This window comes from Pseudomonas sp. PVC-3-1 (genome assembly GCF_057444315.1).
In genome coordinates, this window is sequence record NZ_CM172023.1 from 392,429 (window position 1) to 618,218 (window position 225,790).

Below are 225,790 nucleotides of genomic sequence, written 5' to 3' on the forward strand. Positions count from 1 at the left end.
CCGGGGAACAATGGATGTCCTGCAGGAACTCGCTCAGCGCTTCCAGCCCGGCCAGCAGATGCCGCTCGCGCTCGAAGTTGCTGCCCAGCCCCAGGTAGACCGTCGTCAGCGGCATCCGCGTTCGATCTCCACACCGACGCCGATGGCAGCCGCAACGGCGCCGGGCTTGGTGACTTTCAGGCGCAGCCACTGGATGCCGAACTCTGCCATCAGCAATGCGGCGAGGCGTTCGGCGAAGGTTTCCACCAACTGGAAATGCGCGTCACGGGCAAAGGCTATGACGCGCTCGGAGAGCACGGCGTAGTCCAGGGCCTTGGCGATATCGTCGTCGGCCGCCGCCGGGCGATTGTCCCAGCCCAGCGTCAGGTCCAGGCGCAGGCACTGCCGGATACCCCGTTCCCAGTCGTAGACGCCGATCACGGTGTCCACTTCCAGCCCCTCGATGAAAACTCTGTCCACTGACTGCATGCTCCAAGGCGACACGACAAGCGGCCGGCGCCCCGTTAGAATCGGAAACGACCTCGTCTCCGGTGGAAACCATGTTCTGGTTCTTGGCGATCCTCGCCTACCTGCTCGGATCACTGTCCTTCGCGGTACTCCTCAGTCGCCTGTTCGGCACTGCCGACCCGCGCGCCAGCGGCTCGGGCAATCCCGGCGCCACCAATATGCTGCGCCTGGCCGGCAAGAAGATCGCCATCCTCACCCTGCTCGGCGATCTCGCCAAGGGACTGCTACCGGTACTCATCGCCCGGATGATCGGGCTGTCCGACGTGCAGCAGGCCTGGGTCGGACTGGCAGCGGTGATCGGTCACCTCTACCCGTTGTATTTCAACTTCCGTGGCGGCAAGGGCGTCGCCACCGCCGCCGGCATGCTGCTGGCGCTCTACCCGCCAGCCGCCCTGCTCGCGGCAGTCGCCTGGCTGGTGACCTTCAAGCTGTCGCGCACCAGTTCGCTCGCTTCATTGGTCGCCACGCCGCTGACCTTGCCGCTGCTGGCCTGGCAGGAACCGTCGGCGCTGCTGCCGATGACCGTGCTCACCGGCCTGATCGTCTGGCGTCACCGCAGTAACCTGCGCGATCTCATCGCCGGACGCGAGCGTCACTTCTAGAACCGCGAGCTTCCCGGCCCACGTACTGCGCTGCAAGCGAAAAAACGGCCCATGCCGCTCAGAGCATGCGCCGCGTCGTTTGCAGCTTCATTATTCAGATCGCTGGCAGCGACTCCATTGGCCAACGCGCGTGGACGCCGATCGACGGGCCGTCCTGCTGCCCGGCCACCAGCCGCTGGCAGCCAGCATAGGCGATCATCGCGCCGTTATCGGTGCAGAAGCGCGGGCGGGCGTAGAACACCTGGCCCTTCATCTCGCCGAGCATCTTTTCCAGGTGCTGACGCAGCGCCTGGTTGGCGCTGACACCACCGGCGATCACCAGGCTCTTCAGGTGCGTCTGCTTGAGCGCGCGCTTGCACTTGATGGTCAGGGTCTCGACCACCGCGGTCTGGAATGCCAGGGCGATGTCGCTGCGGGTCTGCTCGCTGTCGTCACCTTCGGCCACGCAGCGCTGCCAGGTGTTCAGGGCAAAGGTCTTGAGGCCACTGAAGCTGAAATCCAGGCCCGGACGATCGGTCATCGGCCGCGGGAAGACGAAGCGACCAGCGGTGCCGCGCTCGGCCAGCCGTGCGATCTCAGGGCCGCCGGGATAGGCCAGGCCGAGGAGCTTGGCAGTCTTGTCAAAGGCTTCGCCGGCAGCGTCGTCCACCGACTCGCCGAGTACCTGGTAGCGACCGATGCCGTCCACCCGTACCAGCTGGGTGTGACCGCCGGATACCAGCAAGGCGACGAACGGGAACTGTGGCGGCTGCTCTTCGAGCATCGGCGCCAGCAGGTGGCCTTCCATATGGTGCACGCCGACGGCCGGTATGCCCCAGGCGAACGCCATGGCCTGGGCGCAGGATGCGCCAACCAGCAACGCGCCCACCAGGCCGGGGCCGGCGGTGTAGGCGATGGCGTCGATGTCTTCGGCGGCGCGGCCGGACTCATCCAGCACCTGGCGAATCAACGGCAGCATGCGCTTGACGTGATCACGGGAGGCCAGCTCGGGAACCACGCCGCCGTATACGCGGTGCAGGTCGATCTGGCTGAACAACGCGTCGGCCAACAGGCCCTTTTCGCTGTCGTACAAGGCGACGCCGGTCTCGTCGCAGGAGGTTTCCAACCCCAGCACTAGCATGGGTTTGAGCCTTTACTCTGGGCAAAATTGAAGGCGCGCATCATAATCGCCGGCTGGGCTTCGGACCAGCGCTTTTCGATCGGAGGCTTTGCATTCCTCCGCTCGAACGTTTAATATCCGCAACCCTTGAAAACCGCCGACTCCGAACAACCGTCAGGAGCGCGATAAATCCTCCGGTAATCATTGAAGGTACGACCTGGATGCCCGCCGTCAAAGTTAAAGAGAACGAACCCTTCGACGTAGCTCTGCGTCGTTTCAAGCGCTCCTGCGAAAAAGCAGGCGTACTGGCTGAAGTCCGTAGCCGCGAGTTCTACGAAAAGCCGACCGCTGAGCGTAAGCGCAAGGCCGCTGCCGCTGTTAAGCGTCACGCCAAGAAAGTGCAGCGCGAACAGCGCCGCCGCGAGCGCCTGTACTGAGTTACAGCGCTTCGTCGCACGCTTTCTGCATCGCCCGGCCCACTCGCCGGGCGAGTGCCTGACACAAGGCACCCCACTCCGATTCGCGCTCGCGGACTTCGGAGTTTTTGCTTTTCAAGCCCCATGCTTAGTCTCAAGCGTCGCTCACGGTTTCACCGCCGAGCGCTATGCTTGGGTCCACCCTGCGTCCCGATGAGTCTATGGCCGGCCTGATTCCACAATCCTTCATCGATGACCTGCTCAACCGCACCGACATTCTCGATGTGGTGAGTTCGCGCATCCAGCTGAAGAAGACCGGCAAGAACTACAGCGCCTGCTGCCCGTTCCACAAGGAGAAGACCCCCTCCTTCACCGTCAGCCCGGACAAGCAGTTCTATTACTGCTTCGGCTGCGGCGCCGGCGGCAACGCACTCGGCTTCATCATGGACCACGACCAGCTGGACTTCGTCCAGGCGGTCGAAGACCTGGCCAAACGCGCCGGCATGGATGTGCCCCGCGAGGAAGGCCGGCGCGGTAACAAGCCCCGCCAACCGGTCGACTCACCGCTGTACCCGCTACTGGCAGGCGCCGCCGAGTTCTACCGCCAGGCACTCAAAGGCCACCCGGCACGCAAGGCCGCCGTGGAATACCTCAAGGGCCGCGGCCTGACCGGCGAAATCGCCCGCGACTTCGGCCTGGGCTTCGCTCCGCCGGGCTGGGACAACCTGCTGAAGAACCTGGGCGGCGACAACCTGCAGCTCAAGGCCATGCTCGACGCCGGCCTGCTGGTGGAAAACCCCGACAGCGGCAAGCGCTACGACCGCTTCCGCGACCGGGTGATCTTCCCCATCCGCGACAGCCGCGGCCGAGTGATCGCGTTCGGCGGCCGCGTACTGGGCGATGACAAGCCGAAATACCTGAACTCGCCGGAAACCCCGGTCTTCCATAAAGGGCAGGAGCTCTACGGCCTGTACGAAGCCCGGAAGAACAACCGGGATCTCGACGAGATCATGGTGGTCGAAGGCTACATGGACGTCATCGCACTGGCGCAGCAGGGCATTCGCAACGCGGTTGCCACCCTGGGCACGGCCACCAGCGAAGAACACATCAAGCGGCTGTTCCGCATCGTGCCGAACATCCTCTTCTGCTTCGACGGCGACCAGGCCGGCCGCAACGCCGCCTGGCGCGCACTGGAGTCGGCGCTGAGCAACCTGCAGGACGGGCGCAAGGTGCGCTTCCTGTTCCTGCCCGAAGGCGAAGACCCGGACAGCCTGGTGCGCGCCGAAGGCCCGGACGCGTTCCGCGCCCGCCTCGCCCACCAGGCCCAGCCGCTGGCAGATTACTTCTTCCAGCAACTGACCCAGGAAGCCGACCCCGGCACGCTGGAAGGCAAGGCGCACCTGGCGACCCTGGCCGGCCCGCTGCTGGAAAAGATTCCCGGCAACACCCTGCGCCTGCTGATGCGCCAGCGCCTGGGCGAGATCACCGGCCTGTCCGCCGAGGCGCTCAGCCAGATCAGCGCGCCGCGCTCCGGCCTTGGCGGCCAGAGCAAGCCCAGCCATGCGCCGGCAACCGTCCAGGCGCGCGGCGCGGACCAGCATGCCCATGAGTACGCCGACTACGATACGGGTCAGTTCGCTGGCCAATTCGCAGAGCATGGCGACAATCATTACCAGGACGCTTCGAGCTACTTCGAGGCGCCGACGGATTTTTCTGCCGGCAATGGCGGCGCCAAGCAGGGCAAGAAGCCCTGGAAAGGCGATCGCAAATGGGACGGCAAAGGCAAGAAGGGGGACTTCACGCCGCGCCAGCCACGCACCGAAATCAGCGTCGAATCGCCGACCCTGACCGCACTGCGCACCCTGCTGCACCATCCTCAACTGGCGCAGAGCGTCGAGGATGCAAGCCATTTCTCCAACGAAGGACAAACCTATTCGCAACTGCTCGCCGCACTGGTCGAAGCGTTGCAGAAAAATCCGAAACAGAGCTCGATGCACCTCATCGCGCGCTGGCACGGAACCCCCCAAGGGCGCCTGCTGCAGGTGCTGGCGGGAAAAGAATGGCTGATCGATGACGGCAATCTTGAAAAGCAGTTCGTCGACACCATTACTACACTTGCACACAACCAACTGCACAGCAGCCGCGAAGCCCGCCTGCACAGCGTGCTGCGAAAGAATCCCAGTGAACTGACCGACGAAGAGAAAGCGTTACTGCGGGAGCACTACAGCACCCCCTCTTCAACAGGCAGCCAGAGCTGAACTGGCGTCTGAAGCCTCGAATCTGGTATAATCCTCGGCTTATTTCAGCCCGCCAAGACCTTCAGTGGATAGGGTGTTATGTCCGGAAAAGCGCAACAGCAATCTCGTCTCAAAGAGTTGATCACCCGTGGTCGTGAGCAGGGTTACCTGACTTACGCGGAGGTCAACGACCACCTGCCGGAGGATATCTCTGATCCGGAACAGGTAGAAGACATCATCCGCATGATCAACGACATGGGGATCAACGTATTCGAGACAGCCCCGGATGCGGATGCCCTGTTGCTGGCGGAAACCGATACCGATGAAGCTGCCGCCGAAGAAGCTGCTGCCGCGCTTGCCGCGGTAGAGAGCGACGTTGGCCGCACGACCGACCCGGTGCGCATGTACATGCGTGAAATGGGTACCGTGGAACTGCTGACCCGCGAAGGCGAAATCGAAATCGCCAAACGCATCGAGGAAGGCATCCGCGAGGTCATGAGCGCCATCGCCCAGTTCCCGGGCGCGGTGGACGGCATCCTCGAAGAGTACAACCGCATTGTCGCCGAAGGCGGCCGCCTGTCGGACGTCCTCAGTGGCTACATCGACCCCGACGACGGCACCCTGCCGGCCGAGGAAGTCGAGCCGGTCGGTCTGAAAGACGACGCCGAAGCCAAGGACAAGGATAAGGACGAAGAGGACGAAGAGTCCGACGGCGATAGCGAGGAAGAAGAAGGCGACGGCGGTCCGGACCCGGAAGAAGCCGCCCGTCGTTTCGGCGCCGTTTCCGAGCAACTGGAGAAGGCCAAGAAGGCCCTGAAGAAGCACGGTCGCGGCAGCAAGCAGGCCACCGAAGAGCTGGTCGCCCTGGCCGAGCTGTTCATGCCGATCAAGCTGGTGCCCAAGCAGTTCGACGTGCTGGTCGCCAAGGTCCGTGACTCGCTGGACAGCGTCCGCCGCCAGGAACGCGCCATCATGCAGTTGTGCGTGCGTGATGCCCGCATGCCGCGTGCCGACTTCCTGCGCCAGTTCCCTGGCCATGAAACCGACACCGCCTGGGTCGACGCCGTACTCAAGGGTAAGCCCAAGTACGCCGAAGCCATCGAGCGTCTGCGTGACGACATCCTGCGCAACCAGCAGAAGCTGGTCGACCTGGAAACCAGCTCGCAGCTGACCGTCGCCGAGATCAAGGACGTCAACCGCGCCATGTCCATCGGCGAGGCGAAAGCCCGTCGTGCGAAGAAGGAGATGGTCGAGGCGAACCTGCGCCTGGTGATCTCCATCGCCAAGAAGTACACCAACCGCGGCCTGCAGTTCCTCGACCTGATCCAGGAAGGCAACATCGGCCTGATGAAAGCGGTGGACAAGTTCGAATACCGTCGCGGCTACAAGTTCTCGACCTATGCCACCTGGTGGATTCGCCAGGCGATCACCCGTTCGATCGCCGACCAGGCCCGCACCATCCGTATCCCGGTGCACATGATCGAGACGATCAACAAGCTCAACCGTATCTCCCGCCAGATGCTGCAGGAGATGGGCCGTGAACCGACCCCGGAAGAGCTGGGCGAACGCATGGACATGCCGGAAGACAAGATCCGCAAGGTCCTGAAGATCGCCAAGGAACCGATCTCCATGGAAACGCCGATCGGTGACGACGAAGACTCGCACCTGGGCGACTTCATCGAGGACTCCACCATGCAGTCGCCGATCGAAGTAGCGACCAGCGAGAGCCTCAAGGAAGCCACCCGCGAAGTCCTCGCCGGCCTCACCGCTCGCGAAGCCAAGGTCCTGCGCATGCGCTTCGGCATCGACATGAATACCGACCACACCCTCGAGGAAGTCGGCAAGCAGTTCGATGTGACCCGTGAGCGTATCCGCCAGATCGAAGCCAAGGCGTTGCGCAAGCTGCGCCACCCGTCGCGAAGCGAGCACCTGCGCTCCTTCCTCGACGAGTAACGAAGAACCCCCGGCCAAAACCGGGGGTTTTTCTTTGGGTCTTCCACTGGGCAAAGTGCCACGTCTACACTTCGGCGTAGTCCCCCCAGGAATGAGGCCCTTATGCCGCGTCTGCAGGCAGTTCTACTGTGGTGCCTCGCATTCTGGGCAGGACAGGCGCTCGCCCTGAGCCTCACGCCCGAGGAGCAGCAGTGGCTGCAGGCGCATCCCACCCTGCGCCTGGGCGTCGACGCCTCCTGGCCTCCCTTCGAATTCCGCGACGATGACGGCCGTTACCAGGGCTTGGCCGCCAGCTATGTGAAGGTCATCAGTGACCAGCTCAAGGTGCAGCTGAAGCCAATAGAGCCGGCGAGCTGGACCGAAGTCCTGCAACAAGCCAGGGACAATCACGTCGACCTGCTGCCCGGCGTCATGGCCACGCCCAAGCGCCTCGATTACCTGAGCTTCACCCGTCCCTACCTCGACTTCCCGATCATCATCCTCGCCCGCCGCAACGGGCCGGAACCGGCCAACGTGAAGGAGCTGTACGGCCTGAAAGTCGGCGTCGTGGCTCACTACGCGCCCCACGAACTGCTGATCGCCAAGCACCCCGACCTCAACCTGCTGCCACTGCCCAGTATCGCCGCCGGCCTGCAGGCGCTGGCCACTGGTCAAGTGGACGCCTTCGTCGGCGATCTCGCCTCCAGTGTCTGGAACCTGCGCCAGCTCAAGCTCGAAGGCCTGCAGATCAGCGGCGAGACGCCCTACCGCTACCAACTGGCGATGGCCGTGCCGAAGGACCAGACGATCCTCGTCGGCATCCTCGATAAAGTCCTCGCCGACATGACGCCCGAACAGATCGAAGCGCTGCAGGCGCCCTGGGTCGGCGGCCTGGTGGATCGCCGCAGCGTCTGGCCGGAAGTCTTCCGCGTTGTCGTCCCCATCGCCCTGCTCACCGCCCTGACCCTGCTGGTGCTGTTCACCATGAACCGCCGCCTGCGCGGTGAAATACAGCGCCGAGAAAAGCTCGAACAGGCCCTGCGCGATAGCGAGCAGCACTACCGTGGCCTGGTGGAAAGCCTCACCGCCATCGCCTGGGAAATGCGTCTGGCAGAGAACCGCTTCACCTACGTCTCGCCCCATGCCCAGAGGCTGCTCGGCTACCCGATCAAGGACTGGCTGGAACCGGGCTTCTGGCAGCGCACGCTGCATCCCGAAGACGCCGACCATGCGGTGAACTACTGCCTGAGCGAAAGCCAGGCCGGGCGCAACCACAGCTTCGACTACCGCATGCTCGCGGCCGATGGGCGGATCGTCTGGATTCGCGACATCGTCACGCTCATCCACCATGGCGACGACCTGATCCTCCGTGGCCTGATGATCGATATCACCGAGGCCAAGCACACCGAGCAGGCCCTGCGCCTTTCCGAGCAGAAGTTCGCCTCGGTCTTCCACCACTGCCCGGACATCATCGTCCTCGCGCGCCGCATCGACGGGCAGTTGCTGGCGGTGAACAGCACCTTCGAGCAGCAGATCGGCATCCCGGCCAGCGAGGCGCTGGGCAAAACTTCCACCGAACTGGGCATCTGGGGCGAACCGGGCATGGGCCCGGCAATGCTCGCGCGCCTGCAGGGCGAGCCGCTGAACAACGTCGAGATTCCGCTCAACCGTCGCGACGGCACACGCTTCACCGCCTTGCTTTCGGCCCAGCACATCGTCCTCGACGACACCCCGGCGCTGGTCGTGGTGGTGCGCAATATCTCCCAGGTCAAGGAAACCCAGGAGCAGCTGCGCGTCTCCGAAGAGAAGTTCGCCAAGGCCTTCCACGCCTCCCCCGACGGCATGCTGATTTCACGCATCAGCGACGGCCGGCTGGTGGAAGTTAACCAGGGCTTCACTCGGATTACCGGCTACAGCCGTGAAGAATCTGCCAATCGCTCCACCCTCGACCTGCGCCTATGGGCCAACCCGGCCGACCGCAGCCGTCTGCTGGGCATTCTTGATGGCGCCGTCAGCGCCCCGGACTTCACCGCGCAAATTCGTACGCGTGACGGAAGCCTGCGCCTCTGCGAACTCTCAGCCCACCGCATCACCATCGGCAACGACGATTGCATGCTGACCATCGCCCGGGACATCACCGAGCAACAGCAGATGCAGGAAAAACTCCGTCTCGCCGCCACCGTTTTCGAGAGCACCGCCGAAGGCGTAATGATCACCGACGCGCGCCAGCGGATAGTCGCGGTCAACCGCGCCTTCAGCGAAATCACCGGCTACAGCGAACAGGAAGCCCTCGGCAGCTCCCCGCGCCTGCTCGCCTCCGGCCAGCACGACAGCAGCTTCTATGTCGCCCTCTGGCACCAGCTCAACGCCGAAGGCCACTGGCAGGGCGAGATCTGGAACCGCAGGAAGAACCAGGAACTGTACCCCGAGTGGCTGACCGTCAGCGCCGTGCGCAACGCCGACGGCGAACTGTCGCACTACGTCGGCGTATTCGCCGACATCTCCACCCTCAAGTACGCCCAGGCGCGGCTCGACTACCAGGCCCACCACGACCCACTCACCGGTCTGCCCAACCGCCTGCTGTTCGAAAGCCGCCTGAATGCATCCCTCAAGGAAGCCCAGGAGGAGGATCACCAGGGCGCCGTTATGTTCCTCGACCTCGACCGCTTCAAGCACATCAACGACAGCCTTGGTCACCCGGTGGGCGACCTGCTGCTCAAATCCATTGCCACCCGCCTGCGCGAGCAATTGCGGGACGTCGACACCGTCGCTCGCCAGGGCGGTGACGAATTCATCATCCTGCTGCCCGGCCTGCACCATGCGCTGGACGCCGAGCACGTTGCGAACAAACTGCTTGCGTGCTTCGAAAAGCCGTTCATCGCCGGCGAACAGGAGTTCTTCGTCAGCGCCAGCATCGGCATCTGCCTCTACCCCAGCGATGGCGGCGACGTCGCCACCCTGGTGAAGAACGCGGACGCCGCCATGTACCGGGCCAAGGCCCAGGGCCGCAACCGCGTCGAGTTCTACACCCGCGAATTGACCTTCCAGGCCACCGAACGCATGGCCCTGGAACACGAACTGCGGCGCGCCCTGGAGAGCGATCAACTGCAGCTCTACTACCAGCCCAAGCTCTCCCTCAGCACGGGCCTACTCGTAGGCGCCGAAGCACTGATCCGCTGGAAACATCCGCAGTTCGGCGCGATCTCGCCGGATCGCTTCATTCCCCTGGCCGAAGAAAACGGCCTCATCCTGCCCTTGGGCGACTGGGTGCTGCGCGAAGCCTGCCGACAGATGAGCCGCTGGCAGGACAGCCACGCCGCTTTCGGGCCCCTATCGGTCAACCTCGCCGGCGCTCAACTGCGCCAGACCAATCTGGTCGATCGCATCCGCGAGTTGCTCGCCCACTACAACCTGCAGCCCTCACGCCTGCAGCTGGAGATCACCGAAAGCTTCCTCATGCACCAGACCGAGGAAGCCCTGTCGATCCTGCACAGCCTGAAACACCTGGGCGTACAGCTGGCCATCGACGACTTCGGCACGGGCTACTCCTCGCTCAGCTACCTCAAGCAGCTACCGCTGGATACTCTGAAAATCGACCAGTCCTTCGTCCACGGCCTGCCGGACGACCCCCACGACGCCGCCATCGCCCGCGCCATCATCGCCCTGGGCCGCAGCATGAACCTCACCGTGATTGCCGAAGGCGTGGAACACGAAGCCCAGGAACGCTTCCTCGAGGCCGAAGGCTGCGACCAGATCCAGGGTTACGCCCTCAGCGCCCCGCTGCCAGCCGACGCCTTTGCCAACCGATTCCTGGTCCCGCTGCATCCGGTTGGCGCGAGCCAGAACGCCCCGGTATAATCCGCCCGCCTTCTGGGGGCCTATAGCTCAGTTGGTTAGAGCAGAGGACTCATAATCCTTTGGTCCACGGTTCAAGTCCGTGTGGGCCCACCACCCTTTCAGCAAAAGCCGCGCGAATGCGCGGCTTTTTGCGTTTCTGCCAGTCAGTTTTCCAACGGCCGATTGAGAGCCACTTCACACCCGCCGTCGACCAGCCGGCGCAGGCGCTGCGCCAACATGACAGGCGTCAATATCAGATAGCCATTAGCCATTAAATTGGCATCTCCCTGATATGAGCGAATCCGTCATGACTCTCCACCGGTATCCAGTCCAGTTGCTGGTCACTTCCCAGGATCCGGCGCTGGCGCGCCAGGTTCGTGCGTTGCTGGCAGCCTATGAGCTGCCCTGCGCGGTGATGGAAGGACCGCGCAATTGCGAGCAGGCGCCGCTATGCCGATGGTTCAAGGACGCGCCCTTGAGCGATTCGGCGCGGATGCTCGCGCTGCTGGCCGATGCCATCGGTGTATTGGAAAGAACCCGCCACGCCTTCCGCTCCCGCGAGCTGGGCGAATTGCGCCAGCGCCTGAGCGGTGCGCTGCAGGAGTTGTCGGGGCCGCGCCCGCTGGTGTAAAAGACTCCCACCCGCGTTCCGCCATTGCGGAAGCTGGCTTTGCCGGGCAGGACTTGTGGGCCTGCAAGACAAAGCGCCGAGTTGGTCGCCGTCGATTTCGACTGGTCGACGAGCCGGCGCTTTTTTCATGCCCGATAAAAACAGCAGACCCGCAAGGAGCCGAACATGGGCCTGGGACCGAAGCTCGAGAGCGTGCTCGAGCGCATCGGCCTGTCGACGACGGAAGTCGATCAGCGCTTGAACTACCTGGAGTGGCGAGAGGCAGATGCGCGCAATCTCCACGGCCGCGCCAGCGAACTGGAGGGCTGCCACCAGCGCTTCATCGAGCAGCTTTACGACCACCTGCGCCACTACCCGCCACTGGGGGCGATCCTCGCCGAGCCGGCGACGCTGGCGCGGCTGAAATGCAGCCAGTTCGAATACTACCGCCAGCTGTGGGACGCCCCGCAGGACGCCGACTACGTACGCGACCGCCTGCGCATCGGGCTGGTGCACCAGCAGGTCGGTGTCGAGCTGAAGTGGTACCTGGGCGCCTACCGCCTGTACCTGGACCAGATGCTCGCCGACCTGATGGGCGACGCCCCGGAAGCCAAGACCTACGCCAGCCTGCTCAAGCGGGTGTTCTTCGACATGTCGCTGGCCATCGACACTTACGGCGCCGCCCAGCGCCAGGCGCTGGAGGACAGCGAGGCGCGCTATGCCCGCGCCCTGCGCGGCGCCAACGACGGCATCTGGGACTGGGACCTGGGCAACGACCGCCTGTACGTCTCCGAACGCTGGGCGCGCATGCTCGGGCTGACCCGCGACAATCTCGGCGAAAGCAGCACCAGCTGGTTCGCCCGCGTACACCCGGACGACCTGCCCGGCCTGCGCAAGGCCATCGACGCGCACCTGCGCGGCAGTAGCGCGCTGCTCAGCCACGAATACCGCATCCGCCAGCGTGACGGCAACTACCTCTGGGTACTGGCGCGCGGCGTGATCACCGATGGGCGCATGGCTGGCTCGCAGACCGACATCAGCCAGCACAAGGCCAGTGAGCACCAGCTCAGCCACGCGGCGCGGCACGACCCGCTCACCGGCCTGGGCAATCGCCTGCGCCTGGACGAATTGCTGCAGCAGGCGCTGATGCGCCAGCGACGCCCTGGCGCGCGCGAATCCGGCCTGCTGTTCATCGACCTGGACCGCTTCAAGCTGATCAACGACAGCCTCGGCCACGCGGTGGGCGACCGCGTGCTGGTGGAAGTCTCCCAGCGCCTGCTGCGCTGCCTGCGACCGGGCGATCACCTGGCGCGTTTCGGTGGCGACGAGTTCGTCGTGCTGCTGGACGACCTCGCCAGCCTGGTCGATGCCGAACAGGTCGCACAACGCATGCTCGATTGCCTGCGCCAGCCGTTGCACGTGGACGGCCGCACGCTGGTGGTCAGCGCCAGCATCGGCATTACCGGGCTGATGACCGATGGCCAGGCCATCGACACCCTGCAGGCCGCCGATCTTGCGCTGTATCGGGCCAAGGAAGCCGGCAAAGCGCAGTACGCGCGCTTCAGCCTGGAGCTGCAGGCCGAGGCACAGCGCCGGCTCGATCTGGAAAGCGCGCTGGCCCAGGCGCTGCGCCGCGAGGAGTTCAGCCTGCACTACCAGCCCATCGTCCGCCTGGACCGCGATTCACCGCGCTGGGAGGCCGTGGAAGTGCTGCTGCGCTGGAAGCACAACGGCGAATCGGTGTCGCCGCTGGACTTCGTTCCGGCACTGGAGGAGTCCGGCGAGATCGTCTCCGTCGGCGACTGGGTGCTACGCCAGGCCTGCCGGCAGACGGCACTGTGGCAGAGGCAGGGGCATCGCAATCTCTACTGCTCGGTAAACCTGTCGAGCCGACAATTGCAGCAGCCAGGCTTCGCCGCGCGGGTGCAGCAGATTCTCGCCGAGAGCGGCCTTTCACCACGCAGCCTGGTGCTGGAAATTACCGAAAGCCTGCTGATGCAGGACGGTGCGGAAACCCTCGCCTGCCTGCGCGAACTGGCCGCCGAGGGCGTGCGCCTGGCGCTGGATGATTTCGGCACCGGCTATTCCTCGCTGGGCTACCTCAAGCGCTACCCGCTGCACATCCTCAAGGTCGACCGCAGCTTCATCACCCGCGTGCCGGACGACCCGGAGCTCAGCGCCATCTGCCGCGCGATCATCGGCCTGGGGCACAGCCTGGGCCTGGAAGTGGTGGCCGAGGGGGTGGAGCGCCAGGAGCACCTGGATTTCCTGCGCGCCGAAGGCTGCCGCCACGCCCAGGGCTTCCTGTTCAGCAAGCCACTGGCGCCAGAGCAACTGTTCCCACGCAACCTGGAGCACCAGCGATGAAGCAGAACCTGCCGATCACCGGGCGCCAGGTAGATGTACCGGCCAACGCCAACATCCTCTCCACCACCGACCTCAAGGGCGCTGTCACCCATGTGAACCCGGACTTCATCAAGGTCAGCGGCTTCGAGGCCGAGGAGCTGGTGGGCTTCAACCACAACCGAGTGCGCCACCCGGACATGCCGCCCGCCGCCTTCGCCCATCTCTGGCAGACGTTGCAAGCCGGGCGCAGCTGGATGGGCCTGGTGAAGAACCGCTGCAAGAATGGCGATCATTACTGGGTCAGCGCCTTCGTCACGCCGATTCGCCATGGCGGCAAAGTGGTGGAGTACCAGTCGGTGCGCACCCGCCCCGGCGCCGAGCAGGTCGACGCTGCGGAGCGCCTCTACGCGCGGATGCGCGAAGGCGCAAAACTGAACCGCGCTCGCCTGCCACTGGTGCTGCAACTGCTGCTCGGCCTGCTGCTGGCGCAGGCCGGCGGCGCCCTCCTCGCACTATTGCTGCCCAAGCTGACGGCGCTGGCCTTCCTGCTGGCGCTGGGCGCTGCCGGCGCCTGGCTGATACTGCGCCTGCAACCGCTGGGCGCATTGCTCGGGCGGGCGCGGAAGATAGCCGACAACCCACTGAGCCAGCAGCTCTACACGGGGCGAAGTGATGAGTTTGGCGAGCTGGATTTCGCCTTCCGCATGCTGGAGGCGGAGACCGCCGCCGTGGTTGGGCGCATGGCGGATGCCTCCCATCAACTGGCCGAGCACTCCGCGGCGCTGGCCGATGCCATGGCCGGCGGCAGCGCCGCTTCGCAGTTGCAACAGCGCGAGACCGAGCAGGTTGCCAGCGCCATGCAGCAACTGGCGCAAAGCGTCCAGGAAGTTGCCCGTCACGCGCAACACAGCGCGGTGGCGGCGCAATGCAGCGAGCGCATCACCCAGTCAGGGCATGAGGATGTGCACGGCACGCGCGGACAACTCGCCGCGCTGGAAGCGGGTGTTCGTGCGGCGAGCGCGGCGGTGGAACAGCAGAAGGAGCACAGCGAGGCGATCTCGCGGATGCTCGAGGTGATCCGCGACGTCGCCGGGCAAACCAACCTGCTGGCACTGAACGCCGCCATCGAGGCAGCGCGGGCCGGGGAAAGCGGACGTGGTTTTGCGGTGGTCGCCGACGAGGTTCGCGCGTTGGCTTCACGCACGGAGCACTCCGCGCGGGATATCCAGTCGCTGGTTGGCAACCTCCAGCAGGGTGCCGAGGATTCGGTGCGCGCGCTATGGCACTGCTGCGACCAGGCGGTGGCCAGCCTGGCCCAGGCCGGACAAGCGGCGGGCACGCTGGAGCGCATCAACGAGCAGGTCTCGGCGATCCAGCGAATGAGCCTGGAAATCGCCGAAGCCATCGAGGAACAGGGCGTCGCCAGCGAGGACGTGCAGCGTAGCCTGCAGGCCATTCGCGGCTCGGCCGACAGCAACGCGGCGAAGGTCGGCACCTGCCAGCGCCGCGCCGCGCGCATGGCGGAGCTGGCGGCGGAGCTGCGGATGCTGGCGGAGCATTTCTGGGAAGGCAGCCGGGCGGGTTAGCGCTTGGCGATGATGTACACGGCGTGGACGATACCGGGGATGTAGCCGAGCAGCGTCAGCAGGATGTTGAGCCAGAACGCTCCGCCGAAACCGACCTGGAGGAACACGCCCAGCGGCGGCAGAAGGATGGCGATCAGAATGCGGATGAGGTCCATGCGATGGCTCCTTGTGAGATTGCCTCGTGCAGGGAATTGACCGCGGGAAAGCGGAGCGGGTTCAGAGAAATTGGCGTAGGTGCATTGCGCGGCGAATGGCATCGGTGATCGCATGCCCGCCGATGATAACGGTTCCAGCGGGTAGACAATCGCGGACGGAGTCCGCTCCTACGCACACGAGGGCATCGGCGCTGACCCCGCGCGTAGGAGCGGACTTTGTCCGCGATGATTCGGTCCGCAGGGGAGCGACCGGTTCGCGAGCAAGCTCACTCCTACAAGGTGGGATCAGCCACAGGCGTCAGAGGAACCAGCGGTACTCCCGCGCGCTGACTTCGTTCATGAAGTCCAGGTGGTCATGGCGCTTGTTCTCGCAGTAGACAAAAACGAACTCGCTGCCCAGGCCTTCCTTCACCACCGGGTGGTCTTCCATCTCCGCGACGGCGCCAAGCATGTCGCGGGGGAAGTCGATACCGCTGGCGCGGTCTTCGTTGAGCGGCGGGATGGGTTCCTGGCGGGCTTCCAGGCCGTGCTCCATGCCGGTCAGGATCGCCGCCAGCACCAGGTACGGGTTGGCGTCCGCGCCGGCGAGGCGGTGCTCGATGCGCAGGTTCTTGCCGTCGGATTCGGGAATGCGGATGCACGCATCGCGATCCTCGAAGCCCCAGCTGGCCTTGCTCGCGGCGTTCACGCGGGAGCCGTAGCGGCGGTAGGCGTTATGGTTGGCGGCGAAGATCGGCATGCAGTGCGGCAACAGCTCCAGGCAGCCGGCCACCGCGTGGCGCAGGGCCTGCTGGTTGTCGCGCTCGAGCAGATTGTTGCCGTCACGGTCGTACAGGCTGACGTGGACGTGCATGCCGCTGCCCGGCGCGTGCAGGTAGGGCTTGCTCATGAAGCTGGCGCGATAGCCGTGCTTGAGCGCCACGCCACGGGTGGCGCGGGTGAACAGCGCGGCCTGGTCCGCGGCGTGCAGGCCGTCGTCGCAGTGGGCGAAGTTGATCTCGAACTGGCCCGGGCCGATCTCGGCGGTGATGACGTTGGCGTCCACGCCCTGCTCGCGGGAGGCTTCGACGATCTCGTGGAGCACATCGGAGAAGCGCGACAGGCGCTCGATGTGCATGTTCGGCTGGTCGTCCTCGTCGTCGCACAGCGGGTCACGCGGGTACTGCGGCAGGCCGGCGTCGAGCTTCTTGTCGAACAGGTAGAACTCCAGCTCGAAGGCCACCACGGGGCGTATGCCCTTGGACTCCAGGCGCTGCATGACGCGGGCGAGCACTTCGCGCGGTTCGAACTCGATGGGCGCCTCGGTGCCGTCGGAGCTGATCAGCATCTGCCCCAGAGGCTGGTTCTCCCAGCGCACCGGCTTGAGCGAACCGGGGATCAGGCGGCGCGGCGCGTCCGGGTCGCCGTCGTTGAAGCAGTAGTCGCCGATGGGGTGCAGGCCGCCCTGTACGCCCAGCAGCACGCAGTTCTGCGGCAGTTTCAGCGGGCTGCCGGCGGCGACCTTCTCCAGCATGTCCACGGGGTAGCGCTTGCCGTAGAAGTGGCCGGGAATGTCCAGGCAGATCAGGTCGACGTAGCGGATGTCCGGGTATTGCTGGCGGAAGGAGCGGACTTCGCTGAGCAGGTCGGGATGCATCGGGCGGTTCATGATTTTCTCTGGGGCCTTTGTTCTGGGGCGTCCGGATCGTTTTCCCAAGCCAACCCTCGCGGGCTGGCTTGGGAAATTACGTGAAGATCCACAGCACCCTTGTAGGTTTATCGGTGAGGTTGCCGTAGCGGAACTGGCTGTGCGGCGGCAGCTGGAAACTGTCGTTGGGGTAAAGGGTGACGGTGTCGTCCTCGTACCAGATGGTCAGCTCGCCTTCGAGGACGAAGCCGCCCTGCTCCGAACTGTCGTCCAGGTGGCCTTCGCCGCTGGTGGCACCGGGGGCGAGGATGCTGTCGAGCATCGAGAAGCCGCCGGACATGTTCGGCGAGGCGAGGATGTCGGTGACACCGCCGGCGTAGTACAGGGTGCGGCGGTCGTTCGGCCGGGTCACCCAGTCACGCTCGCGGCGGGTATCGCCGGCGTAGAAGTAAGTGGTCGGCACGCCCAGGGCTTCGCTGATGGCGGTGAGGTCGGCGACGGTGGGTTGCGACAGCCCGCGCTCGACCTGGGACAGGAAGCCCACCGAGCGGCCGATCTGCTCGGCCAGCTCGCCCAGGGTGAGGTTCTTGTGCTTGCGCAGGTCGCGGATCAGCGTGGCAAGGTGTTCGTTGGCAACCGTCTGGGTCATGGCAGGTTCCGAATTAGACAAAGTCCCGCAATCGATACCAGGCCTTGCCGACGGCTTCCAGTGGCGCGGCGAAGCGCTGGCCGCCGGGGAACCCGGGATTGCGGATGCGTTGATAGAGGTCAAGCTCGTCGCTGCGTCCCTGCATCGCCTCGCTCACCGCATGGGCGGCGGCCAGGCTCGGCAGGACGCCGTGGCCGGAATAGCCCTGCAGCCAGTAGAGATCGCCGCGCCGACCGATGTCCGGGGTGCGCCGCATGCTGCAATCGATGTGGCCGCCCCAGGCGTATTCCAGCTCCACGCCCTTGAGTTGCGGGAACACCCGCTCGACATAAGGGCGCGTGGCGGCGCGGATGTCCGAGGGCATGCCACCCAGATAGGTGCAGCCGCCGCCGAACAACAGGCGATGATCGGGGGTCAGGCGGAAGTAGTCGAGGACGAACTGGTTATCGGTGACGCAGCAGTTCTTCGGCAGCAGCGAACGGGCCAGTTCCTCACCCAGCGGCGCGGTGGCGACCTGGTAGGTACCCACCGGCAGGATGCGTTCGGACACGTCGCGGTCCAGGCCGTCGATGTAGGCATTGCAGGCCAGCACCAGGGAGGCGCAACGCACGCTACCGTGCTCGGTCGTCACCTCATAGCCGTTGCCGCTCTCGCGGAAGCTCAGTGCACGGGTCTGCTCGAAGATGCGCCCGCCGGCGCGCTCGATGGCGCCCGCCAGGCCGTATGCCAGCTTGAGCGGGTTGAGGTGCGCGGAGTTGGGATCGTACAGGCCGGCCTGGTAACGGTCGCTGGCGATCCACTGCGGCAGGTCTTCACGGGGGATGAATTGCAGGCCTTCATAGCCCCAGCGACGATTGGCTTCTGCTTGCCAGTCGTAGAGCGAACCAACCCGGCGTTGCAGCACGGCGGTCCACAGGTGGCCAATGCGGTAGTCGCAGTCGAAACCGTGGCGTTGCGGCAGGTCGCGCAGTTCGTGGGCGGCCCAGAGCATGCCTTGCCACAGACGCAGCGCGCCTTCATGGCCGAGGTCGTCCTCGATGGGCCCCAAGTCGCTGGACCAGCCCGGCAGTGCCTGCCCGCCGTTGCGCCCGGATGCGGCCCAGGCGATGCGGCTGGCTTCGATCATGCAGACCTGGCGGCCACCTTCGACCAGTTGCAGCGCCGTGTGCAGGCCGCTGAAACCGGCACCGATCACCAGGACTTCGCATTCCAGCGGTTCGCGCAAGGTTTCGCGCGGCTGGATCAGCTCGGGGTTGGCGCCGGCGTAGTAGGTGCCGACCGGTTCGGTGGAGCGCAGGAACATCGCGACCTCATGAAATTGTTCTGATTATTTTTCATGAAAAATAACAGAACAAATTTCACAAGGCTAGCCCGTCGCGCTTTCGCGCAGACGGGCTGCGCTTCAACTCATCAGGAGGACAGCACGGCCCCGTCGGATTGCTCCTCGCGCTTCTGCCGCACGCTGACCACCACCACCAGCGCCACCAGGATGGCCGCGAGGATGGCCGAGGAGCCGATGGTGCCGAAGTCCAGCCCGCCTTTCTCGTGGGACTTGGTCAGCACATCGCCCAGGGTTGCGCCGAACGGGCGGGTCAGCACGAAGGCGATCCAGAAGAGCAGCACCGAGGACAGCTTGGTGAAGTAGTGCAGCAGCACGACCACGGCGATCAGGCTGCCGATCAGCAGCGCGCCGCCGGCGAAGCCCAGGCCGGAGTCGTCGGCGAGGAAGTCGCCCAGCGCGGTGCCCAGGGTGTTGGAGAAGAGGATCGCCACCCAATAGAACATCTCGCCTTTGAAGCTGCGGATGTTGTCCACCGACAGCGAGGTGCCGCTGAAGCGCCAGGCCGCGAAGATCGCCACCAGGATGCTGACGAGGATCGCCGAACCGGTGGCATAGCCGAGGCCCAGGGTGCGGTCCATGAAGTCGGACATGGTGGTGCCCGCGGTGCTGGTGGAAAGGATCACCAGCCAGTAGAGCCAGGGCACATAGCGCTTGCTGGCGAGTTGGCCGACCAGGGTGACGAGGAACAGGCTGATGAGGATCAGCGAGCTGATCGCATAGCCGACGTTGAGGGTCATCGACAGCAAGTCGCCGGCGGTTTCCCCCAGGGTAGTGGCGCAGATCTTCATCACCCAGAAGGCCAGGGTGATCTGTGGCAGTTTGTTCACGGGCATGTCTCCGGAGAATGAGCGGGATGGACGCGCGTCGTCCCGACCGATCGCGTCGTTGCACGCCGGAGTTCCTGTGGTCTCCCCCAATGGCCCCAGGGTGCATGGGGGTGAAGCCTGAAGTCGGCGCAGTGAAGAAAGGGTCAAGCCGGTATGAAAAAACCATTGGCCAGCTTCCCGACGGGCGATCCGACGGATGACAGATGGCTGTCAGTTGCTATGGTTCCATGAGGGGGCAATGCGCCCGAGGAACGCTTGATTGCGCGCGATTGGCCGGCGCATGGGGATATGGATGAATCAGATGATCAAACCGCAACCGTACTGCAAGAACTGCCGGCTGGCGCCGCCGACCCTGAGCGACGACAAGGTCCAGGAGCTCGAAGCAATCATCAAGCCAGGGCACCTGCTGCATAAGGGAGACTTCGTGTTCCGCCAGGGCGATCCGTTCCATAGCGTGTTCCTGGTGCGCTCCGGTTCGATCAAGACCTTCACCACCAACGAACAGGGCCTGGAAAAGATCACCGGCTTCTACTTCGCCACGGAGATCTTCGGCTTCTCCGGCATGGGAGAAGGCAGCTACCCGGTGTCGGCGCAGGCGCTGGAAAGCACCCTGTGCAGCGAGATTCCGTTCAACCAGCTGGAGGAGTTGTCACTGCAGATTCCCGGACTGTCGCACCAGATCATGCTGATGATGAGCCGCAAGATCCGCGAAGATCAGCAGATGAAGCTGTTGCTCTCGCGGCTGAATTCGGACTCGCGTATCGCCGCCTTCCTGCTGAACATTTCCGCGCATTTCCGCGAGCGCGGCTTCTCCGCCACACGCTTCCGCCTGAGCATGTCGCGCAACGAGATCGGCGATTACCTGGGGCTGGCGGTGGAGACGGTCTCGCGCAGCTTCACGCGCCTGCAGAAGCACGGGTTGGTCCGGGTGGATGGGCGGGAGACGGAGATCGTCGATTTCACCGAGCTGTGCGCGCTGGCGGGGGGTGAGGTCGAGCTTTGAGGTTCCGATGGGCTTTGTTCGCGAGCAAGCTCGCTCCTACGAAGAGCGGCTTGTCGCGATTTTCCCCCTGAGCTGAGCCGGTAGGAGCGAGCTTGCTCGCGAACCGCCCACGCAGCGCACCTCCCTCACCCTGACCCTCTCCCAGAGGGAGAGGGGATTGATCGTCACAGGGTGAAACCGCATCGTCAGCCGGCACGGACGGCCTCCTCTCCCTTGGGAGAGGGCTGGGGAGAGGGGAAAGTCCGAACAGCAGCCCTTCCCCTTAACCCCGATCAAGTCCCGATCACACCCCCATCATCCTTGGTGATCACCAGCGTCGTTGAGCGCGGAATGCTCTTGCCGTCGCTGGCCGGGAAGCTGATGCCCGGGTGCTGGATGTTCACCCACATTGTCCTGCCGTCCGGGCTCTGGGTAATCCCCGTCAGCTCGCAACCTCGCGGGCCGACCAGGAAGCGGCGCACCTCGCGGCTGTGCGGGTCGGCGCAGAGCAACTGGTTGCAGCCCATGGCCTGCATCGGCGCTTCGGCGTCGTCGTAGTCGGTCTCGATCCACAGGCGGCCGGCGGTGTCGAAGTACAGGCCGTCCGGCGAGGAGAAGATGTCGCCGTTGATGGTGCCGATCAGGTTCTCCGGTGCCGTGGAGCCCTTGTGCTCGCCGGCCAGCAGGAAGATTTCCCACTGGAAGGTGGTGGCGGTCGGATCGCCGCCGGCTTCGTTCCAGCGCAGGATCTGCCCGTGGAGGTTTTCCTTGCGCGGGTTGGCCTTGTCCAACGGCTGCTTCTTGCCGCGTGCATCGTTGTTGGTGAGGCTGACGTAGACCTCGCGGGTGGTCTGCTGCACGGCCACCCACTCGGGGCGGTCCATAGGCGTGGCGCCCAGCAGGTCAGCGGCGGCGCGAGCGTTGACCAGCACCTCGGCCTGGCTGGCAAAGCCGTTCTCCGCAGTCAGGCCATTCTGCCCGTGTACCAGCGGCAGCCACTGCCCGCTGCCGTCGGCGCTGAAACGAGCGACGTAGAGGGTTCCCTCGTCCAGCAGGTCGCGATTCGCCGCGCGATCATCGGAATTGAATTTGCCGACGGGAACGAACTTGTAGATGTATTCGCCCTTGGTGTCGTCGCCGTAATAGAACGCCATGCGGTTGTCGGCACCCAGTGACAGGGTCGAGCACTCGCGGCAGAAGCGGCCGACGGCGGTGCGCTTCTTCGGCGTGGAGCCGGGGTCGAAGGGGTCGATCTCCACCACCCAGCCGAAACGGTTCGGCTCGTTGACGTGGCCGCCGTGGGGTTGGTCAGCTTTAGGCGTGGCGTCGAATCGCTCGTCCACCGCCTCCCAGGCGTAGTAGTTGCTGAACTGGCCGTTGGACAGGCCGTAGCGCTTGTGCGAAACGCGCTTGGCGTAGTCGGCCTTGTCGCGGTTGACGAAGTACTGGTGCCAGTTTTCCTCGCAGGCGAGGTAGGTACCCCACGGCGTGACGCCCATGGAGCAGTTGTTCAGGGTGCCGAGCACCTGTTTGGCGTCCGGATCGCTGGCGGTACGCAGCACGTCATGGCCAGCCAGCGGGCCGGACAGCTCCAGCGGCGAGCTGCCGGTGATGCGGCGGTTGTAGCTCGAAGCCTCGACGCGCTGCCACTGGCCGCTGGCGTCCTTCTTCACCTCGATCACGCTCAGGCCGTGGGCGGCGATCTCTTTGCGCACCTCGCCTTCCGGGCGGCCACGGCTGCCGTCGGGGCGGTCCTCGAAGGTCTGGCCCTTGGTGTGCAGCGTCGGGTTGATGTACTCGTGGTTGATCACCAGCAGGCCATGGCTGTCCGTTGCATCGGGGAAGGGGAAGTAATGCATGCCGTCATGGTTGTCGCCGGCCTGCAGCTCCTGGGCTTTCCAGTCCTCGCTGGCGTCGCCTTTCCAGGCTGGCGAGCCGGTCACCACCGCATCGCCCCAGGAGAAGAACGGCCGTGCGGTATAGCCCTCAGCGACTATCACCCGGTCGAACTTCGGGTCCTGCTGCACCACCACGCCCTTGAAGCCCAGCAACCCGCTGGGCACCGGAGCATCGGCGGCGAACAGCGAGCGTCCGGGGAACAGGCCGCCACCGAGAAAGCCGACCGCGCCCAGCACCAGGCTGTTCTTCAGCAGGCGGCGGCGCGAGGCGTCGATCAGCTCGCTCATCGGCACGTTGCCGGAGGGGTTGATCGCCTGGTCGTCGAAGGCGGCCAGTCGGTCGTGGAAATCCTGGAAACGCTCGCTCATCAGATGGTTCCTTCCGCGCGGCCGTCTGTCTGACGGCTCGGGTTGTCAGTAAAAGCTATCGGCGGAAGGTTAGGAACGCGGTGTTACGTCGGCATGACAACGCCGCCGAGCCCTGTGACAGGCTCGGCGGCGGGAATAAAAGCCGCCCCGCAGGACCAAGACGACGTCCGGGGGCGGGCGCGAGGGCATTTGCGAAACAGTGCGGCTCAGCTCTGCAGGCCGCCCTGCTCCGAACATTCGGGGCCCGCCAGGCGGGCCGTCCAGTCTTCCAGCACGCCACTGGTGAGGCGTTGCGCGGCGGTCTTGCGCCAGCGCAGGGAGAGCGCGTCGCAGGCCATCATCAGGCGCAGTCCGGTGCGCTCCAACGGATGGCCGAAGTACCAGTCCAGCAGGCTCGCCACGGTGAGCTGCGGGTAGTGCCGCTGCACCAGTTCCAGCGGTGCGTCGGGGGCGACCATGCCGGAGCGGCGCACCCGATAGAACCAGCCGCAGCGCCCCTGCTCCTGCACTTCCAGCGGAAGCTCGGGCAGATTCCAGCGCTTTGCCAGGCGATAGCTGGGCGAGCGCGGCTGGCTCACTTCGATCAGCGCCTCGCCCCAGCGGAACAGGTCGCCAATGCACACTTCGTGTTCGTTGAGACCGAAGGTCGACAGGTTCTCGCCGAACGCCGGCTGTCGCCAGCGCGTCTGCGGGTGCTGCTTGCGCCAGTGGCGGTAGTGCTCGGCCGGGTAGTGGTGCAGTGCGCGGTCCAGACCGCCATCGCGGCGCAGGTCGGCCCGTGCGTCCCCCGGCAGCCCTTCGGCGCCGAGCCAGACTTCCTGATGCGTTTCCAGCCTGTCGATATCGCTGAGCAAACCTCCCCAGCTTTCTTCGACTTTGCCTATGAAAACGCCCTGGATGACGATGCTTTCCACCTTTGTCTACCCATCTGAGACAGCGGACAAGCGCTAGAGTAGTGGCCTGGATAGCCGACTATCCATTTCGATTTTCCAGTTTCGTTGATAAGCAGACCTTATGGATTTCCGCCAGCTCCGCTATTTCGTCGCACTCTATGAGGAAGGCCACGTCGGGCGCGCCGCCGAACGCCTGGCAATTTCCCAGCCGGCGCTGTCGCAGCAGATCCGCCAGCTGGAACAGAACCTCGACGTGGCGCTGTTCCAGCGCAGCGGCAAGCGCCTGCTGCCCACCGCCGCGGCGCACACGCTGTACAACCACGCGGTGCCGCTGCTCGAAGGCCTGGAACGCGCCCGCGAGGCGCTGCGCGGCTTCCGCGGGCAGAGTGCACGCAGCCTTGCCATCGGCGTGCTGCAGACGGTCAACGCGAGCCTGGTGCCGCACCTGGTGGAACGCCTGCATGCCGCGCAACCGCACGTGCAGGTGCGTATCTACGAACTCTCCGGCGTGGAGATCGAGCGCCGCTTGTTGATCGGCCAACTGGATATCGGCATCGGCTTCCTGCCACCGCGCCAGCCGGCGCTGCACGGCGTGGAGCTGTACCCGGACGAATTGCAGCTGGTGATCCCGGCGGACCATCCGTTGAAGGACTTCAAGAAGGTCTCGCTGGCCCAGGCGGCGGAACTACCGATGCTGCTGCTCGGCGAAGAATTCCGTGCCCGGCAGATCTGGCAGGAGCAACTGGCCGCCATTGGCCGGCGGCCACGGGTGCAAGCGGAGTTGAACCACATGGGCGGCATCCTCGACAGTCTGCCGCAAAGCCGCTTCGCCACCGTGCTGCCCGGCCGCGCACGGCAGATGCACGCGCACAAGGACCTGCTCTGGAAGCCGCTGAGCGAGCCGCGCATTCCGTTGAGCGTGGGATTGGTCTACCGCGATGCGCAGCGACAGCAACCGACCGTGGAGTTGCTGCGCTCGTTGCTCGATGGGGCAGTCTGATGACGAGCGCTTTTCGTAGGACCGAGGGGGACGCCTAGTCCTTGCTCGCGAACCCAGCCCCGCTGCGAGATCTGTTCGCGAGCAAGCTCGCTCCTACAGGTGGCACCATCGCGGCGCAGCACACGCGGAATCGCAGGCAAGAAAAAACCCCGCTTCTTGCGAAGCGGGGTTTTGCAGACCGATATCCTGACGTCCGTGCTAGCCACCGTCCTTGGTGGATTCCCTTGTTTCCGTATTGTCGTTGGCGCTTCCTGCGCAATGTCCTGACTGAGAGAAAGGTTACCGCTGTAGGCCTTTGTCAGAAAGACGCCGATCACCGCCGCTGTTTGTAAGCTTTGGCTTACACGGATTCGTACTAGCGTCAGTCAGAAAGGAAATATCCCCATGAAAAAGCCCCGCCGAGGCGGGGCTTTTTCATACGCGACCGCTTAGAACTGTGCGGCGTCCAGCAGGTACAGCGACTCGCTGCCGGCCTTCACCGAGGCGGTCAGGGAGTGGATGCGCGGCAGCAGGCGGGCGAAGTAGAAACGCGCAGTGCCCAGCTTGCTGGCGTAGAACTCGTCCTGGCCTTCCTTGCCCAGCGCAGCGCGCGCCATCAGGGCCCACATGTAGGCGTAGGCGGTGTAGCCGAAGGCGTGCAGGTACTCGACCGAAGCGGCGCCGATCTCGTTCGGGTTGCCCTTGGCGCGATCCAGGACCCAGGCGGTCAGCTCGTCGAGATTCTGCACGGCCGCGTTCAGCGGGCCGGTGAATTCAGCCAGCTCGGCGGAGGCCGAAGCGGTGAAGGCGCGGATCTCGTCGGTGAACAGCTTGGCGTAGGCGCCGCCGCTGCCAACGATCTTGCGGCCCATCAGGTCCAGCGCCTGGATGCCGTTGGTGCCTTCGTAGATCTGGGTGATGCGGCAATCACGCACCAGCTGCTCCTGGCCCCACTCGCGGATGAAGCCGTGGCCGCCAAAGATCTGCTGGCCGTGGATGGTGGTTTCCAGGCCCATGTCGGTGAGGAAGGCCTTGGCCACCGGGGTCAGCAGGGCGACCAGTTCCTCGGCGCGCTTGCGGGTGGTCGGCTCTTCGCTGTACTTCGCGGTGTCCAGCTGCATGGCGACATAGCTGGAGAAGGCGCGGCCGCCCTCGTTCAGCGCCTTCATGGTCAGCAGCATGCGGCGCACGTCCGGGTGGACGATGATCGGGTCGGCAGCCTTGTCCTTGGCGACCGGGCCGGTCGGCGCGCGGCTCTGGATACGCTCGCGGGCGTACTCCACAGCGCTCTGGTAGGAACGCTCGCCGGTGGCCAGGCCCTGGATGCCCACGCCCAGGCGCTCGTAGTTCATCATGGTGAACATGGCGGCCAGGCCCTTGTTCGGCGCATCGACGATCCAGCCAGTGGCGCCGTCGAAGTTCATCACGCAGGTGGCGGAACCCTTGATGCCCATCTTGTGCTCAATGGAGCCACAGGACACGGCGTTACGCTCGGCCAGGGAACCGTCGGCGTTGACCATCACCTTGGGCACCAGGAACAGCGAGATGCCCTTGGAGCCGGCCGGCGCGTCGGGGAGCTTGGCCAGCACCAGGTGGATGATGTTCTCGGTCAGGTCGTGTTCGCCGCCGGTGATGAAGATCTTGGTGCCGGAAATCTTGAAGCTGCCGTCAGCCTGCGGCTCGGCCTTGGTACGGATGATGCCCAGGTCGGTGCCGGCGTGCGGCTCGGTCAGGCACATGGAACCGGCCCAGGTGCCGGCGTACATGTTCGGCAGGTACTTGGCCTTCAGTTCTTCGCTGGCGTGGTTGAGCAGCGACAGGCAGGCGCCGGCGGTCAGCATCGGGTACAGGCCGAAGGACAGGTTGGCCGAGTTGACCATTTCCTCGACCTGGGCGCCGATCACCTTGGGCATGCCCATGCCGCCGAACTCCGGCGCGCCGCCCACGCCCACCCAGCCGCCTTCGGCGTAGGTGCGGTAGGCCTCGGGGAAGCCAGCCGGGGTCTTCACGCCCTCGGCGCTCCAGCTGCAGCCTTCTTCGTCGCCGCTGCGGTTCAGCGGGGCGATCACGCCGCCGGTGACCTTGCCGGCCTCTTCGAGGATCGCAGCAGCGGTCTCGACATCGACGGTCTCGGCCAGGGCAGGCAGTTCGGCCCACAGGTTGGCGACCTCGAAGACTTCATTGAGGACGAATTGCATGTCGCGCAGGGGAGCTTTGTAGTCAGCCATGATGGATCCTCGAACGAAAACGACGGCTGATCTGGCAGCCAGCGGTATCAGAATAGGAGGTACACGAAGGTACGCCGCCGGAGTTTACTCCAACAACTTTTCAGACTTTAAGCGTCATGATGTGACCACACAACTATAGATTGGTCACAATATGTAGCGAAAAACGAGGAGACCCGCACGCAGCGGGCCTCCTTGTCTGGCACGGGGATTACAGCGCGAACTGCTCGGCCGACAGGCGCATCAGCACTTCAGAACCGGCCTCCACTGCCGCTACATGACCCGACGCGCGGGGCAGCAGGCGGCTGAAGTAGAACTCGGCGGTGGCCAGCTTGGTTTCGTAGAAGGCCTTCTCGCCGGCGCCTTCCTCCAGCTTCTGCCCGGCGACCAGCGCCATGCGCAGCCAGAAGTAGCCGAGGGTGACGTAGCCGGAGAACATCAGGTAATCCACCGAGGCAGCGCCGACTTCGTCCGGGTTCTTCATGGCGGCCATGCCGACCTTCTGGGTCAGTTCGCCCCACTGCTTGTTCAGCGCCGCCAGCTGGGCCACCTGGACCTTGAGCTGCGGGTGCTCGGCGTGCTGCTGGCAGAGCTGATGGACGAGTTTGGTGAAGCCCATCAGCAGCTTGCCCTGGCTGCCGAGGACCTTGCGGCCCAGCAGGTCCAGCGCCTGGATGCCGTTGGTGCCCTCGTAGATCGGCGCGATGCGGCAGTCGCGCACCAGCTGCTCCATGCCCCACTCGCGGATGAAGCCGTGGCCGCCGAACACCTGCATGCCGTGGTTGGTCACTTCCAGGCCGGTTTCGGTCATGAAGGCCTTGCAGATCGGGGTGAGGAAGGCCAGCAGGTTGGCCGCGCGCTCGCGCTCCTCGGCGTCCTGGGACAGGTGCTCGATGTCCAGCAGCTGCGCGGTGAAGTAGGCCAGCGCACGGTTGCCTTCGTTGAACGCCTTCATGGTCAGCAGCATGCGGCGCACGTCCGGGTGGACGATGATCGGGTCGGCGGGCTTCTCCGGCGCCTTCGGGCCGGTCAGCGAACGCATCTGCAGGCGATCCTGGGCGTAGCGCACGGCGCCCTGGTAGCTGGTTTCGCCAAGGCAGAGGCCCTGCATGCCGGTGCCCAGGCGCGCGTGGTTCATCATGGTGAACATGCAGGCCAGGCCCTTGTTGGCTTCGCCGATCAGGAAGCCCTTGGCGCCGTCGAAGTTCATCACACAGGTGGCCGACGCCTTGATGCCCATCTTGTGCTCGATGGAGCCACAGGCCACGGCGTTGCGGCTACCCACCTCACCGTTCGCATCCAGATTGAACTTGGGCACGATGAACAGCGAGATGCCCTTGGTCCCGGCCGGCGCGTCAGGCAGCTTGGCCAGCACCAGGTGGATGATGTTCTCGGAGAGGTCGTGCTCACCGGCGGAGATGAAGATCTTGGTGCCGGTAATCGCATAGCTGCCGTCCGCATTGGGCACGGCGCGGGTCTTGATGATGCCCAGGTCGGTACCGCAGTGCGGCTCGGTCAGGCACATGGTGCCGGTCCAGACAGCACTGGTCATGCGCGGCAGGTAGGTGTTCTTCTGCTCTTGCGTGCCGTGGGCGTGGATGGCGGCCATGGCGCCCTTGGTCAGGCCGGGGTACATGCCCCAGGAGCAGTTGGAGGCGCCGATCATCTCGCTGACCAGCAGGCCGAGGGACGGCGGCAGACCCTGGCCACCGTATTCAGGATCGCTGGAGACGCCGTTCCAGCCAGCCTCGACGTACTGCGCAAAGGCATCCTTGAAGCCCTTGGGCGTGGTCACCACACCGTTGTCGAAGTGGCAGCCTTCCTCGTCGCCGGAGCGGTTCAGCGGGGCGATGACCTGCTCACAGAACTTCGCGCCTTCCTCGAGGATGGCGGCGAACATATCCGGGGTGGCGTCGGTGGCGCCGAGGGCTTCGTAGCGGCCGGTGAAGTCGAAGACTTCGTCGGTGAGGAAGCGCACGTCGCGCAGGGGGGCCTTGTACTCGGGCATCGCGAATCTCCGTTCGGTTCGTGCGCCGAAGCGGCGCGGAAACCTCGAACCTAACGGTGCGTGACCGCCCGGACAATCACGCTGCACGCGCTGAATGCGCAGTCATAACGCAAGCCGCTCAGGCGGTGCGCACCGCTCCGCGACGCGATTGCCCATGCACGGCCACGCGGTTACGCCCGCCGCTCTTGGCCGAATACAGCGCCTCGTCAGCGCCCTTGATGACTTCTTCCGGGCTGCGCCGCTCGCCGTCGCGCTCAGCGACACCGACGCTGATGGTCACCGAGACGGTCTGCGAATCCTTGCCGATACGTTTGTTGCGGCCCTGGCGGTCGTTCCTGGGACGGTTGCCACGGTCGCGCAGATACATTGCATAGCCCTCGATGGCCTGACGCACACCGTCCAGATGAGGCAGGCACTGCTCCACCGTCTTGCCGGCGAACACCAGGGTGAATTCTTCACCGCCATAACGGTACGCCTTGCCACCGCCACCGGTGCGACGCAGTTGGCTGGCGACCATGCGCAGCACCTGGTCGCCGACGTCGTGACCGTGGCTGTCGTTGAATTTCTTGAAGTGGTCCACGTCGATCATCGCCAGCACGTACTGCTGGCCCAGTCGCTGGAAACGCTCGTTCAGCGCGCGGCGACCCGGCAGGCCGGTGAGCTCGTCGCGGAAGGCCATCTGGTAGGCCTCGTGCGCTACCGCACCGGCGAGGGTGAGCATCACCAGGCTGGTCATCACGGTGAGCGCATGGGGCAGGATGAACACCTTGGGCAACATCCACAGCAACCCGAGCAGGCCAACCAGTTGCGCGGCGTGCAACGGGCGCGGCTGGCGCACGTAGGCAGCGATCAGGGCGATGAAGGCCATCAGGAAACCGAAGTAGGACAACTGCGCGAGGTTCATCCACTGCCCGTGCAACGCCGGCCAGTAGGTGTCGCTGAGCAGCTCCGCAAGCCCCTGCGGGAAGCGCTTGGCCAGGGCCGTCGCCATGCCGGCTACGGCGATCAACGCGGCGCTGCGGGCCAGCAGGTCCTGCAGCAGGTGCATGCGCTCCTGCCAGATGCCGTACATCCCATAGAGCAGCGGCAGCAGCACGCAGCACAGGTGGAAGACCAGCGCGGCTTCGGGCATCACCACGCGGCGGGCCTGGAAGTAGTCGACCTGGGTATCGAGCAGGAAGTAGGCGATATACACGCAGGTCAGCATGAACAGCTGGCGCTGGCGGTTGTAGACCAGGCATAGCGCGCCGCCGAGCAACAGCAACAGAGTCGGCAGGACGTTGAACAGCGAAGTGAAGAAGTCGGACAGTTCGGCCAGGGAGCCGGCGACGACGCCGGCCGGGATCAGCAGCAGAGGCGTGAGGAAGTGGCTGAGCCGGTAGGGGGCCGTGGGTCGCACAAGGGGTTCCGCAGGGTGGATACCGGGCTCACGGTCAGGCGGCCGGCAAGTGGCGTAATGATGGCATTTTCTGCAGGCATTTGCGTGATTTCAGATACGAAAAAGCCCGCCTTGCGGCGGGCTTCTTCCTGTTCAGCAGACGGACGGCAGGCCGTCCGGCTAGCGCGCTGATCAGTAACCGAGGGCGAAATCTTCCTCGGCCAGGTCCATCAGGTTGTTGGCGCCGGACAGCATGGAGCCAACGTGCGCGCGGGTGCGCGGCAGGATGCGCTGGAAGTAGAAGCGCGCGGTCTTCAGCTTGGCCTGGTAGAAGGCCTCTTCGCTGGTACCGGCAGCCAGCTTCTCGGCAGCCAGGCGAGCCATGTCGGCCCAGAAGTAAGCCAGGCAGGCGTAGCCGGAGAACATCAGGTAGTCGACCGAAGCGGCACCGACTTCCTCACGATCCTTCATGGCAGCCATGCCGACCTTCATGGTCAGGTCGCCCCACTCCTTGTTCAGCGCCGCCAGCGGTGCGACGAACTCTTTGACCGCTTCGTTGGCTTCGTTGGCCTGGCAGAACTTGTGCACGATCTTGGTGAAGCCCTTGAGCGCTTCGCCCTGGGTCATGAGGATCTTGCGGCCCAGCAGGTCCAGCGCCTGAACGCCGGTGGTGCCTTCGTACAGCATGGAGATGCGGCTGTCGCGGACGTTCTGTTCCATGCCGTGCTCGGCGATGAAGCCGTGGCCGCCATAGATCTGCACGCCGTGGTTGGCGGCTTCGAAGCCCACTTCAGTCATGAACGCCTTGGCGATCGGAGTGAGGAAGGCCAGCATCGAGTCAGCGGCTTTCTTCTCTTCTTCGTCCTGGCTGCGCTGAACGATGTCGACCTGCTTGGCAGCGAAGTACAGCATGGCGCGGTTGCCTTCGGCGAAAGCCTTGGCGGTCAGCAGCATGCGGCGTACGTCCGGGTGCACGATGATCGGGTCAGCGGCTTTTTCCGGGGCTTTCGGGCCGGTCAGCGAACGCATCTGCAGACGCTCGCGAGCGTAGGCGATGCCACCCTGGAAACCGATTTCGGCGTGGGCCAGGCCTTGCAGCGCGGTACCCAGGCGAGCGGTGTTCATGAAGGTGAACATGCAGTTCAGGCCCTTGTTCGGCGGGCCGATCAGGAAGCCGGTGGCGGCGTCGAAGTTCATCACGCAGGTGGCGTTGCCGTGGATGCCCATCTTGTGTTCGATGGAGCCACAGGAAACGGCGTTGCGCTCGCCCACATTGCCTTCGGCGTTGGGCAGGAACTTCGGCACGATGAACAGCGAGATGCCCTTGGTGCCCTGCGGGGCGTCGGGCAGGCGGGCCAGCACGATATGGACGATGTTGTCGGCCATGTCGTGTTCGCCAGCGGAGATGAAGATCTTGGTACCGGTGATCTTGTAGGTGCCGTCAGCCTGCGGCTCGGCCTTGGTGCGCAGCATGCCCAGGTCGGTGCCGCAATGCGGCTCGGTCAGGCACATGGTGCCGGTCCACTCGCCGGAAACCAGCTTGGTCAGGTAGGCGTGCTGCTGCTCCGGGGTACCGTGGGCATGCAAGGTGTTCATGGCGCCGTGGGACAGGCCCGGGTACATGCCCCAGGACCAGTTGGCCTGGCCAACCATCTCGCTGATGGCCAGACCCAGAGATTCGGGCAGACCCTGACCGCCGTGCTCGACGTCATGGGCCAGGCTCGGCCAGCCGCCTTCGACGAACTGCTGGTAGGCCTCTTTGAAGCCGGTCGGAGTCTTGACGCCTTCCGGGCTCCATTTGCAGCCTTCCAGGTCGCCAGTGCGGTTCAGCGGAGCGATTACCTGTTCGCAGAACTTGGCACCCTCTTCGAGGATGGCATTGACCATGTCCGGGGTGGCGTCTTCAGCGCCCGGCAGGTTCTGGTAGTGCGCTTCGTAGCCCAGCAGCTCGTCGCGAACGAAACGGATATCACGCAAGGGGGCCTTGTAATCAGGCATAGCGGTAAACCTCTACGAAGGGTTCTGGTTAATGGGCGACCGGTCGCTGCGGTCGCAGTGCGGGAGCATTCCCGGCCGCCCAGTCGGTGCGCGCACGCATCCAGACAGTCAAACAGGCGTTTGAAACATACGTTTACGCCATACCCTTGTCAAGCGTCCAAACCGACCGCCTGGTCACGCTCGCGGGGCAGTCCACGGGCACATTCGCAGCAACGTCCTGACGCTAATTAAAGCCCATTGCAGAGCGGCCGGCGTGTCACAGGGACAGCCGGCCGCTCGGGGAGATTCGATGTCAGGGGGGAAGCGTCAGGCGCGGATATCGATGAGGGTGCCGAGCGTTTCGTCGGCGGCCTGGATGACCTTGGCGTTGGCCTTGACTTCATGCTCGCCGCGACGCAGGTCGACCAGGCGATCGTTCAGAACTTCACTGGGCGCGCTGCCCGCGGTAGCGATGTCGGTGCTGGCGCGGTCGACGCGGCGCTGGCCGCTCTGCACGCCATAAAGGCCCGCAGAGAAAGCATTACCGGAAATTTCCATCGCAGCGCCTCCACAACAAAAAGCAGCAAGTGGCCATTATTCAAGCAGACAGACCGCCCCAGGCCAAGGCTCGGTTACAAATCCAGAATGCCCAGGTCCAGGTGCGCGGCCACCGCCGCCGGAGTTGCGTGGGCCAGGTGCGGCACTCGTCCAACGCAGGGCGCGGGCAGGCGCTCGGCGAGGGTCGCGAGGTTCTCCTCCAGGCGGGAGGTCTGCGGATCGACGATATTCGCCACCCAGCCGGCCAGCACCAGACCGTCGCGCTGGATCGCCTCGGCGCTGAGCACGGCGTGGTTGATGCAGCCCAGGCGCACGCCGACGACGAGGATCACCGGCAGCTCCAGGGCGATGGCCAGGTCGGACAGGTTCTCCTCCCCCGCCAATGGCACGCGCCAACCACCAGCGCCTTCCACCAGGGTGAAATCGGCGCCCAATTCCAGCACCGAACGCACCGGGCCCTTGAGTGCCTCCACCGTCAGCTTCACGCCCTGCTCGCGGGCGGCGAGATGCGGGGCGATCGCCGGCTCGAAGGCGAAGGGATTCACCTGGTCGTAGGCCAGCGGCAGGCTGCACTCGCCCAGCAGCGCCAGCGCATCGGAATTGCGCAGGCCTTCGGGAATACGCTCGCAACCGGAAGCCACCGGCTTGGCCGCCGCCGTGGACAACCCGGCCAGCCGCGCCGCATGCAGAAGGCCGGCGGCGAGGGTGGTCTTGCCGATTTCGGTGTCGGTACCGGTGACGAAGTAGGCGTGGGACATGGTTTTCCTCTGGTGCTCTTCGTAGAAGCGAGCCTGCTCGCGAACGGGACTCACCGGCAGCACCAGAGCTGGGCGGGTTCGCGAGCAGGCTCGCTCCTACAAGGGTCAGTTCTTGCGCAGGACGGCGTACACCACCCGGTAGGTCGCCGGCAGCCCTTCGGGCTGGCGGAAGCGCTCGTAGGCGGCGATCAGCGCACGCACCCGCTCACGCCCGGTGAGACCGTCGGGCCGGCCGGGGTTGAGGTTGTGCGCACCAAGCGCCTTGAGTTCATGGGTCAGGCTGCGCAGGTCGGGGAAGTGCAGGACACGGTCCTCGGTGCGCAGCTCCAGCACGTCCAGGCCGCTGCCTTGGCAATGCTGCCGGTACTGCTCGAAGGCACGAAAACGATTCACGTGGACAAAGCCGTCCACCGCTTCCCAGCTCTGCCGCAGCTCGCCCAGGGTGCCGCTGCAAAGGCTGCTGAAGGCCGCGACGCCACCCGGGCGCAGCACGCGGCGCGCCTCGCTCAGCACTGCCGCCAGGTCCGCGCACCACTGCACGGCGAGGCTGGAGAACAGCAGGTCCGCGGCGCCATCGCGCAGTGGCAGGCGTTCGGCATCACCGCCGATGAAATGCTGCGCACCGCCCTGCTCGCGGGCGTGGCGCAGCATGCCCTCGGCGATATCCACGGACAGGCCCTGTGCTTGTGGGTAACACGCCGCCAGGGCACGGGTGAAATAGCCGGTACCGCTGCCCAGGTCGATCCATCTCTGCGGAGCAGCCTGCGCCGGCAGCAATTCCAGCAGACGGCCGCCGACAGCGCGCTGCAGTTCAGCCACCGCGTCATAGGTCGACGCGGCGCGTGAGAAGGAGGCGGCTACCTGGCGTTTATCGGGCAGCGCACTGGTACTGCAATCAGGCATCGTCGCCCTCGTGGATGAACTTCAGAATGGCGCTCGCTACGTCGTCCGGCAGCTCCAGCGGCAGACCATGGCTGGCACCGGGCAGCAGGTTGACTTCAACGTCCGGCAACCACTCAAGCAGCGCGTCGGCGGCGCTCGCCGGGACCAGCGCATCGTTTTCGGCAAACAGGTGCAGTTGCGGGCCAGGGTAGCGGCCGAGTGCGCTGCGGGTATCGAGTTGCCCCAGCAGTTGCAGGCCCGCGGTGAGCCCTTCGACATTCAGTTGCGGCAACGCCACCTGCAACTGACGAGCGAGGGTGCGCGCGTCGCGAGCGCCCTGGCTGACCAACATCGTGAAACGCTTGCGCACCAGATGCGGCTCCAGCAGGAAGGCCTCGAAAAAGTCTTCGAAGACCTCATTGGCCATCGCATCCGGCCAATCCTCGCGGCGGCGGAAGCAGAGGTTGCTGGCAAGGGTAATCAGCCCCCGGCAGGACTCGCCACGGCGCGCCGCCAGTTCGGCGCCGAGCATGCCGCCCAGCGACCAGCCGGCGATCCAGGCGTCATGGGCGACGTTGTCGTCCAGTTCATCGAGCCACACATTCGGATCGGCGTCCCCCGGCAGCGGCTCGATCTGCACATTCAAATGCGGGGCCTGCTCCAGCAGCGCATCACGCAGCGGTTCCAGCGGCGCACTACCCAGGCCCCAGCCCGGCAGCAGGATCAGTTGGTCACGCATCATCGCCCTCCTCGGCATCGATCTCTGCCAGAAGGCTAGACGACACGCGCTGCGAGCTTTCGGCGAGCGCCAGCAGCAGGCGGTCAACCTGCGCTTCGGTGTGGGAGGCGGACAGGGTCACGCGCAGGCGCGCCGTGCCGGCCGGCACGGTGGGCGGGCGGATCGCTCCGACAAGGATGCCGCGCTGGCGCAGCTCGGCGGACAACGCCATGGCCTGGGCGCTGCCACCAACAAGGATCGGCTGGATCGGCGTAGGGCTGTCCATCAGGCTCAGGCCGATGGCCTCGGCGCCGGCACGGAAGCGCGCGATCAGCCCATTCAGGTAATCACGGCGCCAGCTCTCGGCGCGCAGCAGCTCCAGGCTTTTCAGCGTGGCACAGGCCACGGCCGGTGGCTGGCTGGTGGTGTAGATGTAGGGGCGGGCGAACTGGATCAGCGTCTCGATCAGCTCTTCGCTGCCGGCGACGAAGGCGCCAGCGGTGCCGAAAGCCTTGCCGAGGGTGCCGACCAGTACGGGCACATCCTCCATGCCCAGCCCGAAGTGTTCGACGATGCCGCCACCGGTCGCACCCAGTGGGCCGAAACCGTGGGCGTCGTCGACCATCACCCAGGCGCCCTTCTCCCTGGCCTTGCTACAGAGTGCGGGCAAGTCGGCCAGGTCGCCGTCCATGCTGAACACGCCATCGGTAACGACCAGCGTGTTGCCTTCAGCCTTCTCCAGACGGGAGGCGAGGCTGGTGGCGTCGTTGTGCAGGTAGCGCGAGAAGCGCGCACCAGACAGCAGCCCGGCATCCAGCAGCGAAGCGTGGTTGAGGCGGTCCTCCAGCACGCTGTCGCCCTTGCCGACGAGCGCGGTGACGGTACCGAGGTTGGCCATGTAGCCGGTGGAAAACAGCAGCGCGCGCGGACGGCCGGTGAACTCGGCCAGCGCCAGCTCCAGTTCGTGGTGCGGACCGCAGTGGCCGTTGACCAGGTGCGAGGCGCCACCGCCGACGCCCCAGCGCTCAGCGCCGACACGCATGGCGGCAATCACCTCGGGGTGATTGGCCAGGCCCAGGTAATCGTTGGAACAGAAGGCCAGCATCGGCTGGCCGTCGATGACCACTTCCGGTCCCTGCGGCGATTCCAGCAGCGGACGGCGGCGGTAGAGGTCGTCCGCCTGGCGCTGGGCCAGACGGGCGGAGAGATCGAAAGGCATACGCAACCCTGTGTCGGCGGCAGAGCTGTTGTAGGAGCGAGCTAGCTCGCGAACGGCCCGGCACCGAAGTATTCGGAGAGACTGTTCGCGAGCAAGCTCGCTCCTACATCAAGGGCGGTCAGGCCGAAGCCGCGTTATAGAACAGCTGGGAGTCGCGTTGTTCCACCAGCGCCTGCTCGATGGCGGCCTGGTGCACCTCGTCGGCGTGCTCCTCGCGCTCCTCGGGCTTGATGCCCAGGCGTGCGAACAGCTGCATGTCCTTCTCGGCCTGCGGGTTGGTGGTGGTCAGCAGCTTCTCGCCGTAGAAGATCGAGTTGGCGCCAGCCATGAAAGCCAGGGCCTGCATCTGCTCGTTCATCTGCTCGCGGCCGGCGGACAGGCGCACGTGGGATTTCGGCATCATGATGCGGGCGACCGCCAGGGTACGGATGAAGTCGAACGGATCGACGTCCTTCTCCTCGGCCAGCGGGGTGCCCTTCACCTTTACCAGCATGTTGATCGGCACCGACTCCGGATGCTCGGGCAGGTTGGCCAGCTGGATCAGCAGGCCAGCACGGTCGTCCACCGACTCGCCCATGCCGAGGATGCCGCCGGAGCAGATCTTCATGCCCGCCTCGCGCACGTACGCCAGGGTCTGCAGGCGCTCGCTGTAGGTGCGGGTGGTGATGATGTTGCCGTAGAACTCCGGCGAGGTATCGAGGTTGTGGTTGTAGTAGTCCAGGCCCGCTTCGGCCAGCGACTGGGTCTGCTCCTGGGTCAGCTTGCCCAGGGTCATGCAGGTTTCCAGGCCAAGCTTCTTCACGCCCTTCACCATTTCCAGCACGTAGGGCATGTCCTTCGCCGAAGGATGCTTCCAGGCAGCGCCCATGCAGAAGCGCGTCGAGCCGATGGCCTTGGCTTCAGCAGCGGCCTGCAGCACCTTCTGCACTTCCATCAGCTTTTCCTTGTCCAGGCCGGTGTTGTAGTGGCCGGACTGCGGGCAATATTTGCAGTCTTCCGGGCAGGCGCCGGTCTTGATCGACAGCAGGGTAGAAACCTGTACGCGGTTCGGGTCGAAATGCGCGCGGTGCATCGTCTGCGCCTGGAACAGCAAATCGTTGAAAGGCTGTTCGAACAGGGCGCGGACTTCGGCAAGGGTCCAGTCGTGGCGGGTTACTTGGGCTGCGGTGGCACTCATCGGCAAAGTCCTTCGACGCTTGGGGGCGCCTCTTGTCTAAGGTGCCCCGGCGGCGCGCCACCGGGGAAATCAGGCTCAAGGCATCATATGTGGAGCTGTGACGCTGTCAACCACTCTTGCGACACAGGTAGACAAGTGACCATTTATTGATCAACAGCAGCAATCCCGTTGCGGTTGCGGCTGAACCGATCCAGCCACTTGCCGCTCCAATCAGGCAGAACACTCAGGAGTCATACCCCAGATGGGAACAGAAGGATTCTTCGACGGCCTCGGCCAGATGGTCGGCAAGGCCATCCGCTTTATCGTCGATCTGCTGTCGGGCGTGCTCGGCGGCTTGTGGCGCGCCATGGACGACTTCTTCCACGGCTTGGCGCGGGCTGTCGGAATCGACGTCTCGATCTTCAGCTTCGTCCTGCTCTTCATCGGCCTGCTGCTGCTCTACAGTGGCGTCCGCGCTTTTCTGCGGCGCTCGATCTTTGGCGGGCTGATCTGGACGGTGCTGGGCCTGGTGGTGCTGAGCTGGCTGATTCACTGAGTCGCTCCCGCTGACCGCCCGCCCATGGAGGGGCTGAATGCGGTTGTTGCAATGGCGTCCCGTCTGGTGGCGCCCTCGGGTGCAATGCCTGCTCTGCGGAGCCACGGCCGAACAGGCCGCCCTGCCGCTCTGCGCCGGCTGTGACGACGACCTGCCATGGCTTGCCGGGCAGTGCACGGTATGCGCCCTTCCCCTGCCGGCTTCCGGCCTGACCTGCGGCCAATGCCTGCGCCGCGCACCGGCTTTCCATCGCGTCGAAACACCACTGCGCTACGGCTTCCCCGTCGACGCGCTGGTCACGCGCTTCAAGCACCAGGCCAATGCACCGCTGGGCCGATTGCTCGGCCAGTTGCTGGAACGCCATCTGCTGCACGCGTACGGAGACGGGCTGACGCGTCCCGACCGGCTGGTCCCCGTGCCGCTCTCGCGCCGTCGCGAGCGGCAACGCGGCTTCAACCAGGCGCAACTGCTGGCGGACTGGCTGGCCACCCCCCTGCGCCTGCCTGTGGATAACCACCTTCTCCGTCGCACGCAGGATACGCCGCCCCAGCAGGGCCTGGACGCCATTACCCGCAAGCGCAACCTGCGAAACGCCTTCGCCCTGGCCGCTGGCGCGAGCGTTGAAGGCCTGCACCTGGCACTGGTGGACGACGTGCTCACCACCGGCGCCACCGCCGAGCGCATCGCCCGCCTGCTGCGCCATGCGGGGGCGCGGCGAGTCGACGTCTACTGCCTGGCGCGCACGCCAGCCCCGGAATAGACGACCGTTGGGCCACATTCCCGACATCTGCCCCTTGCGTTTTGCCCGCCAGCAACGGAGCCTCGCTGCATACCAATAAGCACCCGCGAAACCATGACCACCCTCAGCCTGTTGACCCAACACGTTACTCGCCGCCCGCAGCGCATTGCCCTGCTGGCCCAGATCGCCCAGCTCGGCTCGATCACCCATGCCGCCAAGGCCGCCGGGATGAGCTACAAGACCGCCTGGGACGCCATCGATGAACTGAACAACCTCTCCGACCGCCCGCTGGTGGAACGCAGCGTCGGCGGCAAAGGCGGCGGCGGAGCGCGCCTGACCACCGAGGGCGAGCGCCTGCTGGCGCTGTACCAGCGCCTGGAAGCCCTGCGCGAGCACATCGTCGAGCACGTCGAGCACCAGGCCGACCTGGAGCTGATCGGCCGCCTGATGATGCGCACCAGCGCGCGCAACCAGCTGCACGGCCGCGTCATTCAGGTGGAACCCTCCGGCCTCAATGACCTGGTGAGCATCGAATTGCCCGGTGGCGCGCGCATCCAGGCGCGAGTCACCCGCGAGAGCACCGAGAAGCTGGAACTGGCCGACGGCGTGCCGGTGGTCGCACTGATGAAGGCCGGCTGGCTCTATGTCGACCTGCCGCACATCCCCTGCCCGGAAGGGCTGAATGCGCTGGAAGGCCATATCGATGACATCCGCGAAGCCGACGACGGCCCCAGCGAAGTACGCATTCAACTGCCCAGCGGGCAGATGCTCTGCGCCCTGACCGACCCCGAGCGCATCGACATCCTCGGGCTGAAACCCGGTTCGGCGGTCCGCGCGCAGTTCTCCCCGGCGCAGGTGATCCTCGGCACGCCGCTATAGTCTCCCCGTCACATGAGTTTCCCTGCCTCATATCAAGCCCCAGGACGTCGCGCCGCGCTCCAATAACCGCCAGAGTCCCGCCCACGCCGGGCGGGCTTCGGCCAATCGGAGCCCCACCATGCGCCGCCCACTGCTACTGCTCGCCCTGCTGCTCCTGCCCTTCGCCAGCCAGGCCGGCCCTGACGTACTGCGAGTCGGCGCCAGCAACGATCTGATGCCCATGCTGGAGCCGCTGGTGGACCAGTACCAGATCGACACCCGCAACAAGGTGCTGCTGATCGGTGGCGGCGAGGAGGAACTGGCCGAGCAGGTCCGCCAAGGCACGCCCTACGACCTGCTGCTGACGCCGCTGCACAGCTCGGACAAACCGGCGCAAGTGGTCGAATGCAAAGCCCGCTCGATGCAGAAACTGACCCTGGTGAAGGGTGAGCGCCGGGCGCTGGCCACGGACTTCGTCGAGTACCTGGGCAAGCACTGCTCCGACCACTGAGGCGACTTCCCACCCATTATCGGTGGACTGGGTACACTAGGCAGCTTTACCACTGCTGGATCGTCGCCATGTCTCATCCATTTTCCGACCTCACGCCCGATCTGGTACTGGATGCAGTGGAAAGCATCGGCTTCCTCAGCGATGCCCGCGTACTCGCGCTCAACAGCTACGAGAACCGCGTCTACCAGGTAGGCATCGAGGACAGCGAGCCGCTGATCGCCAAGTTCTACCGTCCCGGGCGCTGGACCACCGAGGCGATCCTGGAGGAGCACGCCTTCTCCGCCGAACTGGCCGAATGCGAAGTCCCGGTGGTTGCACCGCTGGTGCATGAGGGCAAGACCCTCTTCGAGCACGCCGGCTTCCGCTTCACGCTGTTCCCCCGCCGCGGTGGCCGCGCGCCGGAGCCGGGCAATCTCGACCAGCTCTATCGCCTCGGCCAATTGCTCGGACGCCTGCACGCCGTGGGCGCCAGCCGCCCGTTCGAGCACCGTGAGTCGCTGACACCGCAGAACTTCGGCCATCAGTCCCTGGCTACCCTGCTGGAAGGCAACTTCATTCCCAAGAGCCTCCTGCCAGCGTACGAATCCGTGGCCCGCGACCTGCTGAAGAAGATCGACGACCTCTACGCCCGGGTGAAATACACACCGATCCGCATGCACGGCGATTGCCACCCCGGCAACCTGCTGTGCCGCGACGAGACCTTCCACGTCGTCGACCTCGACGATTGCCGCATGGGCCCGGCCGTGCAGGACTTGTGGATGATGCTCGCCGGCGAACGCCAGGAGCGCCTCGGGCAGCTCTCGGAACTGGTCGACGGCTACCAGGAGTTTCACGACTTCGACCCGCGCGAGCTGCCACTGATCGAAGGCCTGCGCGCCCTGCGCCTGATGCATTACAGCGCGTGGCTGGCCCGCCGCTGGGACGACCCGGCGTTCCCGCCGAGCTTCCCCTGGTTCGGCACCGAGCGTTACTGGGGCGAGCAGGTGCTGGTGCTGCGCGAGCAACTGGCGGCGCTGGATGAGGAGCCGCTGCGGTTGTTCTGACCGCGCCCGCGACCCTATTTGCTTTTCGTAGGAGCGAGCTTGCTCGCGAACCGCATTACACCGATTTCGCCGGCTAACAGGTTCGCGAGCAAGCTCGCTCCTACAGACAATGCCCTTCTGCGTAACGGCAACGTTACGCAGAATCTTTCGGACCCTGACGACATCCGCCGCAGCGGCACAGACAAGCCAGCGTGAGCGCCCTAGAATTGTGCAGCCACTCATTAGCTGCCTAACCAAGGATGTTCCATGGCCACCGCCAATCCCCGCCGGGGCTACGCCCTGGGCTTGACTGCCTATGTCATCTGGGGACTTTTCCCGATCTACTTCAAGCTCCTCGAACGCATCCCCGCCCTGGAAATCATCACTCACCGGGCTATCTGGTCGGCGGTGTTCGGCGCTCTCCTATTGCTCGTGTGGAAGCACCCCGGGTGGTGGCGCGAACTGCGCGAGAACCCCAAGCGCATCGCCGTACTCACCGCCAGCGGCCTGCTGATCGCCAGCAATTGGCTGGTCTACGTCTGGGCGGTGAACAACGGCCACATGATCGAGGCGAGCCTGGGCTATTACATCAACCCGCTGATCAACGTGCTGCTGGGAATGGTGATCCTGCGCGAACGTCTGCGCCCGCTGCAGTGGGTCGCAGTCGGCCTCGCTGCGCTGGGTGTTGCACAGCAGCTCTGGCAACTGGGCAGCCTGCCGTGGGTGTCGCTGGCACTGGCGCTGACCTTCGGCTTCTACGGGCTGATCCGCAAGCAGGCGCCGGTGGCTGCGCTGCCGGGCCTGGTGGTGGAGACCTGGATCCTGCTGCCACTGGCGATCGGCTACCTCGTGCTGTTCGCCGATGGCCCGAGCGTGCACGCAGACTTCTGGACCACCAAGGACGCCATCTGGCTCGCCGCCGCCGGCCCGATCACCCTGGTGCCGCTGGTGTGCTTCAACGCGGCCGCGCGCCACCTGCCTTACGCGACCCTGGGCTTCCTGCAGTACCTGGCACCAACCCTGGTGCTGCTGCAGGCGATTCTGCTGTTTGGCGAGCACCTGGACAGCACGCGCCTGATCTCCCTGTGCTGCATCTGGGCCGGCCTGGTCGTCTACAGCGTGGACATCTGGTATCGCCTCTCCCGCGGCGATTGATCATTAATTGATCCACTGCCTGCAAGTCACGTCTTTCGTGGCTTGCAGGCGAACACCACCAGTTTGTCCACAGCTCCATCCCGCGAATGCGGGGATAACGCTGGTTTCATCCACAAGCCGCCGCAGTCCGTTCCTCCCGGTGGCTCCTCGCCAACAGCACGATGCCAATTGATCATTCCTTGATCAAGATCGTGAAGACCTCGCTATATCTGGTCTCCAAGGATATTCCCCCGGCTTTTCCACAGGCTGATCCCCGCTTCGTGTGGATGCTTCAGCGCTGCCCGATCAGAAAGTGGACAACCCCCTGAAGAACAGAAACGACGCTGCCTGCAGCGTTCCATGAACGGCTTCTCCACAGACTCTTCCAGCGTAATTGTGCACAGCAGTGAGAATACCGGGAGCGCTCCGCCCATCGCGCACGCGCTGTACAGAAAACGACCACAACGCTACAAGCCCCGTAAACTGCGAACTCCAGCGACTTATCAACAGAATGCCCACGGTGCAATCCCCGCACTCTGTGCACAGCCGTGAGGAGGAAAGTGGATAAGCAGATTGGCAAGATACCCACGTGAAATGGGCCCTCTGTCAATTCATCAACAGAGAGCCCACAGGTTTTTCCACAAGAGTGGCGATCAGAGCGTGACGATTATTCCCCGCTGTGGAAATTCAGCTCCACCATCAGGTCGTCCGCCAGCTCTTCCAGCTTCTGCTGGAGGGTTTCCAGCGGCAGGGTCAGCGGCACGGCTAGCAGCGCCTCGGCATGGAACAGCGGCTCGCTGCTCATCGGCGCCGGCAGCACCTCGGTGGTCAGGCTTTCGAGGTTCACCCCGTGCTCAGCCAGCAACTGGGTGATATCGCGGACGATGCCGGGGCGGTCGTTACCCACCAGGTCGAGGTGAATAGGCTTCCAGTTGCAGGCCGGCTCGATGCCGCTCTCCGCCAGCAGCACGCGAATGCCGTGTTCGCTCAGCTCCTGCAGGCCTTCCACCAGTTCGTCATAGCCCTCGGCGGGCACGGCTACGCGAAGGATCCCGGCGAACTGCCCGGCCATGCGCGACATGCGGCTTTCCAGCCAGTTGCCGCCGTGGGCGGCGATGCATTTGGCCACGCGCTCCACCAGTCCGGGCTGGTCCTGGGCGATGACGGTCAAAACGAGGTGGTCCATGAGCAGTCTCCGCGAAGGGCTAGGCCGTGAGGTCCAGCCAATAGGTGTAGAACTTGTCGTCCCGCTTGTAGCCCAGGCGCTCGTACAGCGACTGGCCAGCGTGGTTGGTCTTCGCCGTCTCCAGCATCAGCCCGCAGGCGCCGGTGGCTTCGCCGTGGGCGCGGGCGGCGTTCATCAGCGCTTCACCGTAACCGTCGCGGCGCGCAGCAGGCAAAACGTAGAGGTCACTGACCAGCCAGGACGCCTGCAGCGCCAGCGAAGCGAAGAACGGGTAGAGCTGCACGAAGCCGACCGCCAGCCCATCGATGCTGCGCGCGATGAACACCGTGGACTGCCCGCTGCCGATACGCGCCTCGAGGAATTCGCGAATCTTCGCGTGGGGCGCAGGCACCTCGTAGAAATCGAGGTAGCCGGAAAACAGCGGAACCAGGTCATCCAGATCGGTGGGGGTGGCAAGCGTCACGGACATGCGGGATTCTCCAGGAGGGAAGAAGCAGTATAGGCACGGCGAGGTTAGCCGGCTGCGACGGGGTGCCACAGGTACCCATTCGGGTAATGCGTGTACAGTTTTAAGATTTATCTGGAACAATCCAGAGGATATTTGCGAACATAAGACCTGCTACGTGACTGATATGCGTACTTTGGTCTAACCGCGACGCTAGCCCACTGATTTTTCCCACGGCATCATGTAGTATTCCGCGGCTCGGACTACAAGGCGTTTTGCCTGTGTCCAGAGCTGGTCCTGAGCAGAGTGAGGCAAGCAATGACTGAACGCGTTCAAGTCGGTGGCCTGCAGGTCGCCAAAGTCCTTTTCGACTTCGTGAACAACGAAGCCATTCCCGGCACCGGCATCGAAGCCGGCAAGTTCTGGGCGGGCGTAGAAACCGTAATCAACGACCTGGCCCCCAAGAACAAGGCCCTGCTCGCCAAGCGCGATGACATCCAGGCAAAAGTCGACGGCTGGCACCAGGCCCGCGCCGGCAAGCCGCATGACGCAGCCGCCTACAAGGCCTTCCTGCACGAAATCGGTTACCTGCTGCCCGAGCCGGCCGACTTCCAGGCCAGCACCCAGAACGTCGACGAAGAAATCGCCCGTATGGCCGGCCCGCAGCTGGTGGTGCCGGTGATGAACGCGCGCTTCGCCCTGAACGCCGCCAACGCCCGCTGGGGCTCGCTGTACGACGCACTGTACGGCACCGACGCGATCAGCGAAGAGAACGGCGCCGAGAAGGGCAAGGGCTACAACAAGGTCCGCGGTGACAAGGTCATCGCCTTCGCCCGCGCCTTCCTCGACGAAGCCGCTGCGCTGGAATCCGGCTCCCACGTCGACGCCACCGCCTATGTGGTGAAGAACGGCGCACTGGCCGTCACCCTGAAGAACGGCAGCGAGACCGGCCTGAAGAACGCCGCCCAGTTCCTGGCCTTCCAGGGCGAAGCCGCCAACCCGAAAGCCGTGCTGCTCAAGCACAACGGCCTGCACTTCGAAATCCAGATCGACCCGACCAGCCCGATCGGCCAGACCGACGCCGCTGGCGTGAAAGACGTCCTGATGGAGTCCGCGCTGACCACCATCATGGACTGCGAAGACTCCGTGGCCGCCGTCGACGCCGACGACAAGGTCGTGGTCTACCGCAACTGGCTGGGCCTGATGAAAGGCGACCTCGCCGAACAGGTTTCCAAGGGCGGCAGCACCTTCACCCGCACCATGAACCCGGATCGCGTCTACACCAAGGCCGACGGTTCCGAGCTGAGCCTGCATGGCCGCTCCCTGCTGTTCGTGCGCAACGTTGGCCACCTGATGACCAACCCGGCGATCCTCGACGCACAGGGCAACGAAGTGCCCGAAGGCATCCAGGACGGCCTGTTCACCAGCCTGATCGCCATTCACAACCTGAACGGCAGCGCCACCCGCAAGAACAGCCGCACCGGCAGCGTGTACATCGTGAAGCCGAAGATGCACGGCCCGGAAGAAGTCGCCTTCGCCGCCGAAATCTTCAGCCGCGTCGAGGACCTGCTGGGCCTGCCGCGCAACACGCTGAAAGTCGGCATCATGGACGAAGAGCGCCGTACCACCGTCAACCTGAAGGCCTGCATCAAGGCCGCCGCCGAGCGCGTGGTGTTCATCAACACCGGCTTCCTCGACCGCACCGGTGACGAGATCCACACCTCCATGGAAGCCGGCGCCATGGTGCGCAAGGGCGCCATGAAGACCGAGAAGTGGATCGGTTCCTACGAGAACAACAACGTCGACGTCGGCCTGGCTACCGGCCTGCAGGGCAAGGCCCAGATCGGCAAAGGCATGTGGGCCATGCCCGACCTGATGGCCGCCATGCTCGAGCAGAAGATCGCTCACCCGCTGGCCGGCGCTAACACCGCCTGGGTTCCCTCGCCGACCGCCGCCACCCTGCACGCGCTGCACTACCACAAGGTCGACGTGTTCGCCCGCCAGGCCGAACTGGCCAAGCGCGCACCGGCTTCGGTGGACGACATCCTGACCATTCCGCTCGCCCCCAACACCAACTGGAGCGCGGAAGAGATCAAGAACGAGCTGGACAACAACGCCCAGGGCATCCTCGGCTACGTGGTCCGCTGGATCGACCAGGGCGTCGGCTGCTCCAAGGTGCCGGACATCAACGACGTCGGCCTGATGGAAGACCGCGCTACCCTGCGCATCTCCAGCCAGCTGCTGGCCAACTGGCTGCGCCACGGCGTAGTGACCCAGGAGCAGGTGCTGGAAAGCCTCAAACGCATGGCTTCGGTGGTTGATCGCCAGAACGCCAGCGACGCCCAGTACCGCCCGATGGCGCCGAACTTTGACGACAACGTGGCCTTCCAGGCCGCGCTGGAACTGGTCATCGAGGGCACCAAGCAGCCCAACGGCTACACCGAGCCGGTACTGCACCGCCGCCGCCGCGAATTCAAGGAAAAGAGTAAGGCCAAGAACGGTCTGTAAGGACTTTCGCGATGTGTTGAAGAAACCGCCCTCCGGGGCGGTTTTTTTATGGTCGCCGGGTGGTGAGTCGGTGCAATGCCGACCCTATCGCGGACGGAGTCCGCTCCTACGTGAAAGTTCTGCGCTCGGGTTGGCCCTCACCCTAACCCTCTCCAAGGGGGGAGAGGGGACCGTTCGGTGCAGGATGAAACCCTGGCGTCAACCGGATCGGATTGCTCTCCTCCCTGAGGGAGAGGGCTGGGGTGAGGGGGATGAATGAGTACGGACTCCCCAGAAAAAGACAGTTGCTCCTACATCAATGGGTCGGCCCGGTGTAGGAGCGGACTCTGTCCGCGATTGCCTTCCTGCCACACAAACCCGGACGCGTAACGCCTGTGCACAATTTTTGTGTACAAAATCCCCATTCCGTACATTTCCCATGCGCGCCATAACTGACTCTCAAGTCAATGATTGCCATGGGAAAATTATTTCCTGACCACTTGGACAGCCACCAATACCGCACCAAACAAGGGCTTCAGGCGATTGCAGATGCGGCTCGCGGAAGCGATTGAACGTGGCGCGCGACGGCCTGGCACGGAACTGGCTTTTGCACACAAACCAAAAAAGCCGTGCATACAAAAACCGAGTAGCCCATGACCAGCAGTCCTACGCACCTGTCCGGCGTTGCCTCCGTCCAATCTGTCGATAGCACGGCCGCCGCCCAGCCGACCGCGCCGACCCTGAGCCCGCGCCTGTACAGCGCAGACCTGGCCCCGACCAGGGCTGCCGGCCGCAGTTGGGGGCGCTACAGCCTGTTCGCGCTGTGGACCAACGATGTACACAACATCGCCAACTATTCCTTTGCCATCGGCCTCTTCGCCCTGGGCATGAGCGGCGCACAGATCCTCGCCGCCTTCGCCCTCGGCGCGCTGGTGATCTACGGGCTGATGAACCTGTCCGGCTACATGGGCCAGAAGACCGGCCTGCCCTATCCTGTGATGTGCCGCATCAGCTTCGGCATCCACGGTGCGCAGGTACCGGCGCTGATCCGCGCGGTGATCGCCATCGCCTGGTTCGGCATCCAGACCTACCTCGCCTCGGTGGTCCTGCGCGTGCTGCTCAGCGCCATCGCACCCAGCCTTGCAGCCTACGACCATGACTCGATCCTCGGCCTGTCGACCCTCGGCTGGATCACCTTCCTCGGCATCTGGTGCGTGCAGCTGGTGATCTTCGCCTACGGCATGGAAATGGTGCGCCGTTACGAATCCTTTGCCGGCCCGATCATCCTCATCGCCTTCGCCAGCCTCGCCGGCTGGATGTACTGGCGCGCCGGCCTGTCGATCTCCTGGTCCAGCGGCAATGCGCCGACCGGCTCGACCATGTGGCTGAAGGTCCTGGGGGCCGCCGCCCTGTGGGTCTCGCTGTACGGCACCATGATCCTCAATTTCTGCGATTTCACCCGCAACTGCCCGGACCGCCGCACCATCAGCGTCGGCAACTTCTGGGGGCTGCCGGTGAACATGCTGGGCTTCGCGCTGATCGCCGTGGTGCTGGCCGGCGCGCAGTTCAGCATCGACGGCAAGCTGGTGCAGAACCCCACCGAGATCGTCGCCGCCATCCCCAACACCTTCGGCCTGGTGCTGGCCTGCCTGGCCTTCCTGATCGTCACGGTGGCGGTGAACATCATGGCCAACTTCGTCGCCCCGGCCTATGTGCTGACCAACCTCGCGCCGAACCTGCTGAACTTCCGCCGCGCCGGCCTGCTCAGCGCCACCATCGCGGTGCTGATCCTGCCCTGGCACCTGTACAACAGCCCGGCGGTGATCGTGTATTTCCTCGGCGGCCTGGGCGCATTGCTCGGCCCGCTGTACGGGATCATCGTCACCGACTACTACCTGGTGCGCCGTGGCCGGGTAAACCTGCCCGAGCTGTACAGCGAGAGCCATGAGGCGACCTACCACTACAGCGGCGGCGTGAATCTGCGCGCGGTGGCCGCGTTCGTCCCGGCCGCGCTGATCGCCATCGTGCTGGCGCTGGTTCCGGCGTTCGATGCGCTGTCGCAGTTCTCCTGGTTCTTCGGCGCCGGCCTCGGCGCGCTGATCCACTACACCCTGGCCGACCGCAAGCGTGCCTATTCGGACGTATCCGGCGAACCCATCGCGATAGACGCTGCGCACCATTGAGCGGGTGATGATTGGGCCTGTGGACAAACGACAAGGCCGCCCAGGGGCGGCCTTGTCGTTCAGGGCTGCAGCAGGAAGTCCAGCACCGCCCCCTCGAACTCGCGGGGAAACTCGATGTTCGACAGGTGCACCGCCGGCAGCGTGAACAGGCGCGCACCGGGGATCGCCTCGGCAATCAGCTCGCTGTGATCCGCGACGGTGACGGTGTCGAACTGCCCGGCGATCACCAGCGTGGGCAGGCGGACATCACCCAATGCGCTGCGCAGATCAGTTTCCTGCACGGCAGCGAAGGAGCCGGCCAGCCCATGCCGATTGGTCGCCAGCAAGGTGGCACGGAACGGTTCGACCTCTGCTCGCTGCGCTTCCAGCCAGACCGCCGGGAACCAGTTGGCGAGAAAGGTCGCCGCAGTGCCCCGCATATCTTCCGCCTCCAGCACTTCGGTAATGCGCGCGTCCCACTGCTCCTGCGGGCCCAGCCAGGCGGAGGTGTTCGCCAGCACCAGCCGCTCAATGCGGTGCGCTGCATGCAGTGCCAGCCATTGACCGACGAAACCGCCCAGGGAAAGACCGAGGAAATGCGCGCGCTGCACTCCCACGCAATCGAGCAACTCGATCACGTCCTCGCCCAGCCGCGACAACGGATAGGGCCCGGGCGGAACGCTGGAGGCACCGTGGCCGCGGGCGTCGTAGCGCAGCACTCGAAAGTGTTCGGCGAGTGCGGCGATCTGTCCGTCCCACATATGCAGGTCGGTGCCGATGGAGTTGGAGAGCACCAGCAGCGGCCGTGTCGCGGGGCCATCCAGGCGATAGGCGATGCGGGTGTTGTCCGTGGTGGTCAGGTAATGCAACTGGCTCATGTCGGGCCGTCCTCCAGTGAATGTGGAGACGAGGCTAGTTGCGTTGATCTTTCGAAGAAATTACAAAGACTGGATGATCTCTGTCAGGAAAGCTGACATGCCAGATTTCACCCTGCACGACCTGCACTGCTTCAACGCCGTGGTCGAAGCCGGCGGCTTCCAGGCCGCCGCCCAGCAATTGCACCGCTCCCACCCGGCGGTTTTCGCCGCTGTCGCCCGCCTGGAGCGCCAGCTCGGCTTCGCGCTGCTCGACCGCAGCGGCTACCGCGTCGGCCTGACCGCCGCCGGTGAATCCTTCCACCGCCGCGCTCAGGGCCTGCTGCGCGAATTGGGCAGCCTGCAGGACCACGTCACGCACCTGGCCACTGGCGAGGAAAGCGAGCTGCGCGTGGTACTCGGCGACTTCTGCCCCCGCCCTGCCCTGTTGGCAAAGCTCGCACGCTTCTTCGCCACGCAGCCGCGCACGCGCCTGCAGCTTTACTTTGAGAGCGTCAGTGGCCCGCTGGAGCGGCTGCTCGACGGTGAGGCGGAACTGATCCTGCACCGTGTGGACAAGGCCGACCCGCGCCTGGAGTGGCTGGACCTGGGCCAAGTGGATTTCATCCCGGTGATAGCGCCTGGGCTGCTGACGGTCACCACGGACATCCGTCCGGAGCACCTGCACTCGCTCACCCAGTGCGTGATGCGCGACAGCGCCCGGCACTCTCCGCCGGTGGACTTCTTCACCCTCGAAGGAGCACCGCAATGCACGGTGCCGGACCAGGCGATGAAGAAGGAACTGGTGCTGCACGGCCTGGCCTGGGGCCACCTGCCGCGCCACCTGATAGCCGAGGAACTGGCCGACGGCCGCCTGCGTGATCTTACTGGAACGCATCTGCCCGGCCGCCGCGAGGAACTGGTTGCCGTGCGCCTGCGCGACCGCGCCCATGGCCCGGTCGCGCAGCGACTCTGGAGCTTCCTGCGGGAAGCCTGATCAGCTGCGGCTCATCGGCCCGCGCACCGGCTGTTCACGCATGTAGCTGACCTCGCTGACCGGTGCGCCAGCGGCGATCAACGCTTCACGCTGCTGCAGGATCGGCGTGCGGGCAATGGCGCGCTCGAACTGGTTGAGCTTCTGGAACGCCGGCAGCGCGAAGGCCGCCGCGAGCATGGCTGCCAGTTTCGGCCAGCGCTGGGCGTCCAGTTCGTAGCGGGCGAACTGCGCATTGCGCATGAAGCAGGCGACGCTGATATCAGCGATGGACAGCTCGCCGAATAGCCAGCCGCTTTCCAGCAACTGCGCTTCCAGATAATCGAACACTGCCGGCAGGTCGTGCTGGTAGGTCTTCTCCAGCATCGCCGCATCCGGCTCGCGCCCCCACACGCCGCGGCCTATTACCAGTTGGTCGAACAGCTGCCAGATCACCACCTGGCCCATGCGGCTGTCGGCGAACTCCTCGATCCAGCGCGCGCGGGCGCGATCGTTAATATTCGCGGGATACAGCGCGGGCTGTGGATAACGCTCCTCCAGGTACTGGCAGATCACCGAGGAATCGTTGAGCACCAATTCGCCGTCCACCAGCACTGGCACCTGGCGCAGCGGGCTCAGGCGCTCGAACTCTTCATTGCCGAAGAACGGCACGACAGAGTCGATGCGGTAGTCCACGCCCTTCATTTCCAGCAGGACCAGCGCCTTGCGCACATAAGGGGACAGGAAGGAACCGATGATTAGCACGGGGTCGGACATGGCGAGGCTTTCCGCGAAATAGGTCGCCGGATTGTAGAACGGCACCGAAAACCGGGCGACTGGCGGCAAAAGCCGACGGGTGCCAATTGCGCGCGTGACTGCACTTTGCGATCATTTGCGAATAGTTATCGTTTTTGAACTTGATCCCATTCGAGATCATTGGGGGAGTAGCTTGTCGGCCATCCAGATGGGTAGCGGCGAACTCGTTGGCGCCTTGTATCGCGATCACCGCGACTGGCTGACTGCCTGGCTGAATCGCAGCCTGGGCTGTCCGCAGCGTGCCGAAGACCTGAGCCAGGACACCTTCGTCCGCGTGCTCGGCCGTCGCGAGCTGCCCTCCCTGCGCGAACCCCGCGCCTTCCTGGTGACCGTCGCCAAGGGCCTGCTGGTGGACCACTGGCGCCGCGTGGCGCTGGAGCAGGCCTACCTCGACGAGCTGCAATGCCTGCCCGAAGCGGTGCAGCCCTCCGCCGAGGACCACTGCCTGATCCTCGCCGACCTGCGCGAGATCGACCGTCTGCTGGGCAAGCTGTCCACCCGCGCGCGCAGTGCCTTCCTGCTCAACCGCCTGGACGGCCTGGGCCACGCCGAGATCGCCGAGCAACTGGGCGTCTCCGTGCCGCGCGTGCGCCAGTACATCGCCCAGGGCCTGCGCCAGTGCTACATCGCGCTGTATGGCGAGCCAACGTGAAGGCACCGGTTTCCCTGCAGATACTGGACGAGGCGATCAGCTGGCAGCTGCGCCTGGGCTCCGGCGAATCGCGCCCGGACGACGAAGCCGCTTTCGCCCGCTGGCATTCGGCCCACAGCGAACACGCCCGAGCCTGGAGCCAGTTGGGCATGCTCGACCGCAGCCTCGCCGGCGCCGCGCCCAAAGCCGCGCGCAACGCCTTGCTGCGCTCGCCGGGCGAATCCCGACGCAAGGTCCGCCGCCTGGCGGGCACCGGCTTGTCGTTGCTGCTGGTCGGCGCGCTGGCGCTGGGTGTCGGCAACCGCTACACGCCGGTGCGCTATGCCTTCTCCGATCTGGTGACCGCCACCGGCGAGCAGCGCGAACTGCGCCTGCCGGACAACACCCGGCTGGTGCTCAACAGCCGCACCGCCGTCGATGTGCGCTTCGACGCCGAGCAGCGGCGCATCGTCCTGCTCAGTGGCGAGATCATGGTGGAAACCGCCCATGGCGATAGCCGCCCCTTCATCGTCGAGACCGACGAAGGCCGTTTGCGCGCCCTCGGTACGCGCTTCCTGGTGGAGCGCGATGATGGCGACAGCACCCTGCTCAGCGTCCTGCAGTCCGCCGTGGCCGCACGCCCCGAGCAACTGCCGGACGAACGCGTGATCAACCAGGGCCAGCAGGTGCGCGTGCGCGCCGATGGCTTCGGCACAGTTGAGGCCAACAGCGCCACCGCCGATGCCTGGACCCACGGCATGCTGGTGGTGGACAACGTGCGCCTGGGCGAGTTGGTCGACCAGTTGGCGCGCTACAGCCCCGGTTACCTCGCGGTGGACCCGGCGCTGGCGGACCTGCGCATCACCGGCAGCTTCCCGCTGAAGAACATCGACCTGGCGCTCAGCTCGCTGGAGCCGACGCTGCCGGTGCGTATCGAGAAGCACGGCCAGTGGTGGTCCCGCGTGGTGCCGCGTAGCTGAGATGCCCCTGTAGGAGCGAGCTTGCTCGCGAACAGAGTCTCCCGGAAGCACAGGCATCAAGGGGAATCGCGAGCAAGGGCTAGGCGCCCCCCTCGGTCCTACGAAAAGCCATCCGGAAATTTTTTTCAGTCAGCCCTATCACTTTACCAATCTCGTCCGGCAAGGAGGCATCGAGAAACGTTTTCATTCAGGAGTCGTTTTCAATGCGCCGCCCGTTCGAACTGTCGCTCCGCCCCTGCCTGCTGGCCACCGCTATCCTGCTGGCCACCTCTTCGGCCATCGCCGCCGACGCCGTGCGTGACTACCAGGTGCCCGCCGGCCCGCTGGCCAGCACCCTCAACCGCATCGCCGCCGAAGCCGGCCTGTCGCTGAGCCTCGACCCGGCGCTGGCCCAGGGCCGCAGCGCGCACGCTGTGCAGGGTCGCTACGATGCCGCCGGCGCACTGCGCCAGGCGCTGCAGGGCAGCGGGCTGGAGCTGGTGGAAAGCGCATCGGGCAGCTACAGCCTGCGTCCGATGCCCAACGACACCCTGTCGATGTCCGCCACCACCATCAGCGGCACCCAGGAAGACCCGGACGGCCCGGCCGTCGGCTACCTCGCCACCCGCACCCGCGCCGGCACCAAGACCGACACCCCGCTGCTGGAAGCTCCGCGCTCCATCTCCGTCGCCACCCGCGAGCAGATGCAGGACCGCAATGTGCAGAGCCTGGACGACGCAGTGCGCTACATGCCCGGCGTGATCGCCAGCAGCTACGGCAACGACACCCGCGCCGAGTGGTTGAAGGTGCGCGGCTTCGAGCCGACCCAGTTCCTCGACGGCCTGCCGCTGCCCAAGGGCTCCTACGTGATGCCCAAGCTGGAAACCTGGGACCTGGAGCGCGTTGCCCTGCTGCGCGGCCCGGCGTCCTCGCTGTACGGCCAGACCCCGCCCGGCGGCCTGCTGGACATGACCAGCCGCCGTCCGGAAGCCGAAAGCAGCCATGAAGTACAGCTGCAGGTCGGCAGCTACGAGCACAAGCAGATTTCCTTCGACAGCACCGGCAAGGTCGACGACGCCGGCAACCTGCTCTACCGCGTCAGCGGTGTCGTGCGCGACAGCAACACCCAGGTCGAGCACGTCGACAACAAGCGCTACAACATCGCACCGAGCCTGACCTGGAACTTCGACGAAGACACCAAGCTGACCTTCCTCTCCCAGTTCAACCGCGACGATACCGGCATCACCAGCCAGTTCCTGCCGCTGCAGGGCACCAAACTGTCCACCCCGGCGGGCGAGGTGAAGTACCACGAGAACCTGGGCGACCCGGACTGGGAGTTCTACGACAAGACCTACTACGCCCTGGGGTACGCCTTCGAGCACCGCATCAATGATGTCTGGCAGTTCCGCCAGAACCTGCGCTACACCAAGAGTGACCTGTCCTTCCAGGGCATCACCGCCGGCGGCAGCGCGACCTCGGTAGCCGACGACGGCACCCTGTCCCGTGGCGCCAACGTGGTGGATGAAGACATCAGCCAGTTCGCCATCGACAACAACCTGCAGGCCGACTTCTCCACCGGCCCGCTCAAGCACACCCTGCTGCTGGGCCTGGATCACCAGCGCGCCAACACCAACTACAAGTGGCTGTACGGCACCGCGCCGACCAGCAATATCAGCAAGCCGATCTACGGCCAGGACTTCAGCAACGTCGTCTACACCGCGTACAACGACTACAACCAGAAGATGCGCGATACCGGCCTGTACGCCCAGGACCAGATCGCCCTCGACAACTGGCGCCTGACCCTCGGCGGTCGCCAGGACTGGGCCCACACCGGCTCGAAGTTCTATAACGCCAACGGCGCCACCGATACCCGTCGTGACAGCCAGTTCAGCGGCAACGCGGCGCTCAGTTACGTGTTCGACAACGGCGTGGCGCCCTACGTGTCCTATGCCGAGTCGTTCCAGACCGAAGCCGGCGGCGCCGCTGGCGCGGCCTTCGAGCCGAGCACCGGCAAGCAGTACGAGCTGGGCGTGAAGTACCAGCCGGTGGGCACCGACCTGATGCTCAGCGCCGCCGTCTACGACCTGACCCGCAAGAACATCGTCCTCACCGGCAGCGACTTCATCAGCCGCCCGGTGGGTGAAGCGCAGGTTCGTGGTTTCGAACTGGAGGCCGTGGGCAACGTCACCGAGAACCTCAAGGTGACCGCCGCCTACACCTACGCCAACAGCAAGATGACCAAGGTCGCCAACCCGCTGGACAAGAACCGTCCACTGCCGCTCACCCCGGAAAACCAGGCCTCGCTGTGGGCCGACTACACCTGGCATGACGGCCTGCTCGACGGCTTCGGCCTGGGCTTCGGCACCCGCTACGTCGGCGAGACCCACAACATCGCCATCGGCAGCATGGGTTACGTGCGCGACAAGTCGGACGGCGATACCGGTTCCTACACCGTCTACGACGCCGCAGTGCACTACGACCTCGGCCGCCTCGACAACAGCCTCAACGGGCTGAACGTCGCGCTGAACGCCAACAACGTATTCGACAAGGAATACATCTCCACCTGCGACGGCTTCTACTGCTACTACGGCGACCGTCGTAACGTGGTGGCGAGCGTGAACTACAAGTTCTGACCAACACCTGCGGCCCGTGCAACGCGGGCCGTTTCGATGATTCAAGGATCGTAGGAGCGGACTCCGTCCGCGATGGTTTCCGGCGCGCTGTGGAGTCATCGCGGACAGAGTCCGCTCCTACGCGTCGCTCATCCTTGTGCGCTGGAGGGTGCCCCACGATGCGAAAGCCCCGCTCCGAAAGAGCGGGCTTTTTTGCTTTGGTAGGAGCGGACTTCGTCCGCGATAGGGCCGGCGCGCTGTGGAGTCATCGCGGACGGAGTCCGCTCCTACGCATCGCTCATCCTTGTGCGCTGGAAGGCGCCCCACGATGCGAAAGCCCCGCTCCGAAAGAGCGGGGCTTTTTGCTTTCGTAGGAGCGGACTCCGTCCGCGATGGTTTCCGGCGCGTTGTGGAGTCATCGCGGACAGAGTCCGCTCCTACGCGTCGCTCATCCTTGTGCGCTGGAAGGTGTCCCACGATGCGAAAGCCCCACCCCGAAAGAGCGGGGCTTTTTGCTTTCGTAGGAGCGGACTCCGTCCGCGATAGGGCCGGCGCGCTGTGGAGTCATCGCGGACGGAGTCCGCTCCTACGCAATGCCATCCCTCAGAGTTATCGGGGCGCTCCGGCCTCAGCCACGCACGACTCCCCACACCACACTCGCATCGTCGTGGATCTTCAGGCGCGGATAGTCCAGCGCCTGGCCGTCGGCGCCTTCCAGCGCGCGCAATTCATCGATCAGCGCTTCGACGCCACGTTCGGGCAGCGCCGCGAACAGCGAATCCAGGTCGTAGCGACGGAAATCCAGTAGCCGGTCGAAGCCATCGGTCACCAGCATGAAAGCCTTCAACCCCGCCGGGTCGAGCACCCGGCGCTGCACATGGGGAATCCAGCGCTCGCTCGGGTCGAGGCACCAGTAGCCTTCCGGCGTGTTGGCCAGCGCACGGTTACGTCGCACCCATTCGCGGCTGGCCTGCCAGAGCTGCTCGTGATTCCAGTCCGGATTAGCCTCACGCAGCGCGATCAGGCGCGCAACGGATTGCCGGTCGATCTCCTCCAGCGGAGTGTCGCCGAAGCTCTCTACATGCCCGTCATCCCACGCCAGATGGATGCAGGTGTCGCAGAGATTGAGCAGTTCCAGCGAGCCATCGCCCAGCAGCCGCAGCAGGCTAAGGCAGGCGGTGGGCAGGTTGAGCTCCAGGCTCACGGCCACGCCGGAATCACGCTGGAAGTCCGCGGCGATGCCTGCCTGCAATTGCACCAGCAGGTCTTGCGTCGGCCTGTACGGCTGTTCCTCCAGCAGGCTCTGAAGATGCGCATTGGCGCTCTGCGCCAGCCAGCGCGCATCACTCTCGCCGCCCACCAGGCCACGACCCAGGCTGGTCGCGCCATCCAGCACCCAGGCTGCCGTGGCGGTATAGCCTATGGCGTCATCGTTTACCGGCGAGCCCTGGCGGCACGCCGCCCCCAATACGGAAATCGTCGTCACAACCGCTCTCCTTCATTTCGTCGGCCACACTGACCGGCGTACAGTCTCATCACCTTCCGGACTCTGCCAAGGAGAGCCCATGCCTCGCGTCCTGTCCCTCCCCCTGAGCGGCCTGCTGCTCGCCGGCTTGTTGCTGGCCACCGGCGCCCACGCCACGCAAGTGAAGTACTTCGACCTGCCCAAGGGATCCGGCCCGCACGACGTGGCGCCCACCGAGGACGGCAAGGTCTGGTACACCGCGCAGAAACTCGGCGTGCTCGGCCGGCTCGATCCGCAGACCGGGCAGAGCGAGCAGATCAGTCTCGGCAAGGGCTCCAGTCCCCACGGCGTGATCGCCGACGAGAATGGCGATGCCTGGATCACCGACAGCGGCCTCAACGCCATCGTCCACGTCGACGCCCAGCGCCTGGGCGTGGAAGTCATCCCGCTGCCCAGGGAGGCGGCCAACGCCAATCTCAACACTGCGGTATTCGATGACGACGGCGTGCTGTGGTTCACCGGGCAGAATGGCTTCTATGGTCGGCTCGACCCGGACAGCCGCGACCTGAAGGTCTGGCCGGCGCCGCGCGGCAAGGGCCCCTACGGCATCGCCGTGACTCCGGATGGAGGCGTCTGGTATGCGTCCCTCGCGGGCAACTACATCGGCCAGGTCGACGATATCGCTGATAACGCCACCACCTTCGACGCGCCCGGCAACGACAGCGGCCCGCGTCGCCTGTGGGCCGACTCTGTAGGGCGGCTGTGGATCAGCCAGTGGAACGCCGGAAGCCTGGCGCGCTTCGACCCCAGCGACAACCAATGGAAAACCTGGAAGCTGCCCGGCGATCATCCGCAGCCCTACGCAGTCTACGTCGATGCCATGGACCAGGTGTGGCTGAGCGATTTCGCCGCCAACGCCCTGCTGCGCTTCGATCCGCAAAGCGAGAAATTCACCGCCTACCCGAGCGACCACGAACACGCCAATGTGCGCCAGTTGCTCGGCCGGCCCGGCGAGGTGTGGGGCGCCGAATCCGGCACCGATCGCCTGGTCGTCCTGCAAGATTGAACCCACCGAGGAGTCGTTGATGAGTACCCGTCCCGTCCTGTTCCACGCCGCCGCTTCGCCCTTCGTGCGCAAGGTCATGGTCCTGCTGCACGAGACCGGCCAGGTCGACTCCGTGGAGCTGTACGCCGCCGTCCACACGCCCATCGCGCCGGACGCCGGCGTGCTGCAGGACAACCCCGCCGGCAAGATTCCCGCCCTGCGCCTGGCCGACGGCCAGACCCTGCATGACAGCCGGGTGATCCTCGAATACCTCGACCAGCAGCACACCGGCGAACCGCTGATCCCCCGCGAAGGCGCGGCGCGCTGGCGTCGCCTCACCCTCGCCTCGCTGGCCGACGCGGTGCTCGATGCCGCCGTGCTGATCCGCTACGAAACCGCCATGCGCCCGCAGGAAAAACACTGGGACAAGTGGCTGGACAACCAGCAACTGAAGATCGTCCGCAGCCTGGCCTACTTCGACGGCCCGGCCCACGCCGAGCTGGCCGAGCGTTTCGATATCGCCGCCATCGGCGTGGCCTGTGCGCTGGGCTATCTGGACTTCCGCCAGCCGCACTGGGATTGGCGCGCTGACTATCCGCAACTGGCGAAGTGGTTCGCCGAGATCAGCCAGCGGCCGTCGATGCAGGCGACCGTTCCGGCCTGACGGTTTGATGGGTATCGCTGCGCTCCACCCATCCTACGGTGCGCAGTTCCACAAGCGAGCCGGCGTGCTCCAGACCCGCCAACCTGCACCGCCCAGCCCCCTCTCCCCCCGGGAGAGGGTTGGGGTGAGGGGAAGCCGGCTGCGCCAGGTCTTCATCATCGACTGGCTGTGCCGCACCACCCGCCGCTGAAAACGTTCATCACGCCTCTCCCTCTGCCTCATCCCCTGCTCGAACAGCCCGGCAATCTGTCGCGCCAGCCGCCGTCCCACCTCGCGCTCCTCGCGCAGCCCGGCCCACGCACTCATGACTGCTTCTCCTGGCGGCCGAAGCGATAGATCGGTAGCGCCAGCAGCAGGCCGAGTTGGGCCACGCCCATGCACATCTCCAGGAAGGAGCGCACGTGAGGATTGTTCGCCGCGTCCTCGACGCCGGTGAGTTGCGTCCACAGGTCGCCCGGCAGCAACAGCGCCAGGTACGCCAGCGGCTTGCCGGTGGCGACCAGCAGGGCAATCCAGTCGAAGCGGCCGAGCAGCATCAGCACCGGCAGGCACAGTCCACTGATCAGCAGTCCAATGAACAGGCACAGGGAAAAACGCATCAGGTTGGGCATTTCCGTTCTCCTTAACGTTGCACGCGCACGTCTTCCAGGGAAAAGTCGAGGTCATCGCCACGGGGCTTGCCGATGCCGTACCAGTCCAGGTGACGGGTCAGCACCATCACGCCGCCGAGCAAGCCGAACAACAGCAGCGAGCCCATCAGCAAGGCGTAGTCCTCGGCGCTGAGCAGCGCGTAGAGCATGCCGTAGAGCCCGGCCAGTCCTGCACTGAAGCCGGCGCCGCGCCAAAGGCTGTGCAGCACGTGGCAGAGATAGAAGCCGATCAGCCCGACACAGGCGCCAGCGGACAGCAGGTAGGCCAATTCGAAACCGACATGCTCGGAGAGCGACAGCAGCAGCAGGTAGAACAACGCCAGCGCCATGCCCACCAACGCGTACTGGATCGGGTGCACCGACAGGCGCTTGAGTACTTCGAAGAGGAAAAATCCGGCGAAGGTGAGGACGATGAACAGCAGCGCATACTTCACGGCGCGGTCGGTCTTCAGGTATTGGTCCACCGGGTCCACCAGTGCCACGCCGAAGCGGTGCTGGCCGAACTCGCTGCACTCGGCGGTGCTGGCGCGGGATGTATCCGGATCGTCCGCGCCGACCGCGCGGGCAACGTCCGCCTGGGCCGGCGCCGTGCAGGCGCGCAACTGGTCCTCCAGGTTGGTGGCGAAGAAGCTGGTGCGCCAGCGCGCGCTGAAGCCCTTCTCGCTGATGCTGCGCTCAGTGGGCAGGAATTCGCCGCCGAAGCTGGGGTGCGGCCAGTCCGACACCAGGTTGACCTGACTGTCGCGGCCGACCGGAATGATATCCAGGCGACTGCTGCCCAGCAGCGAGAGCTCGAAGGCATAGTCGAAACGCTGCTCGCGGTCGCTGGCCTTGAATGGCAGCACCGCATGCACACCGTTGCCGAGGAACTGGCTCTGGGTGCCCGGCTGGAAGTCGCGCAGTTCTTCACCGACCTTCAGCTTCGGCGCATTCTCGATGCCGCGCACATCGCTGATGCCAACGGCCAGCAGCGGGTCGTCGAAACGGTAGCTGCCCAGGTCGCTGGTGATGCCGTAATTGGCCGGTAGGACGAAGCTGCCGCTGACCTGGCTCTCGGCATGGAACAGGCGCGCCTCGTAGATGCCGCGATGACGCAGTTCGGTACGCATCTGCCCGTCGAGGCTGAAGACTTCCGGCAGGAAGTACAGCCGGCCGCGCACTTCGCGCTCCTGCAGCACACGCTGCTGGCTCGCCTTGTCCAGGCGCCAGCCGCGAATGGTGCGGGTATAGGGCACGACCACCAGCGGGCCGGTGAGTTGCTGGCTGTAACTCGCGCTGCGGGCGATATCCTGCAGGACTTCGTCGCGGTAGCTCTGACGCTCGTCGACCAGGCCGTCGATCATCAGCAGGGGAATGAGCAGGAGGACGATCAGCAGCGCAATGGCGCCGAGCTTGATGCCGAGTTGGCGGTTCATCGAAGGCTTTCTCCGTGGTTGGACGACGGAGAAAGCTTGCGGACCCTGCGTGGGGGCGCTCAGGGCGGAATATGGAAACTGTGTGGGATTTGTGTGGCGTCGAGGCAACCTGTAGGAGCGAGCTTGCTCGCGAACAGCCCCGCTGCGAGGTTCAGCTTCGCGAGCAAGCTCGCTCCTACGAAGGCAAGAGCAACCCGGCGCGCACCCCGCCATCGACGTTCTCGACAGTCAGTTCACCGCCATGCAGTGCCGCCACCTCAGCGACGAAGTTGAGGCCCAACCCGGTACTCTTTCGACCACTCGCCGGACGCGGCAGTGAGTAGAAGCGTTCGGTGAGGCGCGGCAAGGCGAACTCAGGAATCGCCTCGCCCTGATTGAACAACTCCACGCGCCAGCCCTCGCCTTCAGGCTGCGCATCGAAGCGAATCACACCACCGGCGGGCGTGAAATCCAGCGCGTTATCCAGCAGGTTGCCCAGCGCCTGGCGCAACAGGAATCGCTCGCCCAGGGCGGTCGCCTGTGGCGGGATGGCGTTCTCCAGTTGCACGCCCTGCGCGCGCACCAGGCGTTCGTCGATCAACTCGTTCGCCAGTTCGTGCAACGGCACCGGAACGTGCTCTTCCAGCCCTTGGCGCTGTTCCACCTGGGCGAGATTCAACAGGCGCTCGATGAGTTGCTGCAGGCGCTCGCTCTCCCCGGCGATGTTGCCGACGAAGCGCGCGCGCTGCTCGGCGGGCATCTCGCCTTCGAGCAGTTCTGCCGCGCCACGGATCGCCGCCAGCGGGCTCTTCAGTTCGTGGGTCAGGGTATGCACATAGCGCTCGACGTAGTCCTTGCCCTCAAGCTGCACGCGCATGTGCTCCACCGCGCCAGCCAGTTGCGCCATCTCGCCGCCGCGGTAGCGCGGCAGCTCTGCGCGGCGCCCTTCGCTCACCGCCTGGGCGTAGCGGGTCAGGCGATCCAGCGAACGGCTGAGCCACCACGACAGGCCCGCGCCCACCAGCAGGCCGAGCACGATCAGGCCGGCGCCGAGCCAGGCCAGGCGTCGTTGGGAGCGGTCGATGTAGGGCTGCAATGTGCGGTTGGGCTTGGAGACCGAGACCACGCCGATGATCTTCTCGCCATCGCGGATCGGCGCGGCGACGTACATCACCGAAGACTCCGGATCGTCCGCCGACTCGCGGCTGGACCGCGCGCCGTACTCGCCGTTCAGCGTCCGGTAGACGTCGTTCCAGCGCGAATAATCCTGGCCCACCGCCTTGCCGAGGGAATCCAGCAGGACGATTCCGCGCGCATCGGTGACGTAGATTCGGTGGTTCACCGCGGTCTTGTTCACGCCCCAGATGTCCGCCTGCGGGCTACGCGCGCCATAGGCGCGGAGTATGGCGGGCAGCCGGCTCTGTTCGAGGGTACCGCTCTTCACGTCGGCCTGCAGAATCTCGGCCAGCAGGTTGGCGGTATCCACCAGGGTCTCTTCGCTGGACTGCCGCACGCCGGGGCGGATTTCGTCCATCACCGTGCGCAGGACGAACCAGCCGGTCAACCCGACGAAGAAGAAGTAGACCAGGAATATCCGCAGCGACAGGCGCATCAGCCCTTGTCCGGCGCGTAGCTGTAGCCCAGGCCGCGATGGGTCTGGATCGGTTCGGCGGCGGGGGCGACCTGGCGCAGCTTGGCGCGCAGGCTCTTGATGTGGCTGTCGACGTTGCGCTCGTAACCGGCGTCGGCGGCAACGCCCAGGGCGTCGAGCAACTGCTCGCGGCTGAACACCCGTTCGGGCCGCGCCAGCAGGGTTTGCAGCAGACGGAATTCGTGGCGGGTCAGGCTCAGCGAGTGGCCGTGGTAGCGGATCTGGAAGCGTTCCTCGTCCACCGCGAACGGGCCGTTGGATTCGGCGCTGACAGCGGGTGCCTCGCGCGGCGCAGTGCGCTTGAGGATGGCCTTGACCCGCGCGGCGACTTCGCGCGGGCTGAAGGGTTTGACCACATAGTCGTCAGCACCGATTTCAAGGCCCACCACACGATCGATCTCGGCGTTGCGCGCAGTGAGGAAGATCACCGGCACTTCGGAGAATCGTCGCAGTTGCTTGCAGGCTTCGAAGCCGCTGATGTCAGGCAGACCGACGTCGAGGATGACCAGGTCGAAGGAGTCGCGCTGCAGACGTTCGAGGGCGGCGCCGGCGAGGTTCAGCCAGGTGGTTTCGAAGCCTTCGGCCTGCAGGGCATAGAGCAGCGTGTCGGCGATGGCGGCTTCATCTTCGACGATGAGGATATGGGGCATGGGATTCCGATTCCCGGGACAGTCCCGGAAGGGTCCATCATGCCCCGCGCCGCGTCAATCGTGGATCAGGAGCAGTCTGGCTTGCCGGCCACGAAGCGCTCGCCAGGATCGACGGCAACGTGGAATTTGCGCAGACCCTTGGTGCCCATGAGGAAGGGGTAGTTGAAGTGGCTGCGGTCGGTGAGGTTGACCTCGATGGTGCGCTGGTCGCCGCCCAGACACACCGGCAGCTCGATCACCGGACGCTGGCTGAGACCCGGGCTGGCCTCTTCCTCTTCGTCTTCGCTGGCGCCTTCGGAGCGGTTCTTGATTTTCGAGATGCGCGCGAGCTTGTGCTCATAGACCGAGTCACCGCCGTCCTTGGTGGCCAGCTTGAAGCGCACCCAGTCCTCGCCGTCGCGCTGGAAAATCTGGATGTCCTTGGCCGACAGCGAGGAGGTGTAGGCCCCGGTGTCCATCTTGGCCTGCAGGGTCTGGTCGAGTTCGGGCAGGCTGACCCATTCGTAGCGGCCGTAGAGCTTGGTCTCGGCGGCCAGAGCCAGGCCGGGCAGTGCGATGAGGGTAAGCAGAGCGAGGGCGCGTTTCACGCGAAATCTCCGGGGTGGAATACGTCGCATAGGACTAGCACGGCGGCCATTGGTTCGCCATACCTGCGCCGCTTGGGCCAGGGCAATTGTCTGCGTATCATGGCCGCGCCACCGTCGCACAAGGAATGGACCCCATGCCAGCAGTCAAAGGCGTCATCGCCAGCCTCCTGCTGTTGCTCAATACCCTGATCCTGATCGGGCCGATGATGCTGATCGCGCTGCTCAAGCTGGTCGTCCCCGGCCAGGCCGCGAAGGACGCGTGCTCGCGCGGGGTGATGTGGATTGCCGAAACCTGGGCGGAGATCGACAAGGCCATCTTCGCGCTGATGACTCCCACCGTCTGGGATATCCGCGGCAGCGCCCAGCTGCGCGGCGACACCTCCTACCTGGTGGTCAGCAACCATCAGTCCTGGGTCGACATTCCGGCGCTGGTGCAGGCCTTCAACCGCAAGACACCCTATTTCAAGTTCTTCCTGAAGAAGGAGCTGATCTGGGTACCCTTCCTCGGCCTGGCTTTCTGGGCGCTCGATTACCCCTTCATGAAGCGCTACAGCAAGTCCTTCCTGGAGAAGCACCCGGAGCTCAAGGGCAAGGACCTGGAAATCACCAAGGCCGCCTGCGAGAAGTTCAAGCGCATGCCGGTGACCGTGGTGAACTACCTCGAAGGCACCCGCTTCACCCCGGCCAAGCAGGCCCAGCAGCAGTCGCCCTACCAGAACCTGCTACGGCCCAAGGCCGGCGGCGTGGCCTTCGTGCTGGCCGCCCTGGGTGAGCAGCTGGATACGCTGCTGGATGTCACCCTGGTCTACCCGAAGGGCCCGCGACCGGGCTTCTGGGACCTGCTGTGCGGACGCGTGCCGCGCGTCATCGTCGACATCCAGGCGCGCGAAATCGACCCCGCGCTGTGGCAGGGCGATTACGAGAACGATCCGGAATTCCGCCAGTACGTGCAGAACTGGGTGTCGCAGTTGTGGGAACAGAAGGATGCGCGCATCGAGCAGTTGCGCCAGGAGTTCTGACGCCCGTTACGCGCCCCGTCCGGCGACCGGCGCAGCCGGCACCAACGGGGTGGCCGGCGTGCCCCAGAGGCCGCCCAGGGTGCCGAGCAACTGGTTGCTCAGGCCCTGCTCGGTGAAATAGTCGAGGATCACCCCGGCGAAGCGGCCGATCATCGACTGGTCCATACCCAGCACACCGAAGATCTGGTCGACGTCCTGCAGGTTGTTGATCCCGCCCAGCAGCGCCGCGGCGCTACCCAGTCCGCCCAGACCGCCCAGCGCGCCGCCCAGGTCCCCCAGCGAACTATTGCCCGCGAGCTGGTCGAGGTTTGGCAGGGATTTCTGCAACTGCGCCGTGTCGGTGTCCTTCAGGCTGTTCATCGCCATCGCCAGCATGGCACCCGTTCCGCCGATGGCCTGCTGCTCGCTGACGCCCAGCTGCCTGGTGAGGTTGCCCAGCAGCGCATTGGCGGCCGGCGGCACATCCTGCGCCTGCCCGACAGGCTCGCTGGCGTCGGTAAAGGTGGCGGCGAACACGGGGGAAACGGCCAGCCAGGCGGCGGCCAGGAAGACGACGGAACGGGTGGGCATCGACGGCTCCGGAAAGCGGATGTCCGGCCCCAGGACAGGGCCGGATCGTCGATAGGACCGGAGCGCCGCGCGGCGGTTCCGCGCCGGCCGGCGGATATCAGGCGCCGGTGCCCCAGAGGCTGCCCAGGGTACCGAGCAGGTCGCTGTTGGCGCCCTGCTTGCCGAGGTAATCCAGCAGCACACTGGAGAATTTGCCGGTCATGTCCTGGTCCATGCCCAGCGCGCCGAATGCCTTGCTCACATCGCCCATACTGCTGACGTTACCCAGCAGGCCGCTGGAGGCGCCGCCACCGAGGTTGCCGAGTTGCCCGCCGAGGCCGCCCAGGGCGTTGCTGCCGGTGAGCTTGTCGAGGCCGGGAACGGTCTTGGCCAACTGCGAATAGTCTGCGGTGCTGAGCTTGTTCTTCGCCAGGCCGAGCAGCGCGCCGGTACCGCCGAGCGCCTGTTCGTCGCTGACGCCGAGCTGGCCGGTGAGGGCGCTGAGCAGGCCGCTGGTCTGCGGCGTGGAGGCGACCCGCGAGGTATCGGAGCCGGTCACGCCGGACACCGCCTTGGCAGCATCGCCCAGGTTGAAGGCAAACGCGGAGGAAGCCGCCAGCAGCGCGGCCAGTGCGAGGGTGACACGGGGTTTGACGGACATCGCTGTCTCCTGGGGGTACCGGACGCCATATCGACCGGGCGCGAGGGCCATTGTTCCGCCATGGGGGGCCTGCAAAGGAAAAGCGCGGCTCGGTCACAACGTCGACAACGACCGATTTCGCAGAGCAGCGACGGGGAACTCCCTCGCCACCTCGTGCCAAAAGCCCATTCGAACAATCAACTCGGCTGATCGCAGGGGAAGATCGTCTCACCCTGTCGCGGCGTTTTTCCCCGCGATCGCCAAAGTTTCCCTAAGCTAGAGCCATCCCCGCCCGACGGACCGACCATGAGCGACCCCTTCATCCTCACGCCCCGCGTGGCCCGCCTGCTGCCCTGGCTGGTGGCCATCGCCTTCTTCATGCAGGCCCTGGACGGCACCATCCTCAACACCGCACTGCCGAGCATGGCCCGCTCGCTGGAAGAGGACCCGCTGCGCATGCAGGGCGTGGTGATCGCCTACCTGCTCACCGTGGCGCTGCTGATCCCTTCCTCCGGGTGGATTTCCGACCGCTTCGGCACACGCCGGGTGTTCCTCTTCGCGATCTTCCTGTTCAGCTTCGGCTCGTTGCTCTGTGCCTTGTCACCGAGCCTCGGCACGCTGGTCGGCGCCCGCGTGGTGCAGGGCATCGGCGGCGCGCTGATGATGCCGGTGGGGCGCCTGGTGATCCTTCGCGTGTACCCGCGCACGGAGCTGGTGCGCATCCTCAGCTTCGTCACCATCCCCGGCCTGCTCGGCCCCCTGGCGGGCCCGACCCTCGGCGGCTGGCTGGTGGAGTACGCCAGCTGGCACTGGATCTTCCTGATCAACCTGCCCGTGGGACTGGTCGGTTTCATCGTCGCCCTGCGCCTGATGCCGGACCTGCACGGCGTACGCGCGACGCGCTTCGACTCGATCGGCTTCCTGCTGTTCGGCGGCGCCATGGTGCTGATCACCATCGCCCTGGAAGGGCTCGGCGAATTGCACATGCCCCACGTGCGCGTGGTCCTGCTGCTGGTGGGCGGGCTGGTGCTGCTGGCGGCCTACTGGCTGCGTGCGCTGAAGATCGAGGCGCCGCTGTTCCCGCCCTCGCTGTTCCAGACGCGCACCTTTGCCGTCGGTGTACTGGGCAATCTGTTTGCGCGCCTGGGAAGCGGCTCCCTGCCCTTCCTCACGCCACTGCTGCTGCAGCTCGGCCTGGGATTCAGCCCGTCGAAGGCGGGCATGACGATGATCCCAATGGCGCTGGCAGCGATGGTGATCAAATCGCTGGCAAGACCGCTGCTGGACTGGTTCGGCTACCGCAGACTGCTGGTGGGCAATACCCTGCTGCTAGGCGCGATGATTGCCAGCCTTGGGCTGGTCAACCAGGAAACGCCCTACGCACTGCTGCTGGTGCAGTTGGCGTTGCTGGGCGGCATCAACTCGCTGCAGTTCACCGCGATGAACACCCTGAGCCTGATCGACCTGCGCGACGACAACGCCAGCGCCGGCAACAGCCTGCTCTCGGTGGTCATGCAGCTGTCCATCGGCATGGGCATCGCCTGTGCCGCAGCGCTGCTGGGCGGGTTCAGCGGGGACGTCGAAAGTGCGCAGGGCGACGTGCTGTCGGCGTTCCACGCGACCTATTTCAGCGTTGGACTGTTATCCATGCTGGCGGCAGCGATCTTCTTCCAGCTGAACGCCGACGACGGCCGCACCACGCCGCGCCGGGTCGATCCGGAGACCGATGTCACCGAGCACTGATCAGGGTTTGCAGGTGGGCGCAACAGTCTGGGTCTTCGACGCGTCCACCGCGCCCAGGTGTTCCAGGGTACGACGGCCCAGCAGCACCGGGTAATCCAGCGTCTGGCGGTCACGCAGGGTGAACTGCTCGCGGTAGACCTTGCCGCCCAGGCACACGTCCATCAGCACGACCGGAGCGCGCTCAACACCGCTGGCGGTCTTGAACTTGAGGACGCGCTCGACGCGCCGCTCGAAGGGCAGACGCTCCTCCTTGCCGGTGGCAGGGTCGGTCAGCATCACGTCGTACTGCACCCAGCGCTCGCCGTTCTTCTTGATCCGGGCGATGTTGCGCGCATCCATTACCGAGGTCTGCGCTCCAGTGTCCAGCTTGGCCTTGAGTGGTGCCTGCTCGGGCATCAGCGTGAGCGTCTCCACCCAACCCCAGGTAGTGGGCTGCGCGGGCGCGTCGGCGGCGAGGGCACTGCCGGATACGAGCAGGCCGGCGAGCAGCAGGCGGAAGGCGGGCGATGGCATGGATGGCGACTCCGGAAAATCGATGGCGGCACGGTGGGCAATAAGAACATAGGCAATAAAAAACCCCGGATGTTTCCACCCGGGGCTTTTTTTGGCTGACGCCAGGGGATCTTAGATCACCTGTACGCGCTCGGCCTGCATGCCTTTCTGGCCCTGCACGACTTCGAAGCTGACTTTCTGGCCTTCGGCCAGGGTCTTGAAGCCATTACCTTCGATAGCGCGGAAGTGTACGAACACGTCCGGGCCGCTTTCCGGGGTAATGAAGCCGTAGCCTTTGGTCTCGTTGAACCACTTGACGGTGCCGTTCTGACGATTCGACATGGTGTTCTCCTTGGAACGTACTTTTTGAAAATTAGCCACGAATGGCCAGGAACTGAGTTGCAAGGAGTTACAAGGAGTCGAGCAGGACGGGGTGGAATAACCGACCGCATCAGGTCACGATCGACGGCGACCCATGCAAACACAGTGCGGAAACTCTACGACAAATATCTGCGGAAAGCGAATCTCTTAAAAAAACCGTTCATCACTGCCTGAAGAAATTCTGACGAGCGGCCTCAAACCCTTGCCATATCAGCTTCTCAGCCTCCTGAGGGTGCTCTCCTGCTACACTGCGCGGCCATATGGATTCACCCGGGCTCCCTTCGTGACCACCTCTGCATTTTCCAGCCTCGCGCTGTCGGCCGACCTGCTGGCCAACCTCGACTCTCTCGGTTATCGCGAGATGACGCCGATCCAGGCCGCCGCCCTGCCGGCAATCCTCAAGGGTCGCGATCTGATCGCCCAGGCCAAGACCGGCAGCGGCAAGACCGCGGCCTTCGGCATCGGCCTGCTCAGCCCGCTGAATCCGCGCTATTTCGGCTGCCAGGCACTGGTGCTGTGCCCGACCCGCGAGCTGGCCGACCAGGTCGCCAAAGAAATCCGCCGCCTGGCCCGCGCCGCCGACAACATCAAGGTGCTGACTCTCTGCGGCGGCACGCCGTTCGGCCCGCAGATCGGCTCCCTGGAGCACGGTGCCCACGTAGTGGTCGGTACGCCGGGGCGGATTCAGGAACACCTGCGCCGCGGCACCCTGAAACTCGATGGTCTGAACACGCTGGTACTCGACGAAGCTGACCGCATGCTCGACATGGGCTTCTACGACAGCATCGCCGATATCATCGGCCAGGCACCGGCACGCCGGCAGACCCTGCTGTTCTCTGCCACCTACCCGGATGGCATCGGCCAGTTGGCGGCTAAGTTCCTGAAGAACCCCGAGCGCGTGGAAGTGGAAGCGCTGCACGACGACAGTCAGATCGAACAGCACTTCTACGAGATCGATCCCAAGCAACGCCTCGATGCCGTCGTACGCCTACTTCAGCATTTTCGCCCGCAGTCCTGCGTCGCTTTCTGCCACACGCGCCAGCAGTGCATGGAAGTGGTGGAGCAGCTCAGTGCCCGCAAGATTTCCGCCCTGGCCCTGCACGGCGACCTGGAGCAGCGCGAGCGCGACCAGGTGCTGACCATGTTCGCCAACCGCAGTTGCAGCGTGCTGGTGGCCACCGACGTGGCCGCACGCGGGCTGGATATCGCCGCGCTGGAAGCGGTGATCAACGTCGAGCTGTCGCGCGATGCGCAGGTCCACGTCCACCGCATCGGCCGCAGCGGCCGCGCCGGCGAGAAGGGCCTGGCGCTGTCACTGGTCACCCCCGCCGAAGCCAGCCGTGCCCAGGCCATCGAAGACCTGCAGGGCTCGCCGCTGAACTGGGAACGCATCGATTTCCTCAAAGCCAACGACACTCCGCTGCTGCCGCCGATGACCACCCTGGCCATCGCTGGCGGGCGCAAGGACAAGCTGCGCCCCGGCGACATCCTCGGGGGCTTGACCGGAGACGCGGGACTGAAAGGTACCCAGGTTGGCAAGATCGCCATCTTCGACTTCCAGGCCTTTGTCGCCGTCGAGCGCGATGTGGCCAAGCAGGCGCTGAAGCACTTCAACGAAGGCAAGATCAAGGGCCGCTCGTTCAAGGCGCGCATCCTCTGAACTGATCTTCCGTAGGAGCGAGCTTGCTCGCGAACGGCGTTTACCGGCTACCTCGATGCCATGCGGTTCGCGAGCAAGCTCGCTCCTACAAAGAGCATTCCGCCACGGCTGGCAAGCAAGTGCAGCTGCGTGTCGCGCTCGCGATAGCCGCGCCCGGAGCGATCCGCTAGTCTGAGCAGCAGACATCCGGAAGTCCCGCACGCGCATGCTCTCCTCCCCACTGCTCCAGTCTCTGCGGCGCCTCTGGGCGCTGGACAAGTTCGCCTACAGCCTGCGGGTGTTCGTCGCCCTCAGCGGGGTCATGCTCACGTGCTGGCTGCAGGGCCGGCCGGAGCTGGTGATCCCGCTGTTCCTCGGCGTCATCGCCAGCGCCCTGGCGGAAACCGACGACCACTGGCTCGGCCGCCTGCAGGCACTGCTGGTGACCCTGGCATGTTTCAGCATCGCCTCGCTGGCGGTGGAGCTGCTGTTCCCCTTCCCGCTCCTTTTTGTCACCGGGCTGGCGCTCTCGACCTTTGCCATGACCCTGCTCGGCGCCCTCGGCGAGCGCTATGCGGCGATCGCCTCAGCCACACTGATCCTGTCGATCTACACCATGATCGGCGTCGACCAGCGCGGCGGCACGCCGACCGACTTCTGGCGCGAGCCGCTGCTGTTGGTAGCGGGCGCGGGCTGGTATGGCCTGCTCTCGGTGCTGTGGAACGCACTGTTCGCCAACCAGCCGGTGCAGCAGAGCCTGGCGAAACTGTTCCTCGAACTGGGCGAGTACCTGAAGATCAAGTCGACCCTGCTGGAGCCGCTGCGCCAGCTCGACGTCGAAGCCCAGCGCCTGGCGCTGGCGCGGCAGAACGGCCGCGTGGTGGTGGCGCTCAACCAGGCCAAGGAAACCATCCTTGCGCGCCTGTCCCACGGCCGGCCAAGCCCGAAGATCAGCCGTTACCTGAAGCTCTACTTCATCGCCCAGGACGTCCACGAGCGCGCGAGTTCCTCGCACTACCCGTACAACCAGCTCGCCGAAGCCTTCTTCCACAGCGACGTGCTGTTCCGCTGCCAGCGCCTGCTCAACCAGCAGGGCAAGGCATGCAAGGCACTGGCGAAAGCGATCCAGTTGCGCCATCCGTTCGACTACAACGACAGCGAACTGGCCCTGGCCGATCTCAATGCCTCGCTGGAATACCTGCGCCAGCAGGGCAATCCGGCCTGGCGCGGACTACTGCGCTCGCTCGGCGCACTGGCTGCCAACCTCACCACGCTGGACCGCAAGCTCAGTGGCGCAAGCAACCCCGACGCACTGGACGATGAGCAGGACAGCACGCTGCTGGACCGCTCACCACGCTCGTTCAAGGATGCGCTGGAGCGCATCCGCCTGCAGGTATCGCCGACGTCGCTGCTGTTCCGCCACGCCTTGCGCCTGTCGCTGGCACTGGCCGCCGGCTACGGCATGCTGCATCTGATCCACCCGACCCAGGGCTACTGGATCATGCTCACCACGGTGTTCGTCTGCCAGCCGAACTACGGCGCCACGCGCATCCGCATGGTGCAGCGGATTCTCGGTACGCTGATCGGCCTGGTGGCCGGCTGGGCGCTGATCGACCTGTTCCCCAACCCGCTGATTCAGTCGTTGCTGGCGGTGGTCGCCGGGGTCGCCTTCTTCGCCACGCGGAGCACACGCTACACCCTGGCGACGGCGGCCATCACCCTGCTGGTGCTGTTCTGCTTCAACCAGGTGGGCGACGGCTACGGGCTGATCCTGCCGCGCCTGTTCGATACCCTGCTCGGCGCGCTGATCGCCGGCATCGCGGTGTTCCTGGTGCTGCCTGACTGGCACGGGCGCAGCCTGCATCGCCTGGTCGGCGGAACGCTGGCCTGCAACAGCCGCTACCTGCGGGAAATCATGCAGCAGTACGCCAACGGCAAGCGCGACGACCTCGCCTACCGCACCGCCCGGCGCAACGCACACAACGCCGACGCGACGCTCTCCACCACGCTGTCGAACATGCTGCTGGAGCCCGGCCACTTCCGGAAGGACGCGGAGATCGGCTTCCGCTTCCTGGTGCTCTCCCACACCCTGCTCAGCTACCTCTCGGCCCTCGGTGCGCACCGCAACCAGCTGCCGCCGGATGTGAACGACGACCTCATCACCGAAGCTGCCGAGCGCCTGACCGCCAGCCTCGACGACATCGCCACGCGCCTCAACGAGCGGCGCCCGGTGGCTATCTACAGCGATGAGGAAGACGCGCTGGCCAAGCGCCTGGAAGAACTGCCCGAGGAACAGGACGACGCCCATCGCCTGGTGCAGACCCAACTGGCGCTGATCTGCCGACAGCTCACGCCGCTGCGTACCCTGGCCGCGCACCTGCTGAAGAAAGACATCGGCGCGGAACAGGCCGAAGCCGCCTGATGCCTGATGCCTGGGTAGGAGCGAGCTTGCTCGCGAACGAGCACAACTCCGGAGCTCGGGATGTTCGCGAGCAAGCTCGCTCCTACAGAAAGCTCGGCAAGGTTGCTACAGCCCGTGCTCGCGCATCAAGGCGTCGTAGCTGCCGTCTTCGTGCATCTCGCGGATCGCCTTGTTGAACGCCGCAACTATCTCCGCAGAGTGCGGGTTGTGCCGACCAACCAGGATGTGCAGGCCGTTCTCGGCCAGCGGCACCGGCAGGAATTCCAGCTGGCCCTTGAGCGCGGCGAGGTCGCCATTGAGGTGCACGCGCGCGGTGATCTCGTCTTCCAATGTCAGATCCACGCGCCCGGCCTGCAGCATCAGCGCTGCGTTGACGAAGCTGAACACCGGCACCCGCTGTAGTTTCGGGTCGTTGTTGAACGCCTCGGAATAGGCGTAGCCACGCACCATGGCAATGCGGTACGGATAGAGATCGGCCAGCCTGGCGAAGGTAATCGGAGAGCCCTGGCGCTTGATCAGACGCACGCGGTTGACCAGGTAGGGCTCGGAATAGAGAGCAAAGGCCTCGCGCTCCGGCGCATACCAGGCGTCCGCCACCAAGTCGTACTCGCCGTTCGCCACGCCGTGCAGCACTCGCGGCCAGGGCACCTCGATGTATTCACTGGCATAGCCGGCACGCTTGAGGGCGGCTTGTACCAGATGCACCGCCACGCCATTGCCCGGCAGCTGGCCGCCCGCGTAGGGCGGCCAGGGGTCCGCAGCGATGCGTAGCACGTCCCCAGCCCGCGCCGCGCTGGAAACGCACAGGAACAAGAGAATCAGCAGCAGGCGCAGCGGCATCGAGGGCGTCGTCCGGAGAGAAGCCTTCAGACTAGACGCTGCCCACGGCGCCGCGCCAATCCTCAGAACAGCATGGCCGCGCGCAGGCTCATGCCACCGCCGGTTTCCGGGACCACCGCCAGGTTGTAGCGCTCGCTTTCCGGCCCTTCGAGGAACAGGTTGTAGGTGAAGTTGGCGAAGAAATTACCCACCGCCATGCCCACCAGCACGTCGGTGGGGTAGTGCTTGTCCCCTTCCACGCGCGACAGTGCGGTCAGCCCGTCGAGGGTGTAGAGCCCGGCCTTGGCGGTGTAGCGCCAGGTTGGGTCCATGTCGATATAGTCCAGGTTGCGACGGGTGAAGCTGTTGTGCACGGCCGTCACGGCGGTGTGCTTGGACGGGAAGGAGTCATCGGGAATTCCGTCCGGTCGCTCGCGCCCGGACCATTCCTTGGCCTCCTCGACGAAACCGGTCACCGCGTAACGATCCGCCGCCAGCAGCGTCAGGTTGCGCCCGCGCCAGCTCCATTTCTCCTCGGTGCTCACATCCTTGGGCGAGGCCACCAGGGCGGTGACGACGCTCAGGCCGGTGGCCAGGTTGAGCATGCGGTCGGCGGCCTGGTTGGCGTCGCCGCCGAAGAACCAGTCGTGGTTGCTCGCCGACTTCTGCCACTTGTGGTCCCAGCCGCCCGCGGCGATCACCGCCGCGCCGGCCACCGGTGCCCAGACATCGGCGCTGGTGACGGCGCGCTGCGCCGAGTCCCCCAGCCGATCCCAGCTCATTTGTGGTGCCCCTGCGCAACCGATGAGCGCGGCGCTGGCCGCCAGGGTGGCGACTGCCAGCAAACTCCGATTCATGATGTTCCCCCATGCGCCCGGCCCGCTCCAGGACAGCGGACGCCTCAATGCATGAGCAGGGAAGCATAGTCGGGACGACTCTGAAGGCCCCTGCCTTCAGTCATTAATGGGTAACTCTTCGTTTCACTCAGCGGAAAAAGAAAAACCCCGCCGAGGCGGGGTTTTCCAGGTCAGACGGAATCAGCCTTTGAAGACGTCTTCCACCGACTGCAGCGGGTAATGCTTCGGATACGGCAGGGTCGCCACACCGGTCTCGATGGCGGCCTTGGCCACAGCATCGGAGACAACGGTAATCAGGCGCTTGTCCATCGGCTTCGGAATGATGTACTCACGACCGAACTCGATGGCGCTCACGCCATAGGCGTCGCACACGTCCTTGGGTACCGGCAGCTTGGCCAGGTCACGCAGGGCCAGGGCGGCGGCGATCTTCATTTCTTCGTTGATGCGGGTGGCGCGTACGTCCAGGGCACCGCGGAAGATGAAGGGGAAGCCCAGTACGTTGTTGACCTGGTTCGGGTAGTCCGAACGGCCGGTGGCCATGATCACGTCATCGCGGGTGGCGTGGGCCAGTTCCGGCTTGATTTCCGGGTCCGGGTTGGAGCAGGCGAAGACGATCGGGTTCGGCGCCATGCGCTTGAGGTCTTCCTGGCTCAGCAGGTTGGCGCCGGACAGGCCGACGAACACGTCGGCGCCATCGAGGGCGTCAGCCAGGGTGCGCTTGTCGGTCTCGGTGGCGAACACGGCCTTGTACTGGTTCAGGTCGTTGCGGCCGGCGTGGATTACGCCCTGGCGGTCGATCATGTAGATGTTCTCGACCTTGGCGCCCATGCTCACCAGCAACTTCATGCAGGAGATGGCGGCAGCGCCGGCACCCAGGCAGACGATCTTCGCGGACTCGAGCTTCTTGCCGGCGATTTCCAGGGCGTTGAGCATGCCGGCGGCGGTCACGATGGCGGTGCCGTGCTGGTCATCGTGGAAGACCGGGATGTCGCACTGCTCGATCAGCGCGCGCTCGATCTCGAAGCACTCGGGTGCCTTGATGTCTTCCAGGTTGATGCCGCCGAAGGTGATGGAGATGCGCTTGACGGTATCGATGAAGGCCTGCGGGCTCTCGGCGTCGACTTCGATGTCGAACACGTCGACACCGGCGAAGCGCTTGAACAGCACGCCCTTGCCTTCCATGACCGGCTTGGAGGCCAGCGGGCCGAGGTTACCCAGGCCGAGAATGGCGGTGCCGTCGGAAATGACCGCGACCAGGTTGCCCTTGCCGGTGTACTTGAAGGCCAGTTCCGGATCACGCGCGATTTCGCGCACCGGCTCGGCGACGCCCGGGCTGTACGCCAGCGACAGGTCGCGGGCGGTGACGGTCGGCTTGGTCAGCTCGACGCTCAGTTTACCGGGGCGGGGTTGGGCGTGATATTCGAGGGCAGCGGTCTTGAGATCAGACATTTGGGCACTTCCGCTTTTGTTGCTTGTTGGACAGACGGGGACCCGAGCATACGCACAAACCCCGCACCTGCCAAGGTAGCCCAAGCCCCTGCTGTCAAGACCTCTAGCGTACGACTTTCAGCCAATCGCCCGATTTTGGCTGACCAGTTGGATACAAGTCATTCAATAAACGTATACGATTTATTGAGTCAGTTTCCGGTCCGGATTCTGCCTTCGCGAACTGCTCGACAGTCTGCCCGGATTTGACCTGAACGACGGCGATCCGGCGCGGTTGCGCAAGTTTCTGCTCGTCCGCACGCATCGGCCGGAAGCTGCGGATGACCTGCATGAAGTGGTCGTCCTCGCTCTCCAGCGAGGCGCGACCTTTGACCACACCGATGAACAGGTAGGCGTGGTCCTTCTGGTAGATCACCGCGGCGCGCCGGGCCGGATTGCCCGGTACCACGCCAGTGGCGACGTCCAGGCCGTTCTGCTGGAAACTTTCTTCGTTCGATAACCGCCCACCAGTGCCCTTGCGCAGGTATTCCGCCGGGGTCAGCTGGCCTTCCCGGGGCACCAGCTTCATGCCGATGTAGGCCTGTTGGTCAGCGGTGTAGCCCACTAGCGCGGTCGGCTGGTTGAGGATGCCCCAGCCGGCCGGATAGGTCAGGGTGAAGTCCAGCTCCGAATGGTAGAAGCTCTGCCCGCGGCGCACGCCACTGGCAGCGGAGTCGCCGAAGGGCATGCCGTCGATTGCCTTCAGGTAACGTTCCGCGCCGATCTCGTGCTGGCTATTGGCAGCCAGGGCCTGCGCGGGGCCGATGACCTGCTTGAGGCGCTGGTCGTTGTCCGGATGGGTATCGAACAGGCCGTGATAGCCGACCGGCTGGGCGGCCTGGCCCTTGCGCGCGGCCTCATCGCGGGCGAAGTCTTCCTGGTTCTTCAGCACTCGCACCACCTGGATCATGGCAGTGGGATCGTAGCCGGCGCGGGCCAGGTACTTGGCGCCCAGGCCGTCGGCCTCCAGCTCCATGTCGCGGCCATAGCCACGCACGAAGGCGGTGCCGAGCACGTTGGTGAGGTCGGCTGCGGCGCCAACGCCGGTGCCGATGGCCACGGCCTGGCCAAGGATGCCCCAGGCACTGGACTGGCTCTGCTGCTTGACGCTATGCCGGGCGGTGACGTGGCCGACCTCGTGGCCGAGCACGGCGGCCAGCTCCGCTTCGGAGCCCAGATAGGCCATCAGCCCGCGGTGGATATAGATGTAGCCGCCGGGCAGAGCGAAGGCGTTGATGTCGGGGGTGTCGATGACGGTGAAGTGGTACTGCAATTGCGGACGGTCGCCGGCGCGGGCCACGCGCTCACCGACCTGCTGCACGTAGGCCTGCAGCTTCGCATCCTCGTAACGCGGGTACTGCTTGCTGATCTCCTGGCTGTACTTCTGCCCCATCTCCAGTTCGCTCTGCTCGCTCATCATCACGAAGTCAGTCTTGCCGGTGGCGGGGTTGGTGGCGCAGCCGCCGAGAACACTCAGCAGCGCCAGCAGGGTCAGAATTCCGAACGAGCGCAAGCTCATGGCAATACCTCCATCATCGCCGGGTCGGTCACAGGCAGCATCCAGCGCGCCTGTCCGGGTTTCACGCCACCACGCGCGGAGCGGTCGATGACCCAGCCGCGCGCCTCTATCTGCCGCCCCTTGAGATCGCGCAGAGTGGCATCGTCGAACTGCCTGAGCAGCCTGGCTTCGATGCGCAGCACCAGCGGGCCGTCAAGATCGATCCACAGGCCGCCGCGATTGCGTTGCACCTGCTCGACCCGGCCGCGCACCACTGCAAAGCCGCTGTCATGAATCTGTTGCGCCGTCTGCACCGGTGACTGCTTCCACAAACCCAGCTTGGCGCTACGGGCCTGGCGCTCAGCGGCCTGCTGGCAAGCGGTGAGATCCGTATTCGGGGCAATAGCTACAAGGTAGCCCAGGCCCTCGGCGAGCAGACGAGATTCGAGGTTATTACCCAGAGCGTCATAGGCATGGGCCAGGGTGCGGCCGTACTTGTCCTTGCCCTGCCGACCGGCAACCAGACTGACCTCGCCGTCATTGGCGGCCACCAGTTGCTGCAGGCGGCGCTGGGCGGCAACGGCAAAGGGTTCTTCGGAGCGGCCATGATGAGCCAGTTCCGGAGCGTTGACGCCGATCAGGCGGACACTGCGGCCGTCGGCCAGCTTGAGCGTGTCGCCGTCGACCACCCGTGCCACGCGCACCGTCTCGGGCGACGAAGGCTTCGGGCAACCAGCGGCGCTGGCGTCCAGGGAAAAAAGGACGGCCATAAAAAAGGCGCCCACAAGGGACGCCTTTTTCGAATTACCGTGAAAAACCATCGTGGGCCTTTCCCGGAAATCGATCTTACTTCTTGCCGCCGAACATGGCGAAGCGCTGGTTGAAGCGGTCGATACGGCCGCCGGTGTCCAGAACTTTCTGCTTACCGGTGTAGAAGGGGTGGCACTCGGAGCAGACGTCCAGGTGAATGCCCTTGCACAGGGTGGAACGGGTCTTGATCACGTTGCCACAGCTGCAGGTAGCTTCGATGTCTTCGTACGCGGGATGGATTTCCGGTTTCATGGTCTCTTCCTCTCGGTGGTGTGCCGCCACCCAGTCTCTGGCAGAAGCCGAGCCACGGCCATCAAGGACCGCGGGCGGGATCTTTTACCGGGCACCGCACGCAAATTAAGGGCGTGGATCATACCAGAGATCGCTTTCAACGCAAGATCAGGCATGACCGACCGTCGCATCGCCCATGCTACCATCCAGCGCTCCCCGCCGCCCCGGAATCCGTCGCGTGCCCACACCCTCCATCCTGCGTCTCGCCCTGCCTTCGCCGCTGCGCCGCCTGTTCGATTACCTGCCTCCGCGCGGGGTCGACGTCACACGCCTGCAGCCCGGCGTGCGCCTGCGCGTGCCGTTCGGCCGCCGCGAGATGGTCGGCGTGCTGGTGGACAAGGTGGAAAGCTCCGACGTCCCGGCGGACAAGCTGCGCCCGGCCCTGGCCGTGCTCGATCGCGAGCCGCCGATGCCGGCGCACCTGCTGGAGTTGTGCCGCTGGACGGCGCAGTACTACCAGCACAGCCTGGGCGACACCTTTTCCTGGGCACTGCCCAACCTGCTGCGCCAGGGCGACCCGGCCGAGGCGCGCCAACAGCGCTTCTGGCATGCCGAGCCCGGCGCCCGCGAGGAAGACCCGCGCCTGGCCCGCGCGCCGCGCCAGCGTGAGACGCTGAAGATCCTCAAGCAGCACCCCCACGGCGTCGCCCACGACCTGCTCAGCCAATTACAGATCAACAAGGACAGCCTCGACCTTCTGCAGGAAAAGGGGCTGGTCACACTGGAGGTGCGCGTCCATAGCGTGCCGCCGCACCACGGCCCGTGGCTGGCGCAGGCGGAACTGCCGCTGAACGCCGAGCAACGCGCCGCCTTCGAGGCCGTGCGCGCCGGCTTCGGCAGCTTCCACAGCTTCCTGCTCGCTGGCGTCACCGGCAGCGGCAAGACTGAGGTCTACCTGCAACTGATCCGCGAGGCCCTGGAAGCCGGCAAGCAGGCATTGGTGCTGATCCCCGAGATCAACCTCGGCCCGCAGACCCTGAGCCGCTTCGAGCGCCGCTTCAACGCGCGTATCGCGCTGCTGCACTCGGCGCTGACCGACCGCGAGCGCCTCGATGCCTGGCTCGCCGCACGCGATGGCGAGGCGGACATCGTCATCGGCACCCGCTCGGCGCTGTTCACCCCGCTGAAAAACCCGGGGCTGATCATCATCGACGAGGAGCACGACGCCTCCTATAAACAGCAGGAAGGCCTGCGCTACCACGCCCGTGACCTGGCCATGGTGCGCGCGCGGCTGGAGAACGTGCCGATCCTGCTGGGCTCGGCCACGCCGGCGCTGGAAAGCCTGCACAACGCCCAGAGCGGCCGCTACGGCCTGCTGCGCCTGACCCAACGTGCCGGCGGTGCGCACCAGCCAAAGTTCCAGCGCCTGGACGTGAAGAGTCTGCCGCTGGATTCAGGCATTTCCATGCCGCTGCAGCGTTCGATCAAGGAAACCCTGGCCGCCGGCCAGCAGGTGCTGGTCTACCTGAACCGCCGCGGCTTCGCCCCGACCCTGCTATGCCACGACTGCGGCTGGATCAGCCAATGCCCGCGCTGCGACGCACGGATGACCGTGCACCAGGGCAGCGGCGAGTTGCGCTGCCACCACTGCGACCATCGTGAGCGGCCACCGCGCAACTGCCCGAAATGCGGCACGGTGGACCTGCGCCCGGTCGGCGCCGGCACCGAGCGCGCCGAAGAGCGCCTGCGCATCCTCTTCCCCGATTACCCGGTGCTGCGCATCGACCGCGACAGCACCTCGCGCAAGCACGCCATGCGCGACCTGTTCGCCACCATCAACAAGGGCGAGCCGTGCATCCTGGTCGGCACCCAGATGCTCGCCAAGGGGCACCATTTCCCACGCGTCACCCTGGTGGCCATCCTCGATGCCGATGGCGGGCTGTTCTCCGCCGATTTCCGCGCCAGCGAACGCATGGCCCAGCAGATCGTCCAGGTCGCCGGCCGCGCCGGGCGCGCCGAGGAACCGGGCCGCGTGCTGATCCAGACCCACCTGGCCGACCACCCGCTGCTGGTGCAGCTCACCGAACAGGGTTACTTCGCCTTCGCCGAGCAGGCACTCACCGAGCGCCGCTCCGCCAGCCTGCCGCCCTTCTCGCACCTCGCGCTCTTGCGCGCCGAGGCGCACAAGCCGGGACAGGCCGAGGGTTTCCTCGACGAAGCCTGTGCCGAAGCGGAGCGCCTGCAGGCCACGCTCGGCCACGACGTGGAACTCCTCGGCCCGGTGCCGGCTCCCATGGAACGCCGCGCCGGCCGCTACCGCGCCCAGCTGTTGCTGATGAGCACCGCCCGCGCGCCACTGCACCGCCTGCTGACGCCCTGGCTGCAGACGCTCGAAGGCATGCCCAGCGGGCGCCAGGTGCGCTGGTCGCTGGACGTCGATCCCATCGATCTGTTCTGACAAACCCTGCCACGACGACGGAACCGTCCTACATTGACTTCCATCAGCCGCGACGGATGGCACAGCGGCGAGACTGAACTTGGAGCGCTCCGCGGTTGGCAAGCCATGCCCGGCCACGGATAATGCGCGGTTCTGAGCCCGATAACCGGTCGCGCGCGCCGGATGCACGCGAGCACGGAGAAAACCATGAAAGACACGATTCGCCACCTGATCCAGCAAGCCCTTGTCAGCCTCACCGAAGACGGCACCCTGCCGGCCGGCCTGACGCCCGACATCCAGGTGGAGAACACCAAGGACCGAACCCACGGTGACTTCGCCAGCAACATCGCCATGATGCTGGCCAAGCCGGCCGGGATGAAGCCGCGCGACCTGGCGACCAAGCTGGTCGCGGCGCTGCCGCAGAGCCCGGAAGTGGCCAAGGTCGAGATCGCCGGCCCCGGCTTCCTGAACTTCTTCCAGGACCAGGCCTGGCTCGCCGCCAGCCTCGACAAGGCGCTGGCCGACGAACGCATCGGCGTGCGCAAGGCTGGCCCCGCGCAACGCGTGGTGGTGGACCTGTCCTCGCCGAACCTGGCGAAAGAGATGCACGTCGGCCACCTGCGCTCGACCATCATCGGCGACGGCGTCAGCCGCGTACTGGAATTCCTCGGCGACACCGTGATCCGCCAGAACCACGTGGGCGACTGGGGCACCCAGTTCGGCATGCTGCTGGCCTACCTGGAAGAACAACCGGTGGACGCCCAGGCCGAACTGCACGACCTGGAAGTCTTCTACCGCGCCGCCAAGAAGCGCTTCGACGAGTCCCCCGAGTTCGCCGACCGCGCCCGTGAGCTGGTGGTGAAGCTGCAGGCCAACGATCCCAAGTGCATCGCCCTGTGGACCCGCTTCAACGACATTTCCCTGTCGCACTGCCAGAAGGTCTACGACCTGCTGGGCGTGAAGCTGACCATGGCCGATGTGAAGGGCGAGAGCGCCTACAACGACGACCTCGCGCAGGTGGTAGCCGACCTTACCGCCAAGGGCCTGCTGGTCGAGAGCGACGGCGCCCTGTGCGTGTTCCTCGACGAGTTCAAGAACGCCGAAGGCGAACCGCTGCCGGTGATCGTGCAGAAGGCCGGCGGCGGCTACCTCTACGCCACCACCGACCTGGCCGCGATGCGCTACCGCCACAAGGTGCTGCACGCCGACCGCGTGCTGTACTTCGTCGACCAGCGCCAGGCCCTGCACTTCCAGCAAGTGTTCGAAGTCGCCCGCCGCGCCGGTTTCGTTCCGGCCAGCATGGACCTGGAGCACATGGGCTTTGGCACCATGAACGGCGCCGACGGCAAGCCGTTCAAGACCCGCGACGGCGGCACCGTGAAGCTGATCGACCTGCTGATCGAAGCCGAGGAACGCGCCTACACCCTGGTCAAGGGCCTCAACGAGAAGCGCATCGAGAAGGGCGAAACGCCCTTCGACGAGGAAGAACTGCGCCGCATTGGCCACGTGGTGGGCATCGACTCGGTCAAGTACGCCGACCTGTCCAAGCACCGCACCAGTGACTACAGCTTCAACTTCGAGCTGATGCTGAGCTTCGAGGGCAACACTGCCCCCTACCTGCTCTATGCCTACACCCGTGTGGCCGGCGTATTCCGCAAGCTGGGCAAGGGTTACGACGAGGTTGGCGGCAAGATCGTCCTGCAGCAGCCCCAGGAAATCGCCCTGGCCGCGCAGCTGGCGCAGTTCGCCGATGTGCTCAACAACGTCGCCGTGAAGGGAGTCCCGCACATCCTCTGCGCCTACCTGTACGAGCTGGCCGGCCTGTTCTCCAGCTTCTACGAGCACTGCCCGATCCTCACCGCCGAAGACCCGGCGCAACAGGAAAGCCGCCTGCGCCTCGCCGCGCTGACCGGCCGTACCCTCAAGCAGGGCCTGGAGCTGCTGGGCCTGGAAACCCTGGAGCGCATGTAAGCACCCATGGCGAAGAAGAAACCCGCTCCCAAGCGCGGCGCCAGCCGCTACCAGGCCCCGGCCAAGAAGACGTCGGTCCCCGGCTGGGTCTGGCTGGTCGCAGGCCTCGCCATCGGCGGCTTCATCATGTTCCTGATGAAGCTGGAGCCGGGTCGCAACGACGTCAAACGCGAAAAGCCGGAAGCGCCCAAGACCGTGGTCGGCTCCAACAAGCCTTCCGGCACCGTGCAGCCGCAACAGCCGGCCGCCCCCACCGGGGTGAAGCCCAAGTACGACTTCTACACCCTGCTGCCGGGTTCGGAAGTCGCGGTGCCGCCGGAAGCCGTGCCGCCGCCCGCCAAGCCGCAGCAGCCGGCGACCGTGGTGGCGACCAAGGAAGAAGCCGAGAAGATCGACACCCAGCGCGCCCTGGCAGCGCTGAGTGGGCAGAATCCGCCGCCGCCCGCGGTGGTCAAGCCGGCGACACCTGCCACGCCGCCTGCGACCCAGGTCGCCAGCGCGCAGAAGCAGGCATTGCCGCAAGCTCCGGCCGCCGACACCGCGCCGGCGAAGCCGACCCCGCCGCCGGCCGTTGCCGCAACCCAGTACTACCTGCAGGCCGGCTCGTTCCGCAAACAGACCGACGCCGACCACCTGCGCGCGCAGATCATCATGATGGGCCAGAACGCCCGTGTGGAATCCGGCACGGTGCGCGACGAGACCTGGTACCGCGTCATGGTCGGCCCCTACGGCGACCGCGCCAAGGCCTCCGCCGCGCAGAAGCAACTCGCCGGCAACGGTTTCAGCAACCTGCTGTTACAGCAGCGCCAGACCCGCTGAACCCCGGCCACTCCAAGGCTTGCGCCGACGGGCGGCGCGCGAAATGCGCGCTACTCGTCCGGCGCAGGACTTGAACCCCGCCGTCCTAGTCCCCATCTGACTCTGCATTCGGGCACAACGCCCCGCTAGTGTGGAGTAAGACCCTTGACCACCATCGTATCTGTCCGCCGCAATGGCAAAGTCGTCATGGGCGGCGACGGCCAGGTTTCCCTGGGCAACACCGTGATGAAAGGCAACGCGAAGAAAGTCCGTCGCCTGTACCACGGTGAAGTACTGGCCGGCTTCGCCGGCGCCACCGCCGATGCCTTCACCCTCTTCGAACGCTTCGAGCAGCAGCTGGAAAAACACCAGGGCCACCTGGTGCGCGCCGCGGTCGAACTGGCCAAGGACTGGCGTACCGACCGTTCCCTGAGCCGCCTGGAGGCCATGCTGGCCGTGGCCAACAAGGACGCTTCCCTGATCATCACCGGCAACGGCGACGTGGTCGAACCCGAGCATGGCCTGATCGCCATGGGTTCGGGCGGCGGCTTCGCCCAGGCAGCGGCGCTGGCCCTGCTGCAGAAAGGCAGCGACGACATGAGCGCCCGCGAGATCGCCGAAACCGCGCTGAACATCGCTGGCTCCATCTGCGTGTTCACCAACCAGAACCTGACCCTTGAGGAGCTCGACAGCGCAGTCTGAGCGCTGTCGTTCCGGAGTAGCACGTCAAATGTCCATGACTCCCCGCGAGATCGTCCACGAACTCAACCGCCACATCATCGGCCAGGACGATGCCAAGCGCGCCGTCGCCATCGCCCTGCGCAACCGCTGGCGGCGCATGCAGCTCCCCGCCGAGCTGCGCGCCGAAGTGACGCCCAAGAACATCCTGATGATCGGCCCGACCGGCGTCGGCAAGACCGAGATCGCTCGCCGCCTGGCCAAGCTGGCCAACGCACCGTTCATCAAGGTGGAAGCGACCAAGTTCACCGAAGTCGGCTACGTCGGCCGTGACGTCGAGTCGATCATCCGCGACCTCGCCGATGCCGCGATCAAGATGCTCCGCGAGCAGGAAGTGCAGAAGGTGAAGTACCGCGCCGAAGACGCCGCCGAAGAGCGCATCCTCGACGCCCTGCTGCCGCCCGCGCGCACCGCCGGTTTCGGTGACGAGCCCGCACGCGAGGACTCCAACACCCGCCAGCTGTTCCGCAAGCGCCTGCGCGAAGGCCAGCTGGACGACAAGGAAATCGACATCGAGGTCGCCGACATCCCCTCGGGCGTGGAAATCATGGCCCCGCCCGGCATGGAGGAGATGACCAACCAGTTGCAGAACCTGTTCTCCAACATGGGCAAGGGCAAGCGCAAGTCCCGCAAGCTGAAGGTCGCCGAGGCCATGAAGCTGATCCGCGACGAGGAAGCGCAGCGCCTGGTCAACGAAGAAGACCTCAAGGCCCGCGCCCTGGAAGCGGTGGAGCAGAACGGCATCGTCTTCATCGACGAGATCGACAAGATCGCCAAGCGCGGCAACGTCGGCGGCGCCGACGTCTCCCGCGAGGGCGTGCAGCGTGACCTGCTGCCGCTGATCGAAGGCTGCACGGTGAACACCAAGCTGGGCATGGTGAAAACCGACCACATCCTGTTCATCGCCTCGGGCGCATTCCACCTGTCCAAGCCCAGCGACCTGGTGCCGGAACTGCAGGGCCGCCTGCCGATCCGCGTCGAGCTGAAAGCCCTGAGCCCGAGCGACTTCGAGCGCATCCTCAGCGAGCCGCATGCTTCGTTGACCGAGCAGTACACCGCGCTGCTGAAGACCGAAGGCCTGGACATCGAGTTCGCCGCCGACGGCATCAAGCGCCTCGCGGAGATCGCCTTCCAGGTCAACGAGAAGACCGAGAACATCGGTGCCCGTCGCCTGCACACCCTGCTCGAGCGCCTGCTCGAAGAGGTGTCCTTCGACGCCGCCGACCTCGCCAGTGAGCACAGCGACAAGGCCATCGTGATCGACGCGGCCTACGTCAACGGCCATCTGGGCGAACTGGCCCAGGACGAGGACCTGTCGCGCTACATCCTGTAAACGGATCAACGCCACAGCGACGGGGCGCCTCAGGGCGCCCCGTTGTTTTTCCGCCGGCGCTACAATGCCGGAATTGCCGTTCAGGAGCCGTCCATGCACATTCCTTCCGCCATCAAGCTGCACAAGGCCTCGAAGAAGCTTTCTCTGACCTATGGGGAACAGTCCTACGAGCTGTCCGCCGAGTTCCTGCGTGTGCACTCGCCGTCGGCGGAGGTCCAGGGTCACGGCAATCCGGTGCTGCAAGTGGGCAAGCTGAATGTCGGCCTGAGCAATCTGGAACCGGCTGGGCAGTACGCGCTCAAGCTGACCTTCGACGATGGCCACGACAGCGGCCTGTTCACCTGGGATTACCTCTACGAGCTGTGCGTGCGCCAGGACGAGATCTGGGCCGACTATCTGGCGCAGCTGGAGAAAGCCGGCAAATCGCGCGACCCGTCGGAGTCCGTGGTCAAACTCATGCTGTAAGTTCATTTCGTAGGAGCGAGCTTGCTCGCGAACCAGTCCAGCGCCTGCGCCACCGGGAAGCTCGTTCGCGAGCAAGCTCGCCCCTACAAAAGCCCCCGCACCGCTCCTGCAACTCGTTCGATCTATCCCTCCAGCTCTCCCTGCGCACCAACCTTCGTCGGGCAATCGCTCCAGGGCACGCCATTTGCAACATTCCCGTTGCAGACTGCTGCCTGCGTGTTCGCCGTCAGGGGATTGGCGAGATGCCCCCGCTCTAGGGCGCGTTTTCTAACTTTTCCCGACATACTCCTAGGAGTTGGCCCACGCTGCACCAGCTTGCGCGGCGAAGGAAACTCGGGTAACCAAGGCAGTGCAATGTACGGAGTTACAGTGCACAGAGCGTGGTCACCTGAAGTTCCAGTGATGCCGCCAAGTAGATGAATCGCGTGGAGCTGTCTCCACGTTCCGCAACCCCGAGAAGTACTTGGCCCTACGTCACGAAGGTGAGCCCCGCCAGTATGCGTCTCAGGACAATGGAGCGTCGCCGATGACCCAGAAGAACAACAGCGATCTACCCCAGCAAGCCGCGGAAAATACCCTCGCCCTGAACCCGGTGATCGGGATTCGCGGCAAGGACCTGCTCACCTCTGCCCGAATGGTGTTGCTGCAAGCGATCAAGCAGCCCTTCCACAGCGCCAAGCACGTGACCCACTTCGGCCTGGAGCTGAAGAACGTGCTGCTCGGCAAATCCGACCTGAAGCCGTCGGACGACGACCGTCGCTTCAACGATCCGGCCTGGAGCCAGAACCCGCTCTACCGCCGTTATCTGCAGACCTACCTGGCCTGGCGCAAGGAGTTGCACACCTGGATGGGTGAGAGCGACCTGTCGCCCCAGGACATCAGCCGCGGCCAATTCGTCATCAACCTGATGACCGAGGCCATGGCGCCGACCAACACGCTGTCCAACCCGGCGGCGGTCAAACGTTTCTTCGAGACCGGCGGCAAGAGCCTGCTCGACGGTCTTACCCATCTGGCCAAGGACCTGGTGAACAACGGCGGCATGCCCAGCCAGGTGAACATGGACGCCTTCGAGGTCGGCAAGAACCTGGCCGTCACTGATGGCGCGGTGGTGTTCCGCAACGACGTGCTGGAACTGATCCAGTACAAGCCGATCACCGAGAGCGTGCATGAGCGCCCGCTGCTGGTGGTGCCTCCGCAGATCAACAAGTTCTACGTCTTCGACCTGTCGCCGGAGAAGAGCCTGGCGCGCTTCTGCCTGCGCAACCAGGTACAGACCTTCATCGTCAGCTGGCGCAACCCGACCAAGGCGCAGCGCGAGTGGGGCCTGACCACCTACATCGAGGCGCTGAAGGAAGCCATCGACGTGGTCCTGGCCATCACCGGCGCCAAGGACCTGAACATGCTCGGCGCCTGCTCCGGCGGCATCACCACCGTCACCCTGCTCGGTCACTACGCCGCGCTGGGCGAGAAAAAGGTCAACGCCTTCACCCAGATGGTCAGCGTGCTGGACTTCGAACTGGATACCCAGGTCGCCCTGTTCGCCGACGAGAAGACCCTGGAAGCCGCCAAGCGCCGCTCCTACCAGGCCGGCGTGCTGGAAGGCAAGGACATGGCCAAGGTGTTTGCCTGGATGCGCCCCAACGATCTGATCTGGAACTATTGGGTCAACAACTACCTGCTCGGCAACGAGCCGCCAGCCTTCGACATCCTGTTCTGGAACAACGACACCACGCGCCTGCCGGCCGCACTGCACGGCGAACTGGTGGAAATGTTCAAGACCAACCCGCTGAGCCGCTCCGGGGCGCTGGAGGTGGGTGGCACGCCGATCGATCTCAAGCAGGTGACCTGCGACTTCTACTGCCTGGCGGGCCTCAACGACCACATCACCCCGTGGGAAGCCTGCTACCGCTCTGCGCGCCTGCTCGGCGGCAAGTGCGAATTCGTCCTTTCCAACAGCGGGCACATCCAGAGCATCCTCAACCCGCCGGGTAACCCCAAGGCACGCTTCATGACCGGCCCGGAACTCTCGGTGGATCCGAAGACCTGGCAGGAAAACGCCAGCAAGCACGCCGACTCCTGGTGGCTGCACTGGCAGAACTGGCTGGCCGAACGCTCCGGCAAAACGCGCAAGGCGCCGACTTCGCTGGGTAACAAAACCTATCCGGCTGGCGAAGCCTCCCCCGGAACCTACGTACACGAACGATGAAAACAGAACTCCTCCCGCAAGCCGGCGCCGTGGACGACGCCAACACTCCAGAATCGTCGACGGCCGTGGAAGTGGCCGCGCCGACGAGCCGGCGCGCGCGCAGCAAACGCAGCGACGAGGAGATCCTGCCGAGCAAGGCGCCGGCGGCGCAGCCCTTCGAGTTCCGCACCATCGAACTCGACGGGCAGACCATCCGCACCGCCGTGCGCCCGGGCAAGAAACACATGACGCCGCTGCTGATCTTCAACGGCATCGGTGCCAACCTGGAACTGGTCTTCCCCTTCGTCGCCGCGCTGGACCCGGACCTGGAGGTGATCGCCTTCGACGTCCCCGGCGTCGGCGGCTCCTCGACCCCAAGCACGCCGTACCGTTTCCCCGGCCTGGCCAAACTGGCGGCGCGGATGCTCGATTACCTGGACTACGGCCAGGTGACGGCCATCGGCGTGTCGTGGGGCGGCGCCCTGGCGCAGCAGTTCGCCCATGACTACCCGGAGCGCTGCAAGAAGCTGATTCTCGCCGCCACCGCTGCCGGCGCGGTGATGGTGCCGGGCAAGCCGCGAGTACTCTGGCGCATGGCCAGCCCGCGGCGCTATATCCAGCCCTCCTATGGCGTGCACATCGCCCCGGACATCTATGGCGGCGCCTTCCGCCGCGACCCTAAGCTGGCCATGGCCTTCGCCAGCAAGGTGCGCTCGTCGGGCAAGATGGGTTACTACTGGCAACTGTTCGCCGGCCTGGGCTGGACCAGCATCCACTGGCTGCACAAGATCCGTCAGCCGACGCTGATCCTCGCCGGCGACGACGACCCGATCATCCCGCTGATCAACATGCGCATGCTGGCCTGGCGCATCCCCAACGCCGAGCTCCACGTGATCGATGACGGCCACCTGTTCCTGGTGACCCGCGCCGAAACCGTGGCGCCGATCATCATGAAATTCCTCCAGGAAGAACGGCAGCGCGCCGTGATCCACCCCCGCCCGTTCACTCCCAAGGCCAGCTGACGCATCACAGGTTCGTCATAGTTCGAGGGCATGCTGCCTTGACCGATCGCTGCGAAGGCACTTTTTTTAAAGAGCCGAACAACAAACAGGCGTGTTCACGGGTATCGACACGTAACGCCTGAATCGGGACCTCAACTGCGGCCGCCTGCCCGGGTGTCCGCAGGGCAACCCGACTGCTGATCCGCTGCCCTGTTTTCGGGCAGTTTCCTCTCGCGTCGATACCCGTGCACATCCCTCGAACCGGCGGCAAGTGTCTGGAACGGGCCATTCCCGATTCTGGTACAGGCTTTGCGTCGCCATTGGCAGGTCGGACCCTTTACGGAGTGCTGTTCATGCGAGAGAAAGCTGAGCCGGGTAGCGTCCCCGTTCCCACCCAATACATGAATGCGCAGAGCGCGATGGTCGGCCTGCGCGGCAAGGACATGCTGTCCACCCTGCGCACGCTGGCGCTGCAGGGCGTGCGCCAGCCGATGCATTCGGCACGGCATCTGGCAGCCTTCGGCAAGCAGATGGGCAAGGTGCTGATCGGCGATTCACCGCTGCAGCCCAATCCCCAGGATGCCCGTTTCCAGGACCCGTCGTGGCGCCTGAACCCACTTTACCGGCGCACCGTGCAGGCGTACCTGGCCTGGCAAAAGCAACTGCTGGCCTGGGTGGATGAGAGCGACCTGAACCACGACGACCGCGCCCGCGCGCGCTTCCTGCTGTCGATCCTCTCCGATGCCGCCGCACCCTCGAATACCCTGATCAACCCACTGGCGGTAAAGGAGTTGTTCAACACCGGCGGACAGAGCTTGCTCAAGGGCGTGCAGCACCTGCTGGACGACCTGAGGCACAACGGCGGAATGCCCAGCCAGGTCAACCGCAGCGCCTTCGAGATCGGCCAGAACCTGGCCACCACGCCCGGCGCCGTAGTGTTCCGCAACGAAGTGCTGGAGCTGATCCAGTACAAGCCGATGGGCGAGCATCTGTATGCCAAGCCGCTGCTGATCGTGCCGCCGCAGATCAACAAGTACTACATCTTCGATCTGTCGGCGGAAAAGAGCTTCGTCCAGTTCGCCCTGAAGAACAACCTGCAGGTCTTCATAGTGAGCTGGCGCAACCCCGACGCGCGCCACCGCGAGTGGGGACTGTCGACCTACACCCAGGCGCTGGATGAGGCCATCGAGGTATGCCGCTCCATCAGCGGCAGCCGCAGTGTCAACCTGATGGGCGCCTGCTCCGGCGGCCTGACCATCGCCGCGCTGCAGGGCCACCTGCAGGCGCGTCGGCAATTGCGCAAGATCGCCAGCGCCACCTACCTGGTGAGTCTGCTGGACAGCCAGGTGGAAACCCCCGCTGCGCTATTCGCCGACGAGCAGACCCTGGAGAGCAGCAAGCGCCGCTCCTACCAGCACGGCGTGCTGGATGGCCGCGACATGGCCAAGGTGTTCGCCTGGATGCGCCCCAACGACCTGATCTGGAACTACTGGGTCAACAACTACCTGCTGGGCAAGCAACCGCCGGCCTTCGACATCCTCTACTGGAACAACGACAACACCCGCCTGCCCGCCGCGCTGCACGGCGACTTCCTCGACTTCTTCAAGCACAACCCGCTGGCGCGACCTGGCGCCATGGAGGTCAACGGCACCCCCATCGACCTGAAGAAGGTGGCGGTGGACAACTTCCACGTCGCCGGCATCACCGACCACATCACCCCGTGGGACGCGGTGTACCGCTCAGCCCAGTTGCTGGGCGGCGAGACTCGCTTCGTGCTGTCCAACAGCGGGCACATCCAGAGCATCCTCAACCCACCGGGCAACCCCAAGGCCTGCTACTTCGAGAACGGCAAGATCAGCTCCGATCCCCGCGCCTGGTACTACGACACCAAACGCCAGGAGGGCAGTTGGTGGCCGGTATGGCTGGAATGGATTCAGGAGCGCTCAGGCGAACGTCGCGCCGTGAACTTCGAACTGGGCAACGCCGAGCACCCGCCCAAAGAAGCCGCGCCAGGGACTTACGTGCACGTGCGTTGAGCCGTGATATCGGAACTTCTGTAGGAGCGAGCTTGCTCGCGAACCGACCGAGCGACGGCGTCTCCGGAAATACCGCTCGCGAGCAAGCTCGCCCCTACAGGCAAGCCATGCGGAAGTTTGCCGCGAAACCATTGGCAGCCAACTCCCCTGCGGCTATCGTCGGCCCACTGCGGCTGGAACAAGAGCACGGATGAAAACGCGCGACCGGATTCTCGAATGCGCCCTGCAGCTGTTCAACGAGCAGGGCGAGCCCAACGTGTCCACCCTGGAGATCGCCACCGAACTGGGCATCAGCCCCGGCAATCTCTACTACCACTTCCACGGCAAGGAGCCGCTGGTGCTGGCGCTGTTCGAGCGCTTCCAGGACGAACTGGCGCCGCTGCTCGATCCGCCCGAAGACGTGCGACTGGGCGCCGAGGACTACTGGCTGTTCCTGCACCTGATCGTCGAGCGCCTGGCGCACTACCGCTTCCTCTTCCAGGACCTTTCCAACCTCTCCGGCAAGCTGCCCAAGCTGGCCCGCGGCGTGCGTGCCTGGCTCAACCAGCTCAAGCGCACCCTGGCTACTCTGCTCGCGCAACTCAAGGCGCAGGACGAACTGGTCAGCGATACCGACGCCCTCGGCCAGCTGGTGGAGCAGATCACCCTGACCCTGCTGTTCTCCCTCGACTACCAGCGCATCCTCGGCCACGAAGGTGACGTCCGCCAGGTAGTGTTCCAGGTGATGATGCTGGTGGCGCCGCACTTGCGCCCGGACTCGCAGCTGATCGCCGAACGACTCGCCAAGCGCTACCTCGCCCCCTGATTCACGCCCCTCAGAAATGAAAACGCCCGGCGCGAGGCCGGGCGTGGGTGTTGCGGCAGACCAATCAGGCCTGGGACGGCGGCGTTGCCGGAGCAGCGGCGGACGGCGTCACGGCTGGTGCGGCGGCGGGAGCCGACGGTGCAGCAGTGGCGGCCGGGGCGGTTGCCGGTTTCGCAGCGGCCGGTTTGGCGGCAGCCTTGGGTGCAGCAGGCTTCTTCACGGCGGGCTTCTTCGCCGCGGCCGGCTTGGCTGCAGGTTTCGCAGCGGCAGGCTTGGCGGCAGCAGCCGGTTTTGCAGCGGGCTTCGCGGCGGCTTTCGCAGCAGCGGGCTTGGCAGCCGGTTTCGCGGCAGGCTTGGCCGCAGCCTTGGCAGCCGGCTTGGCTGCGGGTTTCGCGGCAGCCTTGGCAGCCGGTTTTGCGGCGGCTTTAGCGGCGGGCTTGGCGGCCGGCTTCGCTGCAGGTTTCGCAGCGGGCTTGGCGGCGGTTTTGGCAGCCGGTTTGGAAGCCGCGGTCTTCACAGCGGGTTTCGCGGCCGGTTTGGCGGCGGCTTTCGCTGCGGGTTTCGCGGCAGCCTTGGCGGCCGGTTTGGCGACGCTGACGCCGGTGAGCTTCTCGATCTGCTTGGTGAGGCTGTCGACCTTGCTGTGCAGGTCTTTCACTTCACGGCTGCTCGGTACGCCCAGGCGCGAGATCGCGCTGTTCAGGCGCTTGTCGAAGGCCTCTTCCAGCTCGCCCCACTTGCCGATCGCGGCGCCCTTGACGGCATCGACGCGCGCTTTTGCGGAACGGGTGGAAGTCTTCACCGCACCCTCGACTTCGGTCTTGGCCAGTTTCTCAGCCTTCTCGCCGTCCTTGACCAGGGTCTCGAACACCTTGCTGCCGTCCTTGCTGACCTTCGAGTAGGCCCCCAAGCCAGCCAGCCAGATCTGCCGCGAGTATTTCTCGATCTCGCCGATCCAACTGGACTCTTTTTTATCGGTAGTTTTTTTGCCAGCCATCCTGCTCTCCTTATTGGGTTCTCGCGACACGCTCGAGCACTGCGCTCAGCTCATCCAGCTTAGCAGAGAGCGCCTCCACATCACGCCTGGAGGGAATTCCGATTCGATTGAGGGCAGAGGCGACACGTGCATCGAACGCTTCCTCGATCTTCTCGAAGTTCAGCTTGGCCTTCACGCTGTGCAGTCGGCCCTTGACGCTGTCATTGGCGGCGTCGATCTGGGTGGTCACCAGGTCGCGGCCTTTCTTCTCCACGGACTCGCCGGACTTGACCAGTTCCTTGAAGTACTCGCTGCCTTCCTGACCCACGCGAGCGTAGGTGCCCAGGCCCGCAAGCCAGATCTGCCGGGCGTAGTGCTTGGCATCGGAGTAGAGAGAGGATTCGAGCTCTACGACTTTCTTCTTGCTGACAGCCTTGGCCATGGTGGCACCTCACAGGGTTCGGATTCGATGATGTCGAATAGCTGCCCGCGAAAGGCGGGACTGTGAGTCAAGGTATCGGGGAAAATTAGAAAACACATACCAGGCGTCGAGGGAAAGCCGGCGCCGCCCGAAAGCAGCATGGCCCCGCGAGAAGCGGGGCCGGAAGGAATCAGGCCAGGGCCTTGTCCAGCGCACGCTCGATCTCGCCCTTGAGCAGGCCGCCCATGGCCGAAAGCATCAGCCCCAGCTTCACGTCTACCGCGACCTTGTCCGCGGCCACCTCGATGCGCCCGTCCACGCCGCTGCGCTTGAACAGCAGGGTGTCGCCCTGCCACTCGCTGCTCACGCCATGCTCGCGGCCGAGCTTGTCGGCAAGTTTCTCCGCCTTGGCGCGGGCGGCTTCAAGGCCGAGGGAGTGGGATCGTTCGACATGGATACGGGACATTCTTGAACTCCGCGAGTGACTGACTTTCCAGATGATACGCGCCGCGCCGTATCGCCGCACCCCGGCACCCCTCATGCGGCGGCGAGCGGAGCGGCGTTTTCTGCGCATCCTGTTAGAATGCCCGCCACTGACTTCCAGGGTAGAAATGCCATGAGCGAACCGCGCAAGCCCCAAGCCGGCCAGGACGGCGCCGATCCCACCACGCACTTCGGCTACAAGACCGTGCGCGAGAGCGAGAAGGCCGAGAAGGTCGCCGAGGTATTCCACTCGGTCGCCGCCAAGTACGACCTGATGAACGACCTGATGTCCGGCGGCATCCACCGTCTGTGGAAGCGCTTCACCATCGAACTGTCCGGCGTGCGCGCCGGCAACCGGGTGCTGGACATCGCCGGCGGCACCGGCGATCTGACCCGCCAGTTCTCCCGCCTGGTCGGCCCGACCGGCGAAGTGGTACTGGCCGACATCAATGCCTCGATGCTCAAGGTCGGTCGCGACAAGCTGCTCGACAGCGGCGTCGCCGGCAACGTCAACTTCGTCCAGGCCGACGCCGAGAAGCTGCCGTTCCCCGACAACTACTTCGACGCGGTGACCATCGCCTTCGGTCTGCGCAACGTCACCCACAAGGACGAAGCCATCCGCTCCATGCTGCGGGTGCTCAAGCCCGGCGGCCGCCTGCTCGTGCTGGAATTCTCCAAGCCCACCAGCAGCCTGCTGTCCAAGGCCTACGATGCCTACTCCTTCACCCTGTTGCCGCTGATGGGCAAGCTGGTGACCAACGACTCCGAGAGCTACCGCTACCTCGCCGAGTCGATCCGCATGCACCCCGACCAGGAAACGCTGAAGTCAATGATGGTGGAGGCCGGCTTCGACCGCGTCACCTACCACAACATGACTGGCGGCGTGGTCGCCCTGCACCGCGGCATCAAGCCCTGATGACCCTGCTCCTGCAGGCCGCCCTGGCCAGCGCCGAAGCCACCGTCAACCGCGTGCTGCGGCTCGATGGCGTGGCGCTGAAACGCCTTGGCCGGCTCGCTGGCAAGGTGCTGGAAGTGGACTGCCAGGCGCCCGCGCTGCGGCTGTTCATCCTGCCCGATGCCGACGGCCTGCACCTGGCCGCGCACCACGAGGCCCAGCCCGACTGCACCCTCGTCGCGCCGGCCGGCAGCCTGCTGCAACTGGCGCTGGCCAAGGACAAGACCCGCGTCCTGCACAGCCCGGAAGTGACCATGGGCGGTGACAGCGCGATGCTGCTGGAGCTGGCTGATATCCTCCAGAGCCTGGAGCTGGACTGGGAGTACGAAGTCTCCCGCTGGCTCGGCCCGGTGCCCGCGCACCTGCTCGGCGCGCGCCTGCGCGGCGGCATGGCCTGGGCCGGCGACAGCCTGGAAAGCCTGCGTCTGAGCCTCGCCGACTATCTTGCCGAGGAAAGCCGCAGCCTGGTCGGCCAGCACGAAGCCGAAGCGCGCTTCGCCGAGCTGGACCAGTTGAAGATGTCCCTCGACCGCCTCGACGCGCGGATCACCCGCCTGACCCAGAAGATCAAGCCTGACGCATGAAGCTGCTCGCCATCCGCCGCCTGCTGCGCATCCAGCGCGTAGCCATCCGCTACCGCCTGGACGACATGGTCCTCGAACTGCCCTTCCTGCCCTGGTGGCTGCGCCTGGTGGGCGGCCTGCTGCCCTGGCGCTGGCTGCCGCGCAAGCCGCTGGAGCTCAGCCGTGGTGCGCGCATCCGGCTGGCGCTGGAAGACCTCGGGCCGATCTTCATCAAGTTCGGCCAGATCCTCTCCACCCGCCGGGACCTGCTCCCCGACGACATCGCCCTGGAGCTGGCTTTCCTGCAGGACAAGGTGCCGCCCTTCCCACCGGAACAGGCCGTAGCGCTCATCGAGCAACAGCTGGGCGCGAAGATCGAGCAGGTGTTCTCCCGCTTCGAGCGCGAGCCGCTGGCCTCCGCCTCGGTGGCGCAAGTGCACACCGCGCAGCTGAAAAGCGGCGAGGAAGTGGTGGTCAAGGTCATCCGCCCGAACCTGGAGCCGGTGATCCGCTCCGACATCGCCTGGCTGCACATCCTCGCCCGCACCGCCGAGCGCATCTCCGCCGATGCCCGCCGCCTGCACCCGGCCGAGGTGGTCAGCGACTACGAGAAAACCATCTACGACGAGCTGGACCTGCTCCGTGAAGCGGCCAACTCCTCGCAGCTGCGGCGCAACTTCGAAGGCTCGCCGCTGCTCTACGTGCCCCAGGTCTACTGGGACTGGTGCCGCCCCAAGGTGCTGGTGATGGAGCGTATCTACGGCATCCCGGTCACCGACCTGGACACCCTGCGCGATCAGCGCACCGACTTCAAGGCGCTGGCCGAGCGCGGCGTGGAGATCTTCTTCACCCAGGTGTTCCGCGACAGCTTCTTCCACGCCGACATGCACCCCGGCAACATCTTCGTCAGCACCCGCACGCCGTGGAGCCCGCAGTACATCGCGGTGGACTGCGGCATCGTCGGCAGCCTCACCGACGAGGACCAGGACTACCTGGCGCGCAACCTCATCGCCTTCTTCAAGCGCGATTACCGCAAGGTCGCCCAGTTGCACATCGACTCGGGCTGGGTGCCGGCGGAAACCAAGGTCAACGACTTCGAAGCGGCGATCCGCACCGTCTGCGAGCCGATCTTCGAGAAGCCACTCAAGGACATCTCCTTCGGCCAGGTGCTGCTGCGCCTGTTCCAGACCGCACGGCGCTTCAACATGGAAGTGCAGCCGCAACTGGTGCTGCTGCAGAAGACCCTGCTGAACATCGAAGGCCTGGGCCGCCAGCTCTACCCGGAGCTGGACCTGTGGACTACCGCGCAGCCCTACCTGGAACGCTGGATGCGCGAGCGCATGAGCCCCGGTACCCTGATGCGCAATGCCCAGCAACACATCGAGCAACTGCCGCACCTGGCGCAGATGACGCGCGAGACCCTGGAGCGACTGTCCCGCGACCCCGATCCGGACAAGCGCCTGGTGATCGAGACCCGCGGCCCTGGCGCGGGCGCCTGGCCGGCGCGGCTGATCGGCGCGGTGCTGGTCGCCGGCGCCGCCGAAACCGGCCTGGCCACCCATAGCCTCGCTGCCTGGCCTGCCTGGGCGATGCTGGCCGGTGGTCTGTATCTGATTCTGCGCCGATAGCCAGTCGCCCCAGCGGCTGGCACACTTAACCGCTATACGAAGTGGCTTACAAAGTGGCTCTGGGCACCGCGCGTGCCCGCTGTACGGAACCCGAGATGAAAGACTGGCTGGACGAAATCAAGTGGAATGCCGATGGACTGGTGCCGGCGATCGCCCAGGACCATCGCACCGGCCGCGTGCTGATGATGGCCTGGATGAACCGCGAAGCCCTGACCCTCACCGCCGCCGAGAACCGCGCCATCTACTGGTCGCGCTCGCGCGGCAAGCTCTGGCGCAAGGGCGAGGACTCCGGCCACGTGCAGAAGCTGCATGAACTGCGCCTGGACTGCGACGCCGACGTGGTGATCCTGATGGTCGAACAGCTGGGCGGCATCGCCTGCCACACCGGCCGCGAAAGCTGCTTCTACCGGGTGTTCGAGAACGGCGCCTGGCAGACCGTCGACCCGGTCCTCAAGGACCCGGATGCCATCTACTCCCACGTAGGTACAGGAAAACCCCATGAGCACTGATACCCTCGCCCGTCTGGCGGAAGTCCTCGAAGCGCGCAAGAATGCCGCACCGGACAGCTCCTACGTGGCCAGCCTGTATCACAAGGGCCTGAACAAGATCCTGGAGAAGGTTGGCGAAGAGTCGGTGGAAACCATTCTCGCCGCCAAGGACGCCGCCACCAGCGGTGACTGCACGGACCTGATCTACGAAACGGCGGACCTCTGGTTCCACTCCCTGGTGATGCTCGCCGCCCTCGGCCAGCACCCGCAGGCGGTACTGGACGAGCTGGACCGCCGCTTCGGCCTTTCCGGGCACGACGAGAAAGCCGCGCGCCAACCGTCTGCCTGAACCCGACAACTTTGCGAGGAAAACAAGATGGGCATCTTTGACTGGAAACACTGGGTCGTCATCCTGATCGTCGTGGTCCTGGTCTTCGGCACCAAGCGCCTGAAGAACCTCGGTTCGGACGTCGGCGAAGCCATCAAGGGCTTCAAGAAAGCAATGAACACCGAGGAAGACGAGAAGAAAGACCCGAACGCCGCTGCCGGCAACCCGCCGCTGAACCAGCCGCACACCATCGACGCCCAGGCGCAGAAGGTCGAAGAACCGGCTCGCAAGGACTGATGGAATAAACCATGTTCGGTATCAGCTTCAGCGAACTGCTGCTGGTGGGCCTCGTCGCCCTGCTGGTGCTCGGCCCCGACCGCCTGCCGGGTGCCGCGCGCACCGCTGGCCTGTGGATTGGCCGGCTCAAGCGCAGCTTCAACGCCATCAAGACGGAAGTGGAGCGCGAGCTGGGCGCGGATGAAATCCGCCGCCAGTTGCACAACGAACACATCCTGCAGATGGAACAGGAAGCCAAGAAGCTGATGGCGCCGTTGACCGACCTGCAAGAGCAGGCCCGGGAAACCTTCAATCCGCAGCCGCAGACGCAAACCCAGCCTGAGGGCCAGGGGGCGCCTGCCGAGCCGCCTGCAGCGCCGAGCATCGCGCCCAACAGCCGCCTGAACAGCCTGCCGGGCGCCGGCATCGTCCCGCCGGCCGCGCCGGAAGCGGCACCCGCCGCTGCGCCACAAGCGCCGGAAGCCAGCCAACCGACCGCCGCGAGCCAGCCGCCCGCTTCGCCCGAGACGCCGCGTACCCCATGAGCGCCGAAAAACCCGACCAGCCCGAACACGACCAGGAAATGCCCCTGGTCTCGCACCTGACCGAGCTGCGCACGCGCCTGCTGCGCTGCGTGGTGGCGATCTTCGTGATCTTCATCGGCCTGCTGTACTTCTCGCAGAAGATCTACGCACTGGCCTCCGAGCCGCTGCGTCGCTTCCTGCCCGAAGGCGCGACCATGATCGCCATCGACCCGGCGTCGGCCTTCCTTGCGCCGCTGAAGCTGACCATGATCGTCGCCGTGCTGTTCGCCATGCCGGTGATCCTCGCCCAGGTCTGGGGCTTCATCGCACCCGGCCTGTACAAGCACGAGAAGCGCGTCGCCCTGCCGCTGCTGGCCTCCAGCATCGTGCTGTTCTATGCCGGCATGGCCTTCGCCTACTTCCTGGTGTTCCCGTTGATGTTCCACTTCTTCCTCGGCCAGGCCCCGGAAGGCGTGACACCGATGACGGACATCAACAGCTACCTGGACTTCCTCACCCTGCTGTTCGCCTTCGGCGTGGCCTTCGAGATTCCCGTGGCCACCGTGCTGCTGGTGTGGATCGGGGTGGTCAACGTGGCCTACCTGAAGAAGATCCGCCCGTACGTGATCATCGGCTGCTTCGTGGTCGGCATGATCCTCACCCCGCCGGACCCGCTGTCGCAGACCCTGCTGGCAGTACCGATGTGGTTGCTGTTCGAGGCCGGCGTGCTGTTCAGCCACCTGATCCGCAAGCGCGGCCCGGAAGAGGAAGAAGAGTCCAAGGGCGACCAGCCTCCGGCCACCCGCTCGTGAACCTGCTGCTGCTTGATGACGCCGACTTCGTCGCGGCGGACCGCGTGATCCTGCGCGACCGCCGCCTCACCCACATGCAGGAAGTCCACCGCGCCGAAAGTGGCGACCGGATGCGCATCGGCCGCCTTGGCGGCCTGATGGGTGAAGGCCGCCTGCTGCGCCTGGAAGCCAACGAGGCCGAGTTGCAGGTCAGCTTCGACCAGGCCCCGCCGGCCAAACTGCCGCTGACCCTCCTGCTCGCCCTGCCCCGCCCCAAGATGCTCCGCCGCGTGCTGCAGACCGTTGCCGCCATGGGCGTACCGCGCCTGGTGCTGCTCAACAGCTACCGGGTGGAAAAGAGCTTCTGGCAGACGCCGTTCCTCGAACCTGACGCCGTGCGCGAGCAGTTGATCCTCGGCCTGGAACAGGCACGCGATACCGTGCTGCCCGAGGTGATCATCGAGAAGCGCTTCAAGCCCTTCGTCGAAGACCGCCTGCCCGCCCTGGCTGCCGGCAGTCTCGGCCTGATCGGCCATCCCGGCCCCTGGCCCGAGTGCCCGCGCGCGCTGAACGAACCCGTGACGCTGGCCATCGGCCCGGAAGGCGGCTGGATTCCCTACGAGGTCGACAAGCTGCGAGAGGCCGGCCTGAACCCCGTCCAGTTGGGCGAACGCATCCTGCGCGTCGAGACCGCCGTGACCGCACTTCTGGCACGACTGTTCTAACTCAAGCTGGCGCAAAGCCAGTAACCACGCGGCCTCCAGCGTGAACCGCCAGTCAGAAAAAGCACTCCGGAACTCTTCAGTTCCACGCTCCCGCGCCGATATCAGCGGTACCGGTCGTCCCCCACTCTGCGCATTTCCTGCTCAGCCATGCGTACCGGCCCCGTTCAATCCTGGAGCGCCGCCTTCATGTTTCGCTGGTTCAACAACCTGACTGTCAAACTCAAACTCGCCGCAGGCTTCGGCCTGGTGCTGCTGCTCACCCTGCTGATCGCCCTCACCGGCTGGATCAACCTGGGCAATGTGATCAGCCGGGGCGACAAGCTCGGCGAGATTTCCGAGCTGATCGCGATCGCCAAGGACCTGCGCATCGCCCGCCTGAAATTCCAGTCCACCCGCGCTCCGGAAGATGCCAAGGCGGTGCTCGATACGCTGGACAAGCTGGACCAGCGCCACCGCTCGCTGAACGAGCGCTTCACCGAGGCCGAGGACCGTCGCGTCATCGACCAGCAGCACGACCTGAGCGTGGAGTACCGCAAGCTGTACGCCCAGCTGCTGAAGTCCTTCGAAGAGCGCGACGCCGCCAAGCAGGTGCTGGTCAAATCTGCCGGCGCCGTCAGCGAAGGCCTGCAGAAGGCCGAGCAGAAGCTGGTCGGCAACGGCAGCGCCGAAGGCCTGCAGCACCTGCAGGACCTTGGCGGCCTCGGCCGCGCGGTCATGCAGGCGCGCCTGCAAGTGATGGCCTATACCAGCACCGACGCGCAGAACCTCGAACAACCCGCTCTTGCCGCGCTGCAGCAACTGATCGACGCCGTGAAGAGCGACATGAGCACCTCGCCGGCGGAGCTGAACGGCGAGTTCCGCGCCACCCTCGACGCGCTGGAAACCTACCGCAACGCGCTGACCAACTACCGCAACGAGGTCAACGACAGCCAGGCCGCCCGTGACCGCATGCGCGATGCCGGCCAGCAGATCGAGAAGCTCAGCGCCGAACTGACCACCACCCAGACCGCCAAGCGCGATGCCGGCGTTGCCCAGGCCAAAACGCTGCTGGGGCTGGCCGCGGCAATTGCCCTGGTGCTGGGCAGCATCGCCGCCTGGATCATCACCGCGCAGATCGTCAATCCGCTGCGCGACGTACTCGGCCATGCCGAGCGCATCGCCGACGGCGACCTCAGTCGCGACATCCCCACCAACCGTCACGACGAGCTGGGCCAACTGCAGAAGAGCATGCAGCGCATGAACCTGTCCCTGCGCGAGCTGATCGGCCGCATTCATGACGGCGTGACGCAGATCGCCAGTGCCGCCGAGGAGCTGTCCGCGGTGACCGAGCAGACCAGCGCCGGGGTGAACAACCAGAAGACCGAGACCGACCAGGTCGCCACCGCCATGAACGAGATGGCTGCCACCGTGCAGGAAGTCGCGCGCAACGCCGAGGAAGCCTCCGAGGCCGCCTCTGCCGCCGACCGCCAGGCCCGAGACGGCGAAGGCGCGGTGAACGAAGCGGTAAACCAGATGGACCGCCTGGCCGGCGAAGTCGGCCGCACCAACGAATCGGTGCTCAAGCTCAAGCGCGAAAGCGAGAAGATCGGCAGCGTGCTGGACGTGATCAAGGCGGTAGCCGAGCAGACCAACCTGCTGGCGCTCAACGCCGCCATCGAAGCCGCCCGCGCGGGCGACGCCGGCCGCGGTTTCGCGGTGGTGGCCGACGAGGTGCGCGGCCTGGCGCAGCGCACCCAGTCCTCCACCGAGGAGATCGAGGAACTGATTGCCGGCCTGCAGAGCGGCACCCAGCAGGCTGTGCAGATGATGGAAACCAGCCGCGACCTGACCGTCAGCACCGTCGACCTGACCCGCCGCGCCGGCGAGCGTCTGGGCGCTATTACCCGCACGGTGTCGACCATCCAGTCGATGAACCAGCAGATCGCCGCCGCCTCCGAGCAGCAGAGCGCTGTGGCCGAGGAGATCAACCGCAGCGTGATGAACGTGCGCGACATCTCCGAGCAGACCGCTGCCGCCAGCGAGGAAACCGCCGCCTCCAGCGTCGAACTGGCGCGCCTGGGCAATGAACTGCAGGTGCTGGTCAGCCGCTTCCGCGTCTGATCCTTCCGAGATGAAAAGGGCCCGCGCAATGCGGGCCTTTTTTCTTTCCCCATACCGGACATCGGCACAGGGCTTCCCCTCACCCCAGCCCTCTCCCGAAGAGAGAGGGCCTTCCCGTGCACGGAGTCGACCTGTAGGAGCGAGCTTGCTCGCGAACAGCCTCCACTGCGCAATCAGTTCGCGAGCAAGCTCGCTCCTACAAGAGCTCGCGCGCCACGCCAGAAACCCCGCGGCAAATTCCCGCCTTCAGTTTCCCTTTCGACGGCCGATAGCCTCTGACGCACGAAGATGCGTCCCGACAATTCCGCCTCGCCTCCGCACCTTTCGCTCTTGCCAGCCCCGGGCCGTCGATCCCGTGGCGACGCCTGCCTGGAGTATTCGACATGTACGATTGGCTAGTAGTACAGCTGGGACGTCTGAACGTCAGCCTGAAGCTGGTGGTGGGCTTCGGCATCCTCCTCTTCCTGACGCTTCTGGTGCTGCTCAGCGGCCTGGGCAGCCTGGATAACCAGGCCGAACGCGGCCAGCAGATGGCGACCATCACCGAACTCAACGATCTCAGCCAGCAGGCCAACCTCGCGCGTCTGCAGTTCGAACTGGGCGGCGACCGCAGCCAGGCCGAGCGCGTAGAGCAGCACAGCACGAAAATGCTGGAGCTGATCGAACAGCGCCTGAAAGGCAGCGACATCGACGCCAAACAGCTGGATGTGGCACGCCAGGCCGTCAGCGAGTACCGCGAAGCCTTCTCCGCTCTGACCCGCGCCGTCGACCAGCGCACCCAGGCCCGCGGCACCCTGGTGGAGAGCGCGCAGAGCGCCCTGCAGGCATTCGAGGCGCTGGACAAGCAACTCTTCGAGCTGCTCGCCGAACACCCCGGCGACGCCCAGTTTCTGCAAGGCGCCCAGGCCGTCGGCCAGTTGCATCAGCAACTGCTGGTGGTGCGCTACCAGGTGCGTGGCTACGTCTTCGAGCAATCCGCCAGCGCCGAACAGGCAGCTTTCGCGGCCTTCGACAAGCTGCGCGACACTGGCACCGCCCTGCAGAGCCAATTGCCGGACATCGCCGTGGAGGGCCTGAGCACGGCGCTGAAAGACCTGCAGAACTACCGCAGCGGCATTGAGCATTTTCGCGACGGCGTGAATGCTACCCAGCAGGCGCGCAAGGGCCTGAACGGCGCCAGCGAGGCACTGCTTTCGGCGAGCGACCGCCTGTACGACGACACCCTGAAACGCAACGATGCCGAGACCGCCGCCGCCAAGACCCGGCAGATTCTCATCGCTGTCCTGGCCTTGGCGTTCGGCATGCTTTCCGGCTGGGCCATCAACCGCCAGATCGTCCGCCCGCTGCATGAGGCGCTGGAGCTGGCCGAGCGTATCGCCCAGGGCGACCTGTCCCAGGGCCTTTCCCGTGACCTCAACCTGCAGCGCAGCGACGAGCTGGGCCAGTTGCAGCGAGTGATGCTGCGCATGCGCGAGAGCCTGTCGCAGCTGCTGGGGCATATCGGCGGCAGTGTCAGCCAACTGGCCACGGCTGCCGACGAACTTTCTGCCGTCACTGAGCAGACCCGCGCCGGGGTGAATAGCCAGCGCGTGGAGACCGAGCAGGTCGCCAGCGCCATCCACGAGATGGCCGCTACCGTGCAGGAGGTCGCGCGCAACGCCGAGCAGGCTTCCGCCGCCGCCCAGCAGGCCGACCAACAGGCCCGCCAGGGCGACCAGGTGGTGCAGGATGCGGTGAACCAGATCGACCGCCTGGCCGTTGAGGTGGATCGCTCCGCCGAGGCCATGGAGCTGCTGCGCAAGGAGAGTGAGAAGATCGGCAGCGTGCTGGACGTGATCAAGTCGGTGGCCGAGCAGACCAACCTGCTGGCGCTCAACGCCGCCATCGAAGCCGCCCGCGCCGGCGAGGCCGGGCGCGGGTTTGCCGTGGTCGCCGACGAGGTGCGCGGCCTGGCCCAGCGCACGCAGTCCTCCACCGCCGAAATCGAAGGCCTGATCGCTGGCCTGCAGCGCGGCGCCCAGGAAGCGGTGACGCGCATGGACGACAGCCGCCGCCTCACCGGCAGCTCGGTAGAGCTGACCCGCCGTGCCGGCGAGGCATTGGGCGTGATCGCCCGCACCGTGGCCGACATCCAGGGCATGAACCTGCAGATCGCCTCGGCCGCCGAGGAGCAGAGCAGCGTCGCCGAGGAGATCAACCGCAGCGTGGTACAGGTGCGCGAGATCGCCGACCAGTCCGCCGCCGCCAGCGAACAGACCGCCAGCTCCAGCACCGAGCTCGCGCGCCTGGGCAACGAGCTGCAACTGCAGGTGGGCCGCTTCCGCCTGTAATGCGCCAGTCGGTCGGTGCGCCCGCACCGGCCGACAACGGCAGGACAGCTGTCATGCGCATGGCGTAGGATCAGTCACTCGCCATATTGGGAGAGTGACCATGCGCCCGCTGACCATCGACCTCGACGAACTCGCCTTCGCGCTCGACACCCAGGGTATCGATCACTACCTCGATCTGTTCAGCGGCCAGGTGCTGCTGATTCCCGAAGAAGACCCCGACCCCGAACTGGCCGAGCTGCTGCACCGCGAGCCGGAGCGCCTGCTGCCCATCGAACCGCTGAGCAGCGGCCAGTCACTGGAGCTGATGCGCGAGTTCCTGCGCGAAGTGCCCGAGCCCCACGCCTATTCCGCCCTGGCCAACGCCATCGAGGGGCGCAAGCCGTTCAAGGCCTTCCGCCACGTGCTGATGGGCTATCCGGAGCTGCTGCAGGCCTGGTACGTCTACCAGGGCGAACGGCTGCGCGAGTGTGCACTGGATTGGCTGGCGGACAACCATATCCAGCCGGCCGGGCGTAGCGCGATGCTCTGATCCGCAGGTTCGCGAGCAAGCTCGCTCCTACAAGAGCCCAAACCGCCCCCTGCTCCAACCGCCCCATGCTCCCGCGCAACGATGTGTGGCGCTTAACCTGTTCCGGGTTATGCGCCCTACGCTGCGGACGGGAGAGCGAGCTATCAGTGCCGGCTGGCACACTGGGTTCGTCCGGCACAGACCCAGTCCCCTCTCCCTTCGGAGCGGGGCGCGTAGCCAGGGCAGGAAGAAGGAAATCCTGGGCAAAGGGATCCAGAAGAAGACAGTCGCACCCGCTCACTACCCCAAACAAAAACGCCGCCCCGAGGGCGGCGTTTTTGTTTCCGGTCAGAACAACCGGCCTTCGGGTGCCTCACTGGAGATCGGCTTGGCCTGGGCCGCCGTGGCCTGCCAGCCGCCGCCGAGAGCCTTGTACAGGTTGACCTCGCTGGTCAGCTGGTTAAGGCGATCGGAGATCAGCTGTTGCTGGGCACTGAACAGCGAGCGCTGCGCGTCGAGCAGGGTGAGGTAGTTATCCACACCGGTGCGGTAGCGCTTGTCGGCCAGGCGGTAGTACTCGCTGCTGGCGTCCACCAGCGCGCGCTGCGCCTGCAGCTGCTCGTTGAAGGTGCCGCGCGCAGCGAGGCCGTCAGCGACTTCGGAGAAGGCCGTCTGGATGGCTTTCTCGTACTGCGCGACGTTGATGTCCTTCTGCACCTTGGCCAGGTCCAGGCTCGCGCGCAAGCTGCCGGCGTTGAAGATCGGCAGGCTGATCGAGGGCTTGAACAGCCAGGTGCCGGAGCCGCCGTCGAACAGGCCGCCGAGGTCCGGGCTGAGGGTGCCGGCGTTGGCAGTCAGGCTGATGTTCGGGAAGAACGCCGCCCGCGCCGCGCCGATGTTGGCGTTGGCCGCCTTGAGCTGGTGCTCCGCCTGGAGGATGTCCGGGCGGCGCTGCAGCAGGTCGGAGGGCAGGCCCGCCGGCACGGTGGCCAGCAGCTCGTCACCCAGGCCACGGCCTTGCGGCAGATCTGCCGGCAGACCGGAGCCGAGCAGCAGTACCAGCGCATTCTGGTCCTGCGCCACCAGGCAGGTGTACTGCGCCAGGGTCGCCCGCGCGCTTTCCACCGAGGTCTGTGCCTGGCGCAGGTCCAGCGCCGAAGCAACGCCGACGTCATAGCTGCGCTTGGTCAGGTCGTAGCTCTTCTGGTAGGTGCCCAGGGTGTCGCGGGTCAGCTGCAGCTGTGCCTGGTCGGCACGCAGCGTCAGGTAGGCGTTGGCGACGTTGGCCACCAGGCTGGTCTGGGTGCTGCGACGCGCCTCTTCGGTGGCGAAGTACTGCTCCAGCGCCTGGTCACGCAGGGCGCGCAGGCGGCCGAACAGGTCGATTTCCCAGGCGGTGACGCCCAGGGTCGCGCCGTACTGGCTGCTGATCATCGAGCTGCCGGTCTGCGACAGGTCCGCCGGCAGGCGCTGGCGCGAGCCGTCGAAGCTGGCGTCCACCGCCGGGAACAGGTCAGCCCGCTGGATACGGTACTGCGCCCGGTAGGCTTCGATGTTCAATGCAGCGACGCGCAGGTCGCGGTTGTTTTCCAGCGACACTTCGACCAGTCGCTGTAGTTGCGGGTCCTTGAAGAACTCGCGCCAGCCGATGTCGGCGCCGGCATTGGCCGGTTGTGCCGCATCGTAGGCATCGCCCTGCGGGTAAGCCGCGGCCACGGGCGCCTCGGGGCGCTCGTAGTCGGGGATCAGCGAGCAGCCGGACAACACACCGGCTGCTATGGCGAGGGACAGTAAGGACTTTCTCATATCAATGCCCCTTCTCGGTGGCTTCCTGTTCCTTGGACAGCTTGTCCTTGAACAGGGTACTGACCACCACATAGAACAGCGGTACCCAGAAGATCGCGAGGATGGTCGCGGTGACCATGCCGCCGATCACGCCGGTACCGATTGCATGCTGGCTGCCCGAGCCTGCACCCGTGGAGATCGCCAGCGGCAACACGCCGAGGACGAACGCCAGGGAAGTCATCACGATCGGACGCAGACGCATCCGGCACGCTTCGATGGCCGCTTCGACGATGGGTTTGCCTTCGCGTTCGTGCAGCTCCTTGGCGAACTCCACGATCAAAATGGCGTTCTTCGCCGACAAGCCGATGGTCGTCAGCAGGCCCACCTGGAAGAACACGTCGTTGGACAGGCCGCGCATGGACGTCGCCAGCAGCGCACCGATGACGCCCAGCGGCACCACCAGCATCACCGAGAACGGGATCGACCAGCTCTCGTACAGCGCCGCCAGGCAGAGGAACACCACGATCAGCGACAGCGCGTAGAGCGCCGGAGCCTGCGAGCCGGACAGACGCTCCTCGTAGGACAGGCCGGTCCAGGAGTAGCCGACGCCCTTGGGCAACTGCTTGACCATCTCCTCGACCGCGGCCATCGCCTCACCGGTGGAGCGACCCGGGGCCGGTTCACCGAGGACTTCCATGGCCGGGACGCCGTTGTAGCGCGCCAGTTTCGGCGAGCCATAGCTCCACTCGCCGGTGGCGAAGGCGCTGAACGGCACCATCTCGCCGGAACTGTTGCGCACGTACCACTTGTCCAGGTCTTCAGGGCTCATCCGCGCGTTCGGGCGGCCTTGCAGGTAGACCTTCTTCACCCGACCGCGGTCGATGAAGTCGTTGACGTAGTTCGAACCCCAGGCGATGGACACGGTGCTGTTGATGTCCGCCAGGGACACGCCCAGCGCACTGGCCTTCTCGTCGTCGATCAGCAGCTTGTACTGCGGCTCGTCGTTCAGGCCGTTGGGACGTACGCGTTGCAGCGCCGGGTTCTGCGAGGCCATGCCGAGGAACTGGTTGCGCGCCTGCATCAGCACTTCGTGGCCGACGCCGGCCTGGTCCTGGAGGAAGATGTCGAAGCCCACGGCGTTACCCAGTTCGAGTACCGCCGGCGGGGCGAAGGCGAACACCATCGCATCCTTGAAGCTGAAGAAGTGCTGCTGCGCGCGCTGGGCCAGCGCGAACACGCTGTTCTCCGCGCCGGGGCGCTCTTCCCAGGGTTTGAGCATGATGAACGCCATGCCCGAACTCTGGCCACGACCGGCGAAGTTGAAGCCGGTCACGGTGAACACCGAGGCCACCGAGCTGCTTTCCTTGTCCAGCAGGTACTCACGCATCGAGTCCACCACCACCTGGGTGCGCTCGGCGGAAGAACCGGCCGGGGTCTGTACCTGGGCGAACAGCACGCCCTGGTCCTCGTCGGGGAGGAACGCGGTGGGGATACGGGTGAACAGATAGATCATGCCGCCGAGGATCAGCACGTACATCAGCAGGTACGGCATGCGGTGCTTGAGGATCGAGGTGACGCCGCGCTCGTAGCCATGGGTAGTGGCGAGGAACTTGCGGTTGAACCAGCCGAAGAAGCCGCGCTTGTGCTCGCCGTGGTCGCCCTTCTCGATGGGCTTGAGCATGGTGGCGCACAATGCCGGGGTGAGGATCAGCGCCACGATCACCGACAGGGCCATGGCCGAGACGATGGTGATGGAGAACTGCCGGTAGATCACCCCGGTGGAACCGCCGAAGAACGCCATCGGCAGGAACACCGCCGACAGCACCATGGCGATACCCACCAGCGCGCCCTGGATCTGGCCCATGGACTTGCGCGCCGCCTCGCGGGGCGACAGGCCTTCCTCGGCCATCACCCGCTCGACGTTTTCCACCACGACGATGGCGTCGTCCACCAACAGGCCGATCGCCAGCACCATGCCGAACATGGTCAGGGTGTTGATCGAGAAGCCGAAGGCGGCGAGTACGCCGAAGGTGCCCAGCAGCACTACCGGCACGGCGATCGTCGGGATCAGCGTGGCGCGGAAGTTCTGCAGGAACAGGTACATCACCAGGAACACCAGCAGGATCGCTTCGCCCAGGGTCTTCACCACCTCATGGATGGAGGCGGAGACCACCGGGGTGGTGTCGTACGGGTAGACGATCTTCATGCCCTGCGGGAAGAACGGCTCCAGAGTGGCCAGGGTGGCGCGGATCGACTTGGCGGTGTCCAGCGCGTTGGCGCCGGTGGCCAGCTTGATCGCGATACCCGAGGCCGGCTTGCCGTTGAACTGGGCGTTGATGCTGTAGTCCTGGCCGCCCAGGGCAACGTCGGCGACATCCTTCAGGCGAACCTGGGAGCCGTCGGCGTTGACCTTGAGGAGGATTTCCTTGAACTGCTCGGCGCTCTGCAGACGGGTCTTGCCGATGATCGTGGCGTTGAGCTGCTGGCCCTTGACCGCGGGCAGGCCGCCCAACTGGCCGGAGGAGATCTGCACGTTCTGCGCCTGGATCGCCGTCTTCACGTCGCCCGGAGTCATCTGGAAGCTGTTGAGCTTCGCCGGGTCCAGCCAGATGCGCATGGCGTACTGCGAACCGAACACCTGGAAGTCACCCACACCAGCGGTCCGCGACAGCGGGTCCTGGATGTTGGAAACGATGTAGTTCGACAGGTCTTCCTTGGTCATGCTGCCGTCGGTGGAGACGACGCCGACCACCATCAGGAAGTTCTTCACCGCCTTGGTCACGCGGATGCCCTGCTGCTGCACTTCCTGCGGCAGGAGCGGCGTGGCCAGCTGCAGCTTGTTCTGCACCTGGACCTGGGCGATGTCAGGGCTGGTGCCCTGGTCGAAGGTCACGGTGATGGTCATGCTGCCGTCGGAGTTGGACTCCGAGGAGATGTAGCGCAGATGGTCGAGACCGTTCATCTGCTGCTCGATGACCTGCACCACGGTGTCCTGCACCGTTTCGGCGGACGCACCCGGGTAGCTCACCTGGATGGCGATGGCCGGCGGGGCAATGGCCGGGTACTGGTTCACCGGCAACTTGAGGATCGACAGACCGCCCGCCAGCATGATCACCAGGGCGATTACCCAGGCGAAAATGGGCCGGTCAATGAAAAACTTCGACATTACGAATCCCCTTGATTAACCCTGCTTGGCCGGTTCAGCGGCGGCGGGCTTGTCGGCGGCACCAGCGGTGGGCGCCACGTTCTTCGCGGGTACGGCCTTGGCCTGGGCGCCCGGCTGGACGTACTGCAGGCCTTCGGTGATCAGGCGGTCGCCGGGCTTGAGGCCATCGCTGACCAGCCAGAAGGCGCCGACAGTGCGCTCGGTCTTGAGGGTGCGCAGCTCGACCTTGTCTTCGCCGTTGAGCACCAGGGCGGTGGCCATGCCACGGAAGTCACGGGTGACGCCCTGTTGCGGCGCGAGAATGGCCTGCTTCTTGATGCCCTCTTCCAGCTGCGCATGGACAAACATGCCCGGCAGCAGCTCCTTGTTCGGGTTGGGGAAGATGGCGCGCACAGTCACCGAGCCAGTGCCCTGGTCGACCGAGACTTCGGAGAACTCCAGCTTGCCCTCGACGGGGTATTCGGAGCCGTCTTCCAGGTACAGCTTGACCTTGGCGGCGTTGTCACCGGCCTTCTCCAGCTGGCCTGCGGCCAGTTCGCGGCGCAGGCGGATCAGCGCCGTGGAGGACTGGGTGACGTCGACGTAGATCGGGTCCAACTGCTGCACGGTGGCCAGCGCGGTGGCCTGGCCGTTCTGCACCAGGGCACCCTCGGTCACGCTGGAGCGACCGATGCGGCCGGAGATCGGCGAATACACCTTGGTGTAGCGCACGTTGATCTTGGCGTTGTCGACGGTGGCCTTGGCCTGCAGGTACGCAGCCTGGGCGTCAGCGTATTGCTGCTTGCTCACCGCCTCGTCCTTGACCAGTTCCTTGTAGCGCTCGGCCTGCTGCTGGGTGGACACCAGGTTGGCCTGGGCACTCTGCAGGGTCGCTTCATAGGTGGCCGGGTCAATCTGGTACAGCTGCTGGCCTTCCTTGACGTCGCTGCCTTCCTTGAACAGGCGCTTGAGGATGATGCCGTTCACCTGCGGGCGAACTTCGGCGATGCGATACGCGGTGGTGCGGCCCGGCAGTTCGGTGCTCAGGGTCACCTCCTGCGGCTGCAGAGTCACCACACCGACCTCGGGGATCTGCTTCTCCTGCGGGGCCTGGGCTTTGTCGCAGCCGGCAAGAGTGGCCATGGCGACGAGCAGGGCGGGAACCAGAGCGCGCATGGCTGGCTTTCGTTGCATATCGTTGTCCTCGTGAGCAAAGCATCCGGTTTGGCTGTGGGCTTGCCGGTCCGGAAAAGCTGGCAAAAATACTTACATTCAGCTCTGTTTGTAAACGTCCGAAAGCCCTGAGGGAAAACTACTGAAACGTTTTAGCCATTGGCCGATATCGCAGTAGGTTTCCCGCAAGGCAGTCGCGGCGACGAACAAAGTTGATAACATCAACTAAAATACGAAAAAATGGTTGATCCGATCAACCTGATTTACACAAGGTTTACCGTGACCGAGCCGATGACCCACAACGTGAATCCCGACTTGCCGCAGACCCTGATGAAGGTCCTCGACCACTTGCGCGAGAGCCTCCAGGACGAACTGTGTGCGCAGGGTATCGACCTCACGCCACCGGATATCCGTCTGCTCGAACTGATTGGCGCCGATGCCGGCCAGAGCTTGCAGAGCCTGGGCCGCAAGATGTGCCGCGACAAGGCGCTGGTGACCCGCAAGATCCGTGAAATGGAGACCCTCGGCCTGGTTCGCCGCGAACGCAACCCCGATGACCAGCGCAGCTTCCAGTTGTTTCTCACCGAGGCCGGGAGCCGCATCGACGAGCGTACCCAGGCCATCCTCGCACGGACCCATGACAGTCTGTTCGCGCCGCTGAACGATGACGAGCAGCGTACCCTCACCCAGCTCCTGCGGCAGTGCCTGCAAGGCCATACGGACTAGCGACACAAACGAAAACGCCGGCATTCGCCGGCGTTTTCGCATTCCTGCGTCTTACTGACGCACCCCTTCAACCGACAGGGTCAACTCGACTTCCTGGGAAGCCGGGCCAAGGTCGCGCTGGATGTTGAAGTCTTTCAGCTTGAGGGTGGTGGTGCCGAGGAAGCCGGCACGGTAGCCGCCCCACGGGTCATCGCCCTGGCCGATCAGTTCAGCCTTGATGGTGACCGGCTTGGTCACGCCGTTCAGGGTCAGGTTGCCGGTGATCTCGGCATTCTTGCCCTCGGCCTTGACGGCGGTGGACTCGAAGGTCGCAGTCGGGTTCTTCGAGACATTGAGGAAGTCCGGGCTGCGCAGGTGCTTGTCACGCTCAGCGTGGTTGGAGTTCACGCTGTTGGTGTTGATGGTCACCTTGACCTTGTCGGCGGACGGGTTCTTCTCGTCGAAGGTGAAAGCACCGTCGAAGTCGTCGAAGCGGCCGTACAGCCAGCTGTAACCCAGGTGCTTGATGCGGAACTCGATGAAGGCGTGCTGGCCTTCCTTGTCGATCTTGTAGTCCGCGGCCATGGCCTGGCCAGCGGAGAACAGGGCGGTACCCAGCGCCAGAGCGGCGAACGTCTTCTTCAGCATTGAAGCAATCTCCCTTTGAGGTGAGGTGTTATTTCGCGGCACGACCGAGCATGCGCACCAAGGTCGCATCGCGGTCGAAGAAATGGTGTTTGAACGCCGCCAGGGCGTGCAGCACGGCCAGGACGACCAGGCCCCAGGCCAGATACAGGTGGATCGCGCCGGCGATGTCGGCCTGGTCGGTCAGCCCGCTCAGGGTGGCGGGCACGTCGAACCAGCCGAACACGCTGATGGGTTTGCCCTCGGCGGTGGAAATCAGGTAGCCGGCGATGATCACCGCGAACAGCAGCGCATAGAGCGCCAGGTGGCCGAGCTTGGTGGCCAGGCGAGTCATCTGCCCGTGGTTGGCCGGGGACGGCGGCGCCGGGCTGATGAAGCGCCAGAGCACGCGCACGATCAGGGCGATGGCCAGCAGGATGCCGATGCTTTTGTGGATTTCCGGGGCGCGGTGATACCAGGTGTCGTAGTAGTCCAGCTCGCGCATCCACAGGCCCAGGCCAAACAGCCCAAACACCACCAGCGCGCTGCCCCAGTGCAGGAACAGGCTGACCAGTCCGTAGCGGGCGGGGGAATTACGCCATTGCATCGATCGACATCCTTGAAAATGGGAATTCAAGACTAGCGGTTAATCCATCGAAGAAAAGCAGAAAAATCTGCTTTGAAACATCGACTGACAAGATAGGTCTCGGTCTGAAACGCCCGTCCCAGAGCCAGAAATGACAATGCCGGCTTTCGCCGGCATTGTGAATGGAACGGGTTCGATCAGAACGGCAGCCAGGACATGATGCCCTTCTTCTCACCCTTCTCGGCCGGCTTGGCGCTGGCGGCCGGCTTGTTGTCGGCAACCATCGCCGCGCCTTCCACCACCGGCGTCTTGCCGGCGTACAGGTCGCGCACCTGGCTGGCGGCACGCTTGCCGCTGCGCAGGGCGCCTTCGATAGTGCCCGGGTAGAGCGCATCGGTGTGCTCGCCGGCGAAGGCCACGCGGGAGACCGGAGTTTCCCACACGCGCCAGAAGCGGCTGATCTGGCCCGGACCGAAGGCCAGGTAGGACCCGCCGGTGCCGGCGTCGGTGCTGTAGCGACGCATTTCGTAGCCGTCGTAGGCGCCGCGCATCTTCGGGTAGTACTTGTTCATGCGGATCAGCACCTGCTCCGACAGCTGGCGATCACCAAAGGCCTGCATCACACGGGCGTTGTCGCCGGAGAGGTTGATCAGCACGTTGGCGCCGCCCTTGGTGGCGGGCTCGACCCAGATCATGCCCAGACCCTGATCGCTGTAGATCTCGCCGGACAGACGCGACTTGTCGTCCCACACCGGGCGCTTGAACTTCATCAGGATCTGGTCGCGCCAGCCGTAGTTGGTGCCCTTGAGCGCCGCCTGCTGCTTCTCGTTCAGCCCCGGGGTCAGGGTGATGTTGCCCAGGGCGCGCAGCGGTACGGCCAGCACCAGGTAGTCGGCGGTGTAGCCGGTAGGGCCGACCTTGACGGTCACGCCGTCCTTGTCCTGGCTGATCGAGGTGACCTTGGCGTTGGTCTTGATGGTCTTGATCTGCTTGACGAAGGCCTGGGCCAGCACCTGGCTGCCACCGGGCAGACGCGCCGCGCGCAGGTCACGGTCGTCGACACCACGGTACACACGGCCCTGCTGGGCGAGGTAGAGCAGCGACAGGCGCGACGGCTCGTCGTAATGCGAGCGGATACGCTGGTTGACCAGCAGGCGCGCCGTCGGCGACAGGTTCAGCTTGTCCAGCCAGCGCGCGGCGGTGAGCTGGTCGAGGGCGAACAGGGTCTTGTTCGCCAGCGGATTGAGCGGGTCGTCGATGGAGGCGGACAGCTCGTTCAGGGACTTTTCGAAACGCTCGAGGTCCGCGGCAACGGCCGGCATCTTGGTCTTCAGATCGGAGCTGGTGTAGTAGACGCCATCGATCAGGTAGCTCGGGGTACGGACGAATTCCGGTGCCGGCACCGAATTCACCTTCAGGGTATCCAGGTAGCCGTTGAGGGTCGGCTGGACCTTCTTGTTGCCGATCCATTCGCTGGTGGCCAGGCCCGAACGGCCGCCTACCTGCGGTTTGGCTTCCAGCAGGGTGACCTGCCAGCCTGCCTGCTGCAGCTCGTAGGCCGCGGAGAGACCGGCGAGCCCGCCGCCGACCACGATGGCGGTCGGTTGTTTGTCCTTGCCCAGCGCCACTGCACTGAACACCCCCAGAGCAAGCAACGCGGCAGCGCGCAGCCATCCCATTTTCATCGCCAGACTTCCCCGAATTGGTGCAAAGGCGCGAAGCATACGTGAGCGCCCGAATGCCGAATAGCCGTGTTGGTCGGCTCCCCGCGACATGTGTCGTAGGACGTGTCCTTGTTCATCTCAAGTGCATTGAATAGGCTTGCCCGATCCGGGCGGGCCGACCGTCTGACGAGTCATCATTTCAAGGAGCAGACCATGGGCCTGAACGCCGAGTGGATGCAGCGCGATCTCGAGGTGCTGTGGCACCCCTGCACCCAGATGAAAGATCACGAGCGCCTGCCGGTGATCCCGATCCGCCGCGGCGAAGGCATCTGGCTGGAGGACTTCGAAGGCAAGCGCTACCTGGACGCGGTCAGCTCCTGGTGGGTCAACGTCTTCGGCCACGCCAACCCGCGCATCAACCAGCGCATCAAGGACCAGGTGGACCAGCTGGAGCACGTGATCCTCGCCGGCTTCAGCCACCAACCGGTGATCGAGCTGTCCGAGCGGCTGCTGCGCCTGGCGCCAGCGGGATTCTCCCGGGTGTTCTACGCCGACAGCGGCTCGGCCGGCATCGAAGTCGCGCTGAAGATGAGCTACCACTACTGGCACAACCTCGGCCAGCCGGAGAAGAAGCGCTTCATCACCCTGACCAACAGCTACCACGGCGAGACGGTCGCGGCGATGTCGGTGGGCGACGTGGCACTGTTCACCGAAACCTACAAGTCGCTGCTGATGGACACCATCAAGGTGCCGACCCCCGACTGCTACCTGCGCCCAGAGGGCGTGAGCTGGGAGGAACATTCGCGGACGATGTTCGCCGCCATGGAGCAGGCACTGGAGCAACACCACAAGGAAGTCGCGGCGGTTATCGTCGAGCCGCTGGTGCAGGGCGCCGGCGGCATGCGCATGTACCACCCGGTCTACCTCAAGCTGCTGCGCGAGGCCTGTGACCGCTACGGCGTGCACCTGATCCACGATGAAATCGCCGTCGGCTTCGGCCGCACCGGCACGATGTTCGCCTGCGAACAGGCCGGCATCACCCCGGACTTCCTCGTACTGTCCAAGGCGCTGACCGGCGGCTACCTGGCGATGAGCGCGGTACTGACCACCGACAAGGTCTACCAGGCTTTCTACGACGACTACGCCACCCTGCGCGCCTTCCTCCACTCGCATACCTACACCGGCAACCCGCTGGCCTGCGCCGCCGCCCTGGCGACCCTGGACATCTTCGAACAGGATAACGTCATCGAGGCCAACAAGGCCCTGGCGGCCAGGATGGCCAGCGCCACTGCGCACCTGGCCGACCACCCGCATGTCTCGGAAATCCGCCAGACCGGCATGATCCTGGCCATCGAGATGGTCCAGGACAAGGCCAGCAAGACTGCCTATCCCTGGCAGGAACGCCGCGGCCTGAAGGTCTTCCAGCACGGCCTGGAGCGTGGCGCGCTGCTGCGCCCGCTGGGCAGCGTGGTGTACTTCCTGCCGCCGTACATCATCACCCCCGAGCAGATCGACTTCCTCGCCGAAGTCGCCAGCGAAGGCATCGACATCGCCACCCGCGACAGCGTGAGCGTGGCGGTCAGCGAACGCTTCCCCGAGCATCGCGATCCGGGCTGATCAGCTACAAGCGGCAGGCCGAAAGCTTTAAGCTTGCCGCTTTCCCCCATCAGTTCGACATTGCCATGCGCCTCTCCCGCTTCTTCATCGATGCCCCGCTCTCCCTCGGCCAGCACGAGCTGCCCGAAGCCCAGGCCCACTACATCGGCCGCGTGCTGCGACACACGGCCGGCGATGCCGTGCAACTGTTCGATGGCTCCGGCCAGGAATTCCTGGGTGAATTGATCGAGGTGGGCAAGAAGAACGTCCGAGTCGAGCTGCGCGAAGCTTTCGACGGCCAGGCCGAATCGCCGCTGCGCGTGCACCTGGGCCAGGGGCTGTCCCGTGGCGAGCGCATGGACTGGGCGATCCAGAAGGCCACCGAACTGGGCGCCAGCGAGATCACCCCGATCGTCAGCGAACGCTGCGAAGTGCGCCTGAAGGACGAACGCGCCGACAAGCGCATGGCCCACTGGCGCCAAGTGGCGATAAGCGCCTGCGAACAGTGCGGCCGCTCGGTGCTGCCGGTGCTCAACGCACCGGTCACCCTGGCCGAGTGGCTGGAGAGCTGCGAGGCGCAGCTCAAGCTGGTGCTGCACCCGGTAGCGGAGCCGCTGACCAGCCATGACAAGCCGCGAAGCCTGGCCTTCCTGATCGGCCCGGAAGGCGGCTTGAGCGATGCGGAAGTCGAGCAGGCCAAGGGGGCTGGCTTCCAGGCCGCGCGGCTGGGACCGCGGGTGCTGCGGACCGAGACCGCACCGGTGGTGGCACTGAGCGTGGCGCAGCAGCTTTGGGGCGATTTCTAAACGCATCTGCGTTGGGCGGGTTCGCGAGCAAGCTCGCTCCTACAGGCAGCCGGCTGGCACGGTGCGCTTTGGGTAGGAGCGAGCTTGCTCGCGAACAGCCCCGGCACTGAGCCCCGGCGATTCAGATCCCCCGCAACGCCAACCCCGCCAACACCAGCAACACCAACCCGCACAACGCGTGGCTCACCCGGTGCCAGCGCGGCGAAGCATTGCGCCGCAACCAGTCCACCAGTGCCGCGCAGAGGAAACAGCAGAGCACCGAGGCGGTCATGAACCCGGCGAAGAACACCAGCGAATCCGCCAGCGACGGAACGCCGTTCACCAACCCGGCCATGGCGCCGCCCAGTGCGCCCCAGTAGACGATGTTCTTCGGGTTGGACAACGACAGCATGGCCCCGGAAGCGAAGGCACCCGCGTTGTGCTCGCCGCTGTCGCCCTCCTCCGCCACGCCGACCCGCCGTGCATCCAGCAGGCTCTGCACGCCCAGCCAGGCCAGGTAGGCCGCGCTGGCCAGGGTCAGCGGCAGGCGCAAGGTTTCGTGGCCGAACAACAGCGCCAGTCCGGTCAGGCCGATCAGTGCCCACACCGCATCGCCGATCAGCGAACCGAACTGCACCAGCAGCGCTGGGCGGAAACCGCCTTTCAGACCACGGCGCAGGGTTTCGGCGAGGACCGCGCCGGGGGACAGGCAGAAGACGATGCCGAACAGCAGCGCGGCGAAGAACAGAGTCATGGATCAGCTCTCGAACAGGATGACGATGGCGCGATTCTGCCTGGACAGCGGCGATCGCACTTGAACCGGATTGCTCAGCGCAGGGCGCGCTGGAAAATCCCCGGCGACACACCGTAGGCCGCGCGGAAGTGCCGGTTCAGGTGGCTCTGGTCGGCGAAGCCGAGTTCGTGCGCCACCTCGGTGGCCGGCAGGCCGGCGCGCAGCAGCGCCTGGGCGCGGCGGGTGCGCAGTTGCATGGCCCATTGCCGGGGGCTCAGGCCGACCTGCTTCTGGAAGCTGCGCAGCAGGTGGAAGCGCGACAGGTCGAGGTAGGCCGCCATCTCGTCGAGGCTGGGTTGCCGCGCCAGGTCGGCCGCCAGCCAGCCCTGCAGGTCGGCGATCCGTCCACCGCTCGCCGCAGCGTCCTGCGGCAGGCGTACCCCCATGACGCGGGCGATTTCGGCCAGCAGCAACGTCAGACGCTCCTCGCCGCGCTGGCGAACAAAGGCGTCATCGCCCAGCACACGCTCGACGGCGTCGGCCATGGCAGCGGTCAGAGCAGGCAGGCGCTCGGTGGGACGTTCGAACTCCAGGCGCTGCAGGCCAAGCATCGCGGCGAGTTGCTCAGGAGCGACGTAGAGGCTGACGAATTGCCAGGGCTGGCCTTCGGCGACGCCGCCGCCCTGGATCTGCCCCGGATTGTAGGCGGTGATCGCGCCGGGGCCGGCGTCGAAGGTGCGGCCGTCCAGCCAGACGCTTTCCTCGCCGCGCAGGTTGGCGCTGATGACGAATTCGTCGTGGCTGTGGCGTTCGAAACTGTGGCCACCGAGGGTGGCGCCGGCGACCTCGAAACCGGGTAGATCCCCCAGTTGGGCAAGGCGCAGGCCACCGCTCATGGCTGGCTCAGATCAGGCCGGAGTCGGCCAGCTTCTGCTCCAGCGCGGCCAGGTCGGGGATGCGCGCGTGGGCATCACCCAGGTCCACCGCATCCAGCTCCAACGGCGCCAGCGGCACGTCCAGGCGCTTGAGATCGGAGCCGACCTTCAGCGAACGCGGGATGCCCTGCACCAGGAGCGCGAAGAACTTCACGTTGGGGCGTCCGCCCAGGGCGTTGACCACGATCACCCGCGCACCGGGGCTGACTTCGGCCTGGCCATCGGAGGCCGCCTCGAAGGACAGCAGCGGCAGGCGCAGGTCGCGCCAGGCCACCTGGCCCAGGTACCAGGACGGCAGGCCCTCCACCGGGTGCGGGGCACGGTAGGTGATCAGCTCGGCTACCGCCACGTTGGGCAACAGCAGGTTGCGGTCGGCCAGCGGCACCAGCAGGCCGGTCAGGCTGCTGGGGGCGGCGTTGGCCACAGCCCCATTGGCAACGGCGGCATTGGCGACGGGAAGATCACTCATCGGGCCTTATCTCACTGGGTGACTACGCCGACGCATTGTTCGGCAAGGTGATTGACCAGCGCCGCCGCGAGTTCGCGCGGGTCGCCGGAGAGGGTGCTGTAACCGCCTTCGCGGAGGCTGTCGGGCATGCTGGAGCAGGCGCAGCTGTCGGCGCGCTGGGTCCAGATCGGCGCGCCCTGGCGACGCACATAGGCCGCCGCGGCACTGCCGTCACTGCACATGCCGCTGAATACGATCACACCGCAACGATCGCCGTACTGCTGGGCGAGGTTGAGCATCATCTGGTCGATGGACGGGCTGTAGGGTTCCGGCCAGCTGCGATCCTCCACGCGCATGCGCGCCGAGGCGTCGAAACCCAGCTCGCGAGCGATCGGCACGACCACGACTTCGCCGCAACGCACCGGATCGCCGTCGCGCACGGTGTTGACGTGCCACTGGCTGTGGCGACCGACCGCTTGCGGCAGGTTCGCCTCGAAGGAAGGATCGATGTGCTGGGCATACAGGAAGCCTACCGGCAGCCCACCGGGCAACGCATCGAGGAAGGTCTTCACCGCGGCAGGGCCACCCAGCGAGGCGGCCAGCAGCCAGACCTGTGCCGCCGGTTCACCGGCTTTGAGCGGGGATGCCGCGAGGTCATCGGGCAGCGCCACGCGGCTCGGGCGCTGGGCTTCGTCGAGCAGCGCAGCCAGGCTGCGGCCGACGCCGGCGCTGGGGTCGCCCACCAGCTTGCGCAGCTTGGACACCAGCCGTCGCTCCCAACGCGGATAATGTTCGGAATGCCGCTCCGGCGCGTGGCCTTCGCCGAACAGCACGGGCACCCGCGACTGCTCCAGCAGGTTGTCCACCAGCGGTGAGTCTTCCTGCTGCGCCAGGTCGACCAGCCACAGGTCGGTCTCGCAAGCGTCCAACTGGTCGCTCTCAAGGCGCGCCGGATCAGCGTTGAGCACCACCTGGTAGCCATGGCCCGCCAGGGCCTGGGCCAGCACGTGGCGCTGCAGCGAGGTGTCGGCGATCACCGCGATCCGTGGCGTGCTCTGCTCAGACATAGGCCTTCACCAGCTTGTGGATGTTCTCCAGCAGCTCCGATTCCTGGTACGGCTTGCCCAGGTACTGGTTGACGCCGATGGCCAGGGCACGGTCGCGGTGCTTCTCGCCGGTACGGGAGGTGATCATGATGATCGGCAGGTCCTTCAGCTGTTCATCGTGGCGCACCAGGGTGGCCACTTCGAAGCCGTCCATGCGCGGCATCTCGATGTCCAGCAGCATGATGTCGGGCTTGTGCTCCTGCAGCTGGGCGATGGCGTCCACCCCGTCCTTGGCGGTGAGCACGTTCATGCCGTTGCGCTCCAGCAGACGGCTGGTGACCTTGCGCACGGTGACCGAGTCGTCCACCACCATGACCAGGGTCGGGCGCTGGTGCTCGATTTCCGCCACGCTCGGGCCCGCCAGCTGCCGGCGCGGCGCGTGCTGGATGAGCTGGGCGTGGAGCACGCGGATGGTCGCCAGCAGGTCGAGAATCACCACCACGCGACCGTCACCGAGAATGGTCGCGCCGGAGATGCCGCTGACGCCGGCGAACTGCGCGCCGAGGCTCTTCACCACGATCTCACGCGAGCCGGCCAGGGCGTCCACCTGCACTGCCACGGCGTGGTCCGCCGAGCGCACCAGAATCACCGGCAACGGCAGCGACTGGCCGACCAGCTTGGGATGCTGGCCGTTGTTGAGCAGGTCGCCCAGGTACTTCAGTTCATAGCTCTGGCCGGCGTACTCAAAGCTCGGCGCGGCGCCGGTCTCGTCGGCGGCCGCCTGGTCGTAGAGGGCTTCCAGCTCGTACGGGGAGACCCGCACGATACCTTCGATGGTGTTCAGCGGCAGGGCGTACAGGTCCTCGCCGGAGAGCACCATCAGCGCGCGGTTCACCGACACGGTGAACGGCAGGCGGATATCGAACTTCGTGCCTTCGCCGACGCTGGAGTGGATGCTCATGGAACCGCCGAGCTGTTTCACCTCGGAGTTCACTACGTCCATGCCCACGCCACGGCCGGAAATCTGCGTGACCTTCTCGGCGGTGCTGAAGCCGGCCTCGAGGATGAACTGCAGCACCTCGTGGTCGTTCAGCTCGCTGTCGTCGGTCATCAGGCCACGTTCGATAGCCTTGCGGCGAACGGCTTCCAGGCGGATGCCGGCGCCATCGTCGGCCAGGGTCAGGAGGATGTCGCCACCCTCGCGGCCCAGCGTCAGGCGGATGGTGCCCTGTTCCGGCTTGCCGGCGATGCGGCGCGCTTCGCCGGACTCGATGCCGTGGTCGACCGCGTTGCGCAGCATGTGCTCCAGCGGCGCGACGATGCGTTCGAGCACGGTGCGGTCCATCTCGCCTTCGGCGTTGCTGACCACGAACTCGACCTGCTTGCCCAGCTCACTCGCCACCTGGCGGACGATCCGGCGCAGGCGCGGTACCAGGCGATCGAAGGGCACCATGCGGGTACGCATCAGGCCTTCCTGCAGCTCGGTGTTGACCCGCGCCTGTTGCAGCAGCAGGGTCTCGGCGTCGCGGTTCTTGGCGGCGAGGGTTTCCTTGAGGTCGAACAAGTCGGAAGCGGACTCGAACAGCGCGCGGGAGAGCTGCTGCAGCTGCGAGTAGCGGTCCATTTCCAGCGGGTCGAAGTCTTCGTAGCCGGCACGTTCGGCGTCGGCCTGGTGGCGCGAGAGAATCTGCGCCTGGGTTTCGGTATCCAGGCGGCGCAGCTGGTCGCGCACCCGCTCGATGGTGGCGTCCATCTCGCCCAGGGTCGAACCAACGTCGCTCACCTGCTGCTCGACGCGACCCCGGAAGATCGAGGTCTCACCGGCAAGGTTGACCAGGCCTTCGAGCAGTTGCGCGGGCACCTTCACCAGTTCCTGCGGCGCGCGGCGTGCGGCGGCCTCCTGGGCGGCCTCCTGGGCACGGCGGACGAAGGGCAGAACCACCGGGGCATCGATGCGCTGCGGCACGGCGGCGGCCATGATGGCTTCCGGCAACGCCGGCAGGTTCACCGGGGCCGGCTGTTCGGTAATCAACTCATCGGCAACGTCTTCCTGCTGGCTTTCTGCACTCTCGACTTCGCCCAGGTGCAGGCGCAGCTGGTCGACCTCGGCCTGCAGGCCTTCGAAGCCGGACTGCACGTCCATCAGCAGGCTTTCCGGCCAGGGTGCGCCCTGCTGCTGGGCTTCGCCCAGGTGCTGCTCCAGGTCGTGGGCCAGGTCGCCGAGGCTGGACTGGCCGGCCAGGCGCGCACCGCCCTTGAGGGTGTGGAGGATGCGCAGCAGTTCGTCCAGTGCGCCGTTCTCGCGCTCGGCGTCCCAGCGGCCCAGGGCCTGCTCCATGCCTTCGAGCAGGTCGTCGGCCTCTTCCAGGAAGATATCCAGGATGTCGGCTTCCGGGCCCTCGGACGCGGCATGGGAGGAGCTGATCGCGTGCAGGCTGACGCTGCTGGGGATGCTCAGCTGTTCTTCGGGGTTGGCACGAAATCGGTGGATCGCATCGATCAGCGATTCACCTCCCGGCACCCGGCGATGCTGTTGGACGGCTTCGAGCATCTCCGCGAGACGGTCGTGGCAACGCTGCAGCAATTCGAAGAGCGTCGGGCTGGCGCGCAGGCGCCCGCCGCAGAGGCCTTCGTAGAGGAATTCCAGTTCGTGAGCCAGGTCGCCGATGGGGCGAATCTCGGCCATCCGCGCACCGCCCTTGAGGGTGTGCAGGTCGCGTTGCAGCGCTTCCAGCTCGACGCTGTTATCAGGGTTTTCCATCCAGCGGTGCAGAGCGCCGGAGGAGCTTTCGAGGATGTCGAAACCTTCTTCGAGGAAGATTTCCACCAGTTCCTGGTCGCGGTCTTCGTCCAGTTCGTACTCGCTGTCCTGCACGCCCGTTGCTTCAGGGGCAGGCGCGGCGGCGGAAGCGGCCGATTCGACAGCTTCCGGCTCAACCTGCGGCAGTTCGGCGATCTCCGCTTCGGCCTCTTCGAGGAAAGCCTGCAGGTCGATTTCTTCGGGCGCGGAGTCCGGCTCGGCCGCTACATCTTCCAGGCTTGCGGTATCGCTGGCTGCATGGTCGACGCCGTCGAGGTCAATGCCTCCCAGGTCGACGGCTTCAACGTCGATACCTTCAAGATCGACGCTGGCGAAATCGACAGCCTCAGGTTCGGCCAGTTGGATCTCTTGCGCGATTTCGCCCTGCGGTGCCGCCTCGGAGGGCAGCTCCAGCTCGATGTCATCCTCGACGATCGATGGCAGCTCGATAGCCTCGTCCTGCTCCGCCACGGCATCCTGTTGCGGCTGCGCGGCCAGGGCTTGCGGGACGTTCAGACCGGCAGCGGGGTTCTGGCGGAAGGTGCGAATGGTCTGCACCAGGTCCGCCGGGTCGGTCAGTACCTGGCCGGCCTGCAACTGGTCGAGCTGGGTCGCCAGGCGGTCATGGCAGGTGCGCAGCAAGTCGCCCAGCGGCCGGCTGTGCTGGAAACGATGGTCCAGCAGGCCTTCGTAGAGCGATTCGAGTTCATGGGACAGGTCGCCGATTTCGCGGATTTCCGCCATGCGCGCGCCGCCCTTGAGGGTATGCAGGTCGCGTTGCAGGGTCGAGAGCGCGGCGAGGCCTTCGGGCGAGGCCAGCCACTGGTCCAGCGCCTGGCCGGCGTTGTCGAGGATGTCGACTGCCTCTTCGAGGAAGATCGCCACCATCTCCTCGTCCAGCGCTCGCGGCGGCTGTTGCGGGGCGGAGTGGGCGTGCGGGGTTTCGGCGGTGATGACGTCATCGTCGTCATCGTCGGCGGCGCCGCGGGGAGCACCGTCGCTGTCATTGCGCGGCGACCAGCTGAGGCCGTCGGGCAGGTTGTCATCGTCCACCGGGCGACTGTCGAGGAGGAACTCCTCGTCTTCGGCCGGGAAGTCGTCGGCAGTCAGGCTTTCCAGGTCGACGAACTCGATTTCCGCGTCCTGCGCTTCATCCGCAGCAACGGCTACCGGCGCATCAAGCAAACGATGCAGCGCTTCGACCTGTTCCGGGCGGGCGCTGACCTGCAGGGCCGCAGCCACCTGGTCCATCATGCCGATCAGCGCCTCGTGGGCAGCCTCGGCAGCGGAGAAGAAGGCATCGCCGGTTTCCAGGTGGCCCTGGCGCACGGCGCCATAGACCGCCAGCAGCGCGTCCGCGAGTTCCGCCATCTGCGGCAGCTCGGCCATCTGCGCGCCACGGCTGAGGGTTTCCAGTTCGTCGTAGAGGGCGCCCAGCTCCTGGCGCTCCTGCGGGTGCTCGCGCCAGCGGCGCAGCAGGTCCTCGGCGTCGAGCAGGATGTCCATGCCCTCGGCGAGGAACATGCCGATCAGGTGCGGGTCGTTGCCGCTGCCCTCGCCGCTTTCACCGCGACGCTTGGCTTCGGCGGCTTCCAGGCGCTCCTGGTGTATCTGCGCGATGCGCGCCAGCAGCTCCGGGCTACCCTCGATGGGCGCCAACGGGCGGCCTTCGACGAGCTGGTCGAGACCGACGCGGAACAGGCCTTCGGCGGCGTGCAGCAGCTCGGCTTCGCGCAGGTCGACCTGCAGCAGGTTGGTCTTGAATTCCTTCACCAGCCGCTCCAGCGGCGTGGCGATTTCGGCGATCGGCAGGATGCCGGCCATGTGCGCGCTGCCCTTGAGCGTGTGCAGGGCGCGCTGCAGGTCGTCGGTCACCGGCTGCGGCAGCTGCTGCGCGCAGTCGGCGAGGAAGCCGACCAGGGTTTCCAGGTGGGCTTCGGCTTCGTTGCGGAAGATCTCCAGCAACTGCGGGTCAAGGCTCTCGTCGAGGCCTTCGTTGGCAGCCTGCGCAGCGATTTCCTCGACATCCGCCAGTTCGGGAGTGATGTCCTCGACCTGCGGTGCCGACTCCGGCAGGCCGCCACCGGGCGGCGGCACCGGCTGACCTTTGGCCAGAGCGTGTGCGGTAGCGGCCAGGCGGTCGACGTCGTCGCGCTGGCGCTGGGCGCTGGCGGCGTACTCCTCGACCAGTTCGGGCATCAGCGCAACCACGTCCTGAACCACCTGCAGCACGGCAGGCGAGGCGGCAATGCTGCGGTCGAGCACGCGGTTGAGCAGGTTTTCGATGGACCAGGCCAGCTCGCCGATCACCAGCGCGCGGACCATCCGGCCACTGCCCTTGAGGGTGTGGAAGGCGCGGCGGATTTCGGTCAGCGAGTCGCGGTCGTCGGTGTTGGCCAGCCAGGTCGGCAAGTGCTCGCCGATGGTTTCCAGCACTTCGCCGGCTTCTTCGATGAAGACTTCGCGCAGCTCTTCGTCGATCGGTTCTTCGTCGGCGGGCGGTGGCAGCAGGCTGGGCGGCACGTCCTGGGCCGGCGGGTTGATCGCCGATACCGGAGCGGCCATGACTTCGGCCAGGGACAGCGGCTTGGCCGGCGCCTCGGCAACCGGCTCGGGCTCTACCGGCGGGCTGGGCAGCTCGACTTCCGGCAGGTCCAGGTCGGCGATGTTCTCGTCGCTCCAGGCCTCGGCCTGGACAGCGGGCGTCTGCGGCTCGACCAGCGGTTCCAGCGCCTCCAGCTCCAGCGGCGCGTCGAGACTGAGGTCGACGCCGGCGTCCAGCGCGGTCGGTTCGCTCAATTCGCCCAGCGTCCAGTTGTCATCGCTGACCAGCGAGGCTTCGGCTGTGGACGGCGCATCGCTGGCCGGCTGGGCATCGAAGCTCAGGTCGTCCAGGGATTCCAGGGGCGCAGGTTCCAGTGTTTCCAGGCTGGCGAAGCTTTCGTCCAGTTGCAGGGAAGGTGCCGGCGATTCGGCAGCCGGCTGGCTCAGGTCGATGCTGAACCAGTCTTCCTCGGCAGGCTTCTCGCCGGCCGGAGTGAGCGACTCCATGTCCCAGGTCAGTTCGTCCACCGGGGCCGGTGTGGCCTCCAGCGACGGCAGGCTGGCGAAGTCTTCGAGCAGTTCCGGGCTAGCCGGGGCTTCGCCCGGGGTGGCGGACAGATCCAGGGATTCCCAGGTCTGCTCGGCAGCGGCGGGCTCAAGCCGGGCCGTTTCGTCGAAACGCGGCGTCTCGGCGAGCGGAGCGGCGTCGTCCAGGCTCCAGCTCAGTTCATCGGCCAGCGGTTGCGCGGGAGCCTCTTCCAGCGTTTCGAAGCTGAACGCGATGCTGTCGGCCTTGTGGCTGTCGTCCAGCGACCAGCCTTCGTCGGCCAGGGTGGTGTCTGAAATCGGTGCAGCCGGCTCCAGCTCGATATCCCAGCTGAGGCTTTCCGGCTCCAGGGTGGCGGTCGGCTCTGGCAATTCGGCCGAGAGCGGCGCGGCGGCCAAGGGTTCGACCTCGTCCTGGGTCCAGGCGTGCGATTCTGCGACGGGCTCGGCGGCGTGCAGGTCGGTGTCCAGTTCCAGGGGTTCGAAGGTGAAGCTCGACTCGGCTTCGCCAGCGGGCTGACCTTCCAGCTCGGCGGCGGGCTCGGCGGACAGGTCGATGTCCGCCAGCAGCTCGGGCTCTGTCGTGGCCGCGGGTTCGACAATCGGCTCCAGGGGTTCGAAGGTGAAGCTCTCCGCGCTTTCGGCCAACGCCTCTGTCGGGGCAAGCTGAGCAGGCTCTTCGAACGGAGCCGCTTCGAAGCTCATCGGCTCGAAGCTGTCGGCGATTTCCACCGGCGCGACCAGTTCCGGTACGTCTTCCACCGGCACCGCCTCGCTCGGCTCGGCCAGCGGCTGTGCGGCGAGCACGTCGATCTCGTCCAGCGGATTATCCAAAGGTGCAGGCAGCGGTGCCGGTGCGTGAGCTTCCGGCTCGGCATCGAGAATCGACGGACGCGGCTTGAGCGAGTAGCCCAGGCTGTCCAGGCTCTCCTCGGCCACATCGAGGATCATGTCGCCCTGGGTGTTGTGGTCTTCGGACAGGCGCTCGAGGTAATACTCGACGCTGGTGATGGCGTCGGCCAGGGTGTCCAGGCTGTGCCAGTCCGGCACGGCCTGGCGCACCAGCAGTTGTTCCTGGATGTAGCGGTTGCAGTTTTCCAGCAGTTTCGCCGCACGTTCCTGGGAGATCATCGCCAGTCCGCCGCGCACCTGCGTCAGCAGCTCTGGCACGCGGGCCAGGTGCTCGTGGTTCCACTGCGAGGCGATGAACTCGATGATCGCGTCCTTGGCCAGTTCCAGGCCGTTGCGCGCTTCCTTGATCACCACCTGGTGGATCTGCTCGACATCCGTGGTCGGCAGAACATTCTCTTCGCTGCCCGGCTCTTCGCTCGGACCGACCATGCCGGCCAGAGTCGCCTCGACATACAGCAGCGCGCCAGCGACGTCCATCAGGGTGGCGTCGTTGGGCTGGCGCTGGCCATGGGCGAGCGCGCTGACCACGTCGATCTGGTCGAGGATGACCTTGCGCGGCTGGCCAAAGCCCAGCACGGCGAGAGTGTCGGCGATCTGCTTGAGCGGTGCCAGCAGGCTGCCCAGCTCGCTCACGCCGCTGCGGTCGCTGCGCACGAAAAGGTCGAGGCTGTCCTTGACCCGCACCAGTTCCTCGCACAGCGCACCGACGACCGAGCGCATGGCGTCACGGTCCGGGCCGGCAAGGCGGGCGCGCTCTTCGTCCACCAGCGCGGCGCCCGGCAGGGCGTCGTCGAGGCGGTACTCGTCCTTCACCGCACGCACGCGCGGCGACTGGTCGGAGGCCTTGGCCACATAGAACAGCAGGTTCTTGATCAGTTCGTCCGGCGCCGGCTGGTTCATGGCGTCGGCGCCCTGGTCGACCAGGCGCTTGAACTCGCGGTCGACCTGGCGCAGCAGGTTACGTACCGAGGTGCCATTGGCGATGCTGCCGTTGGCCAGGCCTTCGATCATCGCCGAGGCGATCACCCACAGGCGACCCAGCGGGGCGTCCTTGCACAGGGATTCGAGGCGGGCGAAGACGCGCGCCAGGTAGCCCAGGTTGGTCGGCAGGTCCTGGTTGCGGATGACGCCGACCAGGGCAACCTGCAGCATCTGCCGCAGCTTGCGCAGCAGCGCCGGCAGTTCGGCGGTGCGCAGGCGCGCCAGGGCATCCACCGGCAGGACCGGTGAGGACTGGGACAGGTCGGGGGAGAACAGGCTGGTTTCCGACAGCAGCTTCTCGCCGCGAGCGGTGCGCAGGTCGTTGAGCAGCGGCAGCACGACCATCGGCAGGTCGCGGCGGGCGCTCTGGATGCGCTCGAGATACGCCGGCAGCTGCAGGATGGCCTGCATCAGTACTTCCAGCGCTTCGCTCTGGCTGGAAGTCTTGCCGTCGATCAGTGCCTGGGTCAGGTACTCCATTTCTTCGGCGAGCAGGGCCGCGCCGTAGAACTCCACCATCTGCAGAGTGCCGCGCACCTGGTGGATATAGGCCAGGCAAAAGCCCATCCGCGTCGGGTCCTGGGGATTCTCGACGTAGGATTCGAGGGCTTGCCGCGCCTGCTTGAGCGTTTCGGCAATCTCGCCTTTTACCCATTCCAGGGCGACATAATCGTGCCGATCACCCATAGCCACTCCACTCATGTGTCTGTGTCATCCCTTCCGGGTAAAGGCCAGAACGCGCTCATCGGCGACCGGTTCGAGCAGCGGGTGGTGCCAATCGGCGACCTCACCCACTCCGATCACCAGCAGTCCCCCAGGCGCCAGGCGCTCGGCCAGGCGATTGAGGATTTCCCGCCGCCGCCAGCGGCGGAAATAGATCAGCAGGTTCTGGCAAAAAATCACGTCCATGCCGGACATTGGCGCCTTGGCCAGTTCCAGCACATTCAGCCGAGCGCAACAGACGCGCCCGGCGAGATCGGGTATCACACGGTATCGACCGTCATCCTGCGCGCTGAAGTAGCGCGTGGCCAGTTCCGGGTCGATATCCGCAAGCTTGCGTGCCGCATAGCTCGCCTCGCGCGCCCGGTTCAGGGCATTGAGGCTGATGTCGGTGCCGGTCACGCCGTACAGCGGCGCAAGACCTGCATCTTCCAGTACCTTGGCGGCCACCATGGCGAGGGAGTAAGGCTCCTCGCCGCTGGAACAGCCGACACTCCACAAGGCCAGCGGACGGCTCGGGCCGACCTCGGCGAGGCGCTGGCGCAGGTAGCTCTCCAGCACATCGAACGATGCCTTGTGACGAAAGAAACGGGTTTCCTGAACGGTGAGGCGGTCCAGCAGGTTCGACCACTCGACGGCGCCGCGCGGGCCATCGGTGACCTGTCGGTAGTAGGTGCCGTAGTCGGCGATGCCCAGTTCGCGCATCCGCGCGCCCAGGCTGGTCTGCAGGAAGGCGCGGCGTTGTTCGTTGACGACGACACCGGTCCGGTCTTCCAACAGTGCCTGCCAGTCGCGGAAGTCCGCGGCCGACATGTCGGCCAACGGCTGCAACGACCAGACGCCACTTGCCTGCATGTCGCGCCCCTCGCTCAAGACTGTCATGCGCTACCCGGTGAAGAGCAGCGCACCTCCTCTGCTCAGGCCTGTTCGGCGGTGTCCGGCAGTTTGAAGCCGGATACGGAGTGACGCATCTCGCCGGCCATCTTGGCCAGGTTACCAATGCTGCGTGCAGTAGCGGTGGTACCGGCGGAAGTCTGCGAGGTGATCTCCTGGATCACGTTCATGGTGTTGGAAATGTGGCCGGCGGAGGAGGCCTGCTGACGGGCGGCGTTGGAGATGTTCTGGATCAACGCTGCCAGGGTCTTGGATACCTTCTCGATCTCTTCCAGGGACACACCGGCGTCCTGCGCCAGGCGGGCACCGCGCACCACCTCGGAGGTGGTCTGTTCCATCGAGATCACCGCTTCGTTGGTGTCGGTCTGAATGGTCTTCACCAGCGCCTCGATCTGCTTGGTCGCAGCGGAGGAACGTTCCGCCAGGCGCTGTACTTCGTCCGCTACCACGGCGAAGCCGCGGCCAGCGTCGCCCGCCATGGACGCCTGGATCGCGGCGTTCAGTGCGAGGATGTTGGTCTGGTCGGCAATGTCGTTAATGAGGCTTACGATGTCACCGATCTCCTGGGACGATTCACCGAGGCGTTTGATCCGCTTCGAGGTGTCCTGGATCTGCTCACGGATGTTGTCCATGCCGGTGATGGTGTTGTGCACCACTTCGTTGCCCTTGTTGGCGATGGCTACGGAACGTTCCGCTACCGCCGAGGACTCGGAGGCGTTCGCCGATACCTGGTCAATGGACACGGCCATTTCGTTGATCGCGGCGGAGGCGCCGGCGATTTCCTGGGCCTGGTGCTCGGAAGCCTCGGCCAGGTGCATAGCGGTGGCCTGGGTTTCCTGGGCGGCGGCGGCCACCTGCACGGCTGTCAGGTTGATGGTTTCCACCAGCTCGCGGAGCTGGTCGATGGAGTAGTTGATGGAGTCCGCGATCGCACCGGTGAAGTCCTCGGTCACGGTCGCGGCTACCGTCAGGTCACCGTCGGCAAGGTCGGCGATTTCGTCGAGCAGTCGCAGAATCGCCGCCTGGTTACGTTCGTTCTTCTCGTTGGTCTCGGCCAGGCTGCGCTTGGCTTCACGCACCATCACCAGACCGATAAGGATGATCGCGCCCAGGGCGATGATACCCAGTGCGGCGCTGGCGACCTGGTTGAACACGCGGCCTTCGGCCAGGTTCTCGAAGCCGTTGGCGAGGTTGGACGCTTTGTCCAGCAGGGTCTGCGAACCGCCGAAGATGGTGTTGGCGGCTTCACGAACCTGGAACAGTTCCGGGGAGGTCTCGAGGATCTCGTCCACCGAGCCGGAAACGAATTCGAAGAGCTCGGCAATCTCGTTGAGGCGGTCCACCGCTTCGGCGTTGGTCACCTTGGAGATGCTCATCGCCGCATTGCCTTCCTTCATGCCCTTGAGTACGCGACCGAAGAGGCTGGCGTCACGACCGAAGCTGTCGGCGGCCTGCACGGAGTTCTCGTCACCGGCGAGCACCTTGTTCACCGAGCCGAGGATACGTTCGGCGAGCAGCGACTGGCGCTGGGCTACCGCAACCTGGTCGGCCGGGGCGCCGTTTTCCAGCAGGATGTCGACGACCTCTTCGTACTCCACCTGCAGCTGCGGGATGGTCTCGGCGAGGGTCGCGGCCACCTGGTGCAGGGACAGTACGGTCTGTTCGCTGGAGAGGATGGAGTCGGCGTTCTTGCGCAGGGTGTCCCAGTCCTTCTGTACTTCCGCCATCTGCGGTTGTACCGAATCCGGGCTCGGCGGCAGGCCGGTGCTCTCGTCACCCTTGGTCAGGATGTTCCAGCGCTTTTCGAAGTCGTTGCGCGCTTCTTTGAGCAGCTTGAACGCCTCCGCCTTGCCCGCCGCGGCTTCCGTGGCGTTCTTGGCGATACGCTGGGACAGCACGCGCAGTTCGCCGGCGTGGCCGATGTACTGCTTGTCGTGGTCCGCCTGCTTGTTCAGGTAAGCGAAGTTGGCGAACAACAGCACAAACGCCACGATCAGGACCACGAAGAGTCCGAGGATCAGCGAGCTGCTGCGCGCACCCGAAAAAAGACTGCCTGCCTTTATATTTTTCATATTCGGCCCCCGCCTGGACCCACCACGATTACGAATTCCATGTCACAACAAGGGCCGGCAATGCCGGCCCAACCGGTCAAACTCTAGCTGGCGACATCCAGGAACCCCGGGTGCTGAGCCAGCGCATGCGGGCTGAACACGAGCCAGGGTTGCTCCCGGTGGAAGACGCCATGGATAAAGGGTTGCAGGACCGCTTCCAGCGGCGGCAGCTGCTCGGAGAAGGTGTCCACCGGGAAGTGCTGCATGCCGAATACCTCATCGACGATGAGGCCGGCGAAGACTTCCTGGTGTTCCACGACGAGCACGCGCCGTTGCTTGCGCAGAGGCGAAAGCTCGGCGCCGAGGAAACCGCACAGGTCCATGATCGGCAGCAGGCGGCCGCGCACGTTGGCGACCCCCTTCACCCAGTCACGGACTCCGGGCAGCAGTGTGTAGCGCGGCTCGTGAAGAACCTCGCCGACCTCCCCCATGGGCGCCACGAACAGGCGCCCAGCCATACGAAAGCCGATGCCGTTCCAGCTCTGCACCACCTCGCGCTGGGCGGGCAGACCCGCGGCCAGCTGCCGACAGCGCTGATCGATCTGGACGAGAACCTCGAAAGGACTCTGGACTTCCGCCATGCCGGCCCTGGCCTTCTCTAATAATTATGTTCTGGTCGTGCAGGTACGGCTGTATCAGCCGGCCAGCACCGAATTGATGGTCTTGAGCAGTGTCTCTTCGTCCACCGGCTTGGTCAGGTAATCGCGAGCGCCCTGGCGCTTGCCCCAGACCTTGTCGGTCTCCTGATCCTTGGTGGTGACGATGATCACCGGAATCGCGCTGGTTTCCGGGTCCTTGGACAGCTGACGGGTCGCCTGGAAGCCGTTCAGGCCGGGCATGACGATGTCCATCAGGACGACGTCCGGCTTCTCCTGGCGAGCCAGGGCCACGCCATCGGCGCCGTTTTCGGCCTTGAGTACCTGGTGCGAGTGCTTTTCCAGCATCGCGGTCAGCTTGTACATCTCGGTCGGCGAGTCATCAACAATCAGAATTCGAGCCATTGTGGTCCCCATACGGAATAGGCGTCACCGGCGCTTGCGCCGGACTTCAGGAAGCGTGCTCCACCGGGGTGAAGTCGGGCACATGGGTCTTGATCGCGCCGAGCAGTTCTTCCTTGCTGAAGGGCTTGGTGAGGTACTGATCGGAACCGACGATGCGACCCTTGGCCTTGTCGAACAGACCGTCCTTGGAGGACAGCATGATCACCGGCGTGGATTTGAAGGCACTATTGTTCTTGATCAGGGCGCAGGTCTGATAGCCATCCAGGCGCGGCATCATGATGTCGACGAAGATGATGCTCGGATGGGTATCGGCGATCTTGGCCAGCGCGTCGAAGCCGTCGATGGCTGTGATGACATCGCAGCCGACTTTCTTCAGCAGGGTTTCAGCCGTGCGACGAATCGTCTTGGAATCGTCGATCACCATTACTTTCAAACCGTCGGAATGCTGTTCCATGTTCGCCCTTACCATCTCGGTGAGTCGTTTTTTCCGCTTTTTATATCAGTGCGCTAGCGCCCTGCCACCGTCGGGCTGCGACCCAATCGTGGGAACCTTTTACCACAATCGTCAGAATCTTTACCACGCCCAGCAAATTCAGGCCATAAGACCCCGAACGCGCAGGCTTTTTCCTTGACCGAGCGCACATCCAGCGCCACCCTGAGCGTCCATTTTCAGCCTTTGCGGCGCGGCCCAGAGTCGCAGCCCCAAGCCGACGAATCCCCCCAGGAGGACATCCCATGAGCGTACGCCTCGGGATCGTGATGGACCCCATCGCGCAGATCAGTTTCAAGAAGGACAGCTCCCTGGCCATGCTGCTGGCTGCCCAGGCCCGTGGCTGGCAGCTTTTCTATATGGAGCAGCAGGACCTTTACCAGAAGGAGAACGTCGCCCGCGGTCGCATGCGTCCGCTCAAGGTGTTCTACGATCCGGCCCACTGGTTCGAGCTCGAAGAGGAAGTCGACCAGCCGCTGTCGGACCTGGACGTGATCCTGATGCGCAAGGACCCGCCCTTCGACAACGAGTTCGTCTACTCCACCTACCTGCTGGAACAGGCTGAAACCGCAGGCACGCTTGTGGTCAACAAGCCGCAGAGCCTGCGTGACTGCAACGAGAAGTACTTCGCCACGCTGTTCCCTCAGTGTGCGCCGCCAACGGTGGTGAGCCGTCGGTCCGACATTCTGCGCGAGTTTGCATCACAGCATCGTGACATCATTCTCAAACCCCTGGATGGCATGGGCGGATCGATGATCTTCCGCCACCGCGAAGGCGACCCGAACCTCTCGGTGATCCTCGAGACCCTGACCCGTCACGGCCAGGAGCAGGTCATGGCGCAGCGCTACCTGCCGGCCATCAAGGACGGCGACAAACGCATCCTGATGATCGACGGCGAGCCGGTGGAATACTGCCTGGCGCGCATTCCTGCCCAGGGCGAAACCCGTGGCAACCTGGCTGCCGGTGGCCGTGGCGTGGCCCAGCCGCTGACCGAGCGCGACCGCTGGATTGCCGCGCAAGTCGGTCCGGAACTGCGCAAGCGCGGCCTGCTGTTCGTCGGCCTGGACGTGATCGGCGAGAACCTCACCGAGATCAACGTCACCAGCCCGACCTGCATCCGCGAGATCGATGCGGCCTACGACACGCGCATCGGTGAGAGACTGATGGCAGTCATCGACGAAAAGCTCAAGGCGCGCAGTGCGTCATAGACTTTTATAAGCCTCGTCGGCAGACTTCGGCCCCACCCTGGCCCATGCGACCCGCAATGAACGCTGCAACCCACCAAGACTTCCCCGTGTCCTCCGGCGTACGTCCGGCGGACCGTCTGGGTTTCACCCTGTTCGTTGCGGCCATCCTGCACGTGGCCGTGCTGCTGGGGGTGGGCTTCACCATGCCCAGCCCCAGCCAGTTGAGCAAGACGCTGGAAATCACCCTGGCCAGCTTCAAGAGCGACAAGGCGCCGGAGAAAGCCGATTACCTTGCCCAGATGAACCAGCAGGGCAGCGGCACCCTGGAACACAAGGCAGTCCCCAAGACCACCGAGCAGGCGCCCTTCCAGGACACCGAAGTCAAGAAAGTCGCCCCGCCGGCCACCCCGCGCCAGGCCAAGAGCCCGGAAGCGCCCAAGGCCGCCGTCGCCACCCGCACTCCGCGCCCGGACAAGGTGCAGACCAAGCAGCAGACGCCCAAGGCCGAGACCGTTGCCAAGCCCGCGCCGCAGTTCGACTCCAGCCAGCTCTCGGCGGAAATCTCCAGCCTCGAAGCCGACCTCGCCCGCGAACAGCAGGCCTACGCCAAGCGCCCGCGCATCCATCGCCTGAGCGCCGCCTCGACCATGCGCGACAAAGGCGCCTGGTACAAAGAGGAATGGCGCAAGAAGATCGAGCGCATCGGCAACCTCAACTACCCGGACGAAGCCCGCCGCCAGCGCATCTACGGCAGCCTGCGCCTGCTGGTGTCAATCAACCGCGACGGCTCCCTGTATGAAGTGCAGGTGCTTGAATCCTCCGGCCAGCCCACGCTGGACCAGGCCGCCCAGCGTATCGTGCGTCTGGCCGCGCCCTTCGCGCCCTTCTCGGGCGACCTGAACGACATCGACCGCCTGGAAATCATCCGCACCTGGCGCTTCGAGCGCGGCGACCGCCTGTCCAGCAACTGAGCCTGGGCGCCGGTAATGTCTGCTGGCGCTTTCAAGTCTTGTCCCTTTGGCCCCCAGGCCTGAAACTAGCCGGCATGAAAAGCACAGCCGCCAGCTACCTCAAGCACCACTTCCTGATCGCCATGCCGCACATGGCGGACTCCAACTTTGCCCAGACTGTCACCTACCTCGTGGAACACAACGAGCAGGGCGCCATGGGTCTCATCATCAACCGCCCCAGCGGCCTGAGCCTCGCCGACGTGCTCGAGCAGCTGCGCCCGGACGAACTACCGCCGGTGCGCTGCCAGGGCGTGACCATCTATACCGGTGGGCCGGTACAGACTGACCGCGGCTTTGTCCTGCACCCCGCCGGCCGCAGCTACCAGGCCACCCTGGAATTGGGCGAACTGTCGCTGTCCACCTCCCAGGACGTGCTGTTCGCCATCTCCGACGGCAGCGGTCCGGCGCAGCACCTGATCACCCTCGGCTACGCGGGTTGGGAAGCAGGTCAACTGGAAGCCGAACTGGCCGACAACGCCTGGCTGACCTGCCCCGCCGACCTGGCGGTGCTCTTCGAGGTACCGGCCGAGCAGCGCCTCTCGGCAGCCGCCGAGCGCCTGGGGGTCAACCTCAGCCTGCTCACCGCCCAGGCCGGGCACGCCTGAATGAGCAACAGCAAACCCCTGCGCCTGCTCCTGGGCTTCGACTACGGCACCAAGCAGATCGGCGTCGCCGTCGGCCAGGCCATCACCGGCCAGGCCCGCGAACTCTGCGTGCTCAAGGCACAGAACGGCGTGCCGGACTGGAACCGTGTGGAAGCGCTGATCAAGGAATGGCAACCCGACGCCATCGTCGTCGGCCTGCCGCTGAACATGGACGGCACCCCCAGCGACATGAGCGAACGCGCCGAGAAGTTCGCCCGCCGCCTGCACGGCCGCTACAACCTGCCAGTGCACACTCACGACGAACGCCTGACCACCTATGCCGCCAAGGGCGAGCGCCTGGCCCAGGGCCAGACGGGCGGCTACCGCGAACGCCCGGTGGACGCCCTGGCCGCCGCCCTGCTGCTGGAGGGCTGGCTGGCCGAGAACGCCCCTGCCTGACCTGCGGCCTGATCTGAAAAAATGCCCCCTTGACCTGTGACAGCGCCAGGGGAGCCAAAGCCGCTAAGCTTGCCGGACCACTCCTCCCGGAACGGTCCGCCCCGATGGCCGCCCGCGCCGGGTGGCCTCGCCAACCGAACCGGAGATGTCATGACCCTGCCCAGCCCCGCCGAACTCATCCCCCGCATGGCCACCGACCTGCGCAACTACCTGGCGCAGCGCGGGATCGACTCGCCGCGCTTCGTCGGCATCCACACCGGCGGCATCTGGGTCGCCCAGGAATTGCTCAAGCAACTGGGCAGCGACGAGATCCTCGGCATCCTCGACGTCTCCTTCTACCGCGACGACTTCACCCGTAGCGGCCTGCACCCGCAGGTCCGTCCGTCGGAACTGCCGTTCGAGATCGATGGCCAGCACCTGGTCCTGGTGGACGACGTGCTGATGAGCGGACGCACCATACGCGCCGCGCTCAACGAGCTGTTCGACTACGGCCGCCCGGCCAGCGTGACCCTGGTCAGCCTGGTGGACCTGAACAAGCGCGAACTGCCGATTCGTCCGGATGTCGTCGGCGAAACGCTGTCATTGGCACCCAACGAGCGGGTAAAATTGCGCGGTCCCGCACCACTTGTCCTCGAGCGCACGCTTCTCAGCCCCGCGCTGTAACCCCGCGCGCCCGGACATCCACCACCTACATTCAGGGCCTGCCACATGCCGACCGACGCCAAGCGCCCGCTGCAGCTCAACGATCTGGGCCAGCTGCGCCACTTCCTCTCGCTCGACGGGTTGTCCCGCGAACTGCTGACTGAAATCCTCGATACCGCCGACTCCTTCCTCGAAGTCGGCGCCCGTGCGGTGAAGAAAGTCCCGCTGCTGCGCGGCAAGACCGTGTGCAACGTGTTCTTCGAGAACTCCACGCGCACCCGCACCACCTTCGAACTGGCCGCCCAGCGACTGTCCGCTGACGTCATCTCGCTGAACGTGTCGACCTCCTCGACCAGCAAGGGCGAGACGCTCACCGACACCCTGCGCAACCTCGAAGCCATGGCCGCCGACATGTTCGTCGTGCGCCACAGCGACTCGGGCGCCGCGCACTTCATCGCCGAGCACGTCAGCCCCAACGTCGCCGTGATCAACGGCGGCGACGGCCGCCACGGCCACCCGACCCAGGGCATGCTCGACATGCTCACCATCCGCCGTCACAAGGGCAACTTCGAGAACCTCTCGGTGGCCATCGTCGGCGACATCCTGCACTCGCGGGTGGCGCGCTCCGACATGCTGGCGCTGAAAACCCTGGGCTGCCCGGACATCCGCGTCATCGCCCCGCGCACCCTGCTGCCGGTGGGCCTGGAAGAGCAGTACGGGGTGAAGGTCTTCACCAACGCCGACGAAGGCCTGAAGGACGTCGACGTGGTGATCATGTTGCGCCTGCAGCGCGAGCGCATGGCCGGTGGCCTGCTGCCCAGCGAGGGCGAGTTCTTCAAGCTCTACGGCCTGACCCAGAAACGCCTGCAGCTGGCCAAGCCCGATGCCATCGTCATGCACCCCGGCCCGATCAACCGCGGCGTGGAAATCGACTCCGCCGTGGCCGACGGTGAACAGTCGGTGATCCTCAACCAGGTCACCTACGGCATCGCCATCCGCATGGCCGTGCTGTCCATGGCCATGAGCGGCCAGAACGCCCAACGCCAGCTGGAACAGGAGGACGCGCAATGACCGTCAGTATTCGTGGCGCCCACCTGATCGACCCGGCCAGCGGCCTGGACAAGGTCTGCGACCTGCATATCGAAGCCGGCCGCATCGTCGCCATCGGCGACGCTCCCGAAGGCTTCCACGCCGCCCAGGAAATCGATGCCGCCGGCCTGATCGCCGCGCCCGGCCTGGTCGACCTGAGCGTTGCCCTGCGCGAGCCGGGTTACAGCCGCAAGGGCAATATCGAAAGCGAAACCCGCGCCGCCGCTGCCGGCGGCGTCACCAGCCTGTGCTTCCCGCCGCAGACCAAGCCGGTGCTGGACACCTCGGCGGTCGCCGAGCTGATCCTCGACCGCGCCCGCGAGGCCGGCAACGCCAAGGTCTTCCCCATCGGCGCGCTGACCAGGGGTCTGGCCGGTGAGCAGCTGTCCGAGCTGGTCGCCCTGCGCGACGCCGGCTGCGTGGCCTTCACCAATGGCCTGGCGCCGATGGCGAGCAACCGCGTGCTGCTGCGCTCGCTGGAATACGCGGCGACCTTCGACCTGACCGTGATCTTCACCTCTCAGGACAACGACCTGGCCGAAGGCGGCATCGCACACGAAGGCCCGACCGCCAGCTTCCGCGGTCTGGCCGGCATCCCGGAGACCGCAGAGACCGTAGCCCTGGCGCGCAACCTGCTGCTGGTGGAACAGTCCGGCGTGCGTGCGCACTTCAGCCAGCTGACCAGCGCCCGCGGCGTCGAGATGATCGCCCAGGCCCAGGCGCGTGGCCTGCCGGTCACCGCCGACGTGGCGCTGTACCAGCTGATCCTCACCGACGAGGCGCTGGCGGACTTCTCCAGCCTGTACCACGTGCAACCGCCGCTGCGCTCGCGCAAGGACCGCGACGCCCTGCGCGAAGCGGTGAAGAGCGGCGTGATCCAGGCCATCGCCAGCCATCACCAGCCCCATGAGCAGGACGCGAAGAACGCGCCGTTCGCCGCCACCGATCCGGGCATCAGCAGCGTCGAATTGCTGCTGCCACTGGCCATGACCCTGGTGCAGGACGGCCTGCTCGACCTGCCCACCCTGCTCGCGCGCCTCTCCAGCGGCCCCGCCGCCGCCCTGCGCCTGCCGGCCGGCAAGCTGGCAATCGGCGCGGCAGCCGACGTGGTGCTGTTCGAAGCCGACGGCCAGACCCTGGCGGGCGAAACCTGGCACTCCCGCGGGCAGAACTGCCCGTTCCTCGGCCACTGCCTGCCGGGCGTGGTGCGCTGCACCCTGGTGGACGGGCATATCGTCCACGCGGTGTAACGCCTCATCGCTCCATGAAAAAGCCCGCCGATTGGCGGGCTTTTTCGTGAGCGCTCGCGTAGCGACGCATCGCGCAGGCGTGCGCGGTTTCGCCCCTTGTAGGAGCGAGCTTGCTCGCGAACATTCCGGGCACTGAGGCTGGGCGGTTCGCGAGCAAGCTCGCTCCTACCAAAAGCGGTTCGGCGCAGGGCGTCAGATCATCGCCAAGGCCTTCGCCAGATCGGCGCGCAGGTCTTCCACGTCTTCGACACCGACCGACAGCCGGATCAGCGAATCACCGATCCCCAGCGCCGCGCGGTTCTCCGGCGGGATGCTGGCGTGGGTCATGATCGCCGGGTGCTCGATCAGGCTTTCCACGCCGCCCAGGCTCTCCGCCAGGGCGAACAGCTGGACGTTCTCCAGGAAGCGCCGCGACCCGGCGAGATCGGTGTCCAGGTCCAGCGAGATCATCCCGCCGAAGCCCTTCATCTGCCGGCGCGCCAGTTCGTGCTGCGGGTGCGATGGCAAGCCAGGGTAATAGACGCGTTTTACCTGCGGCTGCTGTTCCAGCCATTTCGCCAAGTCGAGGGCATTGGCGCAGTGTCGCTCCATGCGCAGGGCCAGGGTCTTCACGCCGCGCAGGGTGAGGAAAGCGTCGAACGGCCCGGCGATGGCGCCCACCGAGTTCTGCAGGAAGCCCAGGCGCTCGGCGAGGTCGGGGTTGTCGCCGACAATGGCAATGCCGCCGATCACGTCGGAGTGACCATTGAGGTACTTGGTGGTGGAGTGCACGACGATGTCGAAGCCCAGGTCCAGCGGACGCTGCACGTAGGGGCTGGCGAAGGTGTTGTCGGCCACGCAGAGGATGCCGCGCTCGCGGCAGGTGCGGGCGATGGCGCCCAGGTCGGTCAAGCGCAGCAGCGGATTGCTCGGGGTTTCCACCCAGACCATGCGCGTCTTGTCGGTCAGCACCGCTTCCAGGGCGCCGGGTTGGGCCAGGTCGGCGAAGTGGAAATCATGCCCGGCGCTGCGCCGACGCACCCGTTCGAACAGGCGGAAGGTGCCGCCGTAGAGGTCGTTGCCGGAGACGATGTGCGAGCCGGCGTCGAGCAGCTCCAGCACTGCCGAAATGGCCGCCAGCCCCGAGGCGAACGCAAACGCCTTGCTGCCGCCTTCCAGGTCCGCGACGCAGCGCTCCAGCGCCCAGCGCGTGGGGTTGTGCGAGCGTCCGTAGTCCAGGCCCTTGTGCACGCCGGGGCTTTCCTGGCGGTAGGTGGAGTTGGCGTAGATCGGCGGCATGATCGCCCCGGTGGACGGGTCCGGCTCCTGCCCGGCGTGGATCACGCGGGTGGCGAAACCGAGGCGGTCGTCGTGCTGGCTCATGCGAGGGTCCTCCGTAGATGGTTGAGCAAGTCGAATCGTGTGATCAGGCCGTGGAAGCCCGAGGTGTCGGCGATGATCGCCACCAGCCCGCGCGCGAGCACGGCTTCGAGTTCCTTGAGGCTGGCGCCGGGCGCCAGGGTTTCCGGGGCAGTGCTCATGGCGCCGGCGACGTCGCTGCGGAAATGCGTCGGGTCGTCATGTACGCCCAGCAGGATGTCGGACTCGTCGATGACGCCGACCAGTCGCTGACCGTCGAGCACGGGGAGCTGGGAGATGTCCGCCAGACGCATGCGCTGGAAGGCCGTAAGCAGCGTATCGCCGGGACCGACGCTGACCACGCGGCCTTCCTCGAAACGCCGCGCGATGATGTCGCGCAGGTCGCCGTAGCGCTTGCGCTGCAGCAGACCCTGGTCGGTCATCCACTGATCGTTGTAGATCTTCGACAGATAGCGCGTGCCGGTGTCGCAGACCAGGCTGACCACACGCTTGGGCTCGGTCTGCTCACGGCAGAAACGCAGCGCAGCGGCCAGCAGCGTGCCGGTGGACGAACCGGCGGCAATGCCTTCATTGCGCAGCAGTTCGCGGGCAGTGCTGAAGCTTTCCTCGTCGCTGATGGAATAGGCGTGGCGCACGCTGGAGAGGTCGGCGATCGACGGCACGAAGTCCTCGCCGATACCCTCCACCGCCCAGGAACCGGGCGTGCCGATGGCGCCCGAGCGGGAGTACTCGGCCATGATCGAACCCACCGGGTCGGCCAGAACCATTTCCAGGTCCGGCTGGACCTTCTGGAAGAACCGGGTCAGGCCGGTGAGCGTACCGGCGGAACCGACGCCGACCACCACGGCATCGAGGTCATGGCCGGTCTGCGCCCAGATTTCCGGACCGGTGCCGGTCTCGTGGGCCAGCGGGTTGGCGGGGTTGTTGAACTGGTCGGCGAAGAAGGCGTTCGGCAGGTCTTTTGCCAGCCGCGCGGCGACGTCCTGGTAGTACTCGGGGTGCCCCTTGCCGACGTCGGAGCGGGTGATATGCACTTCGGCGCCCATGGCGCGCAGGTGCAGGACCTTCTCGGTGGACATCTTGTCCGGCACCACCAGCACCACCCGGTAGCCCTTGGCGCGGCCCACCAACGCCAGGCCGAGGCCGGTGTTGCCGGCAGTGGCTTCGACGATGACGCCGCCGGGCTTGAGCCGGCCGTCGCGCTCGGCAGCCTCGATCATGGCGACGCCGATGCGGTCCTTGATGGAGCCGCCGGGGTTCTGTGATTCGAGCTTGAGGAACAGGGTGCAAGGTCCGGTATCGAAGCGTGTGACGCGGACCATGGGGGTATTGCCGATCAGGTCGAGTACGGCGGGGCGGGATTCGTTGCTCATGGCAGCCACTCCTTCTGGGCGCCACGGGGATCGCCCGGCGGCGCCTGCTACTGTCCTCCTGACCTTAGGCGGGAGGCACAGCTCGCGCCAGGCGGCGCGACGAAAGACGGCGGAGTTGTTTTTCGTAGGAGCGAGCTTGCTCGCGAACGTGCTGCCCTGCAGCGCTGATCTTGAAGCGGTTCGCGAGCAAGCTCGCTCCTACAAAAGAAGGATCAGATCCGCTGCGGCCCGTTGCGCTCGGAAATCTGACTGTTCAGCGTCCAGAAGTCATACAGCACGCCGACCAGGAACAGCCCGCCAGTGAACAGGTAGATGATCCCGGTGATCCACTTGCCCATGTACATGCGATGCACGCCGAACACGCCGAGGAAGGTCAGCAGGATCCAGGCGACGTTGTAGTCGATACCGCCAGCACGGTAGCGCTGGTCCGCCGCATCATCCATGGAGGGGATGAGGAACAGGTCGATGATCCAGCCGATGAAGAACAGGCCGAGGGTGAAGAACCAGATGGTGCCGGTGATCGGACGGCCGTAGTAGAAGCGGTGCGAGCCGGTGAAGCCGAAGATCCACAGCAGGTAGCCGATGACTTTGCTGTGGGTGTCAGGGTTGGCGGACATGCCTTTCTCCCGTTGCGTTGCGTGGCAGCCAGAATAAACGAAAAGCCCGCACTAGGCGGGCTCTTCAGGTCAGCGGAAACGGCGATTGGGATCGTCTTCGCTCATTTCCAGGGTCAGCCCCTGGGTCATGGTGGACAGGTGGTCGGCATCGGTTTCCGAGCCGAGCTTGATCATCAGGCGCAGGTCGTTCGCCGAGTCGGCGTAGGCCAGCGCGTCTTCGTAGGTGATCTCGCCCTGGGTGTAGAGCTGGTACAGCGCCTGGTCGAAGGTCTGCATGCCCTGCTCGGTGGAGCGCTTCATCAGCGGCTTGAGCTCGTGGACCTCGCCCTTGCGGATCAGGTCGGCGGCCAGCGGGGTGTTCAGCAGCACTTCGATCACCGCACGGCGGCCCTTGCCGTCCGGGGTCGGCACCAGTTGCTGGGCGACGATGGCCTTGAGGTTCAGCGAGAGGTCCATCCACACCTGACCATGACGGTCGGCCGGGAAGAAGTGGATGATCCGCTCCAGCGCCTGGTTGGCGTTGTTGGCGTGCAGGGTCGCCAGGCACAGGTGGCCGGTTTCGGCGAACGCCACGGCGTGGTCCATGGTCTCGCGCGAACGCACCTCGCCGATCATGATCACGTCCGGCGCCTGGCGCAGGGTGTTCTTCAGCGCGACTTCGAAGGTATCGGTATCCAGGCCCACCTCGCGCTGGGTGACGATGCAGCCCTGGTGCTGGTGGATGTACTCGATGGGGTCTTCGATGGAGATGATGTGGCCGGTGGAGTTCTTGTTGCGGTAGCCGATCATCGCCGCCAGCGAGGTGGACTTACCGGTACCGGTGGCACCGACGAAGATCACCAGGCCGCGCTTGGTCATCGCCAGTTTCTTGAGGATTTCCGGCAGTTTCAGGTCATCGATGGTCGGGATGTTGGTCTCGATGCGGCGCAGCACCATGCCCACCAGGTTGCGCTGGTAGAAGGCACTGACACGAAAACGGCCGACGCCACGGGCGCTGATGGCGAAGTTGCACTCGTGATTCTCGGCGAAGTCGCGGCGCTGCTGCTCGTTCATCACCGAGAGCACGGTTTCGCGGGTCTGCTCCGGCGACAGCGCGGTCTTGGTGACCGGTAGCACCTTGCCGTTGACCTTCATCGAAGGCGGCACGCCCGCCGTGATGAACAGGTCGGAGGCTCCCTTTTCCACCATCAGGCGCAACAGCTTCTCGAATTCCATGATCTTTCTCGCCGAGTTCACGCTGACTACGACAGGGCTGTCGGATCACGAAGCGGGTGCGTGTGGCGCGCTCCGTGCGCCGGGCCGCAAGGGCCCGGTGGGGTTAGAAGTTTTCCGGGATCTTGGCTTTTTCTTTCGCCGCGTCGCGGGTGACCAGGCCCTTGGCGACCAGGCCCTTGAGGCACATGTCGAGGGTCTGCATGCCGATCGCCCCGCCAGTCTGGATCGCGGAGTACATCTGCGCGACCTTGTCCTCGCGGATCAGGTTACGGATCGCCGGGGTGCCGATCATGATCTCGTGGGCCGCGACCCGACCGCCGCCGATCTTCTTCAGCAGGGTCTGGGATATCACTGCCTGCAGGGATTCGGAGAGCATGGAGCGGACCATGGATTTTTCCTCGGCGGGGAACACGTCGACGATACGGTCGATGGTCTTGGCCGCGGAGGTGGTGTGCAAGGTGCCGAATACCAGGTGGCCGGTTTCCGCAGCGGTCAGGGCCAGGCGGATAGTCTCCAGGTCACGCATCTCACCCACCAGGATGATGTCCGGGTCTTCACGCAGGGCCGAGCGCAGGGCCTCGTTGAAGCCGAGGGTATCGCGGTGCACCTCGCGCTGGTTGACCAGGCACTTCTTCGATTCGTGAACGAATTCGATCGGGTCTTCGACGGTGAGGATGTGGCTGTACTTGGTGTTGTTCAGGTAGTCGAGCATCGCTGCCAGCGAGGTGGACTTGCCCGAACCGGTCGGCCCGGTGACCAGCACCAGGCCGCGCGGCACGTCGGAGACGCGCTTGAATACCTCGCCCATCCCCAGGTCTTCCATGGTCAGGACCTTGGAGGGAATGGTCCGGAACACGGCGCCGGCGCCACGGTTCTGGTTGAAGGCGTTGACCCGGAAGCGGGCTACGCCCGGCACTTCGAAGGAGAAGTCGGTCTCCAGGAACTCTTCGTAATCCTTGCGCTGCTTGTCGTTCATGATGTCGTAGATCAGCGCGTGAACCTGCTTGTGCTCGAGCGGCGGCAGGTTGATGCGGCGAACATCGCCGTCGACGCGGATCATCGGCGGCAGGCCGGCCGAGAGGTGCAGGTCCGAAGCGCCCTGCTTGGCGCTGAAGGCGAGCAGCTCGGTAATATCCATGGGACTCCCCAATCAAGAGCAAGCAGGTAGAATGCCGCAGAACACGCAGCAGCCGGGCGGAAAAGCGACGGTAATGTCCACGATAGCAGAGAATATTGCAAAGGTTCGCGTACGAATCCGTGAGGCGGAACAAGCGAAAAATCGCACGCCTGACTCGGTGCAGTTGCTTGCCGTGAGCAAGACCAAACCCGCCGCCGATATCCGCGAGGCGTTCTCCTGCGGCCTGGCCGATTTTGGCGAGAACTACCTGCAGGAAGCGCTGCTCAAGCAGGCCGAGCTGGCCGACCTGCCACTGACCTGGCATTTCATCGGCCCCATCCAGTCGAACAAGACCCGGCCCATCGCCGAGCACTTCGACTGGGTGCACTCGGTGGACCGCCTGAAGGTCGCCCAGCGCCTCTCCGAGCAGCGCCCGGCGCACCTGCCGCCGCTGAACGTGCTGCTGCAGGTGAACGTCAGCGGCGAGGACAGCAAGTCCGGCTGCTCCCCTGCCGAACTGCCCGCCCTCGCCCAGGCCGTTGCGCAACTGCCCCACCTGAAACTGCGTGGCCTGATGGCAATCCCCGAACCCACCGAGGACGTTGCCGCGCAGCACGCCGCGTTCGCCCGGCTGCGCGAGCTGATGCAAGCCCTGAACCTCGGCCTGGACACCCTGTCCATGGGCATGAGCCACGACCTCGAAGCCGCCATCGGCGAAGGCGCCACCTGGGTGCGGATCGGTACCGCCCTGTTCGGCGCCCGCGACTACGGCGCCTCGCACTGACGCACTGAATGAATAAAGGAAGAGACTCCATGAGCAGCACCCGTATTGCCTTCATCGGCGCCGGCAACATGGCCGCCAGTCTCATCGGCGGCCTGCGCGCCAAGGGCGTGCAGGCCGGCAACATCCGCGCCAGCGACCCGGGCGCCGAGCAGCGCGCGAAGATCGCCGCCGAGCACGGCATCGAAGTGGTCGGCGACAACGCCAGCGCCGTGGCCGGCGCCGACGTGGTGGTCCTGGCGGTCAAGCCGCAGGTCATGAAGGACGTCTGCCTGGCACTGGCGCCGGCGCTGAGCGCAAACGCGCTGATCGTCTCCATCGCCGCCGGCATCCCCTGCGCCAGCCTGGAGCGCTGGCTCGGCGCGGTGAACGGCCAGCCGCGCGCCATCGTCCGCTGCATGCCCAATACCCCGGCACTGGTCGGCCTGGGCGCCAGCGGCCTTTTCCCCAATGCCAGCGTCAGCGCCGCCCAGCGCGAACAGGCGCAGCAACTGCTGAGCGCCGTGGGCATTGCCCTGTGGCTGGACGAGGAGCGCCAGATCGACGCGGTCACCGCTGTCTCCGGCAGCGGCCCGGCCTACTTCTTCCTGCTGATGGAAGCCATGACCGCCGCTGGCGAGAAGCTCGGCCTGTCCCGCGAAGTCGCCGGCCAACTGGCCCGCCAGACCGCCCTGGGCGCCGCGCAGATGGCCACCACCAGCGATGTCGACCCGGCCGAACTGCGCCGCCGCGTGACCTCGCCCAAGGGCACCACCGAAGCGGCCATCACCACCTTCCAGGCCAACGGCTTCGAGGCACTTGTGGAGAAAGCAGTAGGCGCCGCCGACCACCGCTCCGCCGAGCTGGCCGAACAACTGGGCCGCTGATTGCGATGACGCACACCGCCCGGCGACCAGGGAAGGTCGCACTGCCCCTCGCCTTCGCCCTGCCGCGCAACCTGGTCGCGGCCCCGGCACACCGGCCCCACGCTGACGGCCTGCCGGGGTTGAATTTGCACGTGACGAAACACACTTACACGCGACCGGCGACGATGAATTCCCTACAGTATGGCGTTACAGCGCCGTCGTTGACCGACCGCCCGATTCGCCCGGCCCTGTGCGCCGGCGCCCAACGCTTACCAAGGACCGCCCAATGACCGGACTTTCCACAGCCGCCATCTATGTGATCCAGACACTTGGCAGCCTGTACCTGCTGATCGTGCTGCTGCGCTTCATCCTGCAACTGGTCCGCGCCGACTTCTACAACCCGCTCAGCCAGTTCATCGTGCGTGCCACCAAGCCGCTGCTGAACCCGCTGCGCCGTGTCATCCCCGGCTTCGGCGGCATCGACTTCGCCTCGCTGGTGCTGGCCATCCTGGTCCAGCTGCTGCTGATGGTCATCACCTTGACCCTGATGGGCTACGGCGTCGGCGGCTACATTCTGCAACTGCTGGTGTGGTCGATCATCGCGGTGACCTCGCTGTTCCTGAAGATCTTCTTCTTCGCCCTGATCATCAGCGTGATCCTCTCCTGGGTCGCCCCGGGCAGCTACAACCCCGGCGCCCAGCTGGTGAACCAGATCTGCGAGCCGTTCCTGGCGCCCTTCCGCAAGCTGCTGCCGAACCTGGGCGGGCTGGATATCTCGCCGATCTTCGCCTTCATCGCGCTGAAGCTGATCGACATGCTGGTGATCGGCAACCTGGCCGCCATGACCGGGATGCCACAAATCCTTTCGCCCTTCATGTAAGCGGTCATGCCGTTCTACCACTGGGACGGCGAGGACCTGATCCTCGACTGCCACCTGCAGCCCAAGGCGAGCCGCGACGAGTTCGCCGGGCTGCACGGTGAGCGCCTGAAAATCCGCCTCACCGCGCCACCGGTCGAAGGCAAGGCCAACGCCCACCTGCTGGCCTTCCTCGGCAAGGCCTTCGGCGTACCGAAAAGCGCGGTGAAGCTGGAAAGCGGCGAACTCAATCGCCAGAAGCGCGTGCGCATTCCCCGTCCGACGAAAATTCCGGCAGAGCTCGGGATAGCCGCTCGGTAACCTTGGCCGACCTTACGTGTAGGAATGTGCTGTAGGCCAATTGCTATTCCTACACTCCGTCGCATAATCCACGCCATCCATTCCCCGCGCAGGACGCGCCAGCCCAAGGAACGCCCGGATGAGCATGGAACGTCTCAGTCAGCAGATCGATGCGTACGTCACCTGGAAGCGCGAGTTGGTCCGTGAGATCACCCGCTATCGCAGCTGGCTGGAACGCGCCCGGCTGAATACTCCGGAAATCGAGCAACGCCTCGAACGCACCCTGCGCCTGCTGCGCGTCGACCACATCACCCTGGCCTTCGTCGGCGAGTATTCGCGCGGCAAGACCGAGCTGATCAACAGCCTGTTCTTCTCCGGCTACGGCCGCCGCATGCTGCCGTCCCAGGCCGGGCGCACCACCATGTGCCCCACCGAGCTGTTCTTCGACCCGCGCTCGGAGCGGCCGTACATCCGCCTGCTGCCCATCGAGACCCGCGCCGCCGACGCCAGCGTTGCGCAGTTCAAGCGCATCCCGCGGCACTGGGTAAACATCCCGCTGGACACCTCTGACCCGGCAAACATGGCCGAAGCCTTCGCCCAGGTTGCCAAGACCAAGCCACTACCGGTGGAACAGGCGATCCAGCTGGGCTTCCACCCGGACATGCTCGAAGCCACCGACAAGCCCGGCATCGTGCTGGTGCCTGCCTGGCGCCACGCGCTGGTCAACTTCGACCACCCGCTGCTACGCCAGGGCCTGCGCATCCTCGACACGCCCGGCCTGAACGCCCTGGGCAGCGAGCCGGAACTGACTCTGTCGATGCTGCCCAGTGCGCAGTCGATCCTCTTCCTGCTGGCTGCCGATACCGGAGTCACCGCCTCCGACATGGCGATCTGGCAGGATCACGTGCGCCAGCTCGGCGAAGACGGCCACACCTCTCTTTATGCGGTGCTGAACAAGATCGACGTGCTCTGGGACGACCTGGCCGGTGAAGCCTTCGTGCAGAACGCCATCCGCCATATCCAGGACACCACCGCGCGCCAGCTGGGCATTGCCCGCGAGGACGTGCTGCCGCTGTCGGCCAAGCAAGCGTTGCTGGCCAAGGTCCGCGGCGACCGCGAATTGCTTGCGCGCAGCCAGATGGAATCCCTCGAAGAGCTGCTCTGCGAGCGCATCGTCGCGCAGAAGGAGCGCCTGCTGGAGACGGCCGTGGTCGGCCAGGTGCTGGCGCTGGTGAATAACAGCCAGCACAGCCTGCGCGTGCGCCTGGACAAGGTGAAGGAGCAGCAGGCGCTGCTCAACGATCAACAGCAGGACAGCGGCCAACTGCTGTTCGAACTGACCGCGCGAACCAAGGACGACCACAACCTGCACCACAAGCGCTTGCTCAGCCTGAAGACCAACCAGCGCCTGCTGCGCCACCAGGGCGAGCAGCTGCGCGAGGCGGTGCGCGCCGAACGTCTGGAACAGCACCTGAAGAAGGTCCATGACAAACTGCGCGGCAGTTGGACCACCGTCGGCATTCACCAGGCCATCCTGCAGTTCTTCCGCACCGTAGAGGGCGACCTGGTTGCCCTCGGCCACGAAGCGGAGACCGCCAACCGCATGGTGGCAGCCATCTACCTGCGACATAACGAGGAAAACCCGCTCAACGCCCTGGACGCCCCGCAGTTCCGCGTCCAGCGCTACCTGCGCGACCTCGCCAAGCTGCAGGAAAAGGCCGACCGCTTCCGCCTGCACCTCAAGACCCTGCTCACCGAGCAGCGCCTGCTGACCCGGCGCTTCTTCGCCACCGTCGCCCAGGAAGTCATCGGCCTGCACCAGCGCCTGCGCGAAGAGGCCGAACAGTGGGCCGCCGACGCCCTGATGCCGCTGATGCAGTACAGCCTGGAACACAAGCAGATGCTGGAAACCCACATGCTGCGCCTCAAGGCCCTGGCCCAGGAAACCCAGCAGGCGCGCCAGCGCTCGCTGCTGCTGGGACGCTATACAGAGGAACTGGAACAGCAGCTCGCCGAAGCCACCGACATCCTCCGCCAGCTGCGCCGCCCGGCACCGCTGCAGCGCCAGGCCAAGGTCGTCACCCTGCCCACCTCCCAGCGCGCCTGAAACCCGCGCCACGCCCGCCCCGCCCCTTCCGAGCGCGCTTGCCGCAGGGGGCGGCGCTCTTTAGACTGGCCGTCCTTTTTTATTCATGAGCTGGGTCGATGCCAACAGTCTTCCCCGAAGATTCCGTCGGTCTGGTCACCCCCCAGACGCTGCAGTTCAACGAACCGCTGCCCCTGGCCTGCGGCAAGACCCTGCCCGAATACCAGTTGGTGATCGAGACCTACGGCGAACTGAACGCCACGGCGAGCAATGCCGTGCTGATCTGCCACGCCCTCTCCGGCCACCACCACGCCGCCGGCTACCACAGCGTCGATGAGCGCAAGCCGGGCTGGTGGGACAGCTGCATCGGTCCGGGCAAGCCCATCGACACCCGCAAGTTCTTCGTCGTCGCGCTGAACAACCTGGGTGGCTGCAACGGCTCCACCGGGCCGACCAGCCTCAACCCCGCCACCGGCAAGACCTACGGCGCGGATTTCCCGGTCGTCACCGTGGAAGACTGGGTCAACAGCCAGGCGCGCCTGGCCGATCGCCTCGGCATCCAGAGCTGGGCGGCCATCGTCGGTGGCAGCCTGGGCGGCATGCAGGCGCTGCAATGGACCATCAGCTACCCCGAGCGCGTGCGCCATTGCCTGTGCATCGCCAGCGCCCCCAAGCTGTCGGCGCAGAACATCGCCTTCAACGAAGTCGCGCGCCAGGCGATCCTCTCCGACCCGGAGTTCTTCGGCGGCCACTTCCAGGAACACGACGTGATTCCCAAGCGCGGCCTGCGCCTGGCGCGGATGGTCGGGCACATCACCTATCTCTCCGATGACGCCATGGGCGCCAAGTTCGGCCGCGACATGAAGTCGGAGAAGCTCAACTACGACCTGCACAGCGTCGAGTTCCAGGTGGAAAGCTACCTGCGCTACCAGGGCGAGGAGTTCTCCACCCGCTTCGACGCCAATACCTATCTGCTGATGACCAAGGCGCTGGACTACTTCGACCCGGCCGCCGCCCACGGTGACGACCTGGCGCGTACCCTCGCCGGGGTGAAAGCGGACTTCTGCCTGATGTCCTTCACCACCGACTGGCGCTTCTCCCCGGCGCGTTCGCGGGAGATCGTCGACGCGCTGCTGGCGGCGAAGAAGAACGTCAGCTACCTGGAAATCGACGCCCCGCAAGGCCACGACGCCTTCCTGATGCCGATTCCGCGCTACCTGCAAGCCTTCAGCGGTTACATGCACCGCATCAGCGTATAAAAGGACACCCATGCGCGCCGACCTGGAAATCATCCAAGACTGGATCCCCGCCGGCAGCCGCGTGCTCGACCTGGGCTGCGGCGACGGCGAGCTGCTCGCCTGGCTGCGCGACCACAAGCAGGTGGGCGGCTACGGCCTGGAGATCGACCCCGAAAAGATCGCCAAGTGCATCGAACGTGGCGTCAACGTTATCGAACAGGACCTCGACAAGGGGCTGGGCAACTTTGCCAGCAACAGCTTCGACGTGGTGGTGATGACCCAGTCGCTGCAGGCCCTGCGCTACCCGGACAAAGTGCTGGCGGAAATGCTCCGCGTGGGCAGGACCTGCATCATCACCTTCCCCAACTTCGGTCACTGGCGCTGCCGCTGGTACCTCGCGCGCAATGGCCGCATGCCGGTGTCGGACTTCCTTCCGTACACTTGGTACAACACGCCGAACATCCACTTCTGCACCTTCCGCGACTTCGAGGCGCTCTGCCACGAGCAGCACGCGAAGGTGCTGGACCGCCTGGCGGTGGACCACGAGCACCAGCATGGCTGGGCCTCGCGAATCTGGCCTAATCTGTTGGGTGAGATCGGCATCTACCGAATCAGCGGCGCTGGCGTGCAAGACCACCGCATCGCCGTCTGATCGCGGCTATCCGATAGAGCCCGGGAGAAACATCATGCGCCGCCTGCTTACCTTCTTCGCCTGCCTGGTCCTCGCCGTCCCCGCCTTCGCCGAACAGGTGAAGCGCCTGGGTGACCTGCAGGTGCACTACAGCGTGTTCAACTCCAGCTTCCTCCAGCCCAATGTCGCGCAAGCGGTAGGCGTGGTGCGGAGCAAGGCCCAGGGCGTGGTCAACATCGTGCCGCTGGATGCCAGCGGCAAACCGGCCAACGCCACCGTCGCCGGCTCCGCCAAGAACCTGATGGGCCAGACCATTCCCCTGACCTTCAAGCGCGTGGTCGAGGAAGGCGCCGTCTACAACCTGGCGCAGTTCCCCATCGAAGGCCGCGAAACCCTGACCTTCTCCATCCAGGTCCAGTCCGGAAGCGAAGCCCCGCAAAGCTTCGACTTCATGCAGGAAATCTTCCCAGACGAATGATCAAGCTCGAACAACTGGTGCTGGCCAGTCACAACGCCGGCAAGCTCAAGGAACTCCAGGCCATGCTCGGAGCCCATGTGAAGGTGCGCTCCATCGGCGAGTTCAGTGACGTGGAGCCGGAAGAGACCGGCCTGTCCTTCGTCGAGAACGCCATCCTCAAGGCCCGCAACGCCGCGCGCATCTCCGGCCTGCCGGCACTGGCCGACGACTCCGGCCTGGCAGTGGACTTCCTCGGCGGCGCACCGGGCATCTATTCCGCGCGCTACGCCGACGGCAAGGGTGACGCGGCGAACAACGCCAAGCTGCTGGACGCCCTGAAAGACGTGCAGGACGAGCAGCGCGGCGCCCAGTTCGTCAGCGTGCTGGCACTCGTCCGCCATGCCGATGACCCGCTACCGATTCTCTGCGAAGGCCTCTGGCACGGCAGCATCCTGCGCGAAGCCCGCGGCGAACACGGCTTTGGTTACGACCCCCTGTTCTGGGTGCCGGAAGCCGAGTGCTCCAGCGCCGAACTGCCGCCCGAACGCAAGAACCAGATCAGCCACCGCGCCCGCGCGATGGCCCTGCTGAAGCAGCGGCTGGGTCTATGAGCCAGGCAGGAAGCCACGGGCTCGACGCCGGGCCGGTGGTTTCCGGCTTTCGCCTGCCACCGCTGTCCGCGTATGTGCACATCCCCTGGTGCGTGCGCAAATGCCCCTATTGCGACTTCAACTCCCACGCTGCCGGCCCGGAGCTGCCCGAGGATGCCTACGTCGAGGCGCTGCTGGCGGACCTCGCGGCTGATCGCGGCTACGTCCATGGCCGCAAGCTGACCTCGATCTTCTTCGGCGGCGGCACGCCCAGCCTGTTCTCCGCCAAGGCGCTGGGCCGCATCCTCGAAGGGCTGGAAAGGCAAGTCGGTTTCGAAAGCGATATCGAGATCACCCTGGAAGCCAACCCCGGCACCTTCGAGCAGGCCAAGTTCGCCGACTACCGCAAGCTGGGGATCAACCGGCTGTCCATCGGCATCCAGAGTTTCCAGGCCGAGAAGCTCAAGGCGCTGGGCCGCATCCACGATGGCGACGAAGCCGTGCGTGCGGCCGAGATGGCCCGCCGCGCCGGCTTCGACAACTTCAACCTGGACCTGATGCACGGCCTGCCGGAACAGAGCGTCGCCGACGCCCTTGCCGACCTGCAGCAGGCCATCGACCTGGAGCCGACGCACCTGTCCTGGTACCAGCTGACCATGGAACCGAACACGGTGTTCTGGAGCCAGCCGCCGGAGCTGCCCGAGGACGACCAGCTGTGGGAAATCCAGGAGGCCGGACAGGCGCTGCTCGCCCAGGCGAGCTACGTCCAGTATGAAACCTCGGCCTATGCCCGGAACGGCAAGCGCGCGCGGCACAACCTGAACTACTGGACCTTCGGCGATTTCCTCGGTATCGGCGCCGGCGCCCACGCCAAGCTGAGCACCCCGGAAGGGCGCATCCTGCGCACCTGGAAGACCCGCCTGCCAAAGGACTACCTGAATCCGGAGAAGCCCTTCCAGGCCGGCGAACGCGACCTGGAGCCCGGCGACCTGCCCTTCGAGTTCATGATGAACGCTCTGCGCCTGACCGAAGGTGTGCCCGCGACCACCTTCGCCGAGCGCACCGGCCTGCCGCTGACCGCCATCGAGGAAGCGTGCCGACAGGCGCGCAAGGACGGCCTGCTGCTGGACGACCCGCAACGGCTTGCCCCCACCGAACGCGGCCAGCTGTTCCTCAACGACCTGCTGCAGCGCTTCCTGCCCTGAGAACCGCCCGAGCGACGTCAGCGTCGCTCGCCGTGTACACTCCCCGGCGACTCTGAATCCCAAGGAGCCCCAATGGACTTCGCGCTCGACCTGATTGCCAACGTCTCCCGCTGGTGCCGCGGCCACTTGTCCGACATCGCCCTGGCGATCATGGCTACCGTGCTGGTGCTGTTCGGCCCGGCGATCAACGCCTGGGTGCAGCAGCGCATCGGCAGCCTGAACTTCGTCTTCCGCACCTTGCTGTTCGTGCTGATCTGCGCCGTGGGCTACGGCCTGGCGATGGTCTTCGTGACGCCGTGGCTGGCCAAGGGCCTGGGCTACTTCAACAACTACACCCTGGCGCCCGTGCTGCTGCTAGTGTTCTTCGTGATTGGCATGATCGCCGACCGCAGCTGACCTGCGGACCTCCGGCGGTTGGCCACCACCGCCGGAGGACACATGAAGCCGATCAAGCATCTTTACCTGCACTTCTCCGATGGCCAGCGCCTGGCGCTGCGCTTTCCGCAACAGAGCGACGACCCCGCCGAAGTGGCCCGCGGCATCCGCAAGCAGATGGAATCGCCGGTCATCAGCATCGAGGTGGACGGTGACCTGCTGATCATCCCGCGCACCAGCATCAAGTACCTGCAGCTCAGCCCGGCGCCGATGCGCATGCCGGAGACCACGGTGCTGGGCGCCGAGTTGATCGAGTAACGCGCGCCTGGACCGGGTCAACCCCGGGGAGAGGGCTCGCTCCTACAGGTCGATTTGCGCGGATAGACAAAGGCCGCCTCGCGGCGGCCTCTGCTGGGGACTCAATTGCCCTCGCGGCGCAACGCCTGCGGGGTGAAGTCGCGCGGCCCCAGTGGGACCTTGAAGTCGTACATCGGCTCGTTGTTGTCCAGGCCGTCGACGAAGTAGCGCTTGCCCTCGAAGTCGTACAGCGCTTCCAGGGTGCTGAGCACCATGGGTACGTCGTAGTAGTTGATCGGGTGCACTTCCTGGGCGCGGATCAGCTTGCCATCGGCGTTGTAGATGTCCGAGGCGAGGATTTGCCAGCTGTCTTCATCCAGGTAGAAACGGCGCTTGGCGAATGGATGGCCCATGCCCTTGCGCAGGGTTGCCTCGACCACCCAGACGCGGTGCGGCTCGTAGCGCAGCAGTTCGGGGTTGAGGGTCTTGGTGCGCAGGATGTCGGCGTAGGGAATGCCCTTCTGGTGCACCGCGTAGCTGTTGTACGGCACGAGCATTTCGCGCTTGCCCAGCAGTTGCCACTCGTAGTGGTCCGGCGCGCCGTTGTAGACGTCCACGGTATCGGCGGTGGCCAGGCCGTTGGTGTCTGGCTGCAGGGTGTCGTAGGCCAGGCTCGGCAGGCGGCGCACGCGGCGCTCGCCGCTGTTGAAGCGCCAGGCCTTGCGGATCGACAGCACCTGGTCGATGGTCTCCTGCACCACCAGCGCAGAGCCGGCGAGCTTGGCCGGGGCGACGATGTTGTACTTGTAGTAGAACAGCGTGTTGTTCAGGTCCTGCGGGCTCATGCCCTCGCGGCCGTAGTTGAAGTACACGTAGCGGTCGAGCTTGAGCAGGTTGTAGCTGCCGCTGGCGAGCACGGCGGCCTGGTTGGTCACCATGTGAATCTGCTCGCCACGGTAACGCATGATGTGGTTCCAGATGGCTTCCAGACCGGTCTTGGGCATCGGGAACGGCACGCCGGCGGCGGCACCCTGGACGCCGTTACCATCAGCGATCAGCTCGGCGTTCTCGGCGTTGAAGCGAGTAGCGTCATAAATGCGCTGCGGCAGCGAGGCGCTGCGGCGGCTGGGGAAGACGCGCAGGTAGTAGTCCGGGTTTTCCTGCAACAATGCCTGGGTGCCGGGCGTGAGCAGCGCCTGGTACTGCGCCAGGTTCTTGCTGTCGATCTTGTACTGCACGGCATCGGCGGCGTACGGATCGGGATGGTGCATGCCAGGCTGGTAGCCCGCCGGGACGACGGTGATACCGCCCGTCCACGCAGGGATGGTGCCACTGGCGTTGCCAGCCATTTCCGCCCCCATCGGCGTCAGGTCGCGGCCCAGTCGAGCGGCCTCGGCGGCATCGACCTTCGCCTGCGCCGGCAGGGCCCACGCCCCCGCCATCAGCAGTACAGCAAGTTTCTTCAACACAGCAGACTCCTTTGCGACGGACTCCTGTCCATCACTCTTATTTTCGTCCGCGGCGGATGCCGCTTTTTATTCAGGAGGTGAGGGGTGGCCCTGGGGCCTGCCGGGTGGTCCCGGTCTGTAGGGTGTTCGTGCGTGAAAAAGGCCTGCTGTGCAGGCCTTTTCCGTACCTTCAGTCAACGCGCTCAAACTTCAGGTCCCAGACACCATGGCCGAGTCGCTCCCCGCGACGTTCGAACTTGGTGACCGGGCGCTCGTCCGGGCGCGGCACGTAGGTATTATCGGCCGAAAGGTTGCGGTAGCCGGGTGCGGCATTCATCACTTCCAGCATGTGCTCGGCGTATTGCTCCCAGTCGGTGGCCATGTGCAGCACGCCACCGACCTTCAGCTTCTGCCGCACCAGCTCGGCCCAGGCTGGCTGTACGATGCGACGCTTGTGGTGGCGCGACTTGTGCCACGGGTCCGGGAAGAACAGCAGCAGGCGGTCGAGGCTGGCATCGGCCACGCAGTCGCGCAGTACCTCGATGGCATCGCAGCTGTAGACGCGGATGTTGGTCAGGTCCTGGGTCAGCATGCCGTTGAGCAGGGCGCCAACACCCGGACGGTGCACTTCCACACCAATGAAGTCCTGCTCCGGCGCGGCCGCGGCCATCTCCAGGGTCGCGTGCCCCATGCCAAAGCCGATCTCGAAGGTGCGCGGCGCCTGGCGCCCGAATACCTGGTCGAAGTCCCGCGCGCCGTCGGCCAGTTCCAGGCCGAACTTCGGCCAGCCCTGATCAAGGCCGCGCTGCTGGCCTTCAGTCATACGACCGGCACGCATCACGAAGCTCTTGATGGCGCGCATCGGCCGGTTTTCGGCGTCGGGCTGGTTCTCGGACTGATTCTCGGGAATGTCACTCATGACTCGGACCTTGCGGGTAATTGCACACGCGGGCCGGCTGCGACTGTCCATGGCAAACCGGCCCGCGTGTCGGTGTCTATTAAATGCCTGCCAACGATCTCGCGAGCTAGAGCGGAACTAGGCGAAAAGTGGGGCGGGAGCGGAGTTTACACGCAGTAAATGAGCATCCCGAACCACTTTTCAACGACGTTCCGCCGACGCGCAGCAGGTCGTTAGTTGATCAGACCCGTCATCGGCGACGACGCGCTCGCATACAGCTTGCGCGGCATGCGGCCAGCCAGGTAGGCCAGGCGGCCAGCGACGATGGCGTGCTTCATGGCTTCGGCCATCATCACCGGGTTCTGCGCGTGAGCGATGGCAGTGTTCATCAACACGGCCTCACAGCCCAGCTCCATGGCGATGGTGGCGTCGGAGGCAGTGCCCACGCCGGCATCCACCAGCACCGGAACGGTCGCTTCTTCGAGGATGATGCGCAGGTTGTACGGGTTGCAGATGCCCAGGCCCGAGCCGATCAGGCCGGCCAGCGGCATCACCGCGATGCAGCCGATCTCGGCCAGCTGGCGCGCGATGATCGGGTCGTCGCTGGTGTACACCATGACGTCGAAGCCGTCCTTGACCAGCACTTCGGCGGCCTTGAGGGTTTCCACGACGTTGGGGAAGAGGGTCTTCTGGTCAGCCAGGACTTCCAGCTTGACCAGGTTGTGGCCATCCAGCAGCTCACGGGCCAGGCGGCAGGTGCGCACGGCTTCGACGGCGTCGTAGCAGCCGGCGGTGTTCGGCAGGATGGTGTAGCGATCCGGCGGAATCACGTCCAGCAGGTTGGGCTCGCCCGGGTTCTGGCCGATGTTGGTGCGGCGCACGGCGACAGTGACGATCTCGGCGCCCGAGGCCTCGATGGCGACGCGGGTCTCTTCGAGATCCTTGTACTTGCCGGTGCCGACCAGCAGGCGCGAATTGTAGGTACGACCAGCCAGGGTAAAGGGCTTGTCGACCGGCAGGTTGGAAGATGCTTGGCTCATCGGATCACTCCTGACGAAAAGGAAGGCGGGCGGGGCCTGAAAGTCTGGGGTAGCGGGGACTAGCCGCCACCGATGGCATGCACCACTTCTACCTGGTCGCCTTCGCTCAGGGCGGTGGCGGCGTGCTGGCTGCGCGGCACGATGTCCTGGTTGAGCTCGACCGCGACACGCTTGCCGGTGAGGTCGAGACGCTCGAGCAGGTTGGCGACGCTGTGGCCGTCGGGCAGCTCGAAAGGTTCGCCATTCAACTGAATACGCATGGGCGGGACGGTCGTTGCTGGAGGGGTCGGCATTCTAGCCCGATCACGGCGGATGACCAAGGTATCCGGGCGTCGCACTCGGGCTTTTCTGACGCTCGGGTCAACCCAGCTGGAAGGCCGCGACCAGCAGCAGCGCCCAGCCGATGAGGAAGAACAGGCCGCCGATCGGTGTGATGATGCCCACGCTCAAGCCCGCCAGGGTCAACAGGTAAAGGCTCCCGGAGAACAGCAGAATGCCGACGGTGAAAGCCCAGCCGGCGAGGCTGATGAGGGTGCCCCCGATGTGCGCGGTAAGCAGCGCCACGCCGAACAGCGCCAGCGCGTGCAGCATCTGGTAGTGCACGCCGGTCTGGAACACCGCCAGGTACTCGGGCGTGAGCCTGCTCTTCAGGCCGTGGGCGGCGAAGGCGCCCAGGGCGACCCCGGTGAAACCGAAGAACGCGGCGAGCATCAGGAAAGTACGCAGCATGGGACAGCTCCAGGCAGGTGAGTGCCGCTATAATGGCCCGCTCATCCGCCCAGGCAAAGCCTCGAATGCCCAAGCTGCTCCGCCGCCTGCTCAAGATTGCGCTCTGGTTCGTCGCCGTCAGCGTGGCGCTGGTCATCCTCCTGCGCTGGGTGCCGCCGCCCGGAACCATGGTGATGGTCGAGCGCAAGGTCGAATCCTGGTTCAACGGCAAACCCATCGACCTGCAGCGCAGCTGGCGTTCCTGGGACGAACTGCCGGACAGCCTCAAGCTCGCGGTGATCGCCGGCGAGGACCAGAAGTTCGCCGAACACCACGGCTTCGATCTTCCCGCCATCCAGAAGGCCCTGGCGCACAACGAGCAGGGCGGCAAGGTGCGCGGCGGTAGCACGATCAGCCAGCAGGTGGCGAAGAACGTCTTCCTCTGGACCGGCCGCAGCTGGGTACGCAAAGGCTTCGAGGCCTGGTTCACCCTGCTGATCGAGACCTTCTGGTCCAAGCAGCGGATTCTTGAGGTTTACCTCAACAGCGTCGAATGGGATGCCGGCGTATTTGGCGCCCAGGCCGCTGCGCAGCATCACTTCGGCGTCGACGCCAAGCGCCTGTCGCAGCAACAGGCCAGCCTGCTGGCCGCCGTGCTGCCCAACCCGCGCAAGTGGAGCGCCGGAAAACCCGGCCCCTACGTGCGCCAGCGCGCCTCGTGGATTCGCCAGCAGATGTGGCAGTTGGGTAGCGAGTACCTGCAGCGGCTGTAAGGACTTTGGCGTGGAAACATCGGCGCTGGGCGTTCCCTCTCCCCAGCCCTCTCCCTGAAGGGAGAGGGAGCAGCTCTGCGCGGTGCCTTCTTTTCGTTCACCCCTGTTGCTTCAGGAGTGCTCAGGACCTGGAGCTGGTGCCGGGCAGTCCCCTCTCCCTTCAGGGAGAGGGGCGTTTTGCTCCGCCCCTGACCAATAGAATACGAACAAGCGCTAGGGCGCCTCGCCAGCCTTGAACGTATTGCGCGGCACCACACGCACCCACTGCAGGGTGCCGTCGCGGTGCAGCAGGGTCATGCCCTTCTCCGGATAGACCCAGGCCTCGCCGCCATCCACCTGCAGACGCAGGCGCGGGTCGCCCAGGCTCACCGCCAGGGGCCCGACCGCCAGGTCTTCCTGCGGCGCCAGCGCCAACTCGGAAACCGGCTTGTTGCCCAGCTGGCCCATCAGCTCGGCACTCAGCGGCTGGTCCTTGCTGGTCGGCTGCATGCCGGTGGCCTTGGCCAGGCTGGCATGCTCGGCGTCGCTCAGCGCCAGCTCAGCCTCGACGTGCCATGGCCCCTCGTCCGTCACCAGCCTGCCGCGATAATGCAACTGCGGGCCATCCTGGCTGGCAGTCAGCCAGAGCTCGCCCGCCTGCTGGCCCTGCAGATCATTCAGAGTCAGCTTGTCGTCGGCCAGCGGCTCGAAGACCTTTTCCTTCCAGTCGTTGAACCACTGCGGCGGTTTGGGCGGCGCCGAAGTACGGGCAACCCAGGTACCCAGGCCGAAAGCCAACAGGGCGATGACCAGGAAGAACATCCCGTGGACGGGACGCAGGCGCGGCATGGGGCTCTCCAGACACAGACAAACGGACAGAAAAAAACCGCACCAGGGTGCGGTTCGCGACTCGCAGGGCGCGTCGAAGCCGATCAGGCTTCGATGCGACCCTTGAGCTTGTTCATCGCGTTCTTTTCCAGCTGACGAATCCGCTCGGCGGACACGTTGTACTTGGCCGCCAGGTCGTGCAGCGTCGCCTTCTCCTCGGCCAGCCAACGCTGGTAGAGGATGTCGCGGCTGCGCTCGTCCAGGCCCTCCAGCGCCTCGTGCAGGCTGGCGGTGGAGCTGTCGCTCCAGTCCGCTTCCTCCAGCTGGCGCGCCGGGTCGTAGCGATGGTCTTCCAGATAATGCGCCGGGGACTGGTAGGCGCTCTCATCGTCGGCATCCGCCGCCGGGTCGAAGGCCATGTCCTGTCCGGTGAGACGGCTTTCCATCTCGCGGACTTCGCGGGCCTCGACACCGAGGGTTTCCGCGACGCGGTGCACTTCGTCGTTGCTCAACCAGGCCAGTTTCTTCTTCTGGCTGCGCAGATTGAAGAACAGCTTGCGCTGCGCCTTGGTGGTCGCGACTTTCACGATCCGCCAGTTGCGCAGGATGAACTCATGGATTTCCGCCTTGATCCAGTGCACGGCGAACGACACCAGGCGCACACCCATTTCCGGGTTGAAGCGCTTCACGGCCTTCATCAGGCCGACGTTGCCTTCCTGGATCAGATCGGCCTGGGCCAGGCCGTACCCGGAATAACTCCGGGCGATGTGCACAACAAAGCGCAGGTGCGCCAGAACCATTTGCCGTGCCGCTTCCAGATCTTGCTGGTAGAAGAGGCGTTCGGCCAGTTCGCGCTCCTGCTCCGGCGTCAGCAGCGGAATGCTGTTCACCGAGTGCACATAGGCTTCCAGGTTCGCACCGGGAGCCAGGGCATAAACAGGTTGCAGAGAAGTGGTCATGCGAATCCTCCGATTCACGAAACTCGCGCAGTGTAGCACTGCGAAATCTGACTGCAAGCGGGTGTAAAAGTTCCTTTACACCCACTTAACCCCAGCAAAATCAGGGGGTTTCAGCGCGGCGCCAACTCACGCAGGTGGCGCGCCACGGCCAGCCAGGCGCCGATCCAGCCCAGCAGCACAGCGCCCACGGTAAGCGACAGGCCGTCGTCGACCGGTACGCCCGCCAGGCCGAAATCACTGCCGTACAGCCCGGCCAGGTTGACCACGGAGCTGTTCAGCCAGTCCAGGCCGAAGGCCAGCAGGGCCCAGGACAGGATGCCCGCGCCCAGGCCGTAGAGCGCGCCCATATAGAGGAAGGGGCGGCGCACATAGCCGTCCGTCCCGCCGACCAGCTTGATGACTTCGATTTCGTTACGGCGGTTTTCGATGTGCAGGCGGATGGTGTTGCCGATCACCAGCAAGAGCGTCAGCACCAGCAGGATGGTCAGGCCGAAGACGAAGCGGTCGCCCAGCTTGAGGATCGCCGACAGCCGCTCGACCCAGACCAGATCCAGCTGCGCCTGTTGTACACCGGGCAGCTCCGACAACCTTTGACGCAAGGCATCCAGCTGGGCCTTGTCGATCTGCTTGGGCGTCACCGAGATCACCGCCGGCAGCGGGTTGTCAGGCAGCTCCTTCAACGCCTCGCCGAGGCCGGACTGCTCCTGCAACTCCTTCAGCGCATCGTCGCGGCTGATCAGCTGCGCCTCGATCACATCGGGCATTTTCTCGATCTGCTCGCGCAGGTCCTGGCCCTGAGCCTCGCTGGCCTTGAGGTCGAGGAACAGGGAGATCTGCGCGGCGCGCTGCCAGGAGCCACCGAGGCGCTCGACATTGTTCAGTAGCAGCGACAGGCCCATGGGCAGGCTCAGGGTGATACCCATCACCAGGCAGGTGAAGAAGCTGCCGAAGGGGTGGCTGACCAGGCGATGCAGGCTGTCCATCAGGCTAGCGCGGTGGTTTTCCGCGTAGGCCGAGAGGGAGGCGCTGTGATCCTGGTGTTCGTTGTCGTCCGGGCGCTCACGCGTGTTGCGCGTCGGGGTGCCTTCTTCGTCGCCGCGGGGCAGGTCATTGGCGCTCATCAGGCGTTCTCCTCACGGTCGGCGATGATGCGGCCGCGCTGCAGGGTGATCATCCGGTGGCGCATGCGCGCGATCAGCGCCAGGTCGTGGCTGGCAATCAGCACGGTGGTGCCCAGGCGGTTGATGTCTTCGAACACGGACATGATTTCCGAGGCGAGGCGCGGGTCGAGGTTACCGGTGGGTTCGTCGGCGAGCAGCAGGGCCGGACGGTGCACCACCGCGCGGGCGATGCCGACACGCTGTTGCTGGCCGGTGGAGAGGTCGGACGGACGGTCCTCGGCCTTCTCCTTCAGGTTCACCCGGTCCAGCGCCGCTTCGACGCGGTAGGCGATGTCCGCCTTGGGCAGGCCGAGGATCTGCATCGGCAGGGCAACGTTCTCGAACACGCTGCGATCGTCGAGCAACTGGTGGTTCTGGAACACCACGCCGATCTGCCGACGGAGGAAGGGAATCTGCGCGGTGGAGATGCGCGAGACATCCTGCCCGCCCAGCAGCAGCTTGCCGGAAGTTGGCCGCTCCATCGCCAGGATGAGGCGCAGCAGGGTGCTCTTGCCCGCGCCGGAGTGGCCGGTGACGAACATGATCTCGCCGCGCGGCACGCGGAACGAAATCTCGTGCAGGCCGACATGGCCGTTGGGATAGCGTTTGCCAACCTGCTCGAAACGGATCATGCGATTTCCCGGGTCTCGAAGAGTGCACGGACGAAAGCGTCGGCCTCGAAGGTTCGAAGATCGTCGATTCCTTCGCCGACACCGATGTAGCGGATCGGCAGGCCGAACTGCTTGGCCAGGGCGAAGATCACCCCGCCTTTGGCGGTGCCGTCCAGTTTGGTCAGGGCCAGGCCGGTGAGCTCCACGGCGTTGTTGAACTGCTTGGCCTGGTTGATGGCGTTCTGCCCGGTGCCAGCATCGAGCACCAGCAGGACTTCGTGGGGAGCCGTCTCGTCCAGCTTGCCGATCACGCGGCGCACCTTCTTCAGCTCTTCCATCAGGTTGTCCTTGGTGTGCAGGCGACCGGCGGTATCGGCGATCAACACGTCCGCACCACGGGCCTTGGCGGCCTGCACGGCGTCGAAGATCACCGAGGCGGAGTCCGCGCCGGTGTGCTGGGCGATCACGGCAATGTTGTTACGCTCGCCCCAGACCTGCAGCTGTTCGACGGCGGCGGCGCGGAAGGTGTCGCCGGCGGCCAGCATGACCTTCTTGCCATCCAGCTGTAGTTTCTTCGCCAGCTTGCCGATGGTGGTGGTCTTGCCGACGCCGTTCACGCCGACCACGAGGATCACGTAGGGCTGCTTTTCGCCGGTAATGGTCAGCGGCTGCTCGACGGGGCGCAGCAGGCTGGCCAGCTCTTCCTGCAGGGCCTTGTACAGTGCTTCGCTGTCGGCCAGTTCCTTGCGCGCCACGCGTTTGGTCAGGTTCTGCACGATGGTGGTGGTGGCCTCGACGCCGACGTCGGCGGTCAGCAGGCGGGTCTCGATCTCGTCGAGCAGGTCGTCGTCGATGGCCTTCTTGCCCAGGAACAGGCTGGCCATGCCTTCGCCGAGGCTGGCGCTGGTCTTCGATAGCCCCTGCTTGAGGCGGGCGAAGAAGCCCAGCTTGGAGGGCTCGGCGACAGCGGGCTTGGCCTGCGGTTCGGGTTCAGGTTGCGGAGCGGGCTCGGGTTCCGGCTGGGCGACTACGACGGGCGCTTCGGCAACGGCTTCGGGCTGAGCGGGCGCGGCGACAGGCACCTGCTCGACGGGGACAACTGGCTGGGCAGCGGGCTGAGGCGCCTCGGCAATGACCGGCTGCGCAGTGGGCTGCGGCTCGGGTTGCGCCAGCGGCTCGACCGGCACGCTGGCCGGTACCACGTCGACTATCGGCTCGGGCGTCGGTTCGGGCGTCGGCTCCGGTGCCAGCTCGGCGCGCGGGGCGGCCGGCTCGGCCTGGGCGGCGGGAGCCTGTTCGGGGGCGGCAACGGGCTGCTCGGCGACCGGTTGTTCTACCGGCTGCTCGGCTTCGGCGGCGGGTTGTTCCTCGGCCTGGGGCTTCTTGCGCCACCAGCCGAACAGACCCTTCTTCTCCCCGGCTGGCGGGGCCTTCTTGTCGTCGTTGGAACCAAACATGTAGGGATCGAATCTCTAAGGGACGCCACGAAATAGAGGCAGCAAAAAGCCTCGATACAGCTTTGAGAAGCCCTGAACGTGGCCGCCCGGAAAACGGATGGGTATCCTAGCATCTCCTCGCCCGCCGGGGTTAAGAGGCTGGCCGCCAGCCTGCATAGACCCCGCGGACAGCCCGAAAGGTTCAGTCCACGATGAAAACCCTTGCACGCCGCCACGCCGGCCTGCTGCTCGGTTCCCTGTTGCTGCCGCTGATGGCGAGCGCCGCGGAACCACAGCCCACCCACGAATACACCCTGGACAACGGCCTGAAAGTCGTCGTCCGCGAGGACCACCGCGCCCCCGTGGTGGTCTCCCAGCTCTGGTACAAGGTCGGCTCCAGCTACGAGACGCCCGGCCTCACCGGCCTGTCCCACGCCCTGGAGCACATGATGTTCAAGGGCAGCCGCAAGCTCGGCCCCGGCCAGGCGTCGCTGGTGCTGCGCGACCTGGGCGCCGAAGAGAACGCCTTCACCACCGACGACTACACCGCCTATTACCAGGTGCTGGCCCGCGATCGCCTGCCGGTAGCGCTGGAGCTGGAAGCCGACCGCATGGCGCACCTCGCCCTGCCGGCCGATCAGTTCAAGAGCGAGATCGAGGTGATCAAGGAAGAACGCCGCCTGCGCACCGAGGACAAGCCCAGCGCGCTGGCCTTCGAGCGCTTCAAGGCTGCCGCTTACCCCGCCAGCGGCTACCGCACGCCGACCATCGGCTGGATGGCCGACCTGCAGCGCATGACCATCGACGACCTGCGCCACTGGTACCAGGCCTGGTACGCGCCGAACAACGCCACCCTGGTGGTGGTCGGTGACGTTACAGGCGACGAGGTGAAGGCACTGGCCGAGAAGTATTTCGGCGAGATCCCCAAGCGTGACCTGCCTGCCGCGCGCAAGCCGCTGGAGCTGGCCGAGCCGGGCGAACGTCGGCTCAAACTGCACGTGCGCACTCAGCTGCCCAGCCTGATCATGGGCTTCAACGTGCCAACCCTGGGCAGCAGCGACGACTCGAAACAGATCAACGCCCTGCGCTTGATCTCGGCGATCCTCGACGGCGGCTACAGCGCGCGCCTGGCCGCCCGCCTGGAGCGCGGCGAGGAAATCGTCGCCGGCGCCTCGGCCTCCTACGACGCCTTCTCCCGCGGCGACGGCCTGTTCTTCCTCTCGGCCACGCCCAACGTGCAGACCGGCAAGACCCTGGACCAGGTCGAGGCCGCCCTGTGGAAGCAACTGGAAGATCTCAAGCAGAACCCGCCGAGCAAGGAAGAGCTGGAGCGCGTGCGCGCCCAGGTTATCGCCGGACTGGTCTACGAGCGCGACTCCATTGCCGGGCAGGCCAGCACCATCGGCGAGCTGGAAAGCGTCGGCCTCGGCTGGCGCCTGGCGGACAAGGACCTGGAAGCCATCCAGGCCGTCACCGCCGACGACATCCAGAAAGCCGCCCGCACCTACTTCACCCGCTCCCGCCTGACCCTTGCCCAGGTCCTGCCGGAAGTCGCCACCGACAAGGAACCGCGCCATGAGTGAACGCAATGGCCTGCGCTACGGCCTGGTCGGGCTGATCGTCCTCGCGCTGATCGCCGGACTGGTACTGTTCGTTTCCCGCCCCGTCGCCGCGCCCGAAGCGGCCGCTTCGGCGCCCACACCCGCTCAGCCGGCTGCCGCCGAGAATGCCGCGCCCACCGGCCTGCAATCGCTGGCCGAAGCTGCCGGCAAGGCGCCCAGCCACCGCAAGCTGAACATCCAGCAATGGCAGACCGCCGAAGGCGCCCGCGTGCTCTTCGTCGAAGCCCATGAGCTGCCGATGTTCGACCTGCGCCTGACCTTCGCCGCCGGCAGCAGCCAGGACGGCGACAGCTACGGCCTGGCCATGCTGACCAACGCCATGCTCAACGAAGGCGTGCCCGGCAAGGACACCAGCACCATCGCCGCCGGCTTCGACGACCTGGGCGCCAACTTCAGCAACGGTTCCTACCGCGACATGGCCGTAGCCGGCCTGCGCAGCCTGAGCGAGCCGACCAAGCGCGACGCGGCGCTGGCGCTGTTCGACCAGGTGATCGGCCAGCCGACCTTCCCCGAGGACGCCCTGGCGCGCATCAAGAACCAGGTCATGGCCGGCTTCGAGTACCAGAAGCAGAACCCCGGCAAGCTGGCGGGCCTGGAGCTGTTCAAGCGGCTCTACGGCGACCACCCTTACGCCCACTCCAGCGACGGCAACGAAAAGTCGGTACCGAAGATCAGCGTCGCCCAGCTGCGCGCCTTCCACCAGAAAGCCTACGCCGCCGGCAACGTGGTCATCGCGCTGGTCGGCGACCTGACCCGCGAGCAGGCCGAAGCCATCGCCGGCAGCGTATCCAAGTCGCTGCCCAAGGGCCCCGCCCTGCCGGCGCCGGGCGAGCCGCAGACGCCCAAGGCTGGTGTCACTCATATCGAGTTCCCGTCCAAACAGACCCAACTGATGCTGGCGCAACTGGGCATCACCCGTAGCGACCCGGACTACGCCGCGCTCTACCTGGGCAACCAGATCCTCGGCGGCGGCGGCTTCGGCACCCGCCTGATGGACCAGGTGCGCGAGAAGCGCGGCCTGACCTACGGCGTCTACTCCGGCTTCACCGGCATGCAGTCGCGCGGGCCCTTCACCATCGGCCTGCAGACCCGCGCAGAGATGAGCGAAGGCACCCTCAAGCTGGTGCAGGACATCGTTCGTGACTACCTCGACAAGGGTCCGACGCAGAAGGAACTGGATGACGCCAAGCGCGAGCTGGCCGGCAGCTTCCCGCTGTCCACCGCGAGCAACGCCGATATCGTTGGCCAGTTGGGCGCCATCGGCTTCTACAACCTGCCACTGGATTACCTGGAGACCTTCCTCAGCCAGGTCCAGGGCCTGAGCGTGGAACAGGTGAAGGAGGCCATGCGCCGTCACCTCGACCCGGACGCCTTCGTCATCGTCACCGCCGGCCCCACCGTGCCGCAGCAACCGCTGCCGCCGCCCACCGACAAGCCCGCCGCGCAACCTGCCGGCGTACCGGAGCACTGATGAGCAAACGACCCGGCGGCGCCCCGCGCGCTGCACAGAAGCCCCACGGCGGCCAGGGCCAGCTGCGCATCATCGGCGGCGAGTGGCGCAGCCGGCGCTTCGCCTTCCCCGACGGCCCGGGCCTGCGCCCGACGCCCGACCGGGTGCGCGAAACCCTGTTCAACTGGCTGGCGGCTTACGTCCCCGGCGCCCGCGTACTCGACCCGTTCGCCGGCAGCGGCGCGCTGTTCCTCGAAGCCCTGTCCCGCGGCGCCAGTTCGGCGCTCGCGCTGGACACCAACGGCGAAGCCGTGGCCGCCCTGCGCAGCACCCTCGACACGCTCAAGTGCGGCAATGGCCAGCTGTTGATGAGCGACTCGCTGCGCTACCTCGATGCCCCCGCATCCCAGACCTTCGACCTGGTCTTCCTCGACCCGCCCTTCCACCAGGACCTGCTGCAGAACACCTGCCGCCTGCTGGAAGAGCGCGGCTGGCTGGCCAAGGACGCCTGGGTCTACACCGAAAGCGAAGCGGTGCCCTCCAGCCTCGGCCTGCCGGGCAACTGGCGACTGCACCGGGAGAAGAAGGCGGGCACGGTGCATTACGCGCTGTGGCAACGGGAAGGCTGACGAATGCCGGACGCCCTCCGCGAACAACTGCTGGCACTGGACGAGCGCTGTTTCGAACAGCCCGCCAGCGATTGGGCCGGCGACATTGCCCTGCCGGCTGAACTGGCGCGCTTCTATCGCGAAATCGGCCCGTGCGACTGCACACTGGAGACGGCCGGTAACCCGTTCTTCATCCCCTCACTCGCGCGAGTCTGGAAACAGCAGGCCGGCTATCGCTGGCACGGCCTGACCGGCGAGCGGCTGGCGGGTTGGAGCGATGACTGGATCGTGGTGGCGGACCAGGGCGCCGCCCCCTTCATCCTGGAGTGCTCCACCGGGCGAATCCTCTTCGACCAACACGGGGGCCCCTGGGACCCCGCGCCGGTGTTCGATGATCTGTGGCAGATGACCGCCTGCCTCACCACCTTCGCCCGCGTCTGGCGCAGCGCGGGCGAGGACATCTTCGCGGAGGATTACAGCGTCAACCCGATCTACCGCCGCAAACTGATCGATGAGCTGGCAAAGCTGCTGGACGACGCCCACCGCGCAGAGGACCTGGCCGACGAGTTCGGCTGGTAGCGAGCCTTATTGGCTCACCGGTTCCGCCGCCTGCGCTGCATCCACGGCGCTGGCCTCTACCGCCTCCGGCTCCGGTGACACCTCTTCAACACCTCGGTTGGCGTGCCGGCGATCAGCAGCGCCGGAACAGTCCGCCACCCCGGAAAGCTCTCCATTCAGCGCCGCATACGTCCAGTTTTCCAGACGCGTATACCAGGCCGTTTCCTCCTCGGTCTTCAGCCAGGCGATTGCGTCCGCATCCTGCTGCTGTGCGGCCTTTTCCAGCCAGAGCCGCGCCTGCAGCTTGTTCATGCCTGCACCGGAGCCATTCCAGTAGGCCTCACCCACCTTGAACTGGGCACTGGCATCGCCTCGGGTCGCGGCCTTGCAGAACCACTGGAAGGCCTTTTCGCGGCTGGCCGCATAACGATCCTGCAGCGCGGCCTCTTCCTCGGAAGCGGCGTCGAATGCTACCTGGGGGTCATCAAGGTAGAACGCCCCAAGGTTCATCTCTGCGTCTTCGCTACCGGCCTCGGCCGCGCGCTCGAACCAGGTGCCGGCCTTGACTCGGTCCTTGTCGACGCCTTCGCCGCTCCAGTAGAGGACACCCATCTCGTTCTGGGCACCGGCGTCGCCCTGCTCCGCGGCCTTGCGGAACCAGCGCGCCGCTTCGGCCTTGTCCTTGGGGCCGCCGTCGCCTTCGCGATAGAGCATGGCCAGTTGGATCTGCGCACGGGCCAAGCCCGCTTCGGCAGCCTTGCCCCACCATTTGCGCGCACCAGCGTAGTTCTGCTGCTGGTAGAAGTAGGCGCCGAACTCGAACAGCGCCTGCGGCTCGCCGGTCTCGGCGGCCTGGTGAAGCCGGGTGAACTCGGCAAACAGCTCCTCGCCGCGCTCGTCGCCCTGCTCGGCCTTGGGCGGCTCATCGCTGAACTCGGACGTTGCGCCCTCGGCCCAGGCAAATGACGGTACGGCAAACGCAAGAGCGGACAGGAACACCCATCGGCTGAACATACGTGACTATCCTCATGTCGGTTGAATCGGTCGGCCTTCCCGGCTCGACCGCGTGGCGGTTGTTGCGGGCATCGCCCTCAGATCGACTTGCCCACATCGACGGTGCCGCTGCGCACCAGCTCAACGCCGTCGACCACCATCTTCCATTGGTTGCCGTCCTGGTAGGGCGGCTTGGAGACCTTGAAGTGCGTGTCGAACGGGCCGAACCCAACGGTGAAACCGTCGGCTTCGTAGCGCTTGATCGGCGCCTCGATGGATTTCGAGGTGCTGCCGGACACTCGCTTGTAGGCAACGCGGCCGTCGGCCGTGACCAGCAGGCTCATCTCCGGCGAAGTCCACAAGCCAACGTATGAGCGATGCTCCTGCGGCACCGGCTCGCCGCACGCGGCCAGCCAAAGCACCAGGCTCAGCGCCGCGACACTCTTCCACATACCATCCCCTCCTTTGCGTGGTTTCCTTGGCAACGGATGCACAAGGCATCCATTACATGACCGACTTGGCGTTACTATCACAGCTCGTCGACCCCATTCGATCCGTGATGACTATACCCTCCCCGTTCAAACCCGCCTGGTGGCTACCCGGCCCGCACCTGCAAACCCTGTATGGCTCGCTCGCACGCCAGTTGCCCAGTCTTGCGCGCACCCGCGAGCGCCTGTGGCTGGACGATGGTGATTTCATCGACCTCGACTGGCACGGCCCGCACGAGGCGGAAGCTCCGCTGGTGCTGGCGCTGCATGGGCTCACCGGCTCGTCGTCGTCGCATTACATCCTCGGCGTGCAGCAGCAACTCGCCGCGCAGGGTTGGGCCAGTGTCGCGCTGAACTGGCGCGGCTGCTCGGGCGAGTCGAACCTGCTGCCGCGCGGCTATCACTCAGGCGTCAGCGAAGACCTCGCCTCGGTGGTCGCCCACGTCCGCGCCAAGCGGCCGATGGCGCCGCTTTACGCGGTGGGTTATTCGCTGGGCGGCAACGTGCTGCTCAAGTACCTGGGCGAAGCCTCGGACAGCTGCCCGCTGAAGGGCGCGGTGGCGGTGTCGGTGCCTTTCCGCCTGGACCAGTGCGCCGACCGTATCGGCATCGGTTTTTCCAGGGTCTACCAGGCGCACTTCATGCGCGAGCTGGTGGCCTATGTGCAGACCAAGCGCCAGGCGTTCGCCGCCGGCGGGCACGCGGAAAACCTCGCCGCGCTGGAGCGCCTCGGGCCGCTGGATGGCATGCGCACCTTCTGGGACTTCGATGACCGGGTGACCGCGCCGCTGCACGGTTTCGCCGATGTGCACGACTACTACCGCCGCGCCTCCAGCCGCTATTACCTGGGCGGCATCCGCGTGCCGACGCTGATCATCCAGTCCAGCGATGATCCGTTCATCCACGCCCACAGCGTGCCGCAACTGGACGAGCTCTCCGCTTCGACGCAGCTGGAGCTGCTGCCCCATGGCGGCCATGTCGGCTTCATCGGCGGATCACCTGGACGTCCGGACTATTATCTGGAACGCCGCATCCCGCAGTGGCTGCGCGAACGACGAGAAGCCTGACTGCGCTGGATCAGCCCAGCAGAACGGGAATGAGGCAGACTGGAACTGCACCAGGAAGGAAACGCCAGAAAGGAGCGCCGCCATGCACGACACGCCGCTGACGATCCTGCAGAACCCGCCGCTGAGCAACGCTCAGTGCGCCTCTATCGCCGCGCTCTACCGCGCCGTGGGCTGGGGCTCTCCTGGCACTACCGCGGAGCTGCGCGATCTCTACGAGTACTCCAGCTACTTCCTGCTGGCCCTGGACGGTGAACAGGTAGTCGGCCTATTGCGCGCGGAAAGCGAGACGGCGCAGACCACCTGGCTGGCGGAGATCGCCGTGCTGCCGAGGCTTCAATTGCGCGGGACGGGCCTGGCACTGATGGCGCGTTTCCTTGCCGATCACCCTGACCGCACGCTTTACACCGATGCCACCGAGGGTGTGGAGGAGTTCTTCCTGCGCCATGGCATCGCCCTGCGCCGACCTCGGGTACCGGGGCCGCGCAAGGTGGATGCGTAACCCTCCAGCCCGAACATCGGCGGATAACGCTGGCGCGTTATCCGCCCTACGTAACGGGAGCGCCTTGCCAAGGGCCCTCACCCTAGCCCTCTCCCAGAGGGAGAGGGAACCGTTCGGCGCAACGGGAAGCCAATCTATCAGCCGGCAGGATCTGCCCCCCTCACCCTCCGGGAGAGGGTTGGGGTGAGGGAAAGGCAATCGCTCGGAGACATCCTGGCTGTAAGAATCAATCTTCCAGCGGCACATACAACCGATCGAACACCGCCGCCACCGCCTCGCGGAAGGGGGGTGCGATGTGCCCGCTTTCCAGTGCCAGCACCTGGTAGATGCCGCGCCGCATCAACGCTTCGCTGAGGTCGCTGGCCACCTCGCGCGTGGTGCAGAGGTAGCGCACCCAGGAGGTGAGAATGATCCAGGCGTTGAGGGTCAGGGCCTCCAGCTGGGGTTCGTCCATCTGCAGGATGCCCGCGTCTACGAAGCCCCGATAGATGGCCTTGGCGTTGTCCATGGCCCGGCGGGCGAAGGCGCGGTAGGCCGCGGCCAGTTCCGGATCGGAGTCCAGCAGGTGCTCCAGATCGCGGTGCAGGAAGCGGTAGTGCCACATCGCGGCGAGCAGCGCTTCGAGGTAGAAAGTCTTGTCCTCCACCGTCAGCGCGCGGCCCTCGGGCAGGTGCAGGAACTGGTCGACGTGGCTTTCGTACTCGGCAAACAGCTGGGCGATGATCACCTGCTTGTTGCGGTAGTGGTAGTACAGGTTGCCCGGCGAGATGCCCAGGTGCGCGGCGATGTGGTTGGTGGTGACGCTGCGCTCGCCCTGGGCATTGAACAGCTCAAGGCTGGCCTGGGCGATACGGTCACGGGTGTTGATGCGTGGTGCCATTGCCAAAACTCATCGAAGCGAATTGCGCGGACGCAAAGGTACACCGATTGCTACCACCTGACACAACCCTGGGGCGCGCCCAACTTTTCGTTGGCTGGGCCTGGCGGCGCGGACACGGCATGCTGATTGACACTCTAGAGCAATTGCTCTAAAAAACCAGCGACAGCATAAAAACGCGAAGCATCCGAGTTCCTTGCGTGAATTTCCGGAGAGCTTCCCCACCCGCTTCCGTCAGGAGCCCGTCATGGTTGCCGATATCGCCTACCTGCAGCAGACCCAGCAGCAGATCAGCCAGCTGGAAACCCTTCTCGAACGCCAGCGTCAGGCGTACCGCGCCAACCCGATGCCCGATGCCGGCCAGCGCATCCAGTGGCTGAAAAGCCTCGCCAATCTGCTGGTGACCGAGCAGAAGGCAATCATCGATGCGATCAACAGCGACTTCAGCAATCGCTCCGCCGACGAGACACTGCTCGCCGAAGTGATGCCCAGCCTGCACGGCGTGCACTACGCGGCCAAGCGCGTGAAGAAGTGGATGAAGCCGTCCCGGCGCAGCGTCGGCATGCAGTTCATGCCGGCCTCGGCCAAGGTCATCTACCAGCCGCTGGGCGTGGTCGGCGTGATCGTGCCGTGGAACTACCCGCTGTTCCTCGCCATCGGCCCGCTGACCGGGGCGCTCGCCGCCGGCAACCGGGTGATGATCAAGATGAGCGAATCCACCCCGGAATCCGCCCGCGTGCTCAAGGAGCTGCTGGGCAAGGTCTTCCCCGAAGACCTGGTCGCCGTGGTGCAGGGTGAAGTCGACGTTGGCGTGGCCTTCTCCAAGCTGCCCTTCGACCATCTGCTGTTCACCGGCGCCACCAGCGTCGGCAAGCACGTGATGCGCGCCGCCGCCGAGAACCTCACCCCGGTCACCCTGGAGTTGGGCGGCAAGTCACCGGCCATCGTGTCTGCCAGCGTGCCGATGAAGGACGCCGCTGAGCGCATCGCCTTCGGCAAGTCGCTCAATGCCGGCCAGACCTGCGTGGCGCCGGACTATGTGCTGGTGCCGCAGAACCGCGTCGACGAGTTCGTCGAGAGCTACCGCCAGGTGGTCCAGGGCTTCTTCCCGAAACTGGAGAACAACCCGGACTACACCGCGATCATCAACGAGCGCCAGTTGGCGCGCCTGAACGGCTACCTCGCCGATGCCCAGGCCCGCGGCGCCACCGTCGTGCCGCTGTTCCCGCAGGCGCAGGGCCGGCGCCTGCCGCAGGCACTGGTACTGAACGCGACCGACGAGATGAAGATCATGCAGGAAGAGATCTTCGGCCCCCTGCTGCCGGTGATCCCCTACCAGAACCTCGACCAGGCGCTCAGCTACATCAACGAGCGTGACCGTCCGCTGGCGCTGTACTACTTCGGTTACGACAAGCGCGAGCAGGACCACGTACTGGCCCAGACCCACTCCGGCGGCGTATGCCTGAACGACACCCTGCTGCACGTGGCCCAGGACGACATGCCCTTCGGCGGCGTCGGCCCGTCCGGCATGGGTCACTACCACGGCCACGAAGGCTTCCTGACCTTCTCCAAGGCCAAGGGCGTGTTCAGCAAGCCGCGCTTCAACGCTGCACGGGTGATCTACCCGCCCTACGGTAAATCGCTGCAGAAGCTGGTCTACAAGCTGTTCATCCGCTGACCGGCGACCTATCAACCCCAGGTGCCCTTCAACCAGGTGAAACAATAAGAATGACAGACACCTCCCTCACCGCGCCGGGCCTCTCCCGGCGCGGCGTGCTCAAGATCGGCCTGCTGGGCGGCGCCTTCCTCGCCACGGCGGGCGTCACTGCCAGCCTCAGCGGCTGCTCCGCCAGCACCCCGGCCAATGGCTTTGCCGTGCTGCGCGATTCCGACCTGCCCTTCCTGCGCGCGCTGATCCCAGTGATGCTGGCCGGAGCCGTACCCGCCGAGCGCATGGCCGAAGCCGTCAAAGGCACCATCCAGAGCCTGGACAACAGCCTCAACCACCTCAGCCCGGAAATGCTCAAGCTCACCGTGCAGCTGTTCGACGTGCTCGCCCTGCCGATCACCCGCGGGCCGCTCACTGGCATCTGGGGCAGCTGGGACAACGCCAGCGCGCAGGACGTGCAGAACTTCCTGAACCGCTGGCAGAACAGCTTCATCTCCCTGCTCAAGATGGGCCACAGCTCGCTGCTGCAACTGGTGATGATGGCCTGGTACAGCCGCCCGGAATCCTGGGGCCATTGCGGCTACCCCGGCCCGCCGAAAATCTGATGCCGCCAGAACAACAAGAATTCGCCTGAGAGATTCCCGATGCCTGTACCCGATCTGTTCGCCGAGGGCCTGGCCCGCGGCTGGAAAGTCCACAATGGCTCGCGCCTGGACAAGGACCTGACCCTGGAAGCCGACGTCGTGATCGTCGGTACCGGCGCCGGCGGCGGCACCACTGCCGAAGCCCTCAGCGCCGCCGGCTACAAGGTGTTGCTGGTGGAAGAAGGCCCGCTCAAGACCAGCACCGACTTCAAGATGCAGGAAGCCGACGCCTACCCCAGCCTGTACCAGGAAGGCATCGGCCGGATGAGCAAGGACGGCGCCATCACCATCCTCCAGGGCCGCGCCGTGGGCGGCACCACCCTGGTCAACTGGACCTCCAGCTTCCGTACCCCCGAGCCGACCCTGGAACACTGGGCCAAGGAACATGGAGTGAAGGGTCACAGCGTCGCCGAGATGGCGCCGTGGTTCGCCAAGATGGAAGAACGCCTGGGCGTGGCACCCTGGATCATGCCGCCCAATGCCAACAACGATGTGATCCGCAACGGCTGTGAGAAGCTCGGCCTGCACTGGAAGGTGATCCCGCGCAACGTCCGTGGCTGCTGGAACATCGGCTACTGCGGCATGGGCTGCCCGACAAACGCCAAGCAATCGATGCTGGTGACCACCATTCCGGCGACCCTGGAAAAGGGCGGCGAGCTGCTGTTCCTCGCCCGCGCCGACCGCCTGCTGCACGACGGCAACAAGGTCAGCGGCCTGGAATGCTCGGCCATGGACGAGCGCTGCGTCGCCCCCACCGGCCGCAAGATCACCATCAAGGCGCGCCACTACGTGCTTTCCGGCGGCGGCATCAACACCCCGGCGATCCTCCTGCGCTCCAAGGCACCGGACCCTAACGGCCGCGTCGGCCAGCGCACCTTCCTGCACACGGTGAACTTCAGCGCCGCATTGTTCGACGAGGTCATCAACCCCTTCTACGGTGCGCCGCAGTCCATCTATTCCGACCACTTCCAGTGGGACGACGGCGCCACCGGGCGCATGTCCTACAAGCTTGAAGTACCGCCGCTGCAGCCGGCGCTCAGCGCCACCCTGCTCGGCCGCTTCGGCGAGGACAACGCCCTGCGCATGGAGCAGCTGCCGCACACCAACGTGATCCTGGCGCTGATGCGCGACGGCTTCCATCCGGACAGCGCAGTGGGCTCGGTCAGCCTGCGCGGCGACGACACCCCGGTGCTCGACTACCAGATGACCGACTACACCTGGGACGGCATCCGCCGCGCCTTCCACACCATGGCCGACATCCAGTTCGCGGCCGGCGCCAAGGCCGTGCTGCCGCTGCACGCCGACGCTGGCTACGTGAAAAGCGCCAAGGAGGCACACGAACTGATCGACGGCCTGAGCCTGGAGCTCTACCGCACCCGCCTGGGCAGCGCCCACGTGATGGGCGGCTGCGCCATGGGCGAGGACGCCAAGCAGTCGGTGTGCGACAGCCTCGGCCGCCACCACCAGCTGGAGAACCTGTCGATCCACGACGGCTCGCTGTTCCCCACCAGCATCGGCGCCAACCCGCAGCTCTCGGTCTACGGCCTCACCGCACAACTGGCCGACGCCCTGGCCAGGCGCCTGGGCAAGGCCTGACAGGATTCCGACCGCCCACACCCGACGGCTCTACGTAGGAGCGAGCTTGTGACCCACAGGGATGTGGGGAATGCCGTTATCCGTAGGGAATGGATTCGGCCTCGCGAACCGCCCAACTCCGGAGCATCTGGGAGACGCTGTTCGCGAGCAAGCTCGCTCCTACAAGGGTTTTCCACCATGAAATCCGCGCGCAGGCTCTGGCACGCGGCCTGAGCGTGACTCACCGGTCTCTCGCCGGTTATCTCAGGTAGTCCGTTCACAGAAGCACTACCAAGGTCGCTTGGCCCCACGGACATGCTGCGTTACCATCCGCCCGCTATTGCACCAGCCTGCCAACAAGAGCCGACCAGGACGCCGCGATGAATCGAGTGTTGTACCCGGGTACCTTCGACCCCATCACCAAAGGCCATGCCGATCTGGTCGAACGCGCCTCGCGACTGTTCGACCAGGTGATCATTGCCGTCGCCGCCAGCCCCAAGAAGAATCCCCTGTTCCCGCTGGAACAGCGCGTCGAGCTGGCCCGCCAGGTCACCTCGCACCTGCCCAATGTAGAAGTCGTCGGCTTCTCCACGCTGCTCGCCCATTTTGCCAAGGAGCAGAACGCCAACATCCTGCTGCGTGGCCTGCGCGCGGTGTCGGATTTCGAGTACGAGTTCCAGCTGGCCAACATGAACCGCCAGCTCGCACCCGACCTGGAAAGCATGTTCCTCACGCCATCGGAGAAGTACTCCTTCATCTCCTCCACCCTGGTGCGCGAGATCGCGGCGCTGGGCGGCGACATCACCAAATTCGTCCATCCCGCGGTGGCCAGCGCCCTGGCCGAGCGCTTCAAGCGCTGAGCCGCATGCCGCCAAGGATGGCGGTTTCCGTCAGCGGACTCCCTGATTGCGTGCACTACGCGCGCCGATACGGCACAATTTCACCATTGTTGCTACCGATCGCCATGGCTGCCGTCATGGTTGGAGTTGTTCGATGTCCCTGAAAATCACTGACGATTGCATCAACTGCGACGTCTGCGAACCCGAGTGCCCCAATGCCGCGATCTCCCAGGGCGAGGAGATCTATGTCATCGACCCGAACCTGTGCACCGAGTGCGTCGGTCACTACGACGAACCGCAGTGCCAGCAGGTCTGCCCGGTCGATTGCATTCCCCTCGACGAGGCTCACGTCGAAAGCAAGGATGAGCTGATGGAGAAGTACAAGAAGCTCACCGGCAAGGCTTGATTTCGCGCGTTTCGACACTTTTTCATTGAGTTCTCACAAACCTGCGGCGCTGTGGATTGTCTATCCTCCACCTTCGCCCTGTTTGGTTTTCCAGCCGGCGCTGCCGGCGGTTCGTGAGATGCCATGTCCCTGTTGAATTCCCGCACCCGCGCCTCCCTGCTCGGCTTCTGCAGCCTCCTGCTGCTGAGTTTCGCCCTGCACGCCGCGGAACATCCGGCCCAGGCCAGCGTCGCCACGGCGCATCCCGCCGCCACGGTGGCGGGCCTGGAAACCCTCGCCGACGGCGGTAATGCCTTCGACGCCGCCGTAGCCATCGCCGCCGCGCTGGCGGTGGCCGAGCCCTATGGCTCGGGTCTGGGCGGCGGCGGTTTCTTCCTGCTGCGCAAGGCCGGCAGCCCTCCGACCTACCATTTCATCGACGCCCGCGAGCGCGCCCCGCTGGCCGCCCACGCGCGGATGTACGAGCGCAACGGCAAGGTCGACCCGCAGCTGTCGCTCAATGGGCCGCTGGCCGCCGGCATCCCCGGCCTGCCCGCCGCCCTGGCAGATATCACCAGCCGCTACGGCCGCAAGACGCTGGCGAACAACCTCGTGCCGGCCATCCGCCTGGCCACCGATGGCGTATCCATCGACCACGTCTACATCGACCGCGCCTCCTGGCGCCTCGACGCGATGCGCAAGGACAGCGAGACTGCGCGCATCTTCCTCGACCAGGGCAACCTGCCCGAGGAATACAGCCTGATGCGCCAGCCGCAGTTGGCCAACACCCTGGAGAAACTGGCGCGCTACGGCCGCATCGGCTTCTATGAAGGCGAAACCGCGCAGAAGCTGGTGGAGGGCGTCCGCGCCGCCGGCGGCGTCTGGAGCCTGGAAGACCTCGCCAGCTACCGCACCGTGGAACGCCAGGCGTTGCGCTACCCGCTGGCCGATGGAAAGGAACTGATCAGCGCTCCGCCGCCCTCCGCTGGCGGCGTCGCCCTCGCGCAAAGCCTGGGCATGCTGCAGCAGTTGCCCTGGCAGAAGGCCGAGCCGGTGCAGCGCGTCCACTACGTTGTCGAAGCCTTGCGCCGCGCCTATCGCGACCGTGGCCTGCTGGGCGACCCGGACCGCGTCGCCAACCCGGTCAACCAGCTGCTTGCGCCGGACTATCTCAAGCGCCTTGCCGCCGGTATCGACCCGCAACGCGCCACACCCAGCTCTTCCCTGCCGCCGGCACCAGCCTGGCGCGAAGGCGACCACACCACCCACTTCGTGGTCATGGACGCCGACGGCAACGCGGTTGCGGCCACCCTATCGGTCAACCTGCCCTTCGGCGCGGCCTTCACCGTGCCCGGCACCGGCGTGCTGCTCAATGACGAGATGGACGACTTCGCCACCGACGTCAGCGGCGCCAACGCCTACCAGCTAGCGGGCAGCCAGGCCAACGCAGTGGCCGCCGGCAAGCGCCCGCTATCGAGCATGAGCCCCAGCTTCATCGAAAGCCCCACGGAGCTGGCCGCCTTCGGCACGCCCGGCGGCAGCCGGATTCCAAGCATGGTGCTGCTGGCAATGCTGGATTACCTGGACGGCAAGCCGGTGCAGCGCTGGGTGTCCTCGCCGCGTTACCACCACCAGTTCCTGCCCGACGTGATCGAGCACGAACCGCGCGCCTTCAGCGCCGCCGAGGCAGCCGACCTGCAGCGCCGTGGCTACACGCTCAAGGATGTCGGTCGTGCCTACGGCAACCAGCAGGTGCTGCTGTGGAACAAGAAGTCCGGCGAGGTGCAGTCGGCCAGCGATCCGCGCGGCATCGGCCTGGCGACCGAGCTGGCAGCACCACTGCGCTGATCGGAACGGGCTTTCATGGCAGAATGAGACCCGGCGTCTCGTCCTCGCCCGGCTCGAACAGGCCGTGCTCGGTGCCCAGTTGCAGCACGTTGCGCAGGCTCTGGATGATGCGGCTGACATAGCCCAGGTCGTTCATCAGCGAACTCATCTGCAGGCCGTCCAGCTCGTGGCGGCGCACGGCGGCGAACAGCCGCTGACGGAAGGCGCCGTCGAACTCGGCGGCGCTTTCATCGAGCAATTGCAGACGTGCCTGCAAGGCCTCCTCCGGCAGTTCACCACCGAGCAGCGAGCCCAGCGCGCGCACTTCGCGCAGCATGGCGATCAGGTGCCGGCGCAACTCGACGTAGGTGTCGCGTAGCGTCGAAGGCTCGCCGTGCAGCGCTTGGCCGAGGTTCTTCTGCAAATGCTTGGCGTCCTTCACCGCATCCACCAGTTGCAGCGCCACCACCTGGCAGGACAGCCAGAAGCGCTGGTGTTCCTCGTCCAGCGGCACCTCCAGACGGCTCATGAAGCTCAGCAGGTCGCCATACACGCCCTTGATGTGGCGCTGGTAAAGCACTTCCGCTGCGAGTGCGTGGCGATCCGGCGTGGCGCGCAGCTCACTCTCGTCGACCCGCGGCTGGGTGAGCATGTCCACCGGCAGGTACAGCGCGTGGCAGATCACTTCGATGCTCAGGCGCCCCAGATGCCGCAATTCCTGTAGCACCGCGCTGGCGGCGGCGTCTGCGGAGTCCAGTGCGCGCTCGTTGAGATAGCGCGCATGGGTACGCTCAATGGTGGGCATGGCGGGGGCCATGTCGGTAATCAATACCGCGGGCTCTTCCACCTCCGGCAGCCAGCGCACCAGGGCATTGGCCAGCGCGCCCTGCAACGGCCAGAACAACGCCACGCCCATGCCGTTGAACAGGGTGTGGAACAGCGCCAGCTGGATCATCGGGTTGTCCGCCAGCCCCAGCGGCGTCACCAACCAGTGCACCAGCCAGGTCAACGGCGAGAGCAACAGGAAGGCCAGCACACCGGTCACCACGTTGAACAGCACGTGCGCCAGCGCCAACCGCTGTCCGCTGCGATTGCCGCCCAGGGAGCCGACGAACGCCGTGGTGACGCTGCTGCCGACGTTGGAGCCGATGGCAATCGCCAGGCTCTGCCCCAGTTCCAGCTGCCCACCGGCGAGGGCCGCCAGAGTCAGCATCAGCGTGGCATGGCTGGATTGCAGGACCACGGTGATGAGCAGGCCGAAGGTCACGAACAACAATGCGCCGAGCATGCCTTCCGAGCGCAATTCGCTCATGTCCATGGCATCGCCGAAGCTGCCGAAACCGTCCTTGATCTGGTCGATGCCCAGGAAAATGAAGGCGATCCCCAGCAGGATGCGCCCGGCAGCCTTGCTCTTGGCGCCGTTGAAACCCAGCAGGATGCCGAACACCAGTAACGGCAGCGCCAGGGGGCTCAGGCTGAGGTTCTGCCCGGCCAGCGCCAGCAGCCAGATGCCGCTGGTGGCGCCCAGGTTGGCGCCGAACAGGATGGCGATGCCGCCCGCCAGCTGGATCAACCCGGTGCTGATGAAGGCGATGGTGAGCAGGGAAACCAGGGTGGAGGATTGCAACAGGAAGGTGCCGAAGAGACCGAACAGCAGGCTCTTGCCGCGGGTCGCGGTGCTCTTTTCCAGCCAGCGTTCGAGCTGGCTGCCGGCAAGATCGCGCAGCCCTTCTTCCAGGCACTGCATGCCGAACAGGAACAACGCCAGGCCCGCTCCCAACTGCAGCAGACCGGCGCTGGACCAGAAGGTGTAGCCCAGGATGACGGCGACCAGCAGCAGAAGCAGCGGACGCAGGTGCTTCTTCAGGCCGCTCAGTTTCATGGGCTACCCACGGGATTCACCCGACACGGGCTTGCGAGGCGGCCACGCCGCCCCGGAAAAGGACGAGCAGTCAGTCCTTCTTGTAGCCGCTGGTGGTGCAGCCCAGGCAGCGTACGAAGGCGGCCTTGCCCGGATCGACGACTAGCGCCTGGCCAGCTTCCTTGATATTGCCGCCGGCCGCGCTGAACGGCAGGGTCACCACGAAGGCCGCGGTCCCCACCACGGTGGCGGCGATCAGCAGCGGACGCGCGATCAGCAGGTCGCCCATCATGGAGTAGAACGGCGGAGCCGAGACGACGTAGGTCGGATCGCCGCTGACGTTGCTCACTTCTTCCTGAGCAACGGCCGGCAACACCGAGAATGCACAGACCAGGGCCATTGCAGTGGCGGCGGTGCGGAACACGTTCATGGAGGGAAGTCCTTTTTTGTGTAGTTGGGCAGGCAGACTGCCATAACTATAACAGCGCTCCATGACTTGTCGCGTGACAGCCTTCAATCGCCGAAGAATGCGTATTCGGGCTTTTTCGGCACGAAAGGTCGATAGAAAGCCAGCATCCGGCGCAGGTCGGCCGACTCGTCGCCGGTGGGCCAGAACGGCTCGCCGATGACGATGCGCCGACCGGGGTAGTCCAGTGCCGCCAGCACGATAGGCACGCCCGCGCCCCGGGCGATGTGGTAGAAGCCCATTTTCCAACGCTCGACCTTCTTGCGCGTGCCCTCGGGCGAGAGGATCAGCATCATCTCGCGATTATCGCGGAATGCCTGGATTGCCTGGTCCACGGTGTTCAGCTTGAGGTGGCGCTGGATCGGGATGCCACCCCAGCGGCGCATCAGGCCGCCGAAGGGCGCGCGAAAGATGGTGTGCTTGCCGAACCAGCGGGCGTTCAGGCGCAGCACGAACTTGGCCGCGAGGAACAGGACGAAATCCCAGTTGGACGTATGGTGCGCGCCGATCACCACGAACTTGTCGAGCGGCGGCAGCGCGCCCTCTATGCGCCAGCCGGCCAGGCGCAGCATGCTGTGGCCGAGCGCCTCGGCGAACGGATTGCGGGGCAGATAGTTGCCGGACATGAATCACCTGGAAGCCCCTCTTCGGGGGCCATTGTTGTTATGGCAAAAGGTGTGGGAAGCGGAGCGGTCGGCAGCTTAACGGCCGCCACCCGCCTTCAGCGTTGGCAGCGCGAACAGTAGACGCTGGCGCGCTGGCCGAGGCGGACTTCACGCAGGGTCGAACCGCAGACCTTGCACGGTTCGCCGCCGCGCCCGTAGACGAAGAGTTCCTGCTGGAAATAGCCGGGCTGGCCGTCGCCACCGACAAAGTCGCGCAGCGTGGTGCCGCCGCGCTCGATGGCAATGGCGAGGATACGTTTGATCTCCTGGGCAAGCTTCACGTAGCGCGCCCGCGAGATGGTCCCGGCCTCGCGGCGCGGGTCGATGCCTGCGGCGAACAGCGCCTCGGTGGCGTAGATGTTGCCCACGCCGACTACCACCGCGTTGTCCATGATGAAGGGTTTCACCGCCATGCTGCGGTTGCGTGACAACTGGAACAGGCGCTCCCCTTCGAAGGCATCGGTCAGCGGCTCCGGGCCGAGGTGGCGCAACAGTTCGTGCTCCAGCGGCGTCAGGCTCCAGAGCAGCGCGCCGAAGCGCCGCGGGTCGGTGTAGCGCAGCGCCATGCCCGACTCCAGCTCGATATCCACATGCTCGTGGCGCGCCGCCGGTGTGCCGCATTCCACCAGGCGCAAGCTGCCGGACATGCCCAGGTGGCTGATCAGCGTCCCCACCTCGGCATTGAGCAACAGGTACTTGGCACGCCGCTCCACCTGCACGATCCGCTGCCCGGACAAGCGAACGTCCAGGTCCTCGGGAATCGGCCAGCGCAAGCGGCGCTCGCGGACGATCACGCGGCTGACGCGCTGGCCTTCGAGATGGGGCGCTATGCCCCGGCGGGTGGTTTCGACTTCAGGTAATTCGGGCATTGTTCAGAATTTCTGAGGAGCTATCTGTAGGAGCGAGCTTGCTCGCGAACTGATCAACCGGCAACGCCGGCGTCAGACTGGTTCGCGAGCAAGCTCGCTCCTACAAGGGTATGGGGTTAGTCCAACGCGCGGGCCAGCTGGATCAGGTCTTCACGCCAGGGCGCGGCCTTGGGCAGCGCCAGGAAGGAGGTGTTGAGGAGCGTTTCCCTCGCTTCATAGGTGAAGAGCTCGCCGCGCACGTCCAGCACTACGCCGCCGGCGCCTTCCAGCACGCCCTGGGCGGCCGCTGTATCCCACTGGCTGGTGGGCGCCAGGCGCGGGTAGCAGTCCGCCGAGCCTTCGGCCAGCAGGCAGAACTTCAGCGAGCTGCCGATACTGGCCAGGTTCAGGTCGCCGAAGCGCTGCGCGAGACCGGCCAGCAGCTTTTCCTGCTGCGGGCTGGAGTGGCGCTTGCTGGCCACCACGGTGAAGACGTCGTCCGGCTCGGTGCGCACCTCGATGGCCTCCGGCTCGCCGCCGCGCTCTTCGCGCCAGGCGCCCAGGCCGGTGCCGCCGTAGTAGCAGCGGCCACTGGCGGGGATGCCGACCACACCAAAGACCACGCGGCCGTGCTCGATAAGCGCGACGTTGACAGTGAACTCGTCACTGCCGGAAATGAATTCCTTGGTGCCGTCCAGCGGGTCAACCAGCCACCAGCGACTCCACTGGGTTCGCGTCTCCAGCGGGATGTTGCAATCTTCCTCGGACAGCACCGGCACGTCCGGCGCCAGCGCGCGCAGGCCGTCGGCCAGCAGGCGGTGGGCGGCCAGGTCGGCAGCGGTCACCGGTGATTCATCAGACTTGCTCTGGACCTCCAGCTCGCCACGCCAGAACGGCAGGATCACATCGCCTGCCTTGTGTACCAGGTCGATCACGGCAGGCAGAAACGCATTCATCACGGCTGGAATTCCCCTCGTTGAGTCAACAGGTCGCGCACCAGATACAGCGCGGCCAAGGCCCGCCCTTCACTGAACTGGGCATTCTGCGCGAGGCTGGAAAGCTCGCGCAGATTGATCTTGTCGACGCCCATCGGCTCCGGCTCGTCGCCGGGCAGCGACTCTTCGTAAAGATCGCGGGCGAGCACCACCTGGATGCGCTGACTCATGTAGCCGGGCGACAGCGACAATTCGGTGATGTACTCAAGCTGACGGGCGCCGTAGCCGGCCTCTTCCTTCAGCTCGCGGTTGGCCGCGTCGAGGATGTCCTCGCCCGGCTCCACCAGGCCCTTGGGTAGCGACAGCTGATACTCGTCGACCCCGGCGCAGTATTCCTCGACCAGCACGGCGTGTTCGGCGTCGAGCATGGCGATCACCATCACCGCGCCGTAGCCCTGCCCCTTGCCCACCAGGCGCTCGTAGGTACGCTCGACACCATTGGAGAAGCGCAGCTGCAGCTCCTCGACGGCGAAGAGCCGGCTTCTGGCAACGATCTCTCGGGCGAGGACCGTGGGTTTCTGACGCATGGGGCGACTCCTGGGGGTGGCCGGGTCGGCTATGATAACCCGCCTTTTCCGATTCTCCGTGTCAGATATCGCGCCGATTCCGCTCACCGCCGGCGCAATTGCGACACCCTTTTGCGAAAGCCCAGCATGCCACGCCTGCCCTGGAACCAGATCGACACCGTCCTGCTCGACATGGACGGCACCCTGCTCGATCTGCATTTCGACAACCATTTCTGGCTCGAACACCTGCCGCAGCGCTACGCCGAGCACCATGGCATCAGCCGTGCAGAAGCAGATGCCGAGCTGCTACCGCTGTTCCGCGACAACGCCGGGCTGCTCAACTGGTACTGCCTGGACTTCTGGAGCCGCGAGCTCAAGCTGTCGATCCTCGACCTCAAGCACGAAGTCGCCGACCTCATCGCCCTGCGCCCGGACGCCGATCTGTTCCTGGCGAAACTGCGTGAGCACGGCAAGCGCGCGGTGCTGATTACCAACGCACACCGCGATTCCCTGTCACTGAAGATGCAGCGGGTGGAACTGTCGCCCTGGTTCGACCGGCTGATCAGCTCCCACGATTACGGCTTCCCGAAGGAAGACCAGCAGTTCTGGCAGGCTCTGCGTGCCGACGTCGGATTCGATCCGGCGCATAGTCTGTTCATCGACGACAGCCTGCCGATCCTGCGCGCCGCGCGGACCTTTGGCGTCGCCCACCTGCTCGCGGTGCGCCAGCCGGACAGCCGCCAGGGGCCGAAGGACACAGAGGAGTTCGCCGCCCAGGAAGACTACCGGGCGCTGCTCGAAGGGTTGTGAGGCGAGCAGAAACAGCAAGCCCGGCGCTGGGCCGGGCTCGTTGAGGTTATTCCGGAATCCGCAGCACCTGGCCGGGATAGATCTTGTCCGGATGGCTGAGCATCGGCTTGTTCGCCTCAAAGATCTTGTTGTAGAGGTTGGCGTTGCCGTACTCCGCCTTGGCGATGGCACTGAGCGTATCGCCCTTCTTCACGGTGACGAAACGCGCCTCCGCAGCTGGCGTGGCGACGGTGATGTGGTCTTCCACACCCGACACACCCGCGACGTTGCCCAGCGCCAGCAGAATCTTCTCCTTCTCTTCCTGGCTGGCCACCTCACCGGTGGCGATCACCTTGTCGCCCTCGACGCTGACCTGGATGTTCGGGTTGCCAAGGCCCACCTTGGCGATGTGGTCCTTGAGCGATTCGGCGGCCTGCGCCTCCTGACCGACAATGCTTTCCCACAGTTTCTCGCCGGCTTCCTTCACGAACGCAAAAATGCCCATTTCCAACCTCCCTACGGTTACAGTGACAGGCGGCCGGCATTGGGCAGACCGCGCGCCCCTGGAGTCTAGACGGCGACTTCCGCAGCGCCTGACGGAAAAGCCCTATTCCCGCCCCGACCCGACAGAACGCCCCCGGAGTTTTCCCGCCGATGGACATCAAGCAGCTGAAATTCCTTTGCGCCCTGGACGAGACGCGGCACTTCGGCCAGGCGGCGGTGCGCTGCCATGTCACCCAGCCGACGCTGTCCATGCGCCTGCGCAGCCTGGAAGAAGAGCTGGGCCTGGAACTGGTGCGCCGGGGTCAGCGCTTCGAGGGTTTCACCGAAGCCGGCGAACGTGTGCTGGCCTGGGCCCGCAGCCTGCTGGCGGCCCACGATGGGCTCTACGCCGAAGCGGCCGCGTGCCGAGGCCAACTGGTCGGCACCTTGCGCCTGGGCCTGGTGCCGCTGGCGGGCTTCGACCCCATGCAGTTGATCGAGCTGTTCGCCCAGCGCCACCCGGAGCTGCGCTTCCAGCTGTTCGCCCTGAGCTCAGAGAACATCCTCGAAGGTCTCGGCCGCAACCAGTTGGACCTCGGTCTGTCGTACCTGGACCGCCTCGACCGCGAACATTTCGACAGTCTCGAACTGGCTGCCACGCGCATGGGCCTGCTGCACGATCGCCGGCACTTCCAGTTCGACAGCCCGAGCCTGAGCTGGGATGCACTGGCGGAGCTACCGCTGGGCCTTCTCTCGGCCGGGATGCACTTCCGCCAGTCCATCGACCACGGTTTCCGCAGCCGTGGCCTGACGCCCCAGGCGCGCCTGGAAACCGACGCCGTGCACCAACTGGTGCAGGCGGTGGAGCGTGGCCTGTGCTGCGCGATCATGCCATTGGGCAGCGGGCTGGACGCCCAGGGCGAACACTTTGCTCTTACGCCGATCGAGGACGCGCGCACCCTGTCGCCACTGGGCCTGATCCTGCGCCGCAGCGAGCCGCGTTCAGCACTGGCCGAAGCCTGCTTCCGCGAAGCAGCCGCTCTGCTGGGGAACGCCGAGAGCGACCGATAGAGCGCGTCGATCACAACATCGACAGCAGCCATTAGACGCTGCCGCGGCATGGGCATAGGCTGGACGTATTACTAGAACCACAGGGCTCAGCCCATGCCTTGCCTGATCACCCGCCCGGCCAGCGCCGCGGTCCGGGACGCCGTCGTGCCTGCCGACGGCTACAGCTACACCGAACTCACCCCGGAGAGCGCCACCGGTCGCGCCGCCCTGGCCGGAGAAACGGCCCTGGCCATCGCCTACAACGGGCTGAGCCAGGCGGTCATGATGGTCTCGCCGAATGACCTGGAAGACTTCGTCCACGGGTTCAGCCTCGGCGCCGGCCTCATCGAGTCCATCGACGACATCTATGACGTACGCCTGACACCCCATGGCGATGCCATCGCCGCCGAGGTGCAGGTCAGCAATCGCGCTTTCTGGGCTCTCAAGGACCAGCGCCGGCAATTGGCCGGCAACACCGGCTGCGGCCTGTGCGGCGTCGAGGCGCTGGACCAGGCGCTCCCCGACCTGCCGCTCCTGCCGGCGGCTCCGCTGCCGCCCGCCGCGCACCTCGAGCATCTGCGTGAACGGGTCAATGCCGTCCAGGAAATCGGTCGCCGCAGCGGCGCCCTGCACGCCGCGCTGTTCGTCGATGCTGCCGGCGAGATTCGCCTGTGCCGCGAGGACATCGGCCGCCACAACGCCCTCGACAAACTGGTCGGCGCACTCAAGCGCCAGCGCCTGGACCTGGCCGGCGGCTTCGCCGTGGTGACCAGCCGCTGCAGCCTGGAACTGATACACAAGGCCGTGCGCGCCGGGCTGTCGACCCTGGTCAGCCTGTCCGCGCCCACCGCGCTCACCGTGCAATGGGCGCGCGAGCACCACCTGAACCTGATCCACCTGCCCCACCGCAGCGCGCCCCGGGTATACAGCCCCGCCCCACCAGCAGCCTGATCGCCCGCATCTTCGAAGAAAGAGACTCCATGAGCCTGCAGCAAGAAAATCCCCGCTACCAACCCTACAAGGGCGCCGCCGCCGGCTGGGGCGCGCTGATCAGCGTCACGCGCTTCTGGCTCGACAGCAAGCAGCCGTTCAAGAACCTGCGCGCCCTGCTCAAGACCAACCAGAACGGTGGTTTTGACTGCCCCGGTTGCGCCTGGGGCGACTCCCCGGAAGATGGCCGCGTGAAGTTCTGCGAGAACGGCGCCAAGGCGGTCAACTGGGAAGCCACCAAGCGTCGCGTGGACCCGGCGTTCTTCGCCCGCCACAGCGTCAGTTCGCTACGCGAGCAGAGCGACTACTGGCTCGAATACCAGGGCCGCCTGACCGAGCCGATGCGCTACGACCCGGCCACCGACCGCTACCAGCCGATCGATTGGGACGACGCTTTCGCGCTGATCGCCCGGCACCTGAATGCACTGGAAAGCCCGCACCAGGCAGAGTTCTACACCTCCGGCCGGGCCAGCAACGAAGCCGCCTTCTTATACCAACTGTTCGTTCGTGCCTTTGGCACCAACAACTTCCCCGACTGCTCGAACATGTGCCACGAGGCCAGCGGCGTGGCGCTGGGTCAAAGTGTCGGCATTGGCAAGGGCACGGTCACCTTCGATGACTTCGAGCACGCGGATGCGATCTTCGTCTTTGGCCAGAACCCCGGCACCAACCACCCGCGCATGCTCGAACCGCTGCGCGAGGCGGTGAAGCGCGGCGCCCAGGTCGTCGCCTTCAACCCACTGAAGGAGCGCGGCCTGGAGCGTTTCCAGCACCCGCAGCACGCACTGGAAATGCTTACCAACGGTTCCGAGCCGCTCAACACCGCGTTCTTCCGCCCGGCGCTGGGCGGCGACATGGCGGCCGTGCGCGGCATGGCCAAGTTCCTCCTGCAATGGGAACGCGAAGCCCAGGCCAAGGGCGAGCCGGCGGTGTTCGACCATGAGTTCATCGCCGAGCACACCCAGGGCGTCGACGCCTACCTCGCCGCCGTGGACGATACCAGCTGGGATCACATCGTCCAGCAGTCGGGCCTGAGCCTCGAGGAGATCGAGCAGGCTGCAATCATGTACCGCCGCGCCGAACGGGTGATCGTCTGCTGGGCCATGGGCATCACCCAGCACCATCACTCGGTGCCGACCATCCAGGAACTGGTCAGCCTGCAACTGCTGCGCGGCAACGTCGGCCGACCCGGCGCCGGCCTGTGCCCGGTGCGCGGCCACAGCAACGTGCAGGGCGACCGCACCATGGGCATCAACGACCGTCCGCCGGTTGCATTGCTGGATGCCATCGAGCGGCGCTTCCAGTTCAAGGTGCCGCGCGAGAACGGCCACAACACCGTCGAGGCGATCAACGCCATGCTCGATGGCCAAGCCAAGGTGTTCATCGGCCTGGGCGGCAACTTCGCCCAGGCAACCCCGGACAGCCCGAGAACCCACAGCGCCCTGCAGAGCTGCGCGCTGACCGTGCAGATCAGCACCAAGCTCAACCGCAGCCACCTCACCGTGGGCAGCGACGCGCTGATCCTGCCGTGCCTGGGCCGCACCGACATCGACCGCCAGGCCGAGGGCCCGCAGGCAGTGACGGTGGAAGACTCGTTCAGCATGATCCACGCGTCCTTCGGCCAGTTGGAACCGTCGTCGAAGCAGATGCGTTCCGAGCCCGCCATCATCGCCGGCATTGCCAAGGCCACCCTGGGCAACCACCCGGTGGACTGGGACGCGATGATCGCCAACTACGACCGCATTCGCGACCTGATTGCCGACACCATTCCCGGCTTCACCGACTTCAACCGGCGCGTGGCCAATCCGGGCGGCTTCCACCTGGGCAACTCGGCCGGCTCACGGCGCTGGAACACCGCCAGCGGCAAGGCCAACTTCCACGGCCACCCGCTGCCGGCAGACCTGGTCCACGCGAAGATCCGCGAGACCGGCCAGGAGCCGCACCTGATCCTGCAGACGCTGCGCTCCCACGACCAGTACAACACCACCATCTATGGCCTGGACGACCGCTACCGCGGCGTGCGCGGCCACCGCGAGGTGGTGTTCGCCAACGAAGCCGACATCCGCCGTCTGGGCTTCGAGCCCGGCGAGAAGGTGGACATGGTGTCGCTCTGGTCCGATGGCGTGGACCGCCGCGTCAGCGGCTTCACCCTGCTGGCCTACGAAATTCCGGCCGGCCAGGCTGCGGCCTACTACCCCGAGACCAACGCACTGGTGCCGCTGGACAGCCACGGTGTAGGCAGCCACACGCCGACGTCGAAGTTCGTCGCCATCCGTTTCGAGAAGGCGCAGCCCAGTCAGCGTATCGCGTGACGCCCCTCACGGCGCTCACACCGGAGCGCCGCCCACCCGTTCGCGAGCAAGCTCGCTCCTACAGAAAAGCCTCGTGCCTTTGTAGGAGCGAGCTTGCTCGCGAAGCTTTTTTTGCGCACGCCACATGACCCTGCCCTGCGAAAAGTCTGCGGGATCTGCACAACATCGGAGATGGATGAAGGGTAAACTCGGAAGGGCCAGGTCACTTTTCGTGAAAAGCCATCATTTCAATGGCATTTTGTGAGAAAAACACGTCAAAAGCGGAACCCTGGAATAACACTCAGACCGCCCGAAATCGAAAAAGTTCTGACCACAAATCAAATACTTGCAATATTTGATGAAAGTCGTGTTACTCGTCGGAACCCCCTTGTCAGAGCCTTCGCACGAACCGAGGATCGCTTCCAACATCCCCACAGAGAGATCCTCTCTATGAAGTACTCCTCGATGCTCCTGTTGTCTCTTGCGCTGGTTGGTGGCACCGCCTTCGCGGACGGCGACACCCGTGCCGGCGTCGGTGGCGCCCTGGGCGGGGTATTGGGCACTGCGGTCGGCCAGGCGGTCGGCGGCAGCACCGGCGCCGCCATTGGTGGTGGCCTTGGCGGTGCAGCAGGCGGCGCCATGGGCGCACGCCACGGCAACAAGACAGAAGCCGCCATTGGCGGTGGCCTGGGCGCTGCCGGCGGTCAGGTCCTGGGCAACAAGATGGGTGGCACCACGGGCGGCCTGATTGGCGCGGCCCTGGGCGGCGGCGCGGGCGGCGCACTGGGCAACCACTACGCCGACAGCAACCGTGACGATGATGACGACTACGACGGCCGCCGCGGCTACCGCCATGCGCGCTATGACGATCGCCGCTACGATCGCCACTGGCACGATAACGGCCGCCATCGCGGTTGGTACAAGCACAAACACAAGCACCATCGCGACTGGGATTGATCCGGGACATAGCAAACCTCGATCAGTCCACGTAAGCGACGGCTGACAGCCGGGCCTGGTTGCCCGGCTGTTTTGTGTGCGGGACAATTCTTCCGATACTTCCAACCTTCAGGTTCGCAACATGCGTAAGACTCTTTCTGTTCTGGCACTGGCCCTGCTGGCCAGCCACGCCGTGGCCGACGACACCAAGTCCGCGATCGGCGGCGGTGTCGGTGGCGCGCTGGGCAACGTGGTCGGCGGCGCCCTGGGCGGTTCCACCGGCGCGGCCATCGGTGCCGGCGTAGGCGGTGCCGCGGGTGGCGCGATGGGCGCGAAGAACGGCAACAAGACCGAGGCAGCCATCGGCGGCGGCCTGGGTGCAGCCGGCGGTTCGGTCATCGGTAACAAGGTCGGTGGCTCCACCGGCGGCGCCATTGGCGCAGGCCTGGGCGGTGCTGCCGGCGGCGCGCTGGGCAACCACTTGGCCGATGACAATGATGATGACCACCACAGCAGCAACAACAGTCATCACAAGGGCAAAGGCCACTACAAGCACAAACACAAGCATCACGACGATTGACCGATGCCGGTGTGAAAAAGCCCGCCTATTGGCGGGCTTTTTCGTTCAGGACGTCGCCTTCACGCCCCACTGGGCAGGCAGGACAGAAGCGCGCCCAGCTCAGCGGGCGGGCGCTGCTCGATGCGCCAGTACTCGCCACCATCCTCGGTGCGCCCCAGCCAGCCGCCATCCACCAGCGCGCGGCGCAGCAACAGGTGATCACCCAGGCTCTCCTGGGCTCGCAGCCGGTCGTTGAGTGCCCGCTCGCTCCAGCGCAGCCGCGCCGGTAGCCGCGACCACAACACCCAGAGACAGGCCTCGCGATGGCTATGCTTCTTCGGCCAGCGCTGCAGGCAGCCGGCCTCGTCGAAATAGCGCCGCCATTGCTCGACGCGGCGAAAGTCCACCACTACCTCGGGCTCGGCTCCCCGTGCGAGTCGCGATTCTGCTTCATGGCTGGCGCGCAGCGCCTGATAGTTGCGGAAGCCCACCGCACGGGCGAGCAGGTTGAGCATCTCGACATGACCGGGGCGCTCGGACGAGTCGTCGAGCTGGCGCACCAGCGATTTCGCCAGGGCGGAGATGTCAGGGGCGTGATAGGGCAAGCGTTGCCTGGACACAGTGCAATCCTCGTTGCGTGCCTAGACCTCGCGCAGGAGGTTATCGGGGGTCGCCGTATTCCGATGCGGCACTGAAGAAAGTGTGTCGGATCGTCAAAGGTGCGGGGAACCGCGCGGCAGGTTTAGCGCTCTCCATACGGAGGCGGCGACGCCTGGGTGAACTGCCGACCGGGGCCCAGAATAAGCCCGGTAATCCCCTGGGGCAACCCTCAAGAACGCGCGGCCCGGTGAAGCTGTATAGGCTTGCCGGGCAGGAATCCATGGTTGCAAGGAGCTCACCGTGAAAGTTGCTTTTATCGCCGGGACACTGCTGGCCCTCTGCGTGACGCCCGCTGTTTACGCCGACACCTGGCAGGTTTGCCGGCTGGAAGTACAGATCACCAAAGCATTGAAGCTGCCCGTTAGAGGGCTCGAGGGCCGAGTGGAATCGGTCAAGGCCAGCCCGGCTGGCACGCAATGCCCGAAAAAGGGCGAGCTGATCGCCTTCGAACCGGAAAGCGCCGACTGGCAGAGTCGCATCCCACGCAAGCACTGGCCGGCGCCGGGCCAGCGGGTGTGGATGCGCTATCAATACCTCGACGGCATCTGCAAGGGCGACGGCAACAGTCGGCCGTGCCGGATCGAGCACTATCCCATGGGCTGGTGAGACAACCACTGTAGGAGCGAGCTTGCTCGCGAACCATTCTGCCGGGAGCTTCGGAGCGGAGCGGTTCGCGAGCAAGCTCGCTCCTACAAAGAGCCCGTCAGGCCCGCACCAGCATCTCCATCGCCTCGCGCAGCGGCGCCGGGATCGACACCGGTCGGTTGCTCGCACGATCGACGAATACGTGCACGAATTTGCCCGCCGCACAGGCCAGTTCCTCACCCTCGCGGAAGACCGCCAGCTCGTATTGCACCGAACTGTTGCCCAGCTTGCCGACCCGCAGGCCGACCTCGATGCGCTCGGGGAAGGCCACCGGCGCGAAGTAGTCGCAGCTGGAACTGACCACGAAGCCCACGACGTCGCCGTCGTGGATATCCAGGCCACCGTGCTCGATCAGGTAGGTGTTCACGGCGGTGTCGAAGAAGCCGTAGTAGGTCACGTTGTTCACGTGACCGTAGATGTCGTTGTCGTGCCAGCGGGTGGTGATCGGCTGGAAATGCGCGTAGTCGGCGCGGCTGGGGTGCTGTTCGCTCATCGGGTTCTCAGAAGGCAGCTCGGTAGATGGCCAGCGCGTCGCTCTCGCTGACTTCACGGGGATTATTCACCAGCAGGCGCTGCTGCAACATCGCATCGGCGGCCAGGCGCGGCAGGCTGTCTTCCGGCACGCCGGCATCGCGCAGGCGCGACGGCAAGCCGCTGCGCGGACTGAGGTCGGCCAGTTCGATGATGAATTGCTCGATAGGGTCGGCATCGTTGCGCAGGCGCTTGCCCAGCAGCAACGGCGCCAGTTCGGCGTAGAGCGGGCCGGCATCGGGCGCATTGAAGCGGATCACTTCCGGCAGCACCAGCGCATTGCTCAGGCCGTGGGGAATGTGGAAATGCCCGCCCAACGGATAGGCCAGCGCATGCACGGCGGCCACCGGAGCATTGGCGAAGGCCTGCCCGGCCAGGCAGGCGCCCAGCAGCATGGCCTGGCGCGCCTCGCGGTTGCGGCCGTTGTGCACGGCTTCGTCGAGGTTCAACGCCAGCAGGCGCAGGGCCTCGCGGGCCAGCAGGTCGGACAGCGGGTTCTTCTTCAGTTTGCTGGTATACGCCTCGATGGCGTGAACCATGGCATCGATGCCGGTGGCGGCGGTGACCGCTGGCGGCAGGCCAAGGGTGAGGTCGGCGTCGAGCACCGCCAGGTCCGGCAACAGGTGCGGGCTGACCACGCCCATCTTGGTGGTCTCGCCGGTGGTGACGATGGCGATGGGCGTGACCTCCGAGCCGGTGCCGGCGGTCGTCGGCACCTGAATCAACGGCAGACGCGGGCCGCGGGCGTTGCCGACGCCGAAGATGTCCTTCAGCCCCTGGGAGGCCAGTGGATGCGCGAGCAGCGCCACCAGCTTGGCGACGTCCATCGAGCTGCCCCCGCCATAGCCGATCACCAGTTGCGCGGCCATCCGGCGCGACTGATCGGCGGCCTCCAGCACAACGCTTTCGGGCGGGTCGGCCACTACCTGGTCGAAGACCTCAACCGCCACGCCGGCCGCAGCGAAGCCCGGCAGCACGCCGTCGAGCATGTTCAGGCGGGTGATGCCGGGGTCGGTGACGACGAGCACGCGCTGGGCGCCGCGCTCGCGGCAGAGCTCGCCCAGACGGGCGGCGGAACCACTTTCGCAGAGAATCTGCGCGGTGGTGGCGAAGCTGAAAGGCTGCATGACGGTCCCCGGTCTTGTCGTTGTAGTGCGGAAAATCCGTTGGCCACGGATCGGCGGCCAGCCGGGGGAGCATAGCAATGCGACGCAGGATCATGAAACCTCGTACCGCTAGGCGAAACGGTTATTCACCATATGAATGGTACGCGCGTGCTTGTTGGCTCTTCGTAGGAGCGAGCTTGCTCACGAACAGAATCCCCGGTCGCTCGGGCGCTGGGCGGTTCGCGAGCAAGCTCGCTCCTACAAAAGGAATCGTGCAGAAATGCAAAAGGCCGGCATTGCGCCGGCCTTTTTTTCATCGAGGACAGGTCAGACAGCGACCGGCGCCTTGATGTGCGGGTGAGCTTCATAGCCGACCAGTTCGAAGTCCTCGAAGCGGAAGTCGAACAGGTCCTTCACCTCGGGGTTGATCTTCATGGTCGGCAACGGCAGCGGCTGGCGGGTCAGCTGCAGGTCCGTCTGCTCCAGGTGGTTGGCGTACAGGTGGCAGTCACCGCCAGTCCAGATGAACTCGCCGGGCTGCAGCCCGGCGACCTGCGCGACCATCAGGGTCAGCAGCGCGTAGCTGGCGATGTTGAAGGGCACGCCGAGGAAGATGTCGGCCGAGCGCTGGTACAGCTGGCAGCTGAGCTTGCCGTCGGCGACATAGAACTGGAACAGCGCGTGGCAAGGCGGCAGGGCCATTTCGTCGATCAGCGCGGGGTTCCACGCGGAGACGATCAGGCGGCGCGAGTCCGGGTTCTTCTTCAGCATGTCCATCAGGTTGGCGATCTGGTCGATGTGGCGGCCGTCCGGCGCCGGCCAGGAGCGCCACTGGTAACCGTAGACCGGCCCCAGGTCGCCGTTCTCGTCGGCCCATTCGTCCCAGATCGAGACGCCGTTTTCCTTCAGGTAGGCGATGTTGGTCGAACCTTTGAGGAACCACAGCAGCTCATGAACGATCGATTTGAGGTGGCACTTCTTGGTGGTCACCAGCGGGAAGCCTTCGGCGAGGTCGAAGCGCATCTGGTGGCCGAACACGCTGTAGGTGCCAGTGCCGGTGCGATCGCTCTTGAAGGTGCCGTGTTCGCGCACGTGGCGCATGAGGTCGAGGTACTGTTTCATCGCTGCGGTTTCACCCAAAGGCCGGTCGGTGAGGCTCTGCGGCGCGGCTCCAGGGTGGGCCGCCGGCAGAACCAATCGCCCGGCAGAATCTGAACAAGCGGCAATACTAAGGGCCTGGGCGCGCTATCGCCACCCTGGCCGACCAACACCCGATTCAAGCGGCGACAGACCGCGCTCCTCAACCGTTCGCCTGTTGCAAGAGAGGTCTTCATGTCCGAGGCACAACTGCCCACCTTCCCCCTGTCACGCCGCCGCCTGCTGGCGGTGGCCTGTGCCAGCGCCGCGTTCGGTAGCGTACTGCTCAGCCCCGCCGCCCGCACCTGGGCCGCGCTGACGCCGCAGGCCGAGGCGGAGCTCGAAGGCTTCATGACCCTGTCGCAGCGCCTCACCGGGCGCAGCAACCTCGACCCTCGCATCGGCCAGCGTCTGTTCCAGGCCCTGGTACAGCGCGACAGCGCGCTCAAGCAGAGCCTGGTCGAGTTGCTCGACCGCCTGGGCGACGCCCCGGACAGCTGGAACGAACGTCAACAGTGGCTGGCCCGACAGATTCTCGGCGGCTGGTACCTGGGGCAGATCGGCGATGACACCGGGGCCACCGTGGTCACCTATGAACAGGCGCTGATGTTCCGCGCAGTGGACGATGTGCTGGTCATCCGCAGCTATTGCCCGAACAAGCCCGGCTTCTGGGCTGCCCAGCCCACCGAGCGGGGGGCGTGAGCATGGCTCAAACACAACGTGCGGATTTCGTGGTGGTCGGTTCTGGCGTGGCCGGGGCGCTGGTCGCCCATCAGTTGGCGCTGGCCGGCAAGGACGTACTGATCCTCGAAGCGGGCCCGCGCATGGGCCGCTGGGAGATCGTCGAGCGCTTCCGCAACCAGGCGGACAAATCCGACAACCAGGCGCCTTACCCGTCCACCCCGTACGCGCCGCACCCGCAGTTCAAGCCGGACAACCATTACCTGATCCAGAAGGGCGAACACCCCTACGACGTGCAGTACATCCGCGCCGTGGGCGGCACCACCTGGCACTGGGCAGCGTCCGCCTGGCGCTTCCTGCCCAACGACTTCAAGCTGCTCAGCCTCTATGGCGTAGGCCGTGACTGGCCTATCGAGTACGGCGAGCTGGAGCCCTGGTACCAGCGCGCCGAGGAAGAACTGGGCGTCTGGGGGCCCGGCGACGAGGAGCTCGATTCGCCGCGCAGCCAACCCTACCCGATGCCGCCGCTACCGCTGTCGTGGAACGAACAGCGCATCAAGACCCTACTCAACGCCAATGGCTACCGCGTGGTCACCGAACCGGTCGCGCGCAACAGTCGCCCCTACGATGGCCGGCCGACCTGCTGCGGCAACAACAACTGCATGCCCATCTGCCCCATTGGCGCGATGTACAACGGCATCGTCCATGTCGAGAAAGCCGAGGCCGCCGGCGCCCGGCTGATCGAAAACGCCGTGGTGTTCAAGCTCGAGAAAGGCGAGGCCGGCAAGATAGTCGCGGCGCTGTACAAGGACCCGCAGGGCAACGAGGTGCGCGTCGAGGGCGACACCTTCATCCTCGCCGCCAATGGCATCGAGACGCCCAAGCTGATGCTGATGTCCGAGGTCGGCAACAGCTCGGACATGGTCGGCCGCAACCTCATGGACCACCCCGGCACCGCCGTGCAGTTCTATGCCGATGAGAAGCTCTGGCCGGGGCGCGGGCCTCAGGAAATGACCTCCATGGTGGGCTTCCGCGACGGCGCGTTTCGCAGCGAGTACGCGTCGAAGAAGATCCACCTGTCCAACCTATCGCGCACCGACCAGGTGGCCACCGAGCTGATCCGCCACGGGCCGTTGCTGCTGGGCCACGACCTGGAGGCGAAGATCCGCGACCGCGCTGCGCGTTTCGTACGCTTCGACAGCTTCCACGAAATTCTCCCGCACCCGCAGAACCGCATCGTGCCCAGCACCACCGAGCGCGACGCGGCGGGCCTTCCCAAGCCCGAGTTCACCTATGCAATGGACGACTACGTGCGCAAGAGCGCGGTGCACACCCGCGAGGTTTACGCCCACGCCGCCAAGCTGCTGGGCGGCGAGGACGTGACGTTCGACGACAGCTTCGCCAACAACAACCACATCACCGGCACCGTTCTGATGGGCGCAGACCCCAAGGACTCAGTGGTGGACGCCCAGTGCCGGACCCACGACCACCCTAACCTGTTCATCGCCAGCAGCGGTGTGATGCCCACCGTCGGCTCGGTGAACTGCACCCTGACCATCGCCGCCCTGGCCCTGCGCCTGGCCGAGCACCTGAAGCAGGAGGCCAAGTCATGAAACCGCTCCTGCTGCTGACCCTGCTCGCCACACCGCTGCTGGCGCATGCCGCCAAGGCCCTCGACCCAGCGCCGGCGGAGCTGCTGCAACGCGGCGAATACCTGGCCCGCGCCGGTGACTGCGCCGCCTGCCACACCGCGCCGGGCGGCAAACCCTTCGCCGGCGGGCTGCCACTGGCCACGCCGCTGGGCGCGGTGTACTCGACCAACATCACGCCCGATCCGAAGACCGGCATCGGCAGCTACAGCTATGACGACTTCGCCCGCGCCGTGCGCGAGGGCGTGGCCAAGGGCGGCACCCGGCTCTACCCGGCGATGCCCTACACCGCCTATGCGAAGGTCACCGACGAGGACATGAAGGCGCTCTATGCCTGGTTCCTCAACGGCGGCGTGCAGGCCGTGGCCCAGCCAAACCAGGACTCCGACATCGCCTGGCCGCTGGACATGCGCTGGCCGCTGGCGATCTGGAACCTGCTGTTCCACGACGATTCGGTCTACCAGCCCAACCCGAAGCAGAGCCCCGCCTGGAACCGTGGCGCCTACCTGGTCCAGGGCCTGGCCCACTGCGGTACCTGCCATACCCCGCGCGGCATGGCGTTCCAGGAGAAGGCCATGGACGAGCGCAGCACGGGATTCCTCTCCGGCGCCGCCCTGGGCGGCTGGTACGCCTTCAACATCACGCCCGACACCCACAGCGGCATCGGCGGCTGGAGCGACGCGGAGATCGTCCAGTACCTCAAGAGCGGCCGCGTGCCCGGCAAGGCGCAGGCCGCCGGGCCCATGGTGGAGGCGGTGGAGCACAGCTTCCAGTACATGACCGACGCCGACCTGCAGGCCATCGCCAGCTACCTGCGCAGCGTGCCGGAGGTCAGCGACGGCGAGCGCAAGGCACGCTTTGCCTGGGGTAAGCCGGCGGACGACGTAGTCACCCTGCGCGGAGAAGACTTCGCTGCGCAGAAGCACGACGACGGGGCGCGTCTGTACCTGGGCAACTGCGCCAGTTGCCATTCGTGGAGCGGCGAAGGCGTGAAGGACGGCTACTACCCGATGCTGCTGAAGAACAGCGCAGTGGGCGCCCTGCAACCGGACAACCTGGTGCAGGTGGTGCTCGGCGGCGTGCAGCGCAGGGTGGGCAACGAAGACGTGTTCATGCCCGGCTTTGCCGGCACGCTGAACGACGAGCAGATCGCCACCCTGGTGAACTACCTCACCGCGCAGTTCGGCAACCCCGAGGTGAAGGTGGACAGCGCGCGGGTCGCCGAGATTCGCCAGCCCTGAAGAGCCGCGCCCCACCTTTTGCCCGGTGGGGTGCGGGTGCTCTCGCCTGCGCACGGCTTCTCGTTGACAGCCCGGCGCCCCTCGCCGAAGCTGCGGCGGTTCCTGGAGCCGCCACAAGAACAACGGAAGTCGCATGTCCCAGCCGAAGAAGCCCGTTCCCCGCCCGTCACCCCGCCCCCGTCGCGGCTGGATAGCGGCTATTGCCGGGGTTGTGCTGGCGCTGGTGATAGGCCTCTGGTGGTGGCTCGAGCACGACGGCGCCAACCTCCCTGTCCTGCCCTCCAGCCAGCCCACGGCAACGGCGGCCGCTACGCCGCCGGCCACTCCCGCGCTGGTCGACGAACAGCAGTGCCAGGGCTGCCACCAGGCGCAATTCGGTGACTGGCAACGCTCCCATCACCAGCAGGCGATGAAGCCGGCAAGCGAAGGCAATGTGCTCGGCGACTTCGACAACGTCACCTTCAAGGGCGAGACCCAGACCACCCGCTTCTTCCGCAAGGACGGCGAATACTGGGTCAACACGCCCGGCGCCGATGGCAAGCCGGCCGATTTCAAGGTGGCCTACACCTTCGGCTTCGAGCCGCTGCAACAGTATTTGATCGACTATCCCGGCGGCCGCCTGCAGGCCCTCGGCGTCGCCTGGGATAGCCGCAAGCACCAGTGGTTCCAGCTGATGCCTGGCCAACGCATCGACTTCAAGGATGAGCTGCACTGGACCCGCCCGGCGCAGAACGCCAACTTCATGTGCATCGAGTGCCACACCACTGGTTTCAAGCGTAACTACGACGCGAAGACCGACAGCTTCGCCAGCCACTGGAACAGCCTCGGCGTCGGCTGCCAGGCCTGCCACGGCCCGGCTTCCAAACATCTGCAATGGGCGCGGGAACCCGACCGCAGCAGCGGCAAAGGTTTCGACGTGCCGCTGCAGAATGCCAGCCAGACAACCATCGTCGAAACCTGCGCGCGCTGCCACGCGCGCCGCGCGCCACTGGGCGACGGCTTCCAGAACCAGCACCGCTTCATGGACGACTACCTGCCCAGCACGCTGACCCGCGAACTCTATGAGATCGACGGCAAGATCAAGGACGAGGTCTTCGAGTGGGGCTCCTTCACCCAGAGCAAGATGTTCGCCAAGGGCGTGCAGTGCACCGACTGCCACAACCCCCACAGCGGCGAGCTGAAGGCGCCCGGCAACGGCGTTTGCCTGCAATGCCACAACACCGCCGCCAAACCCGTGCGCCCGCAGATCGACGGCAAGGGGCTGCAGGCGAAGAACTACGACTCCCCCGAGCACCATCACCACAAGCCCGGCAGCGCCGGCGCGCAGTGCACCGCCTGCCACATGCCGGGGCGTTACTACATGGTCAACGACTACCGCCACGACCACGGCTTCACCCTGCCCGATCCGCAACACGCCCGCCGCATCGGCGCGCCGGATGCCTGCCAGGCCTGCCACCGCGAGATGCCGGGCAAGCAGCTCGGCTCGACCTTCCGCGAGTGGTTCGACAGCGAACTGCCGGCCAAGCCCAATGCCTCCAGCAACCCCGCGCCACGCTATGACGACACCCTGTGGAAGGCACGCAACGGCAAGCCCGGCGCCTCCCGCGCGCTGCACCTGCTGCTGGCGACCACGGACCTGCCGGCGATCCGTCGGGCCACCCTGCTCAGCGAATTGCCCAGCTACCCCAGCCCGCGCTCGCTGGAGCTGGTCGCCCTGGGCCTGAAGGACGCCGATCCCCTGGTGCGCCACAGCGCCATCCAGGCCCTGCCCTTGCTCGCCGCGCCCCAGCAGCAACTGCTGTTGCTCACGCCGCTGCTGGCGGACCCGATCCGCGCGGTGCGCAGCGCCGCCGCCTGGCAACTGGCGCAATTGCCGCCGGCACTGCTGGCTGGAATCCAGCCGGAGCTGAACAAGGGGCTGGAGGAATACGAAGCCATCCAGAACGATCTTGCCGAGCGTGCCGAAGCCCAATTCAACCTCGCCATGCTCTACGAGCGCAGCGGACGCACGGAGCTGGTGGAGCCCGCCCTGCGCGCCGCACTGGCGCGCGATGAAGACTTTCTGCCAGCCCGCATCACGCTGTTCCAGTGGCTGGAAGCCTCCGGCCGTGACGCCGAGGCTCGTCAACTGCTCGGCGACAGCCTGCGCCGGCAGCCCGCCTCGGACCTGCTGCACCATGTCAACGGCCTCGCCCTGGTGCGCCAGGGCCAGCACGCACAGGCCCTCAAGGAGCTGCGCGAAGCCGTGCGACTGGCCCCGGACGACGACCAGTTCCGCTATGTACTGGCCATTGCCCTGCACGACGGCGGCGATGTCGATGGCGCTTGTCACGAGCTGGAAGCCCTGCTGCAGAAGCACCCGGCCAACCGCGCGGCGCGCCTGACGCTGATCGACTACCTGCGCGAGTCCGGGCAGTTCCAGAAGGTTCAGCAGTTCACCGCGGAGCTGGAGCAGCAGAATCCGGATGATCCATCACTCAAACGTGAGTGACATTTCCGACGACAGGATGGAACCGCGGAATTTTCCGATGCTCTGAGAGGCGCGCAATTACTCAAGGAACCATCATGCGTGTCCGTTTTTCCCCTGTTGTCGTAGCCCTCACCCTGCTCCCCCTCACCAGCGCCATGGCCGAAGATCGCGATTTCTGGCGCTCGGTCCTGACCTCCGGCGCCACCACCGCCTCGAGCTACCTGACCAGCCGTGACGACCACAAGCTGATCGGCCCGGCCCAGGACGACGCAGCCAGCTTCATCGCCACTGACGGCGCCATCCGTGGTCCGTACCTGGAAGCCACGCTGCAGCAGATGCGCAGCGCCGACCCGGCCCTGGCGCAGGCCAGTGACGCCGAGCTGGCTTCGGCGATCCTCGCCGCCCAGCGCTGATCGAACGCGGTGTGCGCAGCGACCGCTCGCGCACACCGCTGCAGGAAAGTTGGAACTCAAGCCAGACGAAGCGCCTCTCACCTGTACACGGACCTTGCGGAGGTGTACCCGATGCGTACCGCGAAACTGGCCACAGCCTTTGCCCTGATCGCCCTGCCCTTTGCCTCGGCCATGGCCGACGGTGACTTCTGGCGCGACGTCATTTCCTCCGGCGCCACCACCGCGTCGACCTACCTGACCTTCAAGCACGACAAGCTGATCGTCGCCGCCCAGGACGATGCGAGCGCCTTCGTCGCCAGTGACGGCGCGATCCGCGGCCCCTACCTGGAAGCCGCCCTCACCCGCCTGCGCAGCGACGACGCCGCCCTGCAGGACCGTAGCGACATGGAACTGGCCAACGCCATTCTCGTTCGCCGCGATGACGCATCCGCCCAGTGATACCCACCGACGCGGCCCGTGGCGCTCGCCGCGGGCCAAGCCGGCGGGTCGCGGCTGTGTTCTACTGACACTCCAATTCCGACACGGAGTGTCCCATGAACGATCCCATTCAGCCGCTGAAGATCACCCTGATCCTGCTGATCGTCAGTGAAGGCTTCTGGCTGCTCAGCCGCCTGCTCAGCGTGGTCGGCCTGGAGATCTATTCGCTGCTGCCGTCCGCCGTCTACAACCTGATCGGCATGCTCAGCAACGTGCTGATGATCGTACTGTTCGCGTTGCTGATCCGCCTGATCGGCCGGTTGCAGCTCAAGCCCTGAAGCCCTCTGCCGGGCCAGTTCGCTCCCACATCGGAACGGACCTGTAGGAGCGAGCTTGCTCGCGAACCCTCCCAGCTCCGGCGCCGCCAGGAAATCCGTTCGCGAGCAAGCTCGCTCCTACGAAAAGCCCATGAACTCGCTCCTACGAAAAATAAAAAAGCCGCCCGAGGGCGGCTTTTTCAGTTCAGCGCATTCACTTCAGCGCACAACTCACTCGCGGTAATCGTCCACCGGCACGCAGGCGCAGAACAGGTTGCGGTCGCCGTAGACGTTGTCCACTCGGTTCACCGCCGGCCAGTACTTGAAGGCGCGGGTATGTTCGGTCGGGGTCACCGCTTCGGCGATCTGGTACGGGCGATCCCACAGCCCGGTGACGTCCGCCAGGGTGTGCGGCGCGCGCTTGAGCGGGTTGTCCTCGGCCGGCCATTCGCCGGTCTCGACCTTGGCGATCTCCGCGCGGATCGACAGCATCGCCTCGATGAAGCGGTCCAGCTCGTGTTTGGACTCGCTCTCGGTAGGCTCCACCATCAGCGTGCCCGGCACCGGGAAGGACATGGTCGGCGCGTGGAAGCCGTAGTCCATCAGGCGCTTGGCCACGTCTTCCTCGCTGATCCCGGTCTGCGCCTTGAGCGGGCGCAGGTCAAGGATGCATTCGTGGGCGACGCGCTCGTTGCGGCCACGGTAGAGCACCGGGAAGGCGCCATCGAGCTGCTGGGCCAGGTAGTTGGCGTTGAGGATCGCGACTTCCGTGGCGTCGGCCAGTTGCGGGCCCATCATGGCGATGTACATCCAGCTGATCGGCAGGATGCTGGCGCTGCCCCAGGGCGCGGCGCTCACCGCACCATTCAGCGGGTTCGGGCCTTCGATGCGGATCACCGGGTGGTTGGCGACGAAGGGCGCCAGGTGCTTCTTCACGCCGATCGGGCCCATGCCCGGGCCGCCACCGCCGTGGGGAATACAGAAGGTCTTGTGCAGGTTCATGTGCGACACGTCGGCGCCGATGTCCGCCGGACGCGCGAGGCCGACCTGGGCGTTGAGGTTGGCGCCGTCCATGTAGACCTGGCCGCCGTGGCTGTGGATGACCTCGCAGATCTCGCGGATACCTTCCTCGTACACGCCGTGGGTCGACGGGTAGGTGATCATCAGGCAGGACAACTGCTCGCCGGCTTCGGCCGCCTTGCGCTTGAGGTCCTCCATGTCGACGTTACCGCCCTTGTCGCACTCGACGATGACCACGCGCATGCTCGCCATGATCGCCGAGGCCGGGTTGGTGCCGTGGGCCGAGGACGGGATCAGGCAGATATTGCGGTGCGCATCGCCACGGCTTTCGTGATACTTGCGGATCGCCAGCAGGCCGGCGTACTCGCCCTGGGCACCGGAGTTGGGCTGCATGCAGATGGCGTCGAAGCCGGTGATTGCGCAGAGCCAGCTTTCCAGCTCCTCGATCATCAGGCGGTAGCCCTCGGCCTGCTCGCGCGGCACGAAGGGGTGCAGCGTGGCGAATTCCGGCCAGGTGATGGGGATCATCTCACTGGTGGCGTTGAGCTTCATGGTGCAGGAGCCCAGCGGGATCATCGCCTGGTTCAACGCCAGGTCCTTGCCTTCGAGCTGGCGCAGGTAGCGCAGCATCTCGGTTTCGCTGTGGTGGCGATTGAACACCGGGTGGCTCAGGTAGCCGCTGCTGCGTTGCAGGGCAGCGGGGATGCCGTCGGCGACCTTGCCGGCATCGAGCTGGGCAACATCCAGGCCGTGGCCGGCACCCAGCAGGATGTCGAACAGGCTGGCGAGGGTGTCGGCGCTGGTGGTTTCGTCCAGGCTCACGCCCAGGCGGTCTTCACCGACGATGCGCAGGTTCACGCGGGCGGCGCGGGCGCGTTCGACGATGGCCTGCTGCTGGGCGCCCACGTCCAGGGTCAGGGTGTCGAAGAAGTGCTGGTTGACCAGCTTCACGCCCTTGGCGGCGAGGCCGGTCGCCAGCACGGCAGTCAGACGGTGCACACGCTGGGCGATGCGTTTCAGGCCCTGCGGGCCGTGATACACGGCGTACAGGCTGGCGATGTTGGCCAGCAGCACCTGGGAGGTACAGACGTTGGAGTTGGCCTTCTCGCGGCGGATGTGCTGCTCGCGAGTCTGCAGCGCCATGCGCAGTGCGGTATTGCCACGGGCGTCCTTGGACACGCCGATGATCCGGCCCGGCATGGCGCGCTTGTACTCGTCGCGGCAGGCGAAGAAGGCCGCGTGCGGACCGCCGTAGCCCATGGGCACACCGAAGCGCTGGGCGCTGCCCAGGACCACGTCGGCGCCCAGCTCGCCCGGCGGGGTGAGCAGCAGCAGCGCGAGCAGGTCGCTGGCGACGCAGGCGATGGCCTGCTGCGCGTGCAGGGCGTCGATCACCGCGCGCAGGTCACGGATTTCGCCACGGGTGTCCGGATACTGCAGCAGCGCGCCGAACACGGCGTGCTGGCCGAGGTTGTCCAGCTCATCCACCACCACGTCGAAGCCGAAGGCTTCAGCGCGGGTCTGCACCACGGAGATGGTCTGCGGGTGGCAATTGACGTCGACGAAGAACAGGTTGCTCTTGGCCTTGGCCACGCGCTTGGCCAGGGCCATGGCCTCGGCGGCGGCGGTGGCTTCGTCCAGCAGCGAGGCGCTGGCGAGATCCAGGCCGGTGAGGTCGATGGTCATCTGCTGGAAGTTCAGCAGGGATTCGAGACGACCCTGGGCGATCTCCGGCTGGTACGGGGTGTAGGCGGTGTACCAGCCCGGGTTCTCCAGCACGTTGCGCAGGATCACGGTCGGGGTCAGGGTGCCGTAGTAGCCGGTGCCGATCAGGCTGGTCCACAGCTCGTTCTTCTGCGCGTAGCCCTTCAGCTTGGCCAGGGCGCCCTGTTCGTCGAGGGCGGTCGGCAGGTCCAGCGGCCGGTTCAGGCGGATCGCCGGGGGCACCGTCTGCACGATCAGGTCGTCGCGGTTGCCGAGCCCGAGGGTGTCGAGCATGGCTTGCTGCTCGGCGGCGTCGGGGCCCAGGTGGCGGGCGAGGAAGGCATCAGGCTGGTGCAGCTGGGAAAGCGAAGGGGTGTTCGACATGGCCACGGTCTCGAAAAGTCGGTCCGTAATCGGTCCGTAAAAAAGAACAGGCCCCGACGAGTCGAGGCCTGTGTTTACAGCAGTGTCTTACGCGTCGGCGTCGCTGGCAGCGCGGTAGCCGGCGGCGTCGAGCAGCTTGTCCAGCTCGGCCGGGTTGCTCGGCTTGAGCTTGAAGAACCAGGAACCGTACGGGTCGTTGTTCACTTCTTCGGGGGTATCGGCCAGTACGTCATTGACGGCGATGACTTCGCCGCTTACCGGGGCGTAGATGTCCGAGGCGGCCTTCACCGACTCGACGACACCGGCTTCCTGGCCGGCGGCGAGGGTCTTGCCCACTTCCGGCAGCTCGACGAAGACCACGTCACCCAGGGCTTCCTGGGCATGGTCGGAGATGCCCACGGTCACGCTACCGTCGGCTTCCAGGCGCGCCCACTCGTGGCTGGCGGCGTAACGCAGGTCGGCGGGGATATTGCTCATCTTGTTGTTCCTCGGGGACTGGGCGACGGGCGGCGGTACCGCCCTCTTCTAAGTTAGATCATGCAATTTAGATCAGGGCTTTGCCATGACGCACGAAATTCGGCTGAACGACGCGAACCGGGTACCACTTGCCACGGATTTCCACTTCGGCACGGTCACCGGTGGCCGCCGGCACGCGGGCCAGGGCGATGGATTTGCCGAGCGTGGGGGAGAAGCTGCCGCTGGTGATCTCGCCTTCGCCGACGCCAGCAACGCGAACCACCTGGTGGGCGCGCAGTACGCCGCGCTCCTCCAGCACCAGACCGACCAGCTTGGGCGCATCACCGGCGGCCTTCTGTGCTTCCAGTGCCTTGCGGCCAATGAAGTCGCGGCCTTCGGGTTCCCAGGCGATGGTCCAGCCCATGTTGGCGGCCAGCGGGGTGACATCCTCGTCCATGTCCTGGCCGTAGAGGTTCATCCCGGCTTCCAGGCGCAGGGTATCGCGCGCGCCCAGGCCCGCCGGGGCGATGCCGGCGCCGACCAGGTCGTTGAGGAAACCTTGCGCCTCGACGGCCGGCAGCATGATTTCCAGGCCGTCCTCACCGGTGTAGCCGGTGCGTGCGATGAACCAGTCACCGTCGGCCTTGCCCTGGAAGGGCTTGAGTTCACGGATCAGCGCGGCGCGCGAGGGAGTGACCAGTTCGGCGGTCTTCTCGCGGGCGTTGGGGCCTTGCACGGCGAGCATCGCGAGGTCGGGGCGTTCGGTCAGGGTGACGTCGAAGCCTTCGGTATGCGCCTGCATCCAGGCCATGTCCTTGTCGCGGGTGGAAGCGTTGACCACCACGCGGTAGCCATACACGCCGAGGTAGACGATCAGGTCGTCGACCACCCCGCCGCGTTCGTTGAGCATGCCGCTGTACAGCGCCTTGCCCGGAACCTGCAAACGTTCGACATCATTGGCCAGGAGTCGCTGCAGGTATTCCTTGGCCTGCGGACCGGTGACGTCGACCACAGTCATGTGGGAAACGTCGAACACGCCGCAATCGCGACGTACCTGGTGGTGCTCTTCGACTTGCGAGCCGTAGTGCAACGGCATGTCCCAACCGCCGAAATCGACGATCTTGGCGCCGAGGGCGACGTGCAAATCATAGAGCGGCGTGCGCTGTCCCATGGGTGTTCTCCTTCCGGGCGAGGCGGGTGCGGAGCGCGAGTACGGCCCGCACGAAACGCGCGCATTGTAGTCGCATGGCAGGACTCTGGACAGCTTGTCCGACGGCCGATTCTCAGGGCCGCGCAGAACCGCTCTGGCGCGCGGAGCGACGGATCAGGCCGATCACCGGGAACAGCCCTACCAGCACCAGCGTCAACGCCGGCAGTGCGGCGCGCGCCCACTCCCCTTCGCTGGTCATCTCGAAGACGCGCACGGCCAGGGTGTCCCAGCCGAAGGGACGCATCAGCAGGGTCGCCGGCATCTCCTTGAGCACATCGACGAACACCAGCAACGCGGCGCTCAGCGCGCCCGGCAGCAGCAGCGGCAGGTAGACACGGAAGAACAGGCCGGCGCCGCCGACACCCAGGCTGCGGGAAGCTTCCGGAAGCGAAGGTCGAATTCTCGCCAGCGCACCTTCCAGTGGGTTGTAGGCCACCGCCATGAAGCGGATCAGGTAGGCCACCAGCAGCGCCCCAAGGCTGCCCAGCAGCAAGGGCTTGCCGGCACCGCCCAAGGCGCTGGAGAGCGGAATCACCGCATGATTGTCCAGCCAGCTGAAGGCCAGCATGATCGCCACGGCCAGCACCGAGCCGGGCAGCGCATAGCCGAGATTGGCAATGTCAACTGCCGAGCACACCGCCGCCGTTGGCGACAGGCGCCGGGCGAAGGCCAGCAGCAGCGCCACCGCGACCGTCAGCAAGGCCGCGAAGCCGCCCAGATAGAGGCTATGCAGGATCAGGCCCCAGTAGCGCTCGTCGAGGTCGAAGCGGCCTTTCTGCCAGACCCAGACCACCAGCTGCAGCACCGGGATGACGAAGGCGCAGGCGAACACCAGCAGGCACCACGCGCTGGCAGCGAAAGCCTTCCAGCCATGCAGCCGGTACAGCGCCGCGCCGCGCGGGCGCTCGTTGGGCGCGCCGCTGCGGCCACGGCTGTAGCGCTCGCCGAGCAGCACCAGCATGACGAACAGCAGCAGCAGGCTGGCCAGCTGGGTGGCGCTGGAAAGACTGTAGAAGCCGTACCAGGTCTTGTAAACGGCGGTGGTGAAGGTGTCGAAGTTGAACACCGAGACGGTGCCGAAATCCGCCAGGGTTTCCATGATCGCCAGCGCCAGCCCGGCGCCAATGGCTGGCCGCGCCATGGGCAGGGCGACGCGCCAGAAGGCGGCCAGGGGCGAGAGACCCAGCACCCGCGCCGCTTCCATCAGACCGCGCCCCTGGGCGAGGAAAGCGGTGCGCGCGAGCAGGTAAACGTAGGGATAGAAGACCAGCACCAGCACCGTGATCACTCCGCCGGTGGAGCGTACGCGGGGCAACCGCAGGCCGCTGCCGAACCACTCGCGCAGCAACGTCTGCACGGGGCCGGAGAAATCCAGCAGGCCGACGAAGACGAATGCCAGCACATAGGCCGGCACCGCGAAAGGCAGCATCAGCGCCCAGTCCAGCCAACGTCGGCCGGGGAACTCGCAGAGGCTGGTGAGCCAGGCGAGGCTGACGCCCAGCACGGTAACGCCGACGCCCACGCCCGCCACCAGCACCAGGGTGTTACCCAGCAGGCGCATCATCTGGGTTTCCCACAGGTGCGACCAGATTTCGCGATCGATCTCTGCCCAGCTCAGCAGCAGGACGCTGATGGGCAACAGGACGAGGGCAGCCACGGCGAATGTGATGGGATACCAGCGGTTGGGGCGCATGGGGGGCGTGTTTCCAGAAAATCAGCGGATGTCCGTGGGAAATGTCGCCGCAAAGCTGACGGAATTTTCCCTTGTTGAAATCAAATTCGCCCGATCCTCACGCGATAGGGATAAAGCGCAAGGTACCGCGGTCGAATCGGCCACTCTGCCATTCAACCCTGCCAAGGAAAAAGCCCATGTACTCCCCTCGCGCGCTCTGCGGGCTGCTGCTACTGCCACTCAGCGGTTTCGCACTGGCCGACGACCAGACACCCATGGAGTCCTGCCTGGACCTCGCCATGCATATGCTGGCCGAGAACCCGCAACTGCAGGAGCGCTGGCAGCAGACCTGGGTGGAGCCAACGTCCATCCGTGAGGAAACCTACGACGGCGAAGTGGACGGGCAGCACGCCAGCAAGCGGGTAACCGCCCAACTGCGCCGCGGCGATCAGTCCGACGGCCAGTTCATCTGTCTGCTGGCGGAGAACGGCAAGGCGCTCTCCGTCGACCACAAGGATGACGCCGCCACCCAGTGAGGCGGCGGCACGTTCATCAATTCCAGCCGGCGCGGTCCATCAGCTTGATCGCTTCGGCCTGGCGCTTGCCGGCGATTTCCACCGGGATGCTATCGGCCTTGAATTCACCCCAGGCCGCGACCTCCTGCGACGGCGCCACCTTCGGGTTAGCCGGGAATTCCTGGTTGATGCCGGCGAACAGCGCCTGAGCGTCGGCACCGGTCATCCACTCCACCAGCTTCTTCGCCGCTTCCGGGTGGGGTGCGTACTTGGTCAGGCCGATACCCGACAGGTTGACGTGCACACCACGGTCGCCCTGGTTCGGCCAGAACAGCTTCACCGGCAACTGCGGATTGTCCTTGTGCATGCGGCCGTAGTAGTAGGTGTTGACGATGCCGACGTCGCACTGGCCAGCGGCGATGGCCTGCAGCAGCGCGTTGTCATCGGAGAATACGTCGGTGGCCAGGTTGTTCACCCAGCCCTTGAGGATTTCCTCGGTCTTCTCGGCGCCATGGGTCTCGATCAGGGTCGCGGTCAGCGACTGGTTGTAGACCTTTTTCGCGGTGCGCAGGCACAGGCGGCCTTCCCACTTCGCATCGGCCAACTCCTCGTAGGTCGACAGTTCCTCGGGCTTCACCCGCTGGGTGGAATAGGCGATGGTCCGCGCGCGCAGCGACAGGCCGGTCCAGCTGTCGGTGCCGGAGCGGTATTGCGGCGGGATGTTGGCATCCAGGGTCGGCGAGTCGAAGGGCTGGAGGATGCCCATCTTCTCGGCCTGCCAGAGGTTGCCGGCGTCTACGGTGAGCAGCAGGTCGGCCGGGGTATTGGCGCCTTCGGCCTTGATCCGCGCCATCAGCGGCGCTTCCTTGTCGGTGATGAACTTGATCTTCACCCCGGTTTTCTCGGTGTAGGCGTCGAACACCGGCTTGATCAGCTCGTCGATGCGCGAGGAGTAGACCACCACCTCGTCGGCGGCCTGGGCGGTACCAGCGACGGCGGCCAGCAGGAGGGTGGCGAGAAGACCTTTGCGCACGAGCATGAGCGTGTCCTTTGCAGGGAAAATATCCCGCAAATGATAAGGAACCTCATTTACTAACGAACCATGCGTTTGTGTCGGGGTGTTTCGGAAGGGTGTGGTTTGGGGGCGGGGGGGCGTGGGTGCGGAGCAAGAGCCCCTCTCCCCCGCCCTCTCCCTGAAGGGAGAGGGAGCCGTTCGGAGTGAGATGAGATCAAAAAGTCAGCCGGTGAGCACCTTCGTATTGACCAACTCCGATCAGTCCCCTCTCCCTTCAGGGAGAGGGTTAGGGAGAGGGCAGGCGCCGCTTGGACTATCCGTCAAACCCGCGCCAGGTTCGGCAGGTCGCCCGACAGCCCCAACGCCTGGCGCACGAACACGCCCTTCGCTTCGTGATGCTTATCCACCAGCCGCAGCCCGGCGTTACGCAGCCAGCGCACCGCCAGCGGGTCGGCCTGGAACAGACGCTGGAAGCCTTCCATCGCCGCCATCATCGCCAGGTTGTGCGGCATACGCCGACGTTCGAAGCGGCTCAGCACACGTTCCTCGGCGATGTTCTCGCCACGGGCGTGGGCATGCTCGATCACCTCGGCGAGCACCGCGGCATCCAGGAAGCCCAGGTTCACACCCTGTCCGGCCAATGGGTGGATGGTGTGCGCGGCATCACCGATCAGCACCAGGCCCGGCTCCACATAGCGCTTGGCGTGGCGCTGGCGCAGCGGGATGCAGAGGCGGCGGTCGGTGTGTTCGATGGTGCCCAGACGATGCTCGAAGGCGAGGCCCAGGGCCTTGCAGAAGCCTTCATCATCCAGCGCCATGAGCTTTTCCGCCTGCTCCGGGGTGGTTGACCAGACAATCGAGCACCAGTGCGCGTCGCCCTCCTTCGCCAGCGGCAGGAAGGCCAGCGGGCCGTCGTCAGTGAAGCGCTGCCAGGCGGTAGCCTGATGCGGCTTCTCGCAACGTACGCTGGTGACGATGGCGTGATGCAGGTAATCCCACTCGCGGGTGGCGCAGCCGGCCAGACGGCGCACGGCGGAGTTGGCGCCATCGGCGGCGACCACCAGCGGCGTGCGGATTTCGCGGCCGTCGGAGAGCGTCAGCAGCCAGTCATCGCCAGAGTGGCGCAGCTGCTCCAGCCGCGCATTAGGCAGCAGGCCAAGGGCAGAGTCGTGCAGGCGCTCCAGCAGGGCATCCTGCACCACGCGGTTCTCGACGATGTGGCCGAGCATCTCGGCATGCACACTGGCAGCGCTGAAGTGGATCTGCCCGGTGCCGGAGCCGTCCCACACCTGCATTTCACGGTAGGGCTCGGCGCGGCGGGCAGCGATGCCGTCCCAGGCGTGCAGGCGCTGGAGGATGCGCCGGCTGGCCTCGGACAGTGCACTGACGCGCGGCTCGAAGGGCGCCTCGCGGTCGAACGGCTTGACGCTCAGCGGCGAGCCGTCCAGCAGCAGGATATCCAACCCACTGCCTTCCAGAGCCAGGGCCAGCGCGCTGCCGACCATTCCCGCCCCGACGATAACCAGATCCGCGTGCATGTGCGTTCCTTCTTCAGCGGCCCGCGCAGCTCCTGCGCGGGCATCGAAATTCAAGCGGCCTGCCGCGCGCGCGGTTTGAGCCGGACGTACAGGGTCTTCTGCACCCGCGCCACCAGGGTGCCTTCGCCGTCACGCACTTCGGCGTGCAGGCGCGGCAGGTATTTCTCACCCGCAGCGGTCTGCGCGCGGATATCGTCGAGCAGGTGCTGATCGATACGGAAATCGGCATACACCGGCCCCTTGCCGGGGCTGACGAACTCGATGTTGGCGGCCTTGTCCCAGACGATGTAGTCGCGTCCCAGGTTCTCCATCAGCATCAGCATGAAGAAGGGGTCGGTCATGCTGTACAGGCTGCCGCCGAACTGGGTGCCGACGTAATTGCGATTGAACAGGTTCAGCCCCATCTTCACGCGCACCTCGCGGAAATCCGCGCTGATGTGGCGCACCCGCACCCCAGCGCCGAGGTAGGGCGGGTAGAGGTTCAGGCCAAAACGCAGCAGGCGGGCGCGGTGGGAGCTTTTGCGTGGTTCCATCGGCTCAGACCGGTCGTGCGCCCAGGCCCATGGCCTGGCGGGCGAACCAGCGCTTGGCCGGCGGCAGCAGATCGAGGCCGAGCAGGCCGATGTTGCGGCCGGTGGCCAGCAACGGCTGAGCATTGGAGAACAGGCGGGTGACGCGGTCGGAGAAACCGACGGTCATCTGCTGGTCCAGGCGCTGGCCGTCCAGGTAGCGCTGCAGCACGGCAAAATCGCCCGGCGCGGCATCTTCCTGCAACAGGCGGTCACCGAGAGCCTTGGCATCGCGCAGCGACAGGTTGAAGCCCTGCCCGGCAATCGGGTGCAGGCTGTGGGCGGCGTTGCCGAGCACCACGAGGTGCGGGCGAATCTGTTCGTCGGCCTCGCTGAGGCTCAGCGGGTAACCGTAACGCACGCCAACCTGGCGCAGGGTGCCCAGGCGATAGCCGAAGGCCTCCTGCAGCTCGGCGAGGAAGGCCGCATCGGAGAGTTCGCGCAGGCGCTCGGCGTCGCGGCCGTTGCGGGTCCAGACCAGCGCGCAGCGGTTTTCCGGCAGCGGCAGCAGGGCCAGCGGGCCGTTCTCGGTGAAACGTTCGAAGGCCTGTCCGCGATGGGCTTCGGACGGGCTGATGTTGGCGATCAGCGCGGTCTGCCCGTAGGACGAGGAGCGCACGTTGATGCCCAGTTGTTCGCGCAGACCGGAGCGGCCACCGTCGGCCAGCACGGCGAGGTCGCAGTCCAGTTGCGAGTCGTCGTCCAGGGTCAGGCGGAAGCCGTCGCCGAGGGCGTCCATCCGGCGCACTTCCGCCGGGCAGCGCCAGCTCACCACGTCCGGGTCCAGCGCATGCCACAGGCACTGGCCGAGCCAGGCGTTCTCCACCACGTAACCAAGGGCAGGAACGCCCTCTTCCACTGCGGTCAGGCGCGCGGCGCCGAAACGGCCACGGTCGGAGACGTGGATCTGGGTGATGGGTTCGGCGCGCTGGGAAATCTGCTGCCAGAGCCCCAGGCGTTCGTAGATCTGCCGGCTGCCGAAGGACAGCGCCGAGGAGCGCGCGTCATAGCTGGGCTGGTAGGCATCGCCGGGGGCGAAGGGCTCGATCAGCACGATCTGCCAGCCGCGCTCGCGGGCGCCGGCCTGGAGAATCAGCGCAAGGCTCGCGCCGACAAGTCCGCCACCAATGATGGCCAGTTGCGTACGTTGCATGTCAGGCGGCCTGGGCCTTGGCCTCGGCCATCAGCGCTTCGATCTCGGCGACGGTCTTCGGCACGCCGTTGGTCAGCACTTCGCAGCCGGTCTTGGTCACCACCACATCGTCCTCGATGCGCACGCCAATGCCGCGCCACTTCTTCGGCACGTCGGTGTTGTCCGGGGAGATATAGATACCCGGCTCGACGGTCATCGCCATGCCCGGCTCGAGCACACGCCATTCGCCGCCGACGCGGTATTCGCCGACATCGTGCACGTCCATGCCCAGCCAGTGGCCGGCACGGTGCATGTAGAAGGCCTTGTAGGCTTCGCGCTCGATCAGTTCGTCGACGTCACCCTTGAGCAGGCCCAGCTCCACCAGGCCGGCGGTGATGACCCGCACGGTGGCCTCGTGGGCTTCGTTCCAGTGGCGGCCCGGCGCGATGCAGTCGAAGGCCGCCATGTTGGCGTCCAGCACCAACTGGTAGATGGCCTTCTGCTCGGGGCTGAACACGCCGCTGGCCGGGAAGGTGCGGGTGATGTCACTGGCGTAGCAGTCGATCTCGCAGCCGGCGTCGATCAGGATCAGGTCGCCGTCCTTGATCTGCGCGTCGTTCTCCCGGTAATGCAGGATGCAGGCATTGCGGCCGGTGGCGACGATCGAGCCGTAGGCCGGCATCTTCGCGCCGCCCAGGCGGAAGGCATATTCCAGCTCGGCTTCCAGGTGGTACTCGTAAAGCCCCGGACGGCACGCCTGCATGGCGCGGATGTGCGCGCCGGCGGAGACTTCCGCGGCGTAGCGCATCACCTTCACCTCACCGGCGCTCTTGTACAGGCGCTGGTCGTGCAGCAGGTGGTCGAGGGCGACGAACTCGTTCGGCGGCTGCGCACCCTGGCGCGCCTTGGAACGGATCACGTTGATCCACTCCATCAGCCGGCGGTCGAACTCCTGGTTGGCGCCCAGCGCGTAGTACACGCGGTCGCGGCCTTCGATCAGGCCCGGCAGGATGTCGTCGATATCGCCGATGGGGAAGGCATCGTCGGCGCCGAAGGTGCTGATGGCACCGTCCTGGCCGGCGCGCAGGCCGTCCCAGAGTTCACGCTCCGGATCGCGCTCGCGGCAGAACAGCACGTACTCGCCGTGCTCGCGGCCGGGGATCAGCGCCATTACCGCTTCCGGCTCGGGGAAGCCGGTGAGGTACTGGAAGTCGCTGTCCTGGCGGTAGACGTGCTCCACGTCGCGGTTGCGGATGTACATCGGCGCCGCCGGGAGAATGGCGATGCTGTTGGGTTCCATCTGCGCCATCAGCGCCTTGCGACGACGGGCGTATTCCGACTTGGCGATACGGATCATGCGCGACCTCAATGCAGGGAGGGTTTCTCGGCCGGTGCCGGCACCTTGCCGAATTCGGAGAACAGCAACAGCGGGGCGACGCGCAGGTACTCCTGCACTTCCATGTAGTCGGCCTCGCCGTCTTCGGATTCTTCCAGCTGGCCGCCGACCTGGGCGATGGCGGCAATGTCCTGCAGCACTTCGTCGGCTTCATCCGACAGGCTGGGGGCACGCAGCGCCAGGCCGAAGCCGGCGAGGAAGCCCTGGCACCACTGGCCCAGGGCGGTGGCGCGCTCCAGCAGTGGCTCGTCATCGTTGGGCAGCATCAGCACCACGGCCATCTCGCCCTGGCTGAAGTCCTGCTGGACCATACCCAGCAGGCCGCCCAGGGCCGCGCCCAGGCGCTCGCCCGGCTCGCCACCGAGCAGCTCACCGGCGGCCTGCAGCCATTCGCCCTGATCGAAGCCGGACCCGGCGCAGACGCGACCGAGCAGGTGGCCGTGCAGTTCAGCAGGAGAGATGGGCAGGGCAGCTTCGGCGAGCAGGGCGGCGAAGGCGGTATAGGCGGAGCTGGAAGTGGACATGATCGAACCCGGATGACGGCTAGGCGCCATCAGGCGCCGCGCATAGAATATGGTCCGTTATCCTAGCACCGGCGCACACCGCAAGACCATGTGACGACGCGCCGGGCAGCCGTGCGTTGACCCACCCCCACGGCAGTCCTATATAGTTCTCGATTACTTAAGCAACTCCCAAGCGAGAGCCCATGGAAGACGCCGACCTGCACGCGCTGATCGCCAAGTTCGACCTGCTGCTCCAGCGCCTGGAACAGCTCAAGGCCGAGAACCGGCTGCTGCGGGCGAACGAGAAAAGCTGGCGGGAAGAACGCGCCCATCTGATCGAGAAGAACGATTTGGCTCGTCAGAAGGTCGAAGCGATGATTTTGCGTCTTAAAGCCCTGGAGCAGGACTCATGAGCCAGTCGAACACCCTGAACGTCCAAATCCTCGACAAGGAGTACTGCATCGCCTGCCCTCCGGACGAGCGCGTCAACCTGGAAAGCGCCGCGCGCTACCTGGACAGCAAGATGCGCGAGATCCGCTCCAGCGGCAAAGTGATCGGTGCTGATCGCGTCGCGGTAATGGCCGCCCTTAACATCACCCACGACCTGCTGCACAAGCAGGAACGCGTGGAGCAGGACAGCGGCTCCACCCGCGAGCGCGTGCGCGAACTGCTCGAGCGCGTGGACCGCGCGCTGACCACTGATTCCCTTACCACTGATAAGGATCAGGGTGAAGTCTGACCAGGGAAATTTCCTTGGGGTATAATTGCCTCGCTCCCTGGTGTGTTGGCCAGTCGGTGATGTCCCTGAGCCGATAATTGCAACAACGGGGGTTGCCAGTTGGGCTGGTGTGCATGTCCGCACGACGGAAAGCCTTAAAGCCTACTGCAACCACCACCTTGAACTCTCGGGTTCAAGGGCTAACCCGACAGCGGCATGTCCGGGGAGCTTTACCCTTCGATGATCCATTCTGACGGTCTTTCCCGCCCAGCCCTGCGCCGCCAGCTGCGCCAGGCCAGACGCGCGCTTACTCCCCTTCAGCAACGCCTCGCCGCCCAGGCCCTGTATCGCCAGCTCGCGCAACACCCGCTGTTTCGCCGCGCGCGGCATATCGCCTTTTATCTGCCGGCCGACGGCGAAATCGACCCGCGTCCACTGATGAAAGCGGCGCAGAAGCGGGGCAAGGCGACCTACCTGCCGGTGCTCTCGGACTGGCCACGCACTCACATGACCTTCCAGCAGGTCGGTGTTGGCGAGCGCTGGGTGCGCAACCGCTTCAACATCGCCGAACCGCAGGCCGACCGCGGGCGCCAGCGTCCAGCCTGGGCGCTGGACCTGCTGTTGCTGCCGCTGGTGGGCTTCGATCCGCAGGGCGGCCGCCTGGGCATGGGCAAGGGATTCTACGACCGAACCCTGGCTTACCTGGGAATGCGCAAAAAATGGCAGAAACCGACGCTATTGGGCTTGGCGCACGAATGCCAGAAGGTCGATAGGCTGGAGCTGGCGAGCTGGGATGTGCCACTGATGGGCATAGTGACGGACGGCGGCTGGTATGGCCGTCTCGCGACGGAATCGCGTTCCTTGCGATAACCGTGGCGATAGCAGTGCTGATTCCAGAAGCGGGATCAGGGCTGCTGGGGGACCTGCACCGGGGCATTGCCCTGGCGTTGTTCCCACAGGCTCTGGGTGTAACCGGTAGTGACGACACCCAGACCGAAAAGTATTACCAGCACCCACAAAAGATCAGGCTTGCGTTTCATCGATTGCCTCCCCCTTCCAGGCAATTGTTCACGACAGCCGGCGGTGGTTTTTGGTCCGTCCGGCAGGCAAAGCTAAAAACGGCGGCATTCTCCGACAATGAAAAGCTTCTCGCAATTCTGACGCCAACCGATCGTCGGAGGAGCAGTCGCCCCCAAAACTTCCGGCTCATTCAGGCAATGTTCATGCCGGTATTCCTACATCTTCTTCCTACAATTTGTTTCCGACGAGCCGGCAGCTTGTCGCAGGCAAACGCCTACTCTTGGTAAAAATGAAGATCACGACCCGCCACGCAAAAGGAGACCCTCGCGGATGGCACGCGCTTACTGGCTGATGAAATCCGAGCCCGACGAACTCTCGATCCACGACCTGCAGCGCCTGAAGACCGCACGCTGGGACGGCGTGCGCAATTACCAGGCACGCAACTTCATGCGCAGCATGCAGCCGGGCGACCTGTTCTTCTTCTACCACTCCAGTTGCCCCGAGCCGGGCATCGCAGGCATCGCCCGGATCGACGGCGAGCCCTACCCCGACCCGACTGCGCTCGACCCCAAGAGTCATTACCACGACCCCAAGGCCAGCGACGAGAAGAATCCCTGGACGGCCCGCGACGTGAGCTTCGTCCAGGCATTCCGCTCGGTGCTGCCGCTGGGCACCCTCAAGGCGCAGGCCGGGTTGGAAGAGATGCCCCTGGTACAGAAAGGCAGCCGCCTGTCGGTGATGCTGGTCACCGCCGAACAATGGGCGATCGTCGTCGGCCTGGCGCAGAAATAGAGGCACTGTGCTATTAGGTTACTGAAGCCCCCGGAATTCGCCACATGTACCGCCTTCAGTCCTCATTAGCTACTTACCTCGGGCTTGGCGGTCTGCTCTGCGTGCTCCTGCTTGCCAGCGCCTGGCTCGGCGAGGAGTTGGCAAGCAGCGAACGGCAACGCGTGCAGGAGCGCCTGACCTACCAGGGACGCAGCCTGGCGCACCAGCTGGAAGCCAACCTCCACGAGCAGGTCCAGGGCCTGGACCTGCTCGCCCAGCTGTGGACCCACCACGGCCGCATGCCCCGTGCCGAATGGGAGCTGGACGCGCGCTTCTACGTGCGCAGCTTTCCCGGCTACCAGTCGATCCAGTGGTCGGACCCGGACCTGCGCATCCGCTGGCTGGAGCCGCTGCAAGGCAACGAGGCGGCGCTGAATTTCCGCCTCACCGACCGGCACCCCAACTACGCCACTGCCATGGCCGCGCGCGACAGCGGCAAGTCGCGCCTGAGCGATAGCGTGGAACTGCTCCAGGGCGGACGTGGCTTTGTGCTCTACACGCCGGTGTTCATTCGCGACGCGACCAACCAGCTGCGCTTCGACGGTTTCATGCAGGGCGTCTTCCGCGTCGGCAACCTGATGGACCACTTGCTGGAGCAAACCGACAACCACCTGTTCAGCGTGCGCCTGCTGGAACACGGACAGCCCATCTACGTGCGCGATCAGCCCGACAGTGACGCCGAGCCTCCCCTGCGCGTGCCGCTGCGCCTGCTCAACAACCGCAGCTTCGAGCTGGAGCTGCGTCCCACCGCCACGCTGGTGCGGTCGATTTCCACGCCCCTGCCCAACGTGGTGCTCGGTGGCGGCGTGGCGATCAGCCTGCTGCTGGTCGCAGCGCTGTTTCTCGCCCGTGAGAATGCCCGCCGCGCCACTGCCCTGAGCGCCAGCAACCAGTTGCTCAGCGAGGAGGCGCGACAGCGCCAGTCCGTCGAAGCCACCCTGCACGACAGCCGAGAACGCCTGCAGCTGGCGCTGGACCTCACCGACTCCAGCCGCGACGCGCTGTTCATCTTCGATCTGCAGCAACGCGAGCTGCTGCACATGAACCGCGCCACCTACAATGGCCTGGGCTACAGCGCAGAAGATTTCCGCCACCTGCTGCGCGACGATCCCGAGCGCCTGATCCCCGGCTTCCACGCCTGGATCCAGCTGGTGCAGCAGGCACACCGGCTGAACCTGTCGATGATCTTCCAGCGCGAAATGCAGCGCCGCGACGGCAGCCTGCAGCCGGCGGAGATCAACACCCAACTGATCCACCAGGGCGACCGCGACTACCTGATCGCCGTGGCCCGCGACAACAGCGAGCGCCTGCAACTCGAAGCGCAGTTGCAGAAACTGTCGCAGCAGGACGGGCTGACCGGGCTCTACAACCGCCGCTACTTCGACCGCCAGCTGCAGAGCGAATGGCGTCGCCTGCGCCGCGCCGATGCGCCGCTGGCGGTGCTGATGCTCGATGTCGACCACTTCAAGCGCTTCAACGACTGCCTTGGCCACCTGGCCGGCGACGACGCACTGCGACGCCTCGCCAGCTGCCTGCAGGAGTGCCTGCAACGCGAAGGCGACGTGGCATGCCGTTATGGCGGCGAAGAGTTCGTCATCATCCTGACCGACACCGACCTGGAAGGCGCCAGCCATGTAGCCGCGCGCATCCACCAGCGCGTGGCCGAGATGGGCATCGCGCATCCGGCCGCCGAGCTGGGACGATTGACGGTGAGTATCGGCCTGGCCATCGCCACGCCGGGGCAGGATGCCGAGCCGGACCAATTGATCGCCCAGGCCGACCAGGCGCTGTACGCGGCCAAGCACAGGGGCAGGAACCAGACCTGTGTGTGGCCGGCAGATATGGCCGAGCGCACGCTTACCTGAAATTTCGTGCGAGGCATGCCCTCTCCCCCGCCCTCTCCCTGAAGGGAGAGGGAGCTGAACATGCCGGCTGACACTTCGGTTTACGCCGGCACCAAACCAGTCCCCTCTCCCTTCGGAGCGAGGCGCGCGGTCAGGGTGAGGGTCTCTGTAGGAGCGAGCTTGCTCGCGAACCCGCCTGGCGTCAGCGCTGCCGGATAGACCGTTCGCGAGCTCGCTCCTACAGAATGGGCGAAGCGTCAGGCCATCTGCCCGATGGTCCGGCGGAAGCGCCACAGCGCACCGCTGAAGAACGCCGCGCCGATTCCGACGATCGCCAGCAACTGCGGCCAGACGATGGACAGGTCCGCGCCGCGGTAGAGGATCGCCTGGGCCAGGCTGACGAAGTGGGTGGTCGGCGCCGCGAGCATGATGTACTGCACCAGCTCCGGCATGCTCTCGCGCGGTGTGGTGCCGCCGGAGAGAATCTGCAGCGGCATCAGGGTGAGGATCACCAGCAGCCCCAGCTGCGGCATCGAGCGCGCCACGGTGCCGAGGAAGATGCCCATGGACGTCGTGGCGAACAGGTGCAGCGCCGCGCCCAGCAGGAACAGCCCTACCGAACCGCTGATCGGCACGTCCAGCCAGCCGCGCACCACCAGCTGCAACGAGATGGCTGCCGCCACCAGCACCACGGTGCCCATGGACCAGACCTTGGCCATCATGATCTCGAAGGCAGTCAGCGGCATCACCAGCAGGTGCTCCACCGTGCCATGCTCACGCTCGCGGATCAGCGCGGCGCCGGTGAGGATGATCGACAGCATGGTGATCTGGTTGATCACCTCCATCACTGCGCCGAACCAGGCCTGGGTGAGGTTCGGGTTGAACTCCATGCGCACCGCCAGCTCTGCCGGCATCGCCGCCTCGGCGCGGTAACGGCTGACGAACTCGCGCACCTCGGTGCCGACGATGTTCTGGATGTAACCGGCGCCGGAGAACGCCTGGCCGGTCTGCGTCGCATCGACGTTGACCTGGATCGCCGGCTGCCGCCCGGCCAGCACGTCGCGCTGGAAGTCCGGCGGGATGTCCAGGGTGAAGGTGTACAGGCCGACATCCATGCCACGGTCCATCTCGGCGTGGCCGATCATCTCCGGCGTGCGGAAATACGGCGGCTGGAAGGCGTTGATGATCCGCGTGGAGAGCTGCGACTGGTCCTCGTCGACGATGGCGATAGGCGCGTGGTGCAGGGTTTCCGGCACGCCGGTGGCCGAGCTGTAGACGCCCAGGGTGAAGGCCCAGGCGATCAGGATCAGCATCGCGTAATCGCGGCCCAGGCTGCGGAACTCCTTGATGCCGAGGTTGAAGATGTTCGCCAGCTTCTTCATGGCTCAGTCCTCCTGCTTCTTCAGGCAGGCCACGCTGAGCAGTGTCAGCACCACGATCATCGCCGCCAGCGGCAGGTAGTAGACCCACAGGTCGGGGAAGCCCAGCGCCTTGGAGAAGGCGCCGCGGCTGATGATGAGGAAATGCGAAGTCGGGTAGAGCTGGCCGATGAAGGCTGCCGCGCCTTCGAGCGACGACACCGGGTGGATCAGCCCGGAGAACTGGATGGCCGGGATCATGGTGGCGATGGCGGTGCCGAACACGGCAGCGATCTGGCTCTTCATGAAAGTCGAGAGCAGCAGCCCCAGCCCGGTGCTGGTCACCACGTAGAGGAACGCACCGACCAGCAGCGCGAGGAAGCTGCCCTTGAGCGGCACCTGGAACAGCAGCACGGCCATGGCCAGCATCAGCACGAAGTTGATCATGCCCATGCCGATGTAGGGCAACTGCTTGCCCAGCAGGAATTCCAGGCGCGTGACGGGGGTGACGTAGAGGTTGGTGATGGAGCCCAGCTCCTTCTCCCGCACCACGCCCAGGGCGGTGAGCATCGCCGGAATCATGATCAGCAGCAGTGGGATCACCGCCGGCACCATGGCTTTCAGGCTCTCCACGTCCGGGTTGTAGCGGTAGCGCACCTCGGTGCTGGCCGCCGCACTGGCGGCCGCGTTGCCGTTCTGCCGTGAGAGGTCGGCCAGGTAGCTGGAGTGCAGGCCCTGCACATAACCGAGCACGGTGTTGGCGCGGGTCGGCATGGCGCCGTCGATCCACACGCCGATGGCCGGATCGGCGCCGCGCTTGAGGTCGCGGCCGAAGTTCGGCGGGATTTCCACCGCCAGGCTGATGTCGCCGCTGCGCAGGCGGCGCTCCAGATCGTCCGGGTCCTGGATCGGGTCTTTCTCGATGAAGTAGCGCGAGCCGGCGATGTTCAGCGCATAGGACTGGCTGGTGGTGGTCTGGTCGCGATCAAGTACGGCGTAGGTGAGGTCCTCGACATCCATATTGATGCCGTAGCCGATGATGAACATCAGCAGCGCGGTGCCCACCAGCGCCAGGGTCAGGCGGATCGGATCACGGCGCAGCTCCATGGCTTCGCGGCGCGCGTAGCTGAACAGGCGCAGCCAGCTGAAACGGTCGCTGCCCTTGTATCGGGTCGGCTCGGCAGGTGCTTCCGGCGCAGGCGCGGTATCCGGCACCGGCGCGCTGCCGGCGGCCTCTTCCAGGTAGGCAATGAAGGTGGCTTCCAGGGTCGGCAGGCCACGCTTGTCGATCAAGCCCTGCGGGGTGTCGCTGTCGAGCACCTTGCCGGCGTGCATCAGCGAAATGCGGTCGCAGCGCTCGGCCTCGTTCATGAAATGGGTAGAGATGAAGATGGTCACGCCGTCATTGCGCGACAGCTCCACCATCAGCTCCCAGAAGCCGTCGCGGGCCACCGGGTCGACGCCCGAGGTGGGCTCGTCGAGGATCAGGATTTCCGGCTTGTGGATCACCGCCACCGCCAGCGACAGGCGCTGGCGGATGCCCAGCGGCAGGCTGTCCGGCAACTCGTTGCGGACCTTGCCGAGGTCGAAACGCTTGAGCATTTCCTCCACGCGCGGGCCGATCTGGTCGGCCGGCAGGTGGAACAGCCTGGCGTGCAGTTCGAGGTTCTGCAGCACCGTCAGTTCGGCATACAGCGAAAAGGCCTGGGACATGTAGCCCACGCGCCGGCGGGTTTCCATGTCGTTGGCGTTCACCGGCTGGCCGAACAGCGCACAGGTGCCTTCGCTGGCCGGCAGCAGGCCAGTGAGCATCTTCATGGTGGTGGACTTGCCGCAACCGTTGGAGCCGAGGAAACCGAAGATTTCCCCGCGCTCGATGCGGAAGCTGACGTGGTCGACCGCGACGAAATCCCCGAAGCGGCAGGTCAGCCCTTCGGCTTCGATGGCAATCTGAGGGGCGCCCTCGCTCAACGTGCGTGGCGGGATCACCAGCTTGTGGTGCCCGGCGCGCTTGGCCTCGGGCAGCAGCGCGATGAAAGCCTCCTCGAGGTTCGCTGTCGCGGTCTGCTCGCGCAACTCGGCAGGCGTGCCAGTGGAGAGCACCTTGCCCTCGTCCATCGCCACCAGCCAGTCGAAACGCTCGGCCTCTTCCATGTAGGCGGTGGCCACCAGCACGCTCATGCCCTCGCGACCGGCACGGATGCGCCCGATCAGTTCCCAGAACTGGTTGCGCGAGAGCGGGTCGACGCCGGTGGTGGGCTCGTCGAGGATCAGCAGGTCGGGATCGTGGATCAGCGCGCAGCACAACCCGAGCTTCTGCTTCATACCGCCGGACAGCTTACCCGCCGGCCGCTCGGCGAAGGGCGCAAGGCCGGTGCTTTGCAGCAGGTCGGCGATGCGTCGCTCACGCTCGGCCTTGTCGTGGCCGAACAGGCAGCCGAAGAAATCGACGTTCTCGAACACCGAGAGCGTCGGGTAGAGGTTCTTGCCCAGGCCCTGAGGCATGTAGGCGATGCGCGGGCAAACGGCGCGGCGATGGCGCACGTCGCGCATGTCGCCGCCGAGCACCTGGATTTCGCCATCCTGCATCTTCCGCGCGCCCGCCAGCAGCGCCAGCAGGCTGGACTTGCCGACGCCGTCCGGGCCGATCAGGCCGACCATGCGGTTGGCCGGGATCTCCAGGGTGACGTCGTCCACTGCGCAGGTCTGCCCATAGCGCAGCGAGACGCCAGCCAGACGGGCCACGCAGTCGGCGGCGTTCATTGCGGGACCTTGATCTGCAGGTCAGCCGGCCATTCCACCTGCGGGTCGAGGCGCATATAGGCCATGCCCGGCACGCCGGTTTTCACGTAGGTGATGTATTTTTCCAGCAGGCCCGGATCGAGGCGCGCCTTGACGCGGAACATCAGCTTCTCGCGCTCGTTGGCGGTCTCCACGGTCTTGGGCGTGAACTGCGCGACACTGGCGACGTAGGAGACTTTCGCCGGGATCACATACTCCGGCACCGCGTCGATCACCAGGTGCACTTCCTGGCCCAGCTCGACCTTGCCGGCCTGCCCCGAGGGCAGGAAGAAGGTCATGTAGACATCAGCCAGGTCGACCATGTTGAGCAGTTTGCCGCCAGCGGACAGCACTTCACCCGGCTGCGCCACGCGGTACTGCACGCGACCGTTGCGCGGGGCCTTGAGGTCGCTGTCG

The 225,790-nt window shown here is 65.6% G+C and carries 207 protein-coding genes, 1 tRNA gene, 1 other RNA gene and 2 pseudogenes (2 of these 211 cut by a window edge); 109 read left to right on the forward strand and 102 right to left on the reverse strand.

Annotation, left to right across the window (positions count from 1 at the left end):
* A protein-coding gene (folK, locus tag AC2T4A_RS01960; RefSeq protein ID WP_478378255.1) for a 2-amino-4-hydroxy-6-hydroxymethyldihydropteridine diphosphokinase crosses the window boundary here: on the reverse strand, positions 1-115 show its 5' portion. Its footprint begins 422 nt before the window's first position; 115 of the gene's 537 nt are visible here — the first part of the coding sequence; it begins with the start codon at positions 113-115; its stop codon lies off the left edge, out of view.
* Positions 106-459 (reverse strand): dihydroneopterin aldolase, encoded by a 354-nt coding sequence (gene folB / locus AC2T4A_RS01965; RefSeq protein WP_486742631.1) that lies wholly within the window; start codon positions 457-459, stop codon positions 106-108. The genes folK and folB overlap by 10 nt, the downstream gene beginning before the upstream one ends.
* A gap of 80 nt (positions 460-539) precedes the next feature.
* Between folB and plsY the strand changes: the two genes are divergently transcribed.
* Positions 540-1,109 (forward strand): glycerol-3-phosphate 1-O-acyltransferase PlsY, encoded by a 570-nt coding sequence (gene plsY / locus AC2T4A_RS01970; protein WP_416743407.1) that lies wholly within the window; start codon positions 540-542, stop codon positions 1,107-1,109.
* A gap of 94 nt (positions 1,110-1,203) precedes the next feature.
* Here the strand turns inward: plsY and tsaD are convergent, their stop codons facing one another.
* Positions 1,204-2,229, reverse strand: a complete 1,026-nt coding sequence (gene tsaD, locus AC2T4A_RS01975; RefSeq protein WP_478378257.1) for a tRNA (adenosine(37)-N6)-threonylcarbamoyltransferase complex transferase subunit TsaD — start codon at positions 2,227-2,229, stop codon at positions 1,204-1,206.
* 200 nt (positions 2,230-2,429) lie between these two features.
* On the opposite strand from tsaD, the gene rpsU reads away from it, so the two are divergent.
* The 8 genes from rpsU (at position 2,430) to AC2T4A_RS02015 (ending at position 15,172) form a co-directional block, all read left to right on the forward strand.
* Positions 2,430-2,645: a 30S ribosomal protein S21 gene (gene rpsU / locus AC2T4A_RS01980; RefSeq protein ID WP_003085057.1), complete on the forward strand. Its 216-nt coding sequence runs from the start codon at positions 2,430-2,432 to the stop codon at positions 2,643-2,645.
* Positions 2,646-2,845: 200 nt separating this feature from the next.
* A complete protein-coding gene (gene dnaG, locus AC2T4A_RS01985; protein ID WP_486742632.1) occupies positions 2,846-4,882 on the forward strand; it encodes a DNA primase in 2,037 nt (678 codons plus the stop codon).
* A gap of 78 nt (positions 4,883-4,960) precedes the next feature.
* Positions 4,961-6,814: an RNA polymerase sigma factor RpoD gene (rpoD, locus tag AC2T4A_RS01990; protein WP_416743413.1), complete on the forward strand. Its 1,854-nt coding sequence runs from the start codon at positions 4,961-4,963 to the stop codon at positions 6,812-6,814.
* A gap of 102 nt (positions 6,815-6,916) precedes the next feature.
* Positions 6,917-10,651: a bifunctional diguanylate cyclase/phosphodiesterase gene (locus AC2T4A_RS01995; RefSeq protein WP_416743415.1), complete on the forward strand. Its 3,735-nt coding sequence runs from the start codon at positions 6,917-6,919 to the stop codon at positions 10,649-10,651.
* A gap of 16 nt (positions 10,652-10,667) precedes the next feature.
* Positions 10,668-10,744: transfer RNA gene (locus tag AC2T4A_RS02000), tRNA-Ile, on the forward strand.
* Between the two features lie 193 nt (positions 10,745-10,937).
* On the forward strand, positions 10,938-11,261 hold the full coding sequence (locus AC2T4A_RS02005; RefSeq protein WP_024763617.1) for a hypothetical protein: 324 nt from the start codon (positions 10,938-10,940) through the stop codon (positions 11,259-11,261).
* A 165-nt stretch (positions 11,262-11,426) separates the two neighbouring features.
* Positions 11,427-13,607 carry a putative bifunctional diguanylate cyclase/phosphodiesterase gene (locus tag AC2T4A_RS02010; protein WP_486742634.1) on the forward strand — a complete coding sequence of 727 codons (2,181 nt, stop codon included), beginning with the start codon at positions 11,427-11,429 and terminating at the stop codon, positions 13,605-13,607.
* Positions 13,604-15,172, forward strand: coding sequence for a methyl-accepting chemotaxis protein (locus AC2T4A_RS02015; RefSeq protein WP_486742635.1), 1,569 nt, complete (start codon positions 13,604-13,606; stop codon positions 15,170-15,172). Before AC2T4A_RS02010 ends, AC2T4A_RS02015 begins: the two co-directional genes overlap by 4 nt.
* Here the strand turns inward: AC2T4A_RS02015 and AC2T4A_RS02020 are convergent.
* From AC2T4A_RS02020 to AC2T4A_RS02040, 5 genes are all read right to left on the reverse strand, one after another.
* Entirely contained in the window at positions 15,169-15,327 is a 159-nt protein-coding gene (locus AC2T4A_RS02020; protein WP_003084988.1) for a YqaE/Pmp3 family membrane protein, read from the reverse strand. The two genes, AC2T4A_RS02015 and AC2T4A_RS02020, sit on opposite strands and share 4 nt — an antisense overlap.
* A gap of 298 nt (positions 15,328-15,625) precedes the next feature.
* Positions 15,626-16,975 (reverse strand): glutamine synthetase family protein, encoded by a 1,350-nt coding sequence (locus AC2T4A_RS02025; RefSeq protein ID WP_486742636.1) that lies wholly within the window; start codon positions 16,973-16,975, stop codon positions 15,626-15,628.
* Between the two features lie 76 nt (positions 16,976-17,051).
* Complete coding sequence (locus tag AC2T4A_RS02030) at positions 17,052-17,603, reverse strand: helix-turn-helix domain-containing protein (protein ID WP_138213026.1); 552 nt, start codon at positions 17,601-17,603, stop codon at positions 17,052-17,054.
* Between the two features lie 13 nt (positions 17,604-17,616).
* The gene (locus AC2T4A_RS02035) at positions 17,617-18,906 is read right to left on the reverse strand and encodes an NAD(P)/FAD-dependent oxidoreductase (protein WP_416743423.1); all 1,290 of its coding nucleotides are present in this window, start codon (positions 18,904-18,906) and stop codon (positions 17,617-17,619) included.
* 107 nt (positions 18,907-19,013) lie between these two features.
* A complete protein-coding gene (locus tag AC2T4A_RS02040; RefSeq protein WP_478378264.1) occupies positions 19,014-19,772 on the reverse strand; it encodes a COG4705 family protein in 759 nt (252 codons plus the stop codon).
* Positions 19,773-20,073: 301 nt separating this feature from the next.
* Here AC2T4A_RS02040 and fnr point away from each other — a divergent pair, with 301 nt between their 5' ends.
* Positions 20,074-20,775 (forward strand): fumarate/nitrate reduction transcriptional regulator Fnr, encoded by a 702-nt coding sequence (gene fnr / locus AC2T4A_RS02045; protein WP_416743427.1) that lies wholly within the window; start codon positions 20,074-20,076, stop codon positions 20,773-20,775.
* A gap of 272 nt (positions 20,776-21,047) precedes the next feature.
* Here the strand turns inward: fnr and AC2T4A_RS02050 are convergent, their stop codons facing one another.
* Positions 21,048-23,021, reverse strand: a complete 1,974-nt coding sequence (locus AC2T4A_RS02050) for a PhoX family protein (RefSeq protein WP_486742637.1) — start codon at positions 23,019-23,021, stop codon at positions 21,048-21,050.
* Positions 23,022-23,227: 206 nt separating this feature from the next.
* Positions 23,228-23,935, reverse strand: coding sequence for an MOSC domain-containing protein (locus AC2T4A_RS02055; RefSeq protein WP_416743431.1), 708 nt, complete (start codon positions 23,933-23,935; stop codon positions 23,228-23,230).
* Between the two features lie 100 nt (positions 23,936-24,035).
* Here AC2T4A_RS02055 and AC2T4A_RS02060 point away from each other — a divergent pair, with 100 nt between their 5' ends.
* A complete protein-coding gene (locus AC2T4A_RS02060) occupies positions 24,036-24,914 on the forward strand; it encodes a LysR family transcriptional regulator (RefSeq protein ID WP_024763624.1) in 879 nt (292 codons plus the stop codon).
* A 428-nt stretch (positions 24,915-25,342) separates the two neighbouring features.
* On the opposite strand, the gene AC2T4A_RS02065 is transcribed toward AC2T4A_RS02060, so the two are convergent.
* The 10 genes from AC2T4A_RS02065 to bioB all read right to left on the reverse strand — a co-directional run bounded on the left by AC2T4A_RS02065 (position 25,343) and on the right by bioB (position 37,793).
* A complete protein-coding gene (locus AC2T4A_RS02065) occupies positions 25,343-27,121 on the reverse strand; it encodes an acyl-CoA dehydrogenase C-terminal domain-containing protein (protein WP_401088323.1) in 1,779 nt (592 codons plus the stop codon).
* 208 nt (positions 27,122-27,329) lie between these two features.
* A complete protein-coding gene (locus AC2T4A_RS02070) occupies positions 27,330-29,126 on the reverse strand; it encodes an acyl-CoA dehydrogenase C-terminal domain-containing protein (protein WP_416743433.1) in 1,797 nt (598 codons plus the stop codon).
* A 118-nt stretch (positions 29,127-29,244) separates the two neighbouring features.
* On the reverse strand, positions 29,245-30,525 hold the full coding sequence (locus tag AC2T4A_RS02075) for a GGDEF domain-containing protein (protein WP_486742638.1): 1,281 nt from the start codon (positions 30,523-30,525) through the stop codon (positions 29,245-29,247).
* Between the two features lie 171 nt (positions 30,526-30,696).
* Positions 30,697-32,502, reverse strand: coding sequence for a phenylacyl-CoA dehydrogenase (locus AC2T4A_RS02080; RefSeq protein WP_138525329.1), 1,806 nt, complete (start codon positions 32,500-32,502; stop codon positions 30,697-30,699).
* Positions 32,503-32,808: 306 nt separating this feature from the next.
* Positions 32,809-33,039, reverse strand: a complete 231-nt coding sequence (locus tag AC2T4A_RS02085) for a hypothetical protein (protein WP_416743438.1) — start codon at positions 33,037-33,039, stop codon at positions 32,809-32,811.
* A 74-nt stretch (positions 33,040-33,113) separates the two neighbouring features.
* Positions 33,114-33,797 (reverse strand): dethiobiotin synthase, encoded by a 684-nt coding sequence (gene bioD / locus AC2T4A_RS02090; RefSeq protein ID WP_486742639.1) that lies wholly within the window; start codon positions 33,795-33,797, stop codon positions 33,114-33,116.
* 105 nt (positions 33,798-33,902) lie between these two features.
* The gene (gene bioC / locus AC2T4A_RS02095; RefSeq protein WP_416743442.1) at positions 33,903-34,700 is read right to left on the reverse strand and encodes a malonyl-ACP O-methyltransferase BioC; all 798 of its coding nucleotides are present in this window, start codon (positions 34,698-34,700) and stop codon (positions 33,903-33,905) included.
* Positions 34,693-35,418 (reverse strand): alpha/beta fold hydrolase, encoded by a 726-nt coding sequence (locus tag AC2T4A_RS02100; protein WP_478378270.1) that lies wholly within the window; start codon positions 35,416-35,418, stop codon positions 34,693-34,695. Before AC2T4A_RS02100 ends, bioC begins: the two co-directional genes overlap by 8 nt.
* Positions 35,411-36,616: an 8-amino-7-oxononanoate synthase gene (bioF, locus tag AC2T4A_RS02105; RefSeq protein ID WP_486742640.1), complete on the reverse strand. Its 1,206-nt coding sequence runs from the start codon at positions 36,614-36,616 to the stop codon at positions 35,411-35,413. Before bioF ends, AC2T4A_RS02100 begins: the two co-directional genes overlap by 8 nt.
* Positions 36,617-36,734: 118 nt before the next feature.
* On the reverse strand, positions 36,735-37,793 hold the full coding sequence (gene bioB, locus AC2T4A_RS02110; protein WP_054907998.1) for a biotin synthase BioB: 1,059 nt from the start codon (positions 37,791-37,793) through the stop codon (positions 36,735-36,737).
* A 241-nt stretch (positions 37,794-38,034) separates the two neighbouring features.
* On the opposite strand from bioB, the gene AC2T4A_RS02115 reads away from it, so the two are divergent.
* From AC2T4A_RS02115 to rarD, 6 genes are all read left to right on the forward strand, one after another.
* The gene (locus AC2T4A_RS02115; RefSeq protein WP_416743448.1) at positions 38,035-38,328 is read left to right on the forward strand and encodes a hypothetical protein; all 294 of its coding nucleotides are present in this window, start codon (positions 38,035-38,037) and stop codon (positions 38,326-38,328) included.
* 37 nt (positions 38,329-38,365) lie between these two features.
* The gene (locus AC2T4A_RS02120) at positions 38,366-39,088 is read left to right on the forward strand and encodes a ComFC family protein (RefSeq protein WP_416743450.1); all 723 of its coding nucleotides are present in this window, start codon (positions 38,366-38,368) and stop codon (positions 39,086-39,088) included.
* 93 nt (positions 39,089-39,181) lie between these two features.
* The gene (locus tag AC2T4A_RS02125; RefSeq protein WP_416743452.1) at positions 39,182-39,946 is read left to right on the forward strand and encodes a TOBE domain-containing protein; all 765 of its coding nucleotides are present in this window, start codon (positions 39,182-39,184) and stop codon (positions 39,944-39,946) included.
* A gap of 118 nt (positions 39,947-40,064) precedes the next feature.
* On the forward strand, positions 40,065-40,436 hold the full coding sequence (locus tag AC2T4A_RS02130) for a substrate-binding domain-containing protein (RefSeq protein WP_416743454.1): 372 nt from the start codon (positions 40,065-40,067) through the stop codon (positions 40,434-40,436).
* A 68-nt stretch (positions 40,437-40,504) separates the two neighbouring features.
* The gene (locus tag AC2T4A_RS02135) at positions 40,505-41,479 is read left to right on the forward strand and encodes a serine/threonine protein kinase (RefSeq protein WP_416743456.1); all 975 of its coding nucleotides are present in this window, start codon (positions 40,505-40,507) and stop codon (positions 41,477-41,479) included.
* 246 nt (positions 41,480-41,725) lie between these two features.
* The gene (gene rarD / locus AC2T4A_RS02140) at positions 41,726-42,613 is read left to right on the forward strand and encodes an EamA family transporter RarD (protein WP_416743458.1); all 888 of its coding nucleotides are present in this window, start codon (positions 41,726-41,728) and stop codon (positions 42,611-42,613) included.
* Between the two features lie 646 nt (positions 42,614-43,259).
* Here rarD and AC2T4A_RS02145 read toward each other — a convergent pair.
* Both AC2T4A_RS02145 and AC2T4A_RS02150 read right to left on the reverse strand, forming a co-directional pair.
* A complete protein-coding gene (locus AC2T4A_RS02145) occupies positions 43,260-43,778 on the reverse strand; it encodes a glycine cleavage system transcriptional repressor (RefSeq protein WP_045212798.1) in 519 nt (172 codons plus the stop codon).
* A 19-nt stretch (positions 43,779-43,797) separates the two neighbouring features.
* Positions 43,798-44,247, reverse strand: a complete 450-nt coding sequence (locus AC2T4A_RS02150; RefSeq protein ID WP_416743460.1) for a GNAT family N-acetyltransferase — start codon at positions 44,245-44,247, stop codon at positions 43,798-43,800.
* Between the two features lie 294 nt (positions 44,248-44,541).
* Here AC2T4A_RS02150 and AC2T4A_RS02155 point away from each other — a divergent pair, with 294 nt between their 5' ends.
* Both AC2T4A_RS02155 and AC2T4A_RS02160 read left to right on the forward strand, forming a co-directional pair.
* A complete protein-coding gene (locus tag AC2T4A_RS02155; RefSeq protein WP_486742641.1) occupies positions 44,542-46,731 on the forward strand; it encodes a malate synthase G in 2,190 nt (729 codons plus the stop codon).
* Positions 46,732-47,363: 632 nt separating this feature from the next.
* On the forward strand, positions 47,364-48,893 hold the full coding sequence (locus tag AC2T4A_RS02160; protein WP_486742642.1) for an NCS1 family nucleobase:cation symporter-1: 1,530 nt from the start codon (positions 47,364-47,366) through the stop codon (positions 48,891-48,893).
* Positions 48,894-48,952: 59 nt separating this feature from the next.
* Here AC2T4A_RS02160 and pcaD read toward each other — a convergent pair whose 3' ends face one another.
* Positions 48,953-49,750 carry a 3-oxoadipate enol-lactonase gene (gene pcaD, locus AC2T4A_RS02165; protein WP_416743466.1) on the reverse strand — a complete coding sequence of 266 codons (798 nt, stop codon included), beginning with the start codon at positions 49,748-49,750 and terminating at the stop codon, positions 48,953-48,955.
* Positions 49,751-49,847: 97 nt separating this feature from the next.
* Here pcaD and AC2T4A_RS02170 point away from each other — a divergent pair, with 97 nt between their 5' ends.
* Complete coding sequence (locus AC2T4A_RS02170; protein ID WP_486742643.1) at positions 49,848-50,723, forward strand: LysR family transcriptional regulator; 876 nt, start codon at positions 49,848-49,850, stop codon at positions 50,721-50,723.
* Here AC2T4A_RS02170 and AC2T4A_RS02175 read toward each other — a convergent pair whose 3' ends face one another.
* The gene (locus tag AC2T4A_RS02175; protein WP_416743469.1) at positions 50,724-51,476 is read right to left on the reverse strand and encodes a glutathione S-transferase family protein; all 753 of its coding nucleotides are present in this window, start codon (positions 51,474-51,476) and stop codon (positions 50,724-50,726) included.
* Positions 51,477-51,663: 187 nt separating this feature from the next.
* Between AC2T4A_RS02175 and AC2T4A_RS02180 the strand changes: the two genes are divergently transcribed.
* The 3 genes from AC2T4A_RS02180 (at position 51,664) to AC2T4A_RS02190 (ending at position 55,738) form a co-directional block, all read left to right on the forward strand.
* Positions 51,664-52,167 (forward strand): RNA polymerase sigma factor, encoded by a 504-nt coding sequence (locus AC2T4A_RS02180; RefSeq protein ID WP_416744360.1) that lies wholly within the window; start codon positions 51,664-51,666, stop codon positions 52,165-52,167.
* Positions 52,164-53,126 (forward strand): FecR domain-containing protein, encoded by a 963-nt coding sequence (locus AC2T4A_RS02185; protein WP_486742644.1) that lies wholly within the window; start codon positions 52,164-52,166, stop codon positions 53,124-53,126. The genes AC2T4A_RS02180 and AC2T4A_RS02185 overlap by 4 nt, the downstream gene beginning before the upstream one ends.
* Before the next feature lie 203 nt (positions 53,127-53,329).
* On the forward strand, positions 53,330-55,738 hold the full coding sequence (locus tag AC2T4A_RS02190) for a TonB-dependent siderophore receptor (protein WP_486742645.1): 2,409 nt from the start codon (positions 53,330-53,332) through the stop codon (positions 55,736-55,738).
* Positions 55,739-56,345: 607 nt separating this feature from the next.
* On the opposite strand, the gene AC2T4A_RS02195 is transcribed toward AC2T4A_RS02190, so the two are convergent.
* Positions 56,346-57,203: a protein phosphatase 2C domain-containing protein gene (locus AC2T4A_RS02195; protein ID WP_486742646.1), complete on the reverse strand. Its 858-nt coding sequence runs from the start codon at positions 57,201-57,203 to the stop codon at positions 56,346-56,348.
* A 79-nt stretch (positions 57,204-57,282) separates the two neighbouring features.
* On the opposite strand from AC2T4A_RS02195, the gene AC2T4A_RS02200 reads away from it, so the two are divergent.
* Complete coding sequence (locus AC2T4A_RS02200; protein WP_416743475.1) at positions 57,283-58,248, forward strand: Vgb family protein; 966 nt, start codon at positions 57,283-57,285, stop codon at positions 58,246-58,248.
* A gap of 19 nt (positions 58,249-58,267) precedes the next feature.
* Complete coding sequence (locus AC2T4A_RS02205; RefSeq protein WP_416743477.1) at positions 58,268-58,891, forward strand: glutathione S-transferase; 624 nt, start codon at positions 58,268-58,270, stop codon at positions 58,889-58,891.
* 302 nt (positions 58,892-59,193) lie between these two features.
* Here AC2T4A_RS02205 and AC2T4A_RS02210 read toward each other — a convergent pair whose 3' ends face one another.
* The 5 genes from AC2T4A_RS02210 to rloA2 form a co-directional block, all read right to left on the reverse strand.
* Positions 59,194-59,502 (reverse strand): hypothetical protein, encoded by a 309-nt coding sequence (locus tag AC2T4A_RS02210; protein ID WP_478378283.1) that lies wholly within the window; start codon positions 59,500-59,502, stop codon positions 59,194-59,196.
* A gap of 11 nt (positions 59,503-59,513) precedes the next feature.
* A complete protein-coding gene (gene creD, locus AC2T4A_RS02215; protein ID WP_416743479.1) occupies positions 59,514-60,956 on the reverse strand; it encodes a cell envelope integrity protein CreD in 1,443 nt (480 codons plus the stop codon).
* A 175-nt stretch (positions 60,957-61,131) separates the two neighbouring features.
* Complete coding sequence (gene creC, locus AC2T4A_RS02220; RefSeq protein WP_486742647.1) at positions 61,132-62,547, reverse strand: two-component system sensor histidine kinase CreC; 1,416 nt, start codon at positions 62,545-62,547, stop codon at positions 61,132-61,134.
* On the reverse strand, positions 62,547-63,236 hold the full coding sequence (gene creB, locus AC2T4A_RS02225) for a two-component system response regulator CreB (RefSeq protein WP_478378286.1): 690 nt from the start codon (positions 63,234-63,236) through the stop codon (positions 62,547-62,549). The genes creC and creB overlap by 1 nt, the downstream gene beginning before the upstream one ends.
* 65 nt (positions 63,237-63,301) lie before the next feature.
* A complete protein-coding gene (gene rloA2 / locus AC2T4A_RS02230; RefSeq protein WP_416743483.1) occupies positions 63,302-63,823 on the reverse strand; it encodes a retropepsin-like aspartic peptidase RloA2 in 522 nt (173 codons plus the stop codon).
* Positions 63,824-63,957: 134 nt separating this feature from the next.
* On the opposite strand from rloA2, the gene AC2T4A_RS02235 reads away from it, so the two are divergent.
* Entirely contained in the window at positions 63,958-64,842 is an 885-nt protein-coding gene (locus AC2T4A_RS02235; protein WP_416743484.1) for a 1-acylglycerol-3-phosphate O-acyltransferase, YihG family, read from the forward strand.
* 6 nt (positions 64,843-64,848) lie between these two features.
* Here the strand turns inward: AC2T4A_RS02235 and AC2T4A_RS02240 are convergent, their stop codons facing one another.
* Complete coding sequence (locus tag AC2T4A_RS02240) at positions 64,849-65,412, reverse strand: DUF2780 domain-containing protein (protein ID WP_416743485.1); 564 nt, start codon at positions 65,410-65,412, stop codon at positions 64,849-64,851.
* 97 nt (positions 65,413-65,509) lie between these two features.
* Entirely contained in the window at positions 65,510-66,052 is a 543-nt protein-coding gene (locus AC2T4A_RS02245) for a DUF2780 domain-containing protein (protein ID WP_486742648.1), read from the reverse strand.
* A 285-nt stretch (positions 66,053-66,337) separates the two neighbouring features.
* On the opposite strand from AC2T4A_RS02245, the gene mdtD reads away from it, so the two are divergent.
* Positions 66,338-67,774 (forward strand): multidrug transporter subunit MdtD, encoded by a 1,437-nt coding sequence (mdtD, locus tag AC2T4A_RS02250; RefSeq protein ID WP_416743488.1) that lies wholly within the window; start codon positions 66,338-66,340, stop codon positions 67,772-67,774.
* On the opposite strand, the gene rloA3 is transcribed toward mdtD, so the two are convergent.
* Positions 67,775-68,287, reverse strand: coding sequence for a retropepsin-like aspartic peptidase RloA3 (gene rloA3, locus AC2T4A_RS02255; RefSeq protein WP_478378290.1), 513 nt, complete (start codon positions 68,285-68,287; stop codon positions 67,775-67,777).
* 111 nt (positions 68,288-68,398) lie between these two features.
* A complete protein-coding gene (locus tag AC2T4A_RS02260) occupies positions 68,399-68,608 on the reverse strand; it encodes a cold-shock protein (protein ID WP_017520182.1) in 210 nt (69 codons plus the stop codon).
* A 322-nt stretch (positions 68,609-68,930) separates the two neighbouring features.
* On the opposite strand from AC2T4A_RS02260, the gene dbpA reads away from it, so the two are divergent.
* Positions 68,931-70,307: an ATP-dependent RNA helicase DbpA gene (dbpA, locus tag AC2T4A_RS02265; protein ID WP_416743490.1), complete on the forward strand. Its 1,377-nt coding sequence runs from the start codon at positions 68,931-68,933 to the stop codon at positions 70,305-70,307.
* A gap of 205 nt (positions 70,308-70,512) precedes the next feature.
* Positions 70,513-72,708, forward strand: coding sequence for a YccS family putative transporter (yccS, locus tag AC2T4A_RS02270; RefSeq protein WP_486742649.1), 2,196 nt, complete (start codon positions 70,513-70,515; stop codon positions 72,706-72,708).
* A gap of 105 nt (positions 72,709-72,813) precedes the next feature.
* On the opposite strand, the gene AC2T4A_RS02275 is transcribed toward yccS, so the two are convergent.
* The 6 genes from AC2T4A_RS02275 to rpmE all read right to left on the reverse strand — a co-directional run bounded on the left by AC2T4A_RS02275 (position 72,814) and on the right by rpmE (position 78,429).
* The gene (locus AC2T4A_RS02275; RefSeq protein ID WP_486742651.1) at positions 72,814-73,548 is read right to left on the reverse strand and encodes a substrate-binding periplasmic protein; all 735 of its coding nucleotides are present in this window, start codon (positions 73,546-73,548) and stop codon (positions 72,814-72,816) included.
* Between the two features lie 62 nt (positions 73,549-73,610).
* A complete protein-coding gene (locus AC2T4A_RS02280; protein WP_416743495.1) occupies positions 73,611-74,384 on the reverse strand; it encodes a phosphatase PAP2 family protein in 774 nt (257 codons plus the stop codon).
* 180 nt (positions 74,385-74,564) lie between these two features.
* Positions 74,565-75,833, reverse strand: a complete 1,269-nt coding sequence (locus AC2T4A_RS02285) for a malic enzyme-like NAD(P)-binding protein (protein WP_416743497.1) — start codon at positions 75,831-75,833, stop codon at positions 74,565-74,567.
* Positions 75,834-75,936: 103 nt separating this feature from the next.
* On the reverse strand, positions 75,937-77,388 hold the full coding sequence (locus AC2T4A_RS02290; protein WP_486742652.1) for a M48 family metalloprotease: 1,452 nt from the start codon (positions 77,386-77,388) through the stop codon (positions 75,937-75,939).
* Positions 77,385-78,137 carry a thermonuclease family protein gene (locus AC2T4A_RS02295; RefSeq protein WP_416743500.1) on the reverse strand — a complete coding sequence of 251 codons (753 nt, stop codon included), beginning with the start codon at positions 78,135-78,137 and terminating at the stop codon, positions 77,385-77,387. Before AC2T4A_RS02295 ends, AC2T4A_RS02290 begins: the two co-directional genes overlap by 4 nt.
* A 76-nt stretch (positions 78,138-78,213) precedes the next feature.
* On the reverse strand, positions 78,214-78,429 hold the full coding sequence (gene rpmE, locus AC2T4A_RS02300; RefSeq protein WP_024766509.1) for a 50S ribosomal protein L31: 216 nt from the start codon (positions 78,427-78,429) through the stop codon (positions 78,214-78,216).
* Between the two features lie 175 nt (positions 78,430-78,604).
* On the opposite strand from rpmE, the gene AC2T4A_RS02305 reads away from it, so the two are divergent.
* The 10 genes from AC2T4A_RS02305 to AC2T4A_RS02350 all read left to right on the forward strand — a co-directional run bounded on the left by AC2T4A_RS02305 (position 78,605) and on the right by AC2T4A_RS02350 (position 92,177).
* The gene (locus AC2T4A_RS02305; protein ID WP_486742653.1) at positions 78,605-80,866 is read left to right on the forward strand and encodes a primosomal protein N'; all 2,262 of its coding nucleotides are present in this window, start codon (positions 78,605-78,607) and stop codon (positions 80,864-80,866) included.
* 186 nt (positions 80,867-81,052) lie between these two features.
* A complete protein-coding gene (gene argS, locus AC2T4A_RS02310) occupies positions 81,053-82,816 on the forward strand; it encodes an arginine--tRNA ligase (protein WP_486742654.1) in 1,764 nt (587 codons plus the stop codon).
* Between the two features lie 6 nt (positions 82,817-82,822).
* Positions 82,823-83,635, forward strand: a complete 813-nt coding sequence (locus tag AC2T4A_RS02315) for an SPOR domain-containing protein (RefSeq protein WP_416743505.1) — start codon at positions 82,823-82,825, stop codon at positions 83,633-83,635.
* Between the two features lie 144 nt (positions 83,636-83,779).
* Positions 83,780-84,316 carry an ATP-dependent protease subunit HslV gene (hslV, locus tag AC2T4A_RS02320; RefSeq protein ID WP_017520170.1) on the forward strand — a complete coding sequence of 179 codons (537 nt, stop codon included), beginning with the start codon at positions 83,780-83,782 and terminating at the stop codon, positions 84,314-84,316.
* 28 nt (positions 84,317-84,344) lie between these two features.
* The gene (gene hslU / locus AC2T4A_RS02325) at positions 84,345-85,685 is read left to right on the forward strand and encodes an ATP-dependent protease ATPase subunit HslU (protein WP_486742655.1); all 1,341 of its coding nucleotides are present in this window, start codon (positions 84,345-84,347) and stop codon (positions 85,683-85,685) included.
* Positions 85,686-85,778: 93 nt separating this feature from the next.
* Positions 85,779-86,150 (forward strand): gamma-butyrobetaine hydroxylase family protein, encoded by a 372-nt coding sequence (locus AC2T4A_RS02330; protein WP_478378295.1) that lies wholly within the window; start codon positions 85,779-85,781, stop codon positions 86,148-86,150.
* A 526-nt stretch (positions 86,151-86,676) separates the two neighbouring features.
* The gene (phaC, locus tag AC2T4A_RS02335) at positions 86,677-88,356 is read left to right on the forward strand and encodes a class II poly(R)-hydroxyalkanoic acid synthase (RefSeq protein WP_416743508.1); all 1,680 of its coding nucleotides are present in this window, start codon (positions 86,677-86,679) and stop codon (positions 88,354-88,356) included.
* Positions 88,353-89,357, forward strand: coding sequence for a poly(3-hydroxyalkanoate) depolymerase (phaZ, locus tag AC2T4A_RS02340; RefSeq protein WP_416743509.1), 1,005 nt, complete (start codon positions 88,353-88,355; stop codon positions 89,355-89,357). Before phaC (AC2T4A_RS02335) ends, phaZ begins: the two co-directional genes overlap by 4 nt.
* Positions 89,358-89,689: 332 nt before the next feature.
* Positions 89,690-91,372 carry a class II poly(R)-hydroxyalkanoic acid synthase gene (gene phaC / locus AC2T4A_RS02345; RefSeq protein WP_416743510.1) on the forward strand — a complete coding sequence of 561 codons (1,683 nt, stop codon included), beginning with the start codon at positions 89,690-89,692 and terminating at the stop codon, positions 91,370-91,372.
* Positions 91,373-91,562: 190 nt separating this feature from the next.
* Entirely contained in the window at positions 91,563-92,177 is a 615-nt protein-coding gene (locus tag AC2T4A_RS02350) for a TetR/AcrR family transcriptional regulator (RefSeq protein WP_478378298.1), read from the forward strand.
* A 64-nt stretch (positions 92,178-92,241) separates the two neighbouring features.
* Here AC2T4A_RS02350 and AC2T4A_RS02355 read toward each other — a convergent pair whose 3' ends face one another.
* From AC2T4A_RS02355 to AC2T4A_RS02365, 3 genes are all read right to left on the reverse strand, one after another.
* Positions 92,242-93,174 carry a phasin family protein gene (locus AC2T4A_RS02355; protein WP_486742656.1) on the reverse strand — a complete coding sequence of 311 codons (933 nt, stop codon included), beginning with the start codon at positions 93,172-93,174 and terminating at the stop codon, positions 92,242-92,244.
* Between the two features lie 10 nt (positions 93,175-93,184).
* The gene (locus AC2T4A_RS02360; protein ID WP_416743513.1) at positions 93,185-93,595 is read right to left on the reverse strand and encodes a phasin family protein; all 411 of its coding nucleotides are present in this window, start codon (positions 93,593-93,595) and stop codon (positions 93,185-93,187) included.
* A 169-nt stretch (positions 93,596-93,764) separates the two neighbouring features.
* Positions 93,765-94,040, reverse strand: coding sequence for a polyhydroxyalkanoic acid system family protein (locus AC2T4A_RS02365; protein WP_478378299.1), 276 nt, complete (start codon positions 94,038-94,040; stop codon positions 93,765-93,767).
* A 150-nt stretch (positions 94,041-94,190) separates the two neighbouring features.
* Between AC2T4A_RS02365 and ubiE the strand changes: the two genes are divergently transcribed.
* The 14 genes and pseudogenes from ubiE to AC2T4A_RS02435 all read left to right on the forward strand — a co-directional run bounded on the left by ubiE (position 94,191) and on the right by AC2T4A_RS02435 (position 105,294).
* Positions 94,191-94,973: a bifunctional demethylmenaquinone methyltransferase/2-methoxy-6-polyprenyl-1,4-benzoquinol methylase UbiE gene (gene ubiE, locus AC2T4A_RS02370; RefSeq protein WP_045212891.1), complete on the forward strand. Its 783-nt coding sequence runs from the start codon at positions 94,191-94,193 to the stop codon at positions 94,971-94,973.
* Positions 94,970-95,596: a ubiquinone biosynthesis accessory factor UbiJ gene (locus AC2T4A_RS02375; protein ID WP_416744362.1), complete on the forward strand. Its 627-nt coding sequence runs from the start codon at positions 94,970-94,972 to the stop codon at positions 95,594-95,596. The genes ubiE and AC2T4A_RS02375 overlap by 4 nt, the downstream gene beginning before the upstream one ends.
* Positions 95,593-97,203, forward strand: coding sequence for a ubiquinone biosynthesis regulatory protein kinase UbiB (gene ubiB, locus AC2T4A_RS02380; RefSeq protein WP_416743516.1), 1,611 nt, complete (start codon positions 95,593-95,595; stop codon positions 97,201-97,203). The genes AC2T4A_RS02375 and ubiB overlap by 4 nt, the downstream gene beginning before the upstream one ends.
* Positions 97,204-97,298: 95 nt before the next feature.
* Positions 97,299-97,712, forward strand: a complete 414-nt coding sequence (gene hisI / locus AC2T4A_RS02385; RefSeq protein ID WP_045212898.1) for a phosphoribosyl-AMP cyclohydrolase — start codon at positions 97,299-97,301, stop codon at positions 97,710-97,712.
* Entirely contained in the window at positions 97,702-98,040 is a 339-nt protein-coding gene (locus AC2T4A_RS02390; protein ID WP_065086256.1) for a phosphoribosyl-ATP diphosphatase, read from the forward strand. The genes hisI and AC2T4A_RS02390 overlap by 11 nt, the downstream gene beginning before the upstream one ends.
* Before the next feature lie 27 nt (positions 98,041-98,067).
* Positions 98,068-98,316 (forward strand): twin-arginine translocase TatA/TatE family subunit, encoded by a 249-nt coding sequence (locus AC2T4A_RS02395; protein WP_017520155.1) that lies wholly within the window; start codon positions 98,068-98,070, stop codon positions 98,314-98,316.
* An 11-nt stretch (positions 98,317-98,327) separates the two neighbouring features.
* Complete coding sequence (tatB, locus tag AC2T4A_RS02400; protein WP_486742657.1) at positions 98,328-98,840, forward strand: Sec-independent protein translocase protein TatB; 513 nt, start codon at positions 98,328-98,330, stop codon at positions 98,838-98,840.
* Positions 98,837-99,631, forward strand: a complete 795-nt coding sequence (gene tatC / locus AC2T4A_RS02405; protein WP_478378301.1) for a twin-arginine translocase subunit TatC — start codon at positions 98,837-98,839, stop codon at positions 99,629-99,631. The genes tatB and tatC overlap by 4 nt, the downstream gene beginning before the upstream one ends.
* Positions 99,628-100,335 carry a 16S rRNA (uracil(1498)-N(3))-methyltransferase gene (locus tag AC2T4A_RS02410; protein WP_486742658.1) on the forward strand — a complete coding sequence of 236 codons (708 nt, stop codon included), beginning with the start codon at positions 99,628-99,630 and terminating at the stop codon, positions 100,333-100,335. The genes tatC and AC2T4A_RS02410 overlap by 4 nt, the downstream gene beginning before the upstream one ends.
* A gap of 186 nt (positions 100,336-100,521) precedes the next feature.
* Positions 100,522-101,514 (forward strand): annotated as a pseudogene (locus AC2T4A_RS02415) (methyl-accepting chemotaxis protein); the annotation flags it as partial.
* Between the two features lie 216 nt (positions 101,515-101,730).
* Positions 101,731-102,435 (forward strand): methyl-accepting chemotaxis protein, encoded by a 705-nt coding sequence (locus tag AC2T4A_RS02420; protein ID WP_420826035.1) that lies wholly within the window; start codon positions 101,731-101,733, stop codon positions 102,433-102,435.
* Between the two features lie 383 nt (positions 102,436-102,818).
* Positions 102,819-103,907 (forward strand): annotated as a pseudogene (locus tag AC2T4A_RS02425) (methyl-accepting chemotaxis protein); the annotation flags it as partial.
* A gap of 153 nt (positions 103,908-104,060) precedes the next feature.
* Entirely contained in the window at positions 104,061-104,765 is a 705-nt protein-coding gene (locus AC2T4A_RS02430; RefSeq protein WP_416744363.1) for a methyl-accepting chemotaxis protein, read from the forward strand.
* Between the two features lie 100 nt (positions 104,766-104,865).
* Positions 104,866-105,294, forward strand: coding sequence for a UPF0158 family protein (locus AC2T4A_RS02435; RefSeq protein ID WP_416743526.1), 429 nt, complete (start codon positions 104,866-104,868; stop codon positions 105,292-105,294).
* Positions 105,295-105,621: 327 nt separating this feature from the next.
* Here the strand turns inward: AC2T4A_RS02435 and AC2T4A_RS02440 are convergent, their stop codons facing one another.
* Genes AC2T4A_RS02440 through mexA form a run of 3 tightly spaced genes read right to left on the reverse strand, consistent with a single transcriptional unit; the run spans position 105,622 to position 111,397 of the window.
* Positions 105,622-107,079 (reverse strand): AdeC/AdeK/OprM family multidrug efflux complex outer membrane factor, encoded by a 1,458-nt coding sequence (locus AC2T4A_RS02440; protein ID WP_486742659.1) that lies wholly within the window; start codon positions 107,077-107,079, stop codon positions 105,622-105,624.
* 1 nt (position 107,080) lies between these two features.
* Complete coding sequence (locus AC2T4A_RS02445) at positions 107,081-110,224, reverse strand: efflux RND transporter permease subunit (RefSeq protein WP_416743529.1); 3,144 nt, start codon at positions 110,222-110,224, stop codon at positions 107,081-107,083.
* A 15-nt stretch (positions 110,225-110,239) separates the two neighbouring features.
* On the reverse strand, positions 110,240-111,397 hold the full coding sequence (gene mexA, locus AC2T4A_RS02450; RefSeq protein ID WP_416743531.1) for a multidrug efflux RND transporter periplasmic adaptor subunit MexA: 1,158 nt from the start codon (positions 111,395-111,397) through the stop codon (positions 110,240-110,242).
* 270 nt (positions 111,398-111,667) lie between these two features.
* Between mexA and AC2T4A_RS02455 the strand changes: the two genes are divergently transcribed.
* Complete coding sequence (locus AC2T4A_RS02455; protein WP_416744365.1) at positions 111,668-112,102, forward strand: MarR family winged helix-turn-helix transcriptional regulator; 435 nt, start codon at positions 111,668-111,670, stop codon at positions 112,100-112,102.
* A gap of 51 nt (positions 112,103-112,153) precedes the next feature.
* Here AC2T4A_RS02455 and AC2T4A_RS02460 read toward each other — a convergent pair whose 3' ends face one another.
* From AC2T4A_RS02460 to AC2T4A_RS02470, 3 genes are all read right to left on the reverse strand, one after another.
* Positions 112,154-112,729, reverse strand: coding sequence for a YceI family protein (locus tag AC2T4A_RS02460; protein ID WP_416743532.1), 576 nt, complete (start codon positions 112,727-112,729; stop codon positions 112,154-112,156).
* 28 nt (positions 112,730-112,757) lie between these two features.
* Entirely contained in the window at positions 112,758-113,312 is a 555-nt protein-coding gene (locus AC2T4A_RS02465) for a cytochrome b (protein WP_169889960.1), read from the reverse strand.
* A gap of 176 nt (positions 113,313-113,488) precedes the next feature.
* The gene (locus AC2T4A_RS02470; protein ID WP_416743535.1) at positions 113,489-114,976 is read right to left on the reverse strand and encodes a flavin monoamine oxidase family protein; all 1,488 of its coding nucleotides are present in this window, start codon (positions 114,974-114,976) and stop codon (positions 113,489-113,491) included.
* 192 nt (positions 114,977-115,168) lie between these two features.
* On the opposite strand from AC2T4A_RS02470, the gene AC2T4A_RS02475 reads away from it, so the two are divergent.
* Together AC2T4A_RS02475 and AC2T4A_RS02480 are read left to right on the forward strand one after the other, a co-directional pair.
* Positions 115,169-116,572, forward strand: a complete 1,404-nt coding sequence (locus tag AC2T4A_RS02475) for an adenosylmethionine--8-amino-7-oxononanoate transaminase (protein ID WP_478378303.1) — start codon at positions 115,169-115,171, stop codon at positions 116,570-116,572.
* A 65-nt stretch (positions 116,573-116,637) separates the two neighbouring features.
* Positions 116,638-117,357: a 16S rRNA (uracil(1498)-N(3))-methyltransferase gene (locus tag AC2T4A_RS02480; RefSeq protein WP_478378304.1), complete on the forward strand. Its 720-nt coding sequence runs from the start codon at positions 116,638-116,640 to the stop codon at positions 117,355-117,357.
* 121 nt (positions 117,358-117,478) lie between these two features.
* Here AC2T4A_RS02480 and AC2T4A_RS02485 read toward each other — a convergent pair whose 3' ends face one another.
* The 10 genes from AC2T4A_RS02485 to pilG form a co-directional block, all read right to left on the reverse strand.
* On the reverse strand, positions 117,479-118,090 hold the full coding sequence (locus AC2T4A_RS02485) for a LysE family translocator (protein WP_478378305.1): 612 nt from the start codon (positions 118,088-118,090) through the stop codon (positions 117,479-117,481).
* Positions 118,091-118,164: 74 nt separating this feature from the next.
* Entirely contained in the window at positions 118,165-118,965 is an 801-nt protein-coding gene (locus AC2T4A_RS02490) for an AraC family transcriptional regulator (protein ID WP_416743540.1), read from the reverse strand.
* Between the two features lie 7 nt (positions 118,966-118,972).
* Positions 118,973-119,473: a chemotaxis protein CheW gene (locus tag AC2T4A_RS02495; RefSeq protein WP_486742660.1), complete on the reverse strand. Its 501-nt coding sequence runs from the start codon at positions 119,471-119,473 to the stop codon at positions 118,973-118,975.
* A gap of 11 nt (positions 119,474-119,484) precedes the next feature.
* The gene (locus tag AC2T4A_RS02500; RefSeq protein WP_486742661.1) at positions 119,485-120,519 is read right to left on the reverse strand and encodes a chemotaxis protein CheB; all 1,035 of its coding nucleotides are present in this window, start codon (positions 120,517-120,519) and stop codon (positions 119,485-119,487) included.
* On the reverse strand, positions 120,512-128,968 hold the full coding sequence (locus AC2T4A_RS02505) for an Hpt domain-containing protein (RefSeq protein ID WP_486742662.1): 8,457 nt from the start codon (positions 128,966-128,968) through the stop codon (positions 120,512-120,514). The genes AC2T4A_RS02500 and AC2T4A_RS02505 overlap by 8 nt, the downstream gene beginning before the upstream one ends.
* 24 nt (positions 128,969-128,992) lie before the next feature.
* Positions 128,993-129,856, reverse strand: a complete 864-nt coding sequence (locus AC2T4A_RS02510) for a protein-glutamate O-methyltransferase (RefSeq protein ID WP_478378339.1) — start codon at positions 129,854-129,856, stop codon at positions 128,993-128,995.
* Between the two features lie 62 nt (positions 129,857-129,918).
* Complete coding sequence (locus tag AC2T4A_RS02515; RefSeq protein ID WP_416743546.1) at positions 129,919-131,967, reverse strand: methyl-accepting chemotaxis protein; 2,049 nt, start codon at positions 131,965-131,967, stop codon at positions 129,919-129,921.
* Positions 131,968-132,050: 83 nt separating this feature from the next.
* Positions 132,051-132,587, reverse strand: a complete 537-nt coding sequence (locus tag AC2T4A_RS02520) for a chemotaxis protein CheW (RefSeq protein ID WP_017520132.1) — start codon at positions 132,585-132,587, stop codon at positions 132,051-132,053.
* A gap of 54 nt (positions 132,588-132,641) precedes the next feature.
* Positions 132,642-133,007: a twitching motility response regulator PilH gene (pilH, locus tag AC2T4A_RS02525; RefSeq protein ID WP_024766237.1), complete on the reverse strand. Its 366-nt coding sequence runs from the start codon at positions 133,005-133,007 to the stop codon at positions 132,642-132,644.
* A gap of 46 nt (positions 133,008-133,053) precedes the next feature.
* Positions 133,054-133,461 (reverse strand): twitching motility response regulator PilG, encoded by a 408-nt coding sequence (gene pilG / locus AC2T4A_RS02530; RefSeq protein WP_015475142.1) that lies wholly within the window; start codon positions 133,459-133,461, stop codon positions 133,054-133,056.
* Between the two features lie 281 nt (positions 133,462-133,742).
* Here pilG and gshB point away from each other — a divergent pair, with 281 nt between their 5' ends.
* From gshB to AC2T4A_RS02565, 7 genes are all read left to right on the forward strand, one after another.
* Positions 133,743-134,705 carry a glutathione synthase gene (gene gshB, locus AC2T4A_RS02535; protein WP_236172733.1) on the forward strand — a complete coding sequence of 321 codons (963 nt, stop codon included), beginning with the start codon at positions 133,743-133,745 and terminating at the stop codon, positions 134,703-134,705.
* Positions 134,706-134,761: 56 nt separating this feature from the next.
* On the forward strand, positions 134,762-135,655 hold the full coding sequence (locus AC2T4A_RS02540; protein ID WP_486742663.1) for an energy transducer TonB: 894 nt from the start codon (positions 134,762-134,764) through the stop codon (positions 135,653-135,655).
* Positions 135,656-135,729: 74 nt separating this feature from the next.
* The gene (locus tag AC2T4A_RS02545; protein ID WP_486742664.1) at positions 135,730-136,299 is read left to right on the forward strand and encodes a YqgE/AlgH family protein; all 570 of its coding nucleotides are present in this window, start codon (positions 135,730-135,732) and stop codon (positions 136,297-136,299) included.
* Positions 136,300-136,737: a Holliday junction resolvase RuvX gene (gene ruvX / locus AC2T4A_RS02550; RefSeq protein WP_478378309.1), complete on the forward strand. Its 438-nt coding sequence runs from the start codon at positions 136,300-136,302 to the stop codon at positions 136,735-136,737.
* A gap of 150 nt (positions 136,738-136,887) precedes the next feature.
* The gene (gene pyrR / locus AC2T4A_RS02555) at positions 136,888-137,400 is read left to right on the forward strand and encodes a bifunctional pyr operon transcriptional regulator/uracil phosphoribosyltransferase PyrR (RefSeq protein ID WP_416743552.1); all 513 of its coding nucleotides are present in this window, start codon (positions 136,888-136,890) and stop codon (positions 137,398-137,400) included.
* 45 nt (positions 137,401-137,445) lie between these two features.
* Entirely contained in the window at positions 137,446-138,450 is a 1,005-nt protein-coding gene (locus AC2T4A_RS02560) for an aspartate carbamoyltransferase catalytic subunit (RefSeq protein ID WP_416743553.1), read from the forward strand.
* The gene (locus tag AC2T4A_RS02565) at positions 138,447-139,718 is read left to right on the forward strand and encodes a dihydroorotase (protein WP_416743554.1); all 1,272 of its coding nucleotides are present in this window, start codon (positions 138,447-138,449) and stop codon (positions 139,716-139,718) included. The genes AC2T4A_RS02560 and AC2T4A_RS02565 overlap by 4 nt, the downstream gene beginning before the upstream one ends.
* A 192-nt stretch (positions 139,719-139,910) precedes the next feature.
* Here the strand turns inward: AC2T4A_RS02565 and AC2T4A_RS02570 are convergent, their stop codons facing one another.
* The 5 genes from AC2T4A_RS02570 to pilT form a co-directional block, all read right to left on the reverse strand.
* Entirely contained in the window at positions 139,911-141,080 is a 1,170-nt protein-coding gene (locus tag AC2T4A_RS02570) for a trans-sulfuration enzyme family protein (RefSeq protein WP_478378310.1), read from the reverse strand.
* A complete protein-coding gene (locus AC2T4A_RS02575; protein ID WP_478378311.1) occupies positions 141,077-142,450 on the reverse strand; it encodes a pyridoxal-phosphate dependent enzyme in 1,374 nt (457 codons plus the stop codon). The genes AC2T4A_RS02570 and AC2T4A_RS02575 overlap by 4 nt, the downstream gene beginning before the upstream one ends.
* A gap of 212 nt (positions 142,451-142,662) precedes the next feature.
* Positions 142,663-143,067: an NINE protein gene (locus AC2T4A_RS02580; protein WP_024766756.1), complete on the reverse strand. Its 405-nt coding sequence runs from the start codon at positions 143,065-143,067 to the stop codon at positions 142,663-142,665.
* 69 nt (positions 143,068-143,136) lie between these two features.
* Positions 143,137-144,282, reverse strand: a complete 1,146-nt coding sequence (gene pilU / locus AC2T4A_RS02585; RefSeq protein WP_478378312.1) for a type IV pilus ATPase PilU — start codon at positions 144,280-144,282, stop codon at positions 143,137-143,139.
* A 103-nt stretch (positions 144,283-144,385) separates the two neighbouring features.
* A complete protein-coding gene (pilT, locus tag AC2T4A_RS02590) occupies positions 144,386-145,420 on the reverse strand; it encodes a type IV pilus twitching motility protein PilT (RefSeq protein WP_017520118.1) in 1,035 nt (344 codons plus the stop codon).
* A 73-nt stretch (positions 145,421-145,493) separates the two neighbouring features.
* Between pilT and AC2T4A_RS02595 the strand changes: the two genes are divergently transcribed.
* The 12 genes from AC2T4A_RS02595 (at position 145,494) to AC2T4A_RS02650 (ending at position 155,081) form a co-directional block, all read left to right on the forward strand.
* A complete protein-coding gene (locus AC2T4A_RS02595; protein ID WP_478378313.1) occupies positions 145,494-146,183 on the forward strand; it encodes a YggS family pyridoxal phosphate-dependent enzyme in 690 nt (229 codons plus the stop codon).
* Between the two features lie 29 nt (positions 146,184-146,212).
* Positions 146,213-147,046, forward strand: a complete 834-nt coding sequence (gene proC / locus AC2T4A_RS02600; protein WP_478378314.1) for a pyrroline-5-carboxylate reductase — start codon at positions 146,213-146,215, stop codon at positions 147,044-147,046.
* 265 nt (positions 147,047-147,311) lie between these two features.
* Entirely contained in the window at positions 147,312-147,905 is a 594-nt protein-coding gene (locus AC2T4A_RS02605) for a YggT family protein (protein ID WP_416743562.1), read from the forward strand.
* Positions 147,906-147,911: 6 nt separating this feature from the next.
* On the forward strand, positions 147,912-148,202 hold the full coding sequence (locus AC2T4A_RS02610; protein ID WP_416743564.1) for a DUF167 domain-containing protein: 291 nt from the start codon (positions 147,912-147,914) through the stop codon (positions 148,200-148,202).
* A gap of 118 nt (positions 148,203-148,320) precedes the next feature.
* Positions 148,321-150,288: a dynamin family protein gene (locus AC2T4A_RS02615; protein ID WP_416743566.1), complete on the forward strand. Its 1,968-nt coding sequence runs from the start codon at positions 148,321-148,323 to the stop codon at positions 150,286-150,288.
* Between the two features lie 98 nt (positions 150,289-150,386).
* Positions 150,387-151,526 (forward strand): homoserine O-succinyltransferase MetX, encoded by a 1,140-nt coding sequence (gene metX / locus AC2T4A_RS02620; RefSeq protein ID WP_478378315.1) that lies wholly within the window; start codon positions 150,387-150,389, stop codon positions 151,524-151,526.
* A gap of 10 nt (positions 151,527-151,536) precedes the next feature.
* Positions 151,537-152,157: a methionine biosynthesis protein MetW gene (gene metW / locus AC2T4A_RS02625; protein WP_416743570.1), complete on the forward strand. Its 621-nt coding sequence runs from the start codon at positions 151,537-151,539 to the stop codon at positions 152,155-152,157.
* A 34-nt stretch (positions 152,158-152,191) separates the two neighbouring features.
* Positions 152,192-152,614, forward strand: a complete 423-nt coding sequence (locus AC2T4A_RS02630; protein WP_416743572.1) for a DUF4426 domain-containing protein — start codon at positions 152,192-152,194, stop codon at positions 152,612-152,614.
* Positions 152,611-153,204: an RdgB/HAM1 family non-canonical purine NTP pyrophosphatase gene (gene rdgB / locus AC2T4A_RS02635; RefSeq protein ID WP_416743574.1), complete on the forward strand. Its 594-nt coding sequence runs from the start codon at positions 152,611-152,613 to the stop codon at positions 153,202-153,204. The genes AC2T4A_RS02630 and rdgB overlap by 4 nt, the downstream gene beginning before the upstream one ends.
* A complete protein-coding gene (hemW, locus tag AC2T4A_RS02640) occupies positions 153,201-154,388 on the forward strand; it encodes a radical SAM family heme chaperone HemW (protein WP_478378316.1) in 1,188 nt (395 codons plus the stop codon). The genes rdgB and hemW overlap by 4 nt, the downstream gene beginning before the upstream one ends.
* Before the next feature lie 72 nt (positions 154,389-154,460).
* Positions 154,461-154,784, forward strand: a complete 324-nt coding sequence (locus tag AC2T4A_RS02645; RefSeq protein ID WP_017520106.1) for a DUF3392 domain-containing protein — start codon at positions 154,461-154,463, stop codon at positions 154,782-154,784.
* 42 nt (positions 154,785-154,826) lie between these two features.
* The gene (locus AC2T4A_RS02650; RefSeq protein WP_416743578.1) at positions 154,827-155,081 is read left to right on the forward strand and encodes a hypothetical protein; all 255 of its coding nucleotides are present in this window, start codon (positions 154,827-154,829) and stop codon (positions 155,079-155,081) included.
* Positions 155,082-155,182: 101 nt separating this feature from the next.
* On the opposite strand, the gene AC2T4A_RS02655 is transcribed toward AC2T4A_RS02650, so the two are convergent.
* The 5 genes from AC2T4A_RS02655 to AC2T4A_RS02675 form a co-directional block, all read right to left on the reverse strand.
* A complete protein-coding gene (locus AC2T4A_RS02655) occupies positions 155,183-156,529 on the reverse strand; it encodes a DUF1329 domain-containing protein (RefSeq protein ID WP_478378317.1) in 1,347 nt (448 codons plus the stop codon).
* A 169-nt stretch (positions 156,530-156,698) separates the two neighbouring features.
* Positions 156,699-157,370, reverse strand: coding sequence for a tRNA (guanosine(46)-N7)-methyltransferase TrmB (gene trmB / locus AC2T4A_RS02660; protein ID WP_416744368.1), 672 nt, complete (start codon positions 157,368-157,370; stop codon positions 156,699-156,701).
* Between the two features lie 269 nt (positions 157,371-157,639).
* Positions 157,640-158,446 carry a thiazole synthase gene (locus AC2T4A_RS02665; protein ID WP_037013526.1) on the reverse strand — a complete coding sequence of 269 codons (807 nt, stop codon included), beginning with the start codon at positions 158,444-158,446 and terminating at the stop codon, positions 157,640-157,642.
* 59 nt (positions 158,447-158,505) lie between these two features.
* Positions 158,506-158,706 (reverse strand): sulfur carrier protein ThiS, encoded by a 201-nt coding sequence (gene thiS / locus AC2T4A_RS02670; protein WP_017520101.1) that lies wholly within the window; start codon positions 158,704-158,706, stop codon positions 158,506-158,508.
* A 100-nt stretch (positions 158,707-158,806) separates the two neighbouring features.
* Positions 158,807-159,175, reverse strand: a complete 369-nt coding sequence (locus tag AC2T4A_RS02675) for a DUF423 domain-containing protein (RefSeq protein ID WP_486742665.1) — start codon at positions 159,173-159,175, stop codon at positions 158,807-158,809.
* A gap of 32 nt (positions 159,176-159,207) precedes the next feature.
* Between AC2T4A_RS02675 and mtgA the strand changes: the two genes are divergently transcribed.
* On the forward strand, positions 159,208-159,927 hold the full coding sequence (mtgA, locus tag AC2T4A_RS02680) for a monofunctional biosynthetic peptidoglycan transglycosylase (RefSeq protein WP_416743584.1): 720 nt from the start codon (positions 159,208-159,210) through the stop codon (positions 159,925-159,927).
* A 213-nt stretch (positions 159,928-160,140) separates the two neighbouring features.
* On the opposite strand, the gene AC2T4A_RS02685 is transcribed toward mtgA, so the two are convergent.
* The 5 genes from AC2T4A_RS02685 to ftsY form a co-directional block, all read right to left on the reverse strand.
* The gene (locus AC2T4A_RS02685; protein ID WP_416743585.1) at positions 160,141-160,755 is read right to left on the reverse strand and encodes a hypothetical protein; all 615 of its coding nucleotides are present in this window, start codon (positions 160,753-160,755) and stop codon (positions 160,141-160,143) included.
* Between the two features lie 83 nt (positions 160,756-160,838).
* Positions 160,839-161,693 carry an RNA polymerase sigma factor RpoH gene (gene rpoH / locus AC2T4A_RS02690; protein WP_024766773.1) on the reverse strand — a complete coding sequence of 285 codons (855 nt, stop codon included), beginning with the start codon at positions 161,691-161,693 and terminating at the stop codon, positions 160,839-160,841.
* Positions 161,694-161,803: 110 nt separating this feature from the next.
* On the reverse strand, positions 161,804-162,814 hold the full coding sequence (gene ftsX / locus AC2T4A_RS02695) for a permease-like cell division protein FtsX (RefSeq protein ID WP_024766774.1): 1,011 nt from the start codon (positions 162,812-162,814) through the stop codon (positions 161,804-161,806).
* The gene (ftsE, locus tag AC2T4A_RS02700; RefSeq protein WP_017520095.1) at positions 162,814-163,485 is read right to left on the reverse strand and encodes a cell division ATP-binding protein FtsE; all 672 of its coding nucleotides are present in this window, start codon (positions 163,483-163,485) and stop codon (positions 162,814-162,816) included. Before ftsE ends, ftsX begins: the two co-directional genes overlap by 1 nt.
* Positions 163,482-164,921 (reverse strand): signal recognition particle-docking protein FtsY, encoded by a 1,440-nt coding sequence (gene ftsY, locus AC2T4A_RS02705; RefSeq protein ID WP_486742666.1) that lies wholly within the window; start codon positions 164,919-164,921, stop codon positions 163,482-163,484. The genes ftsE and ftsY overlap by 4 nt, the downstream gene beginning before the upstream one ends.
* Before the next feature lie 191 nt (positions 164,922-165,112).
* Here ftsY and AC2T4A_RS02710 point away from each other — a divergent pair, with 191 nt between their 5' ends.
* From AC2T4A_RS02710 to AC2T4A_RS02725, 4 genes are read left to right on the forward strand one after another with little or no spacing between them, the layout of a single operon-like run.
* Positions 165,113-166,483 (forward strand): M16 family metallopeptidase, encoded by a 1,371-nt coding sequence (locus AC2T4A_RS02710; protein ID WP_478378320.1) that lies wholly within the window; start codon positions 165,113-165,115, stop codon positions 166,481-166,483.
* Positions 166,476-167,993, forward strand: coding sequence for a M16 family metallopeptidase (locus AC2T4A_RS02715; protein ID WP_486742667.1), 1,518 nt, complete (start codon positions 166,476-166,478; stop codon positions 167,991-167,993). Before AC2T4A_RS02710 ends, AC2T4A_RS02715 begins: the two co-directional genes overlap by 8 nt.
* On the forward strand, positions 167,993-168,601 hold the full coding sequence (rsmD, locus tag AC2T4A_RS02720) for a 16S rRNA (guanine(966)-N(2))-methyltransferase RsmD (RefSeq protein ID WP_478378322.1): 609 nt from the start codon (positions 167,993-167,995) through the stop codon (positions 168,599-168,601). The genes AC2T4A_RS02715 and rsmD overlap by 1 nt, the downstream gene beginning before the upstream one ends.
* Positions 168,602-168,604: 3 nt before the next feature.
* Entirely contained in the window at positions 168,605-169,159 is a 555-nt protein-coding gene (locus tag AC2T4A_RS02725; protein ID WP_486742668.1) for a hypothetical protein, read from the forward strand.
* 6 nt (positions 169,160-169,165) lie between these two features.
* Here the strand turns inward: AC2T4A_RS02725 and AC2T4A_RS02730 are convergent, their stop codons facing one another.
* Both AC2T4A_RS02730 and AC2T4A_RS02735 read right to left on the reverse strand, forming a co-directional pair.
* Positions 169,166-170,152 (reverse strand): tetratricopeptide repeat protein, encoded by a 987-nt coding sequence (locus tag AC2T4A_RS02730; RefSeq protein ID WP_486742669.1) that lies wholly within the window; start codon positions 170,150-170,152, stop codon positions 169,166-169,168.
* 77 nt (positions 170,153-170,229) lie between these two features.
* Positions 170,230-170,583 carry a hypothetical protein gene (locus AC2T4A_RS02735; RefSeq protein ID WP_416743595.1) on the reverse strand — a complete coding sequence of 118 codons (354 nt, stop codon included), beginning with the start codon at positions 170,581-170,583 and terminating at the stop codon, positions 170,230-170,232.
* Between the two features lie 107 nt (positions 170,584-170,690).
* Here AC2T4A_RS02735 and AC2T4A_RS02740 point away from each other — a divergent pair, with 107 nt between their 5' ends.
* Together AC2T4A_RS02740 and AC2T4A_RS02745 are read left to right on the forward strand one after the other, a co-directional pair.
* A complete protein-coding gene (locus tag AC2T4A_RS02740) occupies positions 170,691-171,686 on the forward strand; it encodes a hydrolase (protein WP_416743596.1) in 996 nt (331 codons plus the stop codon).
* 82 nt (positions 171,687-171,768) lie between these two features.
* Positions 171,769-172,185: a GNAT family N-acetyltransferase gene (locus AC2T4A_RS02745; RefSeq protein ID WP_416743597.1), complete on the forward strand. Its 417-nt coding sequence runs from the start codon at positions 171,769-171,771 to the stop codon at positions 172,183-172,185.
* A 226-nt stretch (positions 172,186-172,411) separates the two neighbouring features.
* On the opposite strand, the gene AC2T4A_RS02750 is transcribed toward AC2T4A_RS02745, so the two are convergent.
* Positions 172,412-173,065: a TetR/AcrR family transcriptional regulator gene (locus AC2T4A_RS02750; RefSeq protein ID WP_416743599.1), complete on the reverse strand. Its 654-nt coding sequence runs from the start codon at positions 173,063-173,065 to the stop codon at positions 172,412-172,414.
* Positions 173,066-173,309: 244 nt separating this feature from the next.
* Between AC2T4A_RS02750 and AC2T4A_RS02755 the strand changes: the two genes are divergently transcribed.
* The 6 genes from AC2T4A_RS02755 to ggt all read left to right on the forward strand — a co-directional run bounded on the left by AC2T4A_RS02755 (position 173,310) and on the right by ggt (position 180,022).
* Positions 173,310-174,740 (forward strand): coniferyl aldehyde dehydrogenase, encoded by a 1,431-nt coding sequence (locus AC2T4A_RS02755; RefSeq protein ID WP_486742670.1) that lies wholly within the window; start codon positions 173,310-173,312, stop codon positions 174,738-174,740.
* Between the two features lie 50 nt (positions 174,741-174,790).
* Positions 174,791-175,336 (forward strand): twin-arginine translocation pathway signal protein, encoded by a 546-nt coding sequence (locus tag AC2T4A_RS02760; protein WP_478378327.1) that lies wholly within the window; start codon positions 174,791-174,793, stop codon positions 175,334-175,336.
* A 39-nt stretch (positions 175,337-175,375) separates the two neighbouring features.
* A complete protein-coding gene (locus tag AC2T4A_RS02765) occupies positions 175,376-176,971 on the forward strand; it encodes a GMC family oxidoreductase (RefSeq protein WP_478378328.1) in 1,596 nt (531 codons plus the stop codon).
* Between the two features lie 359 nt (positions 176,972-177,330).
* Positions 177,331-177,810, forward strand: coding sequence for a pantetheine-phosphate adenylyltransferase (gene coaD, locus AC2T4A_RS02770; RefSeq protein WP_024767001.1), 480 nt, complete (start codon positions 177,331-177,333; stop codon positions 177,808-177,810).
* Between the two features lie 133 nt (positions 177,811-177,943).
* On the forward strand, positions 177,944-178,195 hold the full coding sequence (locus AC2T4A_RS02775) for a YfhL family 4Fe-4S dicluster ferredoxin (protein ID WP_138519727.1): 252 nt from the start codon (positions 177,944-177,946) through the stop codon (positions 178,193-178,195).
* Positions 178,196-178,318: 123 nt separating this feature from the next.
* The gene (ggt, locus tag AC2T4A_RS02780) at positions 178,319-180,022 is read left to right on the forward strand and encodes a gamma-glutamyltransferase (RefSeq protein ID WP_486742671.1); all 1,704 of its coding nucleotides are present in this window, start codon (positions 178,319-178,321) and stop codon (positions 180,020-180,022) included.
* A gap of 13 nt (positions 180,023-180,035) precedes the next feature.
* Here ggt and AC2T4A_RS02785 read toward each other — a convergent pair whose 3' ends face one another.
* From AC2T4A_RS02785 to nudE, 6 genes are all read right to left on the reverse strand, one after another.
* A complete protein-coding gene (locus AC2T4A_RS02785) occupies positions 180,036-181,883 on the reverse strand; it encodes a Na/Pi cotransporter family protein (protein WP_478378330.1) in 1,848 nt (615 codons plus the stop codon).
* A 70-nt stretch (positions 181,884-181,953) separates the two neighbouring features.
* Complete coding sequence (locus AC2T4A_RS02790; RefSeq protein WP_416743607.1) at positions 181,954-182,292, reverse strand: multidrug transporter; 339 nt, start codon at positions 182,290-182,292, stop codon at positions 181,954-181,956.
* An 83-nt stretch (positions 182,293-182,375) separates the two neighbouring features.
* The gene (locus tag AC2T4A_RS02795) at positions 182,376-182,954 is read right to left on the reverse strand and encodes a lysophospholipid acyltransferase family protein (RefSeq protein ID WP_416743608.1); all 579 of its coding nucleotides are present in this window, start codon (positions 182,952-182,954) and stop codon (positions 182,376-182,378) included.
* A 95-nt stretch (positions 182,955-183,049) separates the two neighbouring features.
* Positions 183,050-183,862: a bifunctional DNA-formamidopyrimidine glycosylase/DNA-(apurinic or apyrimidinic site) lyase gene (gene mutM / locus AC2T4A_RS02800; RefSeq protein ID WP_138213147.1), complete on the reverse strand. Its 813-nt coding sequence runs from the start codon at positions 183,860-183,862 to the stop codon at positions 183,050-183,052.
* 116 nt (positions 183,863-183,978) lie between these two features.
* Positions 183,979-184,797: a 3'(2'),5'-bisphosphate nucleotidase CysQ gene (gene cysQ / locus AC2T4A_RS02805; RefSeq protein ID WP_486742672.1), complete on the reverse strand. Its 819-nt coding sequence runs from the start codon at positions 184,795-184,797 to the stop codon at positions 183,979-183,981.
* Positions 184,797-185,363, reverse strand: a complete 567-nt coding sequence (gene nudE, locus AC2T4A_RS02810; protein WP_416743614.1) for an ADP compounds hydrolase NudE — start codon at positions 185,361-185,363, stop codon at positions 184,797-184,799. Before nudE ends, cysQ begins: the two co-directional genes overlap by 1 nt.
* Before the next feature lie 126 nt (positions 185,364-185,489).
* Here nudE and yrfG point away from each other — a divergent pair, with 126 nt between their 5' ends.
* Positions 185,490-186,152 (forward strand): GMP/IMP nucleotidase, encoded by a 663-nt coding sequence (yrfG, locus tag AC2T4A_RS02815; protein ID WP_486742674.1) that lies wholly within the window; start codon positions 185,490-185,492, stop codon positions 186,150-186,152.
* Positions 186,153-186,198: 46 nt separating this feature from the next.
* Here yrfG and lysM read toward each other — a convergent pair whose 3' ends face one another.
* Positions 186,199-186,636 carry a peptidoglycan-binding protein LysM gene (gene lysM / locus AC2T4A_RS02820; protein WP_037018714.1) on the reverse strand — a complete coding sequence of 146 codons (438 nt, stop codon included), beginning with the start codon at positions 186,634-186,636 and terminating at the stop codon, positions 186,199-186,201.
* 149 nt (positions 186,637-186,785) lie between these two features.
* Here lysM and AC2T4A_RS02825 point away from each other — a divergent pair, with 149 nt between their 5' ends.
* The 5 genes from AC2T4A_RS02825 (at position 186,786) to AC2T4A_RS02845 (ending at position 192,461) form a co-directional block, all read left to right on the forward strand.
* Positions 186,786-187,685, forward strand: coding sequence for a LysR family transcriptional regulator (locus AC2T4A_RS02825; protein ID WP_478378334.1), 900 nt, complete (start codon positions 186,786-186,788; stop codon positions 187,683-187,685).
* Between the two features lie 93 nt (positions 187,686-187,778).
* Complete coding sequence (gene fdhD / locus AC2T4A_RS02830) at positions 187,779-188,615, forward strand: formate dehydrogenase accessory sulfurtransferase FdhD (RefSeq protein WP_486742675.1); 837 nt, start codon at positions 187,779-187,781, stop codon at positions 188,613-188,615.
* Positions 188,616-188,644: 29 nt separating this feature from the next.
* Positions 188,645-190,966, forward strand: coding sequence for an FdhF/YdeP family oxidoreductase (locus AC2T4A_RS02835; protein WP_486742676.1), 2,322 nt, complete (start codon positions 188,645-188,647; stop codon positions 190,964-190,966).
* Between the two features lie 429 nt (positions 190,967-191,395).
* Entirely contained in the window at positions 191,396-191,902 is a 507-nt protein-coding gene (locus AC2T4A_RS02840) for a hypothetical protein (RefSeq protein WP_038803491.1), read from the forward strand.
* A 121-nt stretch (positions 191,903-192,023) separates the two neighbouring features.
* On the forward strand, positions 192,024-192,461 hold the full coding sequence (locus tag AC2T4A_RS02845; RefSeq protein WP_416743622.1) for a glycine zipper domain-containing protein: 438 nt from the start codon (positions 192,024-192,026) through the stop codon (positions 192,459-192,461).
* Positions 192,462-192,520: 59 nt separating this feature from the next.
* Here the strand turns inward: AC2T4A_RS02845 and AC2T4A_RS02850 are convergent, their stop codons facing one another.
* Positions 192,521-193,060, reverse strand: a complete 540-nt coding sequence (locus AC2T4A_RS02850) for a DUF2087 domain-containing protein (RefSeq protein WP_416743624.1) — start codon at positions 193,058-193,060, stop codon at positions 192,521-192,523.
* 280 nt (positions 193,061-193,340) lie between these two features.
* Between AC2T4A_RS02850 and AC2T4A_RS02855 the strand changes: the two genes are divergently transcribed.
* Complete coding sequence (locus AC2T4A_RS02855; protein WP_416743626.1) at positions 193,341-193,706, forward strand: hypothetical protein; 366 nt, start codon at positions 193,341-193,343, stop codon at positions 193,704-193,706.
* 97 nt (positions 193,707-193,803) lie between these two features.
* Here the strand turns inward: AC2T4A_RS02855 and AC2T4A_RS02860 are convergent, their stop codons facing one another.
* From AC2T4A_RS02860 to AC2T4A_RS02870, 3 genes are all read right to left on the reverse strand, one after another.
* Positions 193,804-194,238 carry an acyl-CoA thioesterase gene (locus AC2T4A_RS02860; protein ID WP_486742677.1) on the reverse strand — a complete coding sequence of 145 codons (435 nt, stop codon included), beginning with the start codon at positions 194,236-194,238 and terminating at the stop codon, positions 193,804-193,806.
* A gap of 7 nt (positions 194,239-194,245) precedes the next feature.
* Complete coding sequence (locus AC2T4A_RS02865) at positions 194,246-195,403, reverse strand: iron-containing alcohol dehydrogenase (RefSeq protein WP_486742679.1); 1,158 nt, start codon at positions 195,401-195,403, stop codon at positions 194,246-194,248.
* Between the two features lie 306 nt (positions 195,404-195,709).
* Entirely contained in the window at positions 195,710-196,504 is a 795-nt protein-coding gene (locus AC2T4A_RS02870; protein ID WP_416743631.1) for a thymidylate synthase, read from the reverse strand.
* Between the two features lie 210 nt (positions 196,505-196,714).
* On the opposite strand from AC2T4A_RS02870, the gene AC2T4A_RS02875 reads away from it, so the two are divergent.
* The 7 genes from AC2T4A_RS02875 to AC2T4A_RS02905 all read left to right on the forward strand — a co-directional run bounded on the left by AC2T4A_RS02875 (position 196,715) and on the right by AC2T4A_RS02905 (position 203,728).
* Positions 196,715-197,221, forward strand: coding sequence for a sugar dehydrogenase complex small subunit (locus AC2T4A_RS02875; protein WP_486742680.1), 507 nt, complete (start codon positions 196,715-196,717; stop codon positions 197,219-197,221).
* 2 nt (positions 197,222-197,223) lie between these two features.
* Positions 197,224-198,813, forward strand: coding sequence for a GMC family oxidoreductase (locus tag AC2T4A_RS02880; RefSeq protein ID WP_486742681.1), 1,590 nt, complete (start codon positions 197,224-197,226; stop codon positions 198,811-198,813).
* Positions 198,810-200,090: a cytochrome c gene (locus tag AC2T4A_RS02885; RefSeq protein WP_486742682.1), complete on the forward strand. Its 1,281-nt coding sequence runs from the start codon at positions 198,810-198,812 to the stop codon at positions 200,088-200,090. The genes AC2T4A_RS02880 and AC2T4A_RS02885 overlap by 4 nt, the downstream gene beginning before the upstream one ends.
* A gap of 133 nt (positions 200,091-200,223) precedes the next feature.
* Positions 200,224-202,581 carry a tetratricopeptide repeat protein gene (locus tag AC2T4A_RS02890; protein WP_486742683.1) on the forward strand — a complete coding sequence of 786 codons (2,358 nt, stop codon included), beginning with the start codon at positions 200,224-200,226 and terminating at the stop codon, positions 202,579-202,581.
* Positions 202,582-202,655: 74 nt separating this feature from the next.
* Positions 202,656-202,973, forward strand: a complete 318-nt coding sequence (locus AC2T4A_RS02895) for a DUF2388 domain-containing protein (protein ID WP_416743639.1) — start codon at positions 202,656-202,658, stop codon at positions 202,971-202,973.
* Positions 202,974-203,084: 111 nt separating this feature from the next.
* The gene (locus AC2T4A_RS02900; protein WP_416743641.1) at positions 203,085-203,411 is read left to right on the forward strand and encodes a DUF2388 domain-containing protein; all 327 of its coding nucleotides are present in this window, start codon (positions 203,085-203,087) and stop codon (positions 203,409-203,411) included.
* A gap of 95 nt (positions 203,412-203,506) precedes the next feature.
* Positions 203,507-203,728 carry a hypothetical protein gene (locus AC2T4A_RS02905; RefSeq protein WP_024765734.1) on the forward strand — a complete coding sequence of 74 codons (222 nt, stop codon included), beginning with the start codon at positions 203,507-203,509 and terminating at the stop codon, positions 203,726-203,728.
* 210 nt (positions 203,729-203,938) lie between these two features.
* On the opposite strand, the gene gcvP is transcribed toward AC2T4A_RS02905, so the two are convergent.
* The 4 genes from gcvP to AC2T4A_RS02925 all read right to left on the reverse strand — a co-directional run bounded on the left by gcvP (position 203,939) and on the right by AC2T4A_RS02925 (position 210,174).
* Positions 203,939-206,815 (reverse strand): aminomethyl-transferring glycine dehydrogenase, encoded by a 2,877-nt coding sequence (gene gcvP, locus AC2T4A_RS02910; protein WP_478379865.1) that lies wholly within the window; start codon positions 206,813-206,815, stop codon positions 203,939-203,941.
* 87 nt (positions 206,816-206,902) lie between these two features.
* Complete coding sequence (gcvH, locus tag AC2T4A_RS02915) at positions 206,903-207,292, reverse strand: glycine cleavage system protein GcvH (protein ID WP_088415908.1); 390 nt, start codon at positions 207,290-207,292, stop codon at positions 206,903-206,905.
* A 67-nt stretch (positions 207,293-207,359) separates the two neighbouring features.
* Positions 207,360-208,442: a glycine cleavage system aminomethyltransferase GcvT gene (gcvT, locus tag AC2T4A_RS02920; RefSeq protein ID WP_416743644.1), complete on the reverse strand. Its 1,083-nt coding sequence runs from the start codon at positions 208,440-208,442 to the stop codon at positions 207,360-207,362.
* 112 nt (positions 208,443-208,554) lie between these two features.
* On the reverse strand, positions 208,555-210,174 hold the full coding sequence (locus AC2T4A_RS02925) for an ABC transporter permease (protein ID WP_486742684.1): 1,620 nt from the start codon (positions 210,172-210,174) through the stop codon (positions 208,555-208,557).
* A 176-nt stretch (positions 210,175-210,350) separates the two neighbouring features.
* Between AC2T4A_RS02925 and AC2T4A_RS02930 the strand changes: the two genes are divergently transcribed.
* Positions 210,351-210,689: a hypothetical protein gene (locus tag AC2T4A_RS02930; RefSeq protein ID WP_416743648.1), complete on the forward strand. Its 339-nt coding sequence runs from the start codon at positions 210,351-210,353 to the stop codon at positions 210,687-210,689.
* Positions 210,690-210,705: 16 nt separating this feature from the next.
* Here AC2T4A_RS02930 and AC2T4A_RS02935 read toward each other — a convergent pair whose 3' ends face one another.
* From AC2T4A_RS02935 to AC2T4A_RS02960, 6 genes are all read right to left on the reverse strand, one after another.
* The gene (locus AC2T4A_RS02935; RefSeq protein ID WP_416743650.1) at positions 210,706-211,707 is read right to left on the reverse strand and encodes an extracellular solute-binding protein; all 1,002 of its coding nucleotides are present in this window, start codon (positions 211,705-211,707) and stop codon (positions 210,706-210,708) included.
* A 296-nt stretch (positions 211,708-212,003) separates the two neighbouring features.
* The gene (locus AC2T4A_RS02940; RefSeq protein WP_486742685.1) at positions 212,004-213,221 is read right to left on the reverse strand and encodes a 2-octaprenyl-3-methyl-6-methoxy-1,4-benzoquinol hydroxylase; all 1,218 of its coding nucleotides are present in this window, start codon (positions 213,219-213,221) and stop codon (positions 212,004-212,006) included.
* 50 nt (positions 213,222-213,271) lie between these two features.
* The gene (locus AC2T4A_RS02945) at positions 213,272-213,754 is read right to left on the reverse strand and encodes a DUF4442 domain-containing protein (protein ID WP_416743653.1); all 483 of its coding nucleotides are present in this window, start codon (positions 213,752-213,754) and stop codon (positions 213,272-213,274) included.
* Positions 213,755-213,758: 4 nt separating this feature from the next.
* On the reverse strand, positions 213,759-214,943 hold the full coding sequence (gene ubiH, locus AC2T4A_RS02950) for a 2-octaprenyl-6-methoxyphenyl hydroxylase (RefSeq protein WP_486742686.1): 1,185 nt from the start codon (positions 214,941-214,943) through the stop codon (positions 213,759-213,761).
* 1 nt (position 214,944) lies between these two features.
* Positions 214,945-216,279 (reverse strand): Xaa-Pro aminopeptidase, encoded by a 1,335-nt coding sequence (pepP, locus tag AC2T4A_RS02955; RefSeq protein WP_486742687.1) that lies wholly within the window; start codon positions 216,277-216,279, stop codon positions 214,945-214,947.
* An 8-nt stretch (positions 216,280-216,287) separates the two neighbouring features.
* The gene (locus AC2T4A_RS02960) at positions 216,288-216,842 is read right to left on the reverse strand and encodes a UPF0149 family protein (protein WP_045213132.1); all 555 of its coding nucleotides are present in this window, start codon (positions 216,840-216,842) and stop codon (positions 216,288-216,290) included.
* 182 nt (positions 216,843-217,024) lie between these two features.
* Between AC2T4A_RS02960 and AC2T4A_RS02965 the strand changes: the two genes are divergently transcribed.
* The 4 genes from AC2T4A_RS02965 to AC2T4A_RS02980 all read left to right on the forward strand — a co-directional run bounded on the left by AC2T4A_RS02965 (position 217,025) and on the right by AC2T4A_RS02980 (position 218,409).
* Complete coding sequence (locus AC2T4A_RS02965) at positions 217,025-217,234, forward strand: TIGR02449 family protein (RefSeq protein WP_017521390.1); 210 nt, start codon at positions 217,025-217,027, stop codon at positions 217,232-217,234.
* A complete protein-coding gene (locus AC2T4A_RS02970; protein WP_416743658.1) occupies positions 217,231-217,560 on the forward strand; it encodes a cell division protein ZapA in 330 nt (109 codons plus the stop codon). The genes AC2T4A_RS02965 and AC2T4A_RS02970 overlap by 4 nt, the downstream gene beginning before the upstream one ends.
* Positions 217,561-217,591: 31 nt before the next feature.
* Positions 217,592-217,770: non-coding RNA, 6S RNA (gene ssrS / locus AC2T4A_RS02975), on the forward strand.
* 9 nt (positions 217,771-217,779) lie between these two features.
* Positions 217,780-218,409, forward strand: coding sequence for a 5-formyltetrahydrofolate cyclo-ligase (locus AC2T4A_RS02980; protein WP_416743659.1), 630 nt, complete (start codon positions 217,780-217,782; stop codon positions 218,407-218,409).
* Positions 218,410-218,444: 35 nt separating this feature from the next.
* Here the strand turns inward: AC2T4A_RS02980 and AC2T4A_RS02985 are convergent, their stop codons facing one another.
* Positions 218,445-218,579 (reverse strand): hypothetical protein, encoded by a 135-nt coding sequence (locus tag AC2T4A_RS02985; RefSeq protein ID WP_486742688.1) that lies wholly within the window; start codon positions 218,577-218,579, stop codon positions 218,445-218,447.
* A 310-nt stretch (positions 218,580-218,889) separates the two neighbouring features.
* On the opposite strand from AC2T4A_RS02985, the gene AC2T4A_RS02990 reads away from it, so the two are divergent.
* Together AC2T4A_RS02990 and AC2T4A_RS02995 are read left to right on the forward strand one after the other, a co-directional pair.
* Positions 218,890-219,351 carry an EVE domain-containing protein gene (locus tag AC2T4A_RS02990; RefSeq protein ID WP_486742689.1) on the forward strand — a complete coding sequence of 154 codons (462 nt, stop codon included), beginning with the start codon at positions 218,890-218,892 and terminating at the stop codon, positions 219,349-219,351.
* A 44-nt stretch (positions 219,352-219,395) separates the two neighbouring features.
* Positions 219,396-221,255 carry a sensor domain-containing diguanylate cyclase gene (locus AC2T4A_RS02995; RefSeq protein WP_486742690.1) on the forward strand — a complete coding sequence of 620 codons (1,860 nt, stop codon included), beginning with the start codon at positions 219,396-219,398 and terminating at the stop codon, positions 221,253-221,255.
* Between the two features lie 236 nt (positions 221,256-221,491).
* On the opposite strand, the gene AC2T4A_RS03000 is transcribed toward AC2T4A_RS02995, so the two are convergent.
* The 3 genes in view from AC2T4A_RS03000 to AC2T4A_RS03010 are tightly spaced (at most 3 nt apart) and all read right to left on the reverse strand, a layout consistent with a single transcriptional unit that may run on beyond the window.
* The gene (locus AC2T4A_RS03000) at positions 221,492-222,616 is read right to left on the reverse strand and encodes an ABC transporter permease (protein ID WP_478379700.1); all 1,125 of its coding nucleotides are present in this window, start codon (positions 222,614-222,616) and stop codon (positions 221,492-221,494) included.
* Positions 222,617-222,619: 3 nt separating this feature from the next.
* Entirely contained in the window at positions 222,620-225,355 is a 2,736-nt protein-coding gene (rbbA, locus tag AC2T4A_RS03005; RefSeq protein ID WP_486742691.1) for a ribosome-associated ATPase/putative transporter RbbA, read from the reverse strand.
* Positions 225,352-225,790, reverse strand: the 3' portion of a protein-coding gene (locus AC2T4A_RS03010) for an HlyD family secretion protein (protein ID WP_486742693.1). The gene runs 635 nt beyond the window's last position; the window shows 439 of its 1,074 coding nt (coding positions 636-1,074); its start codon lies beyond the right edge, outside the window; its stop codon occupies positions 225,352-225,354. Before AC2T4A_RS03010 ends, rbbA begins: the two co-directional genes overlap by 4 nt.

Coding starts and splice junctions, on each gene's coding strand:
- plsY (WP_416743407.1), top strand. CDS start 540: ATGTTCTGGTTCTTGGCGATCCTCGCCTACCTGCTCGGATCACTGTCC.
- tsaD (WP_478378257.1), bottom strand. CDS start 2,229: ATGCTAGTGCTGGGGTTGGAAACCTCCTGCGACGAGACCGGCGTCGCC.
- rpsU (WP_003085057.1), top strand. CDS start 2,430: ATGCCCGCCGTCAAAGTTAAAGAGAACGAACCCTTCGACGTAGCTCTG.
- dnaG (WP_486742632.1), top strand. CDS start 2,846: ATGGCCGGCCTGATTCCACAATCCTTCATCGATGACCTGCTCAACCGC.
- rpoD (WP_416743413.1), top strand. CDS start 4,961: ATGTCCGGAAAAGCGCAACAGCAATCTCGTCTCAAAGAGTTGATCACC.
- AC2T4A_RS01995 (WP_416743415.1), top strand. CDS start 6,917: ATGCCGCGTCTGCAGGCAGTTCTACTGTGGTGCCTCGCATTCTGGGCA.
- AC2T4A_RS02005 (WP_024763617.1), top strand. CDS start 10,938: ATGACTCTCCACCGGTATCCAGTCCAGTTGCTGGTCACTTCCCAGGAT.
- AC2T4A_RS02010 (WP_486742634.1), top strand. CDS start 11,427: ATGGGCCTGGGACCGAAGCTCGAGAGCGTGCTCGAGCGCATCGGCCTG.
- AC2T4A_RS02015 (WP_486742635.1), top strand. CDS start 13,604: ATGAAGCAGAACCTGCCGATCACCGGGCGCCAGGTAGATGTACCGGCC.
- AC2T4A_RS02020 (WP_003084988.1), bottom strand. CDS start 15,327: ATGGACCTCATCCGCATTCTGATCGCCATCCTTCTGCCGCCGCTGGGC.
- AC2T4A_RS02025 (WP_486742636.1), bottom strand. CDS start 16,975: ATGAACCGCCCGATGCATCCCGACCTGCTCAGCGAAGTCCGCTCCTTC.
- AC2T4A_RS02030 (WP_138213026.1), bottom strand. CDS start 17,603: ATGACCCAGACGGTTGCCAACGAACACCTTGCCACGCTGATCCGCGAC.
- AC2T4A_RS02035 (WP_416743423.1), bottom strand. CDS start 18,906: ATGTTCCTGCGCTCCACCGAACCGGTCGGCACCTACTACGCCGGCGCC.
- fnr (WP_416743427.1), top strand. CDS start 20,074: ATGATCAAACCGCAACCGTACTGCAAGAACTGCCGGCTGGCGCCGCCG.
- AC2T4A_RS02050 (WP_486742637.1), bottom strand. CDS start 23,021: ATGAGCGAGCGTTTCCAGGATTTCCACGACCGACTGGCCGCCTTCGAC.
- AC2T4A_RS02060 (WP_024763624.1), top strand. CDS start 24,036: ATGGATTTCCGCCAGCTCCGCTATTTCGTCGCACTCTATGAGGAAGGC.
- AC2T4A_RS02065 (WP_401088323.1), bottom strand. CDS start 27,121: ATGGCTGACTACAAAGCTCCCCTGCGCGACATGCAATTCGTCCTCAAT.
- AC2T4A_RS02070 (WP_416743433.1), bottom strand. CDS start 29,126: ATGCCCGAGTACAAGGCCCCCCTGCGCGACGTGCGCTTCCTCACCGAC.
- AC2T4A_RS02080 (WP_138525329.1), bottom strand. CDS start 32,502: ATGCCTGATTACAAGGCCCCCTTGCGTGATATCCGTTTCGTTCGCGAC.
- AC2T4A_RS02085 (WP_416743438.1), bottom strand. CDS start 33,039: ATGGAAATTTCCGGTAATGCTTTCTCTGCGGGCCTTTATGGCGTGCAG.
- bioD (WP_486742639.1), bottom strand. CDS start 33,797: ATGTCCCACGCCTACTTCGTCACCGGTACCGACACCGAAATCGGCAAG.
- bioC (WP_416743442.1), bottom strand. CDS start 34,700: ATGCCTGATTGCAGTACCAGTGCGCTGCCCGATAAACGCCAGGTAGCC.
- AC2T4A_RS02100 (WP_478378270.1), bottom strand. CDS start 35,418: ATGCGTGACCAACTGATCCTGCTGCCGGGCTGGGGCCTGGGTAGTGCG.
- bioF (WP_486742640.1), bottom strand. CDS start 36,616: ATGCCTTTCGATCTCTCCGCCCGTCTGGCCCAGCGCCAGGCGGACGAC.
- bioB (WP_054907998.1), bottom strand. CDS start 37,793: ATGAGTGCCACCGCAGCCCAAGTAACCCGCCACGACTGGACCCTTGCC.
- AC2T4A_RS02115 (WP_416743448.1), top strand. CDS start 38,035: ATGGGAACAGAAGGATTCTTCGACGGCCTCGGCCAGATGGTCGGCAAG.
- AC2T4A_RS02120 (WP_416743450.1), top strand. CDS start 38,366: ATGCGGTTGTTGCAATGGCGTCCCGTCTGGTGGCGCCCTCGGGTGCAA.
- AC2T4A_RS02125 (WP_416743452.1), top strand. CDS start 39,182: ATGACCACCCTCAGCCTGTTGACCCAACACGTTACTCGCCGCCCGCAG.
- AC2T4A_RS02130 (WP_416743454.1), top strand. CDS start 40,065: ATGCGCCGCCCACTGCTACTGCTCGCCCTGCTGCTCCTGCCCTTCGCC.
- AC2T4A_RS02135 (WP_416743456.1), top strand. CDS start 40,505: ATGTCTCATCCATTTTCCGACCTCACGCCCGATCTGGTACTGGATGCA.
- rarD (WP_416743458.1), top strand. CDS start 41,726: ATGGCCACCGCCAATCCCCGCCGGGGCTACGCCCTGGGCTTGACTGCC.
- AC2T4A_RS02145 (WP_045212798.1), bottom strand. CDS start 43,778: ATGGACCACCTCGTTTTGACCGTCATCGCCCAGGACCAGCCCGGACTG.
- AC2T4A_RS02150 (WP_416743460.1), bottom strand. CDS start 44,247: ATGTCCGTGACGCTTGCCACCCCCACCGATCTGGATGACCTGGTTCCG.
- AC2T4A_RS02155 (WP_486742641.1), top strand. CDS start 44,542: ATGACTGAACGCGTTCAAGTCGGTGGCCTGCAGGTCGCCAAAGTCCTT.
- AC2T4A_RS02160 (WP_486742642.1), top strand. CDS start 47,364: ATGACCAGCAGTCCTACGCACCTGTCCGGCGTTGCCTCCGTCCAATCT.
- pcaD (WP_416743466.1), bottom strand. CDS start 49,750: ATGAGCCAGTTGCATTACCTGACCACCACGGACAACACCCGCATCGCC.
- AC2T4A_RS02170 (WP_486742643.1), top strand. CDS start 49,848: ATGCCAGATTTCACCCTGCACGACCTGCACTGCTTCAACGCCGTGGTC.
- AC2T4A_RS02175 (WP_416743469.1), bottom strand. CDS start 51,476: ATGTCCGACCCCGTGCTAATCATCGGTTCCTTCCTGTCCCCTTATGTG.
- AC2T4A_RS02180 (WP_416744360.1), top strand. CDS start 51,664: ATGGGTAGCGGCGAACTCGTTGGCGCCTTGTATCGCGATCACCGCGAC.
- AC2T4A_RS02190 (WP_486742645.1), top strand. CDS start 53,330: ATGCGCCGCCCGTTCGAACTGTCGCTCCGCCCCTGCCTGCTGGCCACC.
- AC2T4A_RS02200 (WP_416743475.1), top strand. CDS start 57,283: ATGCCTCGCGTCCTGTCCCTCCCCCTGAGCGGCCTGCTGCTCGCCGGC.
- AC2T4A_RS02205 (WP_416743477.1), top strand. CDS start 58,268: ATGAGTACCCGTCCCGTCCTGTTCCACGCCGCCGCTTCGCCCTTCGTG.
- AC2T4A_RS02210 (WP_478378283.1), bottom strand. CDS start 59,502: ATGCCCAACCTGATGCGTTTTTCCCTGTGCCTGTTCATTGGACTGCTG.
- creD (WP_416743479.1), bottom strand. CDS start 60,956: ATGAACCGCCAACTCGGCATCAAGCTCGGCGCCATTGCGCTGCTGATC.
- creC (WP_486742647.1), bottom strand. CDS start 62,547: ATGCGCCTGTCGCTGCGGATATTCCTGGTCTACTTCTTCTTCGTCGGG.
- creB (WP_478378286.1), bottom strand. CDS start 63,236: ATGCCCCATATCCTCATCGTCGAAGATGAAGCCGCCATCGCCGACACG.
- AC2T4A_RS02235 (WP_416743484.1), top strand. CDS start 63,958: ATGCCAGCAGTCAAAGGCGTCATCGCCAGCCTCCTGCTGTTGCTCAAT.
- AC2T4A_RS02240 (WP_416743485.1), bottom strand. CDS start 65,412: ATGCCCACCCGTTCCGTCGTCTTCCTGGCCGCCGCCTGGCTGGCCGTT.
- AC2T4A_RS02245 (WP_486742648.1), bottom strand. CDS start 66,052: ATGTCCGTCAAACCCCGTGTCACCCTCGCACTGGCCGCGCTGCTGGCG.
- mdtD (WP_416743488.1), top strand. CDS start 66,338: ATGAGCGACCCCTTCATCCTCACGCCCCGCGTGGCCCGCCTGCTGCCC.
- rloA3 (WP_478378290.1), bottom strand. CDS start 68,287: ATGCCATCGCCCGCCTTCCGCCTGCTGCTCGCCGGCCTGCTCGTATCC.
- AC2T4A_RS02260 (WP_017520182.1), bottom strand. CDS start 68,608: ATGTCGAATCGTCAGAACGGCACCGTCAAGTGGTTCAACGAGACCAAA.
- yccS (WP_486742649.1), top strand. CDS start 70,513: ATGCTCTCCTCCCCACTGCTCCAGTCTCTGCGGCGCCTCTGGGCGCTG.
- AC2T4A_RS02275 (WP_486742651.1), bottom strand. CDS start 73,548: ATGCCGCTGCGCCTGCTGCTGATTCTCTTGTTCCTGTGCGTTTCCAGC.
- AC2T4A_RS02280 (WP_416743495.1), bottom strand. CDS start 74,384: ATGAATCGGAGTTTGCTGGCAGTCGCCACCCTGGCGGCCAGCGCCGCG.
- AC2T4A_RS02285 (WP_416743497.1), bottom strand. CDS start 75,833: ATGTCTGATCTCAAGACCGCTGCCCTCGAATATCACGCCCAACCCCGC.
- AC2T4A_RS02290 (WP_486742652.1), bottom strand. CDS start 77,388: ATGAGCTTGCGCTCGTTCGGAATTCTGACCCTGCTGGCGCTGCTGAGT.
- AC2T4A_RS02295 (WP_416743500.1), bottom strand. CDS start 78,137: ATGGCCGTCCTTTTTTCCCTGGACGCCAGCGCCGCTGGTTGCCCGAAG.
- rpmE (WP_024766509.1), bottom strand. CDS start 78,429: ATGAAACCGGAAATCCATCCCGCGTACGAAGACATCGAAGCTACCTGC.
- AC2T4A_RS02305 (WP_486742653.1), top strand. CDS start 78,605: ATGCTACCATCCAGCGCTCCCCGCCGCCCCGGAATCCGTCGCGTGCCC.
- argS (WP_486742654.1), top strand. CDS start 81,053: ATGAAAGACACGATTCGCCACCTGATCCAGCAAGCCCTTGTCAGCCTC.
- AC2T4A_RS02315 (WP_416743505.1), top strand. CDS start 82,823: ATGGCGAAGAAGAAACCCGCTCCCAAGCGCGGCGCCAGCCGCTACCAG.
- hslU (WP_486742655.1), top strand. CDS start 84,345: ATGTCCATGACTCCCCGCGAGATCGTCCACGAACTCAACCGCCACATC.
- AC2T4A_RS02330 (WP_478378295.1), top strand. CDS start 85,779: ATGCACATTCCTTCCGCCATCAAGCTGCACAAGGCCTCGAAGAAGCTT.
- phaC (WP_416743508.1), top strand. CDS start 86,677: ATGACCCAGAAGAACAACAGCGATCTACCCCAGCAAGCCGCGGAAAAT.
- phaZ (WP_416743509.1), top strand. CDS start 88,353: ATGAAAACAGAACTCCTCCCGCAAGCCGGCGCCGTGGACGACGCCAAC.
- phaC (WP_416743510.1), top strand. CDS start 89,690: ATGCGAGAGAAAGCTGAGCCGGGTAGCGTCCCCGTTCCCACCCAATAC.
- AC2T4A_RS02350 (WP_478378298.1), top strand. CDS start 91,563: ATGAAAACGCGCGACCGGATTCTCGAATGCGCCCTGCAGCTGTTCAAC.
- AC2T4A_RS02355 (WP_486742656.1), bottom strand. CDS start 93,174: ATGGCTGGCAAAAAAACTACCGATAAAAAAGAGTCCAGTTGGATCGGC.
- AC2T4A_RS02360 (WP_416743513.1), bottom strand. CDS start 93,595: ATGGCCAAGGCTGTCAGCAAGAAGAAAGTCGTAGAGCTCGAATCCTCT.
- AC2T4A_RS02365 (WP_478378299.1), bottom strand. CDS start 94,040: ATGTCCCGTATCCATGTCGAACGATCCCACTCCCTCGGCCTTGAAGCC.
- ubiE (WP_045212891.1), top strand. CDS start 94,191: ATGAGCGAACCGCGCAAGCCCCAAGCCGGCCAGGACGGCGCCGATCCC.
- ubiB (WP_416743516.1), top strand. CDS start 95,593: ATGAAGCTGCTCGCCATCCGCCGCCTGCTGCGCATCCAGCGCGTAGCC.
- hisI (WP_045212898.1), top strand. CDS start 97,299: ATGAAAGACTGGCTGGACGAAATCAAGTGGAATGCCGATGGACTGGTG.
- AC2T4A_RS02390 (WP_065086256.1), top strand. CDS start 97,702: ATGAGCACTGATACCCTCGCCCGTCTGGCGGAAGTCCTCGAAGCGCGC.
- AC2T4A_RS02395 (WP_017520155.1), top strand. CDS start 98,068: ATGGGCATCTTTGACTGGAAACACTGGGTCGTCATCCTGATCGTCGTG.
- tatB (WP_486742657.1), top strand. CDS start 98,328: ATGTTCGGTATCAGCTTCAGCGAACTGCTGCTGGTGGGCCTCGTCGCC.
- tatC (WP_478378301.1), top strand. CDS start 98,837: ATGAGCGCCGAAAAACCCGACCAGCCCGAACACGACCAGGAAATGCCC.
- AC2T4A_RS02420 (WP_420826035.1), top strand. CDS start 101,731: ATGGCTGCCACCGTGCAGGAAGTCGCGCGCAACGCCGAGGAAGCCTCC.
- AC2T4A_RS02430 (WP_416744363.1), top strand. CDS start 104,061: ATGGCCGCTACCGTGCAGGAGGTCGCGCGCAACGCCGAGCAGGCTTCC.
- AC2T4A_RS02435 (WP_416743526.1), top strand. CDS start 104,866: ATGCGCCCGCTGACCATCGACCTCGACGAACTCGCCTTCGCGCTCGAC.
- AC2T4A_RS02440 (WP_486742659.1), bottom strand. CDS start 107,079: ATGAGAAAGTCCTTACTGTCCCTCGCCATAGCAGCCGGTGTGTTGTCC.
- AC2T4A_RS02445 (WP_416743529.1), bottom strand. CDS start 110,224: ATGTCGAAGTTTTTCATTGACCGGCCCATTTTCGCCTGGGTAATCGCC.
- mexA (WP_416743531.1), bottom strand. CDS start 111,397: ATGCAACGAAAGCCAGCCATGCGCGCTCTGGTTCCCGCCCTGCTCGTC.
- AC2T4A_RS02455 (WP_416744365.1), top strand. CDS start 111,668: ATGACCCACAACGTGAATCCCGACTTGCCGCAGACCCTGATGAAGGTC.
- AC2T4A_RS02460 (WP_416743532.1), bottom strand. CDS start 112,729: ATGCTGAAGAAGACGTTCGCCGCTCTGGCGCTGGGTACCGCCCTGTTC.
- AC2T4A_RS02465 (WP_169889960.1), bottom strand. CDS start 113,312: ATGCAATGGCGTAATTCCCCCGCCCGCTACGGACTGGTCAGCCTGTTC.
- AC2T4A_RS02470 (WP_416743535.1), bottom strand. CDS start 114,976: ATGAAAATGGGATGGCTGCGCGCTGCCGCGTTGCTTGCTCTGGGGGTG.
- AC2T4A_RS02475 (WP_478378303.1), top strand. CDS start 115,169: ATGGGCCTGAACGCCGAGTGGATGCAGCGCGATCTCGAGGTGCTGTGG.
- AC2T4A_RS02480 (WP_478378304.1), top strand. CDS start 116,638: ATGCGCCTCTCCCGCTTCTTCATCGATGCCCCGCTCTCCCTCGGCCAG.
- AC2T4A_RS02485 (WP_478378305.1), bottom strand. CDS start 118,090: ATGACTCTGTTCTTCGCCGCGCTGCTGTTCGGCATCGTCTTCTGCCTG.
- AC2T4A_RS02490 (WP_416743540.1), bottom strand. CDS start 118,965: ATGAGCGGTGGCCTGCGCCTTGCCCAACTGGGGGATCTACCCGGTTTC.
- AC2T4A_RS02495 (WP_486742660.1), bottom strand. CDS start 119,473: ATGAGTGATCTTCCCGTCGCCAATGCCGCCGTTGCCAATGGGGCTGTG.
- AC2T4A_RS02500 (WP_486742661.1), bottom strand. CDS start 120,519: ATGTCTGAGCAGAGCACGCCACGGATCGCGGTGATCGCCGACACCTCG.
- AC2T4A_RS02505 (WP_486742662.1), bottom strand. CDS start 128,968: ATGGGTGATCGGCACGATTATGTCGCCCTGGAATGGGTAAAAGGCGAG.
- AC2T4A_RS02510 (WP_478378339.1), bottom strand. CDS start 129,856: ATGCAGGCAAGTGGCGTCTGGTCGTTGCAGCCGTTGGCCGACATGTCG.
- AC2T4A_RS02515 (WP_416743546.1), bottom strand. CDS start 131,967: ATGAAAAATATAAAGGCAGGCAGTCTTTTTTCGGGTGCGCGCAGCAGC.
- AC2T4A_RS02520 (WP_017520132.1), bottom strand. CDS start 132,587: ATGGCGGAAGTCCAGAGTCCTTTCGAGGTTCTCGTCCAGATCGATCAG.
- pilH (WP_024766237.1), bottom strand. CDS start 133,007: ATGGCTCGAATTCTGATTGTTGATGACTCGCCGACCGAGATGTACAAG.
- pilG (WP_015475142.1), bottom strand. CDS start 133,461: ATGGAACAGCATTCCGACGGTTTGAAAGTAATGGTGATCGACGATTCC.
- gshB (WP_236172733.1), top strand. CDS start 133,743: ATGAGCGTACGCCTCGGGATCGTGATGGACCCCATCGCGCAGATCAGT.
- AC2T4A_RS02540 (WP_486742663.1), top strand. CDS start 134,762: ATGAACGCTGCAACCCACCAAGACTTCCCCGTGTCCTCCGGCGTACGT.
- AC2T4A_RS02545 (WP_486742664.1), top strand. CDS start 135,730: ATGAAAAGCACAGCCGCCAGCTACCTCAAGCACCACTTCCTGATCGCC.
- ruvX (WP_478378309.1), top strand. CDS start 136,300: ATGAGCAACAGCAAACCCCTGCGCCTGCTCCTGGGCTTCGACTACGGC.
- pyrR (WP_416743552.1), top strand. CDS start 136,888: ATGACCCTGCCCAGCCCCGCCGAACTCATCCCCCGCATGGCCACCGAC.
- AC2T4A_RS02560 (WP_416743553.1), top strand. CDS start 137,446: ATGCCGACCGACGCCAAGCGCCCGCTGCAGCTCAACGATCTGGGCCAG.
- AC2T4A_RS02565 (WP_416743554.1), top strand. CDS start 138,447: ATGACCGTCAGTATTCGTGGCGCCCACCTGATCGACCCGGCCAGCGGC.
- AC2T4A_RS02570 (WP_478378310.1), bottom strand. CDS start 141,080: ATGAGCCAGCACGACGACCGCCTCGGTTTCGCCACCCGCGTGATCCAC.
- AC2T4A_RS02575 (WP_478378311.1), bottom strand. CDS start 142,450: ATGAGCAACGAATCCCGCCCCGCCGTACTCGACCTGATCGGCAATACC.
- AC2T4A_RS02580 (WP_024766756.1), bottom strand. CDS start 143,067: ATGTCCGCCAACCCTGACACCCACAGCAAAGTCATCGGCTACCTGCTG.
- pilU (WP_478378312.1), bottom strand. CDS start 144,282: ATGGAATTCGAGAAGCTGTTGCGCCTGATGGTGGAAAAGGGAGCCTCC.
- pilT (WP_017520118.1), bottom strand. CDS start 145,420: ATGGATATTACCGAGCTGCTCGCCTTCAGCGCCAAGCAGGGCGCTTCG.
- AC2T4A_RS02595 (WP_478378313.1), top strand. CDS start 145,494: ATGTCCACGATAGCAGAGAATATTGCAAAGGTTCGCGTACGAATCCGT.
- proC (WP_478378314.1), top strand. CDS start 146,213: ATGAGCAGCACCCGTATTGCCTTCATCGGCGCCGGCAACATGGCCGCC.
- AC2T4A_RS02605 (WP_416743562.1), top strand. CDS start 147,312: ATGACCGGACTTTCCACAGCCGCCATCTATGTGATCCAGACACTTGGC.
- AC2T4A_RS02610 (WP_416743564.1), top strand. CDS start 147,912: ATGCCGTTCTACCACTGGGACGGCGAGGACCTGATCCTCGACTGCCAC.
- AC2T4A_RS02615 (WP_416743566.1), top strand. CDS start 148,321: ATGAGCATGGAACGTCTCAGTCAGCAGATCGATGCGTACGTCACCTGG.
- metX (WP_478378315.1), top strand. CDS start 150,387: ATGCCAACAGTCTTCCCCGAAGATTCCGTCGGTCTGGTCACCCCCCAG.
- metW (WP_416743570.1), top strand. CDS start 151,537: ATGCGCGCCGACCTGGAAATCATCCAAGACTGGATCCCCGCCGGCAGC.
- AC2T4A_RS02630 (WP_416743572.1), top strand. CDS start 152,192: ATGCGCCGCCTGCTTACCTTCTTCGCCTGCCTGGTCCTCGCCGTCCCC.
- rdgB (WP_416743574.1), top strand. CDS start 152,611: ATGATCAAGCTCGAACAACTGGTGCTGGCCAGTCACAACGCCGGCAAG.
- hemW (WP_478378316.1), top strand. CDS start 153,201: ATGAGCCAGGCAGGAAGCCACGGGCTCGACGCCGGGCCGGTGGTTTCC.
- AC2T4A_RS02645 (WP_017520106.1), top strand. CDS start 154,461: ATGGACTTCGCGCTCGACCTGATTGCCAACGTCTCCCGCTGGTGCCGC.
- AC2T4A_RS02650 (WP_416743578.1), top strand. CDS start 154,827: ATGAAGCCGATCAAGCATCTTTACCTGCACTTCTCCGATGGCCAGCGC.
- trmB (WP_416744368.1), bottom strand. CDS start 157,370: ATGCGCGCCATCAAGAGCTTCGTGATGCGTGCCGGTCGTATGACTGAA.
- AC2T4A_RS02665 (WP_037013526.1), bottom strand. CDS start 158,446: ATGAGCCAAGCATCTTCCAACCTGCCGGTCGACAAGCCCTTTACCCTG.
- thiS (WP_017520101.1), bottom strand. CDS start 158,706: ATGCGTATTCAGTTGAATGGCGAACCTTTCGAGCTGCCCGACGGCCAC.
- AC2T4A_RS02675 (WP_486742665.1), bottom strand. CDS start 159,175: ATGCTGCGTACTTTCCTGATGCTCGCCGCGTTCTTCGGTTTCACCGGG.
- mtgA (WP_416743584.1), top strand. CDS start 159,208: ATGGCCCGCTCATCCGCCCAGGCAAAGCCTCGAATGCCCAAGCTGCTC.
- AC2T4A_RS02685 (WP_416743585.1), bottom strand. CDS start 160,755: ATGCCGCGCCTGCGTCCCGTCCACGGGATGTTCTTCCTGGTCATCGCC.
- rpoH (WP_024766773.1), bottom strand. CDS start 161,693: ATGACCACTTCTCTGCAACCTGTTTATGCCCTGGCTCCCGGTGCGAAC.
- ftsX (WP_024766774.1), bottom strand. CDS start 162,814: ATGAGCGCCAATGACCTGCCCCGCGGCGACGAAGAAGGCACCCCGACG.
- ftsE (WP_017520095.1), bottom strand. CDS start 163,485: ATGATCCGTTTCGAGCAGGTTGGCAAACGCTATCCCAACGGCCATGTC.
- ftsY (WP_486742666.1), bottom strand. CDS start 164,921: ATGTTTGGTTCCAACGACGACAAGAAGGCCCCGCCAGCCGGGGAGAAG.
- AC2T4A_RS02710 (WP_478378320.1), top strand. CDS start 165,113: ATGAAAACCCTTGCACGCCGCCACGCCGGCCTGCTGCTCGGTTCCCTG.
- AC2T4A_RS02715 (WP_486742667.1), top strand. CDS start 166,476: ATGAGTGAACGCAATGGCCTGCGCTACGGCCTGGTCGGGCTGATCGTC.
- rsmD (WP_478378322.1), top strand. CDS start 167,993: ATGAGCAAACGACCCGGCGGCGCCCCGCGCGCTGCACAGAAGCCCCAC.
- AC2T4A_RS02725 (WP_486742668.1), top strand. CDS start 168,605: ATGCCGGACGCCCTCCGCGAACAACTGCTGGCACTGGACGAGCGCTGT.
- AC2T4A_RS02730 (WP_486742669.1), bottom strand. CDS start 170,152: ATGTTCAGCCGATGGGTGTTCCTGTCCGCTCTTGCGTTTGCCGTACCG.
- AC2T4A_RS02735 (WP_416743595.1), bottom strand. CDS start 170,583: ATGTGGAAGAGTGTCGCGGCGCTGAGCCTGGTGCTTTGGCTGGCCGCG.
- AC2T4A_RS02740 (WP_416743596.1), top strand. CDS start 170,691: ATGACTATACCCTCCCCGTTCAAACCCGCCTGGTGGCTACCCGGCCCG.
- AC2T4A_RS02745 (WP_416743597.1), top strand. CDS start 171,769: ATGCACGACACGCCGCTGACGATCCTGCAGAACCCGCCGCTGAGCAAC.
- AC2T4A_RS02750 (WP_416743599.1), bottom strand. CDS start 173,065: ATGGCACCACGCATCAACACCCGTGACCGTATCGCCCAGGCCAGCCTT.
- AC2T4A_RS02755 (WP_486742670.1), top strand. CDS start 173,310: ATGGTTGCCGATATCGCCTACCTGCAGCAGACCCAGCAGCAGATCAGC.
- AC2T4A_RS02760 (WP_478378327.1), top strand. CDS start 174,791: ATGACAGACACCTCCCTCACCGCGCCGGGCCTCTCCCGGCGCGGCGTG.
- AC2T4A_RS02765 (WP_478378328.1), top strand. CDS start 175,376: ATGCCTGTACCCGATCTGTTCGCCGAGGGCCTGGCCCGCGGCTGGAAA.
- coaD (WP_024767001.1), top strand. CDS start 177,331: ATGAATCGAGTGTTGTACCCGGGTACCTTCGACCCCATCACCAAAGGC.
- AC2T4A_RS02775 (WP_138519727.1), top strand. CDS start 177,944: ATGTCCCTGAAAATCACTGACGATTGCATCAACTGCGACGTCTGCGAA.
- ggt (WP_486742671.1), top strand. CDS start 178,319: ATGTCCCTGTTGAATTCCCGCACCCGCGCCTCCCTGCTCGGCTTCTGC.
- AC2T4A_RS02785 (WP_478378330.1), bottom strand. CDS start 181,883: ATGAAACTGAGCGGCCTGAAGAAGCACCTGCGTCCGCTGCTTCTGCTG.
- AC2T4A_RS02790 (WP_416743607.1), bottom strand. CDS start 182,292: ATGAACGTGTTCCGCACCGCCGCCACTGCAATGGCCCTGGTCTGTGCA.
- AC2T4A_RS02795 (WP_416743608.1), bottom strand. CDS start 182,954: ATGTCCGGCAACTATCTGCCCCGCAATCCGTTCGCCGAGGCGCTCGGC.
- mutM (WP_138213147.1), bottom strand. CDS start 183,862: ATGCCCGAATTACCTGAAGTCGAAACCACCCGCCGGGGCATAGCGCCC.
- cysQ (WP_486742672.1), bottom strand. CDS start 184,797: ATGAATGCGTTTCTGCCTGCCGTGATCGACCTGGTACACAAGGCAGGC.
- nudE (WP_416743614.1), bottom strand. CDS start 185,363: ATGCGTCAGAAACCCACGGTCCTCGCCCGAGAGATCGTTGCCAGAAGC.
- yrfG (WP_486742674.1), top strand. CDS start 185,490: ATGCCACGCCTGCCCTGGAACCAGATCGACACCGTCCTGCTCGACATG.
- lysM (WP_037018714.1), bottom strand. CDS start 186,636: ATGGGCATTTTTGCGTTCGTGAAGGAAGCCGGCGAGAAACTGTGGGAA.
- AC2T4A_RS02825 (WP_478378334.1), top strand. CDS start 186,786: ATGGACATCAAGCAGCTGAAATTCCTTTGCGCCCTGGACGAGACGCGG.
- fdhD (WP_486742675.1), top strand. CDS start 187,779: ATGCCTTGCCTGATCACCCGCCCGGCCAGCGCCGCGGTCCGGGACGCC.
- AC2T4A_RS02835 (WP_486742676.1), top strand. CDS start 188,645: ATGAGCCTGCAGCAAGAAAATCCCCGCTACCAACCCTACAAGGGCGCC.
- AC2T4A_RS02840 (WP_038803491.1), top strand. CDS start 191,396: ATGAAGTACTCCTCGATGCTCCTGTTGTCTCTTGCGCTGGTTGGTGGC.
- AC2T4A_RS02845 (WP_416743622.1), top strand. CDS start 192,024: ATGCGTAAGACTCTTTCTGTTCTGGCACTGGCCCTGCTGGCCAGCCAC.
- AC2T4A_RS02860 (WP_486742677.1), bottom strand. CDS start 194,238: ATGAGCGAACAGCACCCCAGCCGCGCCGACTACGCGCATTTCCAGCCG.
- AC2T4A_RS02865 (WP_486742679.1), bottom strand. CDS start 195,403: ATGCAGCCTTTCAGCTTCGCCACCACCGCGCAGATTCTCTGCGAAAGT.
- AC2T4A_RS02870 (WP_416743631.1), bottom strand. CDS start 196,504: ATGAAACAGTACCTCGACCTCATGCGCCACGTGCGCGAACACGGCACC.
- AC2T4A_RS02875 (WP_486742680.1), top strand. CDS start 196,715: ATGTCCGAGGCACAACTGCCCACCTTCCCCCTGTCACGCCGCCGCCTG.
- AC2T4A_RS02880 (WP_486742681.1), top strand. CDS start 197,224: ATGGCTCAAACACAACGTGCGGATTTCGTGGTGGTCGGTTCTGGCGTG.
- AC2T4A_RS02885 (WP_486742682.1), top strand. CDS start 198,810: ATGAAACCGCTCCTGCTGCTGACCCTGCTCGCCACACCGCTGCTGGCG.
- AC2T4A_RS02890 (WP_486742683.1), top strand. CDS start 200,224: ATGTCCCAGCCGAAGAAGCCCGTTCCCCGCCCGTCACCCCGCCCCCGT.
- AC2T4A_RS02895 (WP_416743639.1), top strand. CDS start 202,656: ATGCGTGTCCGTTTTTCCCCTGTTGTCGTAGCCCTCACCCTGCTCCCC.
- AC2T4A_RS02900 (WP_416743641.1), top strand. CDS start 203,085: ATGCGTACCGCGAAACTGGCCACAGCCTTTGCCCTGATCGCCCTGCCC.
- AC2T4A_RS02905 (WP_024765734.1), top strand. CDS start 203,507: ATGAACGATCCCATTCAGCCGCTGAAGATCACCCTGATCCTGCTGATC.
- gcvP (WP_478379865.1), bottom strand. CDS start 206,815: ATGTCGAACACCCCTTCGCTTTCCCAGCTGCACCAGCCTGATGCCTTC.
- gcvH (WP_088415908.1), bottom strand. CDS start 207,292: ATGAGCAATATCCCCGCCGACCTGCGTTACGCCGCCAGCCACGAGTGG.
- gcvT (WP_416743644.1), bottom strand. CDS start 208,442: ATGGGACAGCGCACGCCGCTCTATGATTTGCACGTCGCCCTCGGCGCC.
- AC2T4A_RS02925 (WP_486742684.1), bottom strand. CDS start 210,174: ATGCGCCCCAACCGCTGGTATCCCATCACATTCGCCGTGGCTGCCCTC.
- AC2T4A_RS02930 (WP_416743648.1), top strand. CDS start 210,351: ATGTACTCCCCTCGCGCGCTCTGCGGGCTGCTGCTACTGCCACTCAGC.
- AC2T4A_RS02935 (WP_416743650.1), bottom strand. CDS start 211,707: ATGCTCGTGCGCAAAGGTCTTCTCGCCACCCTCCTGCTGGCCGCCGTC.
- AC2T4A_RS02940 (WP_486742685.1), bottom strand. CDS start 213,221: ATGCACGCGGATCTGGTTATCGTCGGGGCGGGAATGGTCGGCAGCGCG.
- AC2T4A_RS02945 (WP_416743653.1), bottom strand. CDS start 213,754: ATGGAACCACGCAAAAGCTCCCACCGCGCCCGCCTGCTGCGTTTTGGC.
- ubiH (WP_486742686.1), bottom strand. CDS start 214,943: ATGCAACGTACGCAACTGGCCATCATTGGTGGCGGACTTGTCGGCGCG.
- pepP (WP_486742687.1), bottom strand. CDS start 216,279: ATGATCCGTATCGCCAAGTCGGAATACGCCCGTCGTCGCAAGGCGCTG.
- AC2T4A_RS02960 (WP_045213132.1), bottom strand. CDS start 216,842: ATGTCCACTTCCAGCTCCGCCTATACCGCCTTCGCCGCCCTGCTCGCC.
- AC2T4A_RS02965 (WP_017521390.1), top strand. CDS start 217,025: ATGGAAGACGCCGACCTGCACGCGCTGATCGCCAAGTTCGACCTGCTG.
- AC2T4A_RS02970 (WP_416743658.1), top strand. CDS start 217,231: ATGAGCCAGTCGAACACCCTGAACGTCCAAATCCTCGACAAGGAGTAC.
- AC2T4A_RS02980 (WP_416743659.1), top strand. CDS start 217,780: ATGATCCATTCTGACGGTCTTTCCCGCCCAGCCCTGCGCCGCCAGCTG.
- AC2T4A_RS02985 (WP_486742688.1), bottom strand. CDS start 218,579: ATGAAACGCAAGCCTGATCTTTTGTGGGTGCTGGTAATACTTTTCGGT.
- AC2T4A_RS02990 (WP_486742689.1), top strand. CDS start 218,890: ATGGCACGCGCTTACTGGCTGATGAAATCCGAGCCCGACGAACTCTCG.
- AC2T4A_RS02995 (WP_486742690.1), top strand. CDS start 219,396: ATGTACCGCCTTCAGTCCTCATTAGCTACTTACCTCGGGCTTGGCGGT.
- AC2T4A_RS03000 (WP_478379700.1), bottom strand. CDS start 222,616: ATGAAGAAGCTGGCGAACATCTTCAACCTCGGCATCAAGGAGTTCCGC.
- rbbA (WP_486742691.1), bottom strand. CDS start 225,355: ATGAACGCCGCCGACTGCGTGGCCCGTCTGGCTGGCGTCTCGCTGCGC.